The sequence below is a fragment of the Kribbella sp. CA-293567 genome (assembly GCF_027627575.1).
Lineage (GTDB): Bacteria > Actinomycetota > Actinomycetes > Propionibacteriales > Kribbellaceae > Kribbella.
This window is the reverse complement of sequence record NZ_CP114065.1, coordinates 7,344,315-7,573,600: the sequence shown is the minus strand read 5'-3', so window position 1 is coordinate 7,573,600 and position 229,286 is coordinate 7,344,315. Positions and strand designations below refer to the sequence as shown.

The window sequence follows — 229,286 nt, the reverse complement described above, 5'->3', positions numbered from 1 at the left end:
CTTTGTTTCCAGGCGGTCCACGACTGCTGGGCGGACGACGTCCGGGTCGAGAACTGCGATCTCGGCTTCGGCTTCACCACCACCAAGGCGGTCACGCTGACCGATGTCGTGGTCGGCGGCCGGTCCGCGCACCACAGCTTCGCCTGCCGGATGCAGGCGCACGACAACCTGGTCGACGGCTTCGAGATCGAGAAGTTCGCGGTCCCGCTTCCGGACGGCGCGCTCCATCACGGGCTCAACCTGGAGGGACTGTCGGCCGGCAACGTCTGGCGCCGCGGCACGATGGCCGAAGGCACCTTCGACACCCACCGGGCGATGCCGTTCGAGAACGCCCGGACCGACATCACCCTGACCAACAACGGCCGGGTCGGCGGCTCAGCAGCCTCCGGTCCGCTCTTCGGCGCCCGCATCGCCCACTGGAACATCCGCATCAGCACCGGAGTTTCCTACGCGATCGACCTCGCCGACGTGGCGCCGCGCAGCATCACTGTCGGGCTCCAGGGCCTCACCGCCGGCGGCAGCGGCCTGCCCCGGGACTTCCAGGGCGATCTCGAGAACGGCAGCTACCAGCCCGCGGTACGCCCGAAGGTCACCGACCTGTACTCCGCCCAGCGGTCGAGCTGACCTCCGCGCTGCAACCGGCGAAGAGCGCCGAGATCCGGTCCAGCGACGGGACCGACGAAGCCAGCAGTACCGCGACCTGTTCGAAGGCGAACAGGAAACCCTGGATCTCGCCCGGCGAGAGCAGCGCGGTGTCGGCCAGGAGGGACAGCTTGATCCGTTCGGCTGTCCCTCTGGTGTCGAGGAACAACGCCATGCCCTCGATCTCCGACTTCTGCGGCCAGTCGAAGGTCGAGGCCGTGAGCAACCGGTCCAGCTCGGCCGCCGACGAGTCCGGCCGCCCCGACGGCCGGGGCAGCGTCGACCACATGTCGTTGAACTGACAGCCTGGTTCGGGCTCGACGCCCCGGCGGTCCGCCTCCACCCGGAAGACCTCGCGAGCGGCGCGGACGTCGTACCGGCTGTGGCGCCGGGCGGCGCTGGTCACCGCTTCGGACTGCCGGAGGATGTCTTCGAAGGATTCGCCGGTCAGGTGGAGGGCGGTCCGGACGGCCTGGTTCAGGCTGCTGACGCTGTGCATCGACTCGGCCGAGCCGCGGTTGCCTTGCATCAGGTCGACGCCGACCGCCGGTCCGGGGGCGAAGCAGCGGACGAGCGCGGTGGTGATGGAGAGCAGCACGACAGAGGTCGTCGTCCGGCGCTTGCGGGCGGCGGCGCGGACGGCGACCGGGATCGCCTCGGATTCCAGCTCCCCGCGGAAGTACCGCGGCGACGCCGGCTCGTGGCGAGCAGGCAGTGGAGTAGCCGGGATCAGCCGAAGCTGCTCGCGCAGGTGGCTGAGAGCCTCGACGTTGAGCAGTTGCCCTTCGGGAGAGTTCTCGTACGCCGCCAGGTCCGCCGGTTGCAAAGCAGCCTTGACCGCCGGTACGCCGGTCCCGTCGGCGCGGGCCTGCAGCAGAGCGGCCAGGTCCGCCGAGACCACATCCGCGCTGCTGTAGTCGGCGGACAGATGCGAGATCCCGAACACCGCGAGCACCGGAATGCCCTGGTGCATGGCGACGTAGAACCGGACCGGCACCTGGGTTTCGTGGTCGAAGTGGTCCGCCTCCGCCCGGACCAGGCAGTCCGCCACGATGTCGGAGAACTCGACCGGGTCCTCGGCCGGGCGGTCGAAGACCGTGATGGTCACCGAGCCGCCGGCCAGCACCTCCTGCTGAGCGTCACCGCGCTCGGTCGCGTGGTAGAGCGTGCGCAGCCCTTCGTGCCGGATCATCAGCTCGCCGAGGACCGCGAGCACGTCCGGCAGACCGAGCAGCAGCGGGATCGACTGCCATCGGGTGACCACGAAGAACGGCTTGTCCTGCAGCAGCCAGTCCCGCATGACGTCCCAGCTGCCCTGCTGCCCCCAGGCGAGCGGGGCGACGCGGGCCCGGCCGCCGAAGAACTCGACCTGGGCGGTGCTCTCGGTGATCACGATTTGCTCGTCTCCAGTGGGTCGGCGGGCACGGGCAGTACCGGGGCGGTCCGGTCGAACAGCACCCCGCGCAGACAGAAGGCCGTGTAGGCCAGGCCGGCGGTCCAGCTCGCGACCACCGCCCACATCACCGCGTCGATCCCGAACGGCCCGTTCAGGAAGTAGGCGAACGGCAGTTGGACACAGACGAACGCGATCACCGTGCAGATCAGTGGCGCCGTGGTCCGGCGGGAACCGTTGAGGTAGCCGTGGGCAACGACCATCACGGTGTAGAGGGCCAGGAACGGGTAGATGATCAACAGGTACCGCTCGGTCAGTGCCCGTGCCTCGGCGTCGTCGGTGAACAGGCCCGCGATCGGTCCGCGGGCCAGCAGGACGACCGCGGAGACGGCCAGCGAGACGCCGATGGTGAGGTAGATCGTCTGCAGCAGGCCACGCCGGGCCCGGGCCCGGTGCTCGCCGCCGAGGTTCTGCGCGACGAACGCGGTGACGCCACCGGAGAAGTCCAGGAACACCATCGCGGTGAACAGCTCGATCCGCGCCACCACGGTGAACGCGGCCAGCACGACCTCGCCGTAGCCCTGGATGATCCAGACCAGGATCATGATGCCGAGGGCAAGGATGATGTGCTGACTGGCCAGCGGGAAACCGAGCCGGACGGCGTCGACCAGCTCCCGCCGTACGGCGGGACGCCCGTCGCCGGCAGCCAACGGGTACCTCCTGGCGGCGTACGCGAGTCCTGCCAGCAGTGCCGCCGTACTGGCCAGCACCGTCGCCAGCGCGGCTCCTCTGATGCCCATCCGCAGCGGTGAGACGAACCACCAGACCAGCACGATGTTGAGCACGCTGCCGAAGGCCGCCACCCACATCGCCGAGCGGGAGTCGCCCAGGCCGCGGAAGTAGGCGCTGACCGCGGCGCCGCCGAAGATCGCCGGGAAGCCGATCGACAGCGTGCTGATGAAGACGAAGCAGTCGTCGGCGAGGTCGCCGTGGATGCCCATCAACCCCAGCACCGGCCGGGCCAGCACGGTGGCCAGGATGATGCAGCCGACCGACCAGATCACGGTCACCAGCGCCAGTGAGAGCACCACGCCGCGCCGCTCACCGTCCTGCTGGGCACCCCGCAGATGCGCCAGCCGGATGGTGAAGGCCGTGCTCAGACCGATGAACATCGCGTTCAGCAGGTAGAACAGCGGGCCGGCCGCGCCGACCGCGGCGAGCCCCTCGATCCCGACGTACCGGCCCACCACGATGCTGTCGATCAGGACATAGCTCTGGCCGACCAGGTTGGCTGCGGTCAACGGCAGCGCGAAGCCCACGATCCGCCGCAGCGGCGGGCCGGTCGTCAGGTCGGCCATCAGGCCACATCCGCCTCGAACTCGATCAGCGACTCCAGGTGGTACGCGATCTCGGCGATCGTCCGGTCCGCCAGCAGATCGGCGATCTCGTACTGCACGCCGTGCACCACCGCGAGGTTGCTCGCCACCGACGCGGCCATGATCGAGTCGCCGCCGAGATCGAAGAAGTCCGCTTCGACGTCGAGGGACGGGTAGCCGAAGGCGAAGGCCAGACACTGCGCGACGGTCCGCTCGACGTCGGTGTAGTCGCCGTCGGGACGGCCCTCCACCTCGACCTCCACCGAGGCGACGTTGGCCTTGATCTTGTCCGCCGCCTGCCGTAGCCGTTCGTCCAGCGCGAGCAGTTCCAGCTCGACCTTGGCCTCGATGTCGGCGGACAACCGGACGTCGTACGACTTGAGCAGGTGGATCAGCTCGCCGCGGTAGTGCAGCTCTCCGGCGAACAACCGGGACCGGCCGGACCGCAACCCGGCATCCAGCAGGTCCAGCCCCACCGCGGTCGGCAACGCCTTGAACATCGTGTCGCCGTTGGTGCCGTGGTCGACCGCCATCCCGATCTCCTTCCAGGCGACCCAGTCGAGCGCGATCACCCGGCAGGAGCCGCCGGCCTGGGAGCGGGCCAGGTTGTCGAGGTAGTAGTTGCCTGCGGCATAGTCGGCCTGACCGGGAGCCGGGAAGACCGAGGCCACCGAGGAGAAGTGCACGACGAAGTCGGGCCGATCGTCCTTGGTCAGCAGATCGAGCATGAACGCCGCCTGCAGTTTGACCCGTACGACGGCGTCGAAGTCCTCCGGCTGCCGGAACATCACCGTGCTGCCACCGGGCAACCCAGCCGCGTGCACGATCCCGTCGATCCGGCCGTACTCACCCTGGATCCACCCGACCGCATCGGCCAGGGACTTCGGATCACCGGCGTCCGCCGACCGCACCACGACCGTCGCGCCGAGCTCCTCCAGCTCCTGTACTGCGCGGATGCGTTCAGCCAGAGCATCACCCGACGCGAGCAACTCGGCCCAGTCCTCCTGGTGAGGAAGGCCGGAGCGGCTCAGCAGGACCAGCCGTGCCTCCGGCTGCGCGGTCGCGAACGACTTCGCCACCGCCAGTCCGAGCGCGCCGGTGCCGCCCGTGATCAGATAGGTGCCGCCCGGCTTCAGATAGTCCTGGGGGCCATCGGCAACCAGTTCCGGTACCTCGACGAACACCTCGTGCAACCGCTGCTCGCCGCGCAGCAGGAACACCCCGTACTCCGGCGCGAAGACCTCGGCGCGCAACGCGGCGGGCGGTACCGCCAGGTCGATGTCGAGGTGCTTCACCTTGATGTACGGGTACTCGCGGCCGATCACCTTGCCGAACCCGACCAGCGCCGAGTTCTCGGTCACCACCTCGGCGTCGCCGTCCGCCGCGGCGACGGCGTAGTGGGTGAGCACGGTCAGGTCGACCTTGACGCCCGCGGCCATCAGCGCCTTGGAGAGCAGGAAGAGGCTGCCGAGGTTCTTGGTGTTCCGCCGCTCGATCTCGTCGATCCCGGTGGCGGCCTTGGACTCGAAGGCGAGCGCGTGGACGAGGTGGGTGACCTGCTCGTCGGCGACCAGCTGAGCGAGTTGCTCGAAGGCCTTCACGTTGTCCGCGGCAAGGAGTTCGCCGCCCGGCCGGACCGGCTCGCAGAGCCGGATCACCTTGGCCTCGCCGAGCTGCGCGGCGGCCAGCAGCTCTTCGGCCCCGGTGTCCGGGTCGATCAGTACGACGACCTTGGTGCCGGTCGGGACGGCCGCGATCGGCAACGCCGGCGCGGGCTGGAACTCGATGTCGTGGGTGACCGGGTGCCGGACCTCGGTGCTGGTCAGTGACATGTTCGACCGCCAGTTGTCCGGGAACTGCACCCAGGCGACGGATTCGTCGAAGACGTAGCTGGGCAGCCGGACGATGCGCGGCCGCCGGTCGCCGTTGAGCGCCTTCCAGTCGACGGACCGGCCGCCCAGGTAGGCCTGCGCGGCTTCGGCGTACGGGCTCGCCGGGTCGATCGGGTCGGGCGCGGGCAGCTGCCTGCGCAGGTCGGCCAGGTCCTTGATCACCATCGCGATCCGCAACCGGTGCGAACTGCGTGAGACCTGGCTGGTGTAGCAGACATCGGCCAGGTCCACGCCGTCCAGGCCGCCGTCGTCGATGAACTTCGAATAGCGCTCGACCAGGCGGGTCAGCGAGTAGACCGTCGCGCCGCTGAGGGTGAAGAGGAACTCTCCGGCTTCTGACGCAGGGCGCTCGTCGGCTTGCAGGTACTCCTCCACCACCGCGTGCGCGTTGGTGCCGCCGAGGCCGAAGGCGCTGACGCCGGCCCGGCGCGGTCCGTCCGGGGACTCCCACGGCTCGAGGGCGGTCGAGACGTAGAGCGGCCCGGCGGCGAAGTCGAGCTTCGGGTTCGGGTGGTGGAAGTTGGCCTGCGGCGGGATCTGCTGGTTGCGCAGGACGGCGACGGCCTTGATCAGGCCGATCACGCCGGACCCCTCGAACAGGTGGCCGACGTTGGCCTTGACCGTCCCGACGGCACAGAAGTTGCGGTCGGCCGTGTGCTTGGCGAAGGCGCGCTTCATCCCCTCGTGCTCGATCGGGTCGCCGACCCGGGTCGCCGTACCGTGGGCTTCCAGGTAGCCGATGGTGCGTGGGTCGACGTCGGCGTTGCGCCAGGCCCGGATCAGCAGGTCGGCCTGCGAGTCCGAGTCGGGGTTGGTGATCCCCTCGGTGTTGCCGTCGTGGTTGACCGCGCTGCCCTTGATCACGGCGTAGATCTGGTCCCCGTCGGCGACGGCCTGCTCGAGCCGCTTCAGCACGACGGCGCCGGAGCCCTCACCGAAGCCGGTCCCGTCGGCGGCCTCGTCGAAGGTCCGGGTGACCCCGTCGGAGGACTCGATGCCGATGTTGGAGTGCGGGTGCTTGATCGGCGCGAAGACGATCCGGGCGCCACCGACCACGGCCATCTCGCAGTCACCGGCCAGCAGGGCGTTCTTGGCCTGATGGACGGCGACCAGCGTCGCGGAGCAGGCGGTGTCGACGACCAGGCTGGGGCCGCGCAGATCGAGGAAGTGCGACAGCCGGTTGGCCAGCATGGTCGGGATGTTGCCGGTGATCGCCTGCTGGCCGACCGACGGGTCGATCCGGCAGATGTAGTCCAGGTACGTCGACCCCGGGTTGACCGCGAAGCCGACGAAGACCCCGGTACTCGTCCCGCGCAGCCGGTCGATCGAGTAGCCGGCGTCCTCGAAGGCCAGGAACATCGTCCGGAGCACCATCCGGTGGTGCGGATCGGTCAGCGTGGCCTGCCGCGGGTTCATTCCGAACACCGAGTAGTCGAAGGTGTCGACGGTGTCCAGGAAACTGCCGTTGTGGTACTCGATCTCGGTGTCCTCGACCGGGTCGACGCTGGTCGCGCGCAGGTAGCGGACGTACTCGCGCAGCTTGTCGCCCCGGCCGGTGGGGAACGGCCGGGTCAGGCTGGTGCCGGAGCTGATGATCTGCCAGAAGGCGTCGAGATCCTGCGCCCCCGGTACGTCCACCGACAGTCCGACGATCGCGATGTCGGTGTTCTGGGTCTTCGTCATGGTGGTCGGTCTCCTCAGTTGATCCTGGTCAGCAGCGAGCTCAACGTCTGGCCGTTGACCTCGTCGAACTCCGTCACGCCCTGGGCGCGCAGCGTGGTGACTGTCCTGACCCACTCGACCGGCGCGGACAGTTGGCGGGCCAGCAGTTCGGCGCCCTCCGCCGGGTCGAACAGCTCGCCGGTCACTCCGGACACCACGGGGGTCTTGGCCGGACCGAACTCCACCGCGGCCAGCACTTCGCGGAACTCCAGCTCGGCCGGCTCCATCAACGGCGTGTGGAACGGCCCACTGACGTTGATCGGGATCACCCGGGCGCCCGCGAGTGCCGAGATCGCCTTGCCCGCAACAGCGATCTCGGCGCGGTCACCGGCGATCGTGGTCTGCACGTCGGCGTTCAGGTTGGCCACGAAGACCTTGCTCAGTCCGGTCTCGGTCAGCGCCCGCCGGACGAACGCCACCGGAAGCCCCTGAACCGCGGACATCCCGCCGACGGTGATCGCCGACATGACCTCGGCCCGCCGCTTCACCAGCCGCAGCCCGGCGGCCAGGTCGAGCACCTCGGCGGCGACCAGCGCGTTGTACTCGCCGAGACTGTGGCCGGCGAAGTACTGGTAGCCGCCCGGCTGCTCGGCGATCCGCTGCCGGCCGAGCAGCGCGTTGACGAAGAACACAGCCGGTTGCACGTAACGGGTGTCCCGCAGCCGGCGGTCGGGGTCTCGCAGACAGAGTTCCTCGATCGAGTAGCCGAGGATCTCGTCGGCGAGGGCGGTCTCGGCCGGGAAGGCGCCGAACAGTTCAGCGCCCATGCCCTTCTTCTGGACACCCTGGCCGGGGAAAAGCAGACAACGCATGGCGGTGCTCCTATCGGACTCGACGCGAGAACTGCTGGATGGACTCGAAGCGGACAGAGCGGTCGTCCCGCAGGCACTCGCGGGTGAAGCGGCGAGCGGCGGCGCCCGGCCCGCAGTCGACGACCAGTTCGGCCTTGGCGTCGCCGACCGCGTGCACGGCGGCCGGCGGCCAGTCGATCGGCCGGACGAACACCTGCTCCAGGTACTCGTCGGCCAGGTCGGCGGAGTGCTGCAGGTTGCGGGGCCCGTCGGTCGCGTAGACCGGAACGGCCAGGTCGTGAGGTGCCGGCAACGGGCCGATGAAGTCCAGATCCCGGTCACGGACCTGCTGGACGGCCGGGCCGAGCCGGTCGCTGTGGAAGGGAATCGTGTTCGGCAGGAACGCCCACTGCGCCGCGGCGCCGCTCAGCGAGGAGAAGTGGAGGTCGAGCAGGTCGGCGGGTGTGCCGCTCAGGACCTGCGCGGTGGGGGTGTTCGCCAGGCTGACCGTGATCGGCCGGCGGGCCGCTTCGTCGTTGTAGCGGGTGACGAGCTGCTGCAGCTCGGCTCGTGGCAGTCCCGTGACGGATGCCATCGGGCTCGGCGTACGGGCTTTGTCCGCGGTGGTCAGGTAGCGCTCGACGACGGCCGGGTCGGGCTGGTCGCCCGCGGTGAGGTGCCGGGCCCGGAGCAGGCTGAGCAGGACCAGTTTCAGCGAACTGGAGGCAGTGACGAGGAACTGGTCGAGTCGCCGGATCCGCAGCCCGGCGACCAGGGCCGCCTGCAGCCCGATGCTGTGCCCGAACGAAGCCACCACGCTCGGGTCGGCGCCGCACTCGGTCGGCTGCAGCCGGCAGAGCTGCTGGACGTGCACGAGAATTCCCGCCACAACCGATTCGGACCAGTTGGCAGCGGATATCTCCGCCATTGGTTCAAGCCATTGTTTCAATGGCAGTCCGGCCGGTAGGTACGCTGTTTCCAGCTCGGCGCCGGCGTATTCCAGGGTCTCGTTCAGGGCAGTGAATACGGTCTGGAAATACGCCTGGTTCTCCGGCCGGCCGGACAACTCCCGGAGGCTGGCGAGCAGGCCGGCCTGGTTGCCACCGAGCCCGTCGAAAAGCAGAAGGGTACGCATGTTCGCCTCACCGAAAATGGGCAGCACGCAGCGAATCCGCGGCCGCCGCCGGGCGGGGCAACAGCCTTGGACTGAAGGGTTCTGAGGATGCGAGGTCAGCTCAAGCGGTCAAGCCGCGGGCGACCGATCGAAGGGTGGTTTGATGGCAGGCCTGTCTACTCGGGGCGAGGCCGGCTGGAGCGACTGTGATCAAACCGGCGAGCAGGTAGAAGCAGCGCGCATTCCCCACAAAGTGTGCGCTTCTGACCGCAACAGATTGACGAGCCGGCCGGGTCTCTTCCACCAAAGAAATACCCGGCCGGAGATACGAGCAGGACACTACCAGTGGATTCGCTGCGAATCCAGTAATCCCTGACGCTCAGCGTCCAGATGAACGCAAGGTGTCAAGCCGCATCATTCAGATGACCATCGTGTTACTTGGCACTGAGGCTTTGCGAGGCCAGGTGGGAGTCGTCGCCGGTGAGCGCCGCGGTGATCCGGCGGTGCTTGGTCGCCTCCTCGGCGCGGTTCAGGCGTTCGAGGGTGCGAGCCATCAGGAGATGGGCGTAGTACTCCGTCGGAGTCCGCTCGATGATCTCCAGCAGGTGCTGCTCCGCGGGCTTCAGCAGGGCGCTGTGGAAGTAGGCGCGCGCCAGCAACAGGCGGGTGCCCACGTCTTCCGGGGTCTGCTCGACGATCGGGAGCAGTGCCTGGATCGCGGCACGGTAGTTCCGGTCGTCGAAGTACTGCTGGCCGAGGCCGTAGCTCAACGCACGCATGTCTTCCATGCCTGGTGGAACGCCAGAGAGTACCGGAGGTATTCCGCCGGTACTCCCTGGGTGAGCGAGGTCAGGCCGCGTCGAGCGTGGCGACCTGGTCGGGGGTGAGGGTCAGCTCGGCCGCGGAGTACGAGTCGCGGATGGTCTCCGGGCGGCTGGCGCCGGGGATCGGGATGACGACCGGGGACTTGGCGAGCATCCAGGCCAGGGTCAGTTTCTGCGGGCTGACGCCGAGCTCCGCGGCCAGCGTGTGGAAGGCGGGGTGCTGGTCGCCGAGCTCGGAGGCCTTGGAGATGCCGCCGAGCGGGGACCAGGGCAGGAAGGCGATGCCGAGTTCGGCGCACAGCTCCAGCTCGGGTTCGCTGGAGCGGAAGGCGGGCGAGAACTGGTTCTGCACCGAGACCAGCCGGCCGCCGAGGATCTCGCCGGCCTGGCGGATCTGCCCGGGGTTGGCGTTGGAGATACCGGCCTGGCGGATCTTGCCCGCGTCGAGCAGGTCCCGGATCGCGCCGATCGACTCCTCGTACGGCGTCTTCGGGTCCGGCCGGTGGAACTGGTAGAGGCCGATCGCCTCGACGCCGAGCCGCTTGAGCGACCCCTCGACAGCCTGCTTCAGGTGCTCCGGTGAGCCGTCCAGCGTCCAGGCGCCGCCGCCCGGCCGCAGGTGGCCGCCCTTGGTCGCGACGAGCACACCGGAGGTGTCACCGCCGTACGAGTTGAGCGCCTTCGCGATCAGCGTCTCGTTGTGACCGAGGTCGGAGGAGTCCAGGTGGTACGCGTCGGCGGTGTCGATCAGCGTGATCCCGGCGTCGAGTGCCGCGTGGATCGTCGCGATCGAGCGGCTCTCGTCGGGCCGGCCCTCGATCGACATCGGCATCGCGCCGAGCCCGATCGGACTGACCTGGACGTCGCCGATGCTGCGGGTGCTGGAAGTTTCGGTAGCCATACTCCCAACCTCCCGCAGCCCGACTCAGTTTTCCAACAACAAAAACCACTGAGAGCCAGAAGGTGTCCTGCTGAATTCAGACGACGTGGACGTGCGGATCGCGGTCTTCGACCACGTAGGTGGCGCGGGTGGTGATCGGCGCGCCGGGCTGGGTGACGTACGGGACGACGCGGAAGTCGGAGCGCCAGCGGTCCCGGTCGGCGGTGACCCGGACGTAGCCGCGCTGGGAGTTGAAGAACTTGAGGTGTGGGTTCGCCTCGAGGAACTGCACCCCCTGCGGGGTGGTGTCGGCGCCGTCGCCGCCACTGGTGATCGACGTACCGACGAACTCGGTCCCGACGGTGCGGGAGCCGGGGTCGGCGAAGTCGCGCTTGAGTTCGAGGGCGTAGTTCTGGTGCCGGTCGCCGGTGATCACCACCAGGTTCCGGACGCCGCTGTCCTGCGCCGCCGCCAGCACCTTGTTGCGCTCGGCAACATAACCGTCCCACGGGTCGAGCCAGACGTACGTCTCCGGACCCGGCGTCCAGTCGGTCTGACCCATCGGCGCCTGGTTGCCGAGCACCTGCCAGCGCGCCCTGGACTGCCGGAACCCGTCGAGCAGCCACTGGCGCTGCTTGCCACCGAGCATCGTGTTGTCCGGGTCGAACCGGTCGTCGCAGGTCGAGGATGCGCCGTCACCGCACGGCTGGTCCGAGCGGTACTGGCGGGTGTCCAGGATGGTGAAGTCGGCGAGCCGCCCGTAGGGGAGCCGCCGGTGGAACCGTCCGTCCGGCCCCTTCGGCAGTTGCTCGTGCCGCAGGGGAAGGTTCTCGTACATCGCCTGGAATGCCTGCGCCCGGCGGGCGCGGAACACCACCGGGTCCTGATCCGGCTCGGTGTCGGCCTGCGAGAGGTCGCCGGCCCAGTTGTTCTCCACCTCGTGATCGTCGAACGTGTGAATCCACGGATGCGCGGCGTGCGCGGCCTGCAGCGGCGCCTCGGACTTGTAGAGCGAGTACTGCAGCCGGTACCGCGCCAGGTCGAACGTCTCGGTGTGGAACCGCGGATCGGTCACCACACCACGCCGGTTCGTCTTCACCCCGGACTCGTAGAGGTAGTCGCCCAGGTGCACGACCAGGTCGAGATCCTCCTCCGCCATATGCTGGTACGCCGTGAAAAACCCGTCCTGCCACGCGTTGCACGACGCGAACGCGAATTGCACCTCCCGCGGCGAACTGAGCGGGTGCGGCGTGGTGCGGGTCCGGCCGACCGTCGAGATCTCGCCACCGGCGCGGAACCGGTAGTAGTACTCGTGGTCCGGCAGCAGGCCGTTGACCTCCGGGTGGACCGAGTGCCCCAGCTCGGGCGTCGCGACCACGCTGGACCGGCGTACGGGGTGACGGAAGTTCGGGTCGCGGGCGATCTCGTACTCGACCCGGACAGGCCTGGCGGGCATCCCGCCGCGGCCGTCGACGGCGTACGGGTCGAGCGCGAGCCGGGTCCACAGCACGACGCTGTTGTACCGCGGGTCGCCGGAGGCGACGCCGAGGGAGAAGGGATTGCCGCGGCCGGCCGGGGCGGCGTACGTGGTCGAGGCGTCCCAGGCGCCGGTGCCGAGGAGAACCGCGGCAGTGCCCGCGCCTCCGAGACCGATGAAGCGACGACGGGAAACAACCATGGGGATTCCTCCGGGAGCAGATGGGCGGGAGGTTCGATGGGGGCGGCTGCTCACCTTTCCGGCGCCAGGTGAACGTCACGGCAAGAGAGGATGGGCAGATGCAGACAGCTGACCGAATCCGCCGCGCCCGGCCGGCCGACGTACCGGCGATCGTCGACCTGGTCCACGCCCTCGCGGAGTACGAACGCGCGCCTGAGGAGTGCCGCCTGACCGCCGGCCAGTTGCACACCGCGCTCTTCGGTACGGCGCCCGCCGTCTTCTGCCATGTCGCTCTGGTGGAGGAGCAGGTGGTCGGTTGTGCGCTCTGGTTCCTCAACTACTCGACCTGGCGCGGCGTTCACGGCATCCATCTCGAGGACCTCTTCGTCCGCCCCGAACACCGCGGTTCCGGCCTGGGCAAGGCGCTGCTCACCACCCTGGCCGAGGAATGCGTCGCCAACGGCTACGAACGCCTCGAATGGTCCGTCCTCGACTGGAACACGCCCGCCATCGACTTCTACCGGTCCCTCGGCGCCATTCCCCAGGACGGCTGGACCACCTACCGCCTGACCGACCAGCCGCTCGGATCCGCTGGAACCCGCTGAGCGAGAATGAGGGGGTGGAACTGAAACCGCTCTTGATCACTCGGATCTGTAACGCCTCGGTGTGGCCGCTGCTGGTGGGTGTCGTGGTGATCGCGCTGCGGGACGACCTGCCGCTGGCGGTGGTGATCGTGGGAGCGCTGGTGTGCGTGGGAGCCGCGGTCTACCTGGCGTTGCTGGGGTGGCGGCTCGGGGTGGTGTTCGACGACGACGGGATCGAGGTGCACGGCCTGCTGCGGAGCCGGCGGATCGCGCGGGACGAGATCGTCTCGATCACGAACTTCCCGGCGGTGCGCTGGAAGACCGCGGAGGGCAAGGCGCGCTGGACGCCGATCTTCGCCTTCGCCAACCCCGGCCGGGTGATCCCACTGGTCGAGCGGCACAACGAGGCGGCGATCTCGATCCTGCAGGACTGGCAGACCGACAAGCAGCCGGAACCGGCGAGGAAGAAGCGCCGGCGGGAGCGTCCGACCCGCTAGACCCGAACACAGCGACAGGCAGTAGTGCCGTTGCGGCCGTTTCGAGCCGGCGCGCTGAGCGTGACTCAGGCGCTCTGGCAGTAGTACTGCCTGTCGCTGTGTCCGCTAGCCGTGGCTGGCGCGGTAGACACGCTTGGCCTCGTACATGGCGTTGTCGGCGGTGCGCAGCAACTCGTCCAGATCGGCGGCGTACGGGCTGACGACGGCCAGGCCGATACTGGCCGTGACCGGTACGTCGATCCCGGCCAGCGGCCGGCTGATCGCTTCGTCGAGGCGGCGGACCAGGACGTCGAGATCGTCACCGTCGATGTCCTCGGCCAGGACCGCGAACTCGTCGCCGCCCAGGCGCGCCACCGTGTCGCCGTGCCGGACCTCGGTGAGCAGCCGATCGGCGATCTCCCGCAAAGCCTTGTCACCGGCCTCGTGCCCGTACTTGTCGTTGACCTGCTTGAAGTGGTTCAGATCGCAGAACAGCAGCACCCCACGCCGCCCGGTCTGCCGCGACCGCTGGAGCGCCGACTTGAACCGGTGCTGGAGCAGCCGCCGGTTCGGCAGACCGGTCAGCGGGTCGTGGGCGGCATGGTGCCGCAACTCGCGTTCGGCGTCCTTGCGCGCGGTCACGTCGTCGATCTGGATCAGGATGATCTTCGGCAGTTCCTTGCCCTGATCGACGATCGCCGCGGTGCCGCCCAGCCAGATGTCGTTGCCGTCGGTCCGCCGGAAGGTCCGCTCGAACCGGTACGGGCCGCGCCCGGTCGCGAGCTGCTCGATCTCCCGCTCGGTCTGCCCGGTCTTCTCGTCGCGCAGGTAGTCGACGAAGGTGGTGCCGACCAGCTGGCCCGGCGTGTAACCGGTGATGTGGCAGAAGGCGTCGTTGACGCGCAGGATGCGACCTGCCTCCGGCCCGTCGAAGGCGATCGTCGCCATCCCGTTGCCGGCTCCCTCGAACACCATCCGGAAGGTCGTCTCGCTCGCCTCGAGCCGGGCCTTCTCGGCCAGCAACTGGTCGGTCAGCCGGGCCTTGTCGATCGCCAGGCCGGCCTGGGTCGCGAAGATCTCCAGCAGCTCCCGCCGGATCTCGCCCGGTCTGCGCTGGTCCTCGGGGAGGTCGACCGACAGCATCCCGACCAGCTCACCGTCGGACGAGTGCAGCGGCGCGAACAGCGCGTCGAGCGGGTGCCAGGCGTCCGCCTCGGAGGGCACCGGGATCTCGGGCACCCAGCCGACGATCTCCCCGCCCTCGGGCAGCCGCTCGTGCGGGACGAACCGCAGTCCACCCCAGTGGTCCGCGAGCGCGAACTCGGCGTCGAAGATGTCGGCCGCGCTGATCGTGCCGAGCAGCGCCTCCTTGGCCTCCGGGGAGCCGGCCACCGCGATCACCTCGAACTTGCCGTCGGGCTGCCGCAGGTTCAGCACGGCGATGCCGAAGCCGAGGCCGTTCACGACGCCGTCGACGACCGCCTGCAGCGTCTCGGCCAGGCTTCGCCCGGCACCCATCCGGGCGCTCACCTCGTAGAGGCGGCGTACTGCGGTCATCCGTACAGTGGGCTCGTTCTGCACGTGCGATCTCTCCGGCGTCACGGCATCGGCGGCCTCACGGGACCTCGCCGTGGATGAGGACCCTTCTTCAGAGTGACAGACTGCCCGTGCCGGAAGACGGTTTCCAGTGCGACACGGCCCACTCATTGTGCCGGACGGAAGCCGGCCGCGTGCAGTCAGTGACGAGAATACGCCTACTGACACGTAGCGTCAGGTTCCGTCCGGGCCCCAGGTTCAGTAGCGCAGTTCGGCCAGCGCCCGGTACGACGTACGCGCCGACTCCCACTCGTCGACCGGGGCGTCGTGCTCGACCAGCCACTGCCGGACCCCGCCCGACTCGGCCTCGGCGAAGATCGCCGCGAAGTCGAGCCGGCCTGTGCCGACGTCCGCGAACGATCCGTCGGCGGCCATGTCCTTGACGTGCAACGCCGGGAAGCGGCCCGGATGCCCGCGGAAGTAGTCGGCCGGGTCCCGCCCGCCGTCGACCACCCAGTACAGATCGAGCTCGAAACCGAGCAGTTCCGGCTCCACCTCGTCCAGCAGGATGTCGAACAGCACCTGCCCGCCGACCTCGGCGAAGTCGTGACCGTGGTTGTGGAAGAGCAGCTTCAGCCCTTCCTTCTTCGCCAGTTGCCCCGCCGTGGCGAAGGCGCGCGCCGCCTCCCGGAAACCGTCAGGCGTCCGTAGCTCGGCCGGCAGCGACGGTACGACGACCCATTGGCCGCCGAGCGTGCGGACATCGGCGAGCGCGCCTTCCCAGTCGTCGGTCAGCCGGGGGTAGCCGACGTGCTCCAGCACGATCTCGAGACCCGCCGCATCGGCGTACGAGCGGATCTCCTCGGCCGAGTGACCGAAGCGGCCGCTGACCCCGATGGTCCGGTAGCCGATCTCGGCCAGTCGCTGGAGCGTGCCGGGATAGTCCGCGGCGAGCGCCTCGCGCATCGTGTAGAGGTGCATGCCGATGCCCTCGGCCGGGATGCTGCGTGCGGGAGTGGTCCGGTCGCTCATGGGAGCTTGCTCCTTCGAGTGCTGGATCGGTCAGGCGACATCGGTCAGGCGACGTGTTCCAGGTAGCGCGCCAGGGAGAGGTCGAAGACCTGCTGACCCGGCGCGTCCCACAGTTGCTGGTTGAAGATCTCGACCTCGACCGGTCCGTCGTACCCGGCGGCGTCGCAGGCCTCCCGCAGGCGGCGCAGCTCGATCGCGCCGTCGCCCATCATGCCGCGGCCGAGCAGGTTGTCGGCCGGCAGCGGGGTGGTCCAGTCGCTCACCTGGTAGGAACAGATCCGGTCGCCGGCCCGCTCGATCTGCCGGTAGACGTCGGCGTCCCACCACAGGTGGTACGCGTCGACGATCACCCCGACCTGCTCGACCGGGAACTGCTCGGCCAGGTCGAGTGCTCCACCGAGTGACGAGACGACGCAACGGTCGGAGCAGAACATCGGATGCAGCGCCTCGACGGCGAGCCGGACACCCCGCTCCCCGGCGTACGGCGCGAGCTCGGCCAGGCCGTCGCGAACCATGCCGCGGGCGCCGTCGAGATCGCGGGAGCCGGGTGGCAGGCCGCCGCTGACGAGCACCAGTACGTCGGTGCCGAGGGTGGCCGCCTCGTCGATCGCGCGGCGGTTGTCCTCGATCTTCGCCTGCCGCTCGGCGGCGTCGGTCGCGGTGAAGAATCCGCTTCTGCACAAGGACGAAACCCGCAGTCCGGCCTCGGCGACGAGCTTCGCCGACCGGTCGACGCCGTACTCCTGGATCGGCTCGCGCCACAGGCCGATCCAGGACAGCCCCGCTTCGGCGCTGGCGGCAACTACTTCTTCGAGGGACCAGTACTTCGTGGTCGCCTGGTTCAGGCTGTAGCGGTTCATGCGTCGACCCCGCCGACGACGAGCAGTCTGCGGAAGCGGTCGACGGCCAGCTCGGGCGACGTCAGTACTCCGGCGGCGTCGGCCAGCCGGAACGTGTCGGCCAGGTGCGGCAGCGACCGGCCGGTCTGCAGGCCGCCGACCATGCCGAAGCCGGGCTGGTGGCCGTTCAGCCAAGCCAGGAAGGCGATTCCGGTCTTGTAGTAGTAGGTCGGAGCGGAGAAGATCTGCCGTGCCAGTGGCACGGTCGGCGCGAAGATCTCGTCGTACTTCGTCAGCTCGCCGTCGTCGAGCGCCTTCAGCGCGGCAGCCGCCGCCGGCGCGATCGCGGCGAAGATGCCGAGCAACGCGTCGCTGTGGTGCTCGCCGTCGCCGCGGATCAGCTCCGGGTAGTTGAAGTCGTCGCCGGTGTAGAGCCGGACGCCCGCGGGCAGGCGCTTGCGCAACGCGATCTCTTTGCTTGCGTCGAGCAACGAAATCTTGATGCCGTCGACCTTGCCGGCGTTCTCGTTGATCAGGTCGACCACCACGTCGGCCGCGGTGTCGAGCGAATCGCTGCCCCAGTAGCCGTCCAGCGCCGGATCGAACATCGACCCGAGCCAGTGCAGGACGACCGGCCGCGTCGACTGGCCGAGCAGCCGGTCGTAGACCTTGCGGTAGTCGTCGGGTGAGCCCGCGGAGGCGCACAACGCGCGGCTCGCCATCAGGATCGGCTGGGCGCCGACCTCTTCGGCCAGCGCCAACTGCTCCTCGTAGGCGGCGATCACCGCGTCGAGCCCATGAACTCCGGCAGCAAGGTGATCGGTGCCGACGCCCACGGCGATCTGCTTCTCCGCAGCACCTGAACCCGGGCTGGTGGGACGGAGCGGCGCCTCGGCGGCCGAGCGCCGGATCAGTTCCTGCGTGGCAGGCCAGTCCAAGCCCATACCGCGCTGGGCGGTGTCCATCGCCTCGGCCACCGACAAGCCCAGCGACCACAGGTGGCGACGGAAGCCGAGGGTGTGCTCCCAGTCGATCACCGCGGGAGCGCCGGGGGAGTTGTCGGCCAGCGGGTCGGAGACCACGTGGGCCGCCGCGAAGGCGAGCCGGCTGGTGGCCGGCTGATAGGTGCCGTGGGCAACCGGCGTACCGGTGAGCTGGTAGCTCTGGAGCCCACCGGTGCCGTCGGGCAGCCGCAACGACAGGGTCATGCGCGCGTCTCGATGTCGAGCGCGGGGACCTCCAGCTTGCGTCCCTCGCGCCACGACTGCAGTCCGAGCTCGGCCAGCTGGACACCCTTGGCGCCCTCGACGAAGTCCCAGGTGAACGGGGCGTCGTCGACGATGTGCCGCAGGAACATCTCCCACTGCACCTTGAAGCCGTTGTCGAACACCTCGTTGTCGGGCACCTCGGACCACTGGTCGCGGAACGAGTACTCCGCCGGGATGTCGGGGTTCCAGACCGGCTTCGGGGTCGCCGAGCGGTGCTGGGCGTGGCAGTTGCGCAGGCCGGCCACCGCGGAGCCCTCGGTTCCGTCGACCTGGAACTCGACCAGCTCGTCGCGGAACACCCGGGTGGTCCAGGAGGAGTTGAGCTGCGCGATGATCCCGCCCTCCAGCTCGAAGACGCCGTACGCCGCGTCCTCGGCGGTGGCGGTGTACGCCTGCCCCTGCTCGTCGTAGCGGGTCGGGATGTGGGTGGCGCCCTGGCAGTAGACCGACTTCACCGGCGCGAAGATCTGGTCGAGCACGTACCGCCAGTGGCAGAACATGTCGACGACGATGCCGCCGCCCTCCTCGGTCTTGTAGTTCCAGGCCGGCCGCTGCGCCTCCTGCCAGTCACCCTCGAACACCCAGTAGCCGAACTCGCCGCGGACCGAGAGGATCTCGCCGAAGAAGCCGCCGTCGACGAGGCGCTTCAGCTTGCGCAGGCCGGGCAGCGACAGCTTGTCCTGCACGACACCGTTCTTCAGCCCGGAGTCGCGTACCAGGCGGGCCAGGTCGACGGCCGCCTCCAGCCCCTCGGCGATCGGCTTCTCGCAGTAGATCGCCTTACCGGCCTCGACGGCGGCGCGGACGCCCTTCTCCCGCAGCTGGGTGAGCTGGGAGTCGAAGTAGATCTCGACGTCCGGCTCGGCCAGCGCCTCGGACAGGTCGGTGGTCCAGCGGCTCAGACCGTACTTGTCGGCGATGTTCTTCAGCTTGAGTTCGTTCCGGCCGACCAGGATCGGCTCGGGGATGATCATCGTCCCGTCAGCGGCCGGGATACCACCCTGCTCGCGGATCGCCACGATGGAGCGCTCCAGGTGCTGGCGCAGGCCCATCCGGCCGGTGACACCGTTCATCACGATGCCGACGTGTCGATCGTTCACTGTGCTACCTCTCTTCGGCGCAAACGCTGCGCGGGGTGTGGGGCCGTGCGGAAGGGAACTGAAAGAAGTGTTTGTCCTGCCCGGCGCTTCTCATCGGCGCTCGTTCACGTCGTAGACGTCGAGCCGGCCGCACATGCCGTGGCGACCGAACTCGGTCGGCGCCGGCAGCTCGTGCAGCTCGGCGTTCAGCAGGTGCGGTGCCTGGCCGGCCTCCAGCGCCTCCAGGGCGGCACCGGTCTCGTCGGCCAGGCGCCGCGCGCCTTCCTCCCAGCGACGTCGCCAGTCGGCCAGTTGCGGCTGGACGATCCGCACCGCGGAGGCGTAGAACGCGTCGAGAGCGGACGGCCCATCGGCGGCGAACGCGTCCCGCAGTACGGCGAACCCCTCGAGCGCGAGATCGCGGCGCGCCATCGCGGACGGGGTCCGGGCTTCTCCCTCGCCGGTGAGGGTGGTCGCCCGCAGGTAGGTCTCGCGGTCGGTCAGGTGCTCGGGCGGAAGAGTGAGGACGGCGTCGCCGGCCTCGGGCAGACCGGAGTTCGACATCAGGGTGAGGATCTCCAGCTCGCCGCCGTTGATCAGCCGGTGGATCGTGCCGGGGTCGAACCAGACCACCGTGCCGGCCCGCAGCGGGGTCTCGGTGAAGCCCTTGGGGTTGAGGGTCTGGACCGCACCGGAACCGGCGATCACGTAGTACCCCTCGGAACAGGCGAGGTGTACGTGCGGGGTGCCGCCGACCAGTCCGTCGGGTGCCTCGAGGTCGTACACCGTCAAGCGCGAGATGCCGATACCGCCGGGCAGCGCCGCGGCCGTTCCGTCCTCGCACATGCTCGATCCCCCTTCGCCCGCGTCGTCTTGGAAAGGGCTTTCCAAGGCTGTGATCGCAACCTTAAGTGGGCGGTCACGGCGAGTCAACCTGTGGCGGGAGTCGGCGGAAAGCGATTGCAGGCCGATTCCGGACACCGGGTCGCGGACTGTCTGCGGAGCAGCGGATGGGGTACGGCGAGGCGATGGGAGTTAGCGTCGTTTCACCAGACGAGAGGAGCACGGTGGCCAAGGGCGGTGAGCGGGCGGTCGACGGCGTGGAGGCAGGGGCGCCGTCGCTGGATGCCACGCTGTCGGAGGACCTCCGCCAGGGCGAGTCGCGGCGAGCGGATCGCGAGCGAAACGCGGCGCAGTCGGCCGATCAGCAGGAGAACAAGCGGTCCGAGGATCTCCGCCGTGGCGAGCGCCGGCGCGCGGACCGGCGCAAGGCCGAGCGGCGGCGGGCCGACCGGCGGGCCGACTCGGAGCCGACGACCGGTGAACAGTCGGTCGACGAGCTCTCCGCCGAACTGCAGGCCGCCGACGAGCGCGCCCGGGACGAGCAGCGTGAGCTTTATCGCACCCTCGACCTGGCGCTGCGGATCGGGGAGGTCGTGCTCGCCAGCGGCGCCGGGACGGCGGACGCGACGGCGACCATCCTGAGCGTGACCGCGTCGGCCGGCCTGCGCGGCTGCGAGGTCGACATCACCTTCACCTCGATCGCCATCTCGTACCAGGCCGCGCCCGACGTCGCCCCCGAGACGCACATGCGCGTCGTCCGGTACCGCGGGCAGGACTTCTCCCGCCTCACCGCCGTCGACCAGCTCGTCCGCCGGTTCGCCCGCGCCGAGCTGACCCGCGAGGAGGCCAGCCGGGAACTCGCCCGGATCGTCTCCGCCGGGCCACCGTTCCCCCGCTGGAGCTCGGTGATCGCCTGGGGTGTGATGGCCGGCGGCGCGACGCTGCTGCTCGGTGGCGGCTGGCTGATCACCCTGGTCGCGGTCGTCACCGCCTGTTTCATCGAGCTCAGCAATCGCTGGTTCAACCGCCAGCGGCTCCCGGCCTTCTACCAGCAGGTGGCCGGCGCGTTCGTCGCCACCGCCGTCGCCCTGATCCTGTACGCCGTCCACGCGCCGGTGAAACCGTCACTGGTAGTTGCCGCCGGCATCATCATGCTGCTGGCCGGGATCGCGCTCACCGGTGCCGTCCAGGACGCGATCACCGGGTACTACGTGACCGCGGCCGCCCGCAGCCTGGAGGCGATGCTGCTCACCGGCGGCATCATCGCGGGCGTCTCGCTGGGGATCAGTCTCGGGATCAAACTCGGTCTGCCGGTGGCGATCGAGGCGCAGACGATCCAGCTCTCCAATCTCCCGGTCATGATCGGCTCCGGCGCCCTGATGGCGGTCGCGTTCGCCTACGCGTCCTACTCCCCGCTGCGGTCCCTGCTGCCGATCGGCGTGGTCGGCGCTCTGGGGTCTCTCGTCTTCACACTGATGTCGCGAGCGGAGTTCGGCCCCGCGTGGTCGACCGCGGCCGCGGCCTTCGTGATCGGCCTGGCCGGTTACTCCCTCGGCCGCCGCTCGGGCGTTCCGCCCTTGGTGGTGGTGGTCTCCGGTACCGTCCCGCTGCTCCCGGGGCTCACCATCTACAAGGGTTTGCTGGAGCTGATGAGCCTCGGCAACCTGATCGGCATCGTCTCGCTGGCCACCGCCGTGGCCATCGGGGTCGCGCTGGCCTCCGGCGTGATCCTCGGCGAGTACGTCGCCCAGCCGATCCGCCGCGAGGCCCGTCGTCTCGAGGACCGTCTCGCCGGGCCGCGCCTGGTCGGCCCCCGCCGGCCCACGCGGCGGCGTACCGAACGCTCCCGCTCGCACCGGTCCCGTCGCACCCGCGGCGGGAAGTAGCCGGCGGCCTCACGATTCGCCCGCTGACGGTGCAGGGCCGGCCGGGCGAGTGACCTACGGCCGGGTGGCGAGGGACTGTTCGAGAGCGTCGGCGCCCTGGGCAGCGGCGTTCTCGTCGCGGAGCAGGGCGGCCAGCTCGGCCGCGCGCTGACGGGGGCCGTCGGCAAGCATCGGTTCGAGGGCCGCGAACAGGGTGGGTTCGCTCAGGTCGGTGAAGCGCAGGCTGCTGCCGACGCCCATTCGCTGCAGCTGGGCGCCCCAGAACGGCTGGTCGGCGAAGACCGCGCAGACGACCGTCGGGAGGCCGGCGCGCAGCGAGGTCGCCGAAGTACCGGCGCCGCCGTGGTGGACCGCGGCCAGGCAGCGCGGCAGGACGGCTTCGTGGTCCAGGTTGCCGACGACCCGAACCGCGTCGCCCTCGCCCGGACCGGTGCTGAGGTTGACCAGCGCGCGGACGCCGAGCATGTCGGCGACCTTCTCGATCATGGTCAGCGCGGCCTCCGGCTCGAGCACCGGCATGCTGCCGAAACCGAAGTACACCGGGGGATCACCGGCGTCGAGCCAGGCCTCGAGTTCGGGGTCGATCGGCCCGTCCAGCAGTTCGCGTTGCTCGGCCGACGGGGTGAGGAAGCCGGTCAGTGGCCGGCGGGGGTCCCAGTCGGCCAGTTCCGGTACGACGTGCCGGCTGTACGCCTGCAGCTCCAGCGAGTTGGTGCGGGCGAGCCGTGCTCCGGTCCGCTCCGCGGTGGCCGGCAGCCCGACCCGAGCACGGATCTTCTGCGCGAAGGGCTCGAAGACCGGCCAGTTGGCGCTGTCGACCTTCGCGTAGGTGGCGAGGTTCTGCTCCGGTGAGTAGATTTCGGTCGAGACCAGCAGGTGCGGGAACGCGCTGTTGCTGCGGATCGGCGCGTGGTAGACCGACGCGTACGGAAGGTGAGCCGCCTCCGCGATCACGACGGCCTCGAGCTCGGTCGCGGTCCCGGAGACCAGCAGGTCGGCGTTCGAGGCCAGGTCGATCAGGTCGGCCTGCAGTTGGTCCGCGGTCCGGTGCTTGTAGTCCAGCAACGAGCGGACGTAGGACTGGACGTCCCCGGCGGCCAGCCACTGCCGGCCCTGTGACGACTCCATGAACTCCCTGGTGTTCGCCTTCAGATCGACCGTGTGCAGGCCGAGCGCCCGCCCGATCCAGACCAGGTCGGAGCACAGCCCGAGGGTGACGTGGTGTCCGCGCGCGGCCAGTTCGGCGCCGAGGACCGCCATCGGTTGCGCGTCGCCGCGAGTGCCCATTCCGACCATGACTACTCGCATGTGCTCACCCCAGAGCCTGGTTCGCCACGGGGGCGGGCGAACGGATCACCGATGCTAAACGGCCGAGCAGGCCCACGTCGCCCCTCTGCCACCAGGTGGTCACACCAAGTGTTCACCGATCCGCCGGATCGGCCGGTGACCTCGGCCGAGATCAAGCGTTAGAGTTACTGACTGGAAACATCGGCCTGCTATCGCCGGGTCCATCCCGGCGGGCTCGGAGGATCGACGTGGCGCTGGGTAGGACGTCCCCGCGGGACCTGCCGCTGTTCGCGGAGCTGTCCGGCCGGGAGATCAAGGACATCTTCCGGGCCGGCGAAGAGGTGTCGGTACCGGCCGGCTGGTCGCTGATCCTGGAACAGACGCCGCCGGACGCGGCGTACCTGATCCTCAGTGGTACGGCGGCGGTCCGGGTGAAGGGCGAGGAGATCGCCGAGCTCGGTCCGGGTGACATCGCCGGCGAGGTCGCGGTCCGGCAGAACCGGTTGCGGACGGCAACGGTCACGGCGAAGTCGCGGCTGCAGCTGCTGCACTTCACCCGGGAGAAGTTCGACGACCTGACCGACCGGCTGCCGAACTTCCGCGCTGCCATCGACGCCACCATCGTCGAACGCCGTGGCCCCCAGCCCGACTGACCCGGCCGGCCCCGCCCGCGAGCCGGCCGCTGACCCCACCCCGCCTGCGGAGCCGGTCCTCGCTGCCTCGCCGTTGCTGCCCGACGGCGCAGCCCCGCCGGCCGAGCCGGATCTGGTGGTTCTGCAGCGGCAGTTCGAGCAGGCGTTGCTCGGCGGCGAGCGGAAGTTCACCCGGATCCAGGTGTCGGAGCGAGCCGGGATCTCGATCGAGCGGGCCGAGCTGATGTGGCACGCGCTCGGTTTCGCGACCGTTCCGGACGACGAGATCGCCTTCACCGACGGCGATGTCGAGGCGCTCCGGATCGTCGCGGCACTGGAGGACGACGGGTTCATCGATCCCGCGGTGGAGTCGTCGCTGGCCCGCAAGCTCGGCCAGACCCAGTCCCGGCTGGCTTCGTGGCAGTCGGCGATGTTCCTGGAGCTGCTGAGCGACTCCAAGCTGGCGGCCGACGACGCCATCGAGGTGGCGACTTTGTTGCTTCCGGCAATGGAACGCCTGCAGAGCTATGTCTGGCGACGGCATCTGGCGGCCGCGGCCGGTCGCGCGGTGGCAGGCTCCGACGAACTGTCGCGGGGCATTCGGGTGGTGGGTTTCGCCGACATCGTCAGCTACACCCGGCTGACCCGGCGGTTGTCCGTCGTGGAGCTCGGCAAGTTGATCGAACGCTTCGAGGGACTGGCCGCCGACGTCGTCGCGCTGAACGGCGGCCGGGTGATCAAGTCGATGGGCGACGAGGTGCTGTTCGTCACCGACACACCCGCACAGGGCGCCGCGCTGGCACTGGCCCTGCAGGACAAGATGGCCCAGGCCGGCGACCTGCCCGAGCTGCGGATCGGCCTGGCCTACGGGAGCATCCTGATCCGGCTGGGCGACGTGTACGGCGAGGTGGTCAACCTCGCCTCGCGGCTGACCTCGGAGGCCAAGCCGGGTCGCGTCCTGGCCGATCGCGAACTGGCTGCGGCGCTCGACGGCCACCCGGCGTACCGGCTGCGGCGGCTTCGGCGGGTGTCCGTGCGCGGCTACCACCACCTCACGCCGTACGCGCTGCAACGTGCCTCGGCGCCCAGCTGACGCGTCAGAGACAATGGCCTGGTGGATGAGATTTCAACCGCCGGGGAGCTGGCGTCGAGAGCCGAGGGCGATCTGCTGCAGGTCTGGGCCGGGCAGGGCGATCTCGGTGGCCGGAGCAGGGCTTGGTACTCCGGCGACGCGGTCGTGGTGGCGGCCGCCGATCTGTCGAAGCACGATCGGCTGGTAGTTCGCGGGCCGATGGACGACCTGGCGCCGCTGGTGGAGGACGCTCTGGCCGAGCTGGGGCCGACGTACCGGCCGTTCGGCGAGGAGCCGGTCATCCGCGAGTTGGCCGATCGCGTGCCGGGGTTGTCGCTGCGGGCCACCTTCGGGTGGATGGAGACCTCGGTGGCGCCATCCGAAACGACCACCGCGGCTTGGCTGGACGGTTCTGCCGGCGTGGAGGAGTTGCTGACCGTCGCGTCGCCGGAGTCCTATGCCTGGCCGTCGGATTCCGGGGTATCGCGATGGGCAGCGCTGACCGGCGAGGCGGGCGAACTGCTGAGCATCGCGGCCGATGCCTGGAGCGCGCCCGACGTCGGGTTCCTGGCCGGCGTGGCGACCAGGCCGGATGCTCGGGGGCGCGGTCTGTCCCGGCAGGTCTGTGCGTTCGTGACGGCCGAGCTGGTGAAGCGGCACGGCCGGGCGGCGCTGATGGTCGACGGCCGCAACGAGATCGCGATCGGGGTCTATCGCAAACTGGGCTACAGGTACCGCGGGGTTGCCGCGGCGCACCTGTAGCCCAGTGCTGGGACTGCTCGGTTCAACTCAGCGCGTCGGGATCGTCGTCGGTGGGACGGTCAGCGTGACCCCGCCCGGGGTCGGCGGGGTGGCCGGCGGAGGGGTGCTGGGCTTGATGCTCGCGGCCGGGGTGGACGGAACCGGGTTGGACGGAACCGGCGGCGTCGGCGTGGTGCCGGCCGACGGAGTGTAGGACGGCCGCGTGGCGGGAGCCGGTGGCGGCAGGAACGGCGCCTTGTCGGTGTCCTTGCAGTTCTCCGCGTCCGAGTAGCCCTCCGGCGAGGTCGAGATCGTGGGCTGGGGGAAGAAGTTGCTGACCCCCTCGCGGTTGTTCTCGCCGTACAACGCCTGGCAGTCGCGCAGCTCCAGGTTGAGCGGCTCGCCGTCCTGGTCGTAGAGCCGGACCTTCACCTGCCGGCCCTGCTCGTCGAACGGGTAGATGTTGTCGACCGGGGTGCCGTTCAGGACCAGGCCGTTCGAGTAGTAGCTCGAGCTGGCACCGGGATTGCTGCGGTAGTTGGTGAACGGGCCCGCCGAGCCGCCGACGAAGCTGTAGGCCAGCCAGAGCGGAACGATGATGGCGGCAACGACGTTCAGCGGTACGACGTACCAGAGCCACCTGCGGTCCTGCTGGGTCTGGCGGCCGATCCAGACCGACACGACCGCACCGGCCAGCGCCCCGACCACGGTGACGGCGGAGGCGCCGAACAGGGCGAAGATCGCGCCGCCGCCGACGATGCCGCGCGCGGCCCACCAGACCGGTTGGCCGATGGTGACGAGCTCGTGCCGGACGTTCGGCGGGATCTGCTCGATGCTGCCGTGGATCGACTCGGCCGCCTGCTTGCCCCGCTTGGTCTCCAGCACGATCCGTGGGTCGTTGCCGTGCAACGCCCGGACCCCGAGAGTGGCCGCGCCGAGCAACGCGATCAGGCCGATCACCCCGAAGAACAGCGTCTCCGAAGCGCCGCCGACCAGGCCGACGATCAGGAAGAACGGGCCGACCAGCGCGGCGACGATGCCCCAGCGCAACGCGGCTTCGGCGCCGGTCTTCTGCTTCGGTGACGCCGTCGGGGGCGGATAGCCGGCAGCGGTGCGGAGCTCGTCGGCGTACTGCCGGGGAGTGCCGAGGCGCTTCTGGAGCGCCTCCGCCGTCGGCTCCTGGTCGAACTCGGCCGAGACCTCGCTCAGGTGGCCGGTGACGTCGTCGAGCACCTCGGCCAGTTCACCCGGCGGCAGATCGCTGAGCTCGGCCCTGACCTGGGTCAGGTAGGTCGCGACCGGTCCGGTCAGAGTGCTGTTCACGCCGCCTCCTCCTCGAGCAGCAGGACCGACATCGTGTCGGCGAAGTGGTTCCACGTCTTGGTGGACTGGGCGAGCAGATCCAGGCCGGTCTTGTTCAGCCCGTAGTACTTGCGGTGCGGGCCCTCCTCGCTGGGCATCACGTACGACGTCAGCGCGCCGGCCGCGAAGAGCCGCCGCAACGTCCCGTACACCGAGGCGTCCGCGACGTCCTCCAGCCCTGCGGCACGCAACCGGCGCAGTACGTCGTACCCGTAGCCGTCCGCGTCGCGCAGCACGGCCAGCACCGCCAGATCGAGCACGCCCTTGAGCAGCTGACTCGGATCCATCGCCTCCACCACCTCCGGTTGGTGCACCGCGAGACCGGACCCCTCAGACCGGCCTCGCGGTGCTCTGCCGACCACACTACTACACATCGCGGAGTACTCCGCAATGCTGTTTGAGGAGGGACCATCCGACCTGGATCCGGGCGAAGTGGGCGAGATCGATCAAGTCCGGCCCCGTCGTCGACCGGCACAGTGGTGGCATGAACTCCACCGATGTGTGGGCCGGCTTCGTCGCCGCGGTTGCCGAAAGCCTGGATGAGACAGGGACGACGGGCGGCGACCTGGCCCGGCGTCTGCACCTGTCCCGCTCGCACTGCGACCGGGTGATCGCGGCTGTCGGTGGTGAGTCGCCGTCCGCGTTTCGGCGGCGGCTGCTGCTGGAGCGGGCGGCGTACCGGCTGCTGGCGGGGGCGACCGGCGTGCTCGAGCTGGCGATCGAAGCGGGGTACGGATCGCACGAGGCCTTCACCAGAGCGTTCGTCCGGGCGTACGGGATGTCGCCGCGGGACTGGCGGCGAGAGCCTTCGCGGCGGTTCTTCCTGGCGGCGCCGAGCGGAGTTCACTTCCAGCCACCGGCAGGCTTGCGCCTGCCTGCTCAGAAGGAGACGAGAGGAATGGACGTACTGGTCAGGATGGTCGAGCACCACGTGTGGCTCACCGGCGAACTGATCGAGCGGGGCGCGCGGCTCGATGCGGCGGCCTTCGACAAGCCGATCGAGTTGTCCGTCGAGGGGATCGACGACGACGTGTCGATCCGGTATCTGCTGGATCGGCTGGTGTGGCAGGAGGAGATGTGGTCGGCGTCGGTGGCGGACAGCCCGTTCCAGGTGCCGGAGTGCGGGCGGGAGGTGACTACGCCGATCGCCGAACTGCGCAGCCGGCACGCGGACGCCGGATCGCGCTTCGTCGGGCTGGTGAACCGGCTGAACGACGAGGGCCGCTTCGACGACAGTTTCGTCGACACCACCTGCGAGCCGCCGCGCGTCTTCACCTACGGCGGAATGGTCGCCCACGTGCTCACCTTCGCCGCGCACCGGAGGTCGCTGCTGATCGGGGCGTTCCACACCGCCGGGATCAGAGACCTGGGCTTCGGCGACCCGATGCAGTTCGTCGCGGACGGAATGCCGGGATAACTTCGTCGGGATGGAGCTCGAAGGGGAGGCGCAGGTGGAGGGCCCGAAGGCATCTTCGTCGGCTTGGCCGAGCAGCTCAGTTGATTGCGAGGGATCAGTCGGCAGGCCTCAGCTCCACGGTGCCTTCGATCAGTAGCTGGAGAACCTCCTCGCCGTAGCGGATCCGAACCGTCCGGGAGCCGCCGAGGGGGGAGATTCGGGCGACGACCAGGCGGCCTGAGCGCCATTCGATGTCTACGGAGAAGTTGCCGCGGGCACGCAGGCCGTGGGCCTTGCCGTCGGGCCAGCTGGTGGGGAGGGCCGGGAGGAGTTCGATCTCGTCTTCGGTCGACTGCACCAGCAACTCGGCGAGCGCGCCTGTCGCGCCGGTGTTGCCGTCGGTGGCGTAGATGTTCTCGGTGACGCCCGCGATGCCGGCGACGGAGTAGGACAGCAGGTTGGCTTCGCTCGCGTCGGCGATCAGGGCCCGGAGATGGGAGACGGCGAGGTCTCCGTCGAGCAGGCGGGCGTAGTAGGCCATCAGGTTGGCTTCGACCCACTCGGTCTGTTCCCAGCCGTCGGCTGCCTGGCGGCGGTCGATGGTGACCTCGCAGGCGCGAGCGAGGTCGGGGTGTTCACGGGGGGTGATCTGGCGTTCGGGGTAGAGAGCGATCAGGTGGGAGGTGTGGCGATGGCTCGGGACGGCTTCGTCGAAGTCGTGAAGCCATTCCTGCAGTTGCCCGTGCCGGCCGATCTCGAACGCCGGCAGCTTCTTCCGGGCTGCTTCGAGTCGCGTGCGGAAGAGCTCGTCGGTGCCGAGCAGGGTCGAGGCCTCGACGCAGATCCGGAAGAGTGCCTCGATCAGCACGGTGTCGCAGGTGGCGCCCATCGACAGTGAGACCTGCTCGCCGGCCGGCGTGAGATACCAGTTCTCCGGAGAGTCCGACGGCCCGCTCAGCAGTAGCCCGGTGGAGGGGTCTTCGGTCAGGTAGGCAAGGAAGAACTCGGCCGCGTCCCGCAGTACGGGATAGGCCCGCGCCTCCAGGAAGCCGAGATCCCGCTGGTACTCGAAGTGTTCCCATAGTTGCAGCGAGATCCAGATGCCGCTCGTCACGTGCACGCCCCAGCCGAGACCCCAGCCGGGCGCGGAGTACCCCCAGGCGTTGCTGACCGTGTGCGACACCCACCCCGGTACGCCGTACAGCTCGCGCGCCGTCTTCTGCCCGCTCACACGCAGCCGGTCGATCAGGTCGAAGAGGGGTGCCTGGCATTCGCCGAGACCGGTGATCTCGGCAGCCCAGTAGTTCTGCTGGGTGTTGATGTCGAGGTGGTAGTCGTTCGTCCACGGACCGCCCGATGCGCGACCGTCGTTCCACAATCCCTGCAGGGCAAGGGGAAGCGGCGAGTCAGCGCGCGAACCGGCGACGGTCAGGTAGCGCCCGTACTGGAAGTACAGCGCGAGCAGCTCCGGATCCTCGCCACCCTTCGCGAGCAGCTCCCGCCGCTCGTCCGTCGGCAGCGCCCGTACTGCGTCGCCGCTGCGGCCGATGTCGAGACCGACGCGGCGGATCAGGGGTGCGTGGTCGGCAAGGTGTGCCTGCTTGAGGGCGTCGTAGCTGGACGTGTTCTGCAGCAGACGCGAGGGTCGTTCGGCCGGATCGGCTCCTTGCCAATCGGTGCTTACAGCAACTAATAGAGTAACGGCAGTGGCGTTTTCGATCAGCAAATAGTTGCCAAGGGCTTCTATTGACCCGTCTGTGGCAGCTCGGGTCCGGAGGTCTACCAGAGTGCCGACCTTTCCGTTGCTGTGCAGGCTTTCCCGAGCGTGGAAGTTCAGTTGGAGAGTATCTCCATCGGCCGTCGCGGAAGGATCGCTGAAGGAGATCTGGTAGCTCGCCGGGGCGCTGCTCGTCAGCCGAACGACGAGCAGGTCATCGGCGTGCGAGGCGAACACCTCGCGTTCGAAGGTGATGCCGGCGCGCTCGAAGTGGGTCCGGACGATCGCGTCGCCAAGGTCGAGAGACCGCTCGTACTCCGTGGTCTCGCCGTCGACGGCCAGCTCGATCAGCAGCTCCGGCAGCTTGACGTTGGTTCCGAAGGAGACCGGGCGGCCGGGTAGATGCTGCTCGGCCAGCGCCTGCGCTTCGGCGTACCGGCCGGACAGCAGGAGCTCGCGGATCGCGGGCAAGTTCGGCAGTGCGGTCGGGCTGACGTCGGTGTCGCTGGGCGCCCCGGACCAGGCGGTCGACTCGGAGAGCGCGATCCGCTCGACCGTGTCGCCGGAGTAGACCATGCCGCCCAGGCGACCGTTGCCGATCGGCAGCGCCTCGAACCACCGCGCCGCGGGGCGGCGGTACCAGAGCCGCCCGGCATCGAGGATCGCGGACGGCTCTGACCGGACTACTTCGTGAGCAAGCATGCCCCAACCCTAAGGGCATTACTTCACGAAGGTAAGTATTAACCTCAGCGGGTGGGATCGTGCAGGTCTGGGCGCTCGCTCGGGGTGGTGATCGTGACGTCGAGCGGTGCGGTCCTGGCAGCAGGTGGGTTGACCTTGCCGACGGTGATCGGCAGGTTCAGCTTGCTGCCGGCCAGGTCGATGTCGATGGTCGCGCCGCTGGTGTTGGGCGTGGTCCACTCGGTGTCGCTCAAGGTGACCGCCAGGCCGAGCACGCGACCCTTGGGGATCACCTCGTCCTGCGCCCGCAGCGGGACGGTGACGTTGGCCCACTTGCCCGGCGCGAGCGGCTTGGGCTTGCTCAGCGAACTGCTGTGCGCCGCATCGACCCAGCCGCGGCTGACGATGCCGTGGTCGCTCTGCTCGGTCTGCTTCTCGACCGTGAAGTAGCAGGCGTCGTCGTACTCGACGCTCGAGCCCTCGCAGGTGGAGGTGGTGGTCCGGCGGACACCGGAGTACCGCTCGGCTTCGCCGTACTCGATCAGGCGCGCGGTCACCGGGGTGGTGGCCGAGTCGGACTTGACCCGCAGCGTGACGGTCGGCGTACCGCTGACCCGGATCGCGGCCGGCAGTGGCGCGGACAGGAACATCTGCCGTCCCGCGATCTCCTCGGACGGCGTGGCCACGATGTCGTCCTCGGTCAGCGACGTCTCATCGGTGATGCTGACCGTCCCCTTGCCGAAGGAACCGAGCTTGCCGGCAGCCAGCGGCACCGGCACGGTCTTCTGGGTGGCCGGCCAGGTGCTGTAGTTCTTCCACACGTCCGGCGCGGTCTCGACGGTCGCCTGCGGCCCGCGCATCACGTCGTTCGGCAGGCCCATCAGCCAGTAGTCGAACCACTTGTGCAGCTCGGACACCCACTCGTCGCGGCGGAACTCGAACGGGTCGACGTGGTCCTCCAGGCCGAGCCAGATCTTGCGCTTCACGTTGTTCCTGGCCAGTGCGTCCCACCACTGCGCGAAGTGGTTGGTCTGCACGTTGTAGTCGCTCAGGCCGTGCGTCACGAAGACCGAGGCCTTCACCTTGCGCGTGTCCTTGACGTAGTCGCGCTCGGCCCAGAACTTCGTGTAGTCGCCGGTCTCGTCGTCGTCCTGCTCACCCAGGTCGGCGCGAACCGCGTCGCAGGCAGGTGAGTCGTGGCCGACGTAGCCACCCAGCCAGGGCATGTAGTCCATCGAGTACGGGACGCCGCCGGAGCGGGAGTAGTCGTACCACGACGAGATCGCCGAGATCGGCACGATCGTCTTCAGGCCGGCGACGCCGGTCGCGGCCACGCCGTTGGCCAGCGTGCCGTCGTACGACTTGCCGATCATGCCGACCGAGCCGGTGCTCCAGGTCGCGCGGACCGGTACGCCGGCAGCGGTGCGGGCGGTGTTGCGGCCGTTGAGCCAGTCGATCACCGCGACCACCGAGGCGATCTCGTTCTTGCCGCCGACGTCGCCGCAACCGGTCGACCGGCTGGTGCCGATCACGTCGACGCCGACCACGGCGTACCCGAGCGGGACGAAGTAGTTGTCGTAGTACAGCGGCAGCTTCTGGATGTCGCCGTTCTCGTCGTAGGTCTTCTTCTCGCTCTCGTTGCCGCGCCCGCAGCAGGAGTAGTACGGCGAGGCGTCCATCACGACCGGGATCTTCCGGCCGGCCGCGGCGGTCTCGCGGGGCCGGACGATGTCGACCGCGATCACGTCGTTGCTGCCGTCGGAGTCGGTGTCCATCGCGGTGTCGACGTAGACGGACTCGCGGATCGCGTTCGGGTAGTCGTAGACCGGCTTGGTGCCGTGCTTCTTCGGGTCGACGTTCGGCGGGACGGCGGCGGCGGGACCGGGCTGCGCGCTCTGCGCGGCGGAACCCTGGAACGAGCTGTGCTCCGGGCTCGGCGGACCGGCGAACGTTCCCTCGATCGCGTCCGGAGCCGGTGCGGCCGCGGCGGTACCGGTGACGGTACTCAGGCACATCAGCGCGGTGGACGATGCCAGCAGAAGCACCCTGGCGCGGACGGTCGTCATGGCTGGGAAGGCTAGTCATTCCGGCGCCGCAAAGCCAGGTTCTGGAGACATTGCCCACGCCGTATCCGGGCGGGGGCCTGCCACGGAGGGTGATGGTGGCGGCACTTCCGATAGTGTGACCGCCACCCAGGGGGAGATGCACGGAAGGTGGGTAAGGCGATGAACCTGCGAGCACCGGTCACACTGCTCGATGTGGCGCAGCGGGCAGGCGTGTCCGTGGCGACTGCTTCCCGCGTGCTGAACGGCGGCGACCGGGTGCCACGCCCGGAGCTGCAGGAGCGCGTCCGCGACGCTGCCACGGCGCTCGGCTACACGCCGAACGCGCAGGCCCAGGCACTGGCGAAGTCGTCCACCAACGTGGTCGGCATCCTGGTCCACGACATCGAGGACCCGTACTTCGCCGCGATCGCGAACGGCGTGATGCGGGCCGCCGACGAGCGCGGCCTGCTGGTGATGATGGCCAGCACTTTCCGCGACGCCGACCGTGAGATCGCCTACCTGTCGTCCTTGCGGGCGCAGCGGGCCCGGGCCGCGGTGATGATCGGCTCACGCCGAACCGACGCCGAAGGGCTGGCCCGGACCGCGACCGAGGTGGAGGCCTTCCTGAACTCCGGCGCGGGTCTCGCGCTGGTCAGCCAGTCGGGAATGCCGGCTCACACGATCGAGCCCGACAACCTGGCCGGCGCGGCCGAGCTGGCTCGGTCGCTGGTCGGCCTCGGGCTCCGCAAGTTCGGCATCCTGGCCGGCCCGGAAGGGCTGGCGACGGCACGGGACCGGCGAGACGGCTTCGCGCAGGGCCTGGCCGAGGCGGGGCTGGAGCCGGTCGCGATCCAGCCCGGTGAGTTCACCCGGGACGGTGGCCACGCGGCGGCACTGGACCTGCTGGCGAGCAAGGCCGAGCTGGACTGCCTGTTCGCGGTCAACGACGTGATGGCGGTCGGCGCCATGTCGGCACTGCGCGCGCAGGGCGTCGACGTACCGGGGCAGCTCGGGGTGGCCGGCTTCGACGACATCGCGACGCTGCGGGACGTCTGGCCCGGGCTGACCACCGTGCGGCTGCCGCTGGAGCAGATGGGCCGCCGGGCGCTCGAGCTCGCCGTCGAGGGCGGGGATCCGGTCACCGAGACCTTCCCGGCCGAGGTCGTCCTACGGGAGAGCACCCGGCAGCGCTGACCGGAGCCGGGGCTGAATATGCTCGCGGAGTGACTGATCCCGCGCAGGTCTCCGAGATTTTCGACCCCTCGGTGTGGAAGCAGGTCGACGGGTTCGACCTGACCGACATCACCTACCACCGGGCGGTGGACTCCGGGGTGGTCCGGATCGCGTTCAACCGGCCCGAGGTCCGCAACGCCTTCCGGCCGCGAACGGTCGACGAGCTGTACCGCGTGCTCGACCACGCGCGGATGTCCAGCGACGTCGGCTGCGTGCTGATCACCGGCAACGGGCCGTCCCCGCGCGACGGCGGCTGGGCGTTCTGCTCCGGCGGTGACCAGCGGATCCGCGGCAAGGACGGCTACAAGTACGCCGAGGGCACCACGGCCGACACGATCGACCCGGCCAAGGCCGGCCGGCTGCACATCCTCGAGGTGCAGCGGCTGATCCGGTTCATGTCGAAGGTGGTCATCTGCGTCGTACCGGGCTGGGCCGCCGGCGGCGGGCACAGTCTGCACGTGGTCTGCGATCTCACCATCGCGTCGGCCGAGCACGCGCGGTTCAAGCAGACCGACGCGGACGTGGCGTCGTTCGACGGCGGTTTCGGATCGGCCTACCTGGCCCGGCAGGTCGGGCAGAAGTTCGCGCGGGAAATCTTTTTCCTCGGCGACGAGTACTCCGCGGAAGATGCTTACCGGATGGGTATGGTGAACAAGGTCGTTCCGCACAGTGAACTGGAAACAGTCGCACTCGAGTGGGGAAACAAGGTTTGCGCAAAGTCGCCCACCGCGCAGCGAATGCTGAAATACTCGTTCAATTTGATTGACGACGGTTTGGTCGGCCAGCAGATCTTCGCCGGCGAGGCGACCCGGCTGGCCTACGGCACCGACGAAGCAGCAGAGGGCCGCGACTCCTTCCTGGAGAAGCGGCCCGCCGACTGGTCGGACTATCCGTACGCGTTCTAGCCGCCCTTGCAGGCCGGTGCGGTCAGCTCTGCTTCCAGTGCTGCTCGGCAGCACCGGTGCAGCGGCGCAGGAACAGCCGGCCGCCGTTGTCGCCCTTGTCGACGGTGACGCACTTGCCCTCGGCGGCCGGGTTGACCAGTTCGTTCTTCTGGGTCACCCGGAACTGCTGAGCGGCGTTGCCGTTGCAGGCCACCAGTTGCACCGGAGTGTTCTCCGCGATCGAGCCCCAGGCCAGGTCCATGCACTGACCCAGTGACCGGACTGTGCCGTCGGGGTTGAAGGCCCAGGTCTGGCCGGCGGCCTTGGTGCAGTCCCAGACCTGCAGCGGGGTGCCGTCGTTGCCCGAACCCGCCCGGCCGTCCTTGACGTCGAGGCAGCGCTTCGAGCCTTCGCTCTGCATCCGGATAGCCGTTGACGGACGTTGCCGCAGCGCCTGATTGTCCGCCGCCAGGCCTTGTTTACCGGGCTCGGTGACCTTGTTGGTGACCGTCGCGGTGGCAGTGGCCGTTGTGGTGGCCGTCACAGTCGCGGGCTTCAACGGGGGCGCGGCCGGTGCGGTCACGGTGACCGGCGGCAGCGTCACGGTGGTGCCCGGCTGGACGACGGTCACCTGGCCGCCCGGGGCGGTCATCGTCACCGTCGCGGTGGCGACCGAGACGCGCGGCGTGGTGGTGATCGTGGTCCTGGCGGTCGTCGTGGCGGTGGCCGTCGTGGTTGCTGTCGGCACCTTTGTCGGCGACCCGGTCGGCGTACCGGCCGGGGTCCGGACGGAGATCGGGGCATCCACCGCGATCACCGTGTCCGACTTCTTGCCGCCGCCCAGATGGGTCAGCAGCGGGACCGCGACCGCCGCGCCGGCCACGAAGGTGACGACGAACGCCGTCGTGGTCCAGGCCCGCCGGTCGGGCATCGGAGCCACCTTCGGCAGCAGCGGCCGGCTGGCGAAAGTCCGCGCGAAGCGGGCCGAGTTCTGCTGGCCGGACCGGCGAAAACCAGGCAATCGGAAGGGCGGCACGTCGACTCCAGAGGTGGGGGCGGACTCGGTCAGGCCTCTGGTTGAAGGCATGACCACATTGAGAATCTCCCGAACAGGGGGTCCGAGTCAACGAAAGCGTGAGTCACGCTCTCATTACGGTCGGGAACTGGATTGTTGCTCTTTGTTCACCTACAGTCAGCGGCATTGGTTGCATTCTTCCACTAAGTTCAAGACCTGAATTCCAGGTCTGCCGCCCCTGAACGAGGTCCCGCCATCGACGACATCAGCGCGAGCCGGATGAAAGCCATCGAGCTTTGTCTGGCCGAACGCGAAACCCTGCGCCGCTATGTCCAGAGCCTGGTCGGATGGAACACGTTTGCCGTCGAAGATGTGATTCAGGAAACACTGCTGCGGGCCTGGGTCCAGGCCGAGACGCTGGACTGGGAGAGCCGGCCGATCCGGATGTGGTTGTTCCGGGTGGCCCGGAACCTGGTCGTGGACCTGCACCGCCGCGAGAGCCGGGCGATCCCGGTCGGGCTGTGCCAGAGCGAGTTCGAGTCGGACCTGAGCGAGCCGGATCCGGCCGAGCGGGTCACCGACCGGACCGTTCTGGTGGAGGCGCTGAACCGGCTGTCCCCGGCGCACCGGGAGGTGGTCACCAGAGTTCACCTCTGCGGTCATCCCGGTGAGGATGTCGCTTTGGCGCTGGACGTCCCGATCGGTACCGTGAAGTCGCGTACTCACACGGCCGTCCGCACCCTGCGGGGGGATCTGCTGCGTCGCGGATGGGGCGAGGCCGCTGCATGACGGGGATGCAAGGCGGCGGTGGCGTCCGCACGATGCTCGGGTACGCCGGCCTGGTGATCCTGGCGCTCATCCTGCTCAACCTGCTGGTCAGGCGGCTGGGTGGCTGGCGCCGGCTGGGCCGTTGGATCAAGCGCGAGTACAGCCGGACCGTGCACGCGTTCTCCGACCCGATCGCGGCCCGGATCAGGTACCGGCGGCGGGTGCGGTTCCTGGGCCGGATCCTGCGGAACAAGGCCGGCTGGGCGCAGGCCGAACAAGCGATGGGCTTCGCGGCCGCGATCGACCCCGCGATGTCGCCGTACGCGCTGGCGCTCGCCAAGCAGCGCATCGGAGTACTGGTCGTGGGACTGCCGGCCGAGCGGCCGTTGCCGCCGCCGTGGCAGAAGGACGAAGCCGATCCCCGGTTGTGGTGGATCGAGCGGCGTGAACTCGCCGGCTACTCGGCGCCGTCGGGGCATGTCCCCTCGCAGACACCGCTGCTGGCCTGTCTCGGGACCGACGCGAGTGGCAAGAACGCGATCATGATCGACCTGCTGGCCGGACCCCCGTCCCTGTCGGTGTACGGCGAACCGCGGACCGCGCGGGCCGTCGTCCAGGCGCTGGCCGCGCAACTCGACGTGCGGCTGCCGGCCGGGGCTGTCGAGGTTGCCGACGGGGTCCACGGCAAGCACGACGGGATGCCGCTGGCCGACGCGATCCAGCGTCGGGGAGCCTGGTTCGTGATCGGTGCGGAGAAGTTGAAGACCCGGGTGCCCAAGGGCGTGCGGCTGGTCACCCTGGGCGTCGGCCGAGGCAGCTCGCGGTTGATGGAGGCCACGCCGGACCGAGGACTGCTGCTGCACGGCGCGGCCTCGTGGCTGGAGATCGATCCGTTGCCGTTGGCGCGGGCCGTCGCCAAGTCGGTACTGCGGATGCCGCCGCACGACTTCGAGACGCGTGGTCCTGGCGGCCCGGCGGTCGACGCGGACGATCTGGACGATCTGGAGCTGCCGGTGGGTGTGGCCGGTGTGTCGGTGCTCGGCTCGGACGCCGGGCGACCGACCGACCGGCCGAAGGGGAAGGCAGCGTCGTGGAACTGAACCTGACCACCGTCGAGCAGCAGGGCGAGCGGCGTACCGACCGGGTGGTGAAGCTTCCCCGCGGGCTGTCCGTGGGCGGTTTCGCCGAAGGCCTCGGCCGGCCCGGCCTGTCGTTGTTCGTCGGCGCCAGGAGGCTCGACTCGGCTGCTCCGCTCGCTGGTTCGGGAGTCCGCGACGGTGGCGTGCTCGGTGTCGGCGCTCCGGCCGAGTCGCCGAACCTGGTGCAGAGCACGGCCGTCGCCGCTCCGGTCGTCGTCGAGTTGCACGCGGTCTCCGGTCCCGAGGCCGGCCGGATCTGGCGGATCGGGCCGGGGAGCCACGAGATCGGCTCGGATCCGCTGTGCTCGATCCGGCTGACCGGCAGCGGCGTACCGCCCAGTGGTCTGTGGGTCACGGTCGGCCCGTCGGGCGAGACCTACTGGCACCAGACCGAGTCGATGGTCGGCAAGGTGATGAGCCGCCGGATCGGGCCGCCCGAGGACGATGCCGCGACCAGTGCGATCCGGGTCGAGGACGTCGAGAACCCGCAGGACGGCACATCGCCGGCGAGCGACCCGGGTGAGGTGCCGATCGGTCAGGTGAACGAGTGGCCGCCGGAGGAGGACCTGTCGGTCGGATCGGTGCTGCTGCGCTGCAGCGGGTCATTGGAGCCGGTCGCCGCGATCCGGGCCGCCGACGACGGTTTCGGTCTCGACTACAACCGGCCGCCGCGGATCGCGCCGCATTTGGACGACAGCAAGATCCGGCTGCCCAACCCGCCGCCTCCGCCGGCCAAGCGCCCGTTCCCCTGGCCGGTCGTGCTGGCACCGGTCGTGCTGGGCATGGTGATGGTCGGACTGTTCAACTCCTACTACTTCCTCATCTTCACGATGCTGAGCCCGCTGATGATGGGCATGAACTACTTCAGCGGCCGGAAGAGCAACCGGGCCGAGCACCTCGAAGCGATCCGTCGTTACGTCGCCCGTCGGGCCGCGCTGGAGGAAGAGATCCACGTCGCGGTCACCCGCGAGCGGCTGATCCGGAACGTGACCGCGCCCGACCCCGTTCGCGTTGCCCAGTTGGCGATGCGGCCGGGCAGCCGGTTGTGGGAGCGGCGCCGCAACGATCCGGACTACCTGTTGCTGCGGCTCGGCACGGCGGACCAGGCCTCGCTGAAGGAGCTCGACGACCAGGGCCGTGAGGAGAACCACCGGACGATCCGCTGGACGATCCCGGACGCGCCCGTCGCCGTACCGCTGCGGGGGCACGGCGTGGTCGGGATCGCCGGCAACTATGCGGAAGCGCGGGCGCTGAGCCGGTGGCTGGTGATCCAGGCGGCTGCTCTGCACTCGCCGCGGCAGCTGCGCATCGTCGTACTGGCTGAGCCGGATCGGATGGACGACTGGGCCTGGGTCCGGTGGTTGCCGCACCTGCGGCCCGACGGTGCGCCGGCGGCGGTGCTGATCGCCAACGACGAGGCGACGACTGCCTCCCGGGTGACCGAGCTGATCTCACAGGTGCAGGGCCGGCAGCGGCGGATCGAGGCTTCCACCAACAAGCAGGAGCCGTTGAGCGACCCGGAGGTGGTCGTGATCGCCGACGGCGCGCGGCGCCTGCGCGACGTACCGGGATTCATCCAGGTGCTGACGGACGGGCCCGCGGTCGGTGTCTACAGCATCTGCCTGGACCGCGACGAGCGGCTGCTGCCGGAGGAGTGCGGCGCGGTGATCGCGACCGGGCTCGAGACGCTGACCGTGAAGCGGCCGGGGCTGCCCGACCAGAAGAACGTGCGCGCCGATCTGGTCACCTCGGACTGGTGCGAGCAGATCGCCCGCGCGCTGGCGCCGGTCCGCGACGTCACACCGGATCACGACGCCGGACTGCCGAAGATGGTGAAGCTGCTTCCCGAGCTCGACCTGGAGCCGCCGACCGCCGAGGCGCTGGTGAACCGGTGGCAGCGACGTCCGGCCAGTACTTCGTTCGTGCTCGGCGCCGACTTCGACGGACAGTTCGTCCTCGACCTGGTGACCGACGGACCGCACGGCCTGATCGCCGGTACGACGGGCTCGGGCAAGTCGGAGCTGCTGCAGACGATGGTCGCCTCGTTGGCGGCGGTCAACCGGCCGGACGAGCTGACCTTCGTGCTGGTGGACTACAAGGGCGGCAGCGCGTTCAAGGAATGTGCCGGCCTGCCGCACACGCTGGGCATGGTCACCGACCTGGACTCGCACCTGGTCGAACGGGTGCTGGAGTCGCTGGACGCCGAGCTCCGGCGACGGGAACGCATCCTGGCCGCGGCGGACGCGAAGGATCTGGTGGACTACCAGGCCAAGCGGCTGGTGGATCCGTCGCTGGGCCGGTTGCCGCGCCTGGTGCTGGTGATCGACGAGTTCGCCGCGATGGTGCGGGAGATCCCGGACTTCGTGCCCGGCCTGATCAGCATCGCGCAGCGCGGCCGGTCGCTGGGCATCCACCTGATCCTGGCCACGCAGCGGCCGGCCGGGGTGGTGACCGGTGACATCCGGGCCAACACCAACCTGCGGATCGCCTTGCGGGTAACGGATCAGGCGGAGTCGCAGGACATCGTCGACGTGAACGAGGCCGCGTCGATCACGCCGGACATCCCCGGTCGCGCGCTGATCCGGCGTGGGCCGCGGCTGGCCGACCTCTTCCAGACCGCCTGGGTCGGCGCCGAGCGGGACGCGGTCGACGATCTGATCGAGCAGGGGCCGGCCGAGCCGTCGAACGTGCACGTCACCGACCTGGACTGGGAGTCGCTCGGCCGGGCGGTCGCCAAGGACGACGGGCCGATCGAGGTGGACGAAACACCGCCCACGCTGGCGGTCACCGACCTGATGGCCCTGGTCGAGGCCGTTCGAGGGGCTGTCGACCAGCTGGAGGACTTCGCCGTACAGCCGAAGCCCTGGCAGCCGGCGCTGACCGCGCAGTTGCTGTTGTCGGACCTTCCGAACACGTCGCAGAAGAAGCTGTTCGCGCCATACGCGCTGGAGGATCTGCCGGCCCTGCAGCAGCAACGGGTCGCCGGGGTCGACTTCGAGACGTTCGGCCATCTCTACGTGATCGGGGCGCCGCGATCGGGGCGGACGCAGATGCTGCGGACGCTGGCCGGTTCGGCGGCGAAGAACATCAGTACGGCGGACCTGCACATCTACGGCATCGACGCCGCCGGTGGTGGTCTCGCGGTGATCGAGACGCTGCCGCACTGCGGGGCGGTCGTCTCGCGGCACGACATGGAGCGGATGAGCCGGATCCTGCGCCGGCTCGGCCAGGAGATCACCGAGCGGCAGGAGCTGGCCGGAAAGCACAACGCGACCGGCCTGACCGAGCTGCGCAAGTTGTTGCCGAAGGCATCGAGGCCCGCGCACATCCTGGTCCTGATCGACGGTTGGGACGCGCTGGCGTCGATGCTGGACGACCACGACCAGGGGCAGGTGCTGCAGGACGTGATGCGGCTGCTGCGCGAAGGGGCCGGTGTCGGCGTCCATGTGGTCGCGACCTCCGAGCGCTCGCTGCTGGGTGGCCGGCTGTCGTCGCACAACGACCACAAACTGCTGCTCCGGCAGGCGGATCGGACCGACTACCAGGCCGCCGGGCTGCGGCTCACGAAGGTGCCGGCGAACGTGATTCCCGGGCGCGGCTGGCATGTGCTGACCGGGACCGAGACGCACATCGCCGTACTGGCCGAGGGTGGTGGCGCCGCGCAGGTCGACGCGATCCGCGACATCGCTGCCGAGGCGCGGAAGCGTGACGCGAAGGTGCCGGCCGAGCGACGTCCGTTCGCGGTGGCCGAGTTGCCGTCGTCGGTGGAGTTCGCGGCGGCGTACGAGTTGGTTCGGGCCGAGGACCGGCGACCGCTCTGGGGTCTCGTCGGGCTGGGTGGTGACGAGGCCGGCGCGCTGGGCGTCGACCTGAAGGGGGTCGCGTCGTCCTTCGCCGTACTGGGTCCGCCCGGGTCGGGACGTAGCAACGCCCTGTCGGCGCTGGCGGTCTCGCTGCTGGCAGGCGGTACGTCGCTGATCCTGATCACGCCTCGCGAAACCCCGTTGCGCACGCTGGAGCGTCACCCGCAGGTCGTGTTGCTCAACCAGTCCGATCCGGGCGAGGACCTGCTCCGGTCGACCCTCGAGCAGATTCCGGGCCCGAAGGTCGTGATGATCGACGACGCGGATCTGGTGATGATGGCCGCCGCCGACAAGCTGCTGAAGGAGATCATCATCTCCGGCCGCGACACGGGTGTCGGCCTGGTCTTCGCCGCCTCCACGGACGGCTTCCAGACCGGCATGGGCGGTTGGCCGACCGCGGCCCGCCGAGCGCGCCGAGGCCTGGTCATCGAGCCTCGCTCGATCGGCGACGGCGATCTGATCGGCGTCCGGCTGTCGCACAACATCACCCGCGCCACCCCGAAGACCGGGCGGGCCTGGACGACCGGCCCGGGGTCGACGCCGATCGCCGTGCAGATCCCGCTCACCACCTTGCGGGCCTGACCGTCAGACAGCTTCGGCGGTCAGGTCGGCAAGGAGCTGCCGTACGCGGGTGTCGATCTCGTCGCGGATGGTGCGGACGGCGGAGAGGCCTTGGCCGGCCGGGTCTTCGAGCTGCCAGTCCAGGTAGCGCTTGCCGGGGTAGTACGGGCACTCGTCGCCGCAGCCCATGGTGATGACGACGTCGGAGGCTCGCACCGCGTCGTCGGTGAGGGGCTTGGGGAACTCCTGGGAGATGTCGAGGCCGAGCTCGGTCATCGCTTCGACGACGGCCGGGTTCAGCTGGTCCGCCGGCTGGGAGCCGGCTGAGCGCACGATCACCTTGCCCTGGGCGTGATGGGCCAGCAGGGCCGCGGCCATCTGCGAGCGGCCCGCGTTGTGGATGCAGACGAAGAGGACCTCGGGAACACTCTCGGACATCAGTTCTCCTGGTAGAAGCGGCGTCTCGCCCACAGCGAGACGTAGACGAGTGCGACGAGGACGGGAACCTCGATCAGCGGGCCGACGACGCCGGCCAGCGCTTGGCCGGAGGTGACACCGAAGGTGCCGATGGCAACTGCTATGGCGAGTTCGAAGTTGTTGCCGGCGGCGGTGAAGGCGAGCGTCGCGGTCTTGGCGTAGCCCAGGCCGAGCTGGTGCCCGAGGACGAAGGATCCGCCGAACATGAGCACGAAGTACGCCAGCAGCGGCAGTGCGATGCGGACAACGTCGAGCGGTGCCTTGGTGATCGCGTCGCCTTGCAGCGCGAACAGCATCACGATCGTGAACAGCAGACCGTAGAGGGCGACCGGGCCGATCCTGGGCAGGAAGCGCGCCTCGTACCAGTCCCGGCCACGGGTCCTCTCGCCGATGGTGCGGGTCAGGTAGCCCGCCAGCAACGGAATGCCGAGGAACACCAGCACACTGACGGCGATCGCGCCGATCGAGAACTCCGCGCTGGTGGTCTCCAGGCCGAGCCAGCCGGGCAGCACCTGCAGGTAGAACCAGCCCAGGCCGGCGAACGCGATGATCTGGAAGACGGAGTTGATCGCCACCAGGACGGCGGCGGCCTCGCGGTCACCGCAGGACAGGTCGTTCCAGATCAGCACCATGGCGATACAGCGGGCCAGACCGACGATGACGAGGCCGGTGCGGTACTCCGGCAGGTCGGGCAGCAGCAACCAGGCCAGCGCGAACATCAACGCCGGTCCGACGACCCAGTTCAGGACCAGCGACGCGGCCAGCAGCCGACGGTCGCCGGTGACCCGACCGGTCTCGGTATAACGCACTTTGGCCAGCACGGGGTACATCATCAACAGCAGCCCGATCGCGATCGGCAGGCTGACCGAGCCGATCTCGACCGCGTTCAGGGCGTCGTCCAGGCCGGGCACGAACCGGCCGAGCAGCAGCCCGAGCGCCATCGCGGCGAGGATCCAAGCGGCCAGGAACCGGTCGAGGAAGGACAGTTGCGCGACGACGCGGCCGTCGGTGGACGGCGTTGTCTTGTTCGCGGTTGCGGGCATGAGGGGTCTCCCGATCGGGCAGGGGATTCGGATCGACGGTCGTACCGGGTGCCGTCGCGGAAGGTCAGCGAGTCAGCGCTGAGGCGTCGGGAGCGGCCAGCAGCGCCGAGATCCACTGCATGCGGTCCGGCAGCGGCCAGTAGTAAACCCAGGTGCCGCGGCGCTCACAGTCGACCAGGCCGGCCTCGCGCAGGACCCGGAGGTGGTGGGAGATCGTCGGCCCGGACACGGCGAAGTACGGGGTGATGTCGCAGACGCAGACCTCGTCGTCGGCCGAGGCGATGATCGACATCAACCGCAACCGGATCGGGTCGGACAGCGCCTTGAGCACCGCGGCCCCCTCGACGGCGGCGGCCTCGTCGAGCGGCGAGACCGAGATCGGCGCGCAACAGCCGCCACCGCGGCCGACGGGCAGGTCTTGTTTCGACATATGTCTATCTTGACTTCTATCTAATCAAAAGGCAAGGTGGGCCTCGCTGTTTAGATGAACATCAACTTAGTGCTCGAGGCAGGGGACAAAATGACCAGCGAGATCGCCACCACCTCCACCACCTCCACCGGCTCCGGCGGGTTCGCCGGAGATCCTGCCGAGGCCTTCGCGCCGCCGTCGGCGGGCAGTTGCTGCGGCAGCACCCCGACCGTGCAGTCCGACGCCGAGCCGGCAGCCGGCTGCTGCGGGACCGACAAGGCCGCCGCCGGCGGGTGCTGCGGATGACCGGCGCGTCGCCCGGGCCGACCGCGGCCCCAGCCGCACCGGCCCGCGGCGGCGCCTCTGCCGAGAGGATGCTCGCTACCGTCCGTGAGCTCGCCGCCGACGTCTACACCGGCCGCCGCATCGGTACGCCGGGTGGCAGGGCGTCAGCGGCCTGGTTGGCCGACCAACTGCGCACGCTGGGTGCCACGGTGCGCCTGGACGAGTTCGAGGTCGCCGGTGTGAAGGAGTTGCAGGCCACCCCGACCCTGACAATCGGGCAGCAGGCACTCGTTCACCGCCGGGACTTCGCCGAGCAACTCACCTCGGCCGAGATCCCAGTGCCCGGTTCTGGCCTGCTCGCGACCGCAGAAGCGGAATCGTGGACCGGTCGGTGGGTCGCCGTCGAGGCCGCCGACCAGCAGGTCGTGGAGCGGGCATGCGCGGACAAGGCGGCTGGGCTGCTCGTTCCCCGCGGCGTGGACGAGGCGGGCTGGATGCCGAAGATGATCGCCGGTCCTCCCGCTGGAGAGATCGCCGTCTTGTCGGTACGAGCCGGCCTGTACGCCGGTCTCGCGCGGAGGGCCGGCGAGACGGTGACTGCCTCGATACCGCTGCGCACCGTCGCGACGACCGGCGCCAACGTGTACGGAGTCTTCGCCGCCCCGACCGGCAGCCGGTTGTCGGTACTGCTGACTGCGCACTTCGACGGCGTGGGCGACGATCCACAGCAGCGCCATCCGGCCGCCGCCGACAACGCGTCCGGTGTCGCCGTGGTCCTCGAAGTCGCGCGGTTGCTGTCGGCTGAGTTGCCACCTGCGGTCGGCCTGGCGGTCGCTCTGCTGGACGGCGAGGAAGCCGGAGCGCGTGGCTCGGCCCATCACGCGCCTCAGCTCGCCGCTGGAACCTTCGTCCTCAACGTCGACGGCGCCGCGCGGTTGGGTGCCGCAGCCGCGGTCGAGGCCGGCGGACCGGCCGAACTTCTGCTGGCAGCGGTCGACCAGGCCGGGCGGCGTACCGGCGTACCGCTGCGCGCCGGCCCGATGGCCTCGGACAACCGCCGGTACGCCGCTGCCGGCCTGCCCGCGATCGGCATCGGGATGGGGATGCCTGGCTACCAAACGCCTGCCGAGACCCCCGACAAGGTCGAAGGACGAACGCTGCTTGCCGCGGCCGCGCTGATCAGGGCGACTGTGGATCACCTCATCGAAACCTCTGCACAGCTTGGAGAAACACCATGAGCATCACTACTCCCGACCTCCCGGTCGTGGTCATCGGTGCAGGCCCGATCGGCCTTGCCGCCGCGGCGCACCTGGCCGAACGCGGGCTCGACTTCGTCGTACTCGAATCCGGTCCGGCCGTTGCCGCGGCGATCGACGAATGGCGGCACGTGAAGCTGTTCAGTCCGTGGCGCTACGACATCGACAGCGCCGCCCGCAGACTCCTCGAGCAGGCCGGCGGCTGGACCGAACCGGACCCGGACACGCTGCCGACCGGTGGCGACCTGATCGACCTCTATCTCGCGCCGCTGACGAAGACACCGCAGCTGAGCGACAAGATCCGCTACAGCTCGGCCGTGCAGGCCGTCACTCGCGTCGGCTTCGACCGCATCCGTACGGCGGGCCGCGAGGACGCGCCGTTCCTGGTTCGGCTGGCCGACGGGTCCGAGCTGCTGGCATCCGCGGTGATCGACGCGGCCGGGACCTGGCGGCGACCCAACGTGCTCGGCGGTTCGGGCATCCCCGCGCACGGCGAGGACGCCGCGGGAGCTCAGATCGCCCGGGCGCTGCCTGACGTCCTGGGCCGAGATCGCGACCGCTTCGCGGGCCGTCGTACTGCGGTGGTCGGAGCCGGGCACTCGGCGGCGACCACGCTGCTCGACCTCGGTGACCTGGCCGAGCAGGTCCCGGGGACTGAGATCGTCTGGGTGGTGCGCGGGGCTGATCAGGCTCGCACCTACGGAGGCGGCGACGCGGACGAGCTTCCGGCGCGCGGGGCACTCGGGTCGCGGTTGCAGAACCTCGTCCGGACGGGGCAGGTCGAGCTGGTCAGCAGCTTCCGGATCGAGTCCGTCGACCGGACCGGCGATGGGCGGCTCGAGCTGGTGGCCGGTGAGCGACGCGTCGTCGCCGACACGGTGGTGAACTCCACCGGCTTCCGTCCCGACCACGCCATCGTCGGCGAACTGCGGCTCGACCTCGACCCGATCATGGGTTCCACCCGGGCGCTGGCGCCGCTGATCGACCCCAACCAGCACTCGTGCGGCACCGTGCCTCCGCACGGAGTCGAGGAGCTGACCCACCCCGAGCCCGGCTACTACGCCGTGGGCGCCAAGTCCTACGGGCGGGCGCCGACCTTCCTGCTGGCCACCGGGTTCGAGCAGGCTCGCTCCGTCGTCGCCGCGCTGGCCGGCGACTGGGAGGCCGCGCGCGACGTACAGCTGGATCTGCCGGAGACCGGAGTCTGCTCCTCCGGACTGGCGACGGGAATCACCGGTGGCCTGCTCACCGTGCTCGACGACAAGCCCGCTACCGCTCAGTCCGGCTGCTGCAACTGATGAACCCCGCGACGATCGCCTCCTCCGGCTCCACCGGAGCGGGCGATCGTACCGGCGTACCGCGCCGCCTGGTCGCATCGCTCGCCGCGACTCAAACTGTCGGCTACGGCGTCCTGTACTACGCGTTCAGCGCGCTGCTGGGACCGATGAGCCGCGATCTCGGGATCAGTACCGCGACCGCGGCCGGCGCGCTCACGATCGCGGTACTCGTCAGCGGGCTGATGTCGATCCTGGTCGGGCGGTGGCTCGACGCGCGCGGCGGGCACGCGCTGATGACCACCGGTTCGCTGCTCGGCGTCGCCGGGATCGCCGGTTGGTCGCAGGTTCACTCCGTCGCCCAGCTGTACGGCGTGTTCGTGCTGATCGGGATCGCGTCGGCCATGGTCCTGTACGAACCGGCCTTCGCGGTGGTGGTCGCTGTCACCGCGCCACAGAGTCGCGCCAACGCCCTGCTCGGGATCACGCTGGTAGCCGGCTTCGCCAGTTCGATCTTCATCCCGCTCACCGGGCGCCTCGACGAGACCTACGGCTGGCGCGCCACGCTCCTCGTCCTCGCGCTGATTCTCGCGGTGATCACCGTGCCACTGCACGCGGTCGCGTTACGTCGTACGGCGCCGCGCGCTGTCGATGCCCCAGGCAACCAGCCTTCGTCTTCGCCGCGACGGGCTTTGCGTGATCCAGGATTCTGGCTGCTGGCCGCGGCCTTCGTGCTGCACAGTGCCGCTCTGGCGGTGATCGCAGTTCACCTGGTGCTCTACCTGACCACCCTCGGTCACCGTCCAGGGCAGGCTGCGACGATGGCCGGACTGCTCGGCCTGCTTTCGGTCACCGGCCGAGTGGTCGCCACAGCCTCCGCGCGATGGTTGCCAATGGCTACCACCACGGCTGCGATCCTCGTCCTCCAGGGATTCGCGATCGCGCTGCTTCCTTTTTCCGGCCGGACGATCGGCGGTGCGATCACCTGCCTGGTCCTGTTCGGTCTCGGCTTCGGCGTAGCCTCCATCGCCACCCCCGCGATCCTGCTCGACCGCTACGGTGCGACTGGCTACGCCACCATCGCCGGCACCCTCGCGACACCGACGCTCGTCGCGAGAGCCGCAGCGCCGCTGGGCGGCGCAGTGCTCGCCGCAACCATCGGCTACCGCTCACTCATCCTCGCCGTCGCCGCGGCATGCACGGCTGGAGGTGTTCTCCTCGCACTCACGCCAGGCAGCCGATCGGCAGCGTCGTTCAACAGTCCGGGCAGCCCCTCGGACCAACCCGACAGATAGCCCTGGGCATGCGAAAGGCCCCAGGTGGTTGCCTGGGGCCTTTCGAGCGGTGCGGGGGACTACTTCGACTGGTTCAGGCTGGCGCTGATGCCCTGGTCGAACTGCTCCGCGTTCTCCTTGATGGACTTGAACATGTCGGAGAAGTCCTGGATGCCCTTGACGGCGGCCTTCAGGGAGGTGTCGAAGTTGTTGTAGGTGTTCCGGATGACCTCCGACGACTGCTTGAAGACCATGCCGTCGTCGACCAGGGTGTTGACCCGGGTGCGCAGGTTCTCGATCATCGGCGAGATCTGGTCGTGGGCGTTCGTCATCAGGTTGCAGACTTCGACGATCTTGCCGTAGTCGAGGTTAATGCCGTCGTACGCCATGGCTGCTACTCACTTTCGTGGGTTGGGCTGAACACACTGTGGGTTGGGTCAGACGCCGACGCTCGCGACGAAGGTGTCGTCGTCGTCTTCGTTCTCCTCGACGCTCTCCGGGGTCTCGACCCAGTCCTGGCTGGTACCTCGCCAGTCGTCGGCGCCCCGGGTGTAGGTCTGGGTGGTGCCGTCGGAGTCGGTGACGGTCTGGGTGCCGCTGCCGTCCGCGTTGATGGTGGTGGACGTGGTGTCCACCTTGCCCTCGGTGTCGGTGCTGGTGGAGGTGCTGCTCGAGCCGCCGTCCGCGGCGATCCTGGTGTCGTTGTGCACCGTGCTGCCGTCGGGATAGGTGCTGTCGGTGACGATGTGGCTGCGGTCGTCGCCGTAGGTGGTCACCGAGCTGTAGGTCTTGCCGTCGTAGGTGACGGTCGTCTCCTCCTTGATGACGTTGCCTTCGTCGTCGAGGGTGAGGTGGGTGTGGATGTTGCCCCGGTCGGTGACGATCGTCTGGTCGAGCGGGGCGGCGCCGGGATCGGTCGCGCTGCAGAACTCCGGCTGGTTGTCGCCGACGCACTCGTCCAGGTGGGACTGCCGGTGGTCCCACTGGTCCTTGTTGCGCTGCCAGTTGGACAGCGCCAGGCTGCTGTTGGTGGCGTTCATGCCCTGCGCGATCTCGGCGTCGAACTGCAGGAACGCCTCACCGACCGAGCCGAACGAGTCACCCAGTTTGGTCAGGCCGTCCTTGGCCTTGCCCATCGTGTACTTCGCGTTGGAGTGCAGCGAGTAGACCGCGTACGAGATGTCGCTGCTGCCCAGGACGTCGTCGCCGGTACCGTCGCCGAGACCCTGGAAGGCGTCGTCGTCCATCGACGGGATCAGTTCGTTGGCCAGCTGATGCAGGTCGCGCTTGGCGTCGTTCAGCAGGTTGTAGTTCATCTTCAGTTTGTCCGGCATCGGGCACCTCCGCGTCCAAACAGTTCCGCCTAGACCACGCCGTGGACCCCCGACCGGTTCAGAAAAAGTTTCCGCCCGCCCGGAACCGGCGGTTCCGGCCCGGATCTGAACCGCGGAGCGCTCTCAGCCGTGGACTCTCCGGAGGGACCACTTCGGCGTGAGGGAGGGTTCGGATGCCGCGGCCAGGCGACTGGGATTCGATCGGTTTGGGGGGCGACCCCACGCCGGGCGACCCCGAACGGATCAGTGCGCTGGCCGAGGGCTTCCAGAAGATGGGCGGCAAGGCGCGGGAGATCCTGACCGCGATCGAGGCCGTGATGAACAAGAACGACGACTCGGTGTTCGTCGGCGAGACGGCCGAAGCGCTCCGCGGCAAGGTCGACGGCCGGCTGCGGGGACACGTCGAGGACGTCGCGGCCGCCTTCGAGACGTCGGCGACCGCGCTGCGCGAGTGGCGCGGCGTGGTGGTCGAGCAGCAGGCGAAGGCCGACGCCGCCCTGAACGCCGGCCGCGGCCTGGCCGAGGACGATCCGGAGCGGGAGACCCAGAAGAACGCCGCCAAGGCTGCCGGTGACTACCAGTCCGAGCAGGCCTCGACGTACGCCGGCCGGATCAACGGGGTCGCCGACATCCAGTTGCCGATCTCGGAGTGCGACGCGTTCTGGGAGGCCTTCAAGTGGCTCGCGATCATCCTGATCATCCCGGCGCTGATCTTCGGTGGCCCGATCGCGCTGCTCGCGCTGGCGGTCAACCTGGCCATCTTCATCAAGACCATCGTCGACGTCGCCAAGGGTGACGCCGGCTTCCTCGACCTGTTCCTGGCCGGTCTCGGCCTGATCGCGCCGACCACCAAGGCGCTGCCGATCTTCAGCATCGTGAAGGCGGTCGGTAGCGGCATCGGGGCCGGCGTGCGGAGCATCGCGCAGACCTTCCGGCAGGTCTTCAGCAAGGACTTCCTGGTCAACGGACTGCTGGCCGGCCTGAAGAGCATGCCGGCGCTGGCCAACATCGCGATCCGTGAGACCGGCCTGTTCGTGGTCAAGAACATCCGGAACTTCCCGGTCAACGCCGCGAACTTCGGCAACAACTTCGGCAAGGTCGCGCTGAACGGGATCAGGGGTCTCGGAACCGGGTTCGCCAACCTGCCGGGCACGGTGTTCCGCGGTCTGGGCACCATCGGCAAGGGCATCGCCACCGGTGCCGTCAACACCTGGAAGTTCACCGCTGCCCACTTCGGCGGCATGCAGTGGACCCGGATCTTCCTCCCGGTCGCGGCCAACGAGATCCGTGCCTTCCGGGCGCTGGGGATGGGCCACTGGCAGTCGTTCACCTCGGCGCTCAAGGTCGGCGTGGTCGGCCGTGGCCTGCAGGGCACGAACGTCTTCGGGATGCCGACGGTGGCTGCCGTCGGCCGAGGTATCGGCGCGGTCCCGATCGACACCGCGGCCGCCGGAGGTGGCTGGTCCAAGTTCGTGACCGAGCTGAAGACGCCCGAGATCAGGATCCCGCTGATCAACGTCAAGGGCTTCGAGGGCGCCGCGGGGGCCGGCTTCAACGCCGGACACGCGTTCACCGCGATCGACGACATCAACATCAACCTGGGCGCGGTCAAGAACGGTGACCTGGGGATCAGCGTGAGCCCGCCGACCACGGTCACGCCGACCGGCCTCCACCTGCCGGCCAACGCGGGAACCAACATCCCGACCTCGCCGATCGCCACGAACATCCCCTCGCCCCACATCGGTGCGCCGCAGATGCCGTCCAACGTCGTCGGCAACCTGGTCCAGCCCCAGGTCGGTACGCCGGTCCTGCCGGTGCACCTGGCGACCGGCGCGACGCCACCCCCGGTGCACGTGAACGCGCCGACCATGAACGCGAACGGCCTGATCGCCGACATCCCGTCGCCGCAGCTCGGTACGCCGCAGTTCAACGCTTCCGCGAGCTTCACCAACGTCAACGTCCAGGCGCCGGGGCTGAACAACATCGGCTCCCTGCACGTGCCGACCCCCTCGGCCACCTCCGCCGGGCTGAGCGACCTGGCCAACTCGGCCATCCGGAACAACCAGCCCACCGTGTCGCCGAACTTCGGCAACCTGATCGGCGACGGTGTCACCAACGGCTTCCAGGCCAACCACTTCAAGGTCAGCATCGACGAGATCCTGAACACGCCGACCACCGCCAACTTCAACGGCCTGCAGGCGCTGAACCCACCGGCGGTCGACCGGATCAACGCCGCGCTGGACCTGGTGCACAACCCCGGTGCGACCAGCCAGGGAGTCACCCCGCCCGCGATCCACACCGCCAAGCCGGCCGGTACGGACGTGAACGTCAACGTGAACCTGGCCGGCGCGGACTTCAAGACGCCGGCGCCGACCACCATCAAGGTCGACAACCCCGGTCTCGCGGGCGCCCAGAACACCCCGACCGTGCCGACGGTCAACATCCAGCAGGTGGCCCTGCCGAACCGCGCCGTCGACCTGCACGTCCAGCCGGCCAACGTGCACGCCAACGGTCAGGGCGTCACCAACCTCCCGAGCACGAACCTCCCCACCACCAACCTGGCCGGCACCAACCTCCCAGGCGGCACCAACCTGGCGAGCACGAACCTCCCCGGACCGAACCTGCCTGGCGCCGCAAACCTTGCGGGCACCAATCTCCCGGCACCGAACCTTCCCGGCGCCGCAAACCTTGCGGGCACCAACCTCCCGGCACCGAACCTGCCTGGCGCCACGAACCTCGCGGGTACCAACCTCCCCGCACCCAACCTTCCCGGCGCGGCCAATCTGACGACTCCGCCCCTCCCCGGCGGCACGAATCTCGCGAGCAACGTCCCGCCCACCAACCTCGCGGGCAGCCTCCCCGGCGGTACCACGATCCCCGGCAACGTCGGAGTCCCCGGCCACGGTGTGAACCCGCACGCCTCCGCGATCCCCGAGCAACTGGTCCCGGTGCACCCGCAGCCGGCCCCGGCAGCGAACAACCTGGGCACCCAGAGCCTGAACACCCCCACGCTCAACACCAACCTGGGCGCGCACAACCCCGGCTTCCGCGACCCGGGGTACACGCTGGCCAAGGGTGCCGACATCGGCAACTCCGGCATCGGCACCAACACCCTGGCCAGCAAGGTCGACATCCCCCTCAACGGCCTGACCGACCGCCCCGGCGCCTACGTCAGGGTCGAGCGCACCGAAGGGGGCATGACCAGCTACAACCTGTACGGCGGCGGCCCCGACGGCCGCATGGATGTACTTGCCGGCGGCAACCTTCGGTTCACCGACACGGCGACCGGCCAGACCACCAGGTTCGACAGCTCGGGCCTGGTGCTCGACCAGGGACTGCGGCTGACCAGGACCGACGGCGTACTGCGGCCGGCCGACCAGATCCTGGTCTCGCGACCGGGCGGCGAGTTCCGGGTCACCTCGTTGACCGGGGAGATCGCGCCGGACGTCAAGATCCGGCGGCTCGACAACGGCGGTGTCCAGCTGACCGACCCGAAGGGCACCAGCTTCCACTACAACGCGCAGGGCAAGCTGGACCACCAGCCGCTCAGCGCCGCCTGGGACGCCGACCTGGCCGCGAAGGCCGGGGTGTTCCGCAAGCCCGGCGACACCGACGCGATGGTCAGCACCAAGATGGCCGACTTCGCTCCGGTCCAGCGGGCGCAGACCCACTTCGACAACGCGCTGGACAATGTCGCGGTGCACGGGCACCGGGCCGACGGACCCTCGACCGGCCCCGCCGTCGGCGACCAGGTCCACCTCGACCTGCGAGCGGCCGAGGCCGACCTGAACAACGCGAAGACCGCCTTCGAGAGCAAGCACGGACTGGACGCCGACGGCATCCAGCAGCAGCTCGACAAGCTCACCCTGGACTCGCTGAAGGAACGTCCGCGGCTGCTCGGCGGCGTCAGCAAGAGCTTCGACCTGCCGGGCGGCGGAGGGATGAAGTTCGAGCTGAACGGTGGGCAGGTCACCTTCTCCGGACCGAAGGCGGACGCGTTCAGCAGCTCGCTCGACGGCAAGATCCTGACCATCACCGAGCTCGGTGCCGGCGGCAAGGTCGCGCACAACTGGACCTACTCGCTCGGCTTCGGCGGCCGGGCGAACCAGATCGGCGAGTCGTTCCCGCTGAACGGCGGGATGTTCGACGGCCGGCCGATCAGTCTGGAAGGCCGGATGGGGTCGTTCGACCAGGCCCTGGTGACCGACCTGCGCGGCAACAAGCTGCCGGTGAAGCTGACCGACGACGGCTTCGTGGTGGCCTCGCCGAACGGGCCGCTGGTCTACGACCGGTCCGGCAGCTTCCACGGGGGCGCCCCGGCCATCGCCGGCGACCTGCCCAAGCCGGTTCCGCCGGCGAACCTGACCGACGACGCCCTGACCCGGTGGAACGCGCAGGCGGACATCTCCCGGACGCATCTCACGGCGGCGGCGCAGAACAGGAACCTCGACCTGCTGATGAAGGACGTCGCGGGCGGATCGTTCACCTCGAAGAAGGGCTTCGAGGGCTACGTCAACCCGCAGTCGCTGAAGGACGGCACCCTGGTGTCGAAGGTGCACACCTTCGACACGATGGCCAAGGACCTGGCCTTCAAGGGGCCCGAGGACAGCATCACCGTGTACCGCGGGGTGTCGATGGACCCGGGCAGCGCGAAGGCGGGCGCCTTCACCGAGCGGCTGCCGATCTCCACCTCGGCCTCGATGAAGTTCCAGGACGAGTGGGCCAAGAACGGGGTGAACAGCAACCGGGTGGTCTTCGAGATCGACGTACCGCCGGGGCACAGCAAGCTGGCGATGTCGTATCCCGAGGGCTACAAGCCGGTGAAGGGCGATGCGCCCGAGGTCAACGCCAGCCAGTTCGAGGTGACGTTGTCGCCGACCACGCTGGTGCGGACCGGCCCGAACCGCACGCTGGACAACGGCGTCACCGTCATCCCGGTGCAGGCCCGGCAGATCCCGCCGTCGTCGTACCACGACGTGATCAACGCCAAGTGGCCCGGACTCTCGTCGGAGACGGCGTTCGGGGACTTCGTGAAGTCGTTCGAGCTGACCGCGCTGCGGCAGTTCCCCGACCTGGAGAACGTGGCCGCGAAGTCCGTTCTCAGCACCGACGGCCTGACCCACACCACCACGGTCAGCAAGCCGGGTTTCCGCGACGAGCTGACGATCACCGTGATGCGCGATCCGAAGGCGGACTCGGTCCGGGTCACGGTCGCCTCGGACGGGGTCAACAAGTTCGACCAGACCTGGAGCAAGACCGACTTCAAGCACCTCGCCACCGACCTGCGCGGCGGCGTCCTGCACAACAACGAGCAGTTCATGAACCTGCCGCAACCGTGGCAGTGGCAGAAGGCCGAGCCGTTCCGTGGCGAGGGCGTCAGCGACGCCCAGGTCCTGCAGCGGATGGACGACTGGACCGGGGTCGAGAAGGCGCAGCTCGAGCTCGACTCGATCAAGCGGGACTTCGGGCCGCAGACCGGGCGGGTGGACGGTTCGTCGAACGCGCCGTCGGTCGGGGACCAGGCGAAACTCGAGCTCCAGCTGGCCGAGCAGCAACTGGTCGAGGCCAAGGCGGTCTTCACCCAGCTGCACAACCTGGACGCGGACGCGACCGCCGACTGGCTGCAGATGCTCCGGACCCTCGACCTGCAGTCGCACCCGGGGCTGCTGGGCGGAACCGGCCGACCGGGACGCGGCATCGACCTGCCGGGCGCGGACGGCGTCCAGCTGGTCCGCGACGGCCGGGCCTTCACGCTGGCCGGCGACGGCGCGGGCTCGTTCCGCCTGCAAACAGGGGCCGACGGCAACATGCTGGTCCAGAAGCTCGGCGCCGACGACCTCGTGCTGCACTCCTGGACGCTGAAGCCCGGCTTCCGGCCGAGCGTGATCGGCGAGACGCTGACGCTCGGCGACGGGCCACTGGCCGGCAAGTTCCTCGACCTGCAGGGCACCGCGGGCAAGCTCGACGGCATCGTCGACGACGTCCGGGGTGGAATGCCGGTCAAGGCCAGTGGTGACGAGATCGTCGTCGCCCGGCCGGACGGCGTCTTCAAGTACGACCGCGACGGCTTCTTCCAGGGCCCCGTCGCGCACCCCGGCGATCAGCTCGGCCGACCGGTCCTGCCGGCCGGTCTGACCGGTGAGAACGCGGCCCGCTGGACCGCGCAGGCCGATCTGTCCCGGACGCACCTGGGCGAGGCCGGCTCGAACAAGGCCGTCGAGAACCTGATGAAGGACGTGGCCGGCGGCAGCTTCACCTCCAAGAAGGGGTACGGCGGCTTCGTCAACCCGTCGGCGCTGGCGGACGGCACGCTGCTGGGCAAGATGCAGAACTTCCACAGCGTCACCCAGGACCTGCTGACCAAGGGCCCGGCCGACAACATCACCCTGTACCGCGGAGTGTCGATGGACCCCGCGGCCGCGAAGGCCGACCTGTTCACCGAGCGGCTGCCGCTGTCCACGTCGAGCACGGTGAAGTTCCAGGACGAGTGGGCGAAGAACGGGGTGAACAGCAACCGGGTGGTCTTCGAGATCGACGTACCGCCGGGGCACAACAAGCTGTCGATGTCCTACCCCGACGGGTACAAGCCCGGCGCCGGTGAGGCGAAGGCGTGGAACCAGGACCAGTTCGAGGTCACGCTGGCGCCGACCAACCTGGTCCGGACCGGGCCGAGCCGGACGCTGGACAACGGGATCACGGTGATCCCGGTCAGGGCCGAGCTGATCCCGCCGTCGGCGTACAACGACGTGATCACCCAGAAGTGGCCCGGGCTGTCGTCCGCGACGGCGTTCGACGACTTCGCGAAGTCCTTCGAGCTGACCGCGCTGCGGCAGTTCCCCGACCTGCAGAACGTCACCTCGAAGTCCGTGCTCAGCAGCGACGGGCTGGTCAACAGGATCACCGTCGGCAAGCCCGGTGCCCAAGGCAACGACATGCACATCACCGTGACCCGTGACCCGCAGGCCGACTCGGTCCGGGTGACGGTGGAAGCGGACGGCCTGACGAAGTTCGACAAGAGCTGGAGCGGGCCGCAGTTCTCCGACCTGGCCACGGACCTGCGGGGCGGCGTACTGCACAACAACGAGCAGTTCATCAACCTGCCGCAGCCCGCCGCGTGGGCGGACGACGTGGTCGAGTCGGCTCCTCTCGACCTCAAGGGCAAGGGCAAGCAGGCCGACCTGGGCACCGCCTGGGAGGACGACCTCGCGGCCAAGACCAACGTGTTCCGCAAGCCCGGTGAGAGCGACGCGGTCGTGCACGCCCGGATGGACGACTTCCGTCAGGTCCAGCAGGCGCAGCTCAACGTCGACCGCTCGCTGCAGGACCTGGCCGAGCACGGTCATCGCTTCGACGGCACCTCCAGCGACCTGCCGGTCGGCATCCAGATGCGGATCCAGCTCGGCCAGGCCGAGGCCGACCTGAGCCTGGCGAAGAGCTCGTTCCAGGCCAAGCACGGGATGGAGCCCGACGGTCTGCAGCAGCAGCTGGACGACCTTCTGCAGCAGTCGCTGAAGGACCGGCCACGGCTGCCGGGTGGAGCCCCGAGCCAGTTCCCGGTCCCCGAGGGCGGGGCGATGTTCAAGCTCGACGGCACGTCGGTCAGCTTCAACGGCGCCCGGGCCGACGCGTTCGAGGGAGTGCTCGACGGCCGGGCCCTGCGGATCACCGAGACCAATGCCGACGGTGCCGTCGTCCGGACCCTGGACTACGAGCTCAACGCCAGGAACTTCCCGATCCTGAAGTCCGACGAGCTGACCCTGAACGGCGGTGCCTTCGACGGTCAGCGGCTGCGTACCGACGTCGACACCGGCCGGCCGTCGAACGGATCGACGTTCGATGCTCACGGCAACGAACTGCCGACCCGGTACTACCAGGACAACTTCCAGGTACCGTCCTCGGCCGGGGCCCAGGTCTACGACCGCGGCGGCAACTTCCTGCACATCGAGAAGACCCTGACCGGCAAGCTGGCCGAGCCGGTGCCCCCGATGCACCTGGCCGGCGACGACCTGGCCCGCTGGACCGCGCAGGCCGACCTGTCCCGCACCCATCTGACCGCCGCCGCGAAGTACGACCACGTCAGCGACATGATGGTGAAGATCCGCGAAGGTGCCTTCACCTCGAAGCGGGGCTTCGACGGGTACGTCGACCCGCTGGCGCAGAGCCGCCAGCTGACCAACGACGTCCGCAGCTTCAACGAGGTCGCCAAGGACGTGCTGTTCGACGGCCCGGTCGGGAACACCACCGTGTACCGCGGCGTGGCGATGGACCCGGCCTCCGCGAAGGGCAGCAGCTTCGTCGAGCGGCTGCCCGCGTCGACGTCGAGCAACTGGGAGTTCCAGAAGACCTGGGCCAAGGATGCCGATCTGACCAAGCGGGTGGTCTTCCAGATCGACGTACCGCCGGGGCACGGCAAGCTGTCGATGTCCTACCCGGACGGCTACAAGCCGGGCCTCAACGAAGCGAAGGCCTGGAACCAGGGGCAGTTCGAGGTGACGCTGTCGCCGACCGTGCTGCAGCGGACCGGCGACTCGTTCGTCCAGGACGGGATGACCGTCATCCCGGTCCGGGCGACGCAGATCCCGGAGAGCCGGCTCGACGCGCTGATCGGCGCGAAGTGGCCGGGGATGTCGTCCGCGGCGGCCTTCGACGACTTCGCCCGGGGCTTCGACCAGGCGAACCTGCGGAAGTTCCCGGGCATGGCCGACGTGACGGCGACCTCGAAGGTGACCGACGACCTGGTCAACGAGATCGTCGTCAGCAAGCCCGGCCTGAGCGGCCACGACCTGACGATCCGGGTCAGCCGGGACGTGGACGCCGACGCGGTCCGGGTCACCGTGACGGCCGACGGGAAGACCAGCTTCAACCACAGCTGGAGCAAGGAGCAGTTCGGCAACATCGCGACCGACCTGAAGGCCGGCACGCTGCACGACCACGACCTGTTCGTGAGCATGTCGAAGCCGGCCGCGTGGAACAAGCAGCCGCTCAGCGCCGACTGGAACGCCGAGCTGGCCGCCCAGGCGAAGGTCTTCCGCCAGGCCGGTGACTCCGAGGCGACGATCGCCGTCAAGATGGAGGACTTCTCCCGGATCCGGCAGAACGAGTACAACCTGAAGCAGGCCGAGCTGAACGCCGGTCTGCACGGCGGCCGTCCCGACGGTGGCTCCTCCGGTGGCGGGATCTCGGTGGGCGACCAGGTGCGGCTCGACCTGCACGCGGCGCAGGCCGATCTGGACGTCTCCAAGCTCGGTTTCAAGCGCAAGTACTCGATGGATCCCGACCAGCTGATGGACGACCTCGGCCAGGTGGCGAAGAAGCCGAAGCTGCCCGGCGCCGGCCGGCAGTTCGAGGTACCGGGTGGTGGTGTCTCCTACCAGGTCGAGAACGGAACGGTGCAGTTCACCGGCACTCGCGCGGGTGAGTTCAGCGGGTCGGTGAGCGGCCGGGAGATCACCGTCACCCAACTGGCCGCCAACGGCGACACCGCGGCGACCTGGACGTTCCGGCAGGGCTTCGGCCGGCCGAACCTGACCGGACACACGATTCACCTGGCCGACGGCCCGCTGGCCGGTGAGGTCGCCAATCTCAAGGGGATGGCGGGCCAGCTGGACGGCACTCTCCACGACGGCGGCGTCTGGCCGATGAAGGTGGTCGGCGACGAGCTGTTCGTGGCCACCCCGGGCGGACCGCTTCGGTACGGCCGCGACGGCAGCTTCCACGGCCCGGCACCGACCAGTACCGCGCACCTGCCGGCGCCCGTGCTGCCGGCCAACATCCACGGCAACCCGGTGCACTGGACCAACCAGGTCGACCTGTCCCGCACGCATCTGACCGCGGCCGCCGAGAACAAGGCCGTCGAGAACCTGATGAAGGACGTGATGGGCGGCTCCTTCACCTCCAAGCGTGGTTTCGAGGGGTACGTGAACCCGCTCGCGCTGGCGGACGGCACCCTGATCGGCAAGGCGAAGAACTTCGCCGACGTCACCAGCGACCTGCGGCTGCGCGGTCCCGACGCCGACGTGACGCTCTACCGCGGGGTCTCGATGGACCCGGTCAGTGCCAGGGCCGACGAGTTCGTCGACCGGTTGCCGAGCTCGACCTCGAACAACATCAAGTTCCAGGAGGAGTGGGCCAGGAACGGCGTCGCGAGCAACCGGTTCGTCTTCGAGATCGAGGTACCGGCCGGGCACGGCAAGCTGGCGATGTCCTACCCGCCGGGCTACCAGGCACTGCCGGACGAGGCCCGCGCCTGGAACCAGAGCCAGTGGGAGGTCACGCTGGCGCCGACCACGCTGCAGCGGACCGGCCCGAACCGGGTCGAGAACGGAATGACGATCATCCCGGTCCGGGCCGAGCAGATCCCGGTCTCGTCGTACGAGAGTCTGATCACCGCCAAGTGGCCGGGGATGTCGTCGGAGTCGGCCTTCGCCGACTTCGCGAAGTCGTTCGAGTTGGACAACCTGCGCAAGTTCACCGGGCTGGAGACCGTCACCTCGAAGTCCGTGCTGAGCACCGACGGGCTGACCAACACGATCACCGTCAGTAAGGCCGGTTACGCCGACGACCTGACCATCACCGTCCTGCGCGACGCCGACGCCGACTCGGTCCGGGTCACCGTCGCGGCGGACGGGGTCACCTCGTTCGACAAGACCTGGAGCAGGACCGACTTCAAGCACATCGCCGCCGACCTGCGCGGCAACGTGTTGCACAACAGCGATCTGCTGGCCGGCCGGATGGAGCCGGCGTCCTGGAAGGGCGCTCCGGCCACCAAGTCGATGAGCGAGGTCTGGGAAGCCGACAGCCTGGCGCGGATCGACGTGCTGCGGAAGGCCGGCGACACCGACGCGGCCCTGACGGTGCGGATCGACGACTTCACCTCGGTACAGAAGGCCCAGAACGACTACCGCGCCGCACTGGCGAGGTACGACGAACTGGGAGCGCGCCCCGACGGGCCGTCGAGCGGGCTGTCGGTCGGCCACCAGGCACGGATCGACCTGCAGACCGCGCAGCACAACCTCGACGTCGCGAAGCAGGCCTTCGACGCCAAGCACGGCGTACAGTTCGACGGCCTGCAGCAGCAGTTGGACGACCTGCTGACCACCTCGATCGCCGAGCGGCCGCGACTGGTCGGCGGCGGCAGCGCCTGGTCCTCGCCGCAGCCTCCGGCCGGCCACCAGGTCACCGTGGGCAACCGGACGAGCCACTTCGACGGTCAGGGCCAGCTGGTCGAGGAGCACTTCGGCCTGGCCGGCGCACCCGACCGGTTCGTCGTCCGGCAGCCCGACGGCGGTCTGGAACTGATCGGTGACGGCGCCGACGACTTCGTTGTCCGCGCCCTCGACGACGGTGGCTTCCGGGTCTACGGTGCCGATGGCCAGGCGCAGCGGTACGGCGCGGACGGCATCCATCTGGGCGACGGCCGATCCGTTGTCGACGGCAACGGACTCCGGGGCGACCGGTTCGTCGAGGTCGACCTGGTCAACGGCCACCGCCTGGTGGACCTGCAAGGCAATCAGGTCCCCGGCCAGACGGTGGACCTGCTGCCCGGCAACGGCTTCCGGGTCACCGACGGCAACCGCTCCTTCGGGTACGACGCAGCCGGTGTCCGGGTCGACGCGCAGCTGCACCTGACCGGGGTGAACAACGGGCACGCCCTGGTTCATCCGGTCGGTGGTCAGCCGCACCTCACCGGTCCGAACGCCCAGCACCTCCAGGTGCAGGACCTTCCGGGCGGCAGTTTCCGGGTTAACGATGCCCAGGGCAACAGTCAGCGGTACGGGCCGGACGGCGTACGCGTCAACGACGGACTCGCGGTCGTCGACGCGCAGGGTCTGCAGCCGGTGCGTTTCGTCGAGCCGAACCCGGCCGGCGGCGTCCGCCTGGTCGACGCGACCGGTACGCCGATCCCGAACACGCACACCACCCAGCTGCCGAACGGGCAGACGATGGTGGTCGACGACGGGCTCAACGACGTCCAGTGGTTCGGCCAGAACGGCGTCCGGCAGGGTACCGGCGTCCAGGTCGCCCACGCGGACTTCCCGAACGGGCAGGTCTACCTGTTCCGCGCCGAGGGCGGCAACGTCTCGTTCGTCGACAATCTCGGCGCACAGCTGCCGCACCAGGTCGACGTGCTGCCCGGCGGCGGCTTCCGGCTCACCGATCCGGGCAACGGGATCGCTCGCACGTTCGACGACGCGGGGCTCGCGATCGACCGGCGGATCCCGCTGCACCAGCCGGGGATCCAGCCGAACCAGCAACTGATCGCCGTCCATGACGTGCACGGCAACGTCAGCCTGGTGACCCGCGCCGACGCACCGGGTCCTGGCACGATCGAGCTGATCGGCAACGGCGGCTACCGGGCCGTCGACGGCGGCAACTACCGCGTATACGACGCCGACGGCGCTCACCAGGCACACGGTGTCGCCGTCACGCTGCACGGCGAACAGGGCTTCCTCGAGATCGGCGCCCAAGGTGCTCAGCGGGTCGACGGCGCCTACCAGCCGATCCCGGGCCGCCAGCCTGTGGTCAACGCCGCGGCGGGCGAGATCACCGTTCCCCGGCCCGGCGGTCACGACGTCTTCGACCTGCACGGCGTACCGGTGCGGCAGGTCACCGATCTCGACCCGCTCGGCGCCGGTCAGCTGGGTGGCCGGGTCACCCACGACCAGAACGGGATCGCCACCTGGACCGACCTGCACGGTACGGCGATGCCGACGCCGCACCGCGTCACGGTCGATGCCCAGGGCAACGCCAGGATCGAGGTCCACGTCGCCGGCGGCAGCCCGCGCAACGGCGAGTACCACCAGTACAACCGGGCCGGAAACCTCACCGAACAAGGCTTCCCGGTGCTCGACAACGGCCGACCGACGCCGTACCAGTACGTCGTGGACCGGGCCAACAGCACCTGGACGCGGACCGGCGGAACCGGCCCGGCGGACGGCGTCTTCCAGACCGGCAAGCTCGAGGTGACCGGCGTCGGCAACGGGCAGCTCAAGCTGGTCAGCTCCAGCGCCAAGGAGGTCCAGGTCTTCGAACGGCGCTGGCTGCCGGGCGGGGAGATCCTGGACAGCTTCCGCAAGACCGACACGCTCAACTTCGGCACGTTCAACCGGCGGACCACCTGGGCGACGTACGACAACGCCGGCGGGATCAGCAACTGGGGCAAGCGGGAGTTCGACACCTCCGGCTTCTCCTGGCGCGACGTCGACCACAACGGCCGGCAGGTGCACCACTACCAGCAGGGTCTGCAGAAGTACGACAACCCGATCGCCGAGCAGATCGGTCCGATGGGCAAGGCCGAGAAGGAGATCACCGGCCACGTGCTGGCCACCCGCGGCGCGGGCGACAACTGGACCTGGCACCGGTTCGACGCCGACGGTGCGCTGGTCGGCTCGGGGCAGCGGACCTGGGAGAAGGTCGGCGACGGCTTCACCGACCGGGTGACGCTGCAGGTCAACGGCACCAACACGACCGAGATCGCGCAGCAGAAGTGGGGCACCTGGAACAAGGTCGACAACGCCAACCAGTACCAGGAGTTCAAGCTCGAGAACGGCGCGGCAGGACTGGAACGGCCGGGCAGCTGGGAGATCCAGGGCAAGGCCGGCAAGCCGGTCGGCAGCGGCACCAAGCTCTTCAACGACGACATCCTCAGCGCGCACCGGGTCGGTGAGCAGCGGCCGCCGGTCTGGTTCCGCGACTACATCCAGCGCAACCCGGTACCGGAAGGCAACGTGTCGCACGTCGCCAACGACGCGCGGTACCAGATCTACCGCTGGGAGAACACCGGGACCAACAACCCCGGCCACGGAGTGCGGTACGTCGGCGGCGACGAGTCGATCGTCGACGTCGGGCTGGACGGCCGGTTCGTCCGGTTCGAGGGCAAGCTGCACGACGGGACCACGCTCAAGGTCGGCAACCACGTCGAGCCGCCGACCACCGCGCACCCGAGCACGAACGCGCAGCTGCCGTGGGAGGCCGGCGACGCCAAGGGCTGGCGGGTCTTCGACGACACCAGCAACTCCTGGCAGGACTTCCGGCAGCTGCCCGGCCCGTACCGGCAGGGGGAGACGCCGGCGTTCACCCTGGTCCGGCAGAGCATGCCCGGTGGCGAAGTCCGCGAGTTCCCCGAACTGCGGAACAACCACGTCTGGGTGCAGCGTGACGCCCACGGCAACCTGGTCGGCTCGTCGCACCAGCTGCCGGCCCACGGGCCGAACCCGCCGGTCCGCTACGTCGAGGCGACCGGCCCGGCCGACGGCTCCCGCTGGGTCTGGCGTGAGCTGGACGCGAACGGTACGCCGACCGGTCCGGGGGGCGAACGCTTCCACTTCAAGGGATCCCGCGACGAGTCGATCAGCTGGGACAACTCGTTCCGCGACTTCGATGCCGGAGGCAACCTGGTCCGCGATCGGCACCTGCTGGACGAGGGCCGGTACGTCGAGTCCTGGAAGTCGGGCCAGAACTGGCACAGCGCGGAGTTCGACAAGTTCGGTCAGCGGGTCGACGCCGCGGTGACCTTCGACCGGCGCTGGAGCAACGCCACCGGCGCTTGGGCACCGGACTGGAGCAGAGGCTCGACGCACTTCAGGGACGTCACCCCGAACGCCGCGCCGGTGCCGCACCAGGTCCGCTTCGAGACGCCGCAGCACCTCGGCGACGGGCAGCCGGTCCGGGTCCGCGAGTACCACGTGAACGCGGCCGGCAACTCCGACCAGGCGCAGTGGAAGGAGTTCGACTTCGACAAGATCGTCCGCGAGCGGGCGGCGTCGGGGACGAACTACCTGGAGACCGACAAGCTGCACGGCCAGTGGAAGATCTGGGACACCAACGGCCGGGTGGTCGGCGAGCGGTCCGACACCGGCCTGGTCTTCGAGCTGCGGGACGGCCGGCTCACGCTGACCGGCAACGAGTTCGACTTCCGCGGCGCGATGACCGAGTTCCGCGGCTGGAACGCCCGCATCGGTGACGCCCAGCGGCAGCCGTGGCACCTGCACTCGGACTGGACCCTGGACGCCAAGACGCTGCGGCCGGGCGGCGACCCGCTCCGGATCGAGTCCAACTACGTCTCGTACTCCCGGCTGCTCACCCAGAAGATGTTCCTGACCGCAGGCACCGAGTTCATGCTCGACTACGCGGCCAGCCTGATCATCATGGCGATCATCGCCGAGGCGCAGAACCGGCCGTTCAACGGCACCGACGCGCTCAAGGCGCTGATGAACGCCGCGGTCGGTACGACGCTGCGGACGGCGGCCGGTACGGCGCTGACCGAGACCCGTCTCGGCGGTGGCCTGCGGGACCTGAAGACCACGATGGGCAACCTCGACGGCGGCACCCTGATCACCAAGCGGCCGAACAACAACAGCTCCCAGTGGGGCGTCGAGTTCGCCGGCAACACCAGCGTCACCAAGTGGCGCGCCGGCACCTTCGACTACGGCCTCGGCATGATGCTGCTGCCCCTCACCGCGTTCGTGAACGGCACGATGAACGCGGCGATCTTCGGCGTCAAGGGTCCGGACGGCAAGACCGTGCAGCTGACCGGCTGGCAGGCGCTGGCCGAGGGCGGGATGGCCGCCGCGACCGGTTACGCGATCGCGAACAGCATCGGCATGCTGCGCACGATCGGGATGGGCTTCGGCGCCGGCCGGTTCTTCCAGAAGGGTGGCGTCGGTGAGCTGGGGATCGGCTTCGGGCTCAAGTTCTTCGAGAAGGGGATGGCGTCGCTGCTGGCCCCGGCCCTGCGGGCCTCGATGAACCCGGAGTGGTCGCGTCCGGCGCCACAGCCGCAGCCCGCGCCCACGCCGGTCGTCACGCCGCCCAGTGTTACCGTGCCACAGCCGCAGGTGACCAGCGGCGGTGTGATCCTGCCGCCTGGTGTCCAGGCGCCGCAGCCCTCCGCTCCGACCGGGGCGCCATGACCGGGAACGAACTGATGGAGAGCCAGTGACGACGAGGTACGTCGCCCCGAAGGGCGGACGCGGAACGTTCCGGCGGATCGCCGACGCGGTGAAGGCCGCGAGCCCCGGCGACGCCGTCGTGGTCTCGGCCGGCTCCTACCAGGAGCAGCTCGTACTGGACCGCTCGGTGGTGATCGTCGCCGAGCAGGGCCAGGGCAGCGTCGAGCTGGTCGGCGTCAAGGGCAGCGGCCGGCCGACGATCGTGGTCGAGGGGCTGGAGTGCGCGCTGCGCGGTCTCCTGGTCCGGGCGGCCGACGAATCCGACACCCCGGCGATCGGCATCTCCGGTGGCGCCGGACTGCTGATCGAGGACTGCGTCGTCAGCGGCAGCCGGATCCATGCCCGAGGCAACGAAGCCGGCCAGGGCTCCGACCTGAGCGGGTACGGCGTGACCTCGGTGCTGGTCCGGCGTTCGAAGCTTGGCAGCGGGCGGCTGGCCGCGATGCACCTGTCCGGCCGGGTCCGGGCACAGGTCGAGGACTCCACGATCGAGAAGATCGACGGCATCGGCGTCGTACTGTCCGGCGGCGCTTACCTGGAGGCCAACCGGCTCCGGATGACCGACACCGTCGGCTACGGCTTCCGGCTCCGTGGCGACAGCCGGATCAAGCTCACCGACTCCGTACTGCGTCAGACGGGCATGGCAGGTCTGCTGCTCGAGGACGGCTCCTCCGGCGTACTGACGGAGCTGACGATCGACAAGGCCGGTGCTGCGGCTGTCCACGCTGCCGGCTCGGCCCGGGTCGAGCTGGTCGACTGCCGGTTGCGTGACACCCAGGCGAGCGGTCTGGTGGTCCAGGACCAGGCACAGCTGACCGCGAAGGGCTGTGCCGTCTCCGACTCGGGCGCCAACGGCCTGCTGATCTCGGACGGGGCCCAGGCGACGCTGACCGACTGCCGGGTCGACCGCTCGAAGTACAGCGCCCTGCACCTGACCGGTACGGCGTCCGTGCGGCTGGTCGACTGCCTGGTCCGGGGTGGCGCCGAGCACGGCATCCACGCGACCGGAGCCTCCGGGGTCGAGCTGGAGGCCTGCGGGATCACCGACATCGGTCTGACCGCGCTGTCGGTGGTGGACGAGGCGACGATCAAGGCCGAGGACTGCCGGATCACCGGTGGGACGATCGGTGTCCACCTGGAGACGACGACCGCGACCAGCCTGGAGGCGTGCTCGGTGGCCGGGACGTCCGGGACCGGGGTCGAACTGTCCGGCTCCGGCTTCGTCCGGCTGGACGCGGTACGGGTCAGTAAGACGAAGGCGGCCGGGATCGTCGTCGGCACCGGGGCGAGCGCCGAGATCACCGGCAGCACGATCGAGAGGTGCGAGGGGACCGGTCTGGTCGTCTGGTCCGGCGTCGCTCCGACCGTGACCGGTCTGCGGGTCACCGGAGTCGCCAAGAACGGGATCTACCTGGCAGAGAAGGCCGCGGGGACGTACACCGACTGCGACGTGGTCGGTACGAAGTACCCGGCTCTGCACCTGAGCAAGGACTGCACGCCGGTACTGCGGCACGTGCGGATCCGCGACTGTGACGGCGCTGTCGGTCAGGACGACGGGGCCAAGCCGGTGTTCGAGGACTGCACCGTCGACGGCTCTCCGATGGCTCCCGCGACGCCCGCTGCTGCTGCGGCAGGCGCGGGAGGTGCGCCGCCGGCGACGGCCGGGCCGGCGGGCACGCTGGACGAGAGCATGCCGCCCGAGGACGAGAACCTCGAGGACGTGCTGGCCGAGCTCGAGGAGCAGATCGGGCTCGGACGGGTCAAGCGGGACGTCCAGTCGATGGTGAACCTGATGCAGGCCGTCCGGATGCGGCAGGAGGCCGGTCTGCCGGCGCCGCCGCTGAGCCGCCACCTGGTCTTCGCCGGCAACCCCGGAACGGGCAAGACCACCGTCGCGCGGCTCTACGGCCGGGTGCTGAAGGCCCTCGGGCTGCTCCGCAAGGGCCATCTGGTCGAGGTGGACCGGACCGCCCTGGTCGGCGAGTACGTCGGCCACACCGGTCCCAAGACGCAGGCCGCGGTCAACCAGGCGCTCGGCGGGGTGCTGTTCATCGACGAGGCGTACTCGCTGGCGCCGGTCGGGATCGGCAACGACTTCGGCGCCGAGGCGATCGCGACGCTGGTCAAGATGATGGAGGACCACCGCGAGGACCTGGTGGTGATCGTGGCCGGTTACGTCAACGACATGGGCCGGTTCATCGGGTCCAACCCGGGACTGTCGTCGCGGTTCACCCGGACGCTGCTGTTCGACGACTACACGCCGGCCGAGCTGGTCGACATCTTCGAGTACCACGCGGGCGAGCACCAGTACGAGCTGTCGGTGGACGCCCGCAAGGCGCTGTCGGAGATGTTCCAGGTGCTGCCGCGCGGTGAGGGCTTCGGCAACGGCCGGTCGGCCCGGCAGATCTTCCAGCAGATGACCGAGCGGCAGGCGTACCGGCTGGCCACCATGACCGCGCCGACGCCGGAGCAACTCGTCTGCCTGGAAGCCGACGACCTGCCGATCGACTACGCCGCGAACTCCTGACGGCTACTGTGCGACGCCGTACAGGCGGTCTCCCGCGTCGCCCAGGCCACTCCTCCAACCACCACTTCTTCTTTACTGCGCGACGCCGTACAGGCGGTCTCCCGCGTCGCCCAGGCCCGGCACGATGTAGCCCTTCTCGTTCAGGTGTGAGTCCATCCCGGCGATCACCAGCGTGCAGGGGATGTCCAGGTCGGCGAGCTCGCGCTCGATCCGCTCGACGCCCTCCGGCGCGGCCAGGATGCAGATCGCGGTGATGTGGTCGGCGCCGCGGTCCACCAGGAACTGGATCGCCGCCGCCAGCGTCCCGCCGGTGGCCAGCATCGGGTCGAGCACGTAGCACTGCCGACCGTGCAGGTCCTCCGGCAGGCGTTCGGCGTACGTCGAGGCGCTCAGGGTCTCCTCGTTGCGGATCATCCCGAGAAAGCCGACCTCGGCGGTCGGCAGCAGCCGGGTCATCCCCTCGAGCATGCCCAGACCGGCCCGCAGGATCGGCACCACCAGCGGCTTGGGGGAGGTCAGCTTGATCCCCTCCGCCTCGGCCACCGGCGTGGTGACGGTGATCGGGCCGGTGCGGACGTCGCGGGTGGCTTCGTAGGCGAGCAGCGTGACGAGTTCCTCGGTCAGCCGCCGGAAAGTCGGCGAATCCGTCCGCTCGTCCCGCAGCGTGGTGAGCTTGTGGGCGACGAGCGGGTGGTCAACGACGAGGATCTGCATGCGCCGAACGCTACCGTCGGCGATTCGCTACCGGAAACCGCGCGCGCTTCTACGATGGGAAGCGCAGTCGATTTAGGTCAGCCGGCCCCCGCCCCGGGGTGCCCTCAAGCAACGGTAGAGCCGAACCGACGAGGACGGTGCCCGCCCGTGCCCGAGAACACCGGTAAGTCGCCCGAACAACTCGACCGCCTCCGCCGCCGCGCCGCCTTCCTCCGCGATCTGGAGGAAGCCCGTGCTCTGCGCGCCCGGGTCGCGCCCCGCCGGACCCGGGTGCGGCAGATCCGCGCCGCGATGCGCCGGGCCACCTTCCACCACTGACCGGGACGAACAGCCGAAAAGGCAGCAGTTGCGGCGGGAGTCTGCGACCATGCAGAGGTGTCCGATCCCACCGCTGGGCCGATGACCACCGACGAACTCGACTTCGCGCTCGCCGCCTACACCGAGGACGGGGACTGGCAGGTCGCCGCGCTGGCGCTCCGCGGCGAACCCGACCTGTCCGCGCTCGTCTCCGCGCTGCGCCGCTACCCCGGCGACCAGGGCGTGGTCGGGATGATCTCGGTCGACGAGGACTTCTTCATCCTGCTCCGGGTGGTCGGCGGCCGGGCCAGGCTGCTGATCTCCGACGTCACCGCCGCGACCGAGTGGCCGCTGGCCAAGCAGGTCGTCGACGAGCTGGACATCCCGCTGGCCGACGACGACGACGAGCAGGTGCCGGCCGGCGATCTGGCCATCCTGTCCGACCTGGGGATGAGCGCGATGGATCTCGGCGCGCTGATCGACGACGTCGACCTGTACCCCGAGGAGATGCTCGAGGAGATCGCCGACGTGCTGGGTTTCGGCAACCAGTTCCACGAGGCGATCGAAGCCATTGGCTGATCCCGCGCACCGCGCCTACGCCCGGCTGATGGCGGTGGCGCTGGAAGAAGCCGAGAAGGCGCACGTGAGCGCCGACGTACCGATCGGGGCGATCGTGCTCGACGCCGACGCCCAGGTGATCGGGCGCGGCCACAACGAGCGCGAACTGACCGGCGATCCGACCGCGCACGCCGAGGTGCTCGCCATCCGGCGGGCGGCCGAGCACGTCGGCGAGTGGCGGCTCACCGGCTGCACCCTGGTGGTCACGCTGGAGCCCTGCACGATGTGCGCGGGGGCCATCGTGCTGTCCCGGCTGGACCGGCTGGTCTTCGCGGCGTACGACGAGAAGGCGGGCGCGGTGGGCTCGCTGTGGGACGTCGTACGGGACCGCAGACTCAATCACCGGCCCGAGGTGATCGGCGGCGTGATGGCCGACGAAGCCGGCGCGCGGCTCCGCGATTTCTTCAATCGGCATCGGTCTTGATAGCCTCTCCGGCGGTGGCGTGTCCGAGCGGCCGAAGGAGCGCGCCTCGAAAGCGCGTGAAGGGTACCCCCCTTCCGAGGGTTCAAATCCCTCCGCCACCGCCAACTACCTCCGGGTAGTAGTTACGCCGAAGACCCTGATGCTGTGTGATGCGTCAGGGTCTTCGCTTTTCTCCGCCGGTCCGGCAAACCTGCGCAATTCGTTGCCGGAGGCATAGCTCCACTAAGCTGCAGTCCCCGACCCGAGAGGGCCGCTGTGGACGTTTCACAACTCGACCGGATCCTGCTGGCCGGCGCCGCTGTGCTGCTGGTGGCGATCATCGCTGTCCGCTTGTCCGGGCGGCTCGGCCTGCCGTCGCTGCTGATCTACCTCGCGATGGGGCTGGTGCTGGGGGAGTCCGGCGCCGGGATCCAGTTCGAGGACGCCGGGCTGGCGCATGCGCTCGGGTTCGCGGCGCTGGTGGTCATCCTGATCGAGGGTGGTCTGACCACCCGGTGGAACGAGGTCCGGCCGGTGATGCCGATCGGGGTCGTGCTGGCGACCCTCGGAGTCGCCATCAGTGTCGGTGTGGTCGCCTGTGTGGCGCACTTCGTGCTCGGCCTGGACTGGCAGATCTCGATCCTGCTGGGCGCCGTCACGTCGCCGACGGACGCTGCCGCGGTCTTCTCCGTACTGCGCCGCGTTCCCGTCCGTCCGCGGCTCCGGGGGATGCTCGAGGCCGAGTCAGGCCTCAACGACGCCCCGACGGTCCTCCTGGTGACTCTGGTGAGCACTGGCGGCCTCAAGGAGCACGGTCTGCCGTACTTCGCCGGCCTCGTCGTTTACGAGCTCGTGGTCGGCGCCCTGTTCGGGTTCGTGGTCGGCTGGGCGGCCGTCGGTCTGCTCCGCCGGGTCGCGCTCGGCTCCGCCGGTCTGTACCCGCTGGCGATCGTCTCCCTCTGCTTCGTCTCGTACGCCGGTGGTGCGGTGCTGCTGCACGTCTCCGGGTTCGCCGCCGTCTACGTGACCAGCCTGATCCTCGGCCGCGCGGAGCTGCCGCACCGGATCGCGACCCGGTCGTTCGTCGACGGGTTCGCCTGGCTGGCCCAGATCGGGCTGTTCGTGATGCTCGGCCTGCTCGCCTCGCCGGGCCGGATCGCGCTGAACGACGTCCTGCTCGCGCTGGTGATCGGGATCGCGGTCACCGTGGTCGGGCGGTTCGCGGCCGTCACGATCTCGGTCTCGTGGTTCCGGATCCCGTGGCGGGAACAGACGTTCATCGCCTGGGCCGGACTGCGCGGCGCGGTACCGATCGTGCTGGCGACGATCCCGCTCGCGAACCAGGTACCACAGGCCGATCGGGTCTTCGACGTGGTCTTCGTGCTCGTGCTGCTCTTCACGCTGCTGCAGGGCCCGTCACTGCCGTGGCTGGCCAAGCGGCTGGGCGTGCTGGACGACAACGCGGCGCACGAGGTCGACATCGACGTCGCGCCACTGGAGACGCTGGGCGCGGACATGCTGCAGGTGCTGATCCCGAGCGAGTCCCGGCTGGCGGGGGTCGAGATCGGCGAGCTGCGACTGCCGCCGGGGGTGTCGGTGTCGCTGGTGATCCGGGACCAGCAGGCCTTCGTCCCCGAGCGCCGGTCCGTACTGCGCGCCGGCGACGCCGTACTGGTCGTCGCGCCGACCGCCCTGCGGGACCAGACGGTCCGTCGGCTGCGCGCGGTCAGCCGGGCCGGTCGCCTGGCCGGCTGGTTCGGCGAACGCGGCCGCGAACAGCACTAGACCGTCGCCTGCTCGCCCGGTGACGGCCGCCAGTGCTGGTCACAGGCCGGCGTGCAGCGGAGACTCAGTTCGGGTTCTGGCCGGAGGGGATCGGCTGCGTCGGCTTGATACTGGGGAGACAGAGGGTGGTGTCCTTCGGCAGAGCGATCGACTGCAGCGGCTTCTCCCGCAGTCCCGGGTAGCCGGAGCCGATGACGAGGTCGACGGAGTGGTCCGCGCGGGCGTCGGCGACAGCCTTCGGCCTGCCCTTGACCTGACCGGCCACCAGGTTCATCTCGGGCCCGTTGGCGGTCGTGCCGCGCAGCTCGATCCCGGTCACCTTGTTGCCGTTGGGCTCGTTCGCGATCTTGCTGACGTGGAACCCGTACTTCGCCAGCACCTTCGCCACCGCTGCCGCCGTACCGGCCTTGGCGCCGCCGTTGTAGACGTTCACCGAGACCTGCTTCGGGGTCAGCCGGTCGTTGGCCATCTTGGCCTCGACACAGCTCGGCCCGGCGTTGCTGCGGGTCAGCGACTCCCAGCCCCACCAGGCGCCGCCGACCAGCACGGACAGCAGCACCACCATCGTGATGGGCGTCCGCCAGTGGATCCGCGAGTGCGGCCGCGGCTGCTCCTGGAGTGCGCTCATCTGACAGTCCCCCGACTCATCTCTTAATCCACGACCAGGACCCGGGCGTGCAGAACCAGACGCTGCTGCAGGGCCGCGCGCAGGGCGCGGTGCAGACCGTCCTCCAAGTACATCTCGCCCTTGAACTCGACCACGTGGGCGAACAGGTCACCGTAGAAGGTCGAGTCCTCGTCGAGCAGCGCGTTCAGGTCCAGAGTGCCCTTGGTCGTCACGAGCTGGTCGAGCCGCACCTGCCTCGGTGGCAGCACGGACCAGTCCTTCGGCTTGTACCCGTGGTCCGGGTAAGGCCGTTCCTCGCCGACGCGCTTGAAGATCACCCCCCGGAGTCTAGCGTTCGTCGGGGGTCCGCGAGAGGTCGGCAACGTCACCGGAAAAAACACGCCGGAGGCACAACCTTTGCGGGCAGTTGGGCGTCTCATGGGAACAAGGACTCAGGAGGGGGAAAAAATGAGGACTCTGACCCGATTAGGTGCCGGCCTGGCCACGCTCGCCGTGGCGGTCGCCGGAACCACGATCCCGGCCGAGGCGCTGACCGTCACCCAGAACAAGGCGGCGCAGACCCGGCTGACCAAGCTCGGCTGCACGCCCGGGCCGGTGGACGGCAAGATCGGCGCGATGACCCAGGCGGCGACCGTCCGGTTCCAGTCGGCCAACAAGCTGAGCCAGACCGGCGCGCTGAACAGTACGACGTACGCGCGGCTGCTGGCCTCGACGGCGAAGCGCTGCGACGTCCGCGCCGTACCGGCCGGCACCGGCGCCGGCCGCCGGATCGTGATCAGCCAGGGGCAGAACTGGGTCTGGCTCGTCGACGCCAAGGGCAAGGTGGTCCGGCAGGGCGGGATGATCGACAACCCGAGGTACCTGAAGCCGGGGACCTACACGACCGGCGTCAAGTGCGGGCGGACGGCCCGGATCAGGAAGAACACCGACGGCGCCAGCCTCTACCTGAACAACTTCGTCCGGTTCGCGCCGTGCGGGATCGGCTTCCACCAGATCCCGACGTACAAGCGCACCGGCGCCCAGATCCACGCCGACTGGCTGCTCGGCACCAACTCGAAGGTGTCGCACGGCTGCATCCGGGTCTCCGCCGCGATGTCGGCCACGATCTGGTCCTTCACCGCGACTTCCGTCAGGGTCGTCGTCATCCGCTGATCCGAGCACTAGCATCTCGAACGCACGGGGAGAAGTCCCTTCGTTCGTTCGAGAGGCACGTTGAGATGGCCGAGACAGCCGACGTCGTGGAGACCGTCAAGCAGGGGTACGCGTTCGAGGGACCGGCGATCGAGCTGGGCGCGCTCCTGGTGGACGGTACTCCGAACCCGGAGGCGGCGGTCCGGATCCCGCTCTCGATGGTGAACCGGCACGGGCTGGTCGCGGGGGCCACCGGTACGGGCAAGACCAAGACCCTGCAGTTGATGGCCGAGCAGTTGTCGGCCGCCGGGGTCGCGGTCTTCGCCGCCGACATCAAGGGTGACCTGTCCGGTATCTCGCAGCCGGGGCAGTCGAGCGAGAAGCTGCTGGCGCGGACGAAGACGATCGGCCAGGAGTGGGCCGGGACGGGGTTCCCGACCGAGTTCTACGCGCTCGGCGGGCAGGGCACCGGCGTACCGATCCGGGCGACGATCACGTCGTTCGGACCGGTGCTGCTGTCCAAGGTTCTCGGCCTGAACGACGTCCAGGAGTCCTCGCTCGGCCTGATCTTCCACTACGCCGACAAGCAGGGGCTGACCCTGCTGGACATCAAGGACCTGCGGGCGGTCATCTCGCACCTGACCAGCGACGAGGGCAAGGGTGACCTGAAGGAGCTCGGCGGGCTGTCCGCGGCGACCGCGGGCGTCATCCTGCGGGCGCTGATCGGGTTCTCCGACCAGGGCGCCGAGGCGTTCTTCGGTGAGCCGGAGTTCGACACCGCCGACCTGCTGCAGCAGCGGGACGGCCAGGGCGTCATCTCGCTGCTCGAGCTGCCGAACCTGCAGGACCGGCCGGCGCTGTTCTCCACCTTCCTGATGTGGCTGCTGGCCGACCTGTTCCACGACCTGCCCGAGGTGGGCGACGTGGAGAAGCCGAAGCTGGTGTTCTTCTTCGACGAGGCCCACCTGCTGTTCGCCGACGCCTCGAAGGCGTTCCTCGCCTCGATCGCGCAGACCGTCCGGCTGATCCGGTCGAAGGGGGTCGGCGTCTTCTTCGTCACCCAGACCCCGAAGGACGTGCCGGACGACGTACTGGCGCAGCTCGGGTCGCGGGTGCAGCACCAGCTGCGCGCGCACACCCCGAACGACGCGAAGGCGCTGAAGGCGACCGTGTCGACCTTCCCGAACTCGTCGTACGACCTGGGCGAGGTGCTGACCCAGCTCGGCATCGGCGAGGCGATCGTGACCGTGATGAACGAGAAGGGTGCCCCGACCCCGGTCGCGTGGACCCGGTTGCGCGCTCCGCAGTCACTGATGGCACCGGCTTCCGCCGAGCAGCTGACGGCCGCGGTGCAGGGGTCGGCGGGCAACGCGAAGTACACGGCGGTGATCGACCGCGAATCGGCGTACGAGAAGCTCGCCGCGCGGGTCCAGGCGGGCGCTGAGCAGGCCGAGGCGGAGGCTCAGAACAAGCCGGCCCCGCAGCCGAAGGCGGCCCCGGCTCCGCGGGCCCCGAAGGCGGAGAAGTCGATGGTCGAGCAGGTCGTCGGCTCGTCGGCCTTCAAGCAGTTCGCCCGCACCGCCGGCCGCGAGATCATCCGGGGCCTCTTCGGCGCCGCCCGCCGCAAGCGCTGATCCACCGCCACGCCGGCAGCTCCGATCCGCCACGAGATCGGCAGTTGCCGGCGTTTCGTATTCGACGCTGATGGAACAGTCACGGTGCGTACGGCGATCATTGATCCTTGATCAAACGACTGATGCCAAGGCCGGCAGTTTTCGTTTCCAAGTGGTTATCCACAGCGCGCCGTCGCGGATTGGGACCGAACCCTCACACGTCGTACCGTGAGAGGTAATGGTTGCGCAGAGTAGGCGAGCGGTGCGGTCCTGGGCGGTGTGGACGCTGTCGGTCCCAGCGCTCGGGCTGGTCGTGCTCGTGGTGCTGGCAGCGATCGCCTACGGCACCCGGGCGTTCGCGGAGCTGCCGTCGTGGCAGGGGCTCGACGTCGTCCTCGCGCTGACGGCGTCGGCGCTGATCTCGGTCGAGGGCGCGCGCCGGGTCGAGAGCCGGCGACGGCGGGGTGGCGCGCTGCACAAGGATCTCGCGCCGGCGTGGATGATCGCGGCCGCGCTCGTGCTGCATCCGGCCCTGGCGATCCTGGTCGTGGTGCTGCTGCGGATCTGGTGGCGGCTCCGGGCCGGCCGGTGCATCCCCTATCGCTGGGCGTTCTCCACTGCCGTCTGCGTGCTCGCGGTCGGAGCCGCGCATGCTGTCTACCGGTCGGCCCTGGAGCTGACCGGCGGGGGCGACCTCGGCCTGGTCGTCTCGATGGCCGGTGGCGCGCTCGCCTACCTGGCCGCCGACACCCTGCTCTGCGGCCTGGCGATCTCGTTGATCGTGCCGGGCAGCAGCCGGCAGGACACGATCGGGGACAAGGACGATCTCTGCGTCGACGCGACCGCGGGCACACTCGGGTGTCTGCTGGCGGCGGCGACGCTGATCAGCCCGTGGTTCGCGTTCGTGGCGGTCCCGATCACGCTGACCGCCCAGCGCGCGCTGCTGCTCGGCCAGTTGGAGACCGAGGCGCAGACCGATCCGAAGACGAGCCTCGCGCGGGTCGACTGGTGGCGCCGGCGCACCGAGGAACTGCTCCGCGCGTCCCGCGGTCAGCATGAGCCGATGGCGGTGCTGCTGATCGACATCGACCACTTCAAGCAGGTCAACGACCGGCACGGTCACCTGGTCGGCGACGAGGCGCTGCGCGCGGTCGCGACCGTTCTTCGCTCCGCGATCCGGACCAAGGACGTGATCGGCCGGTTCGGCGGCGAGGAGTTCGTCATCACCCTGCCCGGGACCGGGCTGGACGACGCCACAGTCACCGCCGACCGTCTCCGCTCAGCCATCGCCGCCAGTCCGCTGGCCGCGATGTGCGCCGGCGTGCTCGACGACCCCGACCTGGACCCTGACACCTTCCGCTTGACCGTCTCGATCGGAGTGGCGGTTTATCCCACCGACGGCACCACAGTCGATGCGCTGCTGCTCCGCGCCGACCGGGCGATGTACGCCGCCAAGGCCGCCGGCCGGGACAGAGTTCGTCTGGCCGCGGATCTCCACCCCGACTCCCGTCGCTCCAGCACGCTGCCCAAGCCCGGTCTGCCGCGCCCGACCCCGGCGGACCTCCAGCACCGCTGACTTCGTCGAGTGCAGCGACCGGACGCCCAGGAGAAGAAAGATCTGCGGACGGCAGAACCTTTTGCGGGTGACCGGCGTCTTTGGGGGTGAGGACGGGAGAGCGGGTGCAGCGGGTGGAGGGTCGTGACGAGGACTTCACGGCTTTCGTGCTGGCCAGATCGGGGCGGCTGGTCCATCTGGCGCGGATGTTGTGCGGGGATGCGGCGTTGGCCGAGGACCTGGTCCAGACGGCGCTCGAGAAGGCGTACCTACGGTGGGACCGGATCGAGCTGGGCGATCCGTTCGCCTATGTCCGGCAGGCCGTCGTCAACCAGCATCTGTCCTGGGTCCGGCGCCGGTTGTGGCGGGAGCGGCCGAGTGGGGGCGCGGCCGAGATGGATGAGCAACTCGGGTACTCGCTGCCGTTGCAGTACGCCGAGGATCCGAGTTCCGGGGTGGAACGCCGCCTCGCGATCGCCGAAGCGCTGGCGGCGCTGAGCAGGAGGGAACGGGCGGTGGTGGTACTGCGGTACGTCGAAGACCTCACCGAGTCGCAGACCGCGGCGACCCTCGGGATCGCGGTCGGAACAGTGAAGAGTGCGAACGCCCGGGCCCTCAAGAAGCTGCGAGTCGCGCCCGAGTTGGCCGGCAGCTACGCGGGAGAGCAGTCATGAACGACCAAGACCTCCGGGAGGCGCTGCGGCCAGGGGACGGCATCGCGCCGCTGGACCCCGCGAAGGTGATCGCCGGCGCGCACCGGCGACGGCGGCGCGGCCTGGTGGCCGTCGGCGCGTCCGCGGGCGCAGTACTGGCTGTGGTTGCGGTGGGGGTGGTCGCCGGGATGCCGCAGGGTGACAGTCCGGTGATCGAGCAGCCGGTCGCGCCTTCGATCAGTACGCCGACGCCGAGCACTCCTGCTACTGCGAGTCCGCCGCCGCTGGGCACACCTTCCCCGTCGCCGCCGACGGCCACCCCCTCGGTCAGTACGCCGTTTGCTCCGGTGCCCACTCCCGGCACTCCGACGTCCGCGCCGACCCCGTCGGCAGCCAACTGATTGTTGCTAGAAGCAAACATTTCTTGATCTCGACGAGTTTCCGGTCCGGCAGAACCTTTCCGGAGGTGACTCGCGTCCTTGAGCCCGACAGAGAGAAACTCTTGCGGAGGGCAACAATGACGAAGACTGTGATCAAGCGGCTGGTCGTGGCCGGACTGGTGGTTGTGGCGCTCGCGGGCGGCACAGTCGCCGCCGCGGCTGCTTCCGACCGTGGCAAGCCGCCGGCCAGTACGCCGACGCCAGTGCCGACTGACGCGCCGACCCCGGCGCCGGTGGGAGGCACGCCTTCGGTCTATGCGCCGACCCCGGCGCCGTCACCGGCTGCCGTGCCGTCGAACGCGACGCCGAGCGCGAGCCCCGAGCAGTCGCACGGCACGCCGAGCGTGAGTCCCGTGCCGCCGGAGGTGACGGCAAGCGCAACGCCCGTGCCAACGGAGGCGACGCCGAGCGCTAGCCCCGAGCCGCCGCGGGCGACCCCGAGCGTGAGCCCTGGGCAGTCTCACGCGACGCCGAGCAAGGCGCCCCGGCCGACGCCGAGCGCAAGCCCCGAGCCGCCGCGGGCGACGCCGAGCCAGCCGTCCACAGCGGTGGCTCCGACGCCGGTTCCGTCGCCGGGCAAGTGACTCGCGACTCCTGAGATGAGGGGCCATCCACGACGGACGGCCCCTCGATCTCACTCAGCAGGAGCCGAAGCTCCCCGCGGCGATCCACGCCTTCGACACGTACATTCCCGCATGCACCCGCAGCCAGACGTTGGTCGTGCCCTGCGATCCCGTGACGCTCTGCCCGGTGGTCTGGCACTCCACCGTCACCTGAGCCGACTTACCCGCCATCCCGACGACCGCGCCGCTGGAGCTGGCCGAGTTGCGGATGTTCAGGTAGCCCGATGTGAGCGCCACCGTCCCTCGGCCACCGTCACCGGTCCACAGGTACGTCGCGTCCACCCACGCGTTGTCCGTGAGCTTCAGCGCGTCCCAGAAGACCCCGTCCGCGAGGTCGATCCCGGCCGGGTTCGCGACCTTCCGGCCGAACTGATCCTTCCCGCCGTTGTAGCCGTTCTGGTACGCCGCCTGCGCCTCCGGCCGGCCCTGCGGAAGGTCCTTCCACATCTCCCGGGTGGCGCTCGGGTTCCAGTAGTCGTCCTTGGTGTTCCACGGTCCGACGTCCCAGACCGGTTCGAACGCACACCTGCTCGCGGTGCACACCTTGACCGAGTAGTTGCCGGAGCCCTTGGCCGCCAGCCCGCGCCGGGACGGCAGTGCGACGAAGTGGTCCCGGCTGACGATGACGTGGCCGTTGGCCGTCGTGCCGCCGACCAGCCCTTCGCGGGTCGCGAAGACGCGCGACTTCAACGGAGCGGCTTGAATCGCCGGGGTGCCGGAGGTCGCCTGATTCGTGGCCTGAACACGGAGGTCGCCGATCCACGGGCTGCCACCCTGCGGTGGCGCGACCACAATGATCCTGAGCTGGACCTGGTCGCTCGCCGCAGGCAGTGCCGTCGGCCGGCCTGCCTTCGCGGGGGTCCACTCCGACCACCTGTCCCTGACGAGAGCCCGTACGTCGACCTCGGCCGTCGACCGGTCCGGCGTACCGGCGGTGTAGTCGACCACCACGGCCGAGGTGACCGCCGGAAGCTTGATCGGCGCCAGGTCGGCGATGCCGGAGCGTTGCCGCACCTCGGTCGATCCGATCGACGCGGGGGCGTCGCCGAGGACGATGCGCTGACCGTCGACGCGGACGTTGGTGGAGCCGTCCACGGGCTGGGCAGCCACGTTGACGGGGTCGGTGGGGCTTGCTGAGCTGGGCCCGGCCGCGAGGGCGAGCGGAGCGATGGCGAGCGCCGCGGTGAGACAGACCGCTGCTCGGGCCTTGGCTGTGAGACGCATGACGGATACCTCCGGGGCGGTGAAGGTCACCGGGCGAACCACCCGGTGCACCCAATGTGACCAACAAACCGCTCGTCTGTATAGCTCGTGAATAAATTTCTTCCGACCAATCGGTGACACAACAGAACCTAAACGGTCACCCACCGGGTTTGGACGGATGTGACAGAGGCGAAGGAGAACCGATGACCCGCTCCGCGGACGCCGACTTCGAACGGTTCGTGCAGGCTCAGTCGACCCGGCTGCTCCGCTTCGCGGAGATGTTGTGCGGGGACCGGCACACGGCCGAGGATCTCGTCCAGCAGGCGCTGATGCGGTCCTACCCGAAGTGGCACCGGCTCGACACCGACCCGCTCCGCTACGTCCGCCGGGTGCTGGTGAACCGGTTCCTGTCCGCCTCGCGCCGGCACTGGTCCAACGAAGTACCGAGTGATCCGGTCGACAACGACTGGGACCACCGCGAGGTCGCCGACTTCGCCGCGCAGGTGCAGACCCGGGAGGCCGTGCTGGCGGCGCTGGGCGGGCTGACCGTCCGGGAGCGGGCCGTGGTCGCGTTGCGCTACTCGCAGGACCTCTCCGAGGCCGAGACCGCCGAACTGCTCGGGATGGCGCCAGGGACCGTCAAGAGCACCGCGTCGCGCGCTCTGGCCAAGCTGCGCCTGGCACCCGACCTGATGGACACCACTGTGGGAGGAAGAGCATGACCGACGACCAGCGGGTGCGCAGCGCGCTCGAGTACGACCTGGAGCCCTGGCAGCCCGACCCGGCCGACCTGATGCGTCGCGGCCGTCGGCTCGCCTGGTTCCGCCGAGGACTGGCCGCGGCGGGTGTGACCGCCCTCGCCGGCACTGTCGCGACAGTGTCCGCCGCGGTCGGGGGACCCACCGACGTACGCAACCTGCTGGCCGGAGACGGCAAGCCACCGGCGCCGGTCCCCGTCAGTACGCCGTCCGCCGCCCCGACCTGCCTGCCGAACGTGCCGACACCTGGTCAGGTGAAGGTCGAGGCGAGCACCAAGGTCATGGTGCCGCCCAAGGTCCAGCAGCCGACGACGCTGCCGACCGCCAACCCAACCCTGCCGGGCAAGCCGACGGCGAACCCGACGCTGCCTGGTAAGCCGACGGCGAACCCGACGCTGCCGGGTAAGCCGACGGCGAACCCGACTCTGCCGGGCAAGCCAACGGCCAACCCGACTCTTCCCGGCAAGCCGTCTCTCCCGGGCAAGCCTGAGCTGCCGCCTTGCGTGCACGTTCCGAACCCGACGGCAACGCCGTCCGTGCCCGGCAAGCCCACACTCCCGCCGGTACCGACCACCAAGCCGACACTGCCGGGCAAGCCGAGCCTGCCGCCGGTACCGACTGCAACCCTGTCGCTCCCAGGCAAGCCGACTCTCCCCAAGCTGCCGCCGCTCCCCACCAAGCCAACCTTGCCCAAGCCGCCGAAGCCGTCGTGGCCCACCACCACCCCGACCTGGCCGACCCATCCGCCGTTGCCGACCGGCACCCCCTCCTTCCACCGGTAGGGCGCTCCCGGACCACCGGCGAGTAGAGCGAATCGACCTCTGCCCGCCGGTGCTCCCATCAGCCGGCCCTGCAACTCCAGCGAGGACCAGCCGGATGGGAGCCGGCTGGTCCTCAGCTCGAAGCCACCCGAAGCTGAGCGGCAGTTGCCTCGTCGGCGGGGAAGAACGATTCGATCATCAGTTCCGAGACCGTCACGTCCAGCGGCGTGCCGAAGGTCGCGATCGTGGTGAGCAGCGACAGTTCACGATCTCCATGACGCAGCTTCATCGGTACGACGACCTCCGACGCCGTACCGAGCTCGATCCGCTCACCCCCGGGGTACGCACGCAGTTCGTCGTACAGGTCCTGGAGCTCGGGGTCGGCCGTGCTCGCCAGCTGGCGATGCAGGCTGGACAGCACACTCGCGCGAAGCTCGGGCAGGTTGCCGATCCGCGGCGCCATCCCGTCGGGATGCAGGGTGAGACGCAACGCGTTGATCGGTGGCTTGAGCAACTCCGCCGTGACTCCCTCGGTGAACAACGCGATACCGGCGTTCGCTTCGACGATGTTCCACCACCGGTCGACCACCAGCGCGGGATACGGCTCGTGGGCCTTGAGCAACCGGCGCAACGCCTCCCGGACCGCCAGCATTGCCGGTGAATGCAGTGAGGCCTCGCTGTAGATCGGCGCGTAACCGCCGGCCAGCAGCAACTGGTTGCGATCCCGCAGCGGTACGTCGAGGTGCTCCGCCAGCCGCAGTACCATCTCGCGGCTCGGTTTCGACCGGCCGGTCTCGACGAAACTGACGTGCCGGGTGGACACCTCCACCTGGTTGGCCAGGTCCAGCTGGCTGAGCCGGCGACGCTCTCGCCAGCCGCGCAACAACTCACCCACCGGGCGCTGGAACGTCTCGTCGATCGTCACGCTCATGTCTCGACGGTAACCGCTGAGGTGGTCACCTCGATGACCTCCGACGTCATCGACCGGCACCCGATCGGTACGACTTTCGTCGGCCCTGGTGCCCGCCCGACGGTGGATGTCCTGCGCTGGCGTGCTGCCTAGGTTCAGCGGTATGGAAAAACGTTGGAAACAAGGCATTCCAGTGGTGATGGTTGCTGTCGGCGCCATCACCGCTCTGCTCCCCGGTACTGCGGCAGCGGCGCCCGCCAAGCCGCTCGCCGCCATCGACTGGGCCGCATGCAACCCAGGCAGCGTCGAGCAGTGCGGCAAGTTGACCGTGCCGCTGGACTGGTCGAAGCCGGCAGGCACCAAGACCGAGATCCTGGTCGCCCGGGTGCCCGCGAAGGACCAGGTGAACAAGCTCGGATCGTTGACGTTCAACCCCGGCGGTCCCGGTGGCGCCGGGGCGTCGATCTTCGCCGAAGGCCTGGCCGACCGGATCTTCGGGGACTATCGCGACCGCTACGACCTGGTCAGCTTCGATCCCCGGGGAAGCGGCGGCAGCACCGCACTCGCCTGCGGCCCGATCCTGCGCCCCGGCGTACCGGTGTTCCCCAAGAACAAGGCGCAGTACGACGCCATGGTCGCCTCGAGTCGCGCCACGGGTGAGGCCTGCCTGCGCAAGCACGGCGAGCTGATGCGCAACCTCGACACCCGCACGGCCGCCCGCGACCTGGACGCGATCCGGGCCGCGCTCGGGGAGGACAAACTCAACTTCATCGGCCTGTCCTACGGCTCCTACCTCGGTACGACGTACGCGCAACTCTTCCCGCGGCGGGTCGGCCGGATGGTGCTGGACGGGATCGTCGACCACGCGCAGGGCGCGACCCGGTTCATGCTCGACGAGGCGAAGACGATGGAGGACACCTTCAACCGGTTCGCCGCTTGGTGCGACCGGGACGCCTCGTGTGCCTTGCACGGGCAGGACGTCGGCGCGGTCTGGGACAAGCTGGTCGCCAAGGCGGACAAGACTCCGCTGCAGGTGCCGGATCATCCGCCGGTCACCGGTGACACGATGCGGCTGACGCTGCCGGCGTTGATGCCGAAGACCGGTCTGATGGCTGATTCGTGGCCGCCGCTGGCCGAGGGAATCGCGCAGGCGGTCAAGGGCGACGGCTCGTTGTTCGCCCAGACGAGCTACCTCGGCGCCTACGAGACGGCGTACGCCGCGGTGTCCTGCATGGACCTGCCCGGTGAGCTCGAGGGGTACGCCGACGCGAAGGCCCGGCTGGCGATGGCGAAGGCGGTCGCGCCTCGCGTCGGAGCCGCGGTCGAAGGCTGGGTGATCACGGCCGCCTGTTCGGGGTGGCCGGTCGAGCCGAGCAATCCGTGGCAGCCGACGCCGGTCAAGGGTGTGCCGCCGATCCTCATCACCTCGACCGCGCACGACCCGTCCACACCGGTCAGCAACGCCTACGGGCTCGCGCGTCAGATCCGGGGCAGCCGGCTGCTGGTGACCGACGACGCCATCGGCCACACGGCGTACTTCAACTCGGCCTGTGGCCGCGCGGCGATCGCGTCGTACCTGATCGACGGCAAGCTGCCGCCGAAGCGCTCCACCTGCCGCTGAGCTCCACCCGCAGCAGAGCAGTGCTCTCGCGGACGATCAGCTCGACGGCCGGTTCGCTCGTCGGTCGCTCGAGTTGCTCGTCCGCGCGCTCTCGGCCGTGGCCAGGCTGCTTCGGTCGACCGGACGTCCCGACTCGGCGGAGAGCCGCACCGCGGCGAGCAGTTCGAGTGTGCCGTGGCCCGGACGATGGCCGTCGCAGGCCTCGGCATGCTGCAGGCTCTCACTCCAGGCCTGCGCCACCGGTGCCTCTCGCCCCGGAACGGCGGTGAGCCGCCAGTCCGCGCAGTCGCTGACCTCCACGGTCGCGTGCTCGAAGTCGAACCGCAGATAGTTCACCTCCCGCGGAGCCAGCGAGCTGCTGACCACATTGGCGATCGTGCCGTCCGCGAACGTCACCAACGCGCCCGACACGTCCTCGATCGCCGTCCGCCGGGCCCGCCGGCTGGCCACCGCGACCACGCTCGTCCACTCCCCGAGCACACCGAGCATCAACTCGAGCTGATGCCGGTACTCCGGGGCGGTCCCGGGCGCCAGATACTCGGCCGGCCGCAGTCCCAGGGTGTTGCAGACCGCGCTGACCACCCGTCCCCAGCGAGCGTCGTTCGCCACCCGCCGCAACGGCAGCTGCAAACAGGACGTGTCCATCTCGACCGCCCCTCTGAACATCATCGAAAACCTTCGAGCCCGTTCAGGCTAAGAGTGGCAGGAATTGCCGTCAAACTTTCGAAACTTATCGGAATCGGTGGTGATCACGCACGGCAGGAAAAGAGGTGGTTCCGGTCTCCCGGTCAGCGCTTCCGCGGACGATGATGTGCAGCATGGGCGCAGAGCTGGAGGGCGGGGATGAGTAATCTGCAGTTCGATCCGGAGGTGTCGCGGCAGCTCGAGTCGGTCTACACGACACCGGACGTGATCGAGCAGCGGCGGGTGGTTCGGACGGCGCTCGCGCTCCGGCCGGGAGACCGGGTCCTCGACGTCGGCGTCGGGCCCGGACTGCTGGCCGCGGAAATGGCGGCCGAGGTCGGGCCGGGCGGGCGGATCTGCGGAATCGACATCAGCGACAGCATGCTGGCGCTCGCGGCGACCCGAGCCAAGGTGCCGAACGGGCCGGCGATCGAACTGCACCATGCGGCGGCCGGGCGCATCCCGCAAGGACCCGACAGCTTCGACGTCGTGGTCTCCACCCAGGTCTTCGAGTACCTGGACGACGTACCGGGTGCCCTCAACGAGATCCGCCGAGTACTACGCCCCGCCGGGCGCGTGGTCCTGCTGGATACCGACTGGGGCTCGATCGTCTGGCGATCCACTGACGACAGCCGGATGAGTCGCGTACTGACCGCCTTCGAGGAGCACCTCGAGGATCCGCATCTGCCCCGCACTCTGGGGGACTCACTGGACAAGGCAGGCTTCACCGTCACTCACCGGCAAGTGGTCCCGATGCTCAACACCGGCTACGACGCGCGCACCTACAGCGCCGGGCTGATCGACATCGTGGAGGCGTTCGTTCCCGGCCGGGCGAAGGTGTCCGAGCAGGAAGCCACCGCCTGGGCGGAGGATCTCCGCAACCTCGGGGACAGCTACTTCTTCAGCCTCAACCGCTATCTCTTCGTCGCTTCTGCTCTTTGACGGGAAGTAACGCCGACAGCCCGCCGTGGGCGCGGCGGGCCGTTGTGCGTTGGGGAGTCAGTTGGTGCGGAGGCTTGAGAAGAAGGCGCGGATGTCGTTGGTGACGTCTTGGGGGCGTTCGAGGGAGGCGTAGTGGCCGCCGGTGGGGTAGTTGGTCCAGTGGACGATGTTGGGGTTGTCGCGATCGGCGAGTGGGCGAATGGTTTTGAAGTCGTCGGCGAAGACGGCGACGCCGGTGGGGGCGGTGTTGAGGGCTGGTTCGGTGCCGGCGTTGGCTTCTTCGTAGTGGTAGCGGCCGGCCGCGGCGGAGGTGTTGGTGAACCAGTAGAGGGTGACTTGGGTGAGGATCTGGTCGGGGGTGAGGAGGCTGGTGCCGTTGCCGAAGTTGTTGAACAGTTCGTTCCAGGCGAGTTGACCGACAGGGGAGTCGGAGATGCCGACAGCAACTGTTTGGGGTCGGGTGGAGTTGATGGCGTTGTAGCCGCCGACGGACTGGAACCAGGCGAGGTGTTCGAGGGCGGCGTAGTCGTCGGGGGTGAATTTCTCGAACTCGGTGGGGTTGCCGGAGGGGAAGGAGAAGAGTTGGAGGACGTGGAGGCCTAGGAAGCCGGGAGGGTTGAGGAGGCCGAGTTCGCGGGAGATCATGGCGCCGGCGTCGGAGCCGTGGGTGCCGTAGGTGTTGTAGCCGAGGCGGCGCATGAGGGTGTCGAAGGTGCGGGCGACGCGGGCCATGGTCCAGCCGCGGTCGGTCAGTGGGGTGCTGAAGCCGAAGCCGGGGATGGAGGGGATGACGAGTGAGTAGGCCTCGGAGGCCTGGCCGCCGTGGGCGGCGGGGTCGGTGAGGGGGCCGATCATGTCGAGGAAGTCGATGAAGGATCCGGGGTAGGTGTGGATCAGCAGCAGTGGGGTGGCGTCGGGTTCGGCGGACGGGACGTGGAGGAAGTGGACGGTCTGGCCGTCGATGTCGGTGAGGTAGTGCGGGAACTGGTTGATCCGGGCTTCCTGGGCGCGCCAGTCGAAGGTGTGTTGCCAGTGGTCGACCATGTCGGTGAGGTAGTGGTTCGGGGTGCCGAGGTCCCAGTTGTCGCCGGGGGCGGGCTCGGGGAGGCGGGTGCGGGCGAGACGCTCGTTCAGGTCGTCCAGGTCGGTCTGGGCGATCTCGACGCGGAAGGGGCGAATGTCTGCGGAGGAGGTGCTGTCGTTGTTGTTCATGGCTTTACCGTAGAAGCCATATAGGAACGTTGGATTCCTATTTACCGAACTCTTTTTCGGCGGCCGACAACGGCAGCAAACGGTCCACCGTCGCGCGGCCGACCTCGCGCATCGCCGCCGCGGTCATGTTGGTCTTGAGCAGGAACTGCAGCCCCTGCTGGATGGTCAGCAGGAGTCGGCCGAGTTCGCGAGGGTTGGTGTCGTCGGGCAGGTCGCCCTCGGCCACTGCTCGCGCCACCGCATTGGTGAAGCAGTCCTCGACCGCCTGGTACGTCGCCCGCGCGCGGCCGGTGACCTCGGGGTCGCGCGCCGCCAGTTCGGTGGTGCTGTTGGCCAGGAAGCAGCCCCTGGTCACCTCGACCGGACCGTTGTGCTGGGTAACGTCATCGGGTGGGCCGGGGGTGAAGAAGCCTCGCAGTACGACGATGGCGCGCTCGCCTCGCTGGACGGCTTCGCAGACACCGTCGGAGGTCTCGTGCGCGTAGGCGCCGAGCACCTTGAGGAACAACTGGTGCTTGTCACCGAAGGCGCCGTACAGGCTGCCCTTGCCGAGCCCGGTGGCCCTCGTCAGGTCGTCGAGCGAGGTCGCCGCGTAACCCTTCTGCCAGAACTCGTCCCGCGCGGCTCGCAGTACCTGCTCCTCGTCGAACTTCCTCGGCCGGCCCATACCGCTCAGCCTACCGCGTATTTGACCGATCGGTCCTGAATGGCTTTACTGGACCGTATGGTCAATAACTCGCTGCAAGGAAAGAACGCTCTGGTCACCGGTGGCACCCGGGGCATCGGGGCGAGCATCGTCGCCCGGCTGCTGGCCGGTGGTGCCACCGTCGTCACCACCTCGCGGACGCCGGTCGACAACCTGCCCGCGGGCGTTCACTACATCCAGGCCGACCTCGGTACGCCGGAAGGCGCGACCCGGCTCGGCGAAGAGACGCTGAGGCACTTCGACGGCAAACTCGACATCCTGATCAACAACGCCGCCTCCAGCGAGGCCTATCCCGCAGGAGCCGGCTCCATCCCCGACGACGCCTGGCAGAGCTCGCTCGACCTGTCCTACCTGAGCGCGGTCCGGGTGACCTCTCGCTTGCTGCCGAGTCTGCTGACGGCGCGAGGCGCGATCGTCAACATCTCGTCGGCCGTCACGCTCGAGGTCGTACCGGCTCTGGCCCACTATGCGGCCGCCAAAGCAGCCCTGGAGAAGTACAGCCAGACCCTGGCCGCAGAGTTGGCTCCTCAGGGTGTCCGGCTCAATGTGGTCATCCCGGGCAACGTCGTCACGCCGGGCGCCGACAAGATCCGCCAGGATCTGGCCGACGCGGCCGGCATCCCGGTGGAAGCGATCACCGCAGGAACCCCGCTCGGTCGAGCGGGCATCCCCACCGACATCGCCGCCGCCGTCGCCTTCCTGGTCTCCGACCAGGCCGAATGGATCACCGGCACTCAGCTCCTGGTGGACGGCGGTGCCTCAGTAGGACTGGCGGCCTGATTGGTTGTACCTACCGACAGGAAGTAGTCCGTCGCACGCATTGGCGCCACGCTCACGGCAGCACCGCCAGGCCACGATATCGGCACTACTGCCTGTCGTTCGGTACGCCGGCCCACAGGCGCGCCGTCTCCACCTCGGTTGCCGCGTCGTTGGTGCGCTGGAAGTTCCGGCCGCCCCTCGCGAAGGTGAGGACAGTCCCACCGGGCACCGCCGACTCGGGGATCGGGGACCGCGACCAGTCGCACGGGCGGACGTGCACGAGATCGGCGGCCGCTGCGGCGGGTGAGGCGTCGTACTGCCATCCGCCCTTAAGGCGGCCCAGGTAGTACGGGCCGTCTGGTTCCCGAGTCCAGACGAAGGCGCCGACCGGAACCTCGGCGAACCGCTGCAGCCGCCGGGCGGTGCGGGCGTCGTACGTGAAGGCGGTGGCGGTGAGCGCCTCGGCGAGGTCGGCGGGCGGAGGATCGAGGCGGCCGCCGAATCCGCAGCAGCCGAGATCCAGTGCGCGTTCCACGGCCAGGCCGGCCGGTACGTCGTCGCGGCGGGATCGCATCGGCGCGCGGTACACGGGGATCGGTGCGCGGTACACGGGGTCGGTCATCCGTCGTCCGTTCGGTCGCTGTCCGGCGGAACCGACGACCTGGGGCGGGCGCACCGTGGGGTACGCCCGCCGCCGTCGGTCGTTCTCCCGCCCCTCAGTGGGAGAACTCGCGGCTCGGTGAGCACCACCCATGCCCGAATGGGGCCGACTGAACCGCGGGACTGTCTACTCGTACCCCACCGTCGGTGGCTCACACCCGGCGATCCGGAAAACTTGACGTTTCTCGTACAACGGCCGCCGTGGACGGATGACACCGGCCGCACCTAGCCTGAACAACGATTCCGTGGCCGGGGGTGGCCGTGGGCGTCACAGGGGGGAGGGGTCGATGACGGACGTCTTCGACGAGATTCAGGACGACGAGCTGTCCGAGGCCGAGCTGGACGAGCTGGAAGCGCTCGGGGCCGGCGAGGACGCGGAGCTGATCCTCGGGCAATTAGATGCCTGAGGCAAGGATTGTCTGGCGGCGGACCCAGCTGAACCGGCGGACCGTCGCGATGCTGGTGGCGGCCGAGAAGCTCTACCGGTCGCAGTTCAGGTTCATCCAGGGCTCGTACAACAAGGGTGGCGTGGAAGCCTCCGCCGGGACGCACGACGGTGGCGGCGCGGTCGACGTCGACGTGGCCAAGCAGAGTCCGGCCCAGCGCCGGGCGATCGTGCTGGCCCTGCGCAAGGTCGGCTTCGCCGCGTGGCTCCGGACACCGGCGCAGGGTCGCTGGCCGTACCACGTGCACGCGATCGCGATCGGCGACCAGGACCTGTCCCGAGGTGCCGCGATCCAGGTGCAGGAGTACAAGCGCAAACGCAACGGGCTGGCCAACCGGGGCACGGACGACGGCCCACCCGGTTTCTACGCGATGACCTGGGAGCTCTATCTCAAGGCGCACCCGGCACCGGAGCCGCCCGCCGTACCGGACTCGTCGATCTCGCTCGCCGCGATGGCCTATGCGCGGACGCACGACGCGATGACCGGAGCGTGGGGTGCCGACCGGGCCCGGGTCGTCGCCTGGGCCGCGCATCCGAGGGTCGGGGCGATCGCCGGGACCGAGACCGTACCGGCCGCCGGCGTCTCGTGGCACCTGCACTTCCAGCGCGTACTGCGAAAGGTGGAACTGAAGTTCGGGCTGCCTCCGACCGGCATCTTCAACGACGGCATTGCCACCGTGATGAAACGCTACGGCTACACGATCACCGCCTGACCCGAACCGCGGGAGCAACGACAAGGCCCCACCGGTAGCAGCCGGTGGGGCCTTGATTGGTCCACTACCGCCCGAACATCTCCGGTGCGACTGTGGAGGTGGAGAGCGGAACCGACGCCGATGCAGGGGTCAAGACGTCGGCTCCGCTTGCCTGTGGGGTTATCTCGCGTCGACCGCCCAGACGTGCGCCTGGTGGAACTCGAGGTCTCGCTGCATGCCGACCGGGGCACCGGCCGTTCCGAGGTGCTGGAGCGTCGGTACGACGACCGCTCGGACGTCCGACCGCTTCACCTCGTCCAGCAGCGCGTGGAACGCGGCGGACTCGGCGGCGTCGCGCTCGGTGTACACCGTGCCGAGGGCGAATCCCTCGGCACTGGCGAACGCCGCGAGCGAGTTCGTGGCCGCGGCCAGTTCCTCCGCGCAGCTGAGCGCGTCGGCCCGGACGTAGCCGAGCAGCGTCGGACGGGTGGTCATCGCGCTAGCTCCGGTACGCCGACCGCGTCGACGAGAACGGGCTCGCTGGTCACGCGCAGGGAGGCGAACCGGCGGCGCATGGCTTCTTCGTACTGCGCTGCCTGGTCGACGTCCGCGGTGTGGTCAGCGATCGTGGTGGCGCCGAACCAGACCCGCACGCGGCGGTGCGAGGCGGGAATCTCGATCGACTCGGTCATCGGTGGTCCTTCGGTTCTCGAGGAGGCTGCCCGACGCTGGGCATAAGGAAAGAACACCGTATAAAGCCGCACCCCGGAATAGACCGACAAGGACCTTTACAGAGGCCTTACGCAGTGTTGTCATCGCGGTGAATTCGCTGGTCAGAAGGTGCGGGAGCGGTTCCGGGAACACTGTGCCTTTATGGCCTGTCAAGAATGTTTACCCTAATTTGCCAATAACGATTCGGGCACCGCCGGAGGGTTTCGTCACGGCCGCAAATGTAGGACTTCCTGCTAACTGCGGGCACTCATTCGAATACGGAGCGACCACGGCCAGGCTCCGCTCGAAGTCGTCGGCCCGGTCCGCGGTTTTGGCCAAGACCGTAATTCGCGGGGATCGCCGTCGAGATCAGGCGGTTTCGGAATGGTTCGGTGGGACGGCGGAGCGATGATTGCCGCTGACAACAAATAGCTGATGATGTCCACGGCGAGCACGAACTTGATTCCTGGTCCGGCCGGCAGCAGTGCGCCGTGTGGTGGAGCGGCCAGCCGGATCACGCTGCCGGAGCAGGCGGTGAATGAGTTCGCCGCGACCAGCCCTTCGCCGGTACGCACGATGGCCGGCATGAGCGTTCGGGCGGCCGGCTGATCCGGAGCCGCCGGAAGTCGCCGTTCCGCAAACTCGTCACGAGGCTGGAGGCTACTTGGAGAGCGGGCTGGACCACTCCGGCCGTCTCCGCGCTCGGTGAGCCCTCTGGTTGGTCCTCCGGCTAGGGTCGAGAGAGTGGAGATTGCTGCGCGGATCGCGTCCGCTCAATTGCAGGGTTTGGCCCGGGCCCGGCGGCAGATCGTGGCCGGCCCGCTGGTCGGCATGTTGCACGACGAGGACGTCTGGTTCCTGTCCGTGGCGGTCGCCGCCGAGCCGGGAACACCGTTCGACCCGGAAGAGGTGTCCTGGGCACTGGAGACGATCCGCAAGGCCTTCGCCGCCGAAGGACGCTGGCTGCACGCCGAACTGATCGAGGAGGCCAGCCCCGGTCTCGCCGAGGCACTCGCCGCCAACGGTATGACGATCGTCTCCCGCCCACCCCTGCTGGTGGTCGAGCCTGCAGACCTCAGGCTCCCGGAGCTCCCCGACGGCATCACTGCCTCGGTGATCAACTCCCCCGAGGAGCAGGCCGAAGCGGATGCCGTCGCCGCGGACGCCTACGAGACCGACGACGCAGCAAACCCGTTCCAGCCCGACCCCGCCAACGGCGCCGGCGTACTGATCCGCCAGAACGGCGCACCGGTCGCTACTGCCGCGTGGACCGCCATCGCCGACGGCGTGACCGAGGTCGCCGGAGTAGGCACGCTGCACTCCCACCGCCGACAGGGCCTGGGCGCACTCGCAACGGCGTACGCGACCCAGCAGGCCTTCAAAACCGGCGGCGCCACCCTCGCCTGGCTCACCCCCGGCGACGACGGCGCCGACCGCATCTACCGCCGCATCGGCTACACCCCCCAAGCCACCGCAATCCACCTAGGCGACCCCGGCGGCCACCTAAACGACCTGCGCTAACCGCCCACCACCCACCGCCCGCTGCCCGCGCTGCCGCCGCTGCCCGCGCTGCCCGCGCTGCCCCCACCGCTCGCGCTGCCCCCACTGCCCGTGCTGCCGCGCTGCCCCCACCGCTCGCGCTGCCCCCACTGCCCGTGCTGCCGCGCTGCCCCCCACCGCCCGTGCTGCCGCGCTGCCCCCCACCGCCCGTGCTGCCGCGCTGCCCGCGCTGCCCGCGCTGCCCGCGCTGCCCGCGCTGCCCGCCCCCGCCGTACGCACCCAGAGTTACCCCTGCGAACGAAGGGTTCCCCCCGGTTCTAACAGGGGGGAACTCTCCACTCGCGGGGGTTAGTTTCCTGCGGGTCGGGTGTTGCGGGGGAGGGGAACTCGGTGGGGCGGCGGAACGACCGGCAAACCGTGGGGGTGTCGGCTGTTCTGTTGGTTGGTGGGGTCAGCGGACGGTGAAGCCTGCCTTGCGGAACGCGTCGGCGAGGGAGCCTTCGTCCATGGGCACGTCCTTGGCCGGCTGAGAACCGCCCGGACGACCGCCCTGACCGCCTCTACCCTGCCCGCCTGCGCCACCACCCGGACCACGACCGCCGGAACCACCCGGACCGCGACCGCCACCGCCTGAGCCACCGGGGCCCCGACCACCACCCGAGTCACCGGGACCTCGACCGCCACCACGGTTTTCACCGGAGCGGGCCGAACGCCCCTCACCCGACCGGCCACCGGAGGTGGGCGCGCCGACCTCGTCGTCCAGACGCAGTGTCAGCGAGATGCGCTGGCGCGGGATGTCGACCTCGAGCACCTTCACCTTGACGATGTCGCCTGGCTTGACCACCTCGCGCGGGTCCTTCACGAAGTTCTTCGAGAGCGCCGACACGTGCGCCAGACCGTCCTGGTGTACTCCGATGTCGATGAACGCGCCGAAGGCCGCCACGTTGGTGACCTGGCCCTCCAGCCGCATCCCGGGCTTCAGGTCGCCGATCTTCTCGACTCCCTCGGCGAAGGTCGCGGTCTTGAAGGCCGGCCGGGGGTCGCGCCCGGGCTTCTCCAACTCGGCCAGGATGTCGGTCACCGTCGGCAGCCCGAACATGTCGTCGACGTAGTCCGCGGCCTTCAGCGACTTCAGCGCCGGCGAGCCGATCAGCGACTTCAGGTCGGTGCCGGTCGAGTCGATGATCCGGCGCACCACCGGGTACGCCTCGGGGTGCACGCTCGACGAGTCGAGCGGGTCGGCGCCGTCGGGGATCCGGAGGAAGCCGGCCGCCTGCTCGAACGCCTTCGGGCCGAGGCGCGGCACCTCCTTCAGCGCGGACCGCGACTTGAACGGCCCGTTCTGGTCGCGGTGGATGACGATGTTGTCGGCCAGCCCCTGGGTGATCCCCGAGACCCGGGTCAGCAGCGGCGCGGAGGCCGTGTTGAGGTCGACGCCGACCGCGTTCACCGCGTCTTCGACCACCGCGTCCAGCGAGCGGGACAGCGACGCCTCCGGCAGGTCGTGCTGGTACTGACCGACGCCGATCGACTTCGGGTCGATCTTCACCAGCTCGGCCAGCGGGTCCTGCAGCCGGCGGGCGATCGAGACCGCGCCGCGCAGCGTGACGTCCATCCCGGGCAGCTCGGCCGAGGCGAACGCCGACGCGGAGTACACCGAAGCGCCCGCCTCCGAGACGACCGCCTTGGTGAGCTTGAGCTCCGGGTGCTTCGCGATCAGCTCGGCGGCCAGCTTGTCGGTCTCCCGGGACGCCGTGCCGTTGCCGATGGCAATCAAGTCGACCTTGTGCGCGGCGGCCAGCGCGGCCAGCGTCGCGATCGAGCGGTCCCACTGGTTCTGCGGGACGTGCGGGTAGATCACGCCGGTCGAGACGACCTTGCCGGTCGCGTCGACGACGGCCACCTTCACGCCGGTCCGGAAGCCCGGGTCGAGCCCCATCGTCGCGCGAGTTCCGGCCGGTGCCGCGAGCAGCAGGTCGCGCAGGTTCGCCGCGAAGACGCGGACCGCCTCGTCCTCGGCGGCCTGCCGCAGCCGGGTGCGCAGGTCGATGCCGAGGTGCACCAGGATCTTGGTCCGCCAGGCCCAGCGGACCGTCTCGACTAGCCACTGGTCGGCCGGGCGGCCCTGGTTCTCCACCCCGACCTTGCGGGCGATGGTCGCCTCGTACTCCGTCGGCCCGTCGACCGTCTCGGCCCCCGCGGGCTCGGACTCGACGGTCAGCGACAGCACTTCTTCCTTCTCACCGCGGAACATCGCCAGGATCCGGTGCGACGGCATCTTGGTGAACGGCTCGTCGAAGTCGAAGTAGTCGGAGAACTTCGCCCCGTCCGTCTCCTTGCCCTCGCGCACCTTCGAGGCCAGCCGGCCCCGCGTCCAGACCCGCTCCCGCAGCTCGCCGATCAGGTCGGCGTCCTCGGCGAACCGCTCCACCAGGATCGCCCGGGCGCCGTCCAGCGCCGCCTGCGGATCGCTGACCTGGTCGTTCACGAACACCGAGGCGGCGGCCAGCGGCGGCACGCTCGGGTCGGCCAGCAGCCCGTCCGCGAGCGGCTCCAGCCCGGCCTCGCGGGCGATCATCGCCTTGGTCCGGCGCTTCGGCTTGAACGGCAGGTAGATGTCCTCCAGCCGCGACTTGGTCTCCGCCGCCAGGATCGACGCCTTCAGCGCGTCGTCGAGCTTGCCCTGACTCTCGATCGACTCGAGCACGGTCGCCCGGCGTTCCTCCAGCTCGCGCAGGTACCGCAGGCGCTCCTCGAGGGTGCGCAGCTGCGAGTCGTCGAGCTCGCCGGTCACCTCCTTGCGGTACCGCGCGATGAACGGCACCGTCGAGCCCTCGTCCAGCAGCGCGACGGTTGCCCGGACCTGACCGACACCCACTTCGAGTTCGTCGGCGATCCTCTGCTCGATCGACTGCAATGCCACTGTCCCGCATCCCCTCTACATCCGATGACAGGCGAACATTCTGCCCCGCTCGCCGCATCGCACATCCTTCCCTATCCCGCGGACAGAACTCGACCACCGCCCCCACCCTGTGGACAACCGGCCCCGATCCGGTACTACGCGGCGTCGCGCGCCGGCCGCATCACCGTGCAGGCGATCACCACCGCGACGGCGACCAGGACGGCGGCGATCGCGAAGGAGAGCTGGAAGCCGCTGGTCAGCGCGTCGAGCACCGGCGTACCGGCGGTCGTCAGACTCTCGGTCCGGGTCGCCGCCAGCGTCGCCAGCACGGCCAGCCCCAGCGCGGCCCCGACCTCGGCCGTCGTGCCGATCAGGCCGGAGGCGAGACCGGCGTCCTCGGACTTCACGTCGGCCATCGACAGTCCCATCAGCGCCGGGAAGCAGATGCCGCCACCGAGCCCGAGCAGGAAGAGCACCGGCATCACGTGCACGAAGTACTTGCCGTCGACCGGAGCCTGGGTGAACAGGGCCAGTCCCACGACGATCAGCGACAATCCGCCGATCAGCGGCCGGCGCGGCCCGAACCGGATGACCAGCTTCTCGGAGTACCGGACCGACAGCAGGCCCATCACCAGGGTCGTCGGCAGGAAGGCGAGCCCGATCTCCAGCGCGTCGTACCCGAGGACGCGTTGCAGGTAGAGCGAACCGAGGAAGAAGATGCCGAACATCCCGGCGCTGGACAGCGCCTGGACCAGGTTGGCGCCGGTCAGCGTGCGGGACCGGAAGATCCGCAGCGGTACCAGCGGGTTCGCGGCTGTCGCCTCACGAACGACGAAGCAGGCCAGCAGGGTCAGCGTGAGGATGCTCAGCACGATCGTTCGCGGCGCCGTCCAGCCCAGTTCCGCGGCCGGCTTCACGATCGTGAACACGCCGACCATCAGCGCCGCCGTGATCAGCACCGCACCCGGTACGTCGGTGCCGCGGCCGAACCCGATGCCCTGATCCTTCTCGATCAGCTTCACCGCCAGCAGCACGGCCACGATGCCGATCGGCAGGTTGACGAAGAAGATCCAGTGCCAGCTGATCGCCTGCGTCAGCGCGCCGCCGGCGAGCAGCCCGATCGAGCCGCCGGCCGAGGCGACGAAGGCGTAGACGCCGATCGCCTTGGCCCGTTCCCGCGGTTCGGGGAACAGCGTGACGATCATGCCCAGGATGACGGCCGAGGTGAGCGCGCCGCCGACCCCTTGCAGGAAGCGCGCCACGACCAGCGCCTCCGCCGAGTTGGCGAGACCGCACAGCACCGAGGCGACGGTGAAGACCACCAGGCCGGCCACGAAGACGGTGCGCCGGCCGAGCAGATCCCCGAGCCGGCCGGCCAGCAGGAGCAGGCCGCCGAAGGCGATCAGGTACGCGTTGACCACCCAGGCGAGACTCGAACTGGTGAAGCCCAGATCGTCCTGGATGGCCGGCAGCGCCACGTTCACGATGGTGACGTCGAGGACGATCATCAGCATGCCGGCGCAGAGCACGTAGAGGGCCGGCCAGCGCGAGCGGCCGCCCTGGGTGGCCGGCGTCGTCGCCAGGGTGTCGGTCGTCGCGTGCATCAGTTGCTCCTTCTGGTCCGGTGAGGTCCTACACCTCTACGTCGAACCAGCGGAGCTCAGATTGACACGTCGGAAGAACCCTTTTTCTGCGGCTGGGTCCGGGTGCGGGCGATCCAGTAGCCGATCAGCGCCGGGACCAGGCCGGAACCGACCGCGAACAGGGTGGGTAGCTGGGAGACCAGCGCGAACCAGGTGAACAGCGCGATCACGCCGCCGGCCACCGGCAGTGACCGCCGCAGCAGGAACAGGTTGGCTTCACGGAACAGGCTTTTCGACGTGCTGTTCTCCGGCGCGGTGGGGAGCACGGCGAGCGTGCTGAGGTAGAGCCCGATGATCATCCCGGTCAGCGGAATCAGCACGGCCAGGGCGGCGATCCGGATCACGCCGTTCGCGTTGGCCCAGAACAGCAGGCCGAACGCGAGCGCGATGCTGCCGAAGTACAGGGCGAGGCCGGTCAGCCAGAAGCGCGGGAAGGCCCACTTGAACTGCTTGAAGAAGCGGCGCAGCAACTGCGGATGGTCCTGGCTGAGGGCGTCCGGCAGCACTCGCTGGAAGGCGAACGCCGCGGGGTAGAGCGTGACTACGCCGAGGCTGAGGACGAGGAAGACGATCTGCAGCATGAGCAGGTCGCCGATCACCGTCAGCCTGGACAGCACGGCGTTGGTCCGGCCGGTTCCACCGGTCTCGCTCACGCTTTCTCCTTCACGTCGGATCTCATGATCGTATGATCACAAACAATCAGATCCGGAACCCCGCCCCCGGAGGACCCGCATGCTTGCACCGGAACGCCACGAGCTGATCCTGCGCAGTCTGCGCCGGCACGGCCGGCTGCGGGTCGCCGACCTGGCGGCCGAGCTGGGCGTTTCCGCGATCACAGTACGCCGCGACCTGGCCGAGCTGGACACGGCGGGACTGCTGCGCCGCGTGCACGGCGGCGCGGTCGGCATCACTCCGGCGCCGGTTCGCGGCAGCCAGGGCAGCCAGCTGACCATCGGCATCATCGTGCCGAGCTCGACCTTCTACTACACCGACGTGATCCGCGGTGCCGAGGCGATGGCCGAGCGGTACGGCGCCCGCCTGGTGCTGGGCGTCTCCGGGTACGACGTGACCGTCGAGCAGGAGCGTCTCGAGAAGGTGCTCGGGATCGGGGTGGCCGGCCTGCTGCTCAGCACCGCCCTCGGCGACGGCCGCGCGGCGGAGGTCGGCAAGACGCTGGCCGCGATCGACGTACCGGTGGTGCTGATGGAGCGCGCGTTCGGCTTCCCCGACGCGCCGCGGGAGTACGACCACGTCCGCACCGATCACGCGTACGGCGCGATGCTGGCGCTGCGGCATCTCGTCTCGCTCGGGCACCGCAAGATCGGGATCAACCTGAACGCCAGCGTCACGGCGTACTGGCTGCGCGAGGGAATCGCCAAGGCGGCCGAGTCGCTCGGCGTCGAGCTCTTCGTCTCCCCGGTCGCGCTGCCGGCCCGCGGCGAGGACCCCGGCACCCTCGCCCAGCACGACGCCTTTCTCGCCGAGTGCGAATCCTTCGGCGCCCGCGCGGCGCTGGTGCACTCCGACGAACACGCGGCCCGGCTGACCGAACGAGCGATGGAACGCGGCCTGCGCATCCCCGACGACTTCGCCATCGTCGCCTACAACGATGAAACCGCCGCCCTCGCCGTCATCCCCCTGACCGCCGTCTGCCCCCCGAAACTCACCCTCGGCGAAACCGCCTGCGAACTCCTCCTCCGCAAACTCAAGTCACCCCCGACCCCGACCCAGCACCTGACCCTCCTGCCGGAGTTGAAGATCCGCGCGTCCTGCGGAGCCCTACCCACACCGCAATGGGTCTGACCCGCGGTTAGGTTTGGATCCGACAAGTGACGGAGGAGACCCGATGGACTACGAGCAGTTCCGGGCGCGGTACCAGCAGGTCTTCGACTCGATCGAGAGCCAGCCGGCGGCGCACTTCGCGCCCAGCTTGGCGCAGTTGAGGGCAATGGCCGCGGCGATCCAGTCACCGAAGGACCGGCGTAGGGCCGAAAACCAGATCGCGACGATCGGGGACGTTCTGTCGTACGACGACGAACCCCCACTGTCACCGGCCATGGTCAACGCCGTCCGTGCCCACGACCGAGGCAGCGCCGATGCAGGCACACCAGCCGAACGCATCGCCCGAGCTGAGTCGGCAACGATCGAGATCGGCCGAATAGCCGATACTGCCGGCCCCGCCGAACAAGCCGCCATCCTAGACCTGAACGAGCCCCTGTACATGCTGATCATGTCCCTCGAGTCGGCTGAGAGCCGCTGATGACCTTCGAGCAGTTCGAGACCGAGTACCAGCGAATCCTCGACTCGATCGAAAAGTCCTCGCCACCGACCTTGAGGACAACCGGGAGCGGACCGAGGCCGGGCACCTCATCGCCGACCTCCAAGGCGTCCTCGAGTACGACGCCGAGCCGCTCTCACCCGCGATGGTGGAGGCCGTCCGCGCCCACGCCCGAGCCGACGCTGCTGCCGGTACGCCAGCTGAACGGATCGCTTGACTCGAGGCGGGGACGGCGGAGATCGCAGGCATCGCGGAAGCCGCCGACCCCGCCGAGCAGGCGGCGATCCTGGAGCTGAACGAGTCCTTGTACATGCCGGCCGAAGCCTTGCGACCTGTGGCATCCGCATCTCCGGCAGGGAGTCGCTGATGAATTACCAGCAGTTCGACGCGGAGTACCGGCAGGTTCTGGAGGCATCGAAGGCAGGTCTGAGTACCGCCGGGCTGCAGGCCGAGATCGATCGGCTTCGCGCGTTGGTTGACGGCATCGAAGATCCTGCCGACCGACAGGATGCGGCGGACGACATCGCGATGCTCGACGACCTGGTGACCCGCGACGACACGCCGCGGCCGAGGTCCGTCGCGAGAAGCGAAGCGTTCGCTGCCTACCAGGCCGCTACGTCGAAAGAGGGGACTCCGGCCGAGCGCATCGCTCGTGCGGAGCGGGGCATCGAGGAGATCGAACGGATCGTCGCAGCAGCAGATCCGGCCGAGAGCGACTCGATCGCAGGCCTGACCGAGTCGCTTCACATGCTGATCGGCGCCTTGCGATCCGACCTGGGATGAAGGTCACCAACTACCGGGACTTGATGGCGCAGCAGGCCGCAGCCGCGGTCAAGCTCTCTGGTGCACACCACTCGTCGTGGAGCGGGCAACTGGGGCAGATCGACCGTCAGAGCAAGGTGGGCGGGCTGGCCGAGTGGGATCACTCGATCCGATACAACCCGCGGGTGGTCGACGAACCGCTGCAGGAGATGTTCCGCAATTCCCGGGTTCATCTCCAGGATCCCGCCGACCTGGGCAGCTATCGGTCCGCGCTGAAGATCGTTCTCCACGAGAACGTTCACATGCTGGCCTCGGAGGGCGGAGACCTCGCCCAGGCGCAGTACGCGTTCGCCCATCTGGACGGAGTCAGAGAGCTTGAGGAGAGCGTCACCGAGCTCTACAGCCAGCAACGGTTGAACGACTACATCGACGAGCTGGGCCTCGATCAGGTCGCGCCGGGGATCAAGGAGGCCAGGTCGACACCGGTCTATCAGGATCGCCGAGGCGATGAGGCCCGTCTTCGCGCAGATCGACAAACTCGGCCAGACCGCATCTGAGCGGGACCGGCGAACGGTCGGTGGAGAGACTGCCAGAGAGGGGTACGCGCAGATTCAGGCCATCCGGCGGCAGTGGGCTCAGCCGGCGCCACAACTCCTCCAGGATCGTTCGCAGCAGGCCGAGCAGCATCAGCAGCATCAGCAGAGTACCGATGGACCGGCGGTGCCGGGCAGGCAGAAGCCGGAGCGTGTTCAGTCCGCGCCTGAGCAGAAGCCCGAGCAGGGGCAGGAAAGCCGAGTGCTGCATGAGTCGGGCGGGCAGGCCGCGCAGTTCGGTGAGCAGCAGGAAGCTGGTGGGCAGCAGCCTGCGCAGTCGGCGGAATTGCAGCAAGCCATGCGGGCAGGGGTGAGCGGAGCGGCGCCGATGTCTTCGGCCCGCCCATTGGCGACCGGCGAGCAGGGCTCCAGGCGGGTTGGCGCGCAACCAGGCCAGGAGCGGCAGGGGCCTGAGCGCGGTGAGTGAGCGGCAACAGCAGCGAGATCGAGTACTACGCCAGCCCCGCAGTACCTGCGTGGAACTCTGATCAGCCTTGTTCCGTAACTGATCGAAATTGATCATTCGAGCGCTGGGGTCTTGACGGGAAAGCCCTTTCCTCATACTTTCGCTGCACTTGGTGGTCTGGTCGTCACACGACGGGCGCGGGCCCCGCTCGGCAGCGAAGGAGTTCCCCTGTGAGACGTGGTGCCCGGAGTGGATTGGTGGTGCTGGCCGCGGTGCTCGGCCTGGCCGCCAGTAGTTGTGGCAACGGGGTGATCGACAAGAGCACGGACGGCGTGCCCCCGGCCGAGGCGACCGGGACGTTGCGGGTGCTGGTCCCGTCGTTCCCGCCCAGCAACAAGGGGCGCGAGGAGTTCGACAAGGTCGTCGCCGACTTCCGGCAGACCTATCCGAAGATGAAGGTCGAGCCCGACTTCGCGACGTACAGCAACCTGAACGAGAAGATCTCCACCTCGATCGCGGCCGGCATCCCGTACGACGTGATGGTCACCGGCGTCGGCTGGGTGCAGACGTTCGCGTCGAAACGGCTGTTCGCCGACCTCGGTCCGTACGGCGTCACGCCCGAGGTGATCCAGGAGAAGAGCATCGGGGCGATGGTCCCGGCCGCGACGTACGAGGACAAGCTCTACGCCTATCCCGTGATCGCCGACGCCCGGGCGGTCGCGCTCCGGGTCAGCGCGTTCAGGGAGGCGGGGCTGGATCCGGACAAGCCGCCGAAGAGCATGGCCGAGCTGAAGGTCGCCGCCGAGAAGCTGACCAAGCGGAACGCCAACGGGACGATCACCCGCAGTGGGTTCGACCTGGCGGCTCCGACCAGCTTCCGGCAGACCTACACCACCCTGCTCGCCTCCACCGGGACGCCGCTCTACCTCGACGGGCAGCCGAACTACAGCAACGCCAAGGGAGTGGAGACGTTGGAGTGGATCAAGTCGATGGTCAACAACGTCCAGGTCTACGGTCAGCGCAACGCCGCCCAGCAGCCGCTGGTCTACACCGGTGAGGCCGCGATGGGCATCACCGGCGGTGCCGTCGACTGCTCCGAGAAGGGCATCGGCAAGGCCAACTGCGACGATTTGCGGTTCTTCCGGTTCGACAGCGGCAAGGAGGTCCAGTTCGTCGGCGGCGACCTGGCCTCGATCGGCTCCCGCGCCCGGCACAAGGACGCGGCCTGGAGCTTCATCCAGTCGCTGACCAAGCCGGCCTCGGTGGACGCGATGGCCAAGCTGAACAAGAAGATCCCGGCGTACAAGGGCGCGGGCGAGTCCCCGCAGGCCCAGTCGAACCCGCTCAGCAAATTCGTTGCCGAGGGCCTCGAACTCGCCATCTACGAGGGCGGATCGGCCAACTGGCTGGAGATGCGCGGCAACTTCGACACCCAGCTCACCCAGGCCGTCCTGGGGCAGAAGGATCCCGCCAAGACGCTGGCCAACCTGTCAGGACAGTCGCGATGAGCGCCACGCTGGAACGACCCACCCCCGCCGTCGCCGGTCCGCGCCGTGTCCCGCCGGCCAAGGACGGCCGCAAACTGATCCGCAGTCAGGTCCGGACCGGCTGGTTGCTGCTCGCGCCCGCGCTGCTGCACTCGGGAATCTTCCTGGTGATCCCGATCATCTTCGCGGTCGCGCTCAGCTTCACCGACTACAGCTTCGGTGACTCCTGGTCCTGGGTCGGCTTCGAGAACTACTCGGTGCTGTTCCGCGACGAGAACTTCCGCGCCGCCTTCCTCAACACGGTCACGTACGCCGTCGTGGTCATCCCGGTCTCGATGGCGATCTCGCTCGCGATCGCGATGGGCCTGAACCAGAAGATCCGCGGCCTCGGCTTCTTCCGGACGGCCTTCTACGTGCCGACGGTGACCGCGACCGTCGCGATCGCCACCATCTGGCTGTGGATCTACAACCCCGGATCGGGCCTGGCCAACGGCTTCCTCAGCCTCTTCGGTTTCGCGCCGAGCCAGTGGCTGTCGAATCCCGACACGGCACTGCCGTCGCTGATGGTGGTCGGCATCTGGCAGGGCCTCGGCACGAAGATCATCATCTACCTGGCCGCCCTGCAAGGGGTGTCCCGCGATCTGCTGGAGTCGTCCGCGCTGGACGGCGCGAACCGGTGGCAGCGCTTCGTCAACGTCACCTGGCCGGCCCTCGGCCCGGTGCAGTTCTTCGTCCTGGTCACCTCGATCGTCGGTACCTTCCAGGTGTTCGACCTCGTCTACGTGATGACCGACGGCGGGCCCGGGACCGAGACCATGGTGCTGGTGCTCGACATCTACCAGAACGCGTTCCAGGACCTGCGACTCGGTTTCGCGTCCGCCGAGACGGTGATCCTGATGCTCCTGATCGCTGTCTTCATCGGCCTCGGACGCCTGCTCCAGAAGGCGGATGTCAATGACTAGCGCAACGATGACCGGTCCGATCGTCGGCTCGAAGCCGCCGGGGCTGCGGCCCGGCCGGGTACTGCTGTACGTCGCGCTGACGCTGGGCGCGCTGGTGATGATCACCCCGTTCATCTGGATGGTGCTGACCGCGTTCAAGAGCGACCTGGAGATCGCCAAGTTCTCCTGGCTGCCGGCCGAACTGCGCTGGCAGAACTTCGTCGAGGCGATGCAGACGGCGCCGTTCCTGCGCTACTTCCGCAACAGCCTGATCATCGCGGTCGGCGAGACGGCCTTCACCCTCGCGGTCTGTACGACGGCCGGCTACGCGCTGGCCAAGCTGCCGATCCGCGGCTCGAAGGCGCTGCTGAACTACTTCATCCTGCTGCTGCTGGTGCCGTTCCAGATCATCCTGGTGCCGCTGTTCCTGATCGTGAAGTCGATCCCGTTGTTCGGCGGCAACAACATCCTCGGCCAGGGCGGGATCGGCTGGCTCAACTCCTGGTGGGGCCTGATCATCCCGCTCGGCGCCGCGCCGCTGTTCACCTTCCTGGCCCGGCAGTTCTACGTCTCGATCCCGAGCGAGCTGGCGCAGGCGGCCAGGGTCGACGGTCTCGGTGAGTTCGGCATCTTCTGGCGGATCATGACGCCGCTGGTCAAGCCGGCCCTGATCACGATCTGCGTGTTCCAGATCGAGGCTGCCTGGAACGCCTTCCTCTGGCCCCTGATGATCACCACGTCGGACGAGATGCGGCCGCTGCAACTGGGGCTGGCGATCTTCGCCCAGAACCCGGCCGAGGTCCAGTGGCCCTACCTGATGGCCGGTACGGCGCTGGCCACGTTGCCGATGATCGTGATGTTCGTCTTCGCCCAGAAGCGCTTCGTCGAAGGAATGGCGAGCGTGGGCATCAAGGGCTGACCGCCCTGGGAATCCCCTCTGCAGGTGCTCACCCCGCCCCGGGCGAGCACCTGCTGGGGCCCCCTCCACTTTCACCGGCGATCCCGAAGAAGCGCCGGAGCGTCCACTTGCCCCCCTCAAGACCAGGACCGCTCAACCATTTATCGTCACAACCCGAGGTCCGTTACAGTTTTCTCCACAATTCCCCCGAATTCCCGCACTTCTTGCGCCCGCAGGGTCTTCTCGCCGCAATTCCACTACCGGCCGGACCCGCGACCTGACTCTCCGTGACAAAAGATCGGAAAATCCGGTACTTCGGATTGCCCCGCAACCCGGCTGACCCGGTACTACGACGACGCCTGGCCGCGAACCACCGACGGACCCGGCTACACCTGGACGGTCGACAACCCGGTCGCGGCCCTCGAGGTCGCCAAGCTGCTCGGCGACCCCGACCACCGCCGCCGGATCGACTACATCCTCACCCTGGCGCCGATCCGCTCGACCCAGCTGATCGGCGCCACCCCCGTGAGCGCCCGCTGGCTCAGCGACCACTACGGCGTACTCGCCGACCTCACCTGATTCGCGTCCAGGGCGCACACCGAGCGGACTCGAGCGCCTTGTCGGTCTTCTTGACGGTGACCAACTGGTTCCCGCCGTTGCCGTTGGCGAGGATGGAGTCGAGTTCGCTGTTCGTGTTCTTCAGCCGGGCCCAGTAGCAGGAGCCTTCTGAGGAACTGCGATACGTCCCGGGCTTGATGTCTGTGCCGACCAGCCACATGCCGTCTTCGTCGATCGCGGCGGCCGGTCCGGGTGGCGGCGCCGTCACGGTCTTGACCGGGCCCGGCACCTGGACGGTTCTGGCGGGCGGCGCGGGCGCCGTGACCGTCACTTCCGCGGCCGGTGCGCTTTCGGCCGGCGCCTTGTCAGCAGGAACGCTGACCGTCACGGTCGGTGCCGGTTTCCCGGCAGTCGTCGAAGTCGCGGCGGCCGTTGCATCAGCTCCACCCCCGGCGATCGCGCCTCCCAGGGCAGCGCCGACGAGCAACGCCACGCCGCCGATGATCTGCCGAGATTTCCACCAGACCTCCGGCGGTGCTGATGGTGGCGGTCCAGCCGGCACGCCGTACTGCGGATAATTGGACATACGAGATCCCCCCTGCTGCGATGCGCCTCAACGGCGCGGGCGCCGTCCCCCTCAAGATCAGCTGCCACTCCCTTCATCGTTCGAATCCTGAAAGCGTTACAGAGCGTGAGATCTCTGAGGTCGCGCCGGAGCGGCACGGCAGTTGTCGAGTGTTCTTGCACTCGCCGCGAGGGGCTATCGGTGGCACACGCCGCGTATATGATTCGCCTCGTGCGGGGGCTAACCGAGGGTGTCGAGCAGTTGCTGGGCCGGCCGCCGCATTTCATCAACGCGTATCTGGTCGACGACGTCCTGGTCGACGCCGGTACGCCGGCCGCCGCGCGACGGATCCTGCGGCAGTTGCGCGGCCGTCAGGTCGGCGCGCATGTGGTGACGCACGCGCATCCTGACCACTTCGGCTCCAGTCATGTGGTCTGCGAGACGCTCGGTCTGCCGCTGTGGACGGGGGCGCTGGACGCCGAGGCGATCGAGACCGCTACTCCGGTGGTCGGTCCGGGGCGGATTCCTGCCTTGATGTCGCGCTCGAAGATGCCGCCGGCGCACCCTGTCGCCCGTGGGCTGGTCGAGGGCGACACCGTCGGCAGTTTCACCGTGCTCGACGTGCCGGGGCACTCGCCCGGTCACATCGCGTTGTGGCGCGAGGCCGACCGCACCCTGTTGTGCGGAGACGTCTTCTTCCGGCTGCCCCGGGTGTCGCAGCCGTGGAAGTTCTTGACCGTGGACGTTCGGCGCAACTACGAGTCGATGCGCCGGCTGGCCGAGCTGCGGCCCGCGCTGGCCCTCTTCGGCCACGGCCCGCCGCTGCGCGATCCGGACAAGCTGGCCCGGGTCGTCGCGGCGCTGCCCCGCGCTGAGCGGACCTGATGAGCAGCACCCTGGAGCGACCCGGTGAGCTCGGCCGGATCGCGGCGGCGCTCGATGCCGCCAAGGAGGGCGAGGGCAAGGTCGTCGTGATCGAGGGCGAGGCCGGGATCGGCAAGACCCGGCTCGTCGACGAGGCCCGGGCGCTGGCCAAGGAGCGTGGCTTCGTCCGGATGCAGGCGACCGGTGACGAACTCGAGAGCGCGATGGCCTGGAGCGTCGTTCGCCAGATGGTGGAGCGATCCATCTCCCGGTACTCCGGTGCGATCCGCGAGGCGATCCTCGCCGGTCCGTCCGGGCGAGCCCTGGAAGCGCTGGACAAGGCGACCCCCGACGCCGGGGACGCCGAGGTCGCCCGCACCATGCACGCCCTGTGGTGGGTAGCCGTCGATCTCGCCTCGCCGCGGCCTCTGCTGATCACCGTGGACGACGCCCAGTGGTCCGATCTGCCGTCGCTGCGGTTCCTTTCCTATCTGTCCAAGCGGGTCGGTGACCTCCCGATCGCGCTGATCGTCGCCACTCGGCCGCCGACGGACCGGCACGGCCCGCTGGCCGAGCTGTCCGTCTCGCGGCAGGTGGAGAGACTGCTGCCGCGCCCGCTGAGCCGGGAAGGCATCGCCCACCTGACCAGCGACCGGGCGGCTGCCGTCGGCGACCCGAATGGCACCTGGGGCACGGTCCCGGCTGAGCCCGTGGTGGATGCGGTCCTCGCCGCCAGCGGCGGGAATCCCTTCCTGGCCGAGTCTTTGCTGGACGAGTTGCGGGCGCAGGATCGTTCCGTCGCCGACCCGGCGACGGCGGAGGCGGTCGCCGGGCTCGGTTCGAGCACGGTCTCCCGGACGATGCTCGGCCGGCTCGATCCGGACGCGTTGCAGCTCGCCGGAGCGCTGGCGATCCTCGGCGCCAGAGCCGATGTCTGGCTCGCCGGTTCCGTCGCGCAGTTGCCCGAAGAGACGCTGCCCAAGGCGGTTCAGGCGCTGGTCTCGGCGAATATCGTTGCCTCGGGCGCCGATCAGCTCAGCTTCATCCATCCGGTGATCCGGGAGTCGATGCGCTCGGCGCTCGGGCCGTTCGAGAAGGCCGCCCTGCATGCCAGAGCGGCCGAAGTACTGGCGGCCGAGCATGCGTCGGCCGACCGGATCGCCGCCCACCTGGTCAACGCGCCGACGGGAACGTTGCCTAATGCAACGGAGATTCTCCGGCGTGCGGCGACGGCGTCGCTCGCGGCCGGCGATCCCGGAACCGCGGCCGGCTATCTGCATCGAGCCTTCGAGGGAAACCCCACGGATGCAGGGGTTCAGGCGCAGCTCGGCCACACGCTCCTCCGTTCCGGCGACGCCGCGGCCGCGCGGGAACACCTACGGGCCGCGGCGCGTGCGACCGGCGTACAGGGACGTGCTGCTTTGCTGGGTGCCGCGGCGACCGCGACGGCCACACTGGACGGTCCGCTGGCGGCTGTCGCCGAGTTGACGGAGACGCTCGATGGCTGGCCGAACGGGCCGGAGCGCCTGACGCTGGAGGCGCGGCTCGGGATCATCCGGTCCTACCTGCCGAGCGAGCGGAAGAAGGCCTCGGAACACCTGCGGGGATTCGCCGAGCTGCCGGGCGATACGCCGGACGAGCGTGCCCTGCTGGCTCTGCTCGCGCAGTGCGGGCGCTACGAGGTCAGCCCGTCGGCCGACGTACGGCGTACTGCCGAGCGGGCGTTGCGGAATGGCGCCTTGTTCACGGACACGGCCGGTCAGTCCGACACGCTGGTCGGCTGGCTGCTCGCGATGATGTCGCTGATCGCGGCCGACGGCGTCGGGCCGGCCAGGGAAGAGATCGCGCGGGCGCAGGAATGGGTCCGCCGCAACGGCTCGCCGCTCGAGTTCTGCATGGTCTCCAATGTGGAGGACTTCCTGGCCTGGCGCTGTGGCGACATCGCCGCGATGGAGGCGGACGCGGATGCCGTCCTGGCTGCCGTGGCGTCGGAGGAGCTGTCGCCCCAGGTGATCGCGCTGCGGGTGACGGCGGTGAACTTCGGTGCGTACGCCGCCCTCGATCGCGGCGACCTCGCCACGGCGGTGGCACTGCTCGCCGACTTCGACGAGCAGACTGCCGGTACGCCGCGGGTGATCCCGGCGATGTGGTTGCACGAGGTTCGCGCACGAATCGCACTGGAGCAGGACGATCCGGTTGCGGCCTTGGAGCATGCCTACCGCTTGCGGGACGAGATGGCCGCCGCGCAGGTCGACCCACCAGCAGTGCCCTGGCGTACTCCGGCCGCTTGGGCCCTGCTGCGGCTCGGCTCGGAGGAGTCGGTCGCGGAGGCCCGTGAGCTGGCTAGCGATCAGCTGGACCTTGCCAGGCGGTGGGGAGCCGCGTCTGACTTGGGGGCTGCCCTGCGGCTCACTGCCAAGGTCGACGTGGGCCAAGGGGCTCGACGGGTCACGACGCTGGAGGAAGCCGTCGTAGTACTGGAAGGCTCGCCGGCGCGGCTGGAGCTGGCCAAGGCTCTGGTCGACCTCGGGGAGGCGTACCGCGTTCTCGGCCGGCGTACTGATGCTCGGGAGGCGTTGGCCCGAGGTGGCGAGCTCGCGGCAAGCTGCGGTTCGACAGTGGTGAGGCAGAGAGCCGCGGAAGCCCTGCAGGCGTTGGGAGATCGGCCGCGGACCCTGACCTCGTCGGGCCAGGACTCGCTGACTGCCAGCGAGCGGCGGGTGGCTGGGCTCGCAGTGAGCGGCCGAACCAACCGGGACATCGCCCACGAGCTCTTCGTGTCACCCAAGACGGTCGAGAACCACTTGGGCCGCATCTACGTGAAGCTGGGTATCACCGGCCGGCGTGAGCTGGCCCGAGCACTGACCTAGGACACAGTTCGAGCGGCCCCTCCCTCCAGGGGCCGCTCGAACTCGGGTCTCGCGTCAGCTTCAGCCGACCGGCGGGGCCGCCTCGAACCAGTTCAGCGCCTCGACGAACGGGAACGAGTCGCCGATGTAGTTCTCACCCATCAGCCGCCAGTAGGTGCGCTGCGTGACGGTCGGCTGCTCGTTCGGGTCCGTCGGCACGGACTTGACCGCGATGGCCATCCGGTACAGCGTCACCTTCTCCGTGCGGGGCGCCGACTGCGTGTCCAGGTAGCCGGCCGACTTGTGGTCGTCGGAGCGAGCCGGGTCGTGCAGCAGCAGTTCGACCTTGCCCGAGGCAACGTCGCCCTTGGCGGAGACCACGGTGACCGCGTGGCCGCCGTCCCGGCTCAGCGTGTTGTCGGCGTTCTTCTTGTAGCGGCCGTACCAGATCTGCACGGGAGCGTGCCGCAGCCGCTTGGCGATCTCCAGCCCGAACTCCGGGGTGTTGTCGGTGCCGATGCCGCCGCGGTTGACGGTCCAGCCGGCGGCCTTCGCTCCGACCGTGGCGGCGTCGAACGCGGCCCTGTTCTCCGCGGCGCTCGAGCCGCCGCCTTTCGGCCCCATGCCGGCCTTGTAGCCGAGCCAGCCGAGCCAGGCCGTCACCTCGTCGTAGTCGGCCGGTACGCCGGGGTCGTACTCCGTCATCAGCTGACCGTTCGGCGTGACCCGCATCGGCAGCCCCTTGTGCTCGCCGAGGTAGTACATCGCGTTGTAGAGCGACGTGGGTCCGCAGTGGCTGCCGCCCTTGGCCGCCAGGTTGGTGCGGAACTGGTCGGCGTCGGCCACGTCGCAGAGGTTCACGGCGTACTGCGGGCCGGTGACGTCCTTCTGCTCGGCGCAGAGCGGGGCCAGCGGAAGTTGCTCAGCCGCGTTCGCGGCGGTGGCCGGGAAGATGGCCGCGGCGGCGGTGAGGCCGGCGAGCAGAGAGAGGCTGTAGCGCTTCATATTCGGTGATACCCCCGGGTTTTGGTTCGTCGGTGTGGCTCGGTAGTGACAACTCTGGTCGCTGGAGCAGCTGAGGGCATGAGGGTCGACCCCTCATCTGTGGGCCTGGGGGTTCTGGGGGGTAAATGAGTACCGCCGCGCCGGAGCGGGCGGTACTCTGAGCGCGTGACTGCCGGGTCGGCCTCGAGCCATTCATCAGATAGGCATCCGGCTGCGTTCTGAGCGCCGGTGGGGCCGCACGGGCCCCTCCTTCTTCTCTGTTCTTCCTGAGTCCTGAATGTCCTTCTTCAGCCAGAAAGCAGAGAACCCTGAACGATTTCACCCAGCAACTCATCGAGGAGTTCCGCGCCAACGCCGGTCGCGTCGGCGGCCCGTTCGACGGCGCGCGGTTGTTGCTCCTCACCACCACCGGAGCCCGCTCCGGTAAGCCCCACACGGCGGTCCTCGGGTACTACCCCGACACCACGGACCGCCTCCTCGTCGTCGGCTCGGCCGGCGGCGGACCCAAGCATCCCGACTGGTACCACAACCTGCTCGCCAACCCCCGGGTCAGCGTCGAGACCGGGGTCTTCACCTACGAAGCCGACGCCGTCGTACTGCGGGACGCCGAGCGCGACGAGATCTTCGACAGGCTGGTCGAGGCCGACCCAGGGTGGGGCAGGTACCAGGCCGGCACCACCCGGATCATTCCGGTGGTCGCCCTGACCGAAACGGCCGGCGGGCCGCCAGGGGCAGGCTCCTTCGCCGACTACCTCCGGAAGGTCCATGACGCCTTCCGGCACGAGCTGACGCTGATCCGCAAGGAAGTCGTCTCCACCGGTTCCACCGCGACTCTCGGCGCCCAGCTCCGGATCAACTGCCTGAAGCTCTGCCACGGCCTGCACAACCACCACACCGGGGAGTCCACGGCCCTGTTCCCCGCGCTCCTCGACCAGTACCCCGAGGCGGCCGGCACGATCGCCACCCTGCAAGCCGAACACGAGTCGATCGCGACCCTGCTGACCTCGCTGGAGAGCCTGGCCACCACGGCAGCCCCGGCGGATCTCCTGGTCGAGCTGGATCGCCTGATCGAAGCCCTGCTCCAGCACCTCGATCGCGAGGAGGAACAGTTGCTGCCGCTGCTGGCCGGCTGACCTCGTAGTACCGGTTGATCCCCGGAGCTGTTGTGATTGGTTCCGGGGATCAACCGGAGGAGGAACGGATGCAGGTCGGTGGAATCCGGGTGGACGCGATCAGTGACGGGACCTTCACCGTGCACCCGAAGTACTTCGGGGCCGACGTACCGGCCGGCGCGCGACCGGAGTTCTTCGCGCGCGACCACCTCGCCTGGATGCCGATCGGCTGTTTCCTGGTCCGCGCCGGCGACCGGACGATCCTGGTCGACGCTGGGATGGGACCGGACCAGGACGAGCTGCCGCACGGGATGCGGCTGGTCGGCGGTCAGCTCTTCGCCGGCCTCGGCGCGCTCGGGGTCGGCGCCGCCGACATCACCGACGTCGTCATCACCCACTTCCACACCGACCACATCGGCTGGCTCTTCGACCTGGCCGCCGAGCCGGTCTTCCCGAACGCCGAACTCTGGTACGGCGCCGCCGACTTCGAGTACTTCGTCACCGGCCCCGGCGACATCCGCCCGCACCTCCGCGACGGCTTCCTCACCCACCGGTCCCGCCAGCACTCCCTGACCCAGCACGCCGTCGTCACCCCCGGCGTCACCGCCGTACTCACCCCCGGCCACACTCCCGGCCACCTCTGCGTCTCCCTTGCCTCAGGCAACGAATCCCTGCTCCTCCTCGGCGACGCGATCACCTGCCCGATCCAGCTCGCCGAACCCACCTGGCACTCCTTCGGCGACGTCGACGCCCCCACCGCCGACCGCACCCGCCGCTCCCTGTGGCAGCAACTCAGAACCACTCCCGGCGTCGGCGCCCACTTCCCGTCCCTGACCACCGGCAAGGTGAACGCGGCGACCGAGTGGGTCGCGGACTGACCCCGGGTTTCAGCCGACGCGTTCAAGGGCACTGCTTGCTGATGACGACTCGGGGCTCTGACACGGTGGCCGTAACTCGAACTCGGAGCTGGCGGCTGCTGCGAGGTGTCGGGGCGATGGCGGTGTTCGCGCTGCCCGTGCTGTTGCTGGGGTTCGCCGTCCGGCAGCAGTTCGATCCGCTGATCAGGGCCGACGAGTCGGCGATCAAGGCCGCCACCGGGTTCAGCGTCAGCCATGGGCTGGTGCCGGCGCTGACCGTGCTGGAGGCGATCAGTCAGCCGGTCGTCGTGTACGTCGTCGCGGTGGCCGTCACGCTGTGGGTCTGGCGGTCCAAGGGACTGAAGGCGCGGGCGCTGTGGGCGCTCGTCACCATGATGGTGAGCTGGAGCATCGGCGCGCTGGCCAAGATCGTCGTCCACCGGGCCCGGCCGATCGTCGACGACGGGGTGCCGCATGCCGAGGGGTACTCGTTTCCTTCAGGTCATGAACTGAACATCACCGTGGCTACCACCGTGATGGTGTTCCTGTTGTGGCCGTTGCTCTCGAGGACCGGCCGGAAGGTCGCGATCGGGCTGGCCGCCGTGGCGGTCGTCGCGGTCGCGCTCGACCGGGTGTTCATCGGGGCGCACTTCCCGTCCGACGTGGTGGCGGGATTCATCCTCGGCGTAGGGATCGTGTTCTCATCATGGATCGGTTTCATCGGCAGGACGGCGGCGATCTCCTCGCCCGGGCCGTCGCACCAGGCGTAGCTCTCGGCGGTTGCATCATCGGCGGCGGGTTCGCGCTGCGCGGTCCACTGGACGAGGTGGCCAGGTCGGAGGAGTCGATCAACAAGGACCTCGCGGCCGACCGGACCGGCAGCTGGAACACGATCACCCAGGTCTGGTCGCACGTCGGCAACACCGAGTTCGTGATCGGCATGTGCGTCCTGGTGGTGGCGATCCTGCTCTGGCGCACCCGCGACTGGCGGCTGGCCGCAGTACCGGCCCTCGCGATCGCCATGCAGGGCCTGATTTTCCTGATCGCCGCCAAGGTGGTCGATCGCGACCGCCCACCGGTCGAGAAGCTCGACCCGTCCCCACCGACCGCCAGCTATCCCAGCGGTCATGTCGGCGCCTCCACCGGCCTGTACGTCGCCTTCGCCCTGCTGGCCCTGATGATCCGCCGCAGCTGGCTGCGCACCCTGACGATCATCGCCTGTCTGACGATGCCGCTGCTGGTCGCCTTCGCCCGCGTCTACCGGGGGATGCACCACCTCTCCGACATCACCGCGGGCCTGCTGAACGGCGCCGTCTGCGCCCTCCTCGCCTACGCCTGGTACCGGCACCGAGCCCGAAGCGGCCGCACGATCGGCGGCCGCTCGGGATCGGCGATCCTCAGTCCCGGCCGGGCGTGAGGACGACGAGTTGCTGGGTCGCCCGCGTCATCGCGACGTAGCGGTCCACCGCTCCCTCGATGCCGTCGCCGAAGGAGTCGGGGTCGATCAGGACGACCAGGTCGAACTCCAGCCCCTTGGTCAGTTCGGGCGTCAGTGAGCGGACGCGGGGCCCGTCCTCGAAGGCCGGGTCCCCGATGACACAGGCGATGCCCTCGGCATGCTCCGCGAGCCAGGTGTCGAGGATCGCCTGCAGGTCGGTCACCGGGCCTTGCACCACCGGTACGCCGCTCGCACGGATGGAGGTCGGGACGTTGGCGTCGGGCAGTACAGCGCGGATGACCGGCTCGGCCTCCGTCATGACCTCCTCGGGCGTGCGGTAGTTGATGGTCAGCGAGGCCAGGTTCACCCGGTCGAGTCCGACCCGCTCGAGACGCTCCTGCCAGGTCTCGGTGAAGCCGTGCCGGGCCTGCGCGCGGTCCCCGACGATCGTGAAACTGCGGGACGGGCACCGCAGCAGCAGCATCTGCCACTCGGCGTCGGTCAGTTCCTGCGCCTCGTCGACCACGATGTGCGCGAACGGGCCGGCGAGCAGGTCCGGGTCCGCGGCGGGCAGCGCGGTGGTGTCGACCAGGGACTCCTGCAGGTCCTTCCCGCGGAGCATCGGTATCCAGCCCTCGTTGTCGTCGTCGGCCTCGATGATGTGGTCGATGACGGCTGCCATCCGCTCCCGTTCCACGGCTGCGGCAGCCGCCTGCCGACGCTTCCGCCGCGACGCTTCCGGGTCGCCGAGGCGCTGACGCGCGGCGTCCAGGAGCGGCAGGTCCGACGCCGTCCAGGCCTGCGGATCGGCTCGCTGCAGCTTCTTGACTTCGTCAGGACTGAGCCAGGGCGCGCACATCCGCAGATACGCAGGCACCGACCAGAGGTCGCCGACGAGGTCGGTCGGCTCGATCAGCGGCCAGGCCTTGCCGAACGCGTCGGCCAGCTCCTCGTTCTGCTGCAAGGACTTGCGGACCAGTTCGGGTGAGAGGTCGTCGTCCTCGTACGCCTCCTCGTGTTTGTCCAGCAGGATCGTGAGCAACTCGTCCCACACCGGGTCGCGCGCTTCGTTGTGCGGCGTGGTGGCGTCGGCCGACCCGAAGGCCTCGGCCCAGTCGGCGGCACTGAGCCAGACATCGGCCCAGTGAGTCTCGACCGTCATGCCCTTGGTGGGCGCCTCCTCGTACAACCTGACGGCCGGTTCGATCGCCTTCACCAGGTCCCCGGACGACTTGAGCACAGCGACTTCCGGATCTGCCTCGTCAGGCGCCGACGCACCCTCAGGCAGAAGATCCCGCAGGGTGCAGGTCTGCACGCCTTCCTCGCCGAGGCTGGGAAGGACGTCCGAGACGTAGGCCAGGTAGGGCTGGTGAGGACCGACGAACAGTACGCCGCCACGCCGGTCGCCCAGTCGCGGATCGGAGTACAGGAGATAGGCGGTGCGGTGCAGGGCGACCACCGTCTTGCCGGTGCCAGGGCCGCCGTCGACCACGAGCGCGCCGCGGGAACCGGCGCGGATGATCGCGTCCTGGTCGGCCTGGATGGTGCCGAGGACGTCGCGCATCCGGGGTGACCGGTTGCTGCCCAGGCTGGCGATGAAGGCGGACTGGTCGTCGAGCGCTGCCGCGTGCCCCTCGAACCCGTCCTCGGTGAAGATCTCGTCCCAGTAGTCGGTGATCCGGCCGCGGGTCCAGCGGTACCGGCGGCGGCTGGCGAGACCCATCGGGTTGGCGTGAGTCGCGCCGAAGAACGGCTCGGCCGCGGGGGAGCGCCAGTCGATGAGCAGCCGGCGTCCCTCGGTGTCGGTGAGGCCGAGGCGCCCGACGTAGAGGGGTTCGGCGTCGTCCGCGCCGACCATGTGCCCGAGGCAAAGGTCCAGTCCGAAGCGGCGCAGGGCACGAAGCCGAGCAGTCAGCCGGTGCACCTCGAGGTCACGGTCGAGCGCCTCCTGGCCGCTGCCACCAGGGGCCCGGCGTGCTTCGTCGAGGCGCTCGGACAGGTCGGCGATCGACTGCTCGAGGCTGGTCGCGATCGCCGCGAAATGCTGCTCGTCACCGGCGATGAGGGCCGGATCAGCCTTGGCGTCGAGGTTGCTGGGGAGGTCGAAAGCACTGGTGGTCAAGGGGTTCACGTCAGCGGCTCCCATCGAGCAGCAGCTTCGCGGCCACTGCGGTTCCGTCGGTCCGGATCAAACCGGCCACTTCCTTCGCCCGTACGCCGGTCGCGGGGGCGAGGGCGGTCTCCAAGGCGGCCGACGGCGACTCGAAAGTCAGCGCCGGGCCGTCATGCGCGGCGCCGATGCCCAGCTCGGCCACGCGACCCGCCCAGTACGGCTGGTCGGCCGCCTGCGGCACCACGACTTGCGGCGTACCGGCTCTGGTGGTGGTCATTGTCGTGCCCGCGCCACCGTGGTGCACGACAGCGGCGACGTGGCCGAAGAGTTTCTGCTGGTTGATCTCGTCCACCGCGAAGCAGTCGTCCTGATCGTCGATCAGAGCCAGGTTGGCCCAGCCGCGGCGAAGAATCGTCCGGCGACCTTGCGCCCGAACGGCCTCGATGGCGACCCGGGCGGCGTCGGCCGAGGAGTGCATGGGCATGCTGCCGAAGCCCACGAACACCGGCGCGTCCCCGGCCGCCAGGAACTCGGCGAGATCGTCCGGAAGGGGACGCTGATCCGGCAGGATCCAGGCCCCGGTCTGGACGACGTCGAACGCCGTCGACTCCTGCCACGGATCGAGCAGCGGGTCGGTCGCCAGCCACGGTTGATCGCCGATCACGTAGTCGCGGATGTTGTCCACGGGCAGCAGACCGTGCTTCGTCCGGCGTCGGTTGAGTGCCTCGGCGAACAACACGTTGTTGCTCTCGGCATCGAGATCCCAGAGCGTTCGGCTGTCGGTCACGTCCGGTGGGAACGGCCGGCCCGGAAACGCGAGGGGCCGGTGGGTCGGCGACGGGAGCGTGAGTTGCTGGAAGGTCACCGACACCGAGCGGAGGCCCAGCAGTTCGGCCACCGACAGCGCGCCCGCCGCGGCCGGCACCATGCCGGTCGCCACGAGTACGTCGTACCCGCTCGCTGCCTCGCTGACCACCTCGAACTGGGCGGCAATCAGTTCGGCCGCGTGCTCCGGAATGGACGACGGCGGCGGCGCGGCCTTGGTCAATGCCTCCGCGGACCGGCCCAGCGGCACCATCGGTACGCCGAACCCGGCCAGCAGCCCGGCGAAGTCCGGCGGTGCGCACACCGTGACCTCGGCCCCGCTCCGCTGCAGCTCCAAGGCCAGCGCCAGTACCGGTTCGACGTCTCCCCGTGACCCGTACGTCGACAGAAACACCCGCATCAATCGCTCCCCGTTTCGTGGAAATCTTGGCTACGGCGAGTGATTCTCCGGCACGAACCGGGCCTTGCGGCAAGCCCCGGGGTGCGCTATAAATTAGGAGTGGAAAGAGGTGCTCGGCCTCCTTCCGCTTTTTTTATGCCCTGAACTCCGCGCTGATCCAGCCCGGTGCGGCCGGCGGTGTCGGATCGGCGCCGCGCGGTTCGTGGTACTGGTGAGTGGCTGCTGACGAGAGCGCCCCAGAGCACGGGAGAAAAGCATGCAGTATCTGGTCTCGGTGATCGACGACAGGACCAACTCCGCCACCTCGGACGAGAGGGCTGCCGTCGACGCGTTCAACGAGCAGGCCCAGGCCGATGGGTACTGGGTCTTCGCCGGCGGCCTCGCGGCGCCCAGCGCGGCGACCGTGGTCGACAACCGGGACGGAAACGCGGTGATGACCGACGGGCCGTTCCTGGAGTCGAAGGAGTACCTGGCCGGCTTCTGGGTGTTCGAGGCGCCTGACTTCGACGTCGCGCTGAGGCTCGCGACGGACGGCTCGAAGGCCTGTAACCGGAGGGTCGAGGTCCGGCCGTTCCTGTGATCGACGCTGGGCAGGCGATCAGCCAGGCGCACCACGAGGAGTGGGCGCGGGTGGTCGCGTCCCTGACCAGGCGGTTCGGTGACCTCGACATCGCGGAGGACGCCGCGGCCGAGGCGTTCGCGATCGCCGTCGAGCGGTGGCCCGCGGACGGCGTACCGCCGAATCCTGGGGCCTGGCTGACCACCACCGCCAACCGCAAGGCGATCGACCGGATCCGGCGGGAGAGCAAGCGGGACGGCAAGCAGAAGGAGGCTCAGATGGCGTACGACGACGATCCGCCCGAGCCTCTGGGCGCGATCGAGGACGAGCGGCTGCGGCTGATCTTCACCTGTTGTCATCCGGCGCTCGCGATGGAGACCCGGATGGCGCTGACGCTGCGGATGGTCGGCGGTCTGACGGTCGCCGAGATCGCGCGGGCCTTCCTGGTGCAGGAGACCGCGATGGGGCAGCGGATCACTCGCGCGAAAGGCAAGATCAAGGCCGCCCGCATCCCGTACCGGGTGCCGTCCGCGGAGGATCTGCCGACCCGCGTCTCCGGGGTCCTCTCGGTGCTCTTCCTGGTTTTCAACGAGGGTTACCTGGCGACCGGCCCCGACACCGATCCCGTCCGGCACGAACTGACCGCCGAGGCGATCCGGCTCACCCGTCTGATCCGCGCGCTGCTGCCGGGGGACGGTGAGGTGGCGGGGCTGCTGGCCCTGATGCTGCTCACCGAGGCCCGTCGGTCCGCACGGATCTCGGCGACCGGCGAGCTGGTCACGCTGGTCGAGCAGGACCGTGGTTCGTGGGACCGGGAGCTGATTGCTGAAGGCCACTACCTGGTCCGCGAGCGGCTGGCTGCCGGCGTACCGCCGGGGCGTTACCAGTTGCTCGCCGCGATCAACGCCGTGCACACCTACGCCCGCACGGTCAGCGAGACCGACTGGTCGCAAGTTGTTGCTCTGTACAACCAATTGGCTCAGCTCGATCCGTCGCCGATCGTCGCCCTCAACCGCGCCATCGCGGTGGCGGAGCTGGACGGACCGGAGGTGGCGCTGGCCATCGTCGACCGACTCGACGGCAAGCTGGCCGGCTATCACGCCTATCACGCGACGCGCGCCGACCTGCTCCGCCGGCTGGGGCGCAGCCAGGACTCGCGTACGGCGTACGACGCGGCGATCGCCTTGGCCGGTAACACCGCCGAAACTGCCTACTTGACCCGTCGCCGCGACCAGCTGGCCTGACGCAGGTCAGTCCGGGGAGTCGCCGTGCCAGGACCGCCACAGCGCGGCGTAGGCGCCGTCGGCCTTGAGGAGTTCACGATGTGAGCCGATCTCGATGATGCGGCCCGCCTCCATCACGGCGACCCGGTCCGCGTCGTGGGAAGTGTGCATGCGATGGGCGATCGCCAGCACCGTTCGGCCGTCCAGGATCACCGCGAGGGCGCGCTCGACGTGGCGAGCCGTGCTCGGATCCAGCATCGAGGTCGCCTCGTCCAGGACGACCGTGTGCGGGTCGGCGAGGATAACTCGCGCGAGGGCGATCTGCTGTGCATGTGAGGTTTCCAGGGCCAGGCCGCCATCGCCGAGGACCGTGTCCAGACCGTCGGACAGGTCAGCGACCCAGGTCGCCCCGACGGCCTCCAGCGCGGCTCGGAGGTCCTCGTCGGTTGCCGTCGGCTTTGCGATCAACAGGTTGTCGCGGACCGACTCGGCGAAGACATGGTGGTCCTGCGTGACTAGGATGATCTGCTCACGGAGTTGTTCGGGTGGTAGCTCGGCGACCGGTACGCCGCCCACCGTGACGCTGCCGGTCCGCGGCTGCTCGACGCCGGTCAGCAGGCGGCCCAGAGTGGACTTCCCGGCGCCGGAGAGCCCGACGACGGCGAGGTGCTCGCCCGGCTGGACCCGGAGGCTGACCGCGGTCAGCACGTCGGGGCCACCGGGGTAGGCGAAGCAGACGTCGTCCACCTCGATCTGGTCGTCCGTCGGCGTGGCCGTGTTCGCCGAGACCGGCCGGGCGACCGTCTCGATCCCCTCCAGCCGGGCGAAGGACGCTGCCGCGCTCTGGATCTGGTCGATCTGCCACTCCAGCACGTCCAGCGGCCCGGACAGCTGGCGGAGGTAGAAGACGGCGGCGATGACCGCGCCGAGGCTGATCCGGCCGCCGCCGTACAGGGCGCCGCCGATGAGCAGGACGCCGACCAGCGGCAGCACGTACGAGAAGTCGACGACCGGGAACAGCACGCTGCGCAGGGTCAGCGTGCGCAGCCGGGTGGTGCGGGAGTGCTCGATCGCCTCGACGCTCGCCCGCAGCCGGCGCTCCTGGAGCCCGAAGGCCTCGACCGTGCGGCTGCCGTTGACGGTGGCGGTGAGTACTTCGGTCAACGACGAGCTCGCAGCCCCTGCTTCGAGATACGCCGTCCGGGCTCTGGCCAGGTACCACCGGCCGGCGAACCAGATGCCCGACAGCCCGATCACGGCGCAGGCGCCCATCAACGGGTCGATGGCGAAGACCGCGACGAAGATGAACAAGGTCTGGACGACGGCGATCAAGACGTCGGGAACGGCGTCGCGCAGGGTCAACGCGACCGCATTCACGTCGGTCGACGCCCGGGAGGTGATGTCGCCGGTCGGCACCCGCTCGGCGACGGCGGCCGGCAGGCGCAGTACTCGGTGGAGGAACTGCTCGCGAACCTGCGCCGACGTCCGCTCGCCGAATCGCGCACCGACGTTCCGGGCGTACCGCGTGAGCACGAGCTGCAGCAGCGCACAGACCACGATCAGCAGCGCCAGCAGGTCGATCCGCTGATCACCTCGGCCGTTGACTACCGTGTCGATGATCTTGCCGAGCAGCCAGGGGCCGCCGAGCCCGGCCACGGTGGCCAGCACGTTCAGCAGCACCATCAGCGCGAAGGTCCGGCGGGCGAGACGGATCAGCTCGAGCCCTGCTCGCCAGGTCTGCCGCTTCGTCGCGACCGGGAGGTGGCCGTCGGGGAGAGTCAGGTCGTCGGCCATCAGCTGCGTCCTGACGTGGGGCTCTCGTCGGGTCCGGACTCACCGAGAGCGCGCGAGACCAGCAGCTGATAGCCCGGTACGCCGTCCAGCAACTCGTGATGCGTTCCCTGGGCAGTGACCTTCCCGTCGACCACGAAGTACACGATGTCGGCGACGTCGAGGACGGCCGGCGAGGTGGTCGTCACCAAGGTGGTCAGGCCGGTACGGGCGGCTCGCAACCGCTGCGCGATGACCGTTTCGGTGTACGCGTCCACGGCCGAGGTCGGTTCGGAGGCCAGCAGGATCTCCGGTTCCGCCGCGACCGCGCGGGCCAGCCGGATACGTTGCCGCTGGCCACCGGAGAAGTTCCGCCCTTGCGGGGCAATCGCGGTTGCCAGGCCTTCGGGGGCGGCCGTCAGGATGTCTTCCGCCGCGGCCGTGTGCAGTGCACTGACCAGCTGTGCGTCGTCCCGGTCGAACCGGCCGGACACCACCTCGCGAAGCGGGCCGGCAAAGAGATCGGCTCCGTTGTCCGCCACCAGGATCCGCTGCCTCACCTCGGCCGGCTCGATCGCCGCAAGACGCTGACCTCCCCACGTGACCTCAGAAGGGCTGAAGCCGCCCAGCCGATCGACAATGGTCAACGCATCGACGGGGAGAGCGCTGGCGATCGCGGTGAAGCTCCCGGGCCGGAGCGTCACGCCAGAGTCCGGATCGTGCAACGCCGCTGTCCCAGCGACCGGCCCAGCCTCATGGTTGGCCGGCGGGGCAGTGGGGGCGGCGGACAGGAAGCTCACCACCCGCCGCGCGGCGACCAGCCCCTGGTTGATGTCCGTCGCGCTCTCGATCAGCGTGGCCAGCGGTACGACGAGGAAAGCGACGTAGCCGTAAGCGCCGACCAGGCCACCGACCGAGAGGTCCCCGTCGGCGACCATCCGCGCGGCCAGCCAGGTGACCCCGGCCAGAAAGACGACCGGGGCGCCGACGGCGATGGCCGGAATCCAGCTTGCGATCGAGGCGACCCGGTAGCCCTCGTCGCGAAGCTCGCTCGAGCCCTGCTGATAGCGACTCGAGAAGATCGGTTTGCCGCCCACGCCGTTCAGCACGTGCAGGCCCTGAACGACGTCGACCATGCGCGCGGTCAGCCGGCCCTGCCGCTCGCGGTACACCGTCGCGCGACGCTGCAGCCGGCCGAGGATCGGCCCGATCAGCACGACGACCAGGGGAAGCCCCAGCAGTACGACGGCGGCCAGCAGGGGTGACTGGGCGAACAGCAGAAACGCGACCACCACGGTGGCGACGATCGCGCCGACCCCCGGACCGACGACGGTCAGGGTATTGCTGATCACCCAGGCGTCGGTCATCCCGATGGTCGCGATCTCGCCGGTGGTGGTCCTGCGGCTCAGCTCGTTGCCGAGCGTCGTCGAGTGCACGACCACGGCGTGAACCGTGCGATAGGCGGCATCGAGCCGCACCCTGGTCATCGTGCGATGCCGCATGATCGCGACGAAGGCGGTCAGCGCTCCGACGGCGAGTAGTACACCGATCCACGGCAGGAGCGGCTCCAGTCCTCCCCGGCGCAGCCCGTCGTCGGTGGCTCGGCCCAGCAGGTACGGGGTCAGAGCGAGGCTGACCATCCAGACGATGCTGAGAAACGCTCCCAGCGCGGCCCGTCCACGCTGCCGGGCGACCAGCCAGAGCAGGTACCGCTGCGGGCTGCGCAACGCCGCGGCCCCGGGTACGCCGTACTGCGCGGTCACCGAATCGGTTGCCGTGGGCACCCCTGGAAACCTACGTTGACTGCTCGACGAGGGTCAACGCGGCCCCCTCGCAACAACCTGCAGTCCGACCCTGTCGCGAGATCGCGACAGCGAACCCCGAACCCGGTAGCGTCTCGATCTCACGTTGTCCGAACGTGAGCAGAGGCGGGATTGATCAATGACCGAAGCGCCGGCCGAAGTGGTCTGCATCCTGTGCGCCACCGCTGGGCCATTCCGGCCGCGAGGCGCCAAGGACGGCTACAGCATCGAGGATTGCCCGCAGTGCGGTCTGGTGCAGCTGGTGCCGACGCCCACGCCCGAGACGTTGCGCGCGCTCTACGAGGAAGAGTCGTACTTCGGCGGCGAGGGCTCCGGCTACTCGCAGTACGAGAGCCAGGAGGAGGAGTATCTGGCCACCTTCCGTGAGGACGTCCGCCGGATCGGCGAGTTCGTGCCGAAGGGCAGGATCCTCGAGGTCGGCTGCGGCTACGGGTATTTCCTGAAGGCCGCCCTCGACGCCGGCTACGACGCGTACGGCGTCGATCTGTCGCCCTCGGCGGTCAAGTTCGCGGACGAGCGCTACCCGGGCCGGGTGTTCTGCGGTCTGGTCGAGGAGGTGCCCGAGATCCAGGGCGAGAAGTACGACGTCATCTTCGCCTCACACCTGATCGAGCACGTCACCGATCCGGCCGCCTTCCTCCGCAGCGCGAGCCGGTTGCTCAACCCCGGCGGCCTGGTCGTGATGGTGACCCCCAACATCAAGAGCCTGCTGTCCCGCGTCTCCGGCTCCCGCTGGGTCTCCTTCAAGATCCCCGAACACGTCAGCTACTACGACCCGGCCACGATCACCGAACTGCTCCGCCGCACTTCGTTCGAGGTCACCGCGATCGACAGCGCCTACCAGTACTACGCCCTGCCCTTCGTCACGACTCGCCTCCGCGAACTCCTGCACCCGGTCTCCCGCCTGATCCCACCGGTCGAGCGGACGCGCCTACTTCGTGACCGGAAAATTCGGGTCACCAGCGGCTCCATGCGAGTCATCGCGGCCCTGAAGTAGGCCGCTCACGCGGACTCACAGATGCAGAGCTGAACCTGCGCGTTCGCGGTGAACGGTCGACCGGACCAGTCGCCGAAGCGCTCGACGAGCCGCAGGCCGCCGAGCGAGAGGAGCAGCGGCAGCTCCTGCGGAAAGATGCTCCTCAGCTCGAGCGGCGCAACGACGAAGTCAGGCTCGGAGTCGGTCGAGAGGTACCACGTCCCGCGGGTAACCTGCGCGGCCGCGTCGTACACCTCGGCAACTTCGACCCTCACGTTGCCACGATCAGGATCGACGAACGACAACGCGTCCCGGGTACGCCGTACGCCATCGGCCGCCGCCAGCATCCCCATACTCGGGTTGAACACATCGAAGACGAACCGCCCGCCCGGCGCCAGATGTCTGCGAACCGCCCGAAAGCAACTCACCAGCTGGCTGGCCTCGTGCAGATGCAGCAGGGAATTGGCGGTGATGAAGACGAAGTCGAAGGTGCGCCCCAACTCGAACTCCCGCATGTCGCCCCGCACCCACTCCACCGCGACACCACGCTCACTCGCCTTCCGCTCGGCCTCAGCCAGCATCTCCGACGAGAAGTCCAGGCCGACACACGGACGCCCATCGGCCGCAAGGGGAATCAACTTGTTTCCGGTGCCACACCCGAGCTCCAGCACGCTGCCGCCCTGCCGCTCGGCGTTGTCCCGGTAGAAGTCGACCACAGGCCCGCCGCCGGGGAACATCAGGTCGTAAAGCCTCGCGTGCGAGTAGAACTCCTCACCCATCAAGCGCCTCCTGACGCGCTGGGCCGCTGGTCGTCAGGCGCGTCGGCCTTCGTCCTGGTGAGAACGACGACCGTACCGCCGTCCTCCTCGATATCCCGGACGTGCCGAAACCCGATCTTCTTCAGCAACCCGATCGAGGCAACGTTCGGCTCAGCCACCGTCGCATGCACCTCGGCCAGCCCGAGCTCGGCGAACCCGTAGTCAACGATCGCCTCAGCCAGCTCGGTCCCCAAACCCTGCCCCCAGGCCGACTCCGCCAACGCGTAGACGAGCTCCCACCCCTCCACAACCTTGGCCGGCTTGATCTCGGCATGCCCCACGAACGCGCCATCCAGCCGCACAGCCCACACATCGAACCTGTTCAGCGCGTACACCTTCGTGAACACCCGCCCGAACATTGCCCGATCCTCAGCCTCGCTCTCCGGCCCGTCCCCCATCCACCGCGAAACCCTGCTGTCCTGGAAGAGCGCCACAAAGTCGTCCTCATCGGCCGGCACGTACGGCGTAAGCAGCAGTCGCGCGGTCCGCAGGGTCGGGGTCATGCGCCGGACGCTAGCCGCACACCAACTGCCAGGCAACGGAATTCAGGCTCTGCCAGGATGTTTCTACGCACGAAAGAGCTCTCCAGAGAAGGTCGCAGGGTGAGCTTTACTGGCCGTAGGCGCGCGCGGTCCAGCCGAGTGCGCCCAGGGAGCCGCCTTTGATGTCGGTGCCGAGGCCGTCGGACATGTTGGCGTCGAACTGGACCGAGGCGCTCCCCGCCGCGGTGATCGCGAGCAGCGGGCGACCGGCCGGGTGGTCCGCACAGAAGCCGGTACTGAGACTCGTGAACGCGGACCAGCCACTCAGTCGCAGCGCCTTCGCGGTGACTTGGGTGGGCGTGGCGCGGTTGATCTTCCACTCCTTGAGCTGCCCACCCGTGTCGGTGCCGATCAACACGTCCACCGCGCCGGCGCCCGTACCGGCGGTGCGCTCGTAGACCAAACTGTTGACTCCGCTCCAACCGGTGGTCGCCAGCCGCACCGCCGCGGCCGGTACGCCGGTCGACGGATCGACCGTGTAGCGGTAGAGCGCACTGCCAGTGACCCGATACAGGTACGGGTACCCGTAGGCGAGAACCCGGGTCGCGCCGAAGCCTGCCTCGAGCCGGGTAACGCCGACCTCGGGAACCCTCCACGCACCGTCGACCAACTCGCCCCGGCGACTCACCCGGTAGAGGTAGCCATCGGTCGGATGTACGGCGAATTCGGTGCTGCGGAACGACGTGTCGTCACCCGAGCCGCCGATCTGCTGGAGGGCCGACGGCACCCAGCGAAGCTTGTCCCCGGCATACGCCTTGGTCCCGACCAGCCCACCGTTGTACGTGTAGGTCAGCCGCTGACCGTCGGAGCGGTACGCCGCCGTCGAGACCTGGCAGTCCTTGGGTACGTCGCCAAGGGCCGCCCCCGCCGGCTGGTTCACCACGACGAGTCCGGTCACGGCCACAGCGAGCGCCGTCGCAGCGGCGGCCAGGAAGGGTTTACGCATCGAGAGGCTCCTCTATCGGGATCGGGCAATTGACACGCCATCCTCGGCCCCCGCCCTGACATCCCGCTGCCCGTACCTCACCCGTACCGCGCCCTCACCGACCGAGGCAGTGACGACACGTCGACCGGCACGTGCTTGTGCCCGTGAACACGCTCGGGTCGCCGGCCACCGGATCCGGAAATGCTCGACCAGCTGCTCCAGACGCCGACTCGCGCATCGAGGTCGAGCCAACCTCGGACGGTCGGAAGCATCGGACCCAGGGTGACCAGTTGTTCGATGAGCCGGTCGTCCAGGTCCCGGCCGTTCAGCACGGAGTCAGCCGTCCAGCAAACTCCGCGCCTCGCCGTCTAGTCGTCCAGCCACCTCGCGCCCTGTACGGGTCTCGTTCATGGATTCAGCTTGGCAATCACAGCGCGTGATCTCACCAGTTCCCGCGTATCCCCGGTGCTCAGGATGCAGGCATAAAACCCGTGGGAGACACTGGACAAGGTGACCTTCGGAGACCGGCTGAGGGAGTACCGGCAACACCGAGGTCGGTCCCTGGCCGACCTCAGCAAAGCCACGCACCACCACCGGTCCTATCTGTCGAATCTGGAGAACGGCCGGAAGATCCCGAGCGAGGATCTGGCCCGTGTCTGTGACGAGGTACTGCGGGCCAAGGGCGAACTGATAGCGGCAGCCAGAGGCGACACAGTCTCCAAGCTCGACCAAACGCCGTGGCAAACCGCGGAACTCATCCAGCGGATGCAAGCAAGCGACACCACGGCAGGAACTCTGGAGAGCCTGCATTCAACGGTCGAAGAGCTGTGCTGCCAGTACAACCATCGCGATGCCTTGGAGCTGCGCCAGGATGCACATAGCTGGCTTCAACACGTGGCAGGTCTCTTACGTCGCCCAGTGGGGCTGAAAGCGCACGCGGACCTTCTGGTGGCTGGGGGTTGGCTTGCCCTGCTAGCCGGATGCGTCGAGTACGACGTAGGTATGCGTACGGCCGCCGAGTCCACGAGAACCGCTGCCATGCAGCTAGGCCTAGAGGCCGGCCATCCAGAGATCGCCGGCTGGGGCCACGAAATGACCGCCTGGTTCGCCCTGACGCAGGGCCGATTCCGCCAAGCCGTCGACGCCGCCCAACGAGGCCAGGCCGTGGCCCAGAGCAGTAACGTGCACGTCCAGCTCATCGCCCAGGAGGCCAAGGCCAGAGCACGTCTCGGCGAGTCCGATCTAGAGGCGGTCCTCGAGAACGGCAAAGAGATCCTCAACCACTTGCCGTACCCAGACCGCCCCGACAACCACTTCAAGATCGACCCAGCCAAGTGGGATTACCACGCGATGGACGTTCACCGCATCGCCGGAGACGACGACCTAGCCAGCCAGTACGCCCGCGCTGTCATCAGCGACAACATCACCCCCGACGGCCACGTACTGAGCCCCATGCGAGTCTCCGAATGCCGCATCACCCTCGGCATCGTGGCAGGCCGCGAAGGCGACCTCGAGCAAGCCGTGAGCCTAGGCCTCACCGGCCTCAAGGACGGCCGCCAAAGCAAAGTCCATCTGCGAATGATCGCCGGAGAACTAGAGCAGGAGCTACGCCTACGCTTCCCCAGCGAAGGCCCCGTATCGGAGTTCGAAGCTGCCCTGCGGGCACTCTGAGGCCTGCACGGCCATGCCTATTCGGTTAGATCCTGCAACCGCGGTTCACCGCCTCGACAGTCCGCATGGCGCAGTCGTGTCGATGAATTCCTATCCTGCCGCCAGTCGACGCGCGTCATCTTCGACGTGACACTCGCTCAGCTGTTGCTGACCGTCCAGTATCGCTGAGCGAGCGCTGAGCCCTGAGTGCAAGGCAGCGTGCGGTGCGACGGAGGAGCGCCGTAGCTGGGGGATGGGGAGCGGCGACGCAGGAGCCGCGTGGGCGGCCTCACCCGAACGCGAAACGGCCCGGTCGCAGATGCAACCGGGCCGTCCCCTCGCTGTTCCCTGCGAGCGACCGTGTACTGCCCTGACCAGATGGAAGCTGATCGATCGGCCTCTCAGCAGAGTGGCGGAGGATACGAGATTCGAACTCGTGAGGGGTTGCCCCCAACACGCTTTCCAACTCCTCGGAACCGTGTTCGGCGGGGTTCAGGTCCGAGTTCCACGACTGGCCGGCACATCGGCCACATGATGGCGAACGGCCCCGAACCCGGGTGAATGAGACCAGAACTGAGACCACTGGTAGGCGGGTTGTGTGCGGTTCTCAGGGCTCCCCACGCACACCCCGTCGGTCCGGGCGGCATCCAACACCGCACAGAGCCGGACAGTGACCCGTTCCACTTCTGCCCGCGGAGGCTGGGCCGGCGTGTACGTCGAAGATCCTCTCGGCGCCCACTCCAATAGAGTTCGTCGACAGCCGCGCGGCAGTTTGTGGTTCAAGCCTCCGTGGGGGTGCCAGGCCCTAGACTCGAATCACACGGCTGTAACTTGGAGGAGACAGACGCCTGCCGACCACTCGGCGACGTGTCTCCCAGGCAGGAGGACGGCAGACAGATGGCGAAGCGAGGCGCGGTGAACGCTGTGCGTAAGTACGAGATGGGGGAGCTGTTCTGCGGCGCGGGGGGTCTCTCTAGAGGGTTCCACGCGCACGGCTTCGATCCTCGCTTCGCCAACGACATTTGGGACCTTGCCGTACACAACTTCTTGATGAATTTCGACAAGAAGTACGCGAAGAGTGGCGGCAAGATGGCCGGAGATATTGTCGGCCTCCCCGGATCAGTCGAAGACATCGATCCGTCATCGCTCATGCGTCAACTGCCGTCATCTAGGGGCACTGACTCCCTGGTCCACGGCGAGCTGGACGTCCTGCTCGGTGGCCCTCCATGCCAAGGGTTTTCCGTCAACTCTCATATTCGCAACGGCGACGATCCTCGCAACTCCCTCTTTAAACACTACGTGCGCATCTTAAAAGGATTTGCCCCAAAAATATTCGTTCTCGAGAATGTTCCGGGAATGTTCTCTCTTGAGGGCGGTCGCTTCTTTGATGAGCTATTGAGTGAGATCAAGGCGCTGAACTCACTCGAATATGGTGGCTACGAAATCAGCTTCAAGATTCTTAATGCGGCCCACTACGGCGTGCCGCAGGAGCGGTTTCGTATGGTCGTGATCGGCACCCGCCGCGATATTGCAGACGAGGTGGGTAAAGTTGATGTGCCTGAACCGGTGCACTATTCTCTAGCACGCGCTCACTTCAAGGGTGGACGTACTCATACATTCCACTACGCGCTCGGTCATCGGCGTATTGATGGCGACTCTGTGCTTCCTCTACATTCTGCCTCTCTGCTCCCGCCTGTATCGGTCGAGGAAGCGATTGGCGATCTGCCTCCCCTCGTGAACGGGGGTGGCGTGGAGGATGGAGTGCCGTACGGGCGTAGTGGCCGGTTGTCAGAATTTCAGAAAAGTATGAGGCGAGGCGCGAAGGCGGCAACAAACCATTGGGCGCGAGCTCTATTCCCGCCGAATACCGAGAGGGTAAAGCACATCCCTGAGGGAGGAGATTGGCGTTCGATCCCCTTCGAATTGCTGCCTCCCGGTATGCAGCGAGCACTCCGCAAGGATCATACAACTCGCTACGGGCGGCTATCCCGGAACCAGCTGGCAGGAACGTTGCTGACGAAGCCCGACCCGCATTGGGGTACGTTCATACATTATGACGTTGCCCAACAGAGGCTGATTTCTGTGCGCGAGGCGGCTAGGTTCCAGTCGTTCCCAGATATTCACACCTTCTATGGTGGTCAGGTGGATCAATACAGGCTTTGCGGCAATGCCGTGCCCCCGCTATTAGCAGAGGCCGTAGCGGTCAACGTCAAGCAGAAGCTAGATGCTTATGGCGGCCTCCCCATTGAAATAGAGTCGGAGTTCGAGTATCCGTTGGCTGTGAACGTCTGAAATGCCGAAGGATGACGCCTTACGAGAGTTGTTCGAAGCCCTAGCGGCCACATCGGATAGGCTCACCTTCACGGCGACCACGTCGACCGCGCTCGCGAAGGAATTAGGAACAAAGCTCGCGCTTTCGCGCAACCCAGTTTACGTCTTCACTGTCACCGAGGATTCTGGTGACAAATTCACCTGCGTCGCGTTCACGCTCACGCTAGACGGCAACAAGCGTCCTGCGACTCGAGCGGAAGCGTTCGGGAAGAGCCTGGCAGAGTCCGGAGGCCGGCTATTCGACTTCAATCCGTTCCTGCTGGTCCATGACTACGCTGGAGACAGGCTGCTGGCCGTGTCGGCGATCGAACTTTTCGGCGCATTTGCAGAACACGCCTCTGGTACGGCTCTATCCTACTCAGGCTCATCATCTTTCTCCCTGACGCCGAATTTCCAGCGCCGCACGATCTTCATGTATGCAGAAGTCCGTGAGCCGACGGTTTGGGCCGCATCTACGGCAGCGGAAGACCTGTCTGAGGAAAATCTCGTTGGATTCTTGCGTCGAGTTTCCCAGGAAACAACTGCGAAGAGTAATGAGATAGGTGGAATTGTACAGGCGATTGAGAACCGCCTCGCCTCTCTGCCTAGTCAAGCAGGGCCCGGCGACTCGATCGATAGTGAGCAGGTGCCGCAGGCTGTTCAATTTGAGTATGCGCAAGTAGAGGCCAGAGACGAAGCAGTACAGATCGAGGATCGGATCTGGCGAATGATCCTCGCTGCGATCTCATCCTCCGCCGCAGTGATTCTTGTTGGTCCGCCGGGCACGGGCAAGTCCGCGCTTGTTCGGAAGGCCGTTGGCATTATCAGTACCAAGCTTCAGTCCGACGGGCTGCCGGGGGTCCGATCGCCGCTGTGGGCAACGCCAGACGAAAGCTGGACGTCCCGCGAACTGATCGGTGGAGAGACCGTAGCCGAGGGCGATATCGTGTTTCGCCCTGGCTGGGTACTGCGGGCTATCGCCGAGAATCGATGGCTCGTTCTGGACGAGGCTAATCGTGGAGACTTAGACCGAATCTTCGGCGCGCTGCTAACTTGGCTGGCCGGTGGAAACGTGGTCGTTGGTGTTGAGTCGTCGGCAGAGGATGCGAGGCTAATTGAATTGGGGTGGACCCGCGGAGGGTCTCACGTCGAAACGGTCGATGGAGACGGCGACCGGCCAGGAGCGATCAGGTATTTAGCAGGTGAGGATTGGAAGCTGCTGGGCACGTATAACGCACTCGATTCTCAGCGGGTGTTCCGCATTGGTGCAGCGCTTGGCCGGCGATTTGCGCGTGTGCCCATCCCGCCGATTGCACCCCATCTTTTTGAGCGAGTCTTAGAGGATCATGCTGGCGACCTCGACGCTACGCTTCTGACTAAGATTAGCCTCCTATACGATGCCCACTATCAGGAAGAAATCACGAGACTTGGCCCGGCTCTTTTTCTGGGAATGTGCAACTACCTGCGGGCCGCGCTCCACGCGGATCGGCCACCTTTTCCTGGAGTTGACGACCGACCAGAATCTACGGTGCTGCACGCTAATGTGTCCGTGGCCGATCCTGCACAAGATATCTCTGTCGCTGAAGGCGACGCTGTTGGCGATCCCGCGAGAGCGACGGGCGGGCAGGGTCATGGCATTCTAGCTGGCGCCATGGACTCTAGCCTCAGTGAGGCTTATGTTCTGAATTTGGGCACGCTCTTGGCTCAACTGGAGGAAGAAGATTTCGAACAGCTTATCTATCGGGTGCGGGAATCGACGGCTCTGCCGGAGAAGGAGATTGAATGGGTGAGCGTGATGATAAGGGCGCTGGCCTGACAGAATTTCCACCGATTCCGGATGCGGGGCTGGCGGCAGTATTGTCGAGCTGGACCGGGCGTGGATCACTCTTCGAAGCACTGAGTGCGCCGCTTGGCGAGCAGGATCTACGCCGGTGGGCATCGTCCGACGTTCGGCTGCGGGCGAATAGAATACTCCTTTCTATTCTAGATCCGATGTTGAATCGCTGGCCTAGACGAACAAGCGAGTGGAATAACTATCTTCCGGCATCAAAGACACGCACTCGTCAAGTCAGACAGGTTCCTTTCGCGGGAGTGGCATGGGCTGAGAGCAGGCGCCGATATGGGTGGCCGCCTAGTGCATTCGTCGGAAAGGAGGCCGAGCGTGGAGCCGACATGCTGGCTGTGCAGGTTCTTCGCTGGTGTGCAGATAGGCTTATGCAAGTTTGGACAGATAGTGTCGCTGTGCAACCTGAGGTCCAGTTCGGGTCTGCTGACCAGCTTGCAGCTGTGTTTGCTTTGCTGGAGATCGAGCCGCTGTCCAGTGCCGCCCCTGGGATGCCGACGCGAGCAGACCTGAAGGCGTTGCGGCGGGAGGGTGCCCCTTGGGGAAGTGTGGCTGACGCCGCCCATGTCTTGATAGAGGCGGAACGGTCGGTGGATTTCTTGATGTACCGATTGTTGATGCCTGACGAGGAGATTAGATGGCGTCTATTCCACCTCTCGATCCTGGGCATGCTTCTGATCGCCCTGCGCGAGGCAGGTTGCCAGATCACCTCACTGCGTCCGCTTAGCGCGAAGTCGGGCGCACCCAACTATGAGATAGCAAGTCCCGCAGGCGAGGTGTACTTGCTCTGGTTTGAAGCATCCGGCGTGTGGGCGCATCTTGGTTCGCCTAGTCCATTTGTTGAGGCGACGAGAGGGATTAGTCAAGCCCATCGCAGCAATGGCGCAGATTTGCTGCTCCTGTCGCCTGGGGTGAAGGCGTTAGTGCTCGAATGTAAATACTCATGGAACCAAGACGTCGTCGCGCGGAATGGGTATTACCAAGCCGTCGCATATGGTGTCGAGACGCGAACCCGGCTTGCCAAGAATGTCGTATCAGTTGCAGTTGGCCCTGAATCGGTTGTGTCGGCTGCTAGTTTCACAAACCTCACGCTTGGGCGAGTCGGCACGGTCCCCCCATCGGCGTTGGCTGCTCTTGTGGATCACTTTGTCCATCAAGGGAATGGGGCTGTGGTCGCGGACTGACTGCAACTGCCCCCTGGATAGTCATGGTCTGTCCGTGGTGAGGTGCCGCCGCTCGCGCTGACGGTATCTGCGGGTGGACGTTCGGGGGCGGACCGGGCCTCTGGCTAGGTATGCCTCGACGCACCAGGGGAGGACCTGGCTGACTCCGCCAGGGTCGTAGCCGTCTGGTTGTACGCCATTGCGCCTATCCAGCGTTTCGGTCCGCAATGCCCAGCGGCGTAGTTGGTGGTCTCGTGTGTTGCGTGTCTTCATCTGCTGGGCCTAATCTTCGAGCCACTCGGCGCCGGCTGTGTCGCGGTGGTAGCCCTTGTGGTCGCCCAAGAGGCAGACGCGGCCGGTCATCGGGTTGCGGCCGTCGCACGCTGGCGAGGGTCGCAAAACGACCCAGCCTCGCTTGTCCGTCTCGACTGGTTCGGTCGGTCCTGTGCCGCCCCACTCGACCCCGCTGTCGTCCATGGTGCTCTCTCCAGTCAACTGTCAGGTATGGCCGCGATCATCGGCGCGCCATTGTTTGATGCCGGATTATTGCCTCATTGCCGGTCGTAGAAAGCGACGGTAGTGGACTGCGTCTTGTCTTGCTAAGCGCGTTGCTCGATGTTGCTTCAATTCGCCTCTCGTATGTAGTGAGCAGGGCGACCGTGTGCCATGGTGGAGCGTAGAACGCTGTAAATAAAGGGCTCTTGACGTGTTGCTCGACAGCATTGATGCTGGAGTGAGTCCGAGCAAGACCGGGCAACCCCGAGATTAGGAGCGGCAAGATGTTGCTATGGTTCCTGGGTAAGACTTCGACACCAAACAATTCTCCTACGCTTTACCGGACCGATGAAGAGTCTTATGTCATCCAAGGGTGGCGCGTCTACGACGAAGGCATTTTGGCGCGGTTGTCGATCCCTGACGGGGACACCGTCATCGAGATTCCGCCGCCGCTGTTGGACTACCTCCAGCTCGACGGCCTGACCACGGACGAGAGGAATTTGATCCCGCCGATCGTCCACGTGAAGGACAATGGGAACTACATCGTCCAGGGGCCAGAGGTTCACGATCCGGCGGTGCTGAGCCAGTTCAGGCAGCCGGTGCCGGATCATGAGACCTGCATCCATCTGTCCAAGGCGACCGTTGCCCAGCTCGTTGGAGGTTAGAAGCGTTGCAGCCGATCTCAGGAGATGAGCGCGACGCGCTGCTGTCGTCGTACAAGCACGAGGCGCTTCACCTGGAAATGCGGGACATCTATGCCACCGACATCGAGCGAGACCGGTTCAGCCAGTGGCTCCGCGGAGAACCGCTAGACCCTGAAGAAGAGGCCGAGTGGTGGCGCTGGTGGTTCGAGCTGATGGACGCCAACATGAAGGCCGGCAAGACGATGCGCCGTCTTCGCATCGTGTCCGAGCCGGTCACCGACTACATCCGTTTCGAATGGCTGGACACCGGCAAGCTGGTAGAGGCCGGCGAAGAGGTCCGGTGGCTGTCTCGCCGGATGGCTAGCACGCTTCTGCTGCCAGGCAACGACTTCTGGCTGTTCGACCGCGAAGCGGTTAGCTTCACCCACTTCGACGGCGCCGGCCACGTCCTAGACCACGACATCACTCAGGACCCGAGCATCGTCAACGCGTGCCTCACAGCGTTCGAGAGCGCGTGGGAGATGGCCACTCCACACAACGAGTTCAAACCTGCCTGACCGTTGACCAGTACACCAGTCAAGCAGGCCCGGGCAGCCTTAGGAGCCCGCCTCCGAGAGCTTCGCGTTGATGCGAAGCTGACGGGGCGGGCTCTTGCTGCCCTGCACGGCTGGCACTTCACCAAGATCAGCAAGATCGAGAGCGGTACGACGAATCCCAGCGCCGACGACATCACCGCCTGGTGCCAGTCCTGCGGCGCCGTCGACCAGGCCGCCGACCTGATCGCAACAGCTCGAGCAATCGAGTCCATGTACGTCGAGTGGCAACGCCACATGCGCGCCGGCCTGAAGCACTACCAGAGCACACCAGTGCCGCTGTACGAACGAACCAAGCTGTTCAGGATCTACGAGAACACCGTGTTGCCCGGCCTGTTTCACACGGCCGAGTACTCCGCAACGATTCTCCGGTTCTGGAACGACTTTCTGAACCTGTCCAGCGACCTGGATGAGGCGGTCGCGACCAGGATGGAACGTCAGCGGATTCTCTACACCGGCAACCGCCGGTTCGTCTTCGTACTCGAAGAGCAGACCCTACGGACTCGCATCGGTGACGCAGACGTCATGCTGGGCCAGCTCGACCGCCTGCTTGCCGTCATGTCGCTTCCCCGCGTGAGCCTCGGAATCATCCCGGCCGGCGCAGAGCGTCAGTGCCTCACCCAGGGAAGTTTCTGGATATTCGACGAAGACCGAGTCCAGGTCGAAACCGTCTCGGCTGGCCTGGACATCGTCCAGCCACGAGAGATCGAGATCCACGTCAGGGCGTTCTCGCTCCTGCAGAAATCAGCCGTCTATGGGGCGACGGCGCGCCAACTCGTGTCCCAAGCGGTGACTGACCTTCAGGAAGGCTGACCGGCCAGCAAACCTCTGCCGGCCGGCCGACGGTACTCAGGAAGACCGAAGATCCTTCTGGAACAGTGCCCCGCTCATGCGGCCGGGTATGTCGCAGGTCCGGACGTGTTGGAAGCCGTGCTGTAGGTAGTACTCGTGCAGTCGTGTATTGGTGCTCCAGCAGTTGAGCCGGACCCAATGCTTGCCTTGGGTTCGCGCACTGTCGATGACCGCGCGCAGTAGGGCCGATCCGTAGCCCTTTCCGTGCTCTACAACGAAGAATCGGCTGATATAGGTCTGCGGCTCAGCCAACTCTTCCGCCGTCCAGAACTCCGCCTCCGGATCGATGATCGCCAGCATCGCGACAACTTGGCCGGCCACCTTCCAGCCCACGAATTCGAAGGCGTCGAAGTCCCGATCGATATTCGCGTGGACCTGCGACATATCGAGGCCGCCGCGATACTGGTCGGTTCCCTTAGTGGATAGCCACTCGCCCGCATCGTCCCGAACCTTGTGGACCAGTGGACGGTACGACTCATCGAGTTTGATCAGCATCAGGCATCCAGGTCGTACGAGACCTCGACACGGTCGGCCGCCATGCGCGAGACCATGTAGCGAACCGGTCGGTGCTCCTCGTCGTAGCCGACTCGGGTATGGACCAGTAGAGGTGTGCCAGGTGCCATCATGAGTCGCTGCGCCTCTTCGCTGGTCGGCATTCGAGCCGTCAGGGTGTCGTGCCAGCGAGCCTGCTTGTGTCCAGTCGCCGCCAGCAGGCCGCCCTGTACGCCGAGGTCACTTGGGTTCCAGAACAGTTCGTTCCCGTCGGTGACGAACGGTGGGAAGTAGGAATCGCTCAGCTGGTGAGGCTCATCGTTCACCCAGCGCAATCTGTTCCGGGCTTGGATCGTGGTTCCCTCGGGGATCTCCAGTGCTGCCGCTACGTGCGCCGGCGCTTGGATCGTGAGGATCTGCAGATCGTTCTTCGGCGTCCCGCCTTGGGCCTTGATCGTGTTGGCCCAAGCGTCGCCATCGTTGTTGTGGGCCTTCTCCCACTCGGCCATCTTCCATTCCCACCGGTTGATCTCGCGTACACGGCGAGTCCGGCCCTGGCTGCTGGTGATCAGCCCTTCAGCCTCCAGCGCTGAGAGCGCTGCCCGAACGGTGTTTCGACTCGCGCCGTAGCGGGTGACGAGCTCGGCTTCGCTGGGCAGGGGCGACCCCGGCTCGCCTAGCGAGTCTCGGATCAGGCGGGCCACCCGCTCTTGCAACGTCTCCGGCATCTCAACTTCCTCTCCCGGGTTACTTGACAAGCTTATCCAACTTGTTCCAACATGTCACTCGGCAAGCTTGTTCCCACAAGTTGCACAAGTAGACCAAGACCTTCAGGAAGTTGCTCGCTACAAACGGCGACGCCCCGGCGGTGGCACCCGCCGAGGCGTCTAGGCCGCACTTGTCCGTTGAGAACAGGAGCACAACCGTGAACATCATCCCTCTCCAAGCCGCATCCAGGCAGGAACCGACTGCGGCTGAGTTGGTTGAAATCGAGCAAGAGTGGCCGCTGATCGCGGCCGAGCTGGACCTGTTGGACGCCGAGATCGCCTACATCACCGCTGGACCGAACGTGTCGGTTCTAGATCGGCGGCGGGTGCGTCGGGCTGAGCGTCGCGTCCTTGACGTGAGTTGCGAGCTGGCGCACGGCGACATCATTTCGGAGGTCGTAGCGTGAGCACCCTGGTCCGCACGACCTACCCAGTCCCGATCGAAGACCTGATCCCAGCGGCTCGTCAGCTCGCTGCCGACCTTGGTGTGGTTCCGTCGCGGAACAGGATCATGAAGGAATTCCGGATCGGCGCCGAGAAGGCCCGCGTGGTTCTCAATGCACTCAACGAGCCCACGCCGGCACCGGCCGAGCCGCATTTGCGCTCGGTCCCGAACCCGGTGGAAATCGAGCACAGCGACAGTCCAGACGAGATGCCCCCCGCGCCGAAGGGGGCGGAGGCATCTCCGCAGGTCGCGGCACCCGTAGACCTGGGGACGGCTACTCAGACCACCCCAATCGGAGATAGTCCCGCGGTCGTACCCACTACTGGTCGACCGGTGCGGTCATGGCCGGTGCTGTTGCTGGCTCTGCCCGCGTTCGTCGCGGTTTGGTCCGGCTGGGTCGGACTCGGCACGCTCACCGGCTTCGGCGTAGTCCACCCCCTACCCGGAATCGCGGATGGGTTCACGATCAACTCCGCGATCACGCTTCCCATCGGCGTAGAGACCTATGCGGCATTCGCGCTGCGGGTGTGGCTATCCGGGAAGGTGCCGGCGGCTGCCCGCCGATTCGCTAAGTGGTCCGCACTGTCAGCACTAGTCCTGGGTGCGCTCGGGCAGGTCGCCTACCACCTGCTAGAGGCGGCCGGAGTTGTTCGGGCGCCGTGGCAGATCACAACGGTTGTCGCCTGCTTGCCCGTCGCCGTACTTGGCATGGGTGCTGCGCTCGCTCACCTCATCCACGCCCGGCCCAACCAGAACGCGGAGAAGTGATCATGACTAACCCCAACGTCTCCGAGTCAATCCCGACCTTCGACGCAGCCGAAGTCGCGAGTCTCATCGGTGCCCTCGCTGCGATGCAGCCTGTCGTCCGAGCCGCGATGCCGCGCTGGCCGCAGGAGTACCAGGATGCCGTCAGCAAAGCCCTCGCATTGACCTCCGTCAGCACGCTGGACGGCGCGGATCTGGCGTATCTGTGGGTTGGGCCGTTCCGCATTGTGCTCGCTCCGACCACGTCCGACGGAGAGGGGAGCTGACCATGCCCGACCAGATTCCTGAGCTGATCGACCTGGAAGCCCATCGCGCCCGCCGCGATGACGCCTCACAGGCGCAGGACGAAAAGGCCGGCGAATTGGTACGGCTGTCGACGGCAGATATCGAGGGAATGGACACGGCCTACGAGGTCGCCCTAGATGACGATGCTGACACCGATCCGGGCGCGGGCAAGGTCTTGGTGCCTGTGGATACATCTGCTGCGCCGGTGACGGTCGCGCCGGGGGAGCGGTTGCCGATCATCCCGGTTCACCTGCGCCCCGAGAACCTGCCCGCGACCGCGCGGCGTGCGCTGGCCCGTGCTGCGCATGTCGCGGCGTATCACGGCGTCCGGTCGCCGTGGTATGGATGCAAGCTCGGTTGGTTCGCTGGCCGTGGGCTGTTTCGCCTTGTAGGTAAGCAGATCGCGTGGTGGTGGGTACCGAACTCGGTCGCGTTGGAGCAGACGGCCGCCGACGCGAAAGAGCTAAAGGAGTGGGAAAAGATCCATCGTCAGCTCAAGGCCACCCGGCTGTGGAGAGGCTCCGTTCTCACGGCTCAGAACATCGGCCTTGCCATCAGTGCCCCGATCTTGTGGAACGCCGCTCCTGCGGCCGCCCTGGCGGCTGCGTGCGTTGGTGCGGTCGCAGCGTTGGCACACTACGGCCGGCCCGCTGGTCAGACGCTGGTTGGTACGGCGGTAGTGGCGCCGCGATTCCGCAAGCTCAACTCTAACATCGTCCTGCGCGCCTACTACGCGGCCGGTCTCGGTAAGCCGGACAAGGCTGACCAGGAGATCCGGTTCGGATCGCAGATGTCGCGGGACGCCCGCAACACCGGCTCACAGGTGTTGGTTGATCTCCCGTACGGCAAGGGCTGGTCAGACGTGCAGGGCTCGCGGGAGAAGATCGCGTCCGGCCTGGACGTGCACGTAAACCAGGTGTTCCTGTCGCCGGACAAGAGCAGCTCTCGGCGGCACACTCTGTTCGTGGCCGACCGCGATCCGCTGGCCGTGCCGGTGGGCCGTACGGACATGCTGGACTGCAAGCCGCGGAGCATCTGGCGGCCGGCCAAGTTCGGCAAGGACGAGCGCGATGCCCCGGTATCGCTGCTGCTGATGTGGATTTCACTGCTTGTCGGTGCGCAGCCGCGCAAGGGCAAGACCTTCGCCGCCCGGTTGATCGCGTTGCATGCCGCACTCGATCCGTACGTGAAGTTGATCGTTGTCGATGGCAAGAACTCCCCGGACTGGCTCAAATTCAAGCTGGTTGCTCATCGCATCGTGTTCGGTACTCACCCAAGTCCCAACGACCCAGACCCGATCGGAAACCTACTCGCGATCTTGGATGAAGTTCTTGCCCACATTGACCGCGTCAACACCCAGCTCGCCGCTCTGCCAGTGAGCGTGTGCCCGGAAGGCAAGCTGACCGAGGAGCTTGCCCGCGATGCCCGCTACCCAGATCTGCGGGTGCTGGTCATAGTGATGGAAGAGTTTCAGGTCTACTTCGAGACTGAGGACCAGGAGGTCAACAAGCAGATCGCGGCCAAGCTTTCCCGCATCCAGGCGGTCGGCCCGTCGGCCGGCGTCGTGATCGTGTCCAGTTCGCAGAAGCCCTCCGGCGTCGGGGCCGGTGACGTCGGCCGATTGTTCAATCGGTACCGCGACAACCACGCCGTACGGTTCGCGCTCAAGTGCGGCAACCGCATCGTCTCCGAAGCTGTCCTTGGTGGCGACGCCTACGCCGAGGGGTTCGACGCCGCGACTCTGCCGGTCGGGGACGAGTACCGAGGCGTTGGCTATCTGTACGGCGCAGCGGACGCCACACCGACCGTGCGGACGTACCTGGCTGACCACAGCGACGCAGAGAAGATCCTCACCGCTGCCAGGGCCCACAGAGAGCGGATGGGACTGCTGACCGGCATGGCGGCCGGAGAAGAGGTCGAGCGCGCCACCCGCGATGTCCTGGCCGACATGCTGACCGTGATGGGGGCAGACAGCGCGGCGCACTGGGACACGATCGCCGGGCGGCTGGCACAGCAGATGCCCGAGCAGTACGAGGGCACAACCGCCGAAGCGATCTCGGCTCAAGCCCGATCGGCGAAGGTCCCCAGCGTCAACATCAAACGCGACGGCGCGACCCGCAAGGGCGCCAAGGCCGACGACATCCGCGCCGCGATCAACCGCCGCGATACCACGGAACGTAACTGAACTAGGGGAACTGCGGGGCGGCAAAAGGTAGCGGCCTGGCCGCTACGAGTAGCGCCCACGCTACCCGCCCCGCTACCCCGTAATCAGTACCTGACCAGGCCGTTCATTTCCGCGTAGCGGGTAGCGGCCACGGCTCCTCACGCCCAAAAACAGCTTTCCGGAGGCATTCCATGCCCATCACTGCCGCTACCTCCTACCTGAGCGCCGCTACCCAAAGTAGCGAGCTGGCTGCCGCTGTCCACACTGCCGGCCAGGTCGCCACCGTCGCACTGATCGTCACCGTCTGCATCGCGTTCTACCTGTTCACCTGCCTCGTCTGGCCGTTCGGCAAGTGCCGCCGATGCAAGGGCGCAGGCAAGTTCAAGTCCCCATTCGGCAACGCGTACAGGCACTGCGGAAAGTGCGACGGCTCCGGCCTGCGAGTCCGGATCGGACGCCACGTCATCAACCACATCCGCGCCACTCACCGAGCAGGCGACAAGTGACCCAGCCGCCTGCAACTACTCGAGGGGAGCACCACCCCATGAACAACATCCTGACTGCCGCTCTCGCCGCCGCAGGGCGCGGCTGGCCAGTGTTCATGCTTGCTCGCTCCAAGCGTCCCTTAGCCAACTGCGGCGTCTGCCGCGTGGACGCCAACCACGACCCGGCGACCTGTGGACACCTGACTTGCCACGGTTTCTACGCCGCCACCACCGAACCGGCCCGCATCGCCGCACTCGTCGCCGCTGTCCCGTATGGACAGCTCGCCGTCCGGACCGGTGCTGTGTCTGACCTCCTGGTGGTCGACGTCGACCCGGCACACGGCGGAACGACGAGCATGACCCATCTCATGGTCGAGGGACTGTTGCCGCGCACGCTCCGGGTGGTCACCGGCTCCGGCGGGCAGCACCTGTACTACCGCCACCCCGGCCGCCCGATGCCGTCTCGACCAATGCCCGGACGTCGAGGGATCGACATCAAAGCAGACGGCGGGTACGTCGTTCTCCCGCCGTCGATCCATCACCGCACCGGCCTCCCGTACCGATGGGCGACCACAGGAAGCCCAGACACAACAGAGATGCCCCGCCCCTTGATTGACGCCTGTCTGCCTGCGCCGGCCGATCCGTCCGCCAAGGGAACCGACCCAACTCCGGTACGGCAGAGCGGGGGCATCTCATACCCCGATCAGCTCCTAGCGGCTCACCTCGACGCCGTACGCCGGGCGGGCGAGGGGCGTCGCCGTACGACGCTTTACGGCGCTGCCAGAGGCGTTGCACGGATGGTCGCGGCCGGGGCGATCGAGTACGCAGCCGCCGTCGCCGCCCTGACTGGCGTCGGCCGTGAAGCAGAGCAGACCGAACGCGAGATCAGAGCCGCCATCGCTGGCGGTTTCCGCGACGAAGGGATCGCAGCATGACGAGTCTTACCGACGGCAACGAGGACCAGGGCGACGCCTTCGATGGTGCTGAGCTGCTTGACGATGTTGCAGCGACCATCGGCCGCTACGTCATCCTGCCCAGCACCTCGGCGCTGGTCGCTGTCGTGCTGTGGATCGCCGCCAGCCATGCAATCCCCGCATGGAACTGCGCGCCACGGCTGGTGATCCGTGCACCAGAGAAGCGGTGTGGAAAGTCGCGGCTACTCGACATGGTCGAAGGGATGTGCCACCGGCCATTGATGACCACCAACGCCAGCCCGTCAGCGGTCTACCGGTCCATCGGTATGAACCCAAGCGACCCGCCGACGCTGCTGATTGATGAGGCCGACACGATCTTTGGCGCGAAGGCCGGCGACAACGAAGATCTTCGCGGGCTGCTCAACGCCGGCCACCAGCGCGGCCGTACGACCCTGCGCTACAACGCAGGACGGGACAAGGTCGAAAAGCACGTCACGTTCGCCATGGCCGCACTTGCGGGGATTGGTGCGATGCCGGACACGATCGAGGACCGTGCCGCCGTCGTTCGGATGCGTCGACGCGCACCGGGCGAGAGCGTGCAGCCGTACCGAGTCCGCCGCGACGGCCCCGAGCTGGACGACCTGCGGCAGCGCCTCAATCAATGGCTCGCCTCGCACATCGAAGACCTCACCGACGCCGCGCCGGACATGCCACTGGAAGACCGCGCGGCCGACACCTGGGAACCCATGATCGCCATTGCTGACCTCGCGGCCGGCCAGTGGCCGCGGGCAGCGCGCAAGGCGGCTGTCGTGCTCACTAGCGACCGTGATGCGGGGGAGGAGGGATCACTACACACCCGTCTGTTGACTGACTGCCGGATCGCGTTCCAGGACGCCGACGCGCTGCCTACTGCGGTACTGCTCGACCGGCTCAAGTCTGATCCGGAGGCGCCTTGGGCGACGCATGGGCCGAACGGGCTGACCCCGATGAAGATGGGCAACCTGCTACGCGACTTCGAGATCCGCAGCGCGAACATCCGGTTCACCACCGGACAGGCGAAGGGCTACAGCCGCAGCGACTTCACCGACGCATGGAACCGGTATTGCCCTGAGCCGAAGGCTGCCGATGGGGAAGGCGTCCCAGCCGTCCCAGGCGTCCCTTCGCAGGTCAGCACGGGGACGGCTTCACCCCCTGGGACGGCTCAAGCCGTCCCAACCACCCAAGCCGTCCCGGCTCTGACCAGGGAAGTTACGGCTGGGACGCCTGGGACGGCTTGGGGTCCGAGAGCTGTCCGGGCAGTTTCCAGCGATGCCATCACCGAGCCGCCGGCCATCTGGGAGAGCGCATGACCGAATCCCGCAATGCGACCGCCAGTGACAGCACCGCAGAGCAGAGGAGAACTGCAATGACTAGCGCTCTTGAAGCAGTCGATTCCCCGCGGCAGGTGTCCGATGAGCCAGCGCCTCTGCTGCTCACGGTCGAGGCGGCGGCCGCACGTCTTGGTATCGGCCGGACCTTCGCCTACGCGCTCGTCAAGTCTGGAGAGCTGGAGTCAGTCCCCGTCGGCCGGCTGCGGCGAATCCCGGCCGAGTGCATCACGGAGTACGTCAGGCGGCTGCGAGACAGCGCCCGCCGAGACCAGACAGCCGCCTGAGGAGAGGGATAGCTATGGGACGCAAACCGAACCTTGCATCAAGCATCTACGAGGGCGCGGACGGGAGTTGGCATGGGCGGGTGACCGTTGGTGTCCGCGATGACGGGACTCCTGACCGGCGGCACGTGCGTGGGAAGACCGAGGCCATCGTCACGAAGAAGGTCCGGGATCTCGAACGCGCGCGAGACGACGGTAATGTCCGCAAAGTAGGCAAGGCGTGGACGGTCGAGATGTGGCTTACCCACTGGCTAGAGAACATCGCCCGGCCGAACGTCCGACCGTCGAGCTACTCGGCGTACGAGGTCGCGGTACGCAAGCATCTTGTCCCCGGCATCGGCGCTCACCGCCTGGACAAGCTTGAGCCCGAACACCTTGAGAAGCTGTACGTGAGGATGCAGCGGTCCGGCAGCAAGGCTGCGACCGCACACCAGGCGCACCGCACGATCCGAACGGCGCTTGGCGAGGCTCACCGGCGGAAGCGCATCACCACGAATCCGGCTGCGATGGCAAAGCCGCCGCGGATCGATGAGGCTGACGACGAGGTCGAGCCCTACAGCGTGGCTGAGGTGCAACTCATCCTCGAAGAGGCGAAGAAGCTCCGCAATAGCAGCCGATGGGCGATCGCGCTCGCGCTCGGCCTGCGCCAGGGCGAAGCTCTCGGCTTGATGTGGTCTGACATCGACCTTGAGAAGGGAGTGTTGCGAGTCCGCCGGGGCCGAGTGAGGCCGAAGTACGAACACGGCTGCGACAGCCCATGCGGGCGGGCGCACGCGGGCTATTGCCCCGAGCGACGCCAGTTGCGCGCAGATGCTGCCCAGACGAAATCGAAGGCCGGACGACGAAGCATCGGCCTCCCTGACGAGTTGGTTGAGCTGCTGCGAACCCACAAGCAAGAGCAGGACGCGGAGCGCATCGCAGCTCGTCAACTCTGGGAGGCCGGCGGATGGGTATTCGCCTCTGAGGTCGGACGTCCGCTGAATCCGAACACCGACTATCACCAGTGGAAGGCGCTGTTGGCCGCCGCAAAGGTTCGCGACGGCCGGCTGCACGATGCTAGGCATACGGCGGCAACGGTCCTTCTGCTGCTCGGAGTGCCGGAGCGCGCAGTAATGGGGATCATGGGCTGGTCTACGACCGCAATGGCCGCTCGGTATCAGCACATCACAGAAGCGGTCCGGCGCGACGTTGCTGGTCGTGTAGGCGGGCTTCTCTGGCCACCTGACCTGGGTGGTCCGACTGCTCAATTGGGTGGTCAGGGTTCGAGTGGATAGCCGCCAGAATCAAGCGTCAACGCTGCCATTGGAGATTTACAGAACTCTGCTATCCAAACAGATGGCAATGCGCCTTCGGTGCTTAATGCGGTAAACACGTCATCCTCAGTCAATGTGGCGAGTCCCCGCGCGCGCAGGATATTCCAGGCCCGTATCAGGCGATCGTAGACATCCAAAACTACATCTGAGCGAACTAGGTACACAGAATCCTCGGCGACCGAGATGGCGGCGGGGTGAACTCTCTTCTGGGAAGTCATTAGCAGGGCTGCTGATGCGCTCGGAATAGATTCTCCCCGCTTGCCGGCGACGTACCTTAGATGGCCGCCTGCCTGGCGGACATTTTCAACCCCCAGCTCGCCGTCATCCAGTGCCTCACTCTTCGCTTCCCAGCAGACCCATGAGAGACCTCCGAATATCCAGTTTGCATCTGGTGCTGCGGTGGCACTTCCGTTCCCGTAACTCTCGTCTGATCCCGCGAGTTGCCCCATGTAGACCAATGCATTTTCGTAGGCCGTGGCTGGCTTGTTGGCTAAACCTTCTCGGGCCGTGGCGCTAGCGATCTTAAATTTCGCAGCATGTCCGATGGTGGGCGCGGCCTTCCGGATCGCTCTCGCTGCGCTGATGTCCACAGGGTCGCGCTGGTCTGGAGTGGTATTCATCCCCGTTTCTGCCGGTGAAGCCAGATGTGCAAGCCACGTCGTTCCCCGAGCGGATTGCTTGGCGTCTTCATAATATTTGCGGGACGTCTTTGTTAGCGAAGTGTCGCCTGTCGATATAGCTAGCCGTGATGCCCAGCATGATGCGAGGTAATACCAGAGTGCCGCATAGCGTTTAGATGCTTGGCCGTGGGTCAGCGCGTCGAGCGCTTGCCGAGCTTGATTGAGGGCGCGGGGGAGATCATTTTGCCAGACTGCTTGCCAGGCCTCAACTTCAAACCGGGACGCCAACTGAAGTTGCGGAGAGGTTGGAGGATCCTGTCGATGAAGTGTGTCGCGGTCAGCCGTTATGTCTGGTTCGATGCCCAGCCATTCTTTGTCATGCCGCCTAAAGACCCGAATGTTCGCGGTCATTTCAGTTGAGTCCGTCTCCAGACTGTTCTCGAAGCCAAACTTCAACTCTGCGTGTACCTCTGGATGCATTGCGGCTTGTATGTCGCGCCGTCCGCAAAAGCTCGTTAGATCGCCATCGAGCATAACAACGGTGGAAAAATCTCCGGAATTTCTAGTAGCCCGTCCTGAGCCCTGAGCGACTCGTGAACGCACGCGTTCCTCAAGAACGTCGTTAGCACCAAGGGCGCTGTAGAGAAACCTCTCCTGCAGGTCACCTCGGGTTGGAAGGTCCGCCAATATAACCAACCTACAGTCATTGTTGGGAAGGTCGACGCCATCGTAGCGATTGGTCAGCATTAGCACCGCGCTATCTTTCGACGTGAAGACTGATAGATCGTCTTCGACGTCGGAAGCGCGTAATATCTCGATGCCCGCGGGTATCTTGGTGCGGGCGAATTCTTCAGCTGTGTATTTGTCCGGCACCATCACTACGGTTCGACCTTGTTCTTTAATGGTGCTCGCTACCCAATCGTCTACTCCGGCCGGTGCCTTGGAAAGGTCTGTAGTCAGTTCGGGGAAGCAGAAGAACCTCCGTCCTGTTCCTTGTTGGTCCCAACCTTTCGGGATTGCAATTCGTTTGATCTTAGGGCGGCCGAAGACGCGCTCGAGTTCTCCGCCAGCGCCCAAGGTCGCGCTCATGTACACGCGCTGTCGCGGAGAATCGAACCCCGGGTGCGAGGCTGTCGGAGGTATTAGTGGCCGAATGAGCAAAGAGCCATATGATAAAAACACGAGACACTTATCGAGATGTCCCCGTAGCTTTATGAGTGCATACTTTGCATTTTTGTCAATCGTGCCCGATGCTGCGGCGCCTTCAAGTGCGCTCTCAAGTTGCTGAGCCGCCGCGTGGATTCCGATCGGCGACGCCATGTAGACGTTGGCGAGATATTTTCCGTTAGGAGTGTTTGTGCGGAGTCTTTCAAGCACCAGCGGGTCAATCGCCTCAGTGAGAGCGGACACGACGTCCAGGTAAGCTGGCTGCTCACGCCGAATCTGTAGGCTCCAGGGTCCAGCAGTTGCGTTATATGCCGCGTGAGCATCATCGAGGATAAGAACCTGAGCATCGCCCAATGCCGGGTTACTGTTAAAGACGTGACCGTAAACGCTCACCGCGACTGCCTGCGCACCTATGTAGCGAGCTCGGTCTGCTGGGTTCCAGTCCGTAGCCTGGCCTGTGAGCAGGACCGATGGGATGCCGTAGGACTCTAGTTTGTCGGCCGTTTGCCTGGCGAGTTGTCGCGTTGGGCAGAGGTATGCGACTCGATCTGAATCTGTACGCCGTCGAAAATCGCCGATGAGGCCACCGACGAGTGTCTTGCCCGCGCCGGTAGGCAGTTCGATCGCGACGTCTTTGCTATCTGAGTGGTCCATGTGCCACTCACGGAGAACGTCACCTTGATGGATCCATAGCGCGGGCGGGCCACCGTTAGACCCAGCGAGTATCCGATAGAGCTGTTCGGGGTCGGCTGGGGCGGGAACAGTTGGTGGGCGCCTCTTGAATGCCATTTTCGCAGTGTGCCAACTTGAGCCGCTTCGGTCAGTAGCTCACGATCAACCAGTTAAAATTGGGCACCGCTATAAGTGGGCCTGGCAGGCCCGCGCACCGCCAACTGAGACCACAACTGAGACCAGAGACCGAACTGGCCCGGCCGCTGATGCGGCCAGGCCAGTCCTACTTCGGTCTCTGCGAGCGCCCGAATGTTGCTCTGACCAGGTGGAAAGCTGGTCGGTCGGCCTCTCGGAGAGTGGCGGAGGATACGAGATTCGAACTCGTGAGGGGTTGCCCCCAACACGCTTTCCAAGCGTGCGCCCTAGGCCACTAGGCGAATCCTCCACGCGGAAGGATACGCGAGGTGGCGGTGGGGAGGAAATCGGGGTGGTCAGGTGAGGAGGGCGGGGGCTAGGGCTTGCCATTGGGGGATTGGCTGGGGGCCGGTTTCTCCGGTGATGACGTTGACGGCGACGTGGTCGGCGCCGGCTTCGTGGTGGGCGTGGAGCTTGGTGGCGATGTCGGTGGGGGTGCCCCAGGCGGCCAGGCTGTCGATCAGGTGGTCGGGGAGGGTCGTCAGGTCGGTGTCGGTGAAGCCCTGGCGTTTGAGGGAGGCCGCGTAGCCGGGGAGTTGGGGGAAGAAGCCGATCGTGTCTCGGGCGATGGCTCGTGCGCGGGCCGGGTCTGTTTCGAGGACGACCAGGTGGGCGACGGCGAGGAGTTTGCCGGGGCCGAGTGTGCTGCGCAGTTCGGCGGTGTAGTCCGGGGTGATCAGGAACGGGTAGGCGCCGGAGGTTCGTTCTTTGGCCAGTTCGAGCATTCGGGGGCCGAGGGCGGCCAGGAGGCGATGCTCAACCGGTACGCCGTCCAACTGGTCGAGGAAGGCGTTCAAGGTGGCGAGCGGCTTCGGGCCGTGGGCGCCGCCGAGGCCGACGGTGAAGCGGCCTGGAGCGGCGGCCGCCAGTTCGGCGTACGCCGAGGTCACGTCCGCGGCGCTGTAGGTGTCGACCGCGAGGATCCCGCTGATGAACTTGATCGTCGAGGTCGCCTCGACTACATCGGTGATGGTCTGCAACCCGGGGAGCGGGCCGCCGGAGAGCCAGATCGCCGGGTAGCCCAGGTCTTCCGCGGCACGCGCTGCCGCCAGCGACTCGGGGCTGCTGGTCAGTCCGGTGGTGATGCCGAAAGGGCCGAAGTCGAGGCTCGTCATGAAGTAGGCAACCGGTCGGCGGCGGCCGGCATTCCGTCGAAGGCCGAGTAGGGGAGGCCCGGATTCTGAGGTGGTGGTCCTGATCGCGTACACTTCTGGCTGGTTCCCCGCGTGGCGGTATCTCGCCCAACTCCCCCAGGGCCGGAAGGCAGCAAGGGTAAGTGAGCTCTTCCGGGTGCGCGGGGAATCCTTATGTCCGGACCCCTTCGCGACGGCCGCTCAGGCTCGCGAAATAGGCTGTGGTCGATCGATCCACGCCTACGAGGGAGTCCGATGAGCGAGCTCGACCGCCGGTATCTGCAGGAACTGATCATCGGCGAACTCGGGGTGACGCCGTCCTTCGACGCCGACACCGAGATCGAGCGGCGGGTCGGCTTCCTGGTCGACCAGCTCCGGCTGTCCGGCACCACGGCGTACGTGCTGGGCATCTCCGGCGGCGTCGACTCCAGTACTGCGGGCCGCCTCTGCCAGCTCGCCGTCGAGCGGGTCCGCGCGGAGGGCGGCAAGGCGAGCTTCATCGCGATGCGCCTGCCGTACGGCGTACAGGCCGACGAGGACGACGCGCAGCGGGCCCTCGAGTTCATCCGCCCGGACGAGACGCTCACGGTGGACATCAAGCCGGCCACGGACGCCATGGTCGAGTCGGTGCGGCACGCGGATCTCGGTGAGCGCGCCGACTTCCACACCGGCAACATCAAGGCCCGGCAGCGGATGATCGCCCAGTACGCCGTCGCCGGCGCCCACGGCGGGCTGGTGGTCGGGACGGATCACGCCGCCGAGGCGGTGATGGGGTTCTTCACCAAGTACGGCGACGGCGCCTGCGACCTGACCCCGCTGGCCGGCCTCACCAAGCGCCGCGTCCGTGCGCTGGGCGCCCGGCTCGGTGCCTCGGAGCAGGTCACCGGCAAGGTCCCGACGGCCGATCTGGAGAGCGCCAACCCGGGCGTCCCGGACGAGCTGGTGCTGGGCGTGACCTACGACGAGATCGACGACTTCCTCGAGGGCAAGCAGATCAGCGACGAGTCGGCCGAGACGATCATCGGCTACCACCGCCGCACCATCCACAAGCGCGCCGTACCGATCGTGCCCTGACCCGCGAACAGGTGATTGCCCGCATGTCGACGGGCGAGTTTTCCGCCTACGGTGGTCGGACACTCAATCGTTGGAGGGCTGATGGTCGACTTCTCGCTCAGTGAGGAACAGCGCGCGATCCGGGAGACGACGCGCGAGTTCGTTCGCCGGGAGCTGATGCCGCTGGAGAACGAGGTGCTCCGGCGGGAGCGAGAAGGACTGCCGGGAGTTGAGCCGGAGACCATCACGGAGTTGCGGCTGAAGGCGAAGTCGTTCGGCTTCTGGGGGCTGAGCACGCCCGAGGAGTACGGCGGGATGGACCTGTCGGCGGTCGACCAGGTCATCGTGACCAGCGAGCTCGGGCGGACGTTCGTACCGTTCTCGTTCGGCGGTGAGGCCGACAACATCCTCTTCGAGAGCAACGAGGAGCAGCGCAAGGAGTATCTGCTGCCGACGATCAGTGGCGAGCGGAAGTCGTGCTTCGCGATCACCGAACCCGGCGCCGGCTCCGACACCCGGGCGATCCGGACCACCGCCCGCCGGGACGGGGACGAGTGGGTGATCCGCGGCGAGAAGACGTTCATCACCGGCGGCAACGAGGCCGACTTCGCGATCGTCATCGCCGTCACGGACGCCGACAAGGGCTCGAAGGGCGGTTTCACCGCGTTCCTGGTCGACCGGGACCGCGGCTGGACCTCCGACCCGATCATCACAATGGGCCAGGCGGTCCCGGCGACCCTCAACTTCGACGACGTCCGGGTGCCGCACGACCATGTGCTCGGCGAGATCGGCCAGGGCTACGAGCTGGCGATGCGCTGGATCATGAAGGGCCGTTTCATCATCCCGGCGCGTGGTATCGGTGCCTGTGAACGCCTGCTCCAGTTGGCGATCGAGCACGCCACCACCCGCCGGACCTTCGGCAGCGCGATCGGCGACAACCAGGCGATCCAGTGGATGATCGCGGATTCCGAGGTCGAACTGGAGGCGGCCCGCTGGCTCGTCCTGTACGCCGCTTGGTCGGTCGACCAGGGCCGCCCGCCGCAGCACGACAGCGCGATCGCCAAGCTCTACTGCACGAACACGGTCAACCGTGTCGCTGACCGAGTACTCCAGATCCACGGTGGGATGGGGTACACGAAGGAACTGCCGGTCGAACGCTGGTTCCGGGAAGTCCGGCTCTGGCGCATCTTCGAGGGCACCGACGAGATGCAGCGGCTGATCATCTCTCGCGACCTGTTGCGCGGGTACCGCAAGCCGGGGGCGCACTTCAGCTGAGGCGTCGGCGTACCTGGTCGGAGCGGCAGCTCGTTGCCGTTGGCATGTAGCTGAGGTCATCGGCAGTTCAGTGCGAGGTCATGGTCAAGGTGTGACGGCACCTGGCACAGTGGGCCCATGAAGGGTCTTATGCAGGATTCGCAGCTGTCCCTGGACACGATCTTCCGCCGGGCCGAGCAGTTCTTCCCGGACAAGACCGTCTACACCGGCGGCCCCGCCCCGACCAGTACGACGTACGCGGAGTGGGCCGCGCGGACCAGACGGCTGGGCGGCGTCTTCGACACCTTGGGCATCAGCGCGGACGGCCGGGTCGGCACCTTCGCCTGGAACTCCGGCCGCCATCTGGAGCTGTACTTTGCCGCGCCGTGCACCGGGCGAGTCCTGCACACGCTCAACATCCGGCTCTTCCCCGACCAAGTGGTCTACATCGCGAACCATGCCGAGGACGAGGTCGTCTTCGTCGACCGGTCGCTGCTCGGGTTGTTCCTGCCGTTGCTCGATCGGCTGCCACTGGTCCGGCACGTGGTGGTGATGGACGACCTGCCGCCTGGCGCGCCGAGCGTCGAGGTGCCGGACGATCCGCGCTTCCACGACTACGAGGAGCTGCTGGCCGGTTCGGAGCCGGTCGAGTTCCACGTGCAGGACGAGAACCAGGCCGCCGCGATGTGTTACACGAGCGGAACGACGGGGAATCCCAAGGGCGTCGTCTACTCGCACCGCTCGACCTGGCTGCACTCGATCGGGGTGCTCACCAACGCCGGCATCGGGCTGCACGAGACCGACACCGTGCTGCCGGTGGTGCCGATGTTCCACGCCAACGCATGGGGTCTTGCGCATGCCGCGCCGATGGCCGGGGCGAGCCTGGTCTTCCCAGGGCCGGACATGACACCGCAAGGCATCTTGAAGTTGATGGTCGAGCAGGAAGTGACGCTGGCGGCCGGCGTCCCGACGATCTGGCAGGGCATGCTGCCGCTGCTCGACGGAGTGGAGCTGCCGAAGCTGCGGCGAATTCCGTGTGGCGGTTCGGCCGTGCCACTGGCGTTGTCCGAGGCGTTCCGGGCGAAGCTGGGCAAGCCGATCCTGCAGGCGTGGGGGATGACCGAGACCAGTCCGGTGGCGACCGCGGCGCATGTCCCGTTGCGTGACCAAGGACTGTCCGAGGACGAGCAGGCCAAGCTGCGCGCCCGGCAAGGGCTGCCGCTGCCGGGGGTCGAGGTGCGGATCGTCGAGCCGGGATCGATCGAGCCGTTGCCGTGGAACGACGAAGCGACCGGCGAGCTGCAGGTCCGCGGCCCGTGGATCGCGGCGGAGTACTACCGCCCCGACGAAGGCGTCGAACTGAACACCGAGGACGGCTGGATGAAGACCGGCGACGTCGCCGCGATCGACCAGTACGGCTCGGTCCGGCTCGTCGACCGGACGAAGGACCTGGTGAAGTCCGGTGGCGAGTGGATCAGCTCGGTCGAGCTGGAGAACCTGCTGATGGCGCATCCGGCGATCAAGGAGGCGGCCGTCATCGGCGTACCGCATCCGAGGTGGGACGAGCGACCGCTGGCGTGCGTCGTACTGCAGGACGGCTCGACCGCCACGTCGGAGGAGATCTTGGAGTATCTGCGCCCGCTGGTCGCCAAGTGGTGGCTCCCGGACGCGGTCGAGTTCATCGCCGAGGTGCCGAAGACCAGCGTCGGCAAGTTCTCGAAGAAGGACCTTCGCAGCCGCTTCGCCGACTATCACCTCGACTAGCCCCCGGATCGTCGTCAGCCCGGATCTCGAGCTTTGGTTCGCGGTCCGGGCAGACGCCGCGGTCGAATCGCCGGTCAGCCGCGCCGGCGGTACGGCGTGGGTATCGTGGCGGGGATGCGAGGGATCATCTTGGCCGGCGGGGACGGGACCCGGTTGCAGCCGTTGACGATGGGGGTCAGCAAGCAACTGCTGCCGGTCTACGACAAGCCGATGATCTACTACCCGCTTTCGACGCTGATCCTGGCGAACATTCGCGAGGTGCTGGTGATCACGCGGCCGGAGGATCTCGGGCAGTTCCGGCGGTTGCTGGGTGACGGTTCACAGTTCGGGATGGAGATCTCGTACGCCGAACAGCCGCGTCCCGAGGGGCTGGCGCAGGCGTTCCTGATCGGGGAGTCGTTCATCGGGTCCGAATCGGTGGCGCTCGCGCTCGGCGACAACATCTTCTACGGACCCGGCCTCGGCCTCCATCTGCAGCGGTTCAACGACGTGGACGGTGGAGTCGTCTTCGCGTACCGGGTCGCGGATCCGTCGGCGTACGGGGTGGTCGAGTTCGACCAGGACGGGCGGGCGTTGAGCATCGAGGAGAAGCCGGCTCGGCCGAAGAGCAAGTACGCCGTACCGGGGCTGTACTTCTACTCCAGTGATGTCGTCGAGGTCGCCAAGGAGGTCAAGCCGTCGGCGCGGGGCGAGCTGGAGATCACCGCCGTCAACGCGATCTACCTGCAGGACAAGCGACTGCAGGTGGAGGTGCTGCCGCGCGGTACGGCGTGGCTGGACACCGGGACGTTCGACGCGTTGATGTCGGCCGGTGAGTACGTCCGCACCGTCGAGACGCGGCAGGGGCAGAAGATCAGCTGTCCCGAGGAGATCGCCTGGCGCCGCGGCTTCATCGACGATGCGGGCCTGCAGCGTTGTGCCGACGCGCTGCCCAAGTCGGGCTACGGCGACTACCTGCTGGGCCTCCTGGAGGAAGGTCTGCGCTGACCCGTGGATGGGCGGAGAGGAATTGTCGGCGCTCGGCGCTAGGGTTGCCGTCGTGGAAGCACCCCTTGCGTTGTATCGCCGGTATCGCCCGGAGACCTTCTCCGAGGTGATCGGGCAGGACCATGTCACCGTTCCGCTGCGGAACGCGCTGAGCAACAACCGGGTGAACCACGCCTACCTGTTCTCCGGTCCACGCGGCTGCGGCAAGACCACCAGCGCCCGGATCCTGGCCCGCGCGATCAACTGCGAGCAGGGCCCGGTCGCCGAGCCGTGCGGCGTCTGCAAGTCCTGCACGGACCTCGCCCGCGGCGGGCCCGGCAGCATCGACGTGATCGAGATCGACGCCGCCTCGCACGGTGGTGTCGACGACGCGCGCGACCTGCGCGAGCGGGCCTTCTTCGCGCCGGTCGAGAGCCGCTACAAGATCTACATCATCGACGAGGCGCACATGGTCACCACGCAGGGCTTCAACGCCCTGCTGAAGCTGGTCGAGGAGCCGCCGCCGCACCTGAAGTTCATCTTCGCGACGACGGAGCCGGAGAAGGTGATCGGCACGATCCGGTCCCGGACCCACCACTACCCGTTCCGGCTGGTCCCGCCGAAGGCGCTGGCCGACTACATGTCGACCCTGTGCACGGCCGAGGGCGTCACGATCGAGCCGGCCGCGCTGCCGTTGGTGGTCCGCGCCGGTGCCGGATCGGTGCGTGACTCACTGAGCGTGCTCGACCAGTTGATCGGTGGTGCCGACGAGGAAGGCGTGACGTATCGGCTCGCCGTGCAGCTGCTCGGCTTCACGCCGGACTCGCTGCTCGATGGCTGCGTGGACGGGTTTGCGGCGCACGACAGCCGCGCCGTCTTCGAGACGATCGAGAAGGTGATCGAGACCGGGCAGGACCCGAAGCGCTTCGCCGAAGATCTGCTGCGCCGGCTCCGCGACCTGGTGATCTTGTCCGCGGTGCCGAATGCGGTCGCCTCCGGGCTGATCGAGGCCGCCGAGGACCAGGGCGAGCGACTGCAGACGCAGGCCGCGGGCATCGGCCCTGCGGAGCTGACCAGGGCGGCAGACATCGTCGCGGCCGGATTGCTGGAGATGCGTGGCGCGACGGCTCCTCGGCTGCAGCTCGAGCTGATCTGCGCCAAGGTCCTGCTGCCTGGCGCCGACGACTCGACCAACGGCATCCAAGCCCGCCTCGACCGGATGGAGCGCCGCCTCACCATCACGGGTGGAGCCGCCGGTACTGCGCCCGCCCCGGCGGTAGGCGTCGACTACAACCCAGCCGGTACTGCGCCCGCCGCCGGCGCGGCGAACCACGTCAGCCCGGATCAAGCAGCCGGTACTGCGCCTGGCGGTGCTCAGGCGGCTGCCTACGCACAGCCGATTGCGGTCGCCTCCCAGCCCTCGGGGTCAGTCGGTGGGCCGGGGCAGGCCGACGGTCACGGTAGTGCGGCAAGCCAAGGTGGGTCTTCGGCTTCTGGTCAAGGGTCAAGTGCACAAGGCGCTGCGGCCGGGTTGGGCAGCGGACAGGGCGAAGCGCCCGGACAGAGTCAGGCGTCGGGTCAACCCAATGCTGCGGATCAAGCTGGTGGCGCGGGGCACGTCGCGTCGGACGGTGCGCAGGACGGGGCTTCGAAGCCGGGAGCGGCTGGGGACTCGCAGTCCGCAGTACCGGCGGGTGCTTCTGGGCAGGACGCTGCTGCGCCTGCAGTGGTGAACAATTCCGGCTCTCGCTCGGGGGCCTGGGGTGCGGAGCCTGCGGCCTCCTCTTCGGGTGGTCAGGCGGCAGCGTCCGTGAACCCGCCTGTTTCGAGCAGCTCATCTACTACCGGCTCACCTGCGGCGCCTGCTCAAGCTGCGCCGGCGCCTGCTCCGGCTCGCGGTTCTGGGCCGGCCGTAGCCGGTACTTCGTCGGGGTCGGTCGGGCTGATCGACGTGCGCCGGCTTTGGCCGCAGATTCTCGAGGCGGTGAAGGCTAAGCGCCGGTTCGCCTGGATCATGCTGAGCCAGAACGCCCAGGTCATCGCGATCGACGAGCAGACCCTCACGCTCGGGCTGGTGAACGCCGGAGCCCGCGAGAGCTTCGCACGGTCCGGCAGCGACGAGATTCTCCGCGAGGCGATGATCGCCACGATCGGCCTCAACCGCCGCGTCGAAGCCGTCGTCGACCCGTCCAGCGACCCGAGCGCGGTCGCTCCGGCCGCGGCTGTGCCGCCAAGCGCGTCGTCGTCGTCCTGGGACTCGCCCGGTGCGGCTGGTAGCGGTGCGCCGGTGAGTGACGCTGGTTCTCAATACCCGTCTGGGCAAGGCGGGGCTTCGGGGCCTGGGGCGTTCGGTTCGGGCGGGGCCTCGGGGTCTGCGTCGTCGGGTCAAGGCGTTGGTCCTTCGGGGACGGGCGCTGCTTCCTCGGGTCCGGGGCAAGGCCCATCAGGTGGGTCCACCGGTCTGGATGCTGGTCCGTCAGGTGGGTCTTCCGGTCTGGGTGCAGGCGCGTCGGGTGGGCCCTCCGGCTTTGGTTCGGCCTTCGGCCCGTCAGGCGGCGACCCCGGTTGGGCCGCCGGCCCGTCAGGCGGCCACCCCGGCCCGGGCGCTAGCCCGTCGGGTGCACCCTCCGGGGCGGGTGAGCCCGCAGGCCTGGGTGCCGGGGATGTGAGTGGAGGCGCTGAGCCCACAGGTTTGGGCGCTGGGGCTTCGGGTTCTTGGGATGCCTCATCAGCTTCTGGGGGCGCGTCGTCGGGTTCAGGAGTTGGATCGCCTGGCGTCGCGCCGTCGGGTTCGGAGGCATCGGGCTCAGGCATCGCGCCAGCGGGTTCGGATGGATCTTCGGGCTCTGGCATCGCGCCGGGTTCGAGTTCCGCATCGTCGGGCGCCGCATCCACAGGGGCAGACGCTTACCCGACCGCCGGTGTCGGAAATGCTCAGGCCACCGCGCAGGCATCGGGGACCGGGACCGCGGTACGAGCGCCGGAAGGTGCGGAGGCGGTCGGCGTACAGAACGGGGGGGTGCCCATTCAATCGGGCCTGCAGTCGGATCAGCAGGCCGGCGGCCCGCCCGCGCCGGCGGCGAATCCCAAGTCGCCCGCTGGGGGACCCCGGGAGCAGACAGCCAGCAAGCGTCGTGCCGCGGAGGCTGCGGTCGCGGCCGAGCAGAGTCGCCGTGCGTCGCAGGTGCAGGTTGTCGAGGTGCCGTTGACGCCGGAGGAAGAGGCCGAGGCGATCGGCGACGACGACCTCGTCCTCGAAGAAGATTCGCGCAGCCACACAGACCTCCTCGCCGAAACTCTCGGCGCTCAGATCATCAGCGAAGAGCCCAACTGAGCTCGCTCCCGACTCGAACCACACCTACCCCGGTACGCCGAACTGGCGCTTGCCCCCGTTGAGCACCGCACCGCCGATGGTCTTGCGCTGATCGACGGCGGCATGGGTGCTGGGGTCGGCGCGCTCGCAAGTCACCGCTCACGCGACCGAGGCCGTCGTCCGGGAGACGGCCGAGCGGGGCAGCCCGTCAGCTACCGCCAGCCGCGAAGATCGCCGGCAAGTTCGGTGTTGCTGACCAGCAAGGCGCTCGCTGCACGCGGCGATCGGCGCGATGCGGCCTCCAGCAGTTCCTGGCCCCGACGCCAAGGCGCCGAGCTCCCCGGCGCCTCGCAGCCACCGAGTGAGTGGGGCTCCGCAGCGCCTCGGGCAGAGTCGAGCTCCCCGGCGGCCCAGGCGGCTCTGGGGCCAAGACGTTGAGCTCCGCAGCGCTTCGGCGGCCACGGGTTGAGTGGAGCTTTCCGGTGCCTCAGACGGCCCCGACGCCGAGACGTCAAGCTCCCGGCGCCTCGCAGCCACGGAGCGAGTCGGGCTCCGCAGCGCCTCAGGGACCACATAGAGCGTCGAGCTCCCCAGAGCTTTCGGCAGTCACGGAGTGGGTCAAGCTCGCCGGTGCCTCAGCGGCCCTGGCGCCAAGACGTCGAGTTCCGCAGCACCTCAGCCAGCAGGATTGAGTCGATCCCCCCGGCGCCTCGGGCGGCCACGCGATGAACAGCTCGGGAATTCACAGGTTCGACCCGGTTCATCCACAGCAGTGTGCTTACCGGTGGATAGCACCCAAGCGGCAACCGTTGCCCGCGGTACCGGGTTCTCCACAGCCTGTGGATAAAGGTGTCCACAACTTGTGGAGAAGGCTTGGGAGACTTATCGGTTTCCGGTTGGGTGCTCCCGGCGCGGTGGGTTGTCCGGGGGACCGGCTAGGCTCGGGGAGCAAGTGGAACTGGCAAGCAGTTCGGACGGGAGATCGCGGTGTTCGACGGTGGCGGCTCGCAAGGTGCTGGTGGCTTCGACATGTCCAACCTGCTGGCCCAGGCGCAGGCGATGCAGAGCCAGTTGATGGAGGCTCAGGCCAGCCTGGAGAGCCAGGAGGTCGAGGGGAGTGCCGGCGGTGGGCTGGTGACCGCGCTCGTGTCCGGCACCGGTGAGCTGCTCAGCCTGACGATCAAGCCGCAGGCGGTCGATCCCGACGACACCGAGACACTGGCCGATCTGATCGTCGCCGCGGTTCGCGACGCCTCGGAGAACGCCAAGCAGGTCGCGGCCAACGCGATGGGTCCGCTGGCCGGTGGGCTCGGCGGTGGCGGTCTGCCCGACCTCGGTGGCATGTTCGGCGGCGGTGGCCCGAGCGACGAGCCGGTCCAGGACGACAGCACGACGAAGCCGGGCATCGGTTTCGGCAAGCCGGACGCGACCGGTTCACCCGGTCAGATCCAGGGCTGACGTGTACGAAGGCGCCGTCCAGGACCTGATCGACGAGCTCGGCCGGCTTCCCGGCGTCGGTCCGAAGTCCGCGCAACGGATCGCCTTCCACCTGTTGTCGGCCGACGAGACCGACGTCCGCCGGCTCGCGCACGTGCTGGTGCAGGTGAAGGAGAAGGTCAAGTTCTGTGAGATCTGCGGCAACGTCTCCGAGGAGACGCAGTGCCGGATCTGCCGCGACTCGCGTCGCGACCTCGCGCTGATCTGCGTGGTCGAAGAGGCCAAGGACGTCGTGGCGATCGAACGGACCCGCGAGTTCCGGGGTCGCTATCACGTCCTCGGCGGCGCGATCTCGCCGATCGAGGGGATCGGGCCGGACGAGCTGCGGATCAGGGAACTGATGCAGCGGCTGGCCAGCGGAGAGGTGACCGAGATCATTCTGGCCACCGATCCCAACCTGGAGGGTGAGGCGACAGCGACCTATCTGAGCCGGTTGCTCCGGCCCATGGGGTTGCGCGTCACCCGTTTGGCTAGTGGACTTCCAGTAGGCGGTGACCTCGAGTACGCCGACGAGGTCACACTCGGACGGGCGTTTGAAGGGCGACGATCGATCGATGACTGAATCAACCGATATTGCTGAGCGCGCTTTGGCGACGGATTCCGAGGACCTGCTGGAATTCGCCGAACAGATCGCCGACCAGGTGCAGAGCTTCCTCATCTCCGTGCGCGACATCGCCGCGCAACCCGACGAGGACGGTGTCGACGAGGGACTCGCCTCGCTGCCGTACCTGCTGCTCGAGGTCAGCCAGTTGCTGCTGGCCGGCGGGCGGCTGGGTGCCTTCGAGGACTTCGTTCCCGAGGAGCGGTTCGAGAGCGACGCGGGGCCGGATCCGGATCTCGACGCGATGCGCGCCCGGCTGGCGGTCCTGTTCGAGGGCCTGGACGAGTACGCCGAGGTCTTCGACCCGTACGCCGCTCCGCCGGAGATCACCGTCAACCGGCTCTCCGACGACCTGACGGCGATCGCGACCGATCTGGTGCACGGACTCGCGCACTACGAAGAGGGTCGCGTCATCGAGGCGCTGTGGTGGTGGCAGTTCTCCTACGTCTCCACCTGGGGGGCCGCGGCGAGCGCCGTACTGCGGGCCGTCCAGTCCCTGATCGCGCACGACCGGCTGGAGCCGGCCCACGACCCCGAGACCGAGGCCAACGACCGCGAGCTGGTCGAGGTCGCCGAGGAAGTCGTCCAGCGCCGCTGACCAGGCCTCAGCTCCCGGGACGCTCGGCCGGCCGGCCGTTGTCCAGCTGACCCAGGCCGTCCGCCGCTCAACCCGGCGGGCGGCTCAGTAGAGCCAGCATCTCGGGAAGTTCGAAGAACCGCGCGATGTCGAGTGCCGACTTGGGCCCGAGGGCCGGATCGGCACCGGCGTCGAGCAGTTGCGTCACGCTGTCCGTCGACTGCCGGAAGACGGCAGCGGCCAGCGCGGTCTGCCCGCGATCGTTGACGCGCGCGGTGTCGGCTCCCCGGCTGAGCAGAGCTGCCACCGTCTCCGGATGATCGTGGTACGCCGCCAAAATAAGCAACGAGTCACCTGCTCCGTTGGTCAGGTTCACCGGTACGCCGGCGTCGACCGCCGCGGCCAGCTCGGCCGACCTGCCGTCGCGGGCCAGGTCGAAGAGCGAGCGCAGGTAGTCCAGTTCGGCTTCGGTCAGTGCTTCGGCCATGCCCCGATCGTAGGTCGACCCGGGACGACGCGCTAAGACTTGACTGATTCAAGACAAGTCGTTGCGATAGGGGTATGTCCGAATCGGCCATCACTCGTTTGCGGGCCGCCGGTCTGCGCCTGACGAAGCCGCGGATCGCCGTCCTGGAGGTCCTCGACCAAGCCGGCTCCGGTCACGACCACCTCACTGTCGCCGAGGTGGCGGAGCACGCGCGCGCCCGGCTGGGCTCACTGTCCACGCAGGCGGTCTACGACTGCCTCGACGCGCTGACTGCAGCCGGAGTGGTCCGGCGGATCCAGCCGGCCGGTCATCCGGCCCGGTACGAGAGCCGGGTCGGCGACAACCACCATCACCTGACCTGCCGCCAGTGCGGGCTGACGACCGACGTCGACTGTGTCGTCGGCGCTGCGCCCTGTCTGTTGCCCGCGAGCGCGGCGGGGTACCGGGTGGAGGAAGCCGAGGTCCTCTTCTGGGGTCTCTGCCCCACTTGCGCCGACCAACAGCCGGCCCATGGCCGTACGACAACCGAGCACCAGCTACCGACGCCACGAAAGGGCTCCCAATGACCACCGCGTCCTCCCAGCAGCCGGAAGCCGGCGCCGAGCGCCCCGTCCTGACGAACCGGCAGGGGCACCCGGTCTACGACAACCAGAACCAGCGCACGATCGGCGCCCGTGGCCCGGCGACGCTGGAGAACTACCAGTTCCTGGAGAAGATCAGCCACTTCGACCGGGAGCGGATCCCCGAGCGTGTCGTGCACGCGCGCGGCGCCACCGCTTTCGGGTACTTTGAGGCCTCCGGCAAGGTCGGCGACCAGCCCGCCTCGGTCTTCACCCGGGCCAAGCTGTTCCAGGAGCCGGGCAAGCGCACCGACCTGGCGATCCGCTTCTCCACCGTCGCCGGGGGCCGGGATTCCTCCGAAGTGGCCCGGGACCCGCGGGGCTTCGCCGTGAAGCTGTACACCGAGGACGGCAACTGGGACCTGGTCGGCAACAACCTGGGCGTCTTCTTCATCCGCGACGCGATCAAGTTCCCCGACTTCATCCACTCGCAGAAGCCGGACCCGGTCACCTTCGAGCGGCAGGACCCGAACCGGGCCTTCGACTTCCTCAGCCAGACGCCCGAGGCGCTGCACATGGTCACGCTGGTCTTCAGCCCACGAGGGATCCCGGCCAGCTACCGCCATCAGCAGGGCTTCGGGGTCAACACCTACAAGTGGGTCAACGCCCAGGGTGAGACCAAGCTGATCAAGTACCACTGGCTGCCCAAGCAGGGGGTCGAGTCCTACACCGCGGAGGACGCGGCGAACGTCCAGGCGACCGACCTCGGGTCGCACACCCGCGACCTCTACCAGGCGATCGAGCGCGGCGACTATCCCGAGTGGGAGCTGTCGGTGCAGATGATGGACGACCACGAGCACCCGGAGCTGGACTTCGACCCGCTGGACGACACCAAGGTCTGGCCGGAGGAGCAGTTCCCGCTGCACTCCGTCGGCACGATGGTGCTGAACCGGGTGCCGGAGAACTTCTTCGCCGAGAACGAGCAGATCGCCTTCGGCACCGGCGTACTGGTCGACGGCCTGGACTTCTCCGACGACAAGATGCTGGTCGGCCGGACGTTCAGCTACTCCGACACCCAGCGCTACCGGGTCGGCCCGAACTACCTGCAGCTGCCGGTCAACGCGCCGAAAAAGAAGGTCGCCACCAACCAGCGCGACGGTCAGATGGCGTACGGCGTCGACCTCGGCGAAGGCCAGAACCCACACGTCAACTACGAGCCTTCGATCCTCGGCGGCCTGACCGAGGCGGAGTACCCGACCCACGACGTCCAGGGACCGGAGATCAGCGGCCGGTTGACCCGTCAGCGGATCCCGCGGACCAACGACTACAAGCAGGCCGGTGAGCGGTACCTGCTGTCGGAGCAGTGGGAGCGCGACGACCTGGTCGCCAACCTGGTGGACGCACTCAGCCAGTGCGACCGGCCGATCCAGGAGCGGATGGTGTGGCACTTCCTGATGGCCGAGGACGAACTGGGCCTGCGCGTCGGTGACGGTCTCGGGATCAGCCCGGACGACGTCAGCCAGCTCGAGCCGCTCGCGACGCAGTCGCTGACCGACGAGGAACTGGACCGGCTGGCCAACCTCGGCAAGAACGGGCCGCGTGACGTCAGTGGGCTGACCATGACCCACTGCGTGCCCAACAAGCGGGTCACGGTCGAGCGGTAGCTTCCGAGCGGTGCAGGAGATCGCCGCGCGTCCGGGGCCGCCGGGTCACGGTCGCGCGGCGATTCGTCACTACCCAGCGGATCGAGTTCACAGCGATCCAGCCGATCACCAGGGTGACGGCAGCGAGAACGACGATCGTCCACAGGCCACCGAGGGCGACTCCCGATGCGGTCAGCCAGTGAATCAGGTAGGTACCGCTGGCGGCCGTCGTGAATCGCGATCGTCGGCACCAGGGCCGCGGGCAGCGGCTCCCGGAACGCGAGCCGCGCGGTCAGTACGGCGCCGAGCAGCAGCCACATCAGGATGCCGACCGCGAAGGATGCGACCCCCAGCTCCCGCAGACCGACCGTCGTCAGGCTCTGACCACCGATCAGACCTGCGGCGACCGTCGGCAGCAGGTAGCCCGGGTGCAGCCGATCGAAGTCCAGGCCGCCGACCATCAGCCGTCGCAGGAACAACGTCGCGATCACGATGGTCACCGCGAACATGACCAGTACGACGGTCTCGCCGGCCGTGGGAGCGTAGTGGCTCAGCCGTGCGCCGAGCAGCATCCCGGTCACCGGGACCAGTGCGGCGAACGGGCCCAGCACCGGATGGCCGAGGTCTTCGAGCACCTGCCGCGCCGTCCGGGCACCGAGCAGATAGCGGGTCAGGCTGACCAGCCAGACGACGGCAGCGACGATCCAGAACATGTTGCCCACGCTTGGATCCAGGTGCAGCTTCTCGCCGGCCGCGGTCCAGGTGCCGGCCAGGCCGGACAGACCGAAGGCGATCCCGAACAGGTTCAGCGGAAAGACTTTCGCGGCGGACATCAGCTGTCATCCCTTTCGAGCAGTGAAAATGACCGGTCGTCTTGGACGAGTGAGCGTTGGAACGGCAATGGATATTCCCGGTACGGCGGAGTTGTCCACAGTTGGCGTGACCGGACTCGCGACCGCAGACCCGAACCGGTTGAATATCCGGATGTCCGTCTACGAACTGCTCGGCCGGCTGCCCGACATCGAACGGGTCCGCCGGACCAGTCGCGCGCTCGCGATGCTGGACGCCGTGCTCAGCCCGGCCCCGGAGTACCGGATCTACAGCTTCGACGCGCAGTGGTCCCCGATTGACGAGGCGGCGTTGATGCGGAGCGGCACCGGCGACGACTACACGATCGTCTTCTCGCCCGACGGCGTGATCGCCCAGGGGTTCGCGCACGAGTCACCGATCTCACCCTGGCAGCATCCGGATCACCAGACCTGGCCCGGACTCTTCATCGGGGTTCCCGACGAGCTCGCGCCGACCCTGGACGAGCCGGCCCTCACCGACGAGCAGGGCCGCCGATCGGTGACCGTCTGCTTCTGGCGCACGCCCACGGACGACCGCTGGCAGTGCGGACCGGTCGAAGGGGTGGGCAAGGATGGCGCCGACTGGCTCTTCGAGTTGCTCGCCGACGGGCGCCCGGAGGCGTACCTGACCTTCGCCGAGGAGTACTACGAGGTCCCGCTGGAGCTCGCGGCCGTTCATCACGTCTACGCCCTGATGCCACTCACCGAGGAGGTCGTCACCGCGCTGAATCCCGAGGTGATGCTCAAGGACCTCAAGGACGACATCATCGAGATCGGCTACCCGCGGTCCTGACGGTCAGTCCGGCAGCATCGGCACCGTCAGCCCCTGGTCGCGCCCGAGCAGGACGCCGCGAGTGATGGCGTTGCTGCCGAACCGGTTCCGAACGCCGTCCAGTGCCGAGTCGAGTTCGTTGTTCGCGGCCTTGTCGAAGGGCAGTGCCAGTTGCACGCTCGCCTCGTTCTCCAGGTTGCCGACCGAAATGCCGACCAGGGTGATGCCCTGCTTCTCGATCAGCGGTCGCGCCGTCGCCATCAACGCCCGCGCGGTGACCAGGATCGCGCGCGTCTGACCTGTTGCCTGGGGCAACGTATGTGAGCGGGTGACCCGGCTGAAGTCGTCGAAACGCAGCCGCAGGGTGACCGTCCGCCCGGACCGCCCCGCCGATCTCATCCGCCGGGTGACCCGATCGACCAGTCCGGCCAGGATGGCGTCCAGCGTCTCGGCCGACTTCGGTGAACGCCCGAGCGCGCGTTGCGACCCGATCGACCGGCGCCGTACGCCGACCTCGATCGGCCGCGGGTCCCGGTTGTGGGCCAGAGCGTGCAGGTGCCGCCCTGACGCCCGGCCGAGCATCGCGACCAAGGCCGCCTCAGGCAGGGCCGCGACGTCCCCGACCGTGGTCAGTCCCCGGGTGCGCAACTTCTCGGCCGTGACCGCGCCGACGCCCCAGAGCCGCTCCACCGCCAGCGGGTGCAGGAACTCCAGCTCTCGCTCGGGCGGGACGAGCAACAGCCCGTCCGGCTTGGCGACCCCGCTGGCCACCTTGGCCAGGAACTTCGTCCGGGCCACCCCGACCGTGATCGGCAATCCGACCTCGGTCAGCACGGCGGAACGCAGCCGCTGGGCGATCTCGACCGGTGTCCCGGCGATCTTGCGCAGCCCGCCGACGTCGAGGAACGCCTCGTCGATCGACAGGCCTTCGACCAGTGGGGTTGTGTTGGCGAAGACGGCGAAGACGGCCTTGCTCGCCTCGGAGTACGCCGACATCCGCGGCTGCACCACGATCGCCTGCGGGCACCGGCGAAAGGCTTGGCCGCCGTTCATCGCGGTCCGGACCCCGAAGGCCTTCGCCTCATAGCTGCAGGCGAGCACGACGCCGGCGCCGACGATCACCGGGCGGCCGCGCAGGCGTGGGTCGTCCCGCTGCTCGACCGACGCGTAGAAGGCGTCCAGGTCGGCATGCAGAATGGTCGCTTCGCCGTCAGGCACGAACATATGTTCGCATACTCTCAGGCGTGGTGAATAGGGAGAATTCCGGAGGCGCCGGGCCAACCAGACAGGACAGAATGCTGGTTATGGACCTGTCGGCTTATCGCGCGCTCTGGCGGACGCAGGGCGTCTTCGTCCTGCTGACCTCGGCGGTCCTCGCCCGGATCCCGGTGATCGCGGCGCTGGTGCCGGTCTCGTTCCTGGCGAAGGATGCCGCGGGCAACTTCGGCTGGGCCGGCGTGGTGGCCGGCACCTACTCGGTCGGCATGGCGGTCGGTGGGCCGATCTGGTCGCGGCTGGCGGACCGGCGCGGCGGCCGGGGCGTCGTGATCTGCACGGGAATGGCGTGGTCGGTGGCGATGGCCGCGCTCGCCTTGCTGCCGGCGGACTGGTACCGGCTGATGCCGGTGGTATCCGCGCTCGCCGGTGCGGTCGTCTCGCCGGTCACCGCGACGCTCCGTGCCGCGTGGCCGCGGCTCGTCCAGGGCTCACGGCTGCGTGCCGTCTATGCGCTCGACGCGACCGCGCAGGAAGTGCTGTTCGCGATCGGCCCGATGCTGGGCGCGCTGGTGGTCAGCTTCGCCAGCCCGCGGGCCGGCGTACTGGGAGCGGCCGTGATGGCCGCGATCTCGGTCTGGTGGTTCGGGCTGCGGCAACTTCCGGCGGTCCCGCACGACGAGTCGACCGGCGCGCGGCTGACGGCCCGGCAACTCCTCTGGCATCGGTACCGGTTGCCGATGATCCTCTCTTTCGCCTTCTGTGTCACGGCTTTCGCCTCCGTCTCGCTCGGAATCGTGGCCTTTGCGGACGAGCACGGCAATCGCCTGATCGCCGGCGTACTGGAGACGGTCTGGGCGATCGGCAGCCTGCTGGGCGGCGTGATCGTCGGTGCGCTGCCGGGTCGTCGCAAGTCGTACGTCTGGCGGCGCGCGGTACTGGTCTCGGCCGGCATGGTGCTCTGCGCCTTCGCGACCTGGTCGCCGGTGTCGCTGGGAATCGCGTCGTTCCTGGCCGGTCTCGCGCTCGCCCCGATGGTCGGCGCGCTCTACGAGCGGCTCGGCGCGATGACTCCGGACTCGGTCAAGACCGAGGTGTTCGGCTGGATGGGAAGTGCCGGCATGGCCGGCGGCGCGATCGGTTCGGCACTCGCGGGCGTGGTGGTCGAGGCCTTCGGCGTTCGCTACGTCTGGGTGATGGCCGCGGCGCTCACGATAGCGGCGGCGTTGTCGCTCCTGCACGTTCCGCCGCATCGCCCGGCCGATACCGACGACTCGGCGGCCCTCCAGCCGGCGCCGGAGCCGGTGATTCAGGAAGTCCGGTAGGCGGCGGGTTTCAGTAGTTGCAGTTCGTCGAGCAGTCCGGCCCCGAGCAGCGACTGCAGGAGTGCGGCGCTGCCGAGGACGACCAGGTCCTTGCCCGGGACCTCTTTCAGAGCGGCCAGGGTCCGCAGTGGGTGGCTGCCGCCGATCACTTCGGAGTTCTCCACCGCGGCGGCGCTGGCCAAGGTCTGGGAGACCACCAGTTTGCGGAGCCCTTTCAGTCCGGGAGGCCCGGCGGCGATCGCCTCGAACGTCTCCCGGTCGATCAGCGCGGTGTCCGTGATCGCCAGCGCCGCGTCCACGGCCGCCTCGGTCACCGGCCACTCGCGCGGCGTCTCGGCGACGCCGTCGATCGAGGCGTCCAGAACGGCGATGATCTTCCTCATCCTGCTGCTCCCCACCGGTGACCGCGAAAAGCTCTGTCAGTCAGTAATGTCCGAAAGCACCCGGAAGGTTGCCGAAAGGCCGCAAGTGATAGTCAAGACTCCGGTACGGCGAAGCTCAGGCGTCGCCGGTTTCGGTCCGGGCGGCCCGGCGGCCACGGCGCAGTTCGGTCTCCAGGGCGTCCAGACGATGGGTCCAGAACTTGCGGTACCGGTCGAGCCAGGCGTCGATCTCGCGCAGCGGGCCGGGGTCGACCGCGTAGAGGCGGCGGGTGCCGTCGACGGTGACGGTGGCGAAGCCGTTGTCGCGCAGTACCCGCAGATGCTGGGACACCGCCGGCTGACTGATGCCGAACTCCTCGCCGATGGTGGCCGCGATCCGGCCGGCCGGCAGCTCACCGTCGGCGAGCAGGTCCAGGATCCGCCGCCGGACCGGATCGCCGAGGATGTCGAAGGCATGCACACCCTCAGTGTTTCAGGCGTCACTTATATAAGCAAGTGGTCCGTTCAGCGGCAAGGTCTGCGGCTTCCGACGGGCTCGGCTGGTGTTCCTCCCGGCCTCCCGGCGTCCTGCCGAACGGGGGGACCAGTCGATGGTCGCCCCGTAGCTAACGAGAAGATCACGGCTAGAATGAGGCCGAACGACTACGCCCGGTGCAGTGCCGCACGGCGTACCGCAACCAGTGCTCGCTACTGGGGATTCAAGCTGTGAGGAGACTCTGTGGGACGCGTCGTGCACAAGTACGGCGGTTCTTCGGTCGCTGACGCCGATTGCATCAAGCGCGTCGCCCAACGGATCGTCGCCACGAAGAAGGCCGGGAACGACGTCGTGGTGGTGATCTCCGCGATGGGCGACACCACCGACGAACTGATGGACCTGGCCAAACAGGTCTCACCACTGCCGCCGCCGCGGGAGCTGGACATGCTGCTCACCTCGGGAGAGCGGATCTCCGCGGCCCTGCTGGCGATGGCGATCGCCAACCTGGGCTACGAGGCCCGCTCGTTCACCGGCTCGCAGGCCGGCGTGATCACCACCTCCCGGCACGGCAACGCCCGCATCATCGACATCACGCCGGGCCGGCTGGAAGAGGCGCTGGCGGAGGGTCACGTCGCGATCGTGGCCGGCTTCCAGGGCGTCGCGCAGGACACCAAGGACGTCACCACGATGGGCCGCGGCGCCTCCGACACCACCGCGGTCGCGCTGGCCGCCGCGCTCGAGGCGGACTACTGCGAGATCTACACCGACGTGGACGGCATCTTCACCGCGGATCCGCGGATCGTGCCGGCCGCGCAGCAGATCCCGAAGATCTCCTACGAGGAGATGCTCGAGATGGCCGCCTGCGGCGCCAAGGTCCTGCACCTGCGTTGCGTGGAGTACGCGCGGCGCTACAACGTCCCCGTCCACGTGCGTTCCTCCTTCTCGCAGAAGGAAGGCACCTGGGTCGTCGATGCGAAGGAAATTCAGAACATGGAACAGGCGATCATCTCCGGCGTGGCCCACGACCGCAGCGAGGCCAAGATCACCGTGGTCGGCGTGCCCGACAAGCCGGGTGAGGCGGCCCGGATCTTCGAGACGGTGGCCAACGCCGAGACCAACATCGACATGATCGTCCAGAATGTGTCCGCGGTCGCCACCAACCGGACCGACATCTCCTTCACGCTGCCGCGCTCCGACGGCTCCCGGGCGATGTCCGCGCTGGCCCGGATGAAGGACGAGGTCGGCTATGAGCAACTGCTGTACGACGACCAGATCGGCAAGGTCTCGGTGATCGGCGTCGGGATGCGTTCGCACCCCGGGGTCTCGGCGAAGTTCTTCTCCGCGCTGGCCGACGCCGGCGTCAACATCGAGATGATCTCGACCTCCGAGATCCGGATCTCGGTGGTCGTCGACGAGAACGCTGTAGACGCGGCGGTCACGGCGGCGCACACTGCATTCGACCTGGACGACGAGCACACCCAAGCTGTCGTGTACGGAGGAACTGGACGGTGACCCCTGTGAGCGCTGCCTACGATCAGACCGAAGACCGGACGGGCCTGCCGACCCTGGCGGTCGTCGGTGCCACCGGCGCCGTCGGCACGGTGATGCTGACCCTGCTCTCGACCCGCCAGAACGTCTGGGGCGAGATCCGGCTGATCGCATCCGAGCGCTCCGCGGGCAAACGGCTGAAGGTCCGCGGCGAGGAGGTCGAGGTCGTCGCGATCAGCGCCGACGCCTTCGACGGGGTCGACGTCGCGATGTTCGACGTACCGGACGAGGTGTCGGCGCACTGGGCCCCGATCGCGGCCTCCAAGGGTGCCGTCGTGGTGGACAACTCCGGCGCCTTCCGGATGGACCCCGACGTGCCGCTGGTGGTGCCCGAGGTGAACGCCGAGGCGGCCCGCAACCGGCCCAAGGGGATCATCTCCAACCCCAACTGCACCACGCTGTCGATGATCGTCGCGATGGGCGCGCTGCACCACCGCTACGAGCTCGAGCAGCTCGTCGTCGCGTCGTACCAGGCGGCTTCGGGGGCCGGGCAGGAAGGCATCGACGCGCTCTACGACCAGCTGATGAAGGTGGCCGGCAACCGCGAGCTCGGCACCACGCCGGGTGACGTCCGCCGGGTGATCGGCAACGCGCTCGGGCCGTTCCCGGCGCCGCTGGCGATGAACGTCGTCCCGTGGGCCGGTTCGCTCAAGGACGACGGCTGGTCCTCGGAGGAGCTGAAGGTCCGCAACGAGTCCCGCAAGATCCTCAACCTGCCCGACCTGAAGGTCTCCGCGACCTGTGTACGGGTGCCGGTCATCACCACCCACTCGTTGTCGGTGCACGCTCGCTTCAGCCAGGAGGTCGACGTCGACGAGGCCCGCGAGGTCCTGCGGGACGCGCCGGGCGTGCTGGTCTTCGACAACCCGGCCGAGGGGGAGTTCCCGACCCCGGCCGACGTGGTCGGTACCGACCCGACCTGGGTCGGCCGGATCCGCCGGTCGCTGGACGACCCGCAGGCACTGGAGCTGTTCGTCTGCGGCGACAACCTGCGCAAGGGCGCGGCCCTGAACACCGCGCAGATCGCCGAGGTCGTCGCCAAGGAGTTCACCGCGGCGCACTGACCCGAGAACGCGCAAGGACCCTGGACATCGCGTCCAGGGCCCTTGCGCGTTCGGTCAGAGCCAGTTCTCCCGGGCGGCGTGCAGAGCCAGCTGGAACCGGGTGGTGGCGCCGGTGCGGTTCATCAGGCGCTCGAGGTAGCGGAAGAAGGTCCGGCGGCTGATCCCCAGCGTCCGGGCGATCGTGTCGTCCGCTGCCCCTGTCGCCAGCAGGGCCAGCAGGCGTCGCTCGATCGGCTCCAGCCGGTCGTCCTCGGCCCCGACCGAGGCGTGCAGCGGCAGGGCGTTGCGCCAGCAGAGCTCGAACATCCCGATCAGGGCGGTGAGCAGACTGCTCGGCCGGATGATCAGCAGCGACCGGTTCACGTCGGTGTCGCGCACCGACATCGACACGAAGGCGATCGACCCGTCGATGATGGTCAGCTTGGCCGGTACGTCGGGCAGTACCCGGGCCTGCTCACCGGCCTCCACGCAGGGCAGGATGTTCTCGGTCAGGTAGCCGGGCACCTCGACGGACTCCGGCGAGTACACGATCCGGTACGCGACACCGCGGCGGAGCTGCTCGATCTCCTCCTGGTTGGGGCCCGCGCCCAGGTAGTACGGCGGGGTGTCGATGGCCAGGATCTCGCGTTGCGCGCTGCCCTTGATCTGGTGGATCCGCTCGACGATCGCGCTGCCGGTGACCACCTCGATCAGGTGCGTGGTCGACTCGTTGTGCACGGTCCGGCGGAACTCGTCGTACGCGTTCAGGACCTCGATCCTGGCCTGCTTGAGCTCCGACTCCCGGCGCAGCGTCAGCGCCTCCAGGCCGGCGTCCGGGGGCACCGGGAGGAACCTGGAGTGGTCCGACCCGGACCGCCGGGCCAGCCCCGCCTGGACCAGGCCGCCGAGGGTCGCGTCGATCCCCGCCGCCCGGCCGGTGACCGCCGCGTCCAGCTCCTCGATCGAGGACGGACCGGTCCGCAACAGGTGCTGGTAGACCCGGATCTCGTCGTCGCTGAGACCGAGCACCCGTAGGTGGTCGGCACGCTCCGTGTCGGTCGAGCTCATGACTCTCCCCTCCCTCCCGAGCGCGCTCACTGTGCGCTACCGCCGCTCCAGCCTAGAACGATCTGGGAAATCGTCCCGGCACTGTCCGTATCCCGGCAACTGCGTCGCGCCATAATTGTTGTTCTGTCAGCATTCTTGTGCCGTGTCACCATCTGGCCACCATTTCCGCGCAGTTGTGAGCGAGAATTGAGGTCCAGCAGCCCGGCGACGGACCACCTGAGCGCCGCCGGGCTGCTGTTCCAATTCTGGCCCCAGTTCGCTTTCCCGTCAGCGAACGCCGTTTCGGTTGGGTCTCGATCCCGGCGCATCGGTGCCCTCGCACTCCCGTGCCATCACCGGCTGTGCCGGAGGGTGTACAAACTGTGCAACTCCATCGTGAGGCCGATGAGGAGGAGACCCCATGTCGCAGCAACTGCGTGAGGTTCTGCCCAGGCATCATCGCCGGGCCTTCGGTCGTGGTGCGATGACCGCCGCCCTGGTCATCGTGCCGGTGCACTCGGCGCGTGCCCGCGCCCGGCTGGGAAGAGACTCTGCCGCCCAGGCCGGTAAGGGCCCCCGGGGCGCCGGTGGGATCCATGCGGTGCCAGGCGAGCTTCCGTGGATGGTGAGGCTGTCCACGGCGGGTGGTGCCGAGACCGGCGCCGTTCAGCGACCGCTGACCGTCGAGCCCTGGGTGGATCCCACCGGCAGCAACGCGAGCCCGCGAACGCGCCTGCTGGCAGCGGTTCCGGCGTACCGGCTGGTCAGCCATATCTTCTGAGCGACGTTGAATCTGTCGCGTCGATTACACCTCACCGCTGCGCCGGGGTACGTTGATTGGCTTCGCATGAGGTGTCAAATGTATATTCCGGATAACGATCGGCGGAGGTGACTTCTCCGGTCGGTCGCGACGTTCGGTAGCCGTCTGTGCGTCGCTGCTCACCCAGGAGGCACGCTGTGTCGTCGGTCCCGACGCCAATCCGCTACTCTGCTTCCGGTTTGCGTGGCCCCGTCGCCGTGGACCGTGGCCACCGTCGAACAAAATCGATCCAGCGGTGGTCGGACCTATTAGGCGAAGTGCGGACCCCGTTCGGATTTCGATGACTACGACCGTCCCCAGAGAGGCGTCGCCTGAATGAACGCGACTCGCGTCGACGAGGAGTTCAACCCGTCGGTGCATGTGTACGAACCGCACAAGGTGGGCCTGCCGCCGCTCCGCCCGTACTTCAAGGCGCTGTGGGAGCGGCGGGAGTTCGCCGCTGAGATGTCCCGGACCGGCATCCGGGCAGCCAACACCAACACCTTCTTCGGTCAGATCTGGCTGGTCCTCAACCCGCTGCTACTGGCGGGCGTGTACTACCTGCTGGTGGAGATCATCGCGGGCGCGAACTCACAGGACGACGGCGCGGCCCGGTTCGCTCACATGTGCGGTGGGCTGTTCGCCTTCTACTACTTCTCCGGTGCGATGACGGCCGGCGCGTCCAGCGTGGTCGGTGGCGGCAAGCTGCTGATGAACATGTCGTTCCCGCGGATGCTGCTGCCGTTGTCCGCGCTGCGGACCTCGTTCTTCCGGTTCCTGCCGACGATGGGCGTCTACCTCGCCATCCACCTGCTGATGCGCCAGCCGCTGCACTGGGCGATGCTGCTCGCGCCGGTCTTCCTGATCCTGCTGACGATCTTCGCGGCCGGGATGGGAATGATCTTCGCCGCCCTGCAGGTGTACTTCCGCGACACCACCAGCTTCCTGCCGTACTTCGTCCGGATCTGGCTCTACCTGTCGCCCGTGCTCTGGTTCGCCGAGCAGGCGCCGCCCAAGTTCCAGAGCTTCATCCAGTTCAACCCGCTGTACTCCCTGATCGGTGGCTGGACCGACCTGCTCGTCCGCGGGCAGGTCCCGGACATCAAGATGTGGATCGGGGCGGTGGTCTGGGCGTTGGCCGCGGTGCTGATCGGCTCGTTGTTCTTCATGTCGAGGGAGCGTGAGTTCGTTGTCCGTCTCTGAGGCCGAGAAGAAGTCGATGTCAAACAATTCAACCGCTCCGGCGGTCAAGGTCCAGGACGTCTCGATCACCTACCGGACGACGTTCGAGCGGGTGCCGACCTTCAAGAGCGCCCTGGTCCGGCTCGGCCGCGGCGAGCGCGCGGTCCGCGAGGTCAAGGCGGTCCAGAACGTCTCCTTCGACGTCGATCACGGCACCACGATCGGCATCATCGGCGCCAACGGTGCCGGCAAGTCGACGCTGATGCGGTCGCTGGCCGGCATCCTGCCGCCGACCACCGGCCGGATCGAGGTGCACGGCCGGGTCAGCACGCTGCTGTCGCTGGGCGTCGGCTTCAACGCCGCCCTGTCGGGCAAGGAGAACGTCGTCCTCGGTGGTCTCGCGGCCGGCCTGAGCCGCAAGGCGATCCAGGAGCGGTACGAGGAGATCGCCGCGTTCGCCGAGCTGGGCGACTTCATGGAGATGCCGATGCGGACGTACTCGTCCGGCATGTTCAGCCGGCTGGCCTTCTCGGTGGCCGTGCACATGGATCCCGACATCCTGCTGATCGACGAGGCACTGTCGGCCGGTGACGCGTCCTTCAAGCAGAAGGCGTCGAACAAGATGAAGGAACTCGTCACCAACAGCCGGACGATGTTCCTGGTCAGCCACGCGATGAGCAGCGTCAAGGACCTGTGTGACGACTGCATCTGGCTGGACCACGGCAAGCTGATGATGCGCGGTACCCCCGACGAGGTGATCGCCGCCTACACCAAGTTCCTGCAGGTGAACGCGAAGAGCGCAGCCACTCTCGAGGACTTCTGACGATGCGATCCACCCCCGGGCCGGACGTGGGCATCATCACGTCCGGCCACGACGTCGCCGACGCGCGGCTGCACAAGATCACCGCAGCCCTGCAGAAGCGGGGTCTGAACGTCGAGCTGTGGGGTCTGGGCGACCCGGCCGGAGGTCCGGCCGGGGCCGCCGTCCACGCTCGCAACCGGGGCAGCCTGGTCCAGCGGCTGGCCCGCACCGCCGTCCTGCCCTGGCGCACCAGCGCCAAGGTGGTGGTGACCGTCGATCCGGACATGATCCCGATCACCCGGCTGGTGACCGCGCTCCGCCGCCGCAAGATGGTGGCCGACGTGCACGAGGACTACGGCCGGCTGCTTCGCGACCGGGCCTGGGCCAGAGGCCCGGTGGGGCTGCCCGCCCGGCTGATGGTGGCCCTGAGCACCCGGCTGGCCGCCGGAGCCGACCTCACCGTCGTCGCTGATTCCCACCTCTCGCCACACCAGGCCAAGCACCGGATGGTTGTCACCAACCAGCCGGTCGCGGCTTTTCTGGCCCCGGCACCGCCGGCGGGGGAGCCGCGGGTGGTCTACGTCGGCGACCTGCGGGTCAGCCGGGGACTGTTCGACATGGTCGAGACCATCGCGGCCGCGCCGGGCTGGTCGCTCGATCTGATCGGGCCGGTGGCCGGTGCCGATCGCGACGAGCTCGAACGCCGGATCGAGCGGCCCGATGTCGCGGGCCGGATCCGGCTGCACGGCCGGCAGCCACCGGCCGACGCCTGGCGGATCGCCGAGGGAGCCTGGGCCAGCCTGGCGCTGCTCCAGCCGACCCCGGCGTTCATCGAGGCGATGCCCTCCAAGATCTACGAGTACCTCGCCAGCGGACTTCCGGTGGTCTCCACCAGGTTGCCCCGTCAGACGAGGATCATCGAGGAATCCGGTGGTGGTGTCCTGATCGACACCGTCGCCGAGGCCGCGGAGACGTTGCGCCGCTGGTCGGACGACCCAGGGGAGCTGGAGAAGCTGCGCGACCGCGCACTCCGGTGGGCCGCCGACCACCTGCCCGCCACGACGCCGTACGACGAAATGGCCGAAGCCATCCAAGACCTGCTGCGAGGAAGTGCATGAACCAGGCCCGCCCACACATGCTGTACGTCTGCTGGGGCTACCCGCCCTGCCGAGGCGGTGGCGTCTATCGCGCGCTCGCGACGGCGAACCGTTTTGCCGAACAGGGCTGGAAGGTCACCGTGCTGACCGCGGACCGGGAGACCTTCCACCGGTTCACCGGCGCCGACCTGACCCTGGAAGAGCGGATCCACCCCGACGTCGAGGTGGTCCGGGTGCCGTTCGAGTGGCCGATCCTCGAGGCCGACCTGCGCAACTGGTCGAAGTCCCGGGCGGCCAACCCGAAGCTGTGGGCCAAGTGGCGCACCAAGCGCGACCAGATCCCGTTCCCGGAAACGGGGTACGGCCCGTGGCGCAGCACGATCGAGAAGGCCGCCGAGGAGATCCACCAGGCGAACAAGGTGGACCTGACGGTCGCGACCGCGAACCCGCACGTCACCTTCGCGGCGGCGTACCACCTGTTCAAGAAGTCCGGCGTGCCCTACGTGATGGACTACCGCGACGCGTGGCTGCTGGACGTCTTCAGCGGTGACCGCCTGCACGAGCCGAACAGCCGCGCCGCCCGCTGGGAGCGCAAGCTGGTCAACTCCGCGCGGGAGGTCTGGTTCGTCAACGACCCGATCCTCGACTGGCACAAGGACCTCTACCCCGAGCACGCGGGCAAGATGCACACCGTCGCCAACGGGTTCGATCCCGACCTGGTGCCGTCGACCCAGGACCGCGGCCCGGTGACCGATCGGCCGCTGGTCTTCGGCTACGTCGGCACGGTGTCGCCGAAGGTCCCGCTGGCCGACTTCGTCAAGGGCTGGCAGCTGGCCAAGGAGCAGTCCGAGGACCTGCGCGACGCCAAGGTGAAGATCCACGGCTACCTCGGGTACTACGCCCAGCCGCGCGCCGACATGCTCGGCATCCTGAACGCGGCCGCCGAGGACGGGGTCAGCTACGAGGGCCCGGTCGGCAAGGCGGAGATCGCCAAGGCCTACGACGAGTTCGACGTCCAGCTGCTGATGCTGGGCAAGGGCCGCTACGTCACCAGCGGCAAGGTCTTCGAGTACCTCGCCACCGGTCTGCCGATCGTCTCGGTGCACGACCCGATGAACGCGGCGTCCGACGTACTGCGTGGGCATCCGCTGTGGTTCCCGGTGAAGGACGTCGAGAACCCCGAGACGATCGCGGAAGCGCTGATCGAGGCGGCCCGCGCCGCGCGGACCGCGGACGAGGGGATCCGGGCGAAGGCGCGCGAGTTCGGCGCCTCCTACCGGCGTGACCTGCAGATGGATCCGCGGATCCAGGCATTGGCCGAGCGCGTTGGGGCGGTGGTCTGACATGAAGGTCGTACTCCTGAGCACCCGGCGGCTTCCCCCGTCGTACTTCGACACCGTCCGCGCCGACCTCGGTGGCCGCGACGACCTCGCCCTCGACGTGGTCGCCTGGGTCCCCCCGGCCGGTCCGGTCGACGGCCTGGTCAACACCTTCACCCTGATCGGCCCCGGCCGGATGCCGGTCGCGGAAGCCCCGGTCGTCCAGGCCGTCCCCGTCGTCGACGCCGAGGAGGTGCCGGTCGCGGTCGCCGAGTCGGCCAAGGCGCCTGCCCCCGAGGCTGTCGTCGACGAGAGCGCGGTGGAGTCCACTGCCACGGAGGCCGACGAGGTCGCCGAGGCGACCGAAGCCGCCGATGACGCGGTCGCCGAAGGCGACGAGCCGGTGGCGGCGGCCGAGGCGATCAACACGGCCAAGCCGGCTCCGAAGCCGGCCGCCAAGCCGCGGCCGACCGGAGCCAAGCGGGTCGTCAAGGCGGTTCAGTGGCGGGCCCGGCGACTGCGCCGGGCCGGCGTCAAGGTGTTGCCGACGGCAATCAAAAAATCGGCGCCGATGAAGAAGCTGACCCAGAACCGCAAGGCCGACACCCTGGCCAAGACGTACTGGAACCGGATCCTCGGCCGCGCCGACGTGATGACCACGATCGACCAGGCCGATGTCGTGATCGCACTCGACGGTGGTTCCGTCTGGGCCGGCTGGCAGGTCGGTCAGCGCAAGCCGGGCACGCCGGTCGTGCTCGGCCTGCCCGCCGCCCGCCGTGAGCTCGACCGGATGGTCGGAGCGGGGCAGGAGTGACGAAATGCCGGACCGGGCTGGCGGAGTGGGCGTGCAGGTGACATCCGCGCGAACACTTCGTGACCACCTGCCGACGCCGATCGCCAGGACCGCCGGTGCGGTCCGGCGACGGTTGAAGGGGCTGCGCTACAGCTACGCGCAGCTACCCACCTTCCCGCAGATGGCCGACACCCCGGTCCGGTTGTTCGTCGGCCCGACCAACAGCGCGGGCCAGGGATACGCCTGGGCCCGCGCGGCCGACACCGTCGAGGGCGTCTCGGCGACGGCCTTCTCGGTGCACCGCAAGGGCCAGTTCCAGTTTCGCGACGACTACGGCGTACCGCTGACCTGGTTCGGTCAGCCGCGCTGGCAGCGAGCCCAGGAGCAGCACGTCCTGGGCTCGTACACGCACGTCCTGATGGAGTCGCTGCGCCCGATCTTCGGCGCCCGCGGCCTGAAGGACGGTTCCACCGAGCTGACTCGGCTCAAAGAGGCCGGGATCAAGCCGGCCCTGCTCTTCCACGGCTCCGACATTCGCCTGCCGAGCCGCCACGCCGGGCGCGAGCGCTGGTCCCCGTTCACACCGGGTGACCCGCTGACCGACCGGCTCGAGGTCCAGGCAGCCCGCTTCGCCGAGCTGGTCGAGGCAGCCGACGTCCCGGTCTTCGTCTCCACGGTCGACCTGCTGGACGACGTACCGGGAGCGCAGTGGCTGCCGGTCGCGATCGACCCGGCCCCGTGGGCACAGGCCGCGCGCCCGCTCTTCTCCACCGACCTCCCGGTCGTCGTGCACGTCCCGTCCAGCGCGCAGCTCAAGGGCAGCGACCGGATCGACGAGGTACTGACCGAGCTGGCCGGCCGCGGCCTGGTCGAGTACCGCCGGATCAGCGGAGTCACGCACAGTGAGATGCCGGCCGTGATCGGCGCCGCGGACATCGTCGTCGACCAGCTCCGGATCGGCCTGTACGGCGTCGCCGCGGTCGAGGCGCTGGCCGCCGGACGTTTGTGCGTTTCTTACGTCGGTTCGGCCGTACGCGATCGGGTGCGTAGTCTGACTGGGCGCGAGGTGCCCATCGTCGAGGCGGATCCCGATTCGCTCGGCAGTGTTCTCACCGACCTGCTCTCCGACCGTACGGCGGCCGCCGAGCAGGCCGCCGCGGGCCCCGCCTTCGTGGCGGAGCTGCACGACGGGCGTCGTTCCGCCCACGCACTCACTGACTGGCTTGACCCGAAGGAGACCTTGTGACGTCCCGGATCGCAGCGTCGGCAGATGTCGACGAAACCGCGCAGATCGGCGACGGATCGTCCGTCTGGAACCTGTCCCAGATCCGCGAGAACGCCGTACTGGGGAAGAACTGCATCATCGGCCGCGGTGCCTACGTCGGCACCGGCGTGACGATGGGCGACAACTGCAAGATCCAGAACGACGCTCTCGTCTACGAGCCGGCCGTGCTCGAGGACGGCGTCTTCATCGGACCGGCGGTCGTCCTCACCAACGATCACTTCCCGCGCGCGATCAACCCGGACGGCACGCTGAAGAGCGCGTCCGACTGGGACGCCGTCGGTGTGACGCTGCGCACTGGCAGCTCGGTGGGCGCCCGTTCGGTCTGCGTGGCACCGGTCACGATCGGCCGCTGGGCCACCGTCGCCGCGGGTGCGGTGGTGACCAAGGACGTGCCAGACTTCGCGCTGGTCGCCGGGGTCCCGGCCCGCCGGATCAAGTGGGTCGGCAAAGCAGGCGTTCCGTTGCAGGACGTCGGCAACGGCGACTGGAAGTGCCCGACAACGGGCGAGATGTACATCGAAACCGACGGACGGCTGCGGCCGGCCGGCGAAAACCAGGAGGAGAACTGATGGTGCAGCCGATTCCGGCCGCGAAGCCGATCATCGGGCAGGAGGAGCGGGAGGCAGTCGACCGTGTGATGCGCAGCGGAATGCTCGCCCAGGGTCCTGAGGTCGCTGCCTTCGAGCAGGAGTTCGGCGCAGCGCTGGTCTCCGGCCGAGCCTGCGTCGCGACGAACTCGGGCACCTCGGGTCTGCACCTGGGTCTGCTGGCCGCGGGCGTCGGTCCGGGCGACGAGGTCATCGTCCCGTCGTTCACCTTCGCCGCGACCGCGAACAGCGTCGCGCTCACCGGCGCCACCCCGGTCTTCGTCGACATCGAGCCGACGTACTTCTGCCTGAGCCCGGCCGCCGTCGAGGCCGCGATCACGGACAAGACCAAGGCGATCATGCCGGTGCACCTGTTCGGCCACCCGGCCAACATGACCGAGCTCGGCGCGATCGCCGCCAAGCACGGCCTGCACCTGTACGAGGACGCCGCGCAGGCGCACGGCGCGACCTGGAACGGTGCCCCGGTCGGTACCTTCGGTGAGTTCGCGATGTTCAGCCTGTACCCGACCAAGAACATGACGTCCGGCGAGGGCGGCATGAACTCGGTCGCCAACGCCGAGCTCGAGCGCCGGATGCGGCTGTTCCGCAACCAGGGCATGCTGAAGCAGTACGAGAACGAGGTCGTCGGCCTGAACAACCGGATGACCGACCTGCACGCCGCCATCGGCCGGGTGCAGCTCACCAAGGTCGGCGGCTGGACCAAGCAGCGGCAGGAGAACGCGACCTTCCTGGACGCGAACCTGCAGGGCGTGGCGATTCCGACCGTGGCCGCCGAGGCGACCCACGTCTACCACCAGTACACGATCCGCGTCACCGACGACCGCGACGGCTTCGCCGACGCGCTGCGCAACGAGCACGGTGTCGGCTGCGGCGTTTACTACCCGATCCCGAACCACCGCCTGCCGTCGTTCCAGCGTGAGCTGGACCTGCCGGAGACCGAGAAGGCCGCCGCCGAGGTGCTCTCGCTGCCGGTGCACCCCTCGCTGTCCGAGGAAGACCTGAACCGCATCGTCACCGCGGTCGCCACCGTCGCGAAGGCAGGTGCCTGAGATGGCGAACCTTCGCGCCGGACTGATCGGCCTGGGCATGATGGGCCGTCACCACGCCCGCGTGCTGGGCTCCCTCGAGGGCGTCGACCTGGTCGCCGTCGCCGACCCGGGTGGTGACAAGCACGGCGTGGCCAACGGTCTGCCGGTGCACGAGAACGTCGAGCAGCTGATCGAAGCCGGTATCGACTACTGCATGGTGGCCGTGCCGACGCAGTACCACACCGAGATCGCCAAGGCGCTGGCCGAGGCCGGCGTGCACGCGATGATCGAGAAGCCGCTGGCCGGCTCCTCGGCCGAGGCCGCGGAGATCGCCAAGGCGTTCGAGGCCGCCGGCGTGATCGGCGCCGTCGGTCACATCGAGCGGTACAACCCGGCGCTGCAGGCGCTGCGGGTCCGGCTCGCCGCCGGTGAGCTGGGCGACATCTACCAGATCACCACTCGTCGTCAGGGCCCGTTCCCGGCCCGGATCGCCGACGTCGGCGTGGTGCTCGACCTGGCCACCCACGACATCGACCTGACCGCGTGGGTGACCCAGTCGCCGTTCGCCTCGGTGTCCGCGCAGAGCGCGCACAAGAGCGGCCGGCAGTACGAGGACCTGATCGCCGTCACCGGCAAGCTGCAGGACGGCACCGTGACCAGCCACCTGGTCAACTGGCTGTCCCCGATGAAGGAGCGGCTGACCGTCGTCACCGGTGAGCGCGGCGCGTTCATCGCCGACACCCTGACGGCCGACCTGTCCTTCCACGCCAACGGCACCGTGCAGACCGCCTGGGACGACGTCGCGCACTTCCGCGGTGTCAGCGAGGGCGACATGATCCGGTACGCGATCGCCAAGCCCGAGCCGCTGAAGGCCGAGCACGAGGCGTTCCGCGACGCGATCCTGGGCAAGGAGACCGACATCGTCACCCTGCAGCAGGGTCTGGCCACCGTCGTCGTCGCCGAGGCCGTGATCGCCTCCGCCGCCGACGAGGGCAAGTCCGTCAAGCTGACCGACGCGCTGAACGGCGTACTCGGCGAGAACGGTGGAGCCGCCCGGTCATGAAGGTCCTCAGCGTCGTCGGGGCTCGCCCGCAGTTCGTCAAGCTCGCCCCGATAGCGGAGGCGTTCGCCGCCACCGAGCACGAGCACGTGATCGTGCACACGGGCCAGCACTACGACAAGAACATGTCCGACGTGTTCTTCGCCGACCTGAAGATCCCGGCCCCCGACGTCCACCTGGGCGTCGGGTCGGGCAGCCACGGAGTCCAGACCGGCGCGATGCTGTCGGCGATGGACGCCGTGCTGGACGAGCACCGCCCGGACTGGGTGCTGGTCTACGGCGACACCAACTCCACCCTGGCCGGCACCCTGTCGGCGGTGAAGATGCACCTGCCGGTCGCGCACCTCGAGGCCGGCCTGCGCTCCTTCAACCGGTCGATGCCGGAGGAGCACAACCGGGTCCTCACCGACCACGCGGCCGACATCCTGCTCGCGCCGACCGAGGTCGCGATGGGGCACCTGGCCAACGAGGGCCTGAAGGACCGTTCCCGGCTGGTCGGCGACGTCATGACGGATGTCTGCTTCCGGGTCCGGGACGCCGTCAAGGACCAGCCGCTGGACCTGCCGGACGGTCTCAAGCAGGGCGAGTACCTGGTCTCCACGATCCACCGGGCCGACAACACCGACGACCCGGAGCAACTGGCCGCGATCGTCGACGGCCTGGCCGCGCTGGACACCCCGGTACTGCTGCTCGCGCACCCGCGGCTGGTCGCGCGCTGCGCGGAGTTCGGCATCAAGCTGGAGCGTCCGGGTGGTTCGCTGCACACCGCCGAGCCGCTCGCCTACCCGCAGATGGTGGCGGCGGTGCTCGGATCGGTCGGCGTCGTGACGGACTCCGGTGGCCTGCAGAAGGAGGCCTTCCTGCTCGGTACGCCGTGCACCACGCTGCGCACCGAGACCGAGTGGACCGAGACCGTCGAGGACGGCTGGAACGTGCTCACCACGGATCTGTCGAAGCTGCCCGAGCTGGCCGTTCGTCCGGTTCCGACCGCTGCCCAGGCCGCGCCGTACGGCGACGGTCAGGCGGCCGGCCGGGTCGTCGCCGCACTCGCCGCGGGATAGCGAGATGACGAAGGCCGCCGAGGAGAAAGAAGAGGGCCAGGAGCTGGTCGCTCCCGCGCCGCTGGCTCACGACGAGCCGACGGCGCCGGTGCCGGCCGAACCTGGCGCCGCGCCGCCCAAGAAGCGGTTGCCGCGGGTCGAGTCGCTCACCGGTCTGCGCTGGTGGGCGGCGTTCTTCGTGTTCGCGCACCACATGACGAACCTCGCGCCGCTGCCGATCCACAAGTTCCTCAAGTACGGCACCTCCGGCGTGACGTTCTTCTTCGTCCTGTCGGGGTTCGTGCTGACCTGGTCGGCGCAGCCGCACACGAAGGTCGGCACGTTCTACCGGCGCCGGTTCGCCCGGATCTGGCCGGCTCACGCGGTGGCGTTGCTGCTCGCGGTCTTCGTCTTCTACCGGTTCGACCCGGATCCGGCGATGAGCTGGATCAAGCCTTTCGACATCGGCATCCTGCTGCTGTCGCTGGTGCTGCTGCACGGCTGGTCGAACGAACCCACCATCCTGTACGCCGGGAACCCGGCGTCCTGGACGCTGTCGGTGGAGATGTTCTTCTACGCCTACTTCCCGTTCGTCTGGCGGCTCACCCAGCGGCTCAAGGTGCCCGGTGGGCTACTCCTGTGTCTGGCGGCGGTCGCGGTCGGCGGTGGGTACCGGCTGGCGCTGTTCCACTTCCCGGACACGGTGCCGGTACTGCCGCAGCCGGTGCTGCACTCGGTCGCGTTCCTGTTCGGTATCGGCCTGGCGATCGCGCTGCGGTCGGGCTGGCGGCCGTGGCTGCCGGTACCGCTGGCCTTCGCGATCTTCTCGGTCGGCATCTACACCCTCTACTACTCCGGCGTGCACGCGAAGACGTTCCCGCTGGCCACCACGATGGGGCTCACCCAGAAGGAGATCCTCACCGTCCTGTACGGCCTGCTGATCCTGGCGGTCGCCTCCCGGGACATGCGCGGTGGCCGGTCGTGGCTGCGCAGCAAGCCGCTGGTCGCGCTCGGCCAGTGGTCGTACTCCTTCTACCTGGTGCACGCCACCATCCTCTACGCGATCAAGGAGTTCCACGGTGTGGCCGGCCCGATCGGCTGGTCGAACCTGACCTGGTACGCCGGTGTCCTGGCACTCTCGATCGCTGCCTCCGCACTGCTCTACAAGCTGGTGGAACACCCGCTGGAGAAGCGCTTGCGAGGTCCCCGATGAACGATTCATACCCAGTGGAGTTTTCGTGCGAGTAGCAGTAGTTGCCCTAGGCAAGATCGGTCTGCCGTTGGCGGTCCAGTTCGCGTCGAAGGGGCATCAAGTCGTCGGCGTCGACATCAACCAGTCCTTCGTCGACCTGGTCAACGCCGGCCAGGAGCCGTTCCCGGGTGAGGCCCACCTGGCCGAGAAGCTGGCCGAGACCGTCGGCGACGGCCGCCTGCGGGCGACCAGCGACTACGCCGACGCCATCCCCGGCGCCGACGCGATCGTCATCGTCGTCCCGCTGTTCGTGGACGAGAAGACCGGCGAGCCGCAGTTCGGCTGGATGGAGAACGCCACCCGTTCGCTGGCCGAGCACCTGACCCCGGGCACCCTGGTCAGCTACGAGACCACCCTGCCGGTCGGTACCACCCGGACCCGCTGGAAGCCGCTGATCGAGGAGGTCTCCGGCCTCACCGAGGGCACCGACTTCCACCTGGTCTTCTCCCCCGAGCGGGTGCTGACCGGTCGCGTCTTCGCGGACCTGCGCAAGTACCCGAAGCTGGTCGGCGGGCTGTCCGAGGAAGGCGCCAAGCGCGCCATCTCGTTCTACGAGGCCGTCCTCGACTTCGACGAGCGCACCGACCTGCCGCGCGGCAACGGCGTCTGGGACCTCGGTTCGGCCGAGGCCTCGGAGCTGGCGAAGCTGGCCGAGACCACCTACCGCGACGTCAACATCGGCCTGGCGAACCAGTTCGCCCGGTTCGCCGCCCAGAACGGCATCGACGTGCACCAGGTGATCGAGGCGTCGAACTCACAGCCCTACAGCCACATCCACCGCCCCGGCATCGCCGTCGGCGGCCACTGCATCCCGGTCTACCCGCGGCTGTACCTGTGGACCGACCCGGAGGCCACTGTCGTCCGCGCAGCCCGCGAGGCCAACCTGGACATGCCGGAGTACACCATCGGTCTGCTCGAGGGCGCGTACGGCGACCTGTCCGGCGCGAAGGTCGTCGTGCTGGGCGCGTCCTACCGCGGCGCGGTCAAGGAGACCGCGTTCTCGGGGGTCTTCCCGGCCGTCGAGGCGCTGAAGTCGCGGGGTGCCGAGGTGTTCGTGCACGACCCGATGTACTCCGACGAGGAGCTGCAGGGCCTGGGCTTCGCGGCCTACCACCTCGGTGACGCCGTCGACGCCGCCGTGCTGCAGGCCGACCACCCGGAGTACAAGGCACTGACCCCGGCCGAGCTGCCGGGTGTGCAGGTGCTGGTCGACGGTCGCGACGCGACCGACCCGGCCCGCTGGGCGGGTGTCCGTCGGATCGTGATCGGAAGGTCGGTGCGTCAGTGACGCGTTCCCCGGAAGAACTTCGGGTGGTGATGCTCGTTGCGAACGACGTCACCAACGACAGCCGGGTCCGTAAAGAGGCAGCAGCGTTGGCCGAGGCCGGAGTACAGGTCACTGTGCTCGGGGTCGCGGCCAACGGTCAGCAGTCGCGCGAGATGCTGGACGGCGCCATGGTCGTCCGGGTGGCCGTCCCCTTCGTCCTGCGGGACGAGCGGAACGCCGGCCGGACGAAGCGCCGTACCTGGCGGCCGCCGCTGGTCGGTTATCCGTCCAAGCGCGCCTACCTCGCGCGCAGCCACCGGGTGCAGGCCGGGCTCAAGGAGCTGAAGGCCGACTCGGGGCACGCGATCCAGGCGAAGAAGGCCGGTTCCGCCGGACAGGTCGCCTTCAAGGTCGGCGTACTCAGCAGGCTGGTACGCCGGGTCGGCTGGCAGGCCGCCCGGCGCGGGATCTGGGTCCGCCAGGGCCTGGGCAACCAGCTGAACCAGCCGTTCAAGTCCGCCTGGCGGGCCTGGGACGGCGTGCACCACCGGATGACGTGGCCGGCCCGCTGGCGCCGGGTGCACCCGGAGGCGATCGATCTCGAGCTGGCGTTCGGTGACCTGATCGACCGGCTCGAGCCGGACGTCGTGCACGCGCACGACATGCACGTGATCGGCGTGGCCGCACGCGCGGCCGGCCGGGCCAAGCTGCGTGGCAAGGACCTCAAGGTCGTGTACGACGCGCACGAGTACGTCCCCGGCATCGCCCGGTACGGCGCTCGCACGCGGAAGTACATCGCCGCCTGGGCCAACCACGAGCGCGAGTACCTCGGTGCCGCCGACCGTGTCGTCACGGTCAGTTCGGCGATCGCCGACCGGCTGAAGAAGGAGCACAAGCTCCCGCATCTGCCGACCGTCATCCTGAACACCCCGGACATCCCCGAGTCGGTGGAGATCGAGCGGGACATCCGGAGCAAGCTGCGGCTGCCCGCCGAGGTTCCGCTGCTGGTCTACAGCGGCGGCATCACGGTCGTCCGGGGCATCGAGACCGCGATCCAGGCGCTGCCGAGCATGCCCGGCGTGCACCTCGCCGTGGTCGCCGTCCCGTCGCCGAAGCAGCCCGCGGTCGACGCGCTGCGCAAGCTCGCGGACGAGCTCGGGGTGGAGGACCGGATGCACTACCTGCACCCGGTCGCGCCCGCCGAGGTGACCGCCTTCCTCTCCACGGCGGACGCCGGCATCATCCCGATGCTGCGCGCTCCCAACCACGAGATGGCGATGCCGAACAAGCTGTTCGAGTACAGCCTGGGTGGGCTGCCGGTGCTGGTCAGCGACATGGCCAGCATGAAGGAGTTCGTCACCCGGACCGGGATCGGCGAGGTCTTCCAGGCTGCGAACAGTGCCGACCTGGCGGAGAAGGCGAAACTGCTGCTCAGCCGGACCGACACCTACCGCGAGCGGCTCGCCGACCCGGCGTACAAGCTGGAAGCGGCGTGGAGCGGTCAGGCCGATCGGCTGCGCGCGCTCTACACCGAGATGCTCGGCCGGACGCAGCTGGAGCCGGTGCTGGACGCCAACTCCGAGGCGCCCGGACGGCGGCTGCTGGTCGGGCCGGTCAACAGTGCCGGCCAGGCGTACCTGTGGACGAGCGCGGTGGTCCGTGAGGTTCCCACGATCGCGGCGGAGTCGCTCACCACCGGGAGCGGCAAGTACGACTTCAAGGTGCACCGCACCGGCACGTACGAGCAGTACCGCGAGGACCTGCGCTGGCAGCTGGAGCTGACCGCGTGGGCACTGCAGAACGTCACCCACGTGCTGTTCGAGGCGGGCCGGCCGATGTTCGGTCAGCTGCCCGGGCAGATGTGGGACCAGGACGTGCCGATGCTCGACGCGGCCGGGATCCGGCACGGGCTGGTCTTCCACGGCTCCGAGGTGCGCGACCCGGCCCGGCACCGGGCGAAGTACCAGTTCTCGCCGTTCGCGGACCGCACCGACGAGCTGACCATGCGGCTGCAGGCGGCCAACGACCTGCTCCGCCAGCACCTGGTGAAGTACGAGGGTCCGCGGTTCGTCACCACGCCCGATCTGCTCGAGTACGTCGAGGAGAGCGAGTGGCTGCCGGTCGTCGTCGATCCCGATTCGCTGGCCTCGAACGTGCCGGTGATGGATCGGGAGGTGCCGGTGGTGCTGCACGCGCCGTCGGCGAGCGCGCTGAAGGGGTCGGTGTTCGTCGACCCGGTGCTGACCGCGCTGGATGCCCGCGGCCTGATCAAGTACCAGCGGGTGCAGGGTGTTCCGCACCCGGAGCTGATGGCGATGGTCAAGGACGCGGACATCGTCGTCGACCAGATGCTGCTCGGTTCGTACGGCGTCTTCGCCTGCGAGGCGATGGCGGCCGGCCGGACCACGGTCGGGCACGTCGCGGATCACGTGCGCGACCTGCTGCCGACCGAGCTTCCGATCGTGGAGGCGACGCCGGACGACCTGGCCGAGGTGATCGAGCGGCTGGTGGTCGAGCGCGAAGAGGCTCGCAAGATCGCCGATGCCGGACCGCGGTACGTCCGGGAGTTGCACGACGGGCGCAAGTCGGTCGAGGCGCTGCTGCCCTTCCTGGGTGGCCGATGAGTCCCGGCGGACGGTGACATGCGGGTTCTGATGGTTGCGCAGTCCCCGATCGCCGGGGACTCGCGCATCCTGCGCGAGGCCGCCGCGCTGACCGCGGCCGGCCACACCGTGCACGTGATCGGTCGCGACGTGCCGGAGGGCTTCACGCTCGACGGCGGCGCGACGGTCGAGTCGGTCTCTCGCTCCGCGGGTCTCCGCGGGGGGAGCGGCCCGGCGGTCGGTCATGGCCAGCGCGGGGTGAAGGTGCTCGTGCAGCGGTTCGGCCGTTGGCTGCTGCTGCCCGAGCATCGGCTGCGCACGGAGAAGCAGTGGCGTACTGCGGCTGCCGCTCGGCTGGCGGAGCTGGACCCCTTCGAGGTCGTGCACGCGCACGACTTCAACACTCTGGAACTGGCCGCGTCGTTCGCCGCTCGCTGGTCGGCGACGCTGGTCTACGACAGCCATGAGCTGTGGTTCGACCGCGCGCTGCCCGGTCGGCCCACGCCGTTGTGGCGGATCCGTGGACGGCGCTTCGAGCTCGGCCTGGCACGTCAGGCCGCCGTGGTGTTCACGGTGAGCGACGGGATCGCCGTACGGCTGCGCTCGCGTGGGCTGACGGATGTGCGCGTCATCCGCAACACTTTCCCGCGGGCGGAGGTTGCTCCTGTCCTGCCTTCAACACCCACCGGCCTCCTGTACGCCGGCCGCGTCGGCGCGGGCCGCGACCTGCCGGCGGTCGTCGGTGCTGCCCAGGAGCTCGCGCCGTTCCCCACGCTGCTGATGGGCTCGGTCGACCCCAACTACCGGCTCGACCTCGGTCCGGTGCAGAAGGTGCCGGAGACGTCGATCGACGAGGTCGACCGGGTCTTGCAGGACTCGGGAATCTCCCTGGTCACGTTGACCAACACGTGTGAGAACCACCGCTTGGCTCTGCCGAACAAGCTGTTCCACGCGGTACGTGCCGGCGTACCGGTGGTGGCCGCGGATCTGCCGGAGCTGCGAGCCGTCATCACGAAGTACCAGCTCGGCACCTTGTACGAGCCGGGCAACGCCGCATCGCTCGCCGCGGCCGTGCGTGCGTTGATCGCCGAGTACCCCAGCTACGTCGACGGCGTACGCGCCGCGGGCGCCGAACTCAACTGGGAACACGACGCGGAGCTGCTGGTGTCGGCGTACTCGGCCTTGGCGAAACCCTCTGCGAACGCTGCGAACTGAAAGGCCCCGGCTTGATGCCGGGGCCTTTCGCTTTACCGCGAGGCTTCGACGAACTGTTCCATCAGCTTGATGGGGTCCTTCTCCGGCTCGGGCTGGGCGAGCTGGGTGGCCTGGACGCGGGTCTGCGTCTTCTCCGGTGAGGTCAGGCTGGCCGTGGCGCCGGTGAGCGGCAGGGTCAGCGAGGACTTGACCGGGTCCAGCGTGATCGTCGCGCCGGTGAAGGGCACCGACGGGTTGTCGGGCTCGACGGTCAGCACCAGGCCGAGGCGGTGACCGGCCTTGAACACGACGTCGTCCGCGTTCAGCTCGAAGGTCAGGTCGTACCACTTGCCGGACTGCAGCGAGACCTTCTCGTCGGGCGACTTGTAGTGGCCGATGTCGGCCAGCGTGCGGACCACGACCGCGGTGTTCGAGACCGCCGTGTTGACCTTGGTGTCGGCGAAGCAGCCGGTGTCGAGGGCGTTGCCGTCACCCCAGCAGGTGCGGGTGTTCGGGACGTTGGTGACGTTGGTGTAGCGGGTCGCCGTACCGTAGTCGACCAGGCGTGCCTTGATGCCGGCGGCAACCTTGTCGACCTTGACCCGGACCTCGACCTTGCCGGTGCCGGACAGCCGGACCGCCTGCTCCAGGTCGTTGCTGACGAACACCGCCCGGTCGGACCGCGCCGTCGACGGGTCCAGCACGACGCTGTCGGTCGACTCGGCGCTGGTGCCGGTGAAGCTGATCGGTGCGCTGCTGGGCGCGGCGATCGACAGGCCACCGGTCTCACCGGCCGGCTTGCTCAGGCCGAGCTTGGTGTTCTTCGCGCCCTCCGCGGGCCAACGCGCCTCGGTGGTGAAGCTGCCGTCCTCGCGCTGGATGGTCGCCTGCGGAGCCTTCAGTACGTCGTTCGGCAGACCCTGCAGGTAGTGGTCGAACCACGGGTGCAGCTGGTTGACGTAGGTGTCGCGGAAGCTGAAGCCGTCCAGGTGCACGCCCTGGTGCAGGAAGATCTTGCGCGGTACGCCGCGCTTCTCCAGCTCGTCCCACCACTCACCGAACTGCCGGGTCTTCACGTTCTCGTCGTCGAGGCCGTGCACGACGAACACCGACGCCTTGACCTTCTTGGCGTCCAGCCGGTAGTTGCGGTCGTCCCACCAGCGGCTGTAGCTGCCGGTACGGGTGTCGGAGTCCTGTTCGATCTCGCCGGTCAGCTGCACGCAGCGCGGGCTGAGGTCGTTGCTCACGTAGTCGTGCAGGAAGCCCATGTACTCGTCGTAGTAGGGCACTCCGTTGCTGCGGGTGTAGTCGTACCAGCTGGAGATCGCGGCGATCGGGACGATGGTCTCGAGCCCCTTGACGCCGGTACTGGCGACCGAGTTCGCGATCGTGCCGTTCCACGACGTACCGATCATGCCGGTCTTGCCGGTCGACCAGTCGGCCTTCACCGGCGCACCGGCCGGGGTCTTGGCGCCGACGCGGTTGTTCAGCCAGTCGATGACGGCCTTCGTGCCGCGCACCTCCAGATCGGCGCCGACGTCGCTGCAGCCGGTCGAGCGGAACGTGCCCGGCATGTCCACGTAGGCGAACGCGTAGCCGCGCGGTACGAAGTAGTTGTCCAGCCAGGTCGAGAAGATCTGCCGGGTACCGTTGGCGTCGAAGTACGTCTTCGGGTCGCTCGCGTAGTACGGCGAGGCCTGGATGATCACCGGAACGTCGATCCCGGCCTGAGCCGCCTCACCCGGCCGGACGATGTCCACGGTGATCTGGTCGGTGATCCCGTTCTGATCCCCGTCCACCCCCGGTACGTCGACCTGGACGCGCTCATGGATCGCGTTGTCGTAGTCGTACGCGGCGACCGTCTTGGTCCCCTGCACGAACGGCTTCGCCGGCGTCGCCGCCTTCGCGGTATCGGCCGGTGCGGCAGCGGGCCGGGCGGTCGCGGTCAGCGAAGCCATCGGCACCAACGCGGCGGCAGCCAACAGGCCGACACTGCTCCGGAACGCTGTTCTCGATCGGTTTCGAGCTGAGCGCATGCGTGTCTCTCCCCTTTGGGCGGTGGGTAAAGTCACCACAGCCCTCCCTCGACAGGGCCGTTGTGGTGAACGCACCTTAAGCAGAACCTGACACCGTTGTCTCCACGCATCTCACCCGAGTGGTCACTTTGGGTGGAAAGCACGGGAAATACTTCGTACTCCGGGCTCACGGTCATCCCGCTCGGGTTGCGCCCGTCGCTCCCGGCGCCTTCGCTCCTTGCGTCGCTCCGGCTCTGGGTGCTCCCACCCACCCGACCCCGTGGTGTTTGCGCTCCTGCGTCGCGCGGATGCGGTGGCCTCACGCTCCACCCGCTCGTGTCTCGCCCATCGCTCCCGGCGCCTTCGCTCCTGCGTCGCTCCGACTTTGGGTGCTCCCACCCACCCGGCCCCGTGATTTTGGCTCCGGCGCCGCGCGGATGTGGCTGCCTCACGCTCCACCGCTTGTGTTGCGCCTTCAAGTCGCGCGAGTGCAACCCACCGAGACCAGGCGCCGACGACTTCGCGGACGCCGGCCGCAAGCCGATCAGCCGCAGGCCATGGCTCCACGGCTCGCTGCAAACGCCCACCTGCGCCCCAGCGGCCACAGATCTCCTCCTGAATGCCAGTCCGGCATCCCGGAGGACCGGCGTACCGAACTTTCTACCCAGCGACAGCGTCTGAAGGCTCAGATTCCCCACCATCGGAGACCACATTGCGGTGTATCAAATCGGGCTACGTCGCGAAAGCACTAGCGGCGACCCTGATATTCGTCCCCCTGGCCACGGGGTGTGTCTCCAACTCCAACGGAGCGACCGGTAAACCCGAGCCGACCTCGACGACTACCGCGACACCTACGCGCCCACCCCAGACGGCGACTGTGCCGGCGCTGAACACGTCTCAGGTGCAGTACGCACCGACGAAGTGGGGCGGCCCAGCAAACCGCGGCTTCAGCAACGTCGTGCCACTGACCTGGAAGCCGGTCGTGTTGTCCGAGGACGAGGTCAAGTGGGTCCACCCCGACAGCGGCTCGAACCTCCGTCTGCGCTTCCTGCGCCCCGAACAACCTCTCACCACCCGGGTCGACAACAAACTGAAGCAGCTGTCGGCAACTCCAGGCTTTCAGTTGCTGTCGCGGTCAACAGGAACGATCGACCGCTCCAACCCTGCGAACAATGGGCTTTTGAGCCCCTACATCACCTTCACCTACCGCTACCTCGACGAGACCGGCGCCGTCCGCGTCGTGGTCGACCGCTATCTGGCACTGTCCAGTTCGCCGACCATCGCCACGATCGAAGTCAGTACTGGTGGGCGGCTGGAGGACCTTGCCGCACTCACCGAGATCACCACTCGGGCAAGTACCTCTTTCCTCGCTTTCCCCTGACGAACTGAGCTGCTGCAGGTCATCAGACGCTGCCGACGCGACGGGCGCTTCGCCCGGCGCAGAGGACTTCGGACGTCGACCGGCAGTCGCTCTACAGCGCTTCCGCGACCGCTCATTTCCGGAACTGCTGCGATGAGTTCGGTGAGGCGATCGATCGTGCGGCGTCGGCGTGCAATCACCACAGGGTCAGGTGTGGGAGCAGCCAAAACCGCAGCGACGCGGGAACGCAACGCCACCGAGTCGGGTGGGCAGGAGCAGACAGAGGTGCAGCGACCCAAGAGCTGAGCTACGGCGGCGATCGGCGCGAAACCGGGTGAGACCAGCGTGAGGCCATCGCATCCGCATGACGCAGGAGCGCCACTCCACGGGTCCGGGTGGGTGGGAGCACTCAGAGCTGGAGCGACGCAGGAGCGAAAGCGGCGAGCGCGATGGGCGAGACACGGGCGGGATGACCGTGAGTCAGTCGCACCCCGCGCGACGCAGGAGCGGAGGCGCCAGGTGCGCAAGCGCAATCACCGAACCAACCGCAACTGCACCTCAGCAACCCCCACCTCCAACCGCTGCCCCCACCCGACGCTCAGGCTGTCGGACTCGATCCCGTCCCCGAACACCACCAGATCCGCTTCGGCCGTGACCGTCAGCCGCTCGGTACCAGTTAGCAACCCCTCCGTGCAACTGGTGCCGGTCGCCGGGGACGGCCAGGCTTCGCGGACGAACCAGCACAGTGCCGGGTCGGACGGCGAAGGTAATCTCAGCAGGCTTCCGCGTTCCTGCCAGGCCGAGCGGCACCACCCCGTGGAACCTGTTCCGGTGCCGACCAGCAAGCCTGATGACGACTGCCGTTCCTCCAACCCCTCCGGTGAGGCCAGCCGGTAGCGGGCCGACTGGTGGGTGCGGTTGCCGATGTATACCTCGTTCAGGGCCAGCAGTTTCTGCCCGTCATCGGTGCTGGCGGCAACCATCGTGCGCTCCTCGACCTCCCGCCGTACCAGCAGATCCGGTACGGCGGCCGGCTCGTGCGGCACCAGTACGCCGGGGTTCCAGCCGGGTTCCGGATTGACTCCGATGACCGGCTGGCCGTCCAGGTACTTCGCCACGTTGGCGACCAGCCCGTCCTGCCCGACCGCGATCACCACGTCCTCGGGGCCGAAGACGAACCGGTCAAGATCGTTGCGCTCAGCAACTGCGCGTCGCCAGTCCAGCGGGATCGCGGCGGACACCATGGTCAGCGCCTTCTGCTGCGCCTCGTGCCGGTCCTCCAGCGAGTCCAGGGAGCGACCGCGGCCGGCCAGGAAGAAGCCTGCCTGCTGGCGCGTTCCGTGCCGGGCGACCAGCTCGGTGAGCTCGGTCGCCCGGTGCACCAGGACTGCCCGGGGAGGCAGGCTCATGCGTTGCTCCCCGACGTCAGCTTGGTCAGCAGCGGAGTGAGCAGGTCCGGCGTGAGGTTGAGCGTGCCGATCTCCGGCAGCGCGCCCTGCTTGATCGCCATCGCCAGGATCGTGCCCTGGTCCAGCTCCGCGTAGGCCTCCAGCATCGCCTTCTCGGCCGCGGCCTCCGCGGCACCGAGCACGCGCTTGGCGTCGGCGTCGGCATCGGCCAGCAGTCGCCGCCGGCTTGCGGAGGCTTCGGTCTCGATCCGGCCGGCCGCGGCCGCCTCGGTCGCTCGCTGGCGTTCGTTCTGGCCCTTCTGGGTGACCAGTTGCTCTTCCCGCCGGGCCAGCTCGATCTGGTTCTGCAGTTCGTTCTCCGCGATCGACCGCTCCCGCTCGACGGCCATCGCCCGCCGCTCGTACGTCGCCTTGTCGGCCGCCTGCTGGACCATCTCGCGGGTAGGGGTCTGCAAGGCCCGCTCGACATCCGATTCGGCTCGTACGGCGACCACGCGCACGTCCTCGACGCTGATCCCCAGGCCGGTGAGCCGCTGGTCGTCACGCAACCCGCTGCTCATCGCGAGCCGCAGCGAAGCCATGCCCTCCGACAACGCCTGGGTCAGGCTGAGACCGGCCAGCAGGTCCAGCGCCGTCTGCTGGGCGAGCTCTGTCAGCAACCCACCGAGCTGCTCCAGCGGAGTCGCCCGCCACCGGCCGGTATCGGGGTCGATCCCGAAGTCGAGCCGGGTCGAGGCGAGCGCCGGGTCGGTCACCCGGTACGTCACGGTCGCCTGTACGACGACGTCCTGGAAGTCCAGCGTGCGGCCGTGGAAGAGCAGCGGCTGCTCCCGGTCGTCGATCGGCACCTCGCTGAGCGAGGAGTTGAGGGCCCGGAACCAGAACGCCTGCCCAGCGCCCTCGTGCGCGAGCTTGCCGTTGCGCAGGTGCCGGACGTGGGTGGTCGGGTTCGCCCGCAGGTGGCTGATGAACCGGAACCGGGTGATGTCTGCCATCTCGATCGTTCTCCTGTCGTCGCCCCTCGGCGACTCGTCAGCTCTTGTCGTCACTATGACGATAAGGCCTGGGATGGCTTTTCGTCAAGATGACGATTAGAGTTTCGTGCCATGGACTACGAGCCGCTGGGGGTAGCCGCCGACCTGGTGATCCTGACCGTCCGGGACGGGGCCCTGCAGGTTCTGCTGATCAGCCGTGGCATCGCGCCGTACCGGGGTCGCTGGGCCCTGCCGGGTGGTTTCGTGCGCCCGAAGGAGGATCTGGAGGAGACCGCGCGGCGCGAACTCGCCGAGGAGACCGGTCTGGTCTCCGACCGGATCCACCTCGAACAGATCGCGACGTACGGCGATCCGGGTCGCGACCCGCGCGGCCGGGTGATCAGCGTCGCCTATCTCGCGCTGGTCCCCGACCTGCCCGCTCCGGTGGCCGGCACGGATGCGGCCTCGGCCGAGTGGGTGACCGTCGCGGAGTTGCTCGACGATGCGCGGCGGCTGGCGTTCGACCACCACCGGATCCTCACGGACGCGGTCGAGCGGGCCCGCGCGAAACTGGAGTACTCACCGCTCGCGGCGGCGTTCTGCCCCGACGAGTTCACGATCTCCGAGCTGCGCGGGGTCTACGAAGCGGTCTGGGGAGTGCAGCTCGATCCCCGCAACTTCCATCGCAAGGCCACCAAGACCGACGGGTTCGTCGTCCCGCTCGGCGCCACCACCACCCGCGACGGCGGCCGTCCGGCCCAGCTGTTCCGCCGCGGCCCGGCCATCACTCTGCATCCGCCGCTCGCTCGCGGCTGAGTGAGAACTACCGGCTGAGCAGCATGAGTTGTTCGGCGGTGATCAGGTCGGTGTGGGTGCCACGCGAGCCGCAGGCCCAGGCGCCCGCGATGGTGCCGGCTTCGGCGGCTTCGTAGTACGAGCGACCGTCGAGCCAGGTGGTGAGGAAGGCGGCGACATAGGCGTCGCCCGCTCCGTTGGTGTCCACCACCGGCCGGCCCGGGATGTCCACTGCCGGCAGGTGAACGGGCTCCTCGCCTCGAACGTGCAGATAACTGCCGTCCGAGCCGGCCATCACGATCACGACCTGCGCGCGACCGCTGACGAAGATCCAGTCCACCGCCTTGTCGCGCAACGCCCTCTTCGAGACGAACACGATGTCGGCGCACTGGGCGAAGTCCCGGTGGTACTCGTTGTCGCCGTCCCAGTCGTGCAGATCGGTCGACAGCGTGCGCTCGGCCGCCAGTACGTCGGGCAGCGCCCGTCGCGCGAAGTCCATGATCGAAACGTGCACGTGTCGCGCCTGCTCGATCCGCCCGCGCCAGAGGTTCGGATCGACGCGCATGCCCGGAGGATGCCTGCCGTCGTACAGGGAGACGCGGCTGCCGTCGGGGGAGACCAGGTTGACGCTGCGCCGCGTGCCGCTGGGGTGGAGCGCCACCGCCAACGGCAGACCGAGCCGCTCGTACGTCGCCCGGATCCGCCGGCCCTCCGGGTCGTCACCGATCACGTCGGCGAGGCCGGGATGCAGCCCCAGCTGGTGGCAGCCGATGGCGACGCCGTGACCGGTGTGGCCGACGTACGACTCCACCGGCGCGACGGGGATGGTCTCGTGATTCGGCAACGGCAGGCCGGGGACGCGCACGATCGTGTCGATTCCGACGCCGCCGATCACGAACACGTCCAAGTCCATGCGTCCCATCCTCACCGAGCCGGACAAGCGGCAGAGGTGAAGGGTAGCTACCGGTGGCGGTCTGCGACAAAGGCCGACGGAGCGGTCCACACAGGGTGTGTAGACCGCTCCGAGCAGTGACCTTTCAGTAGCCCTGGAAGACGTTGCGCAAGGTTTCCAGCGTGACCGGTCCGGTCACCTGCACGATGTCGGGAGTCTGGTCCGGGCCGAGTCGGCCGGACATCAGCCGAAGCCACGCTTCGGCCGGCAGGCTGAGCGTTCCGTCGGCGTCGCTGCTCGCTTCGCCGATGCTCACCGGGTCGGCCAGGTGCAGCGTGAACTCCGCGGCAGGATCGGTCGTGACCACGTTCAGCACGGCGGTCCGGCCGTCCAGAGCAGCCGGCTTGCTGATCCAGCTGAGATCCATCGTCCCCTGGGACAGCAGCTCGCGGACTGCCTCGGGTGCGAGGGTCGCGGTCGGGTCGACGGCGCTGCGGACGTCCCACGAGTGCAGCGCCAGCTCGTTCAGCCGCATCCGGCCGACGGTCGCGACATCCGCGGGAGCGGGCAGGTAGCCGAGCTCGATCCGCAGGCTCTCGCGCTGGTCGTCGTCGAGCGACTCGAACAGGCTGGTCAGCTTTTCGTTCCACTCCAGGAAGCCGTCGGCCTGTTCACGACGCGACGACGAGTCCCAGCGCGCCCAGACGGTCTGGTTGAAGTCGCCGTCGGCGCCGGGCTTGCCGTCGAGCGTGAGCTGAACGGTGTTGACCATGATCTCGGCGCCGCTGCCGAGGTGGCTGAGCACCTGCGCGACGTCCCATTCCGCGGCGGCCGACGGGCCGGCCAGGTCCTCGTCGCTGAACTTCCTCACCAGGTCCGCGAGCCCGTCGTACCCGCTCCGAAGGGCGGTGATGACCGTGTCGGCGTTGCTCAAGTGGTTCCTCCAGAAGATGACCCCGTGCGGCAGCTTGTTCAGCCTTCAACTGCCGCCGGGGACCATCCATTCCGGCTACTGCCCGATCGGGGCGCCGGTCTTCTGCTGGAGCTCCTCGAAACTGACGCCCTCGGCCAGCTCGACCAGTCGCAGGCCGTCGCCGGTGACGTCGAGGACGGCGAGATCGGTGATGATCCGGTCGACCACGCCGCGGCCGGTGTAGGGCAGGTCGCACTCGGTCACGATCTTGTGCGAGCCGTCCTTGGCGACGTGCTCCATCAGCACGATCACCTTCTTGGCCCCGTGCACCAGGTCCATCGCGCCGCCCATGCCCTTGACCATCTTGCCCGGAATCATCCAGTTCGCCAGGTCACCGGTGGCCGAGACCTGCATCGCGCCCAGGATGGCCGCGTCGATCGCGCCGCCGCGGATCATCCCGAAGGACAGCGACGAGTCGAAGAAGGATGCCCCCGGCAACGTCGTGACGGTCTCCTTGCCGGCGTTGATCAGGTCCGGGTCCTCGTCGCCGTCGACCGGGTAGGGGCCGACGCCGAGGATGCCGTTCTCGCTCTGCAGGACGACCGTGACGCCCTCGGGGATGTAGTTCGGCACCATCGTCGGCAGGCCGATGCCGAGGTTGACGTACGAGCCGTCCTCGAGTTCCGCGGCGGCGCGGGCGGCCATCTGCTCACGCGTGAGTGGCATCTCAGGCCTCCAGCTTCTCGCGCTGGGCCTGGTAGGCCTCCCGCGGTTGGACCGTACGCTTCTCGATCCGCTTCTCGATGTCCTTGCCGACGGCAACAACTCGCTGGACGTAGACACCGGGCAGGTGGATCTCGTCGGGGTCCAGCTCACCAGGCTGGACCAGCTCCTCCACCGTCGCGATGGTGACCCGCCCGGCCATCGCGGCCAGCGGGTTGAAGTTGCGCGCGCTCCGGTCGAAGACCAGGTTGCCGTGGGTGTCGCCCCTCAGCGCGTGCACCAGCCCGAAGTCGGTGGTGATGGACTCCTCCAGCACGTACGTCGTACCGCCGATCTCGCGGGTCTCCTTCGGCTCCGACGCCTTCGCCACCGAGCCGTCCGTGTTGTACTTCTGCGGCAACCCGCCGTCGGCCACCTGGGTGCCGACGCCGGCCAGGGTGAAGAACGCGGCGATCCCGCAACCACCGGCCCGCAGCTTCTCGGCCAGCGTGCCCTGCGGGGTCAGCTCGACCTCCAGCTCACCGGACAGGAACTGCCGGGCGAACTCCTTGTTCTCCCCGACGTACGACGAGGTCATCTTGGCGATCCGCTTGTCGGCCAGCAGGATGCCCAGCCCCCAGTCGTCGACGCCACAGTTGTTCGAGACGACGCGGAGACCGCTCACGCCCTTCTCGTGCAGGGCGCTGATCAGCTGCATCGGATTCCCGCAGAGTCCGAAGCCGCCGACCGCGAGGCTCGCGCCGTCGCCGATGTCGTCGACCGCGGCCTGCGGCGAGTCGTACGTCTTGTCCATCAGGCTGCTCCATTGCAGGTTGGTGTGCGCTCGACTCTAACGAGCACCCGCTGATCCGGCGAGGGTCGCCCACTGTGGCCAGAGCCACAGGCCGGCGGCGCCCTAGAGCTCTGCTGGGCGGTACTGCTCGGACACCAGACCCGCCTTGAGCCGCCAGGAATGGGCCTCGTCGGGGCGGCCTGCGGCGGCGGCGATCGAGGCCAGCTCGCCAAGGGCCTCGGTCATGGCCAGGTCACTGTCGTCCCAGCCTTCCGGACAGCGGGACAGGGCCACCAGCGCCAGCTCTTGGGCCTTCGCCAGATCTCCGCTGTACCGCGCGGACCGGGCCAGGCCGAGCCGGGCGGCGGCAGACATGTCGGAGAGGCCTGCACGATTCGCGCGGACCAGTGCGTGGCGGTAGTCGTCGCTGGCAGCGCTGAGGTCTCGCAGTCGCACGCGGAGGTCGGCACGGCGGATCAACAGCGCCGCTGCCTCTTCGTCCCAGCCCAGCTCGTCAGCGAGAGGCAGCGCTCGGGTGGCCAGCTCGACGGAACGCTCGTACTGGCCGGACCAGGCTGCGGCGTCGGCCAGAGCGTTCAGGGCCAGGGAGCTACCCCAACGGTCGCCGAGCCGCTCGAAACGCGCCAGGGCCGCTTGCAGGCTCGTCTCGGAGCCGGTTGGCGGGGCGCCGGTCAGGCCGGGGTACGCGGTGCACAGCTGGAGCGTAGCGAGTGTCCACGGATCGGTGCTGAGCTCGTTGCGGGCCAGTACGTCAGCGACAAGCTCCGGCGAGGTGAACGGGCCGAGAACGCTCGACCAGAGCAGCGTGGTCACCGGGCGCCGGAACGGCTCGCCAGTCTCCTTGACGACGAGTTGCGCCCGCTCGACCTGATCTGCCCGGGCAGAACCGGCCGCATGCAGTACTGCGAGCAGGTACTCCTCGCCGAGGCCGTCCGGCACCTCCGCACCGAGCACGCCGAGCAGCTGGCCCGCTGCCTGCGCCGCCTCGTCGCGCAGCCCGTGCATGCACCAGTACGTCGACAGGCCGGCCACCAGGTTGAGTGCCAGCGGCTGGTCGTGCCGGGTCGCCCAGTCGACGGCGGCGCGAAGACTGTCGGTCTCCCGCCGCAGCACGGTTGCCCAATGCAACTGTTCGGGGCCACGCAGCTGCCGGTCGGCCTGCTCGACCAGCGCGAGCAGGTCCGTCGCTCGCTGCGCCTGCCCGCCTTGTCCCATGTGACTCATTGTCACCTCGCCCCGGGCTGTGGCGGGGAGCGGGGTGACAGCGTGTCGCCACAGTGATCAGCCGGTCACGGGGCGCAGGGCGTCATTCGAACCGGAGTACGCCCCACTGGTCGGGCTTGTGCATGTCCAGGACGTACTGCGGGGACCAGACCCAGAAGTCCTGCTGCTTGCCCTTGCGGTAGTCGCCGTCCACCACCTCGTGGTCCCACTCGATCCGCATCAGGTTCATCCGCCACTCGTCCCCGGCGGCCGGGGGAGTCCGGTTCAGGTTGTACTTCGCCAGGTCGGCCCAGGGGAACGCCGCCTCGACGGTCCAGCCGCTGTCGGTGTCGGCCGGGTCGTTCAGGGTGCCGTTGATCCGCACCGCGGTGCGCAGGCCGGGGAGGTTGTCCGGGTCGACCGGTACGCCGCCCTCGGAGTACGGCTTGGGGAGGGAGAGCTCCCAGATGGTGCCGAGCGGGTTGATCTCGAACTCGTAGTAGTTCTGGCCGTCGCCGTCCGGGTCGAGGAACAGCTCGAAGTTGTTCTCCTCGTACAGCCAGGTGTTCGGCTCGGTCATCGTCGACCAGACGTGCGGCTCCTCGAGCTGGCCGCCGACGTACAGGTACTGGTCGTCGTACAGCAGCTTGGCCCTGGTCCGGAACCGGGGCGTGGTCGCGTCGGGACCGGCGATGTCGACGAAGTCGCTGGTCCACGGGGCCTGCTCCCACGCGGGGTGGGTCAGGCTGCCGTCGAGCGGGAGGGGGGTGGTGGTGCGGTGGCAGGGGTAGCGGGGAAGTTCAGGCATCGGCTCGCTCCAACCGTCCGGCGATCACGTGTGCGACTAGGAAGGTGATGGCGGTCAGCAGCGGGACGATCACCAGCGTCCAGGGGGAGAACAGGTCGTTCGACAGGAACCCGAGCACGATCAGCAGCATGAACGCGACGCCGAGGAACGCCACCAGTCTCGGATGCGGCATCGCCAGCCGGCTCAGCGCCATCGCGCCGAGCACGACGGTGACCACCACGGCGAGGACGAGCAACGGGAACCCGGCCGCGCCGCAGTCCGGCGTACCCCGAACCTGGTCGCAGCCGCGTTCGCTCAGCCAGACCAACGCGATCGCGAGGAACCCGGCCAGCAGGCCGACGACCGCCAGGATCAGCAGCGGCGGCAGCGGCGGTGCGTCGTACCGGCCCTCGACCTCGGGCTTGTCGTCGCTCATGGGCGCAGGTTATCCGTTCCGGCCGGCTCGGTCCGGAAATGACCGAAGGCGGTGGCTCCGAAGAGCCACCGCCTTCACTGTCGGGCTGACAGGATTTGAACCTGCGACCTCGTCGTCCCGAACGACGCGCGCTACCAAGCTGCGCCACAGCCCGAATTCGGCGTTAGCTTACATGCGCCCACCGCTGGGACGAAATCGGGTTATTCACGAGCCGGTGAAGGGTCGCTCGCGAGGGCCTCGCCGGCCTTCGGTGCAAGCGTGATCAGGGTCGCTTCCGGGCGGCAGGCGAAGCGCACCGGAGCGTACGGCGAGGTGCCCAGACCGGCCGAGACGTGCAGCGCCGCCTGGCGGCCTGCGTGGCCCCAGGTGGTCAGACCCTTCACCCGCGACGCGTCCAGGTCGCAGTTGGTCACCAGAGCCCCGTAGAACGGCACTGCGAGCTGACCGCCGTGGGTGTGCCCGGCCAGGATCAGCGGATACCCGTCGCCGACGAAGCTGTTCAGCACCCGCTGGTACGGCGCGTGCGTCACGCCGATCGACAGGTCGGCGGCCGGATCCACCTCACCCGCCACCTCGTCGTACCGGTCGCGTTTGATGTGCGGGTCGTCGGTGCCGGCGAAGTCGAGCCGCAGCCCGTTCACCTTGAGTGTGGAACGGGCGTTGTTGAGGTCGACCCAGCCGGCGCCGGTGAACGACGCCCGCATCTCCTCGAAGGGCAGGTCGGGGCCGTGCGGCTTGTGGCGCTGCTTGTGCGCGGGCAGCAGGTACTTCCCCGGGTTCTTGAAGTGCGGCTTCCAGTAGTCGTTGGAGCCGAACACGAAGACGCCCGGGACGTCCAGCAGTGCGCCGTACGCGCGAAGCAGCGGCAGCACCGAGTCGGGGTGGGAGATGTTGTCGCCAGTGTTCACGATCAGATCCGGCTCGAGCCCCGCCAGGTCGTTGACCCAGCGAATCTTCTTCTGCTGGTTCGGCATCAGGTGCAGGTCGGACAGATGCAGCACCTTGAGCGGCGCCGCCCCGACCGGCAGCACCGGCACCGTCACCCGCCGCAACGTGAACCACCGCACCTCGACGGCCGCGGCGTACGTGACACAGGCAGCACCCGCCGCCGCAACCACCGCAGCAGACTTCAGAGTCGTTCTGGCAAGCCCCCGGAAACTCATTTCTCCAGCCTGCCACAATCGTGGGCATGTCCAACTCCGAGATGAAGAAGCGCCTGCACGACGACATGACCGCCGCCCTGAAGGCGCGCGACGATCTCCGCAAGTCGACCCTGCGGATGGCGCTCACGGCCGTGACGAAGGCCGAGGTGGCCGGCAAGGAGGCCCGCGAGCTCTCGGACGCCGAGATCCTCGACGTGCTGACCGCCGAGGCGAAGAAGCGCCGCGAGTCGGTCACGGCGTACCGCGACGCCGGCCGCGAGGAACTGGCGGTCAAGGAGCAGGCCGAGGCGGACATCCTCGCCGAGTACCTCCCCGAGCAGCTCACCCTCGAGGAGATCACCGCCCTGGTCACCGAAACCATCGCCGCCACCGGCGCCGCCGAACTCGGCCCCCGCGGCATCGGCAAGGTCATGGGCGCCCTCCAGCCCAAGGTCAAAGGCAAAGCCGACGGCGGCACCGTCTCCGCCGAGGTGAAGCGCCAACTCGGCGCCTGAGTTCCGTAGTTTGCAACAAGCTGCAGTTCTCCCCTCACGCATTGTTTCGACGTCCGCCCGTCAATAGGTTTCCCATGCGCGGATCACATCCGCTGCCGGCCAGGAAAGCTCCTTTCGCCGCTGGATGTGCTCCTGCGCCGCCGTGACGTCGATCGGGAGGCACAGAATGAAGATTTTCAAAGCGTCAGTTGTCCTTGCCCTGGCCTTGGCGGGTGGCGCCGGGGTCGCCTATGCCGACTCCGGTACGTTCGTTCGAGGGTCTTGTTCTCTGGTGTTCTATTACGGCATTTCCGCCGGTAATGCTGAGAGCAACAACTGCAACGGGTCCAGGACCGTGAAACTCTGTGCGGACGCTCCGGGCGCAACGTCCTCCAACACCTTCGCGGCAGAGCTCTTCCAGAACAGGACGGCCCAGCCCGACATCCGCCGGTCGTGGACGCCGCAGTTGGGGTACCGCGCGGCGGCGCACTGCCAGGCGCCGGTGTCACTGGCGAACGCCAGCCACCACGTCACCGTCGGATGGTCGTACGCGTCAGGCGCCGGCCGCAACGCCAACGCCTACGGCCGCACCCAGACGCCTTGAGGCACGATTAGCCAGTGACCACAGAGTTCAGAGTCAATAATCTTGTGGCTGGATATGGTCGGGCCGAGATTCTCCACGATCTGACCTTCGCCGTGTCCGGCGCCGTCATCGGCCTGTTGGGCCCGAACGGAGCCGGCAAGACGACATTGTTGTCGGTGGTCACTGGCGCGCGTGCGGCGACTCGCGGATCTATCACAGTCGGCGGATCGGCTGTCGAGTCTGCACGGCTCGGCTATCTGCCGCAGAATCTACGACCGCCGGGTGGATACGAGTGCCGGGACTTTCTGCGCTACGTCGCCTGGTTGCGGAAGGTTCCGTCGTCCGTCGTCGACGAGCAGATCGGCTCCGCGCTGGCCGCGGTCGGGCTGGAGAATCGAGCCGGGAAGAAGATCCGGACCTTGAGTGGTGGCCAACAGCAACGGCTCGGCGTGGCGCAGGCCCTGGTCAACCGGCCGTCGCTGTTGGTCCTCGACGAGCCGACTGTCGGTCTTGACCCTGAACAACGCCGCCAGTTCCTGGACCTGATAGCGCGACTCGGCACAGAGCACACGGTGCTGATGGCTACTCATATCACCGACGATGTCGCCTCAACTTGTGACCAGGTGGTGGTCATCGATGCAGGTCGGGTGTTGTTCAGTGGGTCGATCGGTGAACTGTGCGGTGCCGAGATCGTTTCGGCAGCCGCTGTGGAGGCCGGCTACCTGGAGATCCTCAGACGCGCGCGCCACCATGCCGAGGGCGTGGCAGGGTGACAACCTCTGCGCGCCGAACGGTTCAGTGCGTGGCAGCGGAGGCAGCGCATCCGGCGGTGATGTGGCCGGGCGCGCTCGGCGTACTGGTGGCGATCATCATCGGTGCGCGCGCCGGGACGGTACTCCCCGGCTGGTACAACTCGGTGACGCTGGCCAGCGTCACGGTGATGCTGGTCGGCCCACTCTGCTTCGGCGTCACGGCCCTTCGCCGACAGAGTTCGGTCTCATCTGGCCTTGCGTCGGTAGCCAGGACGACTGTCCGCGGCGAGGCCGGTCTGTGCCTGGTATCCGCTCTCGCCGTCTCGGTTTGGGGCGTGGCGGCGTTGACGGCAGCCAACGGAATGGCGGCAGTCAGAGCAATCGTCGATGGACTGCCTGACTGGCGAATCGTTCTGCTCTATCTCCTTGGCGTTTCAGCGATAGGCACTGCGGCAGCCGCAGGCGCGGCGCTGGCTCGATTCGCCACTACGCCGATCACTGTCGGCCTGGTGAGCATCGCCAGTGTGATCGCGATCCTCGGCGTCACGTATCTGGCTGGTGGGCTGAGGTTCGTCAGCCCCATCGACCCCAGCACGGCGTACTTCGGCTGGAACCAGCCCAACGCGGCTCTCACTGCACAGCGCATCGGGTTGACTCTCGCGGTTGGCGTGAGCGCTGTAGTGGTCTGGGTAGCCGGACGCAGTTGGCGCCTTGTGGTCGCCGGCGCTTCGGCCGTTGCAGCTCTGGCTTTGGCAGTCACCCTGCCCGGCGATCTCTACGCGGACGCTGTGATCCGTTCCGACACCGAGAACCGAGTGTGCTCGACCGGATCGATGCCTGTCTGTGTTTGGCCGGAGCATGTGGCAGCCCTTCCGGCGGCTTCCGAGGCGGCTGCAAAGATCGCGGTGGTAGCCAAGGGCTCCGTACCGTTGCCGGCGGAGGTGGGCGAGCCAGGCACTCTGCAGCAGCGACGTGAGGGACTGGGGGTCCTCCAATTGCCCGGCGGGCTCTCTGCATCCTCGATGCCGGTCCGGACGCCTACCGTCGACCTCTACCTTGCGCTTGCGGCCGCAGTACTGCCGGAAGCGCCGCCGTGCGCGGGCGATCCGGTTATTTCGGCACGTCGATCGACGTTGTTCGACTGGCTGCTGCTCCGGGTCGGCGCAAGCCAGGTAGGCGTCTCAAAAGAGGCGATGCAACTGGTGAAACTTCGACCAGAACAACAAGAACCCGCTGTACGTGCTCTGGCGGCGGCAGCGAGCCGCTGCCCATGACACTGAACTTGCCGATTGCCCGAAGCTATCTGCGCGGCCATGGGATCGACCTCGCTTTAGTGGGTACGGTCGTTGTCTGGGCCGCGATGGGATTCACCCGCACCGTGGTCGACCTGCCCAGCCTGCGGGCTGTCGCTCCGGTTCAGGTCAGTGTCGATCTCGTGTTGCCGGCGCTGGCCGCGGTGCTGGTCTGCATTGCAACCCGCGAACCCGTGCCGGCCGTGTCGGTCACCAGCCCTCGAGGCAGATCGTTCTTGCGCCTGTGCAGGATCAGCGCTGTGGCCGCTGTCGCGGTCCTGCCCGCCCTCTTGTTGGCGGAACATCCCGACGTGACGATCCCGCGCTTCCTCTTCCTGACTGCGATCTGCCTCATGGGTGTGCGTCTCCTCGGCGGCGGGGCGGCCTGGATCGCTCCTGCCGCGTACTTCGTCACCGCTACCCTGGTCGGCAACAACCGCGATGGCACCTTCGAGTCATGGGCTTGGGTCCTGGCGACCACACAATCCCTCACCTCGACACTCGTCGCCATCGGTTCGTTCGTTGCGGCAGCGCTTTGGTGGTCCCTGCAACAACCCGAACGAGACCGCTGGTAAGGCGTACTGAAGAAGGCCTCGTCCGGTGTGGACGAGGCCTTCGACTTCGCTGAGGCTAGCGGCCGCCGCAGTTCGGGTACTTCGGGTGCCAGGGCGGACAGCCTGGGGTGATCGGGCCGCCGGGTTTGCCGGTGTTCGGCGGGACCGGGGGGTTCGGAGGGTTCGGGATGCCCGGAGAGGTGGGCGGCGGCTGGGTCTGGCCCATGCTGCCGTTGGAGACGAAGATCATCACCTTCGAGCCTTCGGGCGCGCCGTCGGCCTGCCGGGGGGTGGTGTAGGCGACCGTGCCGGCGGTCTCGACCGAGTTGACCTGGCCAGGCACGATCTCGGCCTCGAAGCCCAGTCCACGCAGCTTGTTGGCCGCCTCTTCGGGGCTCATGCCGTTCACGAAGGGGAGGTCCTTCACGTCGCCGCGGCGGGTCTTGTCCGTCGGGGCGGTGAACTTGGTCGTCGGCAGGCCTGCGAGCGCGCCCTGCATGGCGGTCTTCCAGAGCGGACCGGCGGTGCCCGAACCGGAGGCATCCCGCATCGGCCTCCCGTCGAGCGTCTGATTGATCAGGTTTCGGTACGGCAGGTCCGCGTCGGCGACGACCGATGCGGTGGCGAGCTTGTTGGAGTAGCCGGCGTACCAGACTGCCTCGTTGTCCTGGATCGTTCCGGTCTTGCCGGCCAGGTCGCTCTTGCCGAACTTCAGCTTCGAGCCCGTACCGCCCGGCTCCATCACCTGATGCAGCACCTCGCTGACGCCGTCGGCGACCTCCGGAGCAAGCACCTGCTTGCAGCTCGGACCAGGAGTAACGATCTGGCTGCCCTTGTAGTTCTGCACCGACGTGATGATCTGCGGCGTGCAGTAGTTGCCGCGAGCGGCGAACGTCGCGTAGGCGTTGGCCATCATCAGCGGGGTCACGTAGTCGACACCGAGAGTCATCGAGACCACCTGCTCCAGCGGCTCACCGGACTGCGCGTTGTACATGCCCATACTGGTGGCGAGCTTGGCGATCGGGCAGAGGCCGGTGCGCTGCGAGAGCTGCAGGAAGTAGGTGTTGGTGGACTTCTGAGCGGCTTCGACCATCGTCGGCTCGGCCGACGCCTTGGTCGAGTTCTTGGGGTTGTACTCGGGGGCGTACGTGGTCCCCGAGCAGGTCTGGAACTTGACCTTGCTCAGCGGCAGCGGGCTCGGCGAGGGAATCCGGTAGGTGAGCGGGAAGCCCTTCTGGATCGCGGCGGCGACGGTGAGCGCCTTCATCGTCGAACCGTTCTGGAACCCGCCGTACCCGCCCTTGTAGGACTTCTCCACGTTCAGGTTGTACGCCGTCTGGTTCTTGCCGCTCCCGTACGGCCGGCTCTGCACCATCGCCTTCACCAGGCCGGTGCCGGGCTCGACCATCGTGATCGCCGCGACCGCGTCGTCGTTGGGCTTGCTGTGCTGGTCGATCGACTTCTGGGCGGCCGCCTGCATCTTGCTGTCCAGCGACGTGATGACCGTGATGCCGGCCGTCTTGATGTAGTGCTCCCGAGCCTTGTCGGTCTTGCCGAAGGCCGGGTTGTCCATCAGCTTCGACACGACGTATTCGCAGTAGAACGGGTACGGCGAGTTGGCGCAGCCGTTCAGGACCTTCTTGACCGGACCGTTCAGGACCCGGGTCTTCTTCGCGTCGTTGTACTGCTTGGCGGAGATGACGTTCAGCTCGCGCATCCGGAACAGCACGGTGTCGCGGCGTTCCTTCGCGCGGCTCGGGGAGTTGGTCGGGTCGTAGCCGGTCGGGTTCTTCACCAGGCCGGCCAGCATCGCGGCCTGCGGCAGGGTCAGCTTCGCCGCCGTGGTGTTGAAGTAGTGCCGGGCGGCGGCCTCCACGCCGTACGAGCCGTCGCCGAAGTTCGCGAGGTTCAGGTACTTGAGCAGGATCTCCTGCTTGGAGAACTGCTTCTCGACCGCGATCGCGTAGCGCAGTTCGGCGATCTTGCGTTCGTAGGTGTCGGCGGTGGCGTCCGCGATCGCCTCGGCGTCACCGATCGCGTTGGCCTTCTCGACCAGGCTCAGCTTCACGTACTGCTGGGTGATGCTGGAGCCGCCCTGCTGGACCTCACCGTTGCTCTGGTTGCGAACGAGCGCGCGCAGGGTGCCCTTCGCGTCCAGCGCACCGTGCTCGAAGTACCGGTCGTCCTCGATCGCGACGATCGCCTTCTGCATGATCGGATTGACCTGCGACAGCGAGGTCAGCGGCACCCGGTTCTGCTCGTAGAGCGTCGCGACCAGCTTGCGGTCGGAAGTGTAGATCTTGGTCAGCCGCGAGGGTGGAACAGTCGTCAGCTCCTGCGGCAGGTCCTGCAGGGTCTCGGCTGTCTTCTCCGTGCTGAAGCCCGCCAGTCCGGCGAACGGGATCGCCAGCCCCGCTGCCAGAGCGCCCGAAAGGACGCTCACCCCCAGGAACAGAACCACTGACTGGACGACGCCTCGATCGTCCTTATCCCTTACGCGCATGCACTAGAGCCTACGGGATCACAGCGCCACGCCAATTTCTCAAATGTGTTTTATGTCACGTCAACCTGAGCGTGATTCGAAGCGTCTGTAACGGGGACAAACGAAAGCCGGCGGAACCCTTCACCAGGGTCCCGCCGGCTGTTCGGTCAGGTCAGGCAGCGAACTGCCGGGCGTCCAGCTGAGCTGGTTCCAGGGCCAGTTCCAGTACTTCGCGGACGTCGCTCACGGGGTGGACCGTCAGCTCCGCCAGCACCGACTCCGGCACGTCCTCCAGATCCGGCTCGTTGCGCTTCGGGATCAGGATCGTGGTCAGCCCGGCCCGGTGGGCGGCGAGCAGCTTCTGCTTCACCCCACCGATCGGGAGCACCCGGCCGGTCAGCGACACCTCACCGGTCATCGCGACCTCCGACCGCACCGGCCGTCCCGACAGCAGCGACGCGAGCGCCGTCGTCATCGTGACACCGGCCGAAGGACCGTCCTTCGGTACCGCGCCCGCCGGTACGTGGATGTGGGTGTTCCGCTCGGCTAGATCACCGACCGGCAGTCCCAGTTCCGCGCCGTGCGACCGCAGGTAGGACAGTGCGATCTGTGCCGACTCCTTCATCACGTCACCGAGCTGTCCGGTCAGCGTGACTCCGGTCGGGCCGGTCTCCTTGTCCGCCAGCGACGCCTCGATGAAGAGGACGTCGCCGCCGGCGCCGGTGACGGCCAGTCCGGTCGCCACACCCGGCAGCGCCGTACGCTCCGCCGAGTCCGGCGTGAACTTCGGTGACCCCAGGTAGCCCTTCAGGTCGGCAGCGCCGATGGCCAGTGACCCCAGCTCCTCGCCCAGGGCGAGCTTGGCCGTCACCTTCCGCAGTACCCGGGCGATGGACCGCTCGAGCTGCCGTACGCCGGCCTCACGCGTGTACTCACCGGCCAGCAGCCGCAGTGCCGAGTCGTCGATGGCGACCTCCTCGACCGACAGACCGGCCCGGTCCAGCTGACGCGGGAGCAGGTGGTCGCGGGCGATGGTGACCTTCTCGTCCTCGGTGTAGCCGTCCAGCTGGACGAGCTCCATCCGGTCGAGCAGCGGTGCCGGAATCGAGTCGAGCACGTTGGCCGTGGCCAGGAAGACCGCGTCCGACAGGTCCAGCTCGACCTCCAGGTAGTGGTCCCGGAAGGTGTGGTTCTGTGCCGGGTCGAGGACCTCCAGCAGCGCGGCCGTCGGGTCGCCCCGGTAGTCCGCACCCACCTTGTCGATCTCGTCCAGCAGCACCACCGGGTTCATCGAGCCGGCCTCGGTGATCGCCCTGACGATCCGTCCGGGTAGCGCCCCGACGTACGTCCGGCGGTGACCGCGGATCTCGGCCTCGTCCCGTACGCCGCCCAGTGCGACCCGGACGAACTTCCGCCCCATCGCCCGAGCCACGGACTCACCCAGCGAGGTCTTACCCACACCAGGAGGACCGACCAGCGCCAGTACGGCGCCACTGCGCCGTCCACCGACCACTCCCAGCCCACGGTCCGCCCTGCGGCGGCGTACGGCCAGGTACTCGGTGATGCGCTCCTTGACGTCGTCCAGGCCCGCGTGGTCCGCGTCCAGGATCGCCCTGGCCTCACGGAGGTCGTAGCCGTCCTCGGTCCGCTCGTTCCACGGCATCTCCAGGACGGTGTCCAGCCAGGTCCGGATCCAGCCGACCTCGGGAGACTGCTCCGCGGTGCGTTCCAGCTTGTCGACCTCGGCGAGCGCGGCCTTGCGGACGTGCTCGGGCAGGTCGGCGGCCTCGACGCGGGCGCGGTAGTCCTCTTCCTCGGACTCGGCCTTCCCGTCCAGCTCGGCCAGTTCCTTGCGGACCGCGGCCAGCTGCTGGCGCAGCAGGAACTCCCGCTGCTGCTTCTCCATCCCCTCCTGGACGTCCTTCTGGATCGTCTCGGAGACCTCGAGCTCGGCCAGGTGGTCCTTGACCCAGCCGATCAGCTTCGTCAGCCGCTCGGAGACCTCAGGGGTCTCCAGCAGCCAGCTCTTCTGCTCGTCGGTCAGGTACGACGCGTAGCCGGCCAGGTCGGACAGCTCCGCCGGGCTGGTCACCTGCTTGACCGAGTTGATGACCTGCCACGCCTCGCGGCGCTCCAGCACGGTCGTCACCAGGGCCTTGTAGTCGCGGGCCAGGTCGCCCGACCTGCTGTCGGTGATCTCGTCCAGCACGGTCGCGCCGACCCAGAGGGCCGCACCGGGACCAGTGGTCCCCGCGCCGATCCGGACCCGGGCGACACCCCGGATGACGGCTGCCTGCGCACCGCCGGGCAACCTGCCGATCTGCTCGATCTCGCCGAGCGTTCCGGCCTTGGCATATTTTCCGTCCAGCCGCGGTACCAGCAGTACCTGGTCCTGACCGGAGGCCTGGGCGGCGTCGATGGCGGCGCGTGCCTCGGTGTCGGCCAACCGGACCGGCACGACCATTCCTGGCAGGACCACGACGTCGTCGAGCGGCAGTACAGGAAGATTCAACGTCTCAGTCACGCTGTCACACCCTCTGTTGAAGATTGAGTCTGACTGGCTCAACCATCACCCCGGCCCGGTCATTCCCAGGGTTGAGCGACGTTCGCTCAGGGTGAAACAGGTCACTTCAGGCGGTCAGCAGGTCACCGATCGTCCGCAGGCCGGTGAGGTCGTGGACGTCGTCGGGCAGAGCCGGTACGTCGACGGTGGCGATCGAGCGGTGGCCGCGACGGAACCGCTCGGCGCGCTTGCGGTCGCTGACCACCTGCTGCATGCGGTCGGCGTGCAAGCGCAGTACGGCGGCTGTCAGCGGTGACTTGCCGTCAGCCTCCAGCCGCTCGGCGGCGGCCAGCGACTGCCCGGCGGACAGTTCGGGCACGTGCGTGGTGGTGACCCGGTTGAGGACGACCCCGGCCAGCGGCATGTTCTCCTGACGCAGCCGCTCAGTGAAGTACGACGCCTCCCGCAACGCGTCGTTCTGCGGAGCCGCCACCACCAGGAACGCCGTGTGCGGCTCGCGCAGCATCGCCACGGTCTTGGCCGCGCGGTCCCGGAACCCACCGAAGAGCGTGTCGAAGGCCGCGGCAAAGGTCTGTACGTCGGTCAGCACCTGCGCGCCGAGCACCTTGTTCATCACCGACATCGCCAGGTTCACCCCGGCCGACATCAGTTTGAACGGCCCCCGGGCAGGGGCCAGCAGCAACCGCAGGAACCGCCCCTCCAGCAGCGAGGCGAGCCGCTCCGGCGCGTCCAGGAAGTCCAGCGCCGACCGCGACGGGGGCGTGTCGACGATGATCAGGTCCCACTCGCCGGTCCGCTCGGACTGTTTGTAGAGCTGTCCGAGCTTCTCCATCGCCATGTACTCCTGGGTCCCCGCGAACGACGACGAAAGCGCCACGTAGAAGGGATTCGCGAGGATCTGCTCGGCCTTCTCGGGCGTCGCGTGCGCCAGCACCACCTCGTCGAAGGTGCGCTTCATGTCCAGCATCATCGCGTCCAGCCGGCCGCCGTTGGTGGCGTCCACCTCGGCGACCGCTCGGGGAGTGTTGTCCAGCTCCGTCAGCCCGAGCGCCTGGGCCAGCCGCCGGGCCGGATCGATCGTCAGGACGACGACCTTCCGGCCGCGCTCGGCGGCGCGCAGGCCCAGTGCCGCGGCGGTGGTGGTCTTGCCGACCCCGCCCGCGCCGCAGGTCACGATGATCCGCGTGCCGGGGTCGTCGATCAGGGCGTCGAGATCCAAAGCCGTCATGAACGCAGCTCCTCGGCCAGGTCGAACAGGGCGCCGTGGTCGATCCCGTCCGGCAGCAGCGCCAGCTCGGTCACTTTCTTGCCCAGGGCATCGATCCGGTCACGGTTCTCCCGCTCCAGCCCGACCCGGACGGCGTGGTCGTGTGCCTCCTGGGCCAGCGCCGCGGTCAGCTCCTTGGAGGTGGTGATGCCGGCGGCCTTCAGGCCGCGAGTGAGCTCGGCGGCGGGCAGCTTCTCCTTCACGGCAAGGGCCAGCGCGTCGTCGTCGAGCGGGCTGTGCCGGACCATGTTGACCACGATCGACCCGACCTTGAGGTCGAGTGCCTCGAGCTGCTCGACCGCGTCCAGCGTCTCCTGGACGGGCATCTCCTCCAGCAGCGTGACCAGGTGGATCCGGGTGACGTCGGAGCGCAGCATCGCCATGATCGCGTCGGCCTGGTTGCGGATCGGCCCGACCTTGGCCAGCCCGGCGACCTCGTGGTTGACGTTGAGGAACCGGCCGACCCGGCCGGTCGGCGGCGCGTCCAGGACGACGGCGTCGTACGCGAGCCGGCCGTGTGCCTTGCGGCGGGTGGCCTCGTAGACCTTGCCGGTGAGCAGCACGTCCCGCAGGCCCGGTGCGATCGTGGTGACGAAGTCGACGGCGCCTACCTTGTCGAGCGCCTTCCCGGCGCGACCCAGGTGGTAGTACATGTCGAGGTACTCCAGCAGCGCCGCCTCGGCGTCCACGGCCAGCGCGAACACCTGGCCGCCGGCCGGGCCGACGGCGATCTTGCGTTCGACGTACGGCAGCGGCGGTACGTCGAAGAGCTGGGCCAGCCCCTGGCGGCCCTCCACCTCGACCAGCAGCACCCGCTTGCCCTCGTCGGCCAGCGCAAGGGCCATAGCGGCGGCAACCGTCGTCTTGCCGGTCCCGCCCTTGCCTGTGACCACATGCAGCCTCGCCATGATCCCCAGACTAGGTCGTGGGCCACAGCACACCGGGACAGGCGCCCGTTAGAGTCCATCCCATGAAGAAGTTCGAGTACTCCACTGTGCCGCTCCTGGTCCACGCGACCAAGGAGATCCTCGACAACTGGGGACAGGACGGCTGGGAGCTGGTCCAGGTCGTCCCGGGCCTCAACCCGGAGAACCTGGTCGCCTACCTGAAGCGGGAGATCACCCAGTCATGAGCCACCCGGAGGAGAAGCTGGCCGAGCTCGGCCTGAAGCTGCCCGAGGTCGCCAAGCCGGTCGCGGCGTACGTACCCGCCGTACGGACCGGCAACCTCGTCTACACGTCCGGCCAGCTGCCGCTGCGGGACGGCGCCCTGATCGCCACCGGCAAGGTCGGTGCCGAGGTGACGCCCGAGGTCGCCGCCGAGTGCGCCCAGCAGTGCGCGCTGAACGCGCTGGCCGCGATCAAGGCCGAGATCGGTGACCTGGCGAACATCAAGCGGATCGTCAAGGCGGTCGCCTTCATCGCCTCCACCCCCGACTTCACCGGCCAGCCCCAGGTCGCCAACGGAGCCTCCGAGCTGTTCGGCCAGGTCTTCGCCGAAGCCGGTCAGCACGCTCGCTCCGCCGTCGGCGTGCCGGTGCTCCCGCTGGACGCTCCGGTCGAGGTAGAGCTCATCGTCGAGGTCAACTGACGCTCGCACCGAGGTGGCGGCCGGGACAGCCCGGCCGCCCCCACAGTCTGCCCCTGGCGATCTGCTGACGGGCGGCGCCGGTCGACACCTGCACCGGAGGTGCGAATGGTCCGGGACCTGAAGTCTCAGCTCCTCTCCGGCCGGATGGCCGACGAGGCCCTCTCCTTCGCCCGCGAGGGACGTGCGGCAGTCGAACCGCGCCCGGCCTCGACAGTGATCCTGCTGCGCGACACGGCAGCGGGGCCCGAGGTGTATCTGTTGCGGCGCCAACAGTCGATGGCGTTCGCCGCCGGGATGACGGTCTTCCCCGGCGGGCGAGTTGACGCCACCGACTCGTCGATCGCCGACTCCTGGTCCGGCCCGTCGCCCGAGTGGTTCGGCGAGCGGCTGGGTTGCTCGGCCAAGACCGCCGCGGCGTACGTGGCAGCCGCCGTACGGGAGACCTTCGAGGAGTCCGGCGTACTGCTGGCCGGCCCCGACGCGGACTCCGTGGTCGGTGACACCACCGGCGACGACTGGGAGGCCGATCGGGTCGCGCTGGAGACGCGCGAGCTGGGGTTCGCCGACTTCCTGCACAGCCGAGGCCTCGTACTGCGTGCCGACCTGCTCGGCGCCTGGGCGCACTGGATCACTCCCGAATTCGAGCCCCGCCGCTACGACACCCGCTTCTTCGTGGCCGCGCTGCCGGCCGGCCAGGTCACCCGCGACGTGACCAGCGAGTCCGACCAGGTCGCCTGGATGCGGCCCGCCGACGCGGTCCGAGCGGTGGAAACCGGCGAGATGCTCATGCTCCCGCCCACCTACCTCTGCTGCAGCGACCTCACCCCGTACGCCGCTGTCGCCGACGCGCTGGCCGCGTCGTCCGGCCGCGACATCCGCCCGATCCAGCCGACCGTGCGGATCGAGAACGACCAGGTCTACCTGGAGACCACATGACAGCCGAGCAGGTCACCGAGTACGCCTCCCGGGTGCTCGCGGCGAACCCGGGCCCGATGACGCTGGAGGGCACCAACACCTGGATCCTCCGCGACCCGGAAGCCGACACCGCCGTGGTGATCGACCCAGGACCGCTGCTGACCGATCACCTGCAGACGGTGCTCGACGCAGTCGCGGAGTACGGGTGCACTGTGTCGACTGTGCTGCTGACCCACGGGCACTTCGACCACTCCGAGGGCGCAGCCTGGTTCGCCGGGCAGGCCAACGCTCCGGTGCGCTCGGTGGACCCGACCTTCCGCATCCCCACCGACCACGCGCACGGCCTCGCCGAGGGCGACGTCATCACCTCAGGCGACCTGCGGATCGAAGTACTGCCGACTCCCGGTCACACGATGGACTCGGTCTGCTTCTGGCTGCCACAGGACGGCTCACTGCTCACCGGCGACACCGTCCTCGGCCGCGGCACCTCAGTAGTAGCCCACCCCGACGGCGCCCTGGGCCCGTACCTGGAGTCCCTCGAAAGCCTCCGCGCCTTCGCCAACTCCCCGGCAGGCGTCCAGCGCCTCCTACCCGGCCACGGCCCCGTCATCGACGACCCGGGCGCAGCACTGACCTACTACCTCAGACACCGCCAGGAACGCCTCGACCAGGTCCGTGCAGCCATCGCCGACGGCCACACCACCCCCGAGGCGATCGTCCACCACGTCTACGCCGACGTAGACCCCATCCTCTGGCCCGCCGCCGAACGCTCAGTCCGCGCCCAGCTCACCTACCTCAACTCCTGAAGGTACCTTCCCCAACGGCGGGTTCCCCCAGGTTCGTACAGGGGGTAACTCACCTCGGCTGGGGGTAACCCGCGCGGGTGAAGGCTTGCTGGATGCGGGCGATGGTGCGATCGGGGGTGCTCAGGTCGTGCCAGGTCAGGCGGAGGACCTGGTAGCCGAGTTCGCGGATGCTGTCCTCGCGGTGTTTCTCTCGCACCAGGACCTCGGGGTCGGTGCTGTATTTGAGGAGACCATCGAACTCGATCACCGTGCGGAACTGGGGGAAGAGAAAGTCGACCCGGGCGAAGACCGTCCCGTTTCGCAGCATCGGTGCTTGCAGGACAGGTGTGGGCAGACCATGGTCGTCCATCAGAACCCGGAGCCGTGACTCACCGACCGACTCCGACAGCCCGTTGCAGAAGGCCACCACTTGTCTGGCGGCCGGGCTGCGTGGCCAGTGCTCGACATCGCAGAGAGCGAAGGCCAGGCCCTGACGAGTCACCAGTCCGATCCGTAGCGCCTCGTCGGCGATCGCCAGAGCCGGCTCGAAACCCGTACTGCAGGCCACCTCGAGAACGGCTCGCTCCGGCGCGACCACTTCTCGCCCGTCTCTGCACCAGATGATTCCGGCCGGCAGTTGAGCGTTGTGCTGGACCGCCTTGCGGGTGATCCTCCCCTTGACGCCATCGCGCCGAGTCACATGAACCCGCGACAGGTCGAGCCCCCAGGTCGGCAGGCCGTACTCGACGATCGCGGACTGATGACTCAGGACGACAGACCCGGTCAGCGAGCGGAGTACTGCCCGCGTCGCCAACCGGTGCTCACCCGTACTGCGAACCCACGGCGGCTCGTCGGCATCCGATCGAGCAGCCGTGTACTGCCCCCGGCAAACCCGCAGCCACGCCCCGTCGCGGATCTCCACCCGGATCTGGGCCGGCGAGTACCCACACCTCAACGCGTCCTCGCGGGAAAACACTCCGCCCTGCTTCTCCGCCACCACCTGCAGCTTCACCTTCACACCAGTGAAGTTGCCGCACCCCGCCCCACCCTCAGCGCCCCTCTTGGCGCCCTGTGGACAACCAGCCCAAGACCGTCGATTACCTGACCTACGCGTTCGCGCCGACCTACCCCCGCCAACGGCGGGTTACCCCAGGTTCGTACAGGGGGTAACCACCCGGTCGCGGGGGTAACTTGGGTTGGGTCGCGGGGGTGACTCGGGTCAGCGGGCGCGCTTCTGGAGGCGCTCGAGGTCCAGGAGTACGACGGAGCGGGGCTCCAGGCGGACCCAGCCGCGGGAGGCGAAGTCGGCGAGTGCCTTGTTGACGGTCTCGCGGGAGGCGCCGACGAGCTGGGCCAGCTCCTCCTGGGTCAGGTCGTGGTGCACGTGGACGCCGTCGTCGGCGGTCCGGCCGAAGCGGCTGGCCAGGTCCAGCAGGGCCTTGGCGACCCGGCCCGGTACGTCGGAGAAGACCAGGTCGGCGACCACGTCGGAGACCTTGCGGAGCCGGGAGGCGAGCTGGAGCAGCAGGCCGCGGGCCACCTCGGGGCGGCCGGCCAGCCAGCGGAGCAGCTCGTCGTGGGTGAGCGCCATCAGCGACGCGTCGGTGACGGCCGTGACGGTCGACTGGCGCGGTCCCGGGTCGAACAGCGACAGCTCGCCGAACATCTGGCCCGGGCCGAGCACGGCCAGCAGGTTCTCGCGCCCGTCGGCGGAGGTGCGGCCGAGCTTGACCTTGCCCTCGACAACGACGAACAGCCGGTCACCGGAGTCGCCTTCGTGGAACAGCACCTGGCCGCGGCGCAGCCTGCTCTCCGTCATCGAAGCGGTCAGCGCCTCGGCTGCCTCCTCGTCGAGCTGGCTGAAAAGCGGTGCCTGTCGAAGCACTGCGGCGTCCACGAATGGGCCTCCTTGGACCTGAACTGCGACCTTCGAAGAGGCTGCGAGCCCCCTCGGCGCCAGGCGGATCACGCCCGGTCGCACCAAAACCGTAGCCCCTCGCCGTGCCGAACCGCCACGTAGGCCCGCCGGGGCGCGCCGGAACGGGCTCCTGACGGCGCTCCGACCGGTGAGGATGAGGGATGCTCGATTGGCTCAGGAAGCGTCTCTTCGGCGCGCGCGGACGCCCGGCCGGCAGTACGCCGGTCGAGACCCGGGACGAGCCCGGGCAGCGGGCCTGGCTGCTGGCCAAGCAGGGCTACCTCGACGACGCGGCCGCCGTACTGCGGGCCAGCGACAAGCCGCAGCACGAGGCGATGCTGGCACTCCTGCTGCGCGAGTACGGCCGGCTGGACGACGCGATCGAGGTCCTGCAGGCCAGTACCGACCCGGACGCGGCGCTCAAGCTGGAGCAGTTCCGGCGGGAGCGCGGCGCGCAGCTCGCCCAGCTGACGCTGCTCACGGAGCTGGACGGCAGCCCGCCCGAGCGGAGCCACGAGGTGGACGCCCTCCTTGAGGACGGCCACATCGAGGAGTCGATCGACCTGCTGAAGGGGAGCCGCCTGCTGGCCGACCGGACGAGGCTGCAGGCGCTGCTCCGCGAGCTCGGCCGCACCGACGAGCTCCGGGAAATAGCGAACCACTCCATCCGGCTGGCGACGCTCCGGGCCGAAGGCCGGGTGGACGAGCTCCGCGCGCTCGCAGAGGCCGGCGACCGCGAGGCGGGGGCGCTGCTGGCCGATGCGCTCGCCGAAGCCAAGGCGAAGGAGCCCGAGGTCTACGACCCGTTCGCCGGGGAGAAGACGTTCGACCAGCTGATCAGGCAGGGGCTGGCCGACGAAGCCGCTGCCGAGCTGGCCGAGTGGCCGGAGACACGAGCCAATGATGACGCCCGCCTTCGGCTGGTGAAGCTGTACGTCGAGCAGGACCGCGCCGAGGACGCGATAGCCGTCTTGCGAGCCCACCGCTCGCTGGCACCGGAGCTGCTGGCCGACCTGCTGGTCGAGACCGGGCAGGTCGCCGAGGCCATCGCAGTACTGGATGCCTCGGAGCAGCGGGGCGCGGCTAGAGACGCAGCCCGCCTACGGGCCGAGCACGGGTACGTCGACGAGCTGCGAGCGCGGGCGGAGGCCGGCGAGCGGCTGTCAGCCGAGCAGTTGGCTCTCTGGTTGGCAGCTCAAGGAGAGCTCGACGAGTTGCGCGTGAGGGCAGCCGCCGGCGACCACACCTTCGAAGCACAGCTCATCCGTGCGCTCGGCAAGCTCGGGCAGCTTGACGAGCTGGCAACACTCGCCACGACCGCCTACCCCGCCCGCTGGATGTGGTGGGCCACCTTGCTCGCCGAAACCGACTCCAGCGCAGTGGCGGCCACGCTGGACGAGTACGCCGTCAACGCCGACTGGTACGCCGGTGAAACCGCGACTGGCGCAGTGATCAACCTGCTGGTCGAGAAGCGGCGTATCGGCACCGCCATCGCGTTTGCTGAGGCTCGCGTCAGCGCCGGCGACGACTGGGCCGTTCAGTGGGTGCCGCGGCCGCCGCAGACCCGCTTCCCGAGCGAGCAGGTCGCCACCTGGCAACTGCTGGCTTCCAAAGTGATCGAGGCGCTACCAGAGCTCCTGCCGACCGGCACCACGACCGTCAGCATCGCCGACGCCGACTACGCCCTGTACGCCGATCTGCGAGTCACCCAGCAGGCTCCTGACCGTGCCAAGATCGCCCTGGCCTGCTGGACCGTCCAAACCGATGCCGCGCGGTACTTCGGCGATCACCCGCCAGAAGACGCGGAGCGGCAACTGGACCCGGCAGGCACCGCCGTCCCCGAGCTGAACCTCACCGTCGGCGTCATCGACGACCTGGCCGGCCGCCTGAAGTCGCGCGACCTGCCCCAGCCGCACCCGGGCGGCCGCCACCTCACCATCAGCATCGGGCTGCCGCTGCCTTGACCATCAGCACGTGGCCTGTCGGAGCCCGGACGTAGGCTGGCCTGCATGCCGACCCAGCACGTCGAGGCCGCCGCCTCCGTCGATTCCGCTCCTCAGGTGCCGCTGAAGCTGCCGCGGAAGGCACCTGTCTTCGCCGACGAGGCGCACACCCAGCTGGTCCGCCGGGCCCGCAAGATGCACAAGGTGCTGACCGAGACCTATCCGGACGCGCACTGCGAGCTCGACTTCCGGACGCCGCTGGAGCTGCTGGTCGCGACCATCCTGTCGGCGCAGACCACCGACGTGACGGTCAACAAGGTGACCCCGACGCTGTTCGCGAAGTACCCGGACGCGACGGCGTACGCGGAGGCCGACCGGGAGGAGATGGAGGCGATCCTCAAACCGACCGGCTTCTTCCGGGCCAAGACGAACAGCCTGCTGAAGCTCGGCCAGACGCTGGTCGACGAGTACGACGGGGTGGTGCCCGCCAAGCTGGAGGAGCTGGTAAAGCTTCCCGGCACCGGCCGCAAGACGGCGAACGTCGTACTGGGTAACGCTTTCGGGGTGCCCGGGATCACGGTCGACACCCACTTCGGGCGGCTGGTCCGCCGGTTCGGCTGGACCACGGAGGAGGACCCGGTCAAGGTCGAGCACCTGATCGGCGACCTGTTCCCGAAGAAGGACTGGACGATGCTGTCGCACCGGCTGATCTTCCACGGCCGCCGGCGCTGCCACGCGAAGAAGCCGGCCTGCGGCGCCTGCCCGATCGCCCAGTGGTGCCCGTCCTACGGCACCGGTCCGACCGATCCCGACCTGGCCGCGAAGCTGGTGAAGACCCCAGCGTGATCCGCCCCTCCAGCCCCCGTACCGCGCGGCGGCCGGCCCGCCGGCTGGTCGCCGCGGGGCTGGTGGCCGCGTCGATCCTGCTCGCGGCCTGCGGCAACGACAAGCCGGGCAGTGTCGCCAAGGAGCCGGACGGCACTGTGGCGGGTGCCGACAAGCTGCAGCCCTGCCCGAGCGTCCAGTCCCGGCAGCCGGCGCCCAGAGGGCTACCGGAGATCAGCCTTCCCTGTCTCGGCAAGGGGCCGGACACCCACCTGTCCGACCTTCGTGGCCCCCTGGTCATCAACGTCTGGGCTCAGTGGTGCGGGCCGTGCCGTGAGGAAGCGCCGTTCCTGGCCGACCTGCAGCGCAGGGCCGGCGACAAGCTCGAGTTGATCGGGATCGACTACGTCGACACCCGCCCGGATCTCGCGGTCGCCTTCGCGATCGACCAGGACTGGAGCTACCCGCACCTGGTCGACGCCGACAAGCAGACACAGCAGCCCCTGAGGATCGGCGGGCCACCGGTCACCGCTTTCATCGACGCGCAAGGCGCCGTCGTCCACGTTCACCGAGGAGCGCTGACTTCGCAGCAGCAGCTGGATCAGCTGGTGCAGGACAAACTGGGGGTCAGCCCGTGAGGACCAGTACGACGTACGACGTGGAGCTGCCCGAGTTCCTGCACCAGTTGCGGACGGCATCGAAACAGGTCGACCCCCAGGAGCTGTCGCGGTTCCTGCCGCCCGAGAACGACCCCGGCGTCCGCGGTTCCGCGGTGCTGATCCTCCTTGCTGACGGCAACGATGTCGAGGGTCCCGACGTACTGCTGACCGAGCGGGCCTGGACGCTGCGCAGCCACGCCGGCCAGATGTCCTTCCCCGGTGGCCGCGTCGACCCGGAGGACGGGACCGGTGTCGAAGGCCGGATCCGGACGGCGCTGCGCGAGGCCGAGGAGGAGACCGGGCTCGCACCGGCCGGTGTCGAGGTGTTCGCGGTCTGGCCCTCGCTCTGGGTGCCGGTGAGCAACTTCGCCGTCTCGCCCGTGCTCGGCTGGTGGCGGGAGCCGTCACCGGTCGCGGTGGTCGATCCGGCCGAGGTCGCCTCGGTGCACCGGGTCTCGCTGCGGGCGCTGACCGACCCCGCCAACCGGTTCAGCTGCCTGCATCCGTCCGGTTTCACCGGCCCGGCTTTCACTGTCGGTGACGTCTATGTCTGGGGTTTCACCGCGGGTCTGCTCGACAAGTTGCTCGAGCTCGGCGGCTGGGCGCGCGACTGGGACCCCACCCACGTCGTACCGTTGCCCGACCGGCTCGTCGAAGCGGCTTGGCGGAGTGAGGGACGGCAGCCGGAGGATGTCCGGCGGCTGACGGCCATCGAGCACGACCTGGGGCGTCCGGAGGGTGTGGAGTGAGCGGTCTCGATATCGCGCTGCTGGTGGTGACCGCGCTGGTGGCGATCTCGGGCTACATCGAGGGGTTCGTCCTCGGTGCCTGCGCGACGCTCGGCCTGCTGGCCGGCGCGGCGGTCGGTGTGTACGGCGTACCGCGGGTGCTGGACAACTTCTCGCCCAGTGTCGAGGTGTCGTTCGCGGCGCTGGTGCTGGTCGTGCTGCTGGCCTCGATCGGGCGCACGATCGGGGCCTTGCTCGGCTCCAAACTGCGCAACAAGATCTCCTGGAAACCGGTCAAGGCGGTCGATGCGCTGGGCGGCGCGGCGCTGGCCGCCGCCTCGGTGCTGGTCGTCTCGTGGGTGCTCGGCGTCGCGGTCAGCGGCGCGCGGATCCCCAGCGTGACCTCGGCCGTCCGGGGCTCGCAGGTGCTCGCCAAGGTCGACGAGGCCCTGCCCGGTGGCGCCGATCGCGCGCTGCAGGCGTTCAACGACGTGGTGAACACCGATCTGTTCCCGCGCTTCCTCGACCCGTTCGTGCCGGAGCGGATCCGGGAGACGCAGCCGCCGGACGGCTCGATCGCGCGCAACCCCACCGTCCGGCTGGCCTACACCCGGATCGCCAAGGTGACCGGGGTGGCCAACTGCTCCCGCGGCCTCGAGGGCAGCGGTTTCGTCTACGCCCCGCAGCGGGTGATGACCAACGCGCACGTGGTGGCCGGGGTCAGCTCGCCGAAGGTCGAGGTGAACGGCAAGAAGTACGACGCCAAGGTGGTGGTGTTCGACTCGTCCGTCGACGTCGCCGTCCTCTACGTGCCCGAGCTCAAGGCCACGCCGCTGGCCTTCGACAACGACGGCAAGCCCGACGCGGCCGCGGTCGTCCTGGGCTACCCGGAGAACGGCCCGTTCGACTCCGAACCGGCCAGGATCCGTTCCGAGGAGCGGCTGCGCGGCCCGGACATCTACGGCGACAAGACCGTCACCCGGCGGGCCTTCTCGATCTGGGCCCAGGTCCGTCCCGGCAACTCGGGCGGCCCGCTGATCTCCTCGAAGGGCACCGTGTACGGCGTGGTCTTCGCGGCCTCCGTCGAGGACAACCGCACCGGCTACGTGCTGACCGCCGAGCAGGTCGCCGAGAACGCGGCCGCGGGCGCCAAGGCCACCCAGGAGGTCTCCACCCGCAGTTGCACCTGATCCACGGTGAACAGATCGGGTGCTCGCCGCGTGGGCAGGGTGTGACGATGACGCGGCAGCAACGTGCAGCACTCGTCCTGCGGTTCTCGTGAAACCTTTGCCGACAAGGAGAATTTCGCCGATCAGTTGCCAGAAGCAACTAGATGCCGCGCGGTCCTGAGTCACGAGAGCATCGCATTGGAGCTGCCGTCGCTCGGCAAGAGCGCGAGCTTCCCCATCGCGGTCGCCGTCTCATGAAGTTCCCGGCGGCCCCGGTCCCGGAGATGGTTCCCGCAGCCAGTTCAGCAGCAGGGAGTTGAACAGCTCCGGGGTTTCCTCGTGCGGGAAGTGCCCGGCAGTGGTCAGTACTTCGTGCTGCGACGGGCCGGCCAGCAGTTCCGCGGGTGTGACCGTGGCCGCCTTGCTGACGGCGCCGTCCAGGCCGCCATGGACCTGCAGGACCGGTACTGCGACCGGGGTGCGCATGCAAGCGGAGTACCGGCGGCCGTCGGAGCGCAGGCGCGAGCGGACGAACCAGCGGTGGTATTCCAGTGCGCAGTGCGGAGCCGGCCAGACCTGCAGGGCCGCGCGATAGCGGCGGGAGGCCTCGGCGTCCGGGAACGTGCCGCCGGGTGCGGACCAGGCACGGAGGAGTTGTTCGATGTGAATGCCGTCATGGGCGAGCAGCCGGCGCTCGGGCAGGATCGGCAGCTGGAACCAGCCGACCTGAGCCACCGACCGCAACTGTCCCGACCGCATCAGCTGCAATGGATGTGGCGCTGACACAGCTGCCAGAGCTCGCACCTGCTTCGGCGCCAGTACTGCGGCCGACCACGCGACGAACCCGCCCCAGCCATGGCCGACGACCACGGCATCGGCCGCCCCCAGCGACCTGATGACCCCGGAGACGTCCGCCGAGACCGTGAAGGGGTCGTAGCCCCGCGGAGTCTTGTCACTGGCGCCGTAGCCGCGCAGATCCATCGCAACGGCCCTGTACCCCGCTGCGGCGACTACCGGCAACTGGTGACGCCAGGCCCACCAGAACTCGGGGAAGCCGTGCAGGAACAGCACCAACGGGTCGTCCGCCGCCCCGCATTCGGCTACGTGGAACCGCGCCCCGTTGGCCGCCACCAGCGAATGCGACCAGGGTCCGTCGACGAGCAGGTCAGAAACTCCGGCCGGACTCAGCGGTCAGCTCCCCGACGATCGCCGGGTGCCGGCCACTAGTCGCCCTTGCCGATGGCTTTGAGCGCCTCGACGGACTCCTTCGAGGTCTCGATCGCGCGCTGCGGGCCCTTCGCCTTGCTGATCAGGTTCTTGCCGACCAGCGCCAGCGCGGCCGCGATCAACAGGTAGAGCACGGCGACGATCAGGAACGCGAGCGCGGGGTGCAGGCCGAGCGCGTGCACGCCGTACGCCGCGGCGATGGACAGCAGGACGACCGCAAGCAGCGCCAGGAACCCGGCGGCGCCGAACAGGCCGGCGCCGGTGCCGGCCTTGACCGCGGTCGACTTCAGCTCCGACTTGGCGAGCTCCAGCTCGCTGCGGACCAGGCTGGACAGATCCTTGCTGGCGTTGGCGACGAGTTGCCCGACAGTGGGCTCATCCTCGGTCTGCCCCATCGACATGGCGCTCCTTCCACGGGTCGTTCCGGCCACGGGTCACTGGACCACGACACTAGCTTGTACCCGCGCCTCAATCCTCGGCATACGCGCGGTTGCGGCGGAACAACAGGACGGTGGCGAGCAGCGCGGACAGCAGCGAGGCGACCAGGACGGCGGCCTTGGCGCGTTCGATCTGGGCAGTGTCGTCGCCGAAGGCGAGCTGCGCGATCAGCAACGCGACAGTGAAACCGATCCCGGCCAGCACCGAGACCGCGCCGACGTCGCGCCAGGCGAGATCGGAGTTCAGCTGGGCCCGGGTGAAGCGCGCGGTCAGCCAGGAGCCACCGAAGACGCCGATGATCTTGCCGGCCATCAGCCCGGCGACCACCCCGATCGCGACCGGGTCGGTCAGCATCTCGCGCAGCGCGTCGCCGCTGAGGGTGACCCCCGCGGCGAACAGCGCGAACACCGGTACGGCGACGCCGGCCGACCAGGGCCGGAGGCGGTGCTCCAGCCGCTCCGCCGGGGATCTCTCCTCGTCGGGGTCCGGCAGCACCCGCGTCACCAGGCCCAGCGCGACACCGGCGATGGTGGCGTGGATGCCCGACTCGTGCATGAACCACCAGGCCGCGACGACCAGCGGCACGTACAGCAGCGGCGTACGGACGCGGCGGCGTTGCAGGAAGTAGAACGCCGCGATCAGCAGCAGTGCGGCCAGCAGCGCCAGCAGGTTGATGCCATGGGAGAAGAAGGCGGCGATCACCAGGATCGCGCCGAAGTCGTCGACCACCGCCAAGGTGAGCAGGAACGCCCGCAGGGCGCTCGGCAACGAGCGGCCGACGATCGCCAGCACAGCGAGGGCGAACGCGATATCCGTTGCCGTCGGCACCGCCCAGCCGTGCGGTTTGCCGTTCTCGGCGGTCAGGTTGATGACGGCATAGATCAGCGCCGGTACGGCCATCCCGCAGAACGCCGCGACCACCGGGACGACGGCCTCGCTGATCTTCGACAGGGTGCCGACCACCAGTTCGCGTTTGAGCTCGACGCCGGCCAGGTAGAAGAACAAGGTCAGCGCGCCGTCGGTGGCCCACTGCTCGACCGTCAACGGTCCGAGCTGGGCGTCCCGCAGGTGGTGATAGCCGTCCTGCCAAGGCGAGTTCGCCCAGATCAGGGCGACGATCGCGGCCCCGACCAGGACCAGCCCACCGGTCGTCTCGGTGCGCAGGATGTTGGCCAGGAAGGCCCGTTCGGATCTCCGGATCCGGGGAAAGGCTCGCCGTCTTTGCAGCAGCCGCACAGGCGGCCCCCTTACTCGTGTGCGCGGGCATGGGCGGTCCAGTCGCCGACCAGACTTCCCGGCACACCAAGCGCGAAGCGAACTCCGGCCATGCCGTCATCCTAGTCGTCGTCACTTTCCGTACCGCGGTTGTCTCGCGAAGTTGTGCAGCGCCTGATTACTGGCCGATCCGGGTGCCGGACAGTACTGTCGGCACCAGCAGTGGTCCAGTTGGAAACTTTCAGGAGCACGACGTGGCTCGCGACCCCCGGCAACCGGTTTGCCGGGCACATTCCCAGGGATACTGACGTCATGGCCCGCCCAAGGAACAACCCCGGTGACCTCGCCGAGCTCCCGACGGAGCTCCGCACCGACCGGCCGAAGGGTGACCAGATCCGCGAGATTCTGGAGACCCTCACCCGCAGCCTGACCGCGGGCACCGTGCTGCCGTCCGAGCGCGTCCTGGCCGAGCGCTTCGGCGTCGCCCGGATGACCGTGCGGCAGGAGGTGGACCGGGTCGTGGCCGAGGGACTCGCGGCCCGCCGGCCCGGTGGTGGCACCTTCGTGGCCGAGCCGCGTCCCGCCCAGATGCTGACCTCGTCCTTCAGCCAGGACATGCGCGCCCGCGGCATCACGCCCGGCGCCAAGGTGCTGGAGCACACGGTCGCAACGGCGGACGAGACCCTGGCCGCGGAGCTCGAAGAGCCCGTCGGTACGCCGGTGCTGCACCTCGTTCGCCTGCGAACCGCCGACGGCGAGCCGATGGCGATCGAGCGCACGTCGCTGTCACTGCGCCGCTACCCCGGTCTGGACGAACTGGACCTGGGCGAGGTCTCGCTCTACGACTCCCTGTCGACCCACTGGGGCGTGACGCTGGGCATGGTCTCCGCCTCCATCGTGGCGGCCCCACCGGACCCGGCCGACGCCGAGATCCTCGGGATCGCGCCTACCGTCCCGTGCCTGATCATCACCTCGGCCCCGCGAACCGCGTCCGGAGTCGTGATCGAGTTCGGCCGCTCGGTCTACCGCTCCGACCGCTACGACCTCACCGTCGCCTACCGCGCGACCTGAGCGCCGGCACTGCTCACGCTTCGACCGTGCAGTACCACTCAGCTGCAAGGCGCCGCTCAAGGCGTTGCGCTGCGGGTACCGCTCGGGCGTTGTGCTGGGAGGTACTGCTCGAGCGTTGCGCTGCGGGGTACCCGCTCAGGTGTTGAGCTGCGCTGCACCGCTCAGGCGTTGAGGCTGCGCAGTACGTCGGGCGTGTGGCCACGCTCGGCGAGTAGGCTGACGACCTCGACCGTCAAGGCCTGCACGAGCAGCGCGCCGACCACGGTTGACGTCGCTCCGGTCCGCTCCGGGCTCCCGTCGATCTCGATCAACGCATCACCCGGCACCCCACAGTTGTCGATGACAACATCCGCGAGCTCGAAAAGCCGCGACCCACTGGGTGCCCGCGACTCCACCGCCGTACTGTGCGCCAGCGACGTCAACGCGACGACCTTCGCCCCCACCTCCCGAACGCCCTCCGCAAACTCCACCGGTACTGCGTTGCGCCCCGAGTTGGACACCACCAGTACGACGTCACCCGCCGCGATCTCGTTCACCTGCAACAACACCGCGGCCAGCCCACCAAGCCGCTCCAGCAACGAACTCTTCAGCAACCCCTCATGCAACATCAACCCCGGCTCCAGCACCGCCCGCACGCTCGCCAGCCCACCGGCCCGCCCGTACAACTCCTCAGCGATCAAATGACTGTGCCCGGTCCCGAACACCCAGAAGGTCTTCCCCTCGGCCAACGCCTCGGCCACCAACCCAGCCGCCACCCGCACCGCCCCAACCTGCGACCGAGCAGCCTCAGCCGCCAACTCCAGTGCCTTCCCCAGGTACTCCTCAGCTGCGCCCATACCGAGAACCTATCGGCACCTTCAGCCTTGCCGGAGAAAGTGAAGTAGACCAATTCCGCTCTACTTCGGAAGCTCGACCTCCAGTGTGTAGTCCGTCCCTCCCGACGGTGGAACGTCGAACGCGGTCGCCAACAGCTTCCCGTTCTCCAGGACAGCCGACGTGACCCCTTGCCGGCCCGGCCCGGCGGTGCGCTTGTCCGGCAGGGGCAATGCCTGCCATGAACGACCGTCCCGGCTGAACCAGACGGCGGCGTCGATCTGGTCGTTGGGGCCTTCGTATCCGAGAGCCACCAGACCGTTCGGCACTGGGACCAAGGTGTGGGCGAACGCACTCCTCGGCTCGACGATCGGGCTCGCTGACCACGTGCGACCGCCGTCTTCGGAAGTCCAGCTGGTCCAGCCACTTTCGAGGTCGGCCACCGACCGGTAGTACTCGCCGACCACGACCAAGGTGTTGCCGATCCTGCCCAGAGCACGCACGCTCGCCGAGTACGCCTTCTTGGGAAGCGGCAACTGCACCACCGATGACCAATCCTTGCCGTCGGCCGACAACCAGACCGCCGGACCGTTTCCCCGGTCACCGCCCGCGACGAACCGCGAACCTGCGGCGATGACGCTGGTCAGCTCCGCGTCAGTGTCGTCCGAACCGCGCAGATTCTGGGCCGGCGTCCGCCGGGTCTCGAAGTCCGGACCGGGTGGGAGCGACCGGCCTCCGCGACCTTCGGTCCAGGTCTTCCCATCCTCGAATGCATGCTCCAGGCGTCGTAGTTGCCGTCACCGTCGTGACGCTGCCCCACGACCACCCAACCTCCAGGGCCCACGGCGACTGCCTGCGGACTCGGTCCGCCGTACGGCGACTTGGCCAGGGTCCCGAAGATCGGCGAGCTACTTTCGGCCCAGCGGCCTTGCTGATCGCGGATCCACACCGCGGCTCGGTCCCCAGTGGTCAGAATCTTGGTGCCGACGGCGACAACCCGGCCATCAGGGGTTGGTGCGGCATCGGCCAAGTTCAGGGCCACTCCGTTCTTGCGGCCCGGCAGGGTGGTCGCTTGCCACGTGGACCCGCTTCGGACCCAGGCGGTCGGAGCGCCGGAGACCTCACCGGCCACGACGAGTTCCTTGCCGGTGCTCAGGAGGCGATGGATGCCGGTCGAAGGTTTGCCCGCCGACGCCTCCGCAGGCAGGCTGGTGGGCAGTACTGCGCCGTCGTGGTACCGCCAGGCCGCGGGTTCGGTGCTTCCGCTCCGGTCGTTCGAGCCGACCAGAACGACGTCGGTGCCCACGGCAACGGCGTCGGCCACCACCTGGTCACCCCGGCCGCGCTGGCTACCTTCGTCGGTGCGATCGGTCAACTGGTCCCAGGTCGATCCAGCAGCCACGGTGGTATCGCGAGTGGTCGAGCTCGTCCAGCTCGTCGCCACCCACTCCTTTCCTGCCCTGGTCAGCGTTCCAGGCGAATCGTCGTAATCGGAGCCGAGCAACCACGGTTTCGCGGTGAGTCGCCAGGAACTCCCGGATGAGCCGCCTTCCAGGACGACGCCGTCCCAGCTGCTGTTGTCTCCGGTGTACTGGCCGCCCCTGACGAGTGCGACGAACTTCCCGGCGCCGACGGCCAGCGCGTTGTTGAAGACCTCGACGTCTTCCGCCACTTCGCCCTGGACGGAGGCACTGCGGAAGGTACTTCCGCCATCAGTCGAGTACCAGAACTGCAACCGGTCCGTGTGCTTGGGGTCATCCGGAGTGGACAAGTTGCCGCTGATCACTACTGTCTTGCCTGACGCGACTATCTCCGTGGCGGACACTGCACCCTTGACCGTGGGCTCGAGGCCGATGGCCGGCCCGGCGGTGCGGCGCCAGACCAGACCGTCGCTCGAACGCCAGTAGACCAGGTGGTCGTCGTTTCCCGCGGCGGCGAGCAGACTGTGACCGACCATCGCGAACCCCGTGGTCGAGACGGTGATGGCGGTGAGTTCGTCGGTGGCCGCGAAGATCTTCTCGTCGAGCGCCAGCCGCTGCCACGAGTTGCCGTCGGTGCTGTGCCAGAGCACAGGTCTGTTGTTGGAGGTGCCGATGGCAACAAACCTGCCTGGTCCGGCTGCGATGTCGGTCGCACTTTCGAAGGTGCCCGACCTGGCGGCCGACTCGGGGTCCAGTTCGCGCTTGGTCCAGCTGCCTCCGCCGTCCGTACTGGAGAGGAACAGGGGACGGCTGACCTTCGCGGAGACCTCGGAACCGACCGCTACGACATCCTTGCCTCGTGCTGCCACGGCTTGTAGCGCCTGTTCGGTTCGATCGCCCGGCGAGTAGGTCTTGTCCGCCTCCTGTGGAGTCGTCGGCACGTCGAAGACGACCGGTTGGATGGTGGCACCAGCAGCCCCCGGCTTCTCGCCGTCGCTCGACGTGCAGCCTCCGGCGGCGAGCCCGAACGCGAGTAACAGAACCGTGGTGATGACGCGGAGCCCCAGGCGCTTCATGCCCGAAAGTCTAGGGAGTTCGCACCTCGTCCGTCGGCGTCGTCAGCCGGCCTGTGGATAACTCCCGATCAGAGATGACCTGCGGCGATGCCCAGGGCGAAGGCGGTGCCGGAGAGGGCGAGCATGATGGTGGCCAGGGTGATCAGCTGGCGTTGGAGGGCTGGGCGTTCGGCGTCGGTGGCGAAGATGCGGCGGGGCCAGTGGCGCCAGGAGACGTACCAGAAGATGGCGGTCGCGATGAGCAGCAGAAGGGCCTTGACGGCGTGGATCCACCAGTTGCGGTGGTCCAGCAGGAGGAGGGCGAGGCCGGTGGTGGCGATCACGCCGATCAGGCCGAGGACCTTGTAGCGGTTGCCTGAGGCAATTACCGCGGTGAGGTGCTCGCGTTCCTCGTCGCGGCCGGCGAAGTACTTCTTCAGCTTCGGCTGGACCACGAACAGCGAGTAGGACATACCGCCCACCCAGGCGGCGGCCAGGCCGGCGTGGACGATGGCGATCAGCGCGGTCACGGGTCGATCATGCCCGCGGCGGAGGTCAGCGGCGGTTGCGGGGGTGGTTCTTGCCCATCCG

198 protein-coding genes, 3 tRNA genes, 1 other RNA gene and 1 pseudogene (2 of these 203 cut by a window edge) are annotated in these 229,286 nt (G+C 68.4%); 118 read left to right on the top strand and 85 right to left on the bottom strand.

Translation table 11 applies throughout. The features are described 5' to 3' along the window. A protein-coding gene (locus OX958_RS35050; RefSeq protein ID WP_270134712.1) for a glycosyl hydrolase family 28-related protein crosses the window boundary here: on the top strand, nucleotides 1–624 show its 3' end. 1,071 nt of this gene lie to the left of the window's left edge; the window shows 624 of its 1,695 coding nt (coding positions 1,072–1,695); the start codon falls outside the window, past its left edge; it ends in the stop codon at nucleotides 622–624. Here OX958_RS35050 and OX958_RS35045 read toward each other — a convergent pair. From OX958_RS35045 to OX958_RS35010, 8 genes are all read right to left on the bottom strand, one after another. Next, nucleotides 590–2,035: a condensation domain-containing protein gene (locus OX958_RS35045; RefSeq protein ID WP_270134711.1), complete on the bottom strand. Its 1,446-nt coding sequence runs from the start codon at nucleotides 2,033–2,035 to the stop codon at nucleotides 590–592. The two genes, OX958_RS35050 and OX958_RS35045, sit on opposite strands and share 35 nt — an antisense overlap. Further along, nucleotides 2,032–3,393, bottom strand: coding sequence for an MATE family efflux transporter (locus OX958_RS35040; RefSeq protein WP_270134709.1), 1,362 nt, complete (start codon nucleotides 3,391–3,393; stop codon nucleotides 2,032–2,034). Before OX958_RS35040 ends, OX958_RS35045 begins: the two co-directional genes overlap by 4 nt. Further along, a complete protein-coding gene (locus OX958_RS35035) occupies nucleotides 3,393–6,986 on the bottom strand; it encodes a type I polyketide synthase (RefSeq protein WP_270134708.1) in 3,594 nt (1,197 codons plus the stop codon). The genes OX958_RS35040 and OX958_RS35035 overlap by 1 nt, the downstream gene beginning before the upstream one ends. A gap of 14 nt (nucleotides 6,987–7,000) precedes the next feature. Beyond that, the gene (locus tag OX958_RS35030) at nucleotides 7,001–7,837 is read right to left on the bottom strand and encodes an ACP S-malonyltransferase (RefSeq protein WP_270134707.1); all 837 of its coding nucleotides are present in this window, start codon (nucleotides 7,835–7,837) and stop codon (nucleotides 7,001–7,003) included. A gap of 10 nt (nucleotides 7,838–7,847) precedes the next feature. Further along, the gene (locus OX958_RS35025) at nucleotides 7,848–8,951 is read right to left on the bottom strand and encodes a hypothetical protein (RefSeq protein ID WP_270134706.1); all 1,104 of its coding nucleotides are present in this window, start codon (nucleotides 8,949–8,951) and stop codon (nucleotides 7,848–7,850) included. A gap of 413 nt (nucleotides 8,952–9,364) precedes the next feature. Then, nucleotides 9,365–9,709 carry a tetratricopeptide repeat protein gene (locus tag OX958_RS35020; RefSeq protein ID WP_270134705.1) on the bottom strand — a complete coding sequence of 115 codons (345 nt, stop codon included), beginning with the start codon at nucleotides 9,707–9,709 and terminating at the stop codon, nucleotides 9,365–9,367. Between the two features lie 70 nt (nucleotides 9,710–9,779). Continuing rightward, nucleotides 9,780–10,655 carry an aldo/keto reductase gene (locus OX958_RS35015; protein ID WP_442913238.1) on the bottom strand — a complete coding sequence of 292 codons (876 nt, stop codon included), beginning with the start codon at nucleotides 10,653–10,655 and terminating at the stop codon, nucleotides 9,780–9,782. 76 nt (nucleotides 10,656–10,731) lie between these two features. Next, the gene (locus OX958_RS35010) at nucleotides 10,732–12,312 is read right to left on the bottom strand and encodes an alkaline phosphatase D family protein (protein WP_270134704.1); all 1,581 of its coding nucleotides are present in this window, start codon (nucleotides 12,310–12,312) and stop codon (nucleotides 10,732–10,734) included. Between the two features lie 98 nt (nucleotides 12,313–12,410). Here OX958_RS35010 and OX958_RS35005 point away from each other — a divergent pair, with 98 nt between their 5' ends. Both OX958_RS35005 and OX958_RS35000 read left to right on the top strand, forming a co-directional pair. Continuing rightward, complete coding sequence (locus OX958_RS35005; protein ID WP_270134703.1) at nucleotides 12,411–12,896, top strand: GNAT family N-acetyltransferase; 486 nt, start codon at nucleotides 12,411–12,413, stop codon at nucleotides 12,894–12,896. A gap of 14 nt (nucleotides 12,897–12,910) precedes the next feature. Continuing rightward, nucleotides 12,911–13,372, top strand: a complete 462-nt coding sequence (locus OX958_RS35000) for a hypothetical protein (RefSeq protein ID WP_270134702.1) — start codon at nucleotides 12,911–12,913, stop codon at nucleotides 13,370–13,372. Between the two features lie 105 nt (nucleotides 13,373–13,477). Here OX958_RS35000 and OX958_RS34995 read toward each other — a convergent pair whose 3' ends face one another. The 6 genes from OX958_RS34995 to OX958_RS34970 all read right to left on the bottom strand — a co-directional run bounded on the left by OX958_RS34995 (nucleotide 13,478) and on the right by OX958_RS34970 (nucleotide 19,951). Further along, the gene (locus OX958_RS34995) at nucleotides 13,478–14,908 is read right to left on the bottom strand and encodes a diguanylate cyclase domain-containing protein (protein ID WP_270134700.1); all 1,431 of its coding nucleotides are present in this window, start codon (nucleotides 14,906–14,908) and stop codon (nucleotides 13,478–13,480) included. Nucleotides 14,909–15,145: 237 nt separating this feature from the next. Next, the gene (locus OX958_RS34990) at nucleotides 15,146–15,919 is read right to left on the bottom strand and encodes a sugar phosphate isomerase/epimerase family protein (RefSeq protein ID WP_270134698.1); all 774 of its coding nucleotides are present in this window, start codon (nucleotides 15,917–15,919) and stop codon (nucleotides 15,146–15,148) included. A 44-nt stretch (nucleotides 15,920–15,963) separates the two neighbouring features. Next, nucleotides 15,964–16,779: a sugar phosphate isomerase/epimerase family protein gene (locus tag OX958_RS34985; protein WP_270134697.1), complete on the bottom strand. Its 816-nt coding sequence runs from the start codon at nucleotides 16,777–16,779 to the stop codon at nucleotides 15,964–15,966. Beyond that, the gene (locus OX958_RS34980; RefSeq protein ID WP_270134696.1) at nucleotides 16,776–17,966 is read right to left on the bottom strand and encodes a dihydrodipicolinate synthase family protein; all 1,191 of its coding nucleotides are present in this window, start codon (nucleotides 17,964–17,966) and stop codon (nucleotides 16,776–16,778) included. The genes OX958_RS34985 and OX958_RS34980 overlap by 4 nt, the downstream gene beginning before the upstream one ends. After that, a complete protein-coding gene (locus OX958_RS34975; RefSeq protein ID WP_270134694.1) occupies nucleotides 17,963–19,126 on the bottom strand; it encodes a Gfo/Idh/MocA family protein in 1,164 nt (387 codons plus the stop codon). The genes OX958_RS34980 and OX958_RS34975 overlap by 4 nt, the downstream gene beginning before the upstream one ends. 90 nt (nucleotides 19,127–19,216) lie before the next feature. Continuing rightward, nucleotides 19,217–19,951, bottom strand: coding sequence for a cupin domain-containing protein (locus tag OX958_RS34970; protein WP_270134693.1), 735 nt, complete (start codon nucleotides 19,949–19,951; stop codon nucleotides 19,217–19,219). A 221-nt stretch (nucleotides 19,952–20,172) separates the two neighbouring features. On the opposite strand from OX958_RS34970, the gene OX958_RS34965 reads away from it, so the two are divergent. Next, nucleotides 20,173–21,834 carry a threonine/serine ThrE exporter family protein gene (locus tag OX958_RS34965; protein WP_270134692.1) on the top strand — a complete coding sequence of 554 codons (1,662 nt, stop codon included), beginning with the start codon at nucleotides 20,173–20,175 and terminating at the stop codon, nucleotides 21,832–21,834. Nucleotides 21,835–21,888: 54 nt separating this feature from the next. Here the strand turns inward: OX958_RS34965 and OX958_RS34960 are convergent, their stop codons facing one another. After that, entirely contained in the window at nucleotides 21,889–23,142 is a 1,254-nt protein-coding gene (locus OX958_RS34960) for a glycosyltransferase (protein WP_270134690.1), read from the bottom strand. Nucleotides 23,143–23,369: 227 nt separating this feature from the next. Between OX958_RS34960 and OX958_RS34955 the strand changes: the two genes are divergently transcribed. The 3 genes from OX958_RS34955 to OX958_RS34945 are packed head-to-tail and all read left to right on the top strand — an operon-like array spanning nucleotide 23,370 to nucleotide 25,587. After that, entirely contained in the window at nucleotides 23,370–23,774 is a 405-nt protein-coding gene (locus OX958_RS34955) for a cyclic nucleotide-binding domain-containing protein (protein ID WP_270134689.1), read from the top strand. Then, nucleotides 23,755–24,846, top strand: a complete 1,092-nt coding sequence (locus OX958_RS34950) for an adenylate/guanylate cyclase domain-containing protein (protein WP_270134687.1) — start codon at nucleotides 23,755–23,757, stop codon at nucleotides 24,844–24,846. Before OX958_RS34955 ends, OX958_RS34950 begins: the two co-directional genes overlap by 20 nt. A 21-nt stretch (nucleotides 24,847–24,867) precedes the next feature. Beyond that, nucleotides 24,868–25,587 carry a GNAT family N-acetyltransferase gene (locus OX958_RS34945; RefSeq protein WP_270134685.1) on the top strand — a complete coding sequence of 240 codons (720 nt, stop codon included), beginning with the start codon at nucleotides 24,868–24,870 and terminating at the stop codon, nucleotides 25,585–25,587. A 27-nt stretch (nucleotides 25,588–25,614) separates the two neighbouring features. Here the strand turns inward: OX958_RS34945 and OX958_RS34940 are convergent, their stop codons facing one another. Then, the gene (locus OX958_RS34940) at nucleotides 25,615–26,889 is read right to left on the bottom strand and encodes an HAAS signaling domain-containing protein (RefSeq protein WP_270134684.1); all 1,275 of its coding nucleotides are present in this window, start codon (nucleotides 26,887–26,889) and stop codon (nucleotides 25,615–25,617) included. Next, the gene (locus OX958_RS34935) at nucleotides 26,886–27,215 is read right to left on the bottom strand and encodes a PadR family transcriptional regulator (RefSeq protein WP_270134683.1); all 330 of its coding nucleotides are present in this window, start codon (nucleotides 27,213–27,215) and stop codon (nucleotides 26,886–26,888) included. Before OX958_RS34935 ends, OX958_RS34940 begins: the two co-directional genes overlap by 4 nt. A 197-nt stretch (nucleotides 27,216–27,412) precedes the next feature. Here OX958_RS34935 and OX958_RS34930 point away from each other — a divergent pair, with 197 nt between their 5' ends. Then, nucleotides 27,413–28,345, top strand: a complete 933-nt coding sequence (locus OX958_RS34930; protein WP_270134681.1) for a helix-turn-helix domain-containing protein — start codon at nucleotides 27,413–27,415, stop codon at nucleotides 28,343–28,345. Between the two features lie 94 nt (nucleotides 28,346–28,439). Here OX958_RS34930 and OX958_RS34925 read toward each other — a convergent pair whose 3' ends face one another. Both OX958_RS34925 and OX958_RS34920 read right to left on the bottom strand, forming a co-directional pair. Continuing rightward, nucleotides 28,440–30,743: a glycoside hydrolase family 95 protein gene (locus OX958_RS34925; protein WP_270134680.1), complete on the bottom strand. Its 2,304-nt coding sequence runs from the start codon at nucleotides 30,741–30,743 to the stop codon at nucleotides 28,440–28,442. A gap of 44 nt (nucleotides 30,744–30,787) precedes the next feature. Next, the gene (locus OX958_RS34920; RefSeq protein WP_270134679.1) at nucleotides 30,788–32,788 is read right to left on the bottom strand and encodes a Xaa-Pro dipeptidyl-peptidase; all 2,001 of its coding nucleotides are present in this window, start codon (nucleotides 32,786–32,788) and stop codon (nucleotides 30,788–30,790) included. 159 nt (nucleotides 32,789–32,947) lie between these two features. On the opposite strand from OX958_RS34920, the gene OX958_RS34915 reads away from it, so the two are divergent. Together OX958_RS34915 and OX958_RS34910 are read left to right on the top strand one after the other, a co-directional pair. Continuing rightward, nucleotides 32,948–33,961 carry a LacI family DNA-binding transcriptional regulator gene (locus OX958_RS34915; protein ID WP_270134678.1) on the top strand — a complete coding sequence of 338 codons (1,014 nt, stop codon included), beginning with the start codon at nucleotides 32,948–32,950 and terminating at the stop codon, nucleotides 33,959–33,961. Between the two features lie 29 nt (nucleotides 33,962–33,990). Then, a complete protein-coding gene (locus OX958_RS34910; protein ID WP_270134677.1) occupies nucleotides 33,991–34,905 on the top strand; it encodes a 1,4-dihydroxy-2-naphthoyl-CoA synthase in 915 nt (304 codons plus the stop codon). 22 nt (nucleotides 34,906–34,927) lie between these two features. Here the strand turns inward: OX958_RS34910 and OX958_RS34905 are convergent, their stop codons facing one another. Then, nucleotides 34,928–35,815 carry an RICIN domain-containing protein gene (locus tag OX958_RS34905; protein WP_270134676.1) on the bottom strand — a complete coding sequence of 296 codons (888 nt, stop codon included), beginning with the start codon at nucleotides 35,813–35,815 and terminating at the stop codon, nucleotides 34,928–34,930. A gap of 363 nt (nucleotides 35,816–36,178) precedes the next feature. Here OX958_RS34905 and OX958_RS34900 point away from each other — a divergent pair, with 363 nt between their 5' ends. Genes OX958_RS34900 through OX958_RS34890 form a run of 3 tightly spaced genes read left to right on the top strand, consistent with a single transcriptional unit; the run spans nucleotide 36,179 to nucleotide 42,251 of the window. Beyond that, nucleotides 36,179–36,688: a sigma-70 family RNA polymerase sigma factor gene (locus tag OX958_RS34900; protein ID WP_270134674.1), complete on the top strand. Its 510-nt coding sequence runs from the start codon at nucleotides 36,179–36,181 to the stop codon at nucleotides 36,686–36,688. After that, on the top strand, nucleotides 36,685–37,767 hold the full coding sequence (locus OX958_RS34895; RefSeq protein ID WP_270134673.1) for a hypothetical protein: 1,083 nt from the start codon (nucleotides 36,685–36,687) through the stop codon (nucleotides 37,765–37,767). Before OX958_RS34900 ends, OX958_RS34895 begins: the two co-directional genes overlap by 4 nt. Beyond that, a complete protein-coding gene (locus tag OX958_RS34890) occupies nucleotides 37,758–42,251 on the top strand; it encodes an FtsK/SpoIIIE domain-containing protein (protein WP_270134672.1) in 4,494 nt (1,497 codons plus the stop codon). Before OX958_RS34895 ends, OX958_RS34890 begins: the two co-directional genes overlap by 10 nt. Before the next feature lie 3 nt (nucleotides 42,252–42,254). On the opposite strand, the gene OX958_RS34885 is transcribed toward OX958_RS34890, so the two are convergent. The 3 genes from OX958_RS34885 to OX958_RS34875 form a co-directional block, all read right to left on the bottom strand. After that, nucleotides 42,255–42,668 (bottom strand): arsenate reductase ArsC, encoded by a 414-nt coding sequence (locus OX958_RS34885; RefSeq protein WP_270134671.1) that lies wholly within the window; start codon nucleotides 42,666–42,668, stop codon nucleotides 42,255–42,257. Further along, the gene (gene arsB / locus OX958_RS34880; RefSeq protein ID WP_270134670.1) at nucleotides 42,668–43,750 is read right to left on the bottom strand and encodes an ACR3 family arsenite efflux transporter; all 1,083 of its coding nucleotides are present in this window, start codon (nucleotides 43,748–43,750) and stop codon (nucleotides 42,668–42,670) included. Before arsB ends, OX958_RS34885 begins: the two co-directional genes overlap by 1 nt. 64 nt (nucleotides 43,751–43,814) lie before the next feature. Continuing rightward, a complete protein-coding gene (locus OX958_RS34875) occupies nucleotides 43,815–44,180 on the bottom strand; it encodes an ArsR/SmtB family transcription factor (protein WP_270134669.1) in 366 nt (121 codons plus the stop codon). Nucleotides 44,181–44,234: 54 nt separating this feature from the next. Between OX958_RS34875 and OX958_RS34870 the strand changes: the two genes are divergently transcribed. Genes OX958_RS34870 through OX958_RS34855 form a run of 4 tightly spaced genes read left to right on the top strand, consistent with a single transcriptional unit; the run spans nucleotide 44,235 to nucleotide 48,269 of the window. Next, complete coding sequence (locus OX958_RS34870; RefSeq protein ID WP_270134668.1) at nucleotides 44,235–44,465, top strand: hypothetical protein; 231 nt, start codon at nucleotides 44,235–44,237, stop codon at nucleotides 44,463–44,465. Beyond that, nucleotides 44,462–45,682, top strand: a complete 1,221-nt coding sequence (locus OX958_RS34865) for a M28 family metallopeptidase (RefSeq protein WP_270134667.1) — start codon at nucleotides 44,462–44,464, stop codon at nucleotides 45,680–45,682. Before OX958_RS34870 ends, OX958_RS34865 begins: the two co-directional genes overlap by 4 nt. Then, nucleotides 45,679–46,998: an FAD-dependent oxidoreductase gene (locus tag OX958_RS34860; protein ID WP_270134665.1), complete on the top strand. Its 1,320-nt coding sequence runs from the start codon at nucleotides 45,679–45,681 to the stop codon at nucleotides 46,996–46,998. The genes OX958_RS34865 and OX958_RS34860 overlap by 4 nt, the downstream gene beginning before the upstream one ends. Beyond that, on the top strand, nucleotides 46,998–48,269 hold the full coding sequence (locus OX958_RS34855) for an MFS transporter (RefSeq protein ID WP_270134664.1): 1,272 nt from the start codon (nucleotides 46,998–47,000) through the stop codon (nucleotides 48,267–48,269). Before OX958_RS34860 ends, OX958_RS34855 begins: the two co-directional genes overlap by 1 nt. Before the next feature lie 59 nt (nucleotides 48,270–48,328). On the opposite strand, the gene OX958_RS34850 is transcribed toward OX958_RS34855, so the two are convergent. Together OX958_RS34850 and OX958_RS34845 are read right to left on the bottom strand one after the other, a co-directional pair. Continuing rightward, nucleotides 48,329–48,637 (bottom strand): hypothetical protein, encoded by a 309-nt coding sequence (locus OX958_RS34850; RefSeq protein WP_270134663.1) that lies wholly within the window; start codon nucleotides 48,635–48,637, stop codon nucleotides 48,329–48,331. A gap of 48 nt (nucleotides 48,638–48,685) precedes the next feature. Continuing rightward, the gene (locus OX958_RS34845) at nucleotides 48,686–49,582 is read right to left on the bottom strand and encodes a hypothetical protein (RefSeq protein WP_270134662.1); all 897 of its coding nucleotides are present in this window, start codon (nucleotides 49,580–49,582) and stop codon (nucleotides 48,686–48,688) included. 173 nt (nucleotides 49,583–49,755) lie between these two features. Here OX958_RS34845 and OX958_RS34840 point away from each other — a divergent pair, with 173 nt between their 5' ends. Further along, nucleotides 49,756–65,493, top strand: coding sequence for a hypothetical protein (locus tag OX958_RS34840; RefSeq protein ID WP_270134660.1), 15,738 nt, complete (start codon nucleotides 49,756–49,758; stop codon nucleotides 65,491–65,493). A 25-nt stretch (nucleotides 65,494–65,518) separates the two neighbouring features. Further along, nucleotides 65,519–68,059: a right-handed parallel beta-helix repeat-containing protein gene (locus tag OX958_RS34835; protein WP_270134659.1), complete on the top strand. Its 2,541-nt coding sequence runs from the start codon at nucleotides 65,519–65,521 to the stop codon at nucleotides 68,057–68,059. 72 nt (nucleotides 68,060–68,131) lie between these two features. On the opposite strand, the gene upp is transcribed toward OX958_RS34835, so the two are convergent. Beyond that, nucleotides 68,132–68,773 carry a uracil phosphoribosyltransferase gene (upp, locus tag OX958_RS34830; protein ID WP_270134658.1) on the bottom strand — a complete coding sequence of 214 codons (642 nt, stop codon included), beginning with the start codon at nucleotides 68,771–68,773 and terminating at the stop codon, nucleotides 68,132–68,134. Between the two features lie 147 nt (nucleotides 68,774–68,920). Here upp and OX958_RS34825 point away from each other — a divergent pair, with 147 nt between their 5' ends. The 5 genes from OX958_RS34825 to OX958_RS34805 all read left to right on the top strand — a co-directional run bounded on the left by OX958_RS34825 (nucleotide 68,921) and on the right by OX958_RS34805 (nucleotide 71,876). After that, nucleotides 68,921–69,091 (top strand): hypothetical protein, encoded by a 171-nt coding sequence (locus tag OX958_RS34825; protein ID WP_270134657.1) that lies wholly within the window; start codon nucleotides 68,921–68,923, stop codon nucleotides 69,089–69,091. A gap of 57 nt (nucleotides 69,092–69,148) precedes the next feature. Continuing rightward, nucleotides 69,149–69,649 carry a tRNA adenosine deaminase-associated protein gene (locus tag OX958_RS34820; RefSeq protein ID WP_333486470.1) on the top strand — a complete coding sequence of 167 codons (501 nt, stop codon included), beginning with the start codon at nucleotides 69,149–69,151 and terminating at the stop codon, nucleotides 69,647–69,649. Nucleotides 69,650–69,677: 28 nt separating this feature from the next. Further along, nucleotides 69,678–70,112 carry a tRNA adenosine(34) deaminase TadA gene (gene tadA, locus OX958_RS34815; protein ID WP_270139200.1) on the top strand — a complete coding sequence of 145 codons (435 nt, stop codon included), beginning with the start codon at nucleotides 69,678–69,680 and terminating at the stop codon, nucleotides 70,110–70,112. Nucleotides 70,113–70,125: 13 nt separating this feature from the next. Continuing rightward, nucleotides 70,126–70,216 (top strand) — tRNA-Ser (locus tag OX958_RS34810). Between the two features lie 151 nt (nucleotides 70,217–70,367). After that, on the top strand, nucleotides 70,368–71,876 hold the full coding sequence (locus OX958_RS34805) for a potassium/proton antiporter (RefSeq protein ID WP_270134656.1): 1,509 nt from the start codon (nucleotides 70,368–70,370) through the stop codon (nucleotides 71,874–71,876). 64 nt (nucleotides 71,877–71,940) lie between these two features. Here OX958_RS34805 and OX958_RS34800 read toward each other — a convergent pair whose 3' ends face one another. Together OX958_RS34800 and OX958_RS34795 are read right to left on the bottom strand one after the other, a co-directional pair. Further along, the gene (locus OX958_RS34800) at nucleotides 71,941–72,504 is read right to left on the bottom strand and encodes a LytR C-terminal domain-containing protein (protein WP_270134655.1); all 564 of its coding nucleotides are present in this window, start codon (nucleotides 72,502–72,504) and stop codon (nucleotides 71,941–71,943) included. A gap of 23 nt (nucleotides 72,505–72,527) precedes the next feature. After that, nucleotides 72,528–72,821: a type II toxin-antitoxin system VapB family antitoxin gene (locus OX958_RS34795; protein WP_020388608.1), complete on the bottom strand. Its 294-nt coding sequence runs from the start codon at nucleotides 72,819–72,821 to the stop codon at nucleotides 72,528–72,530. Between the two features lie 130 nt (nucleotides 72,822–72,951). On the opposite strand from OX958_RS34795, the gene OX958_RS34790 reads away from it, so the two are divergent. The 6 genes from OX958_RS34790 (at nucleotide 72,952) to OX958_RS34765 (ending at nucleotide 78,480) form a co-directional block, all read left to right on the top strand. Further along, nucleotides 72,952–73,656 carry a L,D-transpeptidase family protein gene (locus OX958_RS34790; RefSeq protein ID WP_270134653.1) on the top strand — a complete coding sequence of 235 codons (705 nt, stop codon included), beginning with the start codon at nucleotides 72,952–72,954 and terminating at the stop codon, nucleotides 73,654–73,656. Between the two features lie 65 nt (nucleotides 73,657–73,721). Continuing rightward, nucleotides 73,722–75,269: a helicase HerA-like domain-containing protein gene (locus tag OX958_RS34785; protein ID WP_270134652.1), complete on the top strand. Its 1,548-nt coding sequence runs from the start codon at nucleotides 73,722–73,724 to the stop codon at nucleotides 75,267–75,269. 217 nt (nucleotides 75,270–75,486) lie between these two features. Next, a complete protein-coding gene (locus OX958_RS34780) occupies nucleotides 75,487–76,824 on the top strand; it encodes a GGDEF domain-containing protein (RefSeq protein ID WP_270134651.1) in 1,338 nt (445 codons plus the stop codon). A 104-nt stretch (nucleotides 76,825–76,928) separates the two neighbouring features. Beyond that, complete coding sequence (locus OX958_RS34775) at nucleotides 76,929–77,477, top strand: SigE family RNA polymerase sigma factor (protein WP_270134650.1); 549 nt, start codon at nucleotides 76,929–76,931, stop codon at nucleotides 77,475–77,477. Further along, nucleotides 77,474–77,857 carry a hypothetical protein gene (locus OX958_RS34770; protein WP_270134648.1) on the top strand — a complete coding sequence of 128 codons (384 nt, stop codon included), beginning with the start codon at nucleotides 77,474–77,476 and terminating at the stop codon, nucleotides 77,855–77,857. Before OX958_RS34775 ends, OX958_RS34770 begins: the two co-directional genes overlap by 4 nt. Before the next feature lie 116 nt (nucleotides 77,858–77,973). Then, on the top strand, nucleotides 77,974–78,480 hold the full coding sequence (locus OX958_RS34765) for a hypothetical protein (RefSeq protein WP_270134647.1): 507 nt from the start codon (nucleotides 77,974–77,976) through the stop codon (nucleotides 78,478–78,480). Between the two features lie 54 nt (nucleotides 78,481–78,534). Here OX958_RS34765 and OX958_RS34760 read toward each other — a convergent pair whose 3' ends face one another. Continuing rightward, on the bottom strand, nucleotides 78,535–79,743 hold the full coding sequence (locus OX958_RS34760) for a hypothetical protein (RefSeq protein ID WP_270134646.1): 1,209 nt from the start codon (nucleotides 79,741–79,743) through the stop codon (nucleotides 78,535–78,537). A gap of 182 nt (nucleotides 79,744–79,925) precedes the next feature. On the opposite strand from OX958_RS34760, the gene OX958_RS34755 reads away from it, so the two are divergent. Both OX958_RS34755 and OX958_RS34750 read left to right on the top strand, forming a co-directional pair. Next, on the top strand, nucleotides 79,926–80,444 hold the full coding sequence (locus tag OX958_RS34755; protein WP_270134644.1) for a SigE family RNA polymerase sigma factor: 519 nt from the start codon (nucleotides 79,926–79,928) through the stop codon (nucleotides 80,442–80,444). Continuing rightward, complete coding sequence (locus tag OX958_RS34750) at nucleotides 80,441–81,262, top strand: hypothetical protein (RefSeq protein WP_270134642.1); 822 nt, start codon at nucleotides 80,441–80,443, stop codon at nucleotides 81,260–81,262. Before OX958_RS34755 ends, OX958_RS34750 begins: the two co-directional genes overlap by 4 nt. A 112-nt stretch (nucleotides 81,263–81,374) precedes the next feature. Here OX958_RS34750 and OX958_RS34745 read toward each other — a convergent pair whose 3' ends face one another. After that, nucleotides 81,375–82,172, bottom strand: coding sequence for a helix-turn-helix transcriptional regulator (locus tag OX958_RS34745; RefSeq protein ID WP_270134641.1), 798 nt, complete (start codon nucleotides 82,170–82,172; stop codon nucleotides 81,375–81,377). Nucleotides 82,173–82,314: 142 nt separating this feature from the next. On the opposite strand from OX958_RS34745, the gene OX958_RS34740 reads away from it, so the two are divergent. Beyond that, nucleotides 82,315–83,772 carry an alpha/beta hydrolase gene (locus tag OX958_RS34740; RefSeq protein ID WP_270134639.1) on the top strand — a complete coding sequence of 486 codons (1,458 nt, stop codon included), beginning with the start codon at nucleotides 82,315–82,317 and terminating at the stop codon, nucleotides 83,770–83,772. A 36-nt stretch (nucleotides 83,773–83,808) separates the two neighbouring features. Here OX958_RS34740 and OX958_RS34735 read toward each other — a convergent pair whose 3' ends face one another. After that, nucleotides 83,809–84,441, bottom strand: a complete 633-nt coding sequence (locus tag OX958_RS34735; RefSeq protein WP_270134638.1) for a Gfo/Idh/MocA family protein — start codon at nucleotides 84,439–84,441, stop codon at nucleotides 83,809–83,811. A gap of 174 nt (nucleotides 84,442–84,615) precedes the next feature. On the opposite strand from OX958_RS34735, the gene OX958_RS34730 reads away from it, so the two are divergent. Continuing rightward, nucleotides 84,616–85,398 carry a methyltransferase domain-containing protein gene (locus OX958_RS34730; RefSeq protein WP_270134637.1) on the top strand — a complete coding sequence of 261 codons (783 nt, stop codon included), beginning with the start codon at nucleotides 84,616–84,618 and terminating at the stop codon, nucleotides 85,396–85,398. Nucleotides 85,399–85,455: 57 nt separating this feature from the next. Here OX958_RS34730 and OX958_RS34725 read toward each other — a convergent pair whose 3' ends face one another. Further along, nucleotides 85,456–86,610 carry an epoxide hydrolase family protein gene (locus OX958_RS34725; RefSeq protein WP_270134636.1) on the bottom strand — a complete coding sequence of 385 codons (1,155 nt, stop codon included), beginning with the start codon at nucleotides 86,608–86,610 and terminating at the stop codon, nucleotides 85,456–85,458. Nucleotides 86,611–86,647: 37 nt separating this feature from the next. Then, a complete protein-coding gene (locus OX958_RS34720) occupies nucleotides 86,648–87,277 on the bottom strand; it encodes a TetR/AcrR family transcriptional regulator (protein WP_270134635.1) in 630 nt (209 codons plus the stop codon). A gap of 57 nt (nucleotides 87,278–87,334) precedes the next feature. On the opposite strand from OX958_RS34720, the gene OX958_RS34715 reads away from it, so the two are divergent. Further along, nucleotides 87,335–88,096: an oxidoreductase gene (locus OX958_RS34715; protein ID WP_270134633.1), complete on the top strand. Its 762-nt coding sequence runs from the start codon at nucleotides 87,335–87,337 to the stop codon at nucleotides 88,094–88,096. An 85-nt stretch (nucleotides 88,097–88,181) separates the two neighbouring features. Here OX958_RS34715 and OX958_RS34710 read toward each other — a convergent pair whose 3' ends face one another. Beyond that, nucleotides 88,182–88,697, bottom strand: a complete 516-nt coding sequence (locus OX958_RS34710; protein ID WP_270134631.1) for a GAF domain-containing protein — start codon at nucleotides 88,695–88,697, stop codon at nucleotides 88,182–88,184. A gap of 437 nt (nucleotides 88,698–89,134) precedes the next feature. Between OX958_RS34710 and OX958_RS34705 the strand changes: the two genes are divergently transcribed. Next, entirely contained in the window at nucleotides 89,135–89,893 is a 759-nt protein-coding gene (locus OX958_RS34705; RefSeq protein ID WP_270134630.1) for a hypothetical protein, read from the top strand. Between the two features lie 159 nt (nucleotides 89,894–90,052). Here the strand turns inward: OX958_RS34705 and OX958_RS34700 are convergent, their stop codons facing one another. Together OX958_RS34700 and OX958_RS34695 are read right to left on the bottom strand one after the other, a co-directional pair. Further along, nucleotides 90,053–90,367 (bottom strand): hypothetical protein, encoded by a 315-nt coding sequence (locus OX958_RS34700; protein ID WP_270134629.1) that lies wholly within the window; start codon nucleotides 90,365–90,367, stop codon nucleotides 90,053–90,055. Next, complete coding sequence (locus tag OX958_RS34695) at nucleotides 90,364–90,564, bottom strand: hypothetical protein (protein WP_270134628.1); 201 nt, start codon at nucleotides 90,562–90,564, stop codon at nucleotides 90,364–90,366. The genes OX958_RS34700 and OX958_RS34695 overlap by 4 nt, the downstream gene beginning before the upstream one ends. 454 nt (nucleotides 90,565–91,018) lie before the next feature. Here OX958_RS34695 and OX958_RS34690 point away from each other — a divergent pair, with 454 nt between their 5' ends. Both OX958_RS34690 and OX958_RS34685 read left to right on the top strand, forming a co-directional pair. Continuing rightward, a complete protein-coding gene (locus OX958_RS34690; protein WP_270134627.1) occupies nucleotides 91,019–91,192 on the top strand; it encodes a hypothetical protein in 174 nt (57 codons plus the stop codon). 135 nt (nucleotides 91,193–91,327) lie between these two features. Continuing rightward, nucleotides 91,328–92,104, top strand: a complete 777-nt coding sequence (locus OX958_RS34685; RefSeq protein ID WP_270134625.1) for a GNAT family N-acetyltransferase — start codon at nucleotides 91,328–91,330, stop codon at nucleotides 92,102–92,104. 430 nt (nucleotides 92,105–92,534) lie between these two features. Here the strand turns inward: OX958_RS34685 and OX958_RS34680 are convergent, their stop codons facing one another. The 3 genes from OX958_RS34680 to OX958_RS34670 form a co-directional block, all read right to left on the bottom strand. After that, nucleotides 92,535–95,006 (bottom strand): Tex family protein, encoded by a 2,472-nt coding sequence (locus tag OX958_RS34680; protein ID WP_270134624.1) that lies wholly within the window; start codon nucleotides 95,004–95,006, stop codon nucleotides 92,535–92,537. A 134-nt stretch (nucleotides 95,007–95,140) separates the two neighbouring features. Further along, nucleotides 95,141–96,589: a DHA2 family efflux MFS transporter permease subunit gene (locus OX958_RS34675; RefSeq protein WP_270134622.1), complete on the bottom strand. Its 1,449-nt coding sequence runs from the start codon at nucleotides 96,587–96,589 to the stop codon at nucleotides 95,141–95,143. A gap of 56 nt (nucleotides 96,590–96,645) precedes the next feature. Next, nucleotides 96,646–97,281: a DUF624 domain-containing protein gene (locus OX958_RS34670; RefSeq protein WP_270134620.1), complete on the bottom strand. Its 636-nt coding sequence runs from the start codon at nucleotides 97,279–97,281 to the stop codon at nucleotides 96,646–96,648. Nucleotides 97,282–97,360: 79 nt separating this feature from the next. On the opposite strand from OX958_RS34670, the gene OX958_RS34665 reads away from it, so the two are divergent. From OX958_RS34665 to OX958_RS34630, 8 genes are all read left to right on the top strand, one after another. Beyond that, nucleotides 97,361–98,431 carry a LacI family DNA-binding transcriptional regulator gene (locus OX958_RS34665; protein ID WP_270134618.1) on the top strand — a complete coding sequence of 357 codons (1,071 nt, stop codon included), beginning with the start codon at nucleotides 97,361–97,363 and terminating at the stop codon, nucleotides 98,429–98,431. Nucleotides 98,432–98,474: 43 nt separating this feature from the next. Further along, nucleotides 98,475–98,888 (top strand): hypothetical protein, encoded by a 414-nt coding sequence (locus tag OX958_RS34660; RefSeq protein WP_270134616.1) that lies wholly within the window; start codon nucleotides 98,475–98,477, stop codon nucleotides 98,886–98,888. 384 nt (nucleotides 98,889–99,272) lie between these two features. Next, nucleotides 99,273–99,689, top strand: a complete 417-nt coding sequence (locus OX958_RS34655) for a hypothetical protein (RefSeq protein WP_270134615.1) — start codon at nucleotides 99,273–99,275, stop codon at nucleotides 99,687–99,689. Beyond that, nucleotides 99,686–100,225, top strand: coding sequence for a hypothetical protein (locus tag OX958_RS34650; RefSeq protein ID WP_270134614.1), 540 nt, complete (start codon nucleotides 99,686–99,688; stop codon nucleotides 100,223–100,225). Before OX958_RS34655 ends, OX958_RS34650 begins: the two co-directional genes overlap by 4 nt. Then, entirely contained in the window at nucleotides 100,176–100,688 is a 513-nt protein-coding gene (locus OX958_RS34645; protein ID WP_270134612.1) for a hypothetical protein, read from the top strand. The genes OX958_RS34650 and OX958_RS34645 overlap by 50 nt, the downstream gene beginning before the upstream one ends. Before the next feature lie 209 nt (nucleotides 100,689–100,897). Beyond that, nucleotides 100,898–102,175, top strand: a complete 1,278-nt coding sequence (locus tag OX958_RS34640) for an extracellular solute-binding protein (protein ID WP_270134611.1) — start codon at nucleotides 100,898–100,900, stop codon at nucleotides 102,173–102,175. After that, entirely contained in the window at nucleotides 102,172–103,116 is a 945-nt protein-coding gene (locus OX958_RS34635) for a carbohydrate ABC transporter permease (protein WP_270134609.1), read from the top strand. Before OX958_RS34640 ends, OX958_RS34635 begins: the two co-directional genes overlap by 4 nt. Beyond that, nucleotides 103,109–104,014: a carbohydrate ABC transporter permease gene (locus tag OX958_RS34630; RefSeq protein WP_270134607.1), complete on the top strand. Its 906-nt coding sequence runs from the start codon at nucleotides 103,109–103,111 to the stop codon at nucleotides 104,012–104,014. The genes OX958_RS34635 and OX958_RS34630 overlap by 8 nt, the downstream gene beginning before the upstream one ends. A gap of 550 nt (nucleotides 104,015–104,564) precedes the next feature. Here the strand turns inward: OX958_RS34630 and OX958_RS34625 are convergent. Next, nucleotides 104,565–105,137 (bottom strand): hypothetical protein, encoded by a 573-nt coding sequence (locus OX958_RS34625; RefSeq protein WP_270134605.1) that lies wholly within the window; start codon nucleotides 105,135–105,137, stop codon nucleotides 104,565–104,567. Nucleotides 105,138–105,347: 210 nt separating this feature from the next. On the opposite strand from OX958_RS34625, the gene OX958_RS34620 reads away from it, so the two are divergent. Both OX958_RS34620 and OX958_RS34615 read left to right on the top strand, forming a co-directional pair. Next, on the top strand, nucleotides 105,348–106,001 hold the full coding sequence (locus OX958_RS34620) for an MBL fold metallo-hydrolase (RefSeq protein ID WP_270134604.1): 654 nt from the start codon (nucleotides 105,348–105,350) through the stop codon (nucleotides 105,999–106,001). After that, nucleotides 106,001–108,850, top strand: a complete 2,850-nt coding sequence (locus OX958_RS34615) for a helix-turn-helix transcriptional regulator (protein WP_270134603.1) — start codon at nucleotides 106,001–106,003, stop codon at nucleotides 108,848–108,850. The genes OX958_RS34620 and OX958_RS34615 overlap by 1 nt, the downstream gene beginning before the upstream one ends. A gap of 60 nt (nucleotides 108,851–108,910) precedes the next feature. On the opposite strand, the gene OX958_RS34610 is transcribed toward OX958_RS34615, so the two are convergent. Then, nucleotides 108,911–109,834, bottom strand: a complete 924-nt coding sequence (locus OX958_RS34610) for a hypothetical protein (protein ID WP_270134601.1) — start codon at nucleotides 109,832–109,834, stop codon at nucleotides 108,911–108,913. 389 nt (nucleotides 109,835–110,223) lie between these two features. Between OX958_RS34610 and OX958_RS34605 the strand changes: the two genes are divergently transcribed. From OX958_RS34605 to OX958_RS34590, 4 genes are all read left to right on the top strand, one after another. Next, complete coding sequence (locus OX958_RS34605) at nucleotides 110,224–110,967, top strand: nitroreductase/quinone reductase family protein (RefSeq protein ID WP_270134600.1); 744 nt, start codon at nucleotides 110,224–110,226, stop codon at nucleotides 110,965–110,967. A gap of 68 nt (nucleotides 110,968–111,035) precedes the next feature. Then, nucleotides 111,036–111,824, top strand: a complete 789-nt coding sequence (locus OX958_RS34600; protein WP_270134599.1) for an MBL fold metallo-hydrolase — start codon at nucleotides 111,036–111,038, stop codon at nucleotides 111,822–111,824. Between the two features lie 116 nt (nucleotides 111,825–111,940). Continuing rightward, entirely contained in the window at nucleotides 111,941–112,573 is a 633-nt protein-coding gene (locus OX958_RS34595; RefSeq protein ID WP_270134598.1) for a phosphatase PAP2 family protein, read from the top strand. Continuing rightward, on the top strand, nucleotides 112,510–113,220 hold the full coding sequence (locus OX958_RS34590; RefSeq protein ID WP_270134596.1) for a phosphatase PAP2 family protein: 711 nt from the start codon (nucleotides 112,510–112,512) through the stop codon (nucleotides 113,218–113,220). Before OX958_RS34595 ends, OX958_RS34590 begins: the two co-directional genes overlap by 64 nt. Here OX958_RS34590 and helR read toward each other — a convergent pair. Beyond that, entirely contained in the window at nucleotides 113,201–115,387 is a 2,187-nt protein-coding gene (gene helR, locus OX958_RS34585; RefSeq protein ID WP_442913237.1) for an RNA polymerase recycling motor ATPase HelR, read from the bottom strand. The genes OX958_RS34590 and helR overlap by 20 nt on opposite strands. Further along, complete coding sequence (locus OX958_RS34580; RefSeq protein ID WP_270134594.1) at nucleotides 115,374–116,579, bottom strand: glycosyltransferase; 1,206 nt, start codon at nucleotides 116,577–116,579, stop codon at nucleotides 115,374–115,376. The genes helR and OX958_RS34580 overlap by 14 nt, the downstream gene beginning before the upstream one ends. Before the next feature lie 256 nt (nucleotides 116,580–116,835). On the opposite strand from OX958_RS34580, the gene OX958_RS34575 reads away from it, so the two are divergent. Both OX958_RS34575 and OX958_RS34570 read left to right on the top strand, forming a co-directional pair. Beyond that, on the top strand, nucleotides 116,836–117,159 hold the full coding sequence (locus OX958_RS34575; protein ID WP_270134593.1) for a YciI family protein: 324 nt from the start codon (nucleotides 116,836–116,838) through the stop codon (nucleotides 117,157–117,159). Then, nucleotides 117,156–118,382 carry an RNA polymerase sigma factor gene (locus OX958_RS34570; protein WP_270134591.1) on the top strand — a complete coding sequence of 409 codons (1,227 nt, stop codon included), beginning with the start codon at nucleotides 117,156–117,158 and terminating at the stop codon, nucleotides 118,380–118,382. Before OX958_RS34575 ends, OX958_RS34570 begins: the two co-directional genes overlap by 4 nt. Before the next feature lie 6 nt (nucleotides 118,383–118,388). On the opposite strand, the gene OX958_RS34565 is transcribed toward OX958_RS34570, so the two are convergent. Both OX958_RS34565 and OX958_RS34560 read right to left on the bottom strand, forming a co-directional pair. After that, nucleotides 118,389–120,155, bottom strand: coding sequence for an ABC transporter ATP-binding protein (locus OX958_RS34565; RefSeq protein WP_270134590.1), 1,767 nt, complete (start codon nucleotides 120,153–120,155; stop codon nucleotides 118,389–118,391). Continuing rightward, a complete protein-coding gene (locus OX958_RS34560) occupies nucleotides 120,155–121,915 on the bottom strand; it encodes an ABC transporter transmembrane domain-containing protein (protein ID WP_270134588.1) in 1,761 nt (586 codons plus the stop codon). Before OX958_RS34560 ends, OX958_RS34565 begins: the two co-directional genes overlap by 1 nt. A gap of 157 nt (nucleotides 121,916–122,072) precedes the next feature. On the opposite strand from OX958_RS34560, the gene OX958_RS34555 reads away from it, so the two are divergent. Beyond that, nucleotides 122,073–122,951 carry a class I SAM-dependent methyltransferase gene (locus OX958_RS34555; RefSeq protein WP_270134587.1) on the top strand — a complete coding sequence of 293 codons (879 nt, stop codon included), beginning with the start codon at nucleotides 122,073–122,075 and terminating at the stop codon, nucleotides 122,949–122,951. Nucleotides 122,952–122,956: 5 nt separating this feature from the next. Here OX958_RS34555 and OX958_RS34550 read toward each other — a convergent pair whose 3' ends face one another. From OX958_RS34550 to OX958_RS34540, 3 genes are all read right to left on the bottom strand, one after another. Next, nucleotides 122,957–123,709 (bottom strand): class I SAM-dependent methyltransferase, encoded by a 753-nt coding sequence (locus OX958_RS34550; protein ID WP_270134586.1) that lies wholly within the window; start codon nucleotides 123,707–123,709, stop codon nucleotides 122,957–122,959. Then, complete coding sequence (locus OX958_RS34545) at nucleotides 123,709–124,251, bottom strand: GNAT family N-acetyltransferase (RefSeq protein ID WP_270134584.1); 543 nt, start codon at nucleotides 124,249–124,251, stop codon at nucleotides 123,709–123,711. Before OX958_RS34545 ends, OX958_RS34550 begins: the two co-directional genes overlap by 1 nt. 106 nt (nucleotides 124,252–124,357) lie before the next feature. Continuing rightward, on the bottom strand, nucleotides 124,358–125,236 hold the full coding sequence (locus OX958_RS34540) for a hypothetical protein (protein ID WP_270134582.1): 879 nt from the start codon (nucleotides 125,234–125,236) through the stop codon (nucleotides 124,358–124,360). A 489-nt stretch (nucleotides 125,237–125,725) separates the two neighbouring features. On the opposite strand from OX958_RS34540, the gene OX958_RS34535 reads away from it, so the two are divergent. From OX958_RS34535 to OX958_RS34505, 7 genes are all read left to right on the top strand, one after another. Continuing rightward, nucleotides 125,726–126,886 (top strand): helix-turn-helix domain-containing protein, encoded by a 1,161-nt coding sequence (locus OX958_RS34535; protein WP_270134581.1) that lies wholly within the window; start codon nucleotides 125,726–125,728, stop codon nucleotides 126,884–126,886. Between the two features lie 903 nt (nucleotides 126,887–127,789). Next, the gene (locus OX958_RS34530; RefSeq protein ID WP_270134580.1) at nucleotides 127,790–129,157 is read left to right on the top strand and encodes a DNA cytosine methyltransferase; all 1,368 of its coding nucleotides are present in this window, start codon (nucleotides 127,790–127,792) and stop codon (nucleotides 129,155–129,157) included. A gap of 1 nt (nucleotide 129,158) precedes the next feature. Beyond that, complete coding sequence (locus OX958_RS34525; protein ID WP_270134578.1) at nucleotides 129,159–130,991, top strand: AAA family ATPase; 1,833 nt, start codon at nucleotides 129,159–129,161, stop codon at nucleotides 130,989–130,991. A 356-nt stretch (nucleotides 130,992–131,347) separates the two neighbouring features. Continuing rightward, complete coding sequence (locus tag OX958_RS34520) at nucleotides 131,348–132,202, top strand: hypothetical protein (protein ID WP_270134577.1); 855 nt, start codon at nucleotides 131,348–131,350, stop codon at nucleotides 132,200–132,202. A gap of 758 nt (nucleotides 132,203–132,960) precedes the next feature. After that, complete coding sequence (locus OX958_RS34515) at nucleotides 132,961–133,341, top strand: hypothetical protein (RefSeq protein WP_270134576.1); 381 nt, start codon at nucleotides 132,961–132,963, stop codon at nucleotides 133,339–133,341. A gap of 5 nt (nucleotides 133,342–133,346) precedes the next feature. Further along, nucleotides 133,347–133,877, top strand: a complete 531-nt coding sequence (locus OX958_RS34510) for a DUF6879 family protein (RefSeq protein ID WP_270134575.1) — start codon at nucleotides 133,347–133,349, stop codon at nucleotides 133,875–133,877. 3 nt (nucleotides 133,878–133,880) lie between these two features. Beyond that, the gene (locus tag OX958_RS34505) at nucleotides 133,881–134,726 is read left to right on the top strand and encodes a helix-turn-helix domain-containing protein (protein ID WP_270134573.1); all 846 of its coding nucleotides are present in this window, start codon (nucleotides 133,881–133,883) and stop codon (nucleotides 134,724–134,726) included. Nucleotides 134,727–134,762: 36 nt separating this feature from the next. Here OX958_RS34505 and OX958_RS34500 read toward each other — a convergent pair whose 3' ends face one another. Both OX958_RS34500 and OX958_RS34495 read right to left on the bottom strand, forming a co-directional pair. Next, nucleotides 134,763–135,260 carry a GNAT family N-acetyltransferase gene (locus OX958_RS34500; RefSeq protein WP_270134572.1) on the bottom strand — a complete coding sequence of 166 codons (498 nt, stop codon included), beginning with the start codon at nucleotides 135,258–135,260 and terminating at the stop codon, nucleotides 134,763–134,765. Beyond that, nucleotides 135,260–135,985, bottom strand: coding sequence for a GntR family transcriptional regulator (locus tag OX958_RS34495; protein WP_270134571.1), 726 nt, complete (start codon nucleotides 135,983–135,985; stop codon nucleotides 135,260–135,262). Before OX958_RS34495 ends, OX958_RS34500 begins: the two co-directional genes overlap by 1 nt. A 197-nt stretch (nucleotides 135,986–136,182) precedes the next feature. Here OX958_RS34495 and OX958_RS34490 point away from each other — a divergent pair, with 197 nt between their 5' ends. The 9 genes from OX958_RS34490 (at nucleotide 136,183) to OX958_RS34450 (ending at nucleotide 144,007) form a co-directional block, all read left to right on the top strand. Next, the gene (locus OX958_RS34490; RefSeq protein ID WP_270134569.1) at nucleotides 136,183–136,431 is read left to right on the top strand and encodes a DUF6284 family protein; all 249 of its coding nucleotides are present in this window, start codon (nucleotides 136,183–136,185) and stop codon (nucleotides 136,429–136,431) included. Continuing rightward, complete coding sequence (locus OX958_RS34485; protein ID WP_270134568.1) at nucleotides 136,428–137,237, top strand: ABC transporter permease; 810 nt, start codon at nucleotides 136,428–136,430, stop codon at nucleotides 137,235–137,237. Before OX958_RS34490 ends, OX958_RS34485 begins: the two co-directional genes overlap by 4 nt. Before the next feature lie 2 nt (nucleotides 137,238–137,239). Then, nucleotides 137,240–137,500: a hypothetical protein gene (locus OX958_RS34480; RefSeq protein WP_270134567.1), complete on the top strand. Its 261-nt coding sequence runs from the start codon at nucleotides 137,240–137,242 to the stop codon at nucleotides 137,498–137,500. Nucleotides 137,501–137,502: 2 nt separating this feature from the next. Continuing rightward, complete coding sequence (locus tag OX958_RS34475; RefSeq protein ID WP_270134566.1) at nucleotides 137,503–139,704, top strand: cell division protein FtsK; 2,202 nt, start codon at nucleotides 137,503–137,505, stop codon at nucleotides 139,702–139,704. 170 nt (nucleotides 139,705–139,874) lie between these two features. After that, nucleotides 139,875–140,189 (top strand): hypothetical protein, encoded by a 315-nt coding sequence (locus tag OX958_RS34470; RefSeq protein ID WP_270134564.1) that lies wholly within the window; start codon nucleotides 139,875–139,877, stop codon nucleotides 140,187–140,189. Nucleotides 140,190–140,227: 38 nt separating this feature from the next. Continuing rightward, on the top strand, nucleotides 140,228–141,103 hold the full coding sequence (locus tag OX958_RS34465; protein WP_270134563.1) for a bifunctional DNA primase/polymerase: 876 nt from the start codon (nucleotides 140,228–140,230) through the stop codon (nucleotides 141,101–141,103). Continuing rightward, nucleotides 141,100–142,431: a DUF3631 domain-containing protein gene (locus OX958_RS34460; protein ID WP_270134562.1), complete on the top strand. Its 1,332-nt coding sequence runs from the start codon at nucleotides 141,100–141,102 to the stop codon at nucleotides 142,429–142,431. The genes OX958_RS34465 and OX958_RS34460 overlap by 4 nt, the downstream gene beginning before the upstream one ends. Before the next feature lie 56 nt (nucleotides 142,432–142,487). Continuing rightward, nucleotides 142,488–142,736: a helix-turn-helix domain-containing protein gene (locus OX958_RS34455; RefSeq protein WP_270134560.1), complete on the top strand. Its 249-nt coding sequence runs from the start codon at nucleotides 142,488–142,490 to the stop codon at nucleotides 142,734–142,736. Between the two features lie 14 nt (nucleotides 142,737–142,750). After that, complete coding sequence (locus tag OX958_RS34450; RefSeq protein WP_270134559.1) at nucleotides 142,751–144,007, top strand: tyrosine-type recombinase/integrase; 1,257 nt, start codon at nucleotides 142,751–142,753, stop codon at nucleotides 144,005–144,007. Here OX958_RS34450 and OX958_RS34445 read toward each other — a convergent pair. From OX958_RS34445 to OX958_RS34435, 3 genes are all read right to left on the bottom strand, one after another. Beyond that, the gene (locus OX958_RS34445) at nucleotides 143,989–146,622 is read right to left on the bottom strand and encodes a DEAD/DEAH box helicase (RefSeq protein ID WP_270134558.1); all 2,634 of its coding nucleotides are present in this window, start codon (nucleotides 146,620–146,622) and stop codon (nucleotides 143,989–143,991) included. The two genes, OX958_RS34450 and OX958_RS34445, sit on opposite strands and share 19 nt — an antisense overlap. A gap of 240 nt (nucleotides 146,623–146,862) precedes the next feature. Then, nucleotides 146,863–146,950, bottom strand: a tRNA-Ser gene (locus OX958_RS34440). Nucleotides 146,951–146,996: 46 nt separating this feature from the next. Continuing rightward, the gene (locus tag OX958_RS34435) at nucleotides 146,997–147,815 is read right to left on the bottom strand and encodes a TIGR03620 family F420-dependent LLM class oxidoreductase (protein WP_270134557.1); all 819 of its coding nucleotides are present in this window, start codon (nucleotides 147,813–147,815) and stop codon (nucleotides 146,997–146,999) included. 98 nt (nucleotides 147,816–147,913) lie between these two features. Here OX958_RS34435 and ffs point away from each other — a divergent pair. From ffs to OX958_RS34390, 9 genes are all read left to right on the top strand, one after another. Then, nucleotides 147,914–148,010: signal recognition particle sRNA small type (gene ffs / locus OX958_RS34430), an RNA gene on the top strand. A gap of 78 nt (nucleotides 148,011–148,088) precedes the next feature. Continuing rightward, complete coding sequence (nadE, locus tag OX958_RS34425) at nucleotides 148,089–148,907, top strand: ammonia-dependent NAD(+) synthetase (RefSeq protein ID WP_270134555.1); 819 nt, start codon at nucleotides 148,089–148,091, stop codon at nucleotides 148,905–148,907. A gap of 81 nt (nucleotides 148,908–148,988) precedes the next feature. Next, complete coding sequence (locus OX958_RS34420; protein WP_270134554.1) at nucleotides 148,989–150,161, top strand: acyl-CoA dehydrogenase family protein; 1,173 nt, start codon at nucleotides 148,989–148,991, stop codon at nucleotides 150,159–150,161. A gap of 117 nt (nucleotides 150,162–150,278) precedes the next feature. Continuing rightward, nucleotides 150,279–151,904 carry a long-chain fatty acid--CoA ligase gene (locus OX958_RS34415; RefSeq protein WP_270134553.1) on the top strand — a complete coding sequence of 542 codons (1,626 nt, stop codon included), beginning with the start codon at nucleotides 150,279–150,281 and terminating at the stop codon, nucleotides 151,902–151,904. 114 nt (nucleotides 151,905–152,018) lie between these two features. Then, nucleotides 152,019–152,891: a glucose-1-phosphate thymidylyltransferase RfbA gene (gene rfbA / locus OX958_RS34410; protein WP_270134551.1), complete on the top strand. Its 873-nt coding sequence runs from the start codon at nucleotides 152,019–152,021 to the stop codon at nucleotides 152,889–152,891. A gap of 52 nt (nucleotides 152,892–152,943) precedes the next feature. Continuing rightward, a complete protein-coding gene (locus tag OX958_RS34405) occupies nucleotides 152,944–156,204 on the top strand; it encodes a DNA polymerase III subunit gamma and tau (protein WP_270134550.1) in 3,261 nt (1,086 codons plus the stop codon). Between the two features lie 966 nt (nucleotides 156,205–157,170). Then, nucleotides 157,171–157,641, top strand: coding sequence for a YbaB/EbfC family nucleoid-associated protein (locus tag OX958_RS35300; RefSeq protein WP_333486467.1), 471 nt, complete (start codon nucleotides 157,171–157,173; stop codon nucleotides 157,639–157,641). A 1-nt stretch (nucleotide 157,642) separates the two neighbouring features. Beyond that, nucleotides 157,643–158,242 (top strand): recombination mediator RecR, encoded by a 600-nt coding sequence (gene recR / locus OX958_RS34395; protein ID WP_270134549.1) that lies wholly within the window; start codon nucleotides 157,643–157,645, stop codon nucleotides 158,240–158,242. Next, nucleotides 158,235–158,879, top strand: a complete 645-nt coding sequence (locus OX958_RS34390) for a DUF5063 domain-containing protein (protein WP_270134548.1) — start codon at nucleotides 158,235–158,237, stop codon at nucleotides 158,877–158,879. Before recR ends, OX958_RS34390 begins: the two co-directional genes overlap by 8 nt. 67 nt (nucleotides 158,880–158,946) lie before the next feature. On the opposite strand, the gene OX958_RS34385 is transcribed toward OX958_RS34390, so the two are convergent. Next, complete coding sequence (locus OX958_RS34385) at nucleotides 158,947–159,345, bottom strand: ankyrin repeat domain-containing protein (RefSeq protein ID WP_270134546.1); 399 nt, start codon at nucleotides 159,343–159,345, stop codon at nucleotides 158,947–158,949. 74 nt (nucleotides 159,346–159,419) lie between these two features. Between OX958_RS34385 and OX958_RS34380 the strand changes: the two genes are divergently transcribed. Further along, nucleotides 159,420–159,911: a Fur family transcriptional regulator gene (locus OX958_RS34380; RefSeq protein ID WP_270134544.1), complete on the top strand. Its 492-nt coding sequence runs from the start codon at nucleotides 159,420–159,422 to the stop codon at nucleotides 159,909–159,911. Beyond that, entirely contained in the window at nucleotides 159,908–161,569 is a 1,662-nt protein-coding gene (locus OX958_RS34375; protein WP_270134543.1) for a catalase, read from the top strand. The genes OX958_RS34380 and OX958_RS34375 overlap by 4 nt, the downstream gene beginning before the upstream one ends. Before the next feature lie 272 nt (nucleotides 161,570–161,841). Here the strand turns inward: OX958_RS34375 and OX958_RS35455 are convergent. Then, nucleotides 161,842–162,381: pseudogene (locus OX958_RS35455) on the bottom strand (hypothetical protein); the annotation flags it as partial. Between the two features lie 151 nt (nucleotides 162,382–162,532). On the opposite strand from OX958_RS35455, the gene OX958_RS34370 reads away from it, so the two are divergent. Further along, complete coding sequence (locus OX958_RS34370) at nucleotides 162,533–163,189, top strand: hypothetical protein (RefSeq protein ID WP_270134542.1); 657 nt, start codon at nucleotides 162,533–162,535, stop codon at nucleotides 163,187–163,189. Nucleotides 163,190–163,192: 3 nt separating this feature from the next. Here the strand turns inward: OX958_RS34370 and dinB are convergent, their stop codons facing one another. Then, nucleotides 163,193–164,392, bottom strand: coding sequence for a DNA polymerase IV (gene dinB / locus OX958_RS34365; protein WP_270134540.1), 1,200 nt, complete (start codon nucleotides 164,390–164,392; stop codon nucleotides 163,193–163,195). Nucleotides 164,393–164,472: 80 nt separating this feature from the next. Here dinB and OX958_RS34360 point away from each other — a divergent pair, with 80 nt between their 5' ends. Continuing rightward, nucleotides 164,473–165,708 carry an MFS transporter gene (locus OX958_RS34360; protein ID WP_270134538.1) on the top strand — a complete coding sequence of 412 codons (1,236 nt, stop codon included), beginning with the start codon at nucleotides 164,473–164,475 and terminating at the stop codon, nucleotides 165,706–165,708. Here OX958_RS34360 and OX958_RS34355 read toward each other — a convergent pair. Together OX958_RS34355 and OX958_RS34350 are read right to left on the bottom strand one after the other, a co-directional pair. Further along, complete coding sequence (locus OX958_RS34355) at nucleotides 165,693–166,091, bottom strand: dihydrofolate reductase family protein (RefSeq protein ID WP_270134537.1); 399 nt, start codon at nucleotides 166,089–166,091, stop codon at nucleotides 165,693–165,695. The two genes, OX958_RS34360 and OX958_RS34355, sit on opposite strands and share 16 nt — an antisense overlap. Nucleotides 166,092–166,206: 115 nt before the next feature. After that, nucleotides 166,207–166,551, bottom strand: a complete 345-nt coding sequence (locus tag OX958_RS34350) for an ArsR/SmtB family transcription factor (RefSeq protein WP_270134535.1) — start codon at nucleotides 166,549–166,551, stop codon at nucleotides 166,207–166,209. A gap of 258 nt (nucleotides 166,552–166,809) precedes the next feature. Here OX958_RS34350 and OX958_RS34345 point away from each other — a divergent pair, with 258 nt between their 5' ends. Continuing rightward, nucleotides 166,810–168,078 (top strand): aspartate kinase, encoded by a 1,269-nt coding sequence (locus tag OX958_RS34345; protein WP_270134534.1) that lies wholly within the window; start codon nucleotides 166,810–166,812, stop codon nucleotides 168,076–168,078. After that, a complete protein-coding gene (locus OX958_RS34340) occupies nucleotides 168,075–169,178 on the top strand; it encodes an aspartate-semialdehyde dehydrogenase (RefSeq protein ID WP_270134533.1) in 1,104 nt (367 codons plus the stop codon). Before OX958_RS34345 ends, OX958_RS34340 begins: the two co-directional genes overlap by 4 nt. A 54-nt stretch (nucleotides 169,179–169,232) precedes the next feature. Here the strand turns inward: OX958_RS34340 and OX958_RS34335 are convergent, their stop codons facing one another. Further along, entirely contained in the window at nucleotides 169,233–170,225 is a 993-nt protein-coding gene (locus tag OX958_RS34335) for a helix-turn-helix domain-containing protein (RefSeq protein WP_270134531.1), read from the bottom strand. Nucleotides 170,226–170,625: 400 nt separating this feature from the next. On the opposite strand from OX958_RS34335, the gene OX958_RS34330 reads away from it, so the two are divergent. The 15 genes from OX958_RS34330 to OX958_RS34260 all read left to right on the top strand — a co-directional run bounded on the left by OX958_RS34330 (nucleotide 170,626) and on the right by OX958_RS34260 (nucleotide 187,554). After that, nucleotides 170,626–170,985: a hypothetical protein gene (locus tag OX958_RS34330; RefSeq protein ID WP_270134529.1), complete on the top strand. Its 360-nt coding sequence runs from the start codon at nucleotides 170,626–170,628 to the stop codon at nucleotides 170,983–170,985. 354 nt (nucleotides 170,986–171,339) lie between these two features. Further along, nucleotides 171,340–172,206 (top strand): ABC transporter permease, encoded by an 867-nt coding sequence (locus OX958_RS34325; protein ID WP_270134528.1) that lies wholly within the window; start codon nucleotides 171,340–171,342, stop codon nucleotides 172,204–172,206. A 16-nt stretch (nucleotides 172,207–172,222) separates the two neighbouring features. Next, on the top strand, nucleotides 172,223–173,008 hold the full coding sequence (locus OX958_RS34320) for an ABC transporter ATP-binding protein (protein WP_270134527.1): 786 nt from the start codon (nucleotides 172,223–172,225) through the stop codon (nucleotides 173,006–173,008). Between the two features lie 2 nt (nucleotides 173,009–173,010). Further along, the gene (locus tag OX958_RS34315) at nucleotides 173,011–174,105 is read left to right on the top strand and encodes a glycosyltransferase (RefSeq protein ID WP_270134526.1); all 1,095 of its coding nucleotides are present in this window, start codon (nucleotides 173,011–173,013) and stop codon (nucleotides 174,103–174,105) included. Beyond that, complete coding sequence (locus tag OX958_RS34310) at nucleotides 174,102–175,427, top strand: glycosyltransferase (protein ID WP_270134525.1); 1,326 nt, start codon at nucleotides 174,102–174,104, stop codon at nucleotides 175,425–175,427. The genes OX958_RS34315 and OX958_RS34310 overlap by 4 nt, the downstream gene beginning before the upstream one ends. A 1-nt stretch (nucleotide 175,428) precedes the next feature. Continuing rightward, the gene (locus tag OX958_RS34305) at nucleotides 175,429–176,217 is read left to right on the top strand and encodes a hypothetical protein (protein WP_270134523.1); all 789 of its coding nucleotides are present in this window, start codon (nucleotides 175,429–175,431) and stop codon (nucleotides 176,215–176,217) included. 4 nt (nucleotides 176,218–176,221) lie between these two features. Next, nucleotides 176,222–177,442 (top strand): glycosyltransferase, encoded by a 1,221-nt coding sequence (locus OX958_RS34300; protein ID WP_270134522.1) that lies wholly within the window; start codon nucleotides 176,222–176,224, stop codon nucleotides 177,440–177,442. After that, entirely contained in the window at nucleotides 177,439–178,050 is a 612-nt protein-coding gene (locus OX958_RS34295) for an acyltransferase (protein ID WP_270134521.1), read from the top strand. The genes OX958_RS34300 and OX958_RS34295 overlap by 4 nt, the downstream gene beginning before the upstream one ends. Next, a complete protein-coding gene (locus OX958_RS34290; protein ID WP_270139199.1) occupies nucleotides 178,047–179,138 on the top strand; it encodes a DegT/DnrJ/EryC1/StrS family aminotransferase in 1,092 nt (363 codons plus the stop codon). Before OX958_RS34295 ends, OX958_RS34290 begins: the two co-directional genes overlap by 4 nt. A gap of 1 nt (nucleotide 179,139) precedes the next feature. Further along, nucleotides 179,140–180,180 (top strand): Gfo/Idh/MocA family protein, encoded by a 1,041-nt coding sequence (locus tag OX958_RS34285; protein WP_270134519.1) that lies wholly within the window; start codon nucleotides 179,140–179,142, stop codon nucleotides 180,178–180,180. After that, a complete protein-coding gene (gene wecB, locus OX958_RS34280) occupies nucleotides 180,177–181,238 on the top strand; it encodes a non-hydrolyzing UDP-N-acetylglucosamine 2-epimerase (protein ID WP_270134518.1) in 1,062 nt (353 codons plus the stop codon). Before OX958_RS34285 ends, wecB begins: the two co-directional genes overlap by 4 nt. A gap of 4 nt (nucleotides 181,239–181,242) precedes the next feature. Then, the gene (locus tag OX958_RS34275) at nucleotides 181,243–182,430 is read left to right on the top strand and encodes an acyltransferase family protein (protein ID WP_270134516.1); all 1,188 of its coding nucleotides are present in this window, start codon (nucleotides 181,243–181,245) and stop codon (nucleotides 182,428–182,430) included. 25 nt (nucleotides 182,431–182,455) lie between these two features. After that, entirely contained in the window at nucleotides 182,456–183,757 is a 1,302-nt protein-coding gene (locus OX958_RS34270; RefSeq protein WP_270134515.1) for a nucleotide sugar dehydrogenase, read from the top strand. After that, a complete protein-coding gene (locus OX958_RS34265; protein ID WP_270134514.1) occupies nucleotides 183,754–186,360 on the top strand; it encodes a glycosyltransferase in 2,607 nt (868 codons plus the stop codon). The genes OX958_RS34270 and OX958_RS34265 overlap by 4 nt, the downstream gene beginning before the upstream one ends. A gap of 18 nt (nucleotides 186,361–186,378) precedes the next feature. Next, the gene (locus OX958_RS34260) at nucleotides 186,379–187,554 is read left to right on the top strand and encodes a glycosyltransferase (RefSeq protein WP_270134512.1); all 1,176 of its coding nucleotides are present in this window, start codon (nucleotides 186,379–186,381) and stop codon (nucleotides 187,552–187,554) included. A 32-nt stretch (nucleotides 187,555–187,586) separates the two neighbouring features. Here OX958_RS34260 and OX958_RS34255 read toward each other — a convergent pair whose 3' ends face one another. Next, complete coding sequence (locus OX958_RS34255) at nucleotides 187,587–189,515, bottom strand: CocE/NonD family hydrolase (RefSeq protein ID WP_270134511.1); 1,929 nt, start codon at nucleotides 189,513–189,515, stop codon at nucleotides 187,587–187,589. Between the two features lie 934 nt (nucleotides 189,516–190,449). Here OX958_RS34255 and OX958_RS34250 point away from each other — a divergent pair. Beyond that, complete coding sequence (locus tag OX958_RS34250; RefSeq protein ID WP_270134509.1) at nucleotides 190,450–190,929, top strand: hypothetical protein; 480 nt, start codon at nucleotides 190,450–190,452, stop codon at nucleotides 190,927–190,929. Between the two features lie 512 nt (nucleotides 190,930–191,441). Here the strand turns inward: OX958_RS34250 and OX958_RS34245 are convergent. Both OX958_RS34245 and OX958_RS34240 read right to left on the bottom strand, forming a co-directional pair. Beyond that, nucleotides 191,442–192,317: a hypothetical protein gene (locus OX958_RS34245; RefSeq protein ID WP_270134507.1), complete on the bottom strand. Its 876-nt coding sequence runs from the start codon at nucleotides 192,315–192,317 to the stop codon at nucleotides 191,442–191,444. After that, nucleotides 192,314–193,312 (bottom strand): SPFH domain-containing protein, encoded by a 999-nt coding sequence (locus tag OX958_RS34240; protein WP_270134505.1) that lies wholly within the window; start codon nucleotides 193,310–193,312, stop codon nucleotides 192,314–192,316. The genes OX958_RS34245 and OX958_RS34240 overlap by 4 nt, the downstream gene beginning before the upstream one ends. A 111-nt stretch (nucleotides 193,313–193,423) precedes the next feature. On the opposite strand from OX958_RS34240, the gene OX958_RS34235 reads away from it, so the two are divergent. Continuing rightward, the gene (locus OX958_RS34235; protein ID WP_270134504.1) at nucleotides 193,424–194,107 is read left to right on the top strand and encodes an NUDIX hydrolase; all 684 of its coding nucleotides are present in this window, start codon (nucleotides 193,424–193,426) and stop codon (nucleotides 194,105–194,107) included. A 7-nt stretch (nucleotides 194,108–194,114) separates the two neighbouring features. Here OX958_RS34235 and OX958_RS34230 read toward each other — a convergent pair whose 3' ends face one another. The 9 genes from OX958_RS34230 to OX958_RS34190 form a co-directional block, all read right to left on the bottom strand. Next, complete coding sequence (locus tag OX958_RS34230; protein ID WP_270134503.1) at nucleotides 194,115–194,999, bottom strand: carbohydrate kinase family protein; 885 nt, start codon at nucleotides 194,997–194,999, stop codon at nucleotides 194,115–194,117. 124 nt (nucleotides 195,000–195,123) lie between these two features. Further along, entirely contained in the window at nucleotides 195,124–195,912 is a 789-nt protein-coding gene (locus OX958_RS34225) for a maleylpyruvate isomerase family mycothiol-dependent enzyme (protein ID WP_270134502.1), read from the bottom strand. A 75-nt stretch (nucleotides 195,913–195,987) separates the two neighbouring features. Beyond that, entirely contained in the window at nucleotides 195,988–196,617 is a 630-nt protein-coding gene (locus OX958_RS34220) for a CoA transferase subunit B (protein WP_270134500.1), read from the bottom strand. A gap of 1 nt (nucleotide 196,618) precedes the next feature. Then, the gene (locus OX958_RS34215) at nucleotides 196,619–197,407 is read right to left on the bottom strand and encodes a CoA transferase subunit A (protein ID WP_270134499.1); all 789 of its coding nucleotides are present in this window, start codon (nucleotides 197,405–197,407) and stop codon (nucleotides 196,619–196,621) included. A 102-nt stretch (nucleotides 197,408–197,509) separates the two neighbouring features. Then, entirely contained in the window at nucleotides 197,510–198,622 is a 1,113-nt protein-coding gene (locus OX958_RS34210) for a hypothetical protein (protein WP_270134497.1), read from the bottom strand. 91 nt (nucleotides 198,623–198,713) lie between these two features. Beyond that, the gene (locus tag OX958_RS34205; protein WP_270134495.1) at nucleotides 198,714–199,418 is read right to left on the bottom strand and encodes a carbohydrate-binding family 9-like protein; all 705 of its coding nucleotides are present in this window, start codon (nucleotides 199,416–199,418) and stop codon (nucleotides 198,714–198,716) included. Further along, entirely contained in the window at nucleotides 199,411–199,833 is a 423-nt protein-coding gene (locus tag OX958_RS34200) for a hypothetical protein (protein WP_270134494.1), read from the bottom strand. The genes OX958_RS34205 and OX958_RS34200 overlap by 8 nt, the downstream gene beginning before the upstream one ends. Nucleotides 199,834–199,913: 80 nt before the next feature. Beyond that, nucleotides 199,914–199,987, bottom strand: a tRNA-Pro gene (locus OX958_RS34195). 46 nt (nucleotides 199,988–200,033) lie between these two features. Then, entirely contained in the window at nucleotides 200,034–200,996 is a 963-nt protein-coding gene (locus OX958_RS34190; RefSeq protein ID WP_270134493.1) for a metallophosphoesterase, read from the bottom strand. A gap of 26 nt (nucleotides 200,997–201,022) precedes the next feature. On the opposite strand from OX958_RS34190, the gene OX958_RS34185 reads away from it, so the two are divergent. The 5 genes from OX958_RS34185 to OX958_RS34165 all read left to right on the top strand — a co-directional run bounded on the left by OX958_RS34185 (nucleotide 201,023) and on the right by OX958_RS34165 (nucleotide 204,671). Then, nucleotides 201,023–201,490, top strand: coding sequence for a GatB/YqeY domain-containing protein (locus OX958_RS34185; RefSeq protein WP_270134492.1), 468 nt, complete (start codon nucleotides 201,023–201,025; stop codon nucleotides 201,488–201,490). Between the two features lie 334 nt (nucleotides 201,491–201,824). Continuing rightward, nucleotides 201,825–202,073: a hypothetical protein gene (locus tag OX958_RS34180; RefSeq protein ID WP_270134490.1), complete on the top strand. Its 249-nt coding sequence runs from the start codon at nucleotides 201,825–201,827 to the stop codon at nucleotides 202,071–202,073. Nucleotides 202,074–202,087: 14 nt separating this feature from the next. Next, nucleotides 202,088–202,825 (top strand): ABC transporter ATP-binding protein, encoded by a 738-nt coding sequence (locus tag OX958_RS34175; protein WP_270134489.1) that lies wholly within the window; start codon nucleotides 202,088–202,090, stop codon nucleotides 202,823–202,825. Between the two features lie 86 nt (nucleotides 202,826–202,911). Beyond that, entirely contained in the window at nucleotides 202,912–204,078 is a 1,167-nt protein-coding gene (locus OX958_RS34170) for a DUF7224 domain-containing protein (protein ID WP_270134486.1), read from the top strand. After that, complete coding sequence (locus OX958_RS34165) at nucleotides 204,075–204,671, top strand: hypothetical protein (protein ID WP_270134485.1); 597 nt, start codon at nucleotides 204,075–204,077, stop codon at nucleotides 204,669–204,671. The genes OX958_RS34170 and OX958_RS34165 overlap by 4 nt, the downstream gene beginning before the upstream one ends. A 55-nt stretch (nucleotides 204,672–204,726) precedes the next feature. Here OX958_RS34165 and OX958_RS34160 read toward each other — a convergent pair whose 3' ends face one another. From OX958_RS34160 to OX958_RS34145, 4 genes are all read right to left on the bottom strand, one after another. Further along, nucleotides 204,727–207,153 (bottom strand): penicillin-binding protein, encoded by a 2,427-nt coding sequence (locus OX958_RS34160; RefSeq protein WP_270134484.1) that lies wholly within the window; start codon nucleotides 207,151–207,153, stop codon nucleotides 204,727–204,729. A 151-nt stretch (nucleotides 207,154–207,304) separates the two neighbouring features. Further along, complete coding sequence (gene lon, locus OX958_RS34155) at nucleotides 207,305–209,596, bottom strand: endopeptidase La (protein ID WP_270139198.1); 2,292 nt, start codon at nucleotides 209,594–209,596, stop codon at nucleotides 207,305–207,307. Between the two features lie 166 nt (nucleotides 209,597–209,762). Then, complete coding sequence (locus OX958_RS34150) at nucleotides 209,763–210,884, bottom strand: ArsA family ATPase (RefSeq protein ID WP_270134483.1); 1,122 nt, start codon at nucleotides 210,882–210,884, stop codon at nucleotides 209,763–209,765. Continuing rightward, nucleotides 210,881–211,831 (bottom strand): ArsA-related P-loop ATPase, encoded by a 951-nt coding sequence (locus OX958_RS34145; RefSeq protein WP_270134482.1) that lies wholly within the window; start codon nucleotides 211,829–211,831, stop codon nucleotides 210,881–210,883. Before OX958_RS34145 ends, OX958_RS34150 begins: the two co-directional genes overlap by 4 nt. Before the next feature lie 62 nt (nucleotides 211,832–211,893). Between OX958_RS34145 and OX958_RS34140 the strand changes: the two genes are divergently transcribed. From OX958_RS34140 to OX958_RS34125, 4 genes are all read left to right on the top strand, one after another. After that, nucleotides 211,894–212,055, top strand: a complete 162-nt coding sequence (locus tag OX958_RS34140) for a DUF4177 domain-containing protein (protein WP_270134481.1) — start codon at nucleotides 211,894–211,896, stop codon at nucleotides 212,053–212,055. Continuing rightward, nucleotides 212,052–212,513 (top strand): RidA family protein, encoded by a 462-nt coding sequence (locus tag OX958_RS34135; RefSeq protein WP_270134480.1) that lies wholly within the window; start codon nucleotides 212,052–212,054, stop codon nucleotides 212,511–212,513. Before OX958_RS34140 ends, OX958_RS34135 begins: the two co-directional genes overlap by 4 nt. 105 nt (nucleotides 212,514–212,618) lie before the next feature. After that, nucleotides 212,619–213,449 (top strand): NUDIX hydrolase, encoded by an 831-nt coding sequence (locus tag OX958_RS34130; protein ID WP_270134479.1) that lies wholly within the window; start codon nucleotides 212,619–212,621, stop codon nucleotides 213,447–213,449. Then, nucleotides 213,446–214,234 (top strand): MBL fold metallo-hydrolase, encoded by a 789-nt coding sequence (locus OX958_RS34125; protein ID WP_270134478.1) that lies wholly within the window; start codon nucleotides 213,446–213,448, stop codon nucleotides 214,232–214,234. Before OX958_RS34130 ends, OX958_RS34125 begins: the two co-directional genes overlap by 4 nt. Before the next feature lie 49 nt (nucleotides 214,235–214,283). On the opposite strand, the gene OX958_RS34120 is transcribed toward OX958_RS34125, so the two are convergent. Both OX958_RS34120 and OX958_RS34115 read right to left on the bottom strand, forming a co-directional pair. Then, entirely contained in the window at nucleotides 214,284–215,231 is a 948-nt protein-coding gene (locus OX958_RS34120) for a type IV toxin-antitoxin system AbiEi family antitoxin domain-containing protein (RefSeq protein WP_270134477.1), read from the bottom strand. A 201-nt stretch (nucleotides 215,232–215,432) separates the two neighbouring features. Next, nucleotides 215,433–216,110, bottom strand: a complete 678-nt coding sequence (locus tag OX958_RS34115) for a Crp/Fnr family transcriptional regulator (protein WP_270134475.1) — start codon at nucleotides 216,108–216,110, stop codon at nucleotides 215,433–215,435. 182 nt (nucleotides 216,111–216,292) lie between these two features. Here OX958_RS34115 and OX958_RS34110 point away from each other — a divergent pair, with 182 nt between their 5' ends. From OX958_RS34110 to OX958_RS34090, 5 genes are read left to right on the top strand one after another with little or no spacing between them, the layout of a single operon-like run. Next, nucleotides 216,293–218,095, top strand: coding sequence for a hypothetical protein (locus tag OX958_RS34110; RefSeq protein ID WP_270134474.1), 1,803 nt, complete (start codon nucleotides 216,293–216,295; stop codon nucleotides 218,093–218,095). A gap of 45 nt (nucleotides 218,096–218,140) precedes the next feature. Then, complete coding sequence (gene nth / locus OX958_RS34105) at nucleotides 218,141–218,920, top strand: endonuclease III (protein ID WP_270134472.1); 780 nt, start codon at nucleotides 218,141–218,143, stop codon at nucleotides 218,918–218,920. Next, nucleotides 218,917–219,537 (top strand): TlpA family protein disulfide reductase, encoded by a 621-nt coding sequence (locus OX958_RS34100; RefSeq protein ID WP_270134471.1) that lies wholly within the window; start codon nucleotides 218,917–218,919, stop codon nucleotides 219,535–219,537. The genes nth and OX958_RS34100 overlap by 4 nt, the downstream gene beginning before the upstream one ends. After that, on the top strand, nucleotides 219,534–220,307 hold the full coding sequence (locus OX958_RS34095) for an NUDIX hydrolase (RefSeq protein ID WP_270134470.1): 774 nt from the start codon (nucleotides 219,534–219,536) through the stop codon (nucleotides 220,305–220,307). The genes OX958_RS34100 and OX958_RS34095 overlap by 4 nt, the downstream gene beginning before the upstream one ends. Next, nucleotides 220,304–221,476: a MarP family serine protease gene (locus OX958_RS34090; protein WP_270134468.1), complete on the top strand. Its 1,173-nt coding sequence runs from the start codon at nucleotides 220,304–220,306 to the stop codon at nucleotides 221,474–221,476. The genes OX958_RS34095 and OX958_RS34090 overlap by 4 nt, the downstream gene beginning before the upstream one ends. A 231-nt stretch (nucleotides 221,477–221,707) precedes the next feature. Here the strand turns inward: OX958_RS34090 and OX958_RS34085 are convergent, their stop codons facing one another. The 3 genes from OX958_RS34085 to nhaA all read right to left on the bottom strand — a co-directional run bounded on the left by OX958_RS34085 (nucleotide 221,708) and on the right by nhaA (nucleotide 224,356). Next, nucleotides 221,708–222,586, bottom strand: a complete 879-nt coding sequence (locus OX958_RS34085; protein WP_270134466.1) for an alpha/beta fold hydrolase — start codon at nucleotides 222,584–222,586, stop codon at nucleotides 221,708–221,710. A gap of 92 nt (nucleotides 222,587–222,678) precedes the next feature. Then, nucleotides 222,679–223,077: a phage holin family protein gene (locus OX958_RS34080; RefSeq protein ID WP_270134465.1), complete on the bottom strand. Its 399-nt coding sequence runs from the start codon at nucleotides 223,075–223,077 to the stop codon at nucleotides 222,679–222,681. 73 nt (nucleotides 223,078–223,150) lie between these two features. Beyond that, the gene (gene nhaA / locus OX958_RS34075; RefSeq protein ID WP_270134463.1) at nucleotides 223,151–224,356 is read right to left on the bottom strand and encodes a Na+/H+ antiporter NhaA; all 1,206 of its coding nucleotides are present in this window, start codon (nucleotides 224,354–224,356) and stop codon (nucleotides 223,151–223,153) included. A 291-nt stretch (nucleotides 224,357–224,647) separates the two neighbouring features. Here nhaA and OX958_RS34070 point away from each other — a divergent pair, with 291 nt between their 5' ends. Continuing rightward, nucleotides 224,648–225,406 carry a GntR family transcriptional regulator gene (locus tag OX958_RS34070; protein WP_270134462.1) on the top strand — a complete coding sequence of 253 codons (759 nt, stop codon included), beginning with the start codon at nucleotides 224,648–224,650 and terminating at the stop codon, nucleotides 225,404–225,406. Between the two features lie 161 nt (nucleotides 225,407–225,567). On the opposite strand, the gene OX958_RS34065 is transcribed toward OX958_RS34070, so the two are convergent. The 5 genes from OX958_RS34065 to OX958_RS34045 all read right to left on the bottom strand — a co-directional run. Then, nucleotides 225,568–226,242, bottom strand: a complete 675-nt coding sequence (locus tag OX958_RS34065; protein ID WP_270134461.1) for an SIS domain-containing protein — start codon at nucleotides 226,240–226,242, stop codon at nucleotides 225,568–225,570. A 60-nt stretch (nucleotides 226,243–226,302) separates the two neighbouring features. After that, nucleotides 226,303–226,764 carry a sialidase family protein gene (locus OX958_RS34060; protein ID WP_270134460.1) on the bottom strand — a complete coding sequence of 154 codons (462 nt, stop codon included), beginning with the start codon at nucleotides 226,762–226,764 and terminating at the stop codon, nucleotides 226,303–226,305. A 98-nt stretch (nucleotides 226,765–226,862) separates the two neighbouring features. After that, nucleotides 226,863–228,716, bottom strand: coding sequence for a hypothetical protein (locus OX958_RS34055; RefSeq protein WP_270134459.1), 1,854 nt, complete (start codon nucleotides 228,714–228,716; stop codon nucleotides 226,863–226,865). 68 nt (nucleotides 228,717–228,784) lie between these two features. Further along, on the bottom strand, nucleotides 228,785–229,225 hold the full coding sequence (locus OX958_RS34050) for a hypothetical protein (RefSeq protein ID WP_270134457.1): 441 nt from the start codon (nucleotides 229,223–229,225) through the stop codon (nucleotides 228,785–228,787). A gap of 25 nt (nucleotides 229,226–229,250) precedes the next feature. Then, nucleotides 229,251–229,286, bottom strand: partial view of a hypothetical protein gene (locus OX958_RS34045; RefSeq protein WP_270134456.1) — the 3' portion only. The gene runs 183 nt beyond the window's last position; only the last 36 of its 219 coding nucleotides appear in the window; its start codon lies beyond the right edge, outside the window; its stop codon occupies nucleotides 229,251–229,253.

Excerpts from the sequence above, each read along its gene's own strand:
- OX958_RS34110 (WP_270134474.1), top strand. The coding sequence starts at position 216,293 with ATGCTCGATTGGCTCAGGAAGCGTCTCTTCGGCGCGCGCGGACGCCCG.
- OX958_RS34475 (WP_270134566.1), top strand. The coding sequence starts at position 137,503 with ATGCCCGACCAGATTCCTGAGCTGATCGACCTGGAAGCCCATCGCGCC.
- OX958_RS34210 (WP_270134497.1), bottom strand. The coding sequence starts at position 198,622 with ATGGGACAAGGCGGGCAGGCGCAGCGAGCGACGGACCTGCTCGCGCTG.
- OX958_RS34885 (WP_270134671.1), bottom strand. The coding sequence starts at position 42,668 with ATGTCCGAGAGTGTTCCCGAGGTCCTCTTCGTCTGCATCCACAACGCG.
- OX958_RS34990 (WP_270134698.1), bottom strand. The coding sequence starts at position 15,919 with ATGAGCGACCGGACCACTCCCGCACGCAGCATCCCGGCCGAGGGCATC.
- OX958_RS34130 (WP_270134479.1), top strand. The coding sequence starts at position 212,619 with ATGGTCCGGGACCTGAAGTCTCAGCTCCTCTCCGGCCGGATGGCCGAC.
- OX958_RS34700 (WP_270134629.1), bottom strand. The coding sequence starts at position 90,367 with ATGACCACCCGTCCGACGCTGCTCGGCTACGTCCGGGCCGACGCGCTC.
- OX958_RS34630 (WP_270134607.1), top strand. The coding sequence starts at position 103,109 with ATGACTAGCGCAACGATGACCGGTCCGATCGTCGGCTCGAAGCCGCCG.
- OX958_RS34730 (WP_270134637.1), top strand. The coding sequence starts at position 84,616 with ATGAGTAATCTGCAGTTCGATCCGGAGGTGTCGCGGCAGCTCGAGTCG.
- OX958_RS35030 (WP_270134707.1), bottom strand. The coding sequence starts at position 7,837 with ATGCGTTGTCTGCTTTTCCCCGGCCAGGGTGTCCAGAAGAAGGGCATG.
- OX958_RS34660 (WP_270134616.1), top strand. The coding sequence starts at position 98,475 with ATGGACTACGAGCAGTTCCGGGCGCGGTACCAGCAGGTCTTCGACTCG.
- OX958_RS34935 (WP_270134683.1), bottom strand. The coding sequence starts at position 27,215 with ATGGATCCGAGTCAGCTGCTCAAGGGCGTGCTCGATCTGGCGGTGCTG.
- OX958_RS34745 (WP_270134641.1), bottom strand. The coding sequence starts at position 82,172 with ATGAGCGTGACGATCGACGAGACGTTCCAGCGCCCGGTGGGTGAGTTG.
- OX958_RS34710 (WP_270134631.1), bottom strand. The coding sequence starts at position 88,697 with ATGACCGACCCCGTGTACCGCGCACCGATCCCCGTGTACCGCGCGCCG.
- OX958_RS34315 (WP_270134526.1), top strand. The coding sequence starts at position 173,011 with ATGCGATCCACCCCCGGGCCGGACGTGGGCATCATCACGTCCGGCCAC.
- OX958_RS34455 (WP_270134560.1), top strand. The coding sequence starts at position 142,488 with ATGACTAGCGCTCTTGAAGCAGTCGATTCCCCGCGGCAGGTGTCCGAT.
- dinB (WP_270134540.1), bottom strand. The coding sequence starts at position 164,392 with ATGTTCGTGCCTGACGGCGAAGCGACCATTCTGCATGCCGACCTGGAC.
- OX958_RS34855 (WP_270134664.1), top strand. The coding sequence starts at position 46,998 with ATGAACCCCGCGACGATCGCCTCCTCCGGCTCCACCGGAGCGGGCGAT.
- OX958_RS34140 (WP_270134481.1), top strand. The coding sequence starts at position 211,894 with ATGAAGAAGTTCGAGTACTCCACTGTGCCGCTCCTGGTCCACGCGACC.
- OX958_RS34435 (WP_270134557.1), bottom strand. The coding sequence starts at position 147,815 with ATGACGAGCCTCGACTTCGGCCCTTTCGGCATCACCACCGGACTGACC.
- OX958_RS34960 (WP_270134690.1), bottom strand. The coding sequence starts at position 23,142 with ATGCGAGTAGTCATGGTCGGAATGGGCACTCGCGGCGACGCGCAACCG.
- OX958_RS34380 (WP_270134544.1), top strand. The coding sequence starts at position 159,420 with ATGTCCGAATCGGCCATCACTCGTTTGCGGGCCGCCGGTCTGCGCCTG.
- OX958_RS34580 (WP_270134594.1), bottom strand. The coding sequence starts at position 116,579 with ATGCGGGTGTTTCTGTCGACGTACGGGTCACGGGGAGACGTCGAACCG.
- tadA (WP_270139200.1), top strand. The coding sequence starts at position 69,678 with ATGGCGGTGGCGCTGGAAGAAGCCGAGAAGGCGCACGTGAGCGCCGAC.
- OX958_RS34725 (WP_270134636.1), bottom strand. The coding sequence starts at position 86,610 with ATGAACAACAACGACAGCACCTCCTCCGCAGACATTCGCCCCTTCCGC.
- OX958_RS34665 (WP_270134618.1), top strand. The coding sequence starts at position 97,361 with ATGCTTGCACCGGAACGCCACGAGCTGATCCTGCGCAGTCTGCGCCGG.
- OX958_RS34715 (WP_270134633.1), top strand. The coding sequence starts at position 87,335 with ATGGTCAATAACTCGCTGCAAGGAAAGAACGCTCTGGTCACCGGTGGC.
- OX958_RS34760 (WP_270134646.1), bottom strand. The coding sequence starts at position 79,743 with ATGCGTCTCACAGCCAAGGCCCGAGCAGCGGTCTGTCTCACCGCGGCG.
- OX958_RS35015 (WP_442913238.1), bottom strand. The coding sequence starts at position 10,655 with ATGGCTACCGAAACTTCCAGCACCCGCAGCATCGGCGACGTCCAGGTC.
- OX958_RS35025 (WP_270134706.1), bottom strand. The coding sequence starts at position 8,951 with ATGCGTACCCTTCTGCTTTTCGACGGGCTCGGTGGCAACCAGGCCGGC.
- OX958_RS34420 (WP_270134554.1), top strand. The coding sequence starts at position 148,989 with ATGGTCGACTTCTCGCTCAGTGAGGAACAGCGCGCGATCCGGGAGACG.
- OX958_RS34540 (WP_270134582.1), bottom strand. The coding sequence starts at position 125,236 with ATGCGTAAACCCTTCCTGGCCGCCGCTGCGACGGCGCTCGCTGTGGCC.
- OX958_RS34625 (WP_270134605.1), bottom strand. The coding sequence starts at position 105,137 with ATGTCCAATTATCCGCAGTACGGCGTGCCGGCTGGACCGCCACCATCA.
- OX958_RS34920 (WP_270134679.1), bottom strand. The coding sequence starts at position 32,788 with ATGACGACCGTCCGCGCCAGGGTGCTTCTGCTGGCATCGTCCACCGCG.
- OX958_RS34545 (WP_270134584.1), bottom strand. The coding sequence starts at position 124,251 with ATGACCCCGACCCTGCGGACCGCGCGACTGCTGCTTACGCCGTACGTG.
- OX958_RS34415 (WP_270134553.1), top strand. The coding sequence starts at position 150,279 with ATGAAGGGTCTTATGCAGGATTCGCAGCTGTCCCTGGACACGATCTTC.
- OX958_RS34850 (WP_270134663.1), bottom strand. The coding sequence starts at position 48,637 with ATGGCGTACGACGGCATTAACCTCGACTACGGCAAGATCGTCGAAGTC.
- OX958_RS34320 (WP_270134527.1), top strand. The coding sequence starts at position 172,223 with ATGTCAAACAATTCAACCGCTCCGGCGGTCAAGGTCCAGGACGTCTCG.
- OX958_RS34770 (WP_270134648.1), top strand. The coding sequence starts at position 77,474 with ATGAACGACCAAGACCTCCGGGAGGCGCTGCGGCCAGGGGACGGCATC.
- nadE (WP_270134555.1), top strand. The coding sequence starts at position 148,089 with ATGAGCGAGCTCGACCGCCGGTATCTGCAGGAACTGATCATCGGCGAA.
- OX958_RS34385 (WP_270134546.1), bottom strand. The coding sequence starts at position 159,345 with ATGGCCGAAGCACTGACCGAAGCCGAACTGGACTACCTGCGCTCGCTC.
- OX958_RS34310 (WP_270134525.1), top strand. The coding sequence starts at position 174,102 with ATGAACCAGGCCCGCCCACACATGCTGTACGTCTGCTGGGGCTACCCG.
- OX958_RS34220 (WP_270134500.1), bottom strand. The coding sequence starts at position 196,617 with ATGCCACTCACGCGTGAGCAGATGGCCGCCCGCGCCGCCGCGGAACTC.
- OX958_RS34450 (WP_270134559.1), top strand. The coding sequence starts at position 142,751 with ATGGGACGCAAACCGAACCTTGCATCAAGCATCTACGAGGGCGCGGAC.
- OX958_RS34300 (WP_270134522.1), top strand. The coding sequence starts at position 176,222 with ATGCCGGACCGGGCTGGCGGAGTGGGCGTGCAGGTGACATCCGCGCGA.
- OX958_RS34305 (WP_270134523.1), top strand. The coding sequence starts at position 175,429 with ATGAAGGTCGTACTCCTGAGCACCCGGCGGCTTCCCCCGTCGTACTTC.
- OX958_RS34080 (WP_270134465.1), bottom strand. The coding sequence starts at position 223,077 with ATGGGGCAGACCGAGGATGAGCCCACTGTCGGGCAACTCGTCGCCAAC.
- lon (WP_270139198.1), bottom strand. The coding sequence starts at position 209,596 with ATGGTCGTGCCGGTCCGGTTGGCCGACACCGAGGCACGCGCCGCCATC.
- OX958_RS34495 (WP_270134571.1), bottom strand. The coding sequence starts at position 135,985 with ATGCCGGAGACGTTGCAAGAGCGGGTGGCCCGCCTGATCCGAGACTCG.
- upp (WP_270134658.1), bottom strand. The coding sequence starts at position 68,773 with ATGCAGATCCTCGTCGTTGACCACCCGCTCGTCGCCCACAAGCTCACC.
- OX958_RS34895 (WP_270134673.1), top strand. The coding sequence starts at position 36,685 with ATGACGGGGATGCAAGGCGGCGGTGGCGTCCGCACGATGCTCGGGTAC.
- OX958_RS34520 (WP_270134577.1), top strand. The coding sequence starts at position 131,348 with ATGCTGGCTGTGCAGGTTCTTCGCTGGTGTGCAGATAGGCTTATGCAA.
- OX958_RS34200 (WP_270134494.1), bottom strand. The coding sequence starts at position 199,833 with ATGAGCGACGACAAGCCCGAGGTCGAGGGCCGGTACGACGCACCGCCG.
- OX958_RS34720 (WP_270134635.1), bottom strand. The coding sequence starts at position 87,277 with ATGGGCCGGCCGAGGAAGTTCGACGAGGAGCAGGTACTGCGAGCCGCG.
- OX958_RS34675 (WP_270134622.1), bottom strand. The coding sequence starts at position 96,589 with ATGCACGCGACGACCGACACCCTGGCGACGACGCCGGCCACCCAGGGC.
- OX958_RS34930 (WP_270134681.1), top strand. The coding sequence starts at position 27,413 with ATGAACTCCACCGATGTGTGGGCCGGCTTCGTCGCCGCGGTTGCCGAA.
- OX958_RS35020 (WP_270134705.1), bottom strand. The coding sequence starts at position 9,709 with ATGCGTGCGTTGAGCTACGGCCTCGGCCAGCAGTACTTCGACGACCGG.
- OX958_RS34240 (WP_270134505.1), bottom strand. The coding sequence starts at position 193,312 with ATGGCAGACATCACCCGGTTCCGGTTCATCAGCCACCTGCGGGCGAAC.
- OX958_RS34070 (WP_270134462.1), top strand. The coding sequence starts at position 224,648 with ATGGCCCGCCCAAGGAACAACCCCGGTGACCTCGCCGAGCTCCCGACG.
- OX958_RS34460 (WP_270134562.1), top strand. The coding sequence starts at position 141,100 with ATGACGAGTCTTACCGACGGCAACGAGGACCAGGGCGACGCCTTCGAT.
- OX958_RS34230 (WP_270134503.1), bottom strand. The coding sequence starts at position 194,999 with ATGGACTTGGACGTGTTCGTGATCGGCGGCGTCGGAATCGACACGATC.
- helR (WP_442913237.1), bottom strand. The coding sequence starts at position 115,387 with ATGGGAGCCGCTGACGTGAACCCCTTGACCACCAGTGCTTTCGACCTC.
- OX958_RS34590 (WP_270134596.1), top strand. The coding sequence starts at position 112,510 with ATGGATCGGTTTCATCGGCAGGACGGCGGCGATCTCCTCGCCCGGGCC.
- OX958_RS34755 (WP_270134644.1), top strand. The coding sequence starts at position 79,926 with ATGACCCGCTCCGCGGACGCCGACTTCGAACGGTTCGTGCAGGCTCAG.
- OX958_RS34275 (WP_270134516.1), top strand. The coding sequence starts at position 181,243 with ATGACGAAGGCCGCCGAGGAGAAAGAAGAGGGCCAGGAGCTGGTCGCT.
- OX958_RS34525 (WP_270134578.1), top strand. The coding sequence starts at position 129,159 with ATGCCGAAGGATGACGCCTTACGAGAGTTGTTCGAAGCCCTAGCGGCC.
- OX958_RS34655 (WP_270134615.1), top strand. The coding sequence starts at position 99,273 with ATGAATTACCAGCAGTTCGACGCGGAGTACCGGCAGGTTCTGGAGGCA.
- OX958_RS34185 (WP_270134492.1), top strand. The coding sequence starts at position 201,023 with ATGTCCAACTCCGAGATGAAGAAGCGCCTGCACGACGACATGACCGCC.
- OX958_RS34870 (WP_270134668.1), top strand. The coding sequence starts at position 44,235 with ATGAACATCAACTTAGTGCTCGAGGCAGGGGACAAAATGACCAGCGAG.
- OX958_RS34970 (WP_270134693.1), bottom strand. The coding sequence starts at position 19,951 with ATGTGCGAGGACGGAACGGCCGCGGCGCTGCCCGGCGGTATCGGCATC.
- OX958_RS34690 (WP_270134627.1), top strand. The coding sequence starts at position 91,019 with ATGATGTCCACGGCGAGCACGAACTTGATTCCTGGTCCGGCCGGCAGC.
- arsB (WP_270134670.1), bottom strand. The coding sequence starts at position 43,750 with ATGCCCGCAACCGCGAACAAGACAACGCCGTCCACCGACGGCCGCGTC.
- OX958_RS34650 (WP_270134614.1), top strand. The coding sequence starts at position 99,686 with ATGAAGGTCACCAACTACCGGGACTTGATGGCGCAGCAGGCCGCAGCC.
- OX958_RS34480 (WP_270134567.1), top strand. The coding sequence starts at position 137,240 with ATGACTAACCCCAACGTCTCCGAGTCAATCCCGACCTTCGACGCAGCC.
- OX958_RS34845 (WP_270134662.1), bottom strand. The coding sequence starts at position 49,582 with ATGCCGGACAAACTGAAGATGAACTACAACCTGCTGAACGACGCCAAG.
- OX958_RS34875 (WP_270134669.1), bottom strand. The coding sequence starts at position 44,180 with ATGTCGAAACAAGACCTGCCCGTCGGCCGCGGTGGCGGCTGTTGCGCG.
- OX958_RS34160 (WP_270134484.1), bottom strand. The coding sequence starts at position 207,153 with ATGCGCGTAAGGGATAAGGACGATCGAGGCGTCGTCCAGTCAGTGGTT.
- OX958_RS34565 (WP_270134590.1), bottom strand. The coding sequence starts at position 120,155 with ATGGCCGACGACCTGACTCTCCCCGACGGCCACCTCCCGGTCGCGACG.
- OX958_RS34595 (WP_270134598.1), top strand. The coding sequence starts at position 111,941 with ATGGCGGTGTTCGCGCTGCCCGTGCTGTTGCTGGGGTTCGCCGTCCGG.
- OX958_RS34285 (WP_270134519.1), top strand. The coding sequence starts at position 179,140 with ATGGCGAACCTTCGCGCCGGACTGATCGGCCTGGGCATGATGGGCCGT.
- OX958_RS34150 (WP_270134483.1), bottom strand. The coding sequence starts at position 210,884 with ATGACGGCTTTGGATCTCGACGCCCTGATCGACGACCCCGGCACGCGG.
- OX958_RS34055 (WP_270134459.1), bottom strand. The coding sequence starts at position 228,716 with ATGAAGCGCCTGGGGCTCCGCGTCATCACCACGGTTCTGTTACTCGCG.
- OX958_RS34750 (WP_270134642.1), top strand. The coding sequence starts at position 80,441 with ATGACCGACGACCAGCGGGTGCGCAGCGCGCTCGAGTACGACCTGGAG.
- OX958_RS34245 (WP_270134507.1), bottom strand. The coding sequence starts at position 192,317 with ATGAGCCTGCCTCCCCGGGCAGTCCTGGTGCACCGGGCGACCGAGCTC.
- OX958_RS34900 (WP_270134674.1), top strand. The coding sequence starts at position 36,179 with ATGAAAGCCATCGAGCTTTGTCTGGCCGAACGCGAAACCCTGCGCCGC.
- OX958_RS34765 (WP_270134647.1), top strand. The coding sequence starts at position 77,974 with ATGACGAAGACTGTGATCAAGCGGCTGGTCGTGGCCGGACTGGTGGTT.
- OX958_RS34500 (WP_270134572.1), bottom strand. The coding sequence starts at position 135,260 with ATGCTGATCAAACTCGATGAGTCGTACCGTCCACTGGTCCACAAGGTT.
- OX958_RS34695 (WP_270134628.1), bottom strand. The coding sequence starts at position 90,564 with ATGACCGAGTCGATCGAGATTCCCGCCTCGCACCGCCGCGTGCGGGTC.
- OX958_RS34390 (WP_270134548.1), top strand. The coding sequence starts at position 158,235 with ATGACTGAATCAACCGATATTGCTGAGCGCGCTTTGGCGACGGATTCC.
- OX958_RS34785 (WP_270134652.1), top strand. The coding sequence starts at position 73,722 with ATGGCCGAGACAGCCGACGTCGTGGAGACCGTCAAGCAGGGGTACGCG.
- OX958_RS34840 (WP_270134660.1), top strand. The coding sequence starts at position 49,756 with ATGCCGCGGCCAGGCGACTGGGATTCGATCGGTTTGGGGGGCGACCCC.
- OX958_RS35040 (WP_270134709.1), bottom strand. The coding sequence starts at position 3,393 with ATGGCCGACCTGACGACCGGCCCGCCGCTGCGGCGGATCGTGGGCTTC.
- OX958_RS34065 (WP_270134461.1), bottom strand. The coding sequence starts at position 226,242 with ATGGGCGCAGCTGAGGAGTACCTGGGGAAGGCACTGGAGTTGGCGGCT.
- OX958_RS34865 (WP_270134667.1), top strand. The coding sequence starts at position 44,462 with ATGACCGGCGCGTCGCCCGGGCCGACCGCGGCCCCAGCCGCACCGGCC.
- OX958_RS34125 (WP_270134478.1), top strand. The coding sequence starts at position 213,446 with ATGACAGCCGAGCAGGTCACCGAGTACGCCTCCCGGGTGCTCGCGGCG.
- OX958_RS34610 (WP_270134601.1), bottom strand. The coding sequence starts at position 109,834 with ATGAAGCGCTACAGCCTCTCTCTGCTCGCCGGCCTCACCGCCGCCGCG.
- OX958_RS34550 (WP_270134586.1), bottom strand. The coding sequence starts at position 123,709 with ATGGGTGAGGAGTTCTACTCGCACGCGAGGCTTTACGACCTGATGTTC.
- OX958_RS34205 (WP_270134495.1), bottom strand. The coding sequence starts at position 199,418 with ATGCCTGAACTTCCCCGCTACCCCTGCCACCGCACCACCACCCCCCTC.
- OX958_RS34515 (WP_270134576.1), top strand. The coding sequence starts at position 132,961 with ATGTTGCTATGGTTCCTGGGTAAGACTTCGACACCAAACAATTCTCCT.
- OX958_RS34985 (WP_270134697.1), bottom strand. The coding sequence starts at position 16,779 with ATGAACCGCTACAGCCTGAACCAGGCGACCACGAAGTACTGGTCCCTC.
- OX958_RS34905 (WP_270134676.1), bottom strand. The coding sequence starts at position 35,815 with ATGCCCGACCGGCGGGCCTGGACCACGACGGCGTTCGTCGTCACCTTC.
- OX958_RS34360 (WP_270134538.1), top strand. The coding sequence starts at position 164,473 with ATGGACCTGTCGGCTTATCGCGCGCTCTGGCGGACGCAGGGCGTCTTC.
- OX958_RS34555 (WP_270134587.1), top strand. The coding sequence starts at position 122,073 with ATGACCGAAGCGCCGGCCGAAGTGGTCTGCATCCTGTGCGCCACCGCT.
- OX958_RS34145 (WP_270134482.1), bottom strand. The coding sequence starts at position 211,831 with ATGGCGAGGCTGCATGTGGTCACAGGCAAGGGCGGGACCGGCAAGACG.
- OX958_RS34165 (WP_270134485.1), top strand. The coding sequence starts at position 204,075 with ATGACACTGAACTTGCCGATTGCCCGAAGCTATCTGCGCGGCCATGGG.
- OX958_RS34445 (WP_270134558.1), bottom strand. The coding sequence starts at position 146,622 with ATGGCATTCAAGAGGCGCCCACCAACTGTTCCCGCCCCAGCCGACCCC.
- OX958_RS34370 (WP_270134542.1), top strand. The coding sequence starts at position 162,533 with ATGTCCGTCTACGAACTGCTCGGCCGGCTGCCCGACATCGAACGGGTC.
- OX958_RS34465 (WP_270134563.1), top strand. The coding sequence starts at position 140,228 with ATGAACAACATCCTGACTGCCGCTCTCGCCGCCGCAGGGCGCGGCTGG.
- OX958_RS34980 (WP_270134696.1), bottom strand. The coding sequence starts at position 17,966 with ATGACCCTGTCGTTGCGGCTGCCCGACGGCACCGGTGGGCTCCAGAGC.
- OX958_RS34740 (WP_270134639.1), top strand. The coding sequence starts at position 82,315 with ATGGAAAAACGTTGGAAACAAGGCATTCCAGTGGTGATGGTTGCTGTC.
- OX958_RS34790 (WP_270134653.1), top strand. The coding sequence starts at position 72,952 with ATGAGGACTCTGACCCGATTAGGTGCCGGCCTGGCCACGCTCGCCGTG.
- OX958_RS34330 (WP_270134529.1), top strand. The coding sequence starts at position 170,626 with ATGTCGCAGCAACTGCGTGAGGTTCTGCCCAGGCATCATCGCCGGGCC.
- OX958_RS34355 (WP_270134537.1), bottom strand. The coding sequence starts at position 166,091 with ATGAGGAAGATCATCGCCGTTCTGGACGCCTCGATCGACGGCGTCGCC.
- OX958_RS35010 (WP_270134704.1), bottom strand. The coding sequence starts at position 12,312 with ATGGTTGTTTCCCGTCGTCGCTTCATCGGTCTCGGAGGCGCGGGCACT.
- OX958_RS34995 (WP_270134700.1), bottom strand. The coding sequence starts at position 14,908 with ATGACCGCAGTACGCCGCCTCTACGAGGTGAGCGCCCGGATGGGTGCC.
- OX958_RS35035 (WP_270134708.1), bottom strand. The coding sequence starts at position 6,986 with ATGACGAAGACCCAGAACACCGACATCGCGATCGTCGGACTGTCGGTG.
- OX958_RS34600 (WP_270134599.1), top strand. The coding sequence starts at position 111,036 with ATGCAGGTCGGTGGAATCCGGGTGGACGCGATCAGTGACGGGACCTTC.
- OX958_RS34260 (WP_270134512.1), top strand. The coding sequence starts at position 186,379 with ATGCGGGTTCTGATGGTTGCGCAGTCCCCGATCGCCGGGGACTCGCGC.
- OX958_RS34925 (WP_270134680.1), bottom strand. The coding sequence starts at position 30,743 with ATGCTTGCTCACGAAGTAGTCCGGTCAGAGCCGTCCGCGATCCTCGAT.
- OX958_RS34470 (WP_270134564.1), top strand. The coding sequence starts at position 139,875 with ATGCCCATCACTGCCGCTACCTCCTACCTGAGCGCCGCTACCCAAAGT.
- OX958_RS34860 (WP_270134665.1), top strand. The coding sequence starts at position 45,679 with ATGAGCATCACTACTCCCGACCTCCCGGTCGTGGTCATCGGTGCAGGC.
- OX958_RS34375 (WP_270134543.1), top strand. The coding sequence starts at position 159,908 with ATGACCACCGCGTCCTCCCAGCAGCCGGAAGCCGGCGCCGAGCGCCCC.
- OX958_RS34780 (WP_270134651.1), top strand. The coding sequence starts at position 75,487 with ATGGTTGCGCAGAGTAGGCGAGCGGTGCGGTCCTGGGCGGTGTGGACG.
- OX958_RS34615 (WP_270134603.1), top strand. The coding sequence starts at position 106,001 with ATGAGCAGCACCCTGGAGCGACCCGGTGAGCTCGGCCGGATCGCGGCG.
- OX958_RS34135 (WP_270134480.1), top strand. The coding sequence starts at position 212,052 with ATGAGCCACCCGGAGGAGAAGCTGGCCGAGCTCGGCCTGAAGCTGCCC.
- rfbA (WP_270134551.1), top strand. The coding sequence starts at position 152,019 with ATGCGAGGGATCATCTTGGCCGGCGGGGACGGGACCCGGTTGCAGCCG.
- OX958_RS34645 (WP_270134612.1), top strand. The coding sequence starts at position 100,176 with ATGAGGCCCGTCTTCGCGCAGATCGACAAACTCGGCCAGACCGCATCT.
- OX958_RS34800 (WP_270134655.1), bottom strand. The coding sequence starts at position 72,504 with ATGAGCGCACTCCAGGAGCAGCCGCGGCCGCACTCGCGGATCCACTGG.
- OX958_RS34190 (WP_270134493.1), bottom strand. The coding sequence starts at position 200,996 with ATGAGTTTCCGGGGGCTTGCCAGAACGACTCTGAAGTCTGCTGCGGTG.
- wecB (WP_270134518.1), top strand. The coding sequence starts at position 180,177 with ATGAAGGTCCTCAGCGTCGTCGGGGCTCGCCCGCAGTTCGTCAAGCTC.
- OX958_RS34575 (WP_270134593.1), top strand. The coding sequence starts at position 116,836 with ATGCAGTATCTGGTCTCGGTGATCGACGACAGGACCAACTCCGCCACC.
- OX958_RS35005 (WP_270134703.1), top strand. The coding sequence starts at position 12,411 with ATGCAGACAGCTGACCGAATCCGCCGCGCCCGGCCGGCCGACGTACCG.
- OX958_RS34215 (WP_270134499.1), bottom strand. The coding sequence starts at position 197,407 with ATGGACAAGACGTACGACTCGCCGCAGGCCGCGGTCGACGACATCGGC.
- OX958_RS34635 (WP_270134609.1), top strand. The coding sequence starts at position 102,172 with ATGAGCGCCACGCTGGAACGACCCACCCCCGCCGTCGCCGGTCCGCGC.
- OX958_RS34335 (WP_270134531.1), bottom strand. The coding sequence starts at position 170,225 with ATGAGCTCGACCGACACGGAGCGTGCCGACCACCTACGGGTGCTCGGT.
- OX958_RS34235 (WP_270134504.1), top strand. The coding sequence starts at position 193,424 with ATGGACTACGAGCCGCTGGGGGTAGCCGCCGACCTGGTGATCCTGACC.
- OX958_RS34735 (WP_270134638.1), bottom strand. The coding sequence starts at position 84,441 with ATGATGTTCAGAGGGGCGGTCGAGATGGACACGTCCTGTTTGCAGCTG.
- OX958_RS34915 (WP_270134678.1), top strand. The coding sequence starts at position 32,948 with ATGAACCTGCGAGCACCGGTCACACTGCTCGATGTGGCGCAGCGGGCA.
- OX958_RS34705 (WP_270134630.1), top strand. The coding sequence starts at position 89,135 with ATGCCTGAGGCAAGGATTGTCTGGCGGCGGACCCAGCTGAACCGGCGG.
- nth (WP_270134472.1), top strand. The coding sequence starts at position 218,141 with ATGCCGACCCAGCACGTCGAGGCCGCCGCCTCCGTCGATTCCGCTCCT.
- OX958_RS34325 (WP_270134528.1), top strand. The coding sequence starts at position 171,340 with ATGAACGCGACTCGCGTCGACGAGGAGTTCAACCCGTCGGTGCATGTG.